The 230686-nt window shown below is 62.1% G+C and carries 198 protein-coding genes, 3 tRNA genes and 2 pseudogenes (1 of these 203 cut by a window edge); 84 read left to right on the top strand and 119 right to left on the bottom strand.

Annotation, left to right across the window (positions count from 1 at the left end; genetic code table 11):
* From tatB to secF, 9 genes are all read left to right on the top strand, one after another.
* A protein-coding gene (tatB, locus tag ACQKI2_RS07800) for a Sec-independent protein translocase protein TatB (RefSeq protein ID WP_427379126.1) crosses the window boundary here: on the top strand, window positions 1-222 show its 3' portion. The gene continues 165 nt to the left of window position 1, outside the view; only the last 222 of its 387 coding nucleotides appear in the window; its start codon lies off the left edge, out of view; its stop codon occupies window positions 220-222.
* Entirely contained in the window at window positions 219-1046 is an 828-nt protein-coding gene (tatC, locus tag ACQKI2_RS07795) for a twin-arginine translocase subunit TatC (protein ID WP_427379125.1), read from the top strand. The genes tatB and tatC overlap by 4 nt, the downstream gene beginning before the upstream one ends.
* Before the next feature lie 100 nt (window positions 1047-1146).
* Window positions 1147-2277: an NYN domain-containing protein gene (locus ACQKI2_RS07790; RefSeq protein ID WP_427379124.1), complete on the top strand. Its 1131-nt coding sequence runs from the start codon at window positions 1147-1149 to the stop codon at window positions 2275-2277.
* A 74-nt stretch (window positions 2278-2351) separates the two neighbouring features.
* Window positions 2352-3857, top strand: coding sequence for a serine--tRNA ligase (serS, locus tag ACQKI2_RS07785; protein WP_427379123.1), 1506 nt, complete (start codon window positions 2352-2354; stop codon window positions 3855-3857).
* Window positions 3858-4019: 162 nt separating this feature from the next.
* On the top strand, window positions 4020-4781 hold the full coding sequence (gene surE / locus ACQKI2_RS07780) for a 5'/3'-nucleotidase SurE (protein WP_427379122.1): 762 nt from the start codon (window positions 4020-4022) through the stop codon (window positions 4779-4781).
* On the top strand, window positions 4769-5428 hold the full coding sequence (locus ACQKI2_RS07775) for a protein-L-isoaspartate O-methyltransferase family protein (RefSeq protein ID WP_427379121.1): 660 nt from the start codon (window positions 4769-4771) through the stop codon (window positions 5426-5428). The genes surE and ACQKI2_RS07775 overlap by 13 nt, the downstream gene beginning before the upstream one ends.
* Before the next feature lie 104 nt (window positions 5429-5532).
* On the top strand, window positions 5533-5904 hold the full coding sequence (gene yajC / locus ACQKI2_RS07770) for a preprotein translocase subunit YajC (protein ID WP_427379120.1): 372 nt from the start codon (window positions 5533-5535) through the stop codon (window positions 5902-5904).
* A gap of 36 nt (window positions 5905-5940) precedes the next feature.
* Window positions 5941-7548: a protein translocase subunit SecD gene (secD, locus tag ACQKI2_RS07765; protein ID WP_427379119.1), complete on the top strand. Its 1608-nt coding sequence runs from the start codon at window positions 5941-5943 to the stop codon at window positions 7546-7548.
* 19 nt (window positions 7549-7567) lie between these two features.
* Complete coding sequence (gene secF / locus ACQKI2_RS07760; protein WP_427379118.1) at window positions 7568-8554, top strand: protein translocase subunit SecF; 987 nt, start codon at window positions 7568-7570, stop codon at window positions 8552-8554.
* Between the two features lie 79 nt (window positions 8555-8633).
* Here secF and ychF read toward each other — a convergent pair whose 3' ends face one another.
* On the bottom strand, window positions 8634-9731 hold the full coding sequence (ychF, locus tag ACQKI2_RS07755) for a redox-regulated ATPase YchF (protein ID WP_427379117.1): 1098 nt from the start codon (window positions 9729-9731) through the stop codon (window positions 8634-8636).
* Window positions 9732-9881: 150 nt separating this feature from the next.
* On the opposite strand from ychF, the gene ACQKI2_RS07750 reads away from it, so the two are divergent.
* Window positions 9882-10817: a hypothetical protein gene (locus ACQKI2_RS07750; protein ID WP_427379116.1), complete on the top strand. Its 936-nt coding sequence runs from the start codon at window positions 9882-9884 to the stop codon at window positions 10815-10817.
* Window positions 10818-10927: 110 nt separating this feature from the next.
* Here the strand turns inward: ACQKI2_RS07750 and ACQKI2_RS07745 are convergent, their stop codons facing one another.
* From ACQKI2_RS07745 to ACQKI2_RS07710, 8 genes are all read right to left on the bottom strand, one after another.
* Complete coding sequence (locus tag ACQKI2_RS07745) at window positions 10928-11500, bottom strand: F0F1 ATP synthase subunit B (RefSeq protein WP_427379115.1); 573 nt, start codon at window positions 11498-11500, stop codon at window positions 10928-10930.
* Window positions 11497-12036 carry a hypothetical protein gene (locus tag ACQKI2_RS07740; RefSeq protein ID WP_427379114.1) on the bottom strand — a complete coding sequence of 180 codons (540 nt, stop codon included), beginning with the start codon at window positions 12034-12036 and terminating at the stop codon, window positions 11497-11499. The genes ACQKI2_RS07745 and ACQKI2_RS07740 overlap by 4 nt, the downstream gene beginning before the upstream one ends.
* A 46-nt stretch (window positions 12037-12082) precedes the next feature.
* Window positions 12083-12319, bottom strand: a complete 237-nt coding sequence (locus ACQKI2_RS07735) for a F0F1 ATP synthase subunit C (RefSeq protein ID WP_011646921.1) — start codon at window positions 12317-12319, stop codon at window positions 12083-12085.
* Window positions 12320-12437: 118 nt separating this feature from the next.
* Window positions 12438-13199, bottom strand: coding sequence for a F0F1 ATP synthase subunit A (locus ACQKI2_RS07730; protein ID WP_427379145.1), 762 nt, complete (start codon window positions 13197-13199; stop codon window positions 12438-12440).
* 5 nt (window positions 13200-13204) lie between these two features.
* The gene (locus ACQKI2_RS07725; RefSeq protein ID WP_290916802.1) at window positions 13205-13567 is read right to left on the bottom strand and encodes an AtpZ/AtpI family protein; all 363 of its coding nucleotides are present in this window, start codon (window positions 13565-13567) and stop codon (window positions 13205-13207) included.
* Between the two features lie 149 nt (window positions 13568-13716).
* Window positions 13717-17178 (bottom strand): chromosome segregation protein SMC, encoded by a 3462-nt coding sequence (smc, locus tag ACQKI2_RS07720; protein ID WP_427379113.1) that lies wholly within the window; start codon window positions 17176-17178, stop codon window positions 13717-13719.
* 15 nt (window positions 17179-17193) lie between these two features.
* Complete coding sequence (locus tag ACQKI2_RS07715) at window positions 17194-17865, bottom strand: thioredoxin domain-containing protein (RefSeq protein ID WP_427379112.1); 672 nt, start codon at window positions 17863-17865, stop codon at window positions 17194-17196.
* A 71-nt stretch (window positions 17866-17936) separates the two neighbouring features.
* A complete protein-coding gene (locus ACQKI2_RS07710) occupies window positions 17937-18473 on the bottom strand; it encodes a DUF721 domain-containing protein (RefSeq protein ID WP_427379111.1) in 537 nt (178 codons plus the stop codon).
* A 45-nt stretch (window positions 18474-18518) separates the two neighbouring features.
* Between ACQKI2_RS07710 and mutY the strand changes: the two genes are divergently transcribed.
* On the top strand, window positions 18519-19562 hold the full coding sequence (mutY, locus tag ACQKI2_RS07705; protein WP_427379110.1) for an A/G-specific adenine glycosylase: 1044 nt from the start codon (window positions 18519-18521) through the stop codon (window positions 19560-19562).
* On the opposite strand, the gene ACQKI2_RS07700 is transcribed toward mutY, so the two are convergent.
* From ACQKI2_RS07700 to ACQKI2_RS07680, 5 genes are all read right to left on the bottom strand, one after another.
* Window positions 19549-20184 (bottom strand): DUF1294 domain-containing protein, encoded by a 636-nt coding sequence (locus ACQKI2_RS07700; protein WP_427379109.1) that lies wholly within the window; start codon window positions 20182-20184, stop codon window positions 19549-19551. The genes mutY and ACQKI2_RS07700 overlap by 14 nt on opposite strands.
* Window positions 20181-21288 (bottom strand): peptide chain release factor 2 gene (gene prfB / locus ACQKI2_RS07695; RefSeq protein WP_427379108.1). Its coding sequence is split into 2 segments (ribosomal slippage): window positions 20181-21218 and window positions 21220-21288, totalling 1107 coding nucleotides; the frame shifts between segments, so codons are not numbered across the junction. Before prfB ends, ACQKI2_RS07700 begins: the two co-directional genes overlap by 4 nt.
* Before the next feature lie 93 nt (window positions 21289-21381).
* Entirely contained in the window at window positions 21382-23982 is a 2601-nt protein-coding gene (locus tag ACQKI2_RS07690) for a penicillin-binding protein 1A (RefSeq protein ID WP_427379107.1), read from the bottom strand.
* Between the two features lie 118 nt (window positions 23983-24100).
* Entirely contained in the window at window positions 24101-26005 is a 1905-nt protein-coding gene (locus ACQKI2_RS07685; protein WP_427379106.1) for a tetratricopeptide repeat protein, read from the bottom strand.
* A 135-nt stretch (window positions 26006-26140) separates the two neighbouring features.
* On the bottom strand, window positions 26141-27823 hold the full coding sequence (locus tag ACQKI2_RS07680; protein ID WP_427379105.1) for an electron transfer flavoprotein-ubiquinone oxidoreductase: 1683 nt from the start codon (window positions 27821-27823) through the stop codon (window positions 26141-26143).
* A 145-nt stretch (window positions 27824-27968) separates the two neighbouring features.
* Here ACQKI2_RS07680 and ACQKI2_RS07675 point away from each other — a divergent pair, with 145 nt between their 5' ends.
* A complete protein-coding gene (locus ACQKI2_RS07675) occupies window positions 27969-28712 on the top strand; it encodes a uracil-DNA glycosylase (RefSeq protein ID WP_427379104.1) in 744 nt (247 codons plus the stop codon).
* Here the strand turns inward: ACQKI2_RS07675 and ACQKI2_RS07670 are convergent.
* Complete coding sequence (locus tag ACQKI2_RS07670; RefSeq protein WP_427379103.1) at window positions 28709-29185, bottom strand: hemerythrin domain-containing protein; 477 nt, start codon at window positions 29183-29185, stop codon at window positions 28709-28711. The genes ACQKI2_RS07675 and ACQKI2_RS07670 overlap by 4 nt on opposite strands.
* A gap of 85 nt (window positions 29186-29270) precedes the next feature.
* Here ACQKI2_RS07670 and ACQKI2_RS07665 point away from each other — a divergent pair, with 85 nt between their 5' ends.
* Both ACQKI2_RS07665 and ACQKI2_RS07660 read left to right on the top strand, forming a co-directional pair.
* Window positions 29271-29918, top strand: a complete 648-nt coding sequence (locus tag ACQKI2_RS07665; protein ID WP_427379102.1) for a glycosyltransferase — start codon at window positions 29271-29273, stop codon at window positions 29916-29918.
* On the top strand, window positions 29915-30217 hold the full coding sequence (locus tag ACQKI2_RS07660) for a hypothetical protein (RefSeq protein ID WP_427379101.1): 303 nt from the start codon (window positions 29915-29917) through the stop codon (window positions 30215-30217). The genes ACQKI2_RS07665 and ACQKI2_RS07660 overlap by 4 nt, the downstream gene beginning before the upstream one ends.
* On the opposite strand, the gene ACQKI2_RS07655 is transcribed toward ACQKI2_RS07660, so the two are convergent.
* Window positions 30214-30759, bottom strand: coding sequence for a hypothetical protein (locus ACQKI2_RS07655; protein ID WP_427379100.1), 546 nt, complete (start codon window positions 30757-30759; stop codon window positions 30214-30216). The genes ACQKI2_RS07660 and ACQKI2_RS07655 overlap by 4 nt on opposite strands.
* A gap of 156 nt (window positions 30760-30915) precedes the next feature.
* On the opposite strand from ACQKI2_RS07655, the gene ACQKI2_RS07650 reads away from it, so the two are divergent.
* Window positions 30916-32049: a PA0069 family radical SAM protein gene (locus ACQKI2_RS07650; RefSeq protein ID WP_427379099.1), complete on the top strand. Its 1134-nt coding sequence runs from the start codon at window positions 30916-30918 to the stop codon at window positions 32047-32049.
* Here ACQKI2_RS07650 and ACQKI2_RS07645 read toward each other — a convergent pair.
* Window positions 32046-33680, bottom strand: a complete 1635-nt coding sequence (locus ACQKI2_RS07645) for a Na/Pi cotransporter family protein (protein ID WP_427379098.1) — start codon at window positions 33678-33680, stop codon at window positions 32046-32048. The genes ACQKI2_RS07650 and ACQKI2_RS07645 overlap by 4 nt on opposite strands.
* A 207-nt stretch (window positions 33681-33887) precedes the next feature.
* Here ACQKI2_RS07645 and ACQKI2_RS07640 point away from each other — a divergent pair, with 207 nt between their 5' ends.
* Window positions 33888-34970, top strand: coding sequence for a site-specific DNA-methyltransferase (locus tag ACQKI2_RS07640; protein ID WP_035596042.1), 1083 nt, complete (start codon window positions 33888-33890; stop codon window positions 34968-34970).
* Window positions 34971-34980: 10 nt separating this feature from the next.
* Here the strand turns inward: ACQKI2_RS07640 and ACQKI2_RS07635 are convergent, their stop codons facing one another.
* Window positions 34981-36345, bottom strand: coding sequence for a vWA domain-containing protein (locus ACQKI2_RS07635; RefSeq protein ID WP_427379097.1), 1365 nt, complete (start codon window positions 36343-36345; stop codon window positions 34981-34983).
* 12 nt (window positions 36346-36357) lie between these two features.
* Window positions 36358-37338, bottom strand: coding sequence for an AAA family ATPase (locus ACQKI2_RS07630; RefSeq protein WP_427379096.1), 981 nt, complete (start codon window positions 37336-37338; stop codon window positions 36358-36360).
* A 172-nt stretch (window positions 37339-37510) separates the two neighbouring features.
* Between ACQKI2_RS07630 and ACQKI2_RS07625 the strand changes: the two genes are divergently transcribed.
* A complete protein-coding gene (locus ACQKI2_RS07625; protein WP_427379095.1) occupies window positions 37511-39637 on the top strand; it encodes a tetratricopeptide repeat protein in 2127 nt (708 codons plus the stop codon).
* Window positions 39638-39661: 24 nt separating this feature from the next.
* Here the strand turns inward: ACQKI2_RS07625 and ACQKI2_RS07620 are convergent, their stop codons facing one another.
* Window positions 39662-40453 (bottom strand): TSUP family transporter, encoded by a 792-nt coding sequence (locus ACQKI2_RS07620; protein ID WP_427379094.1) that lies wholly within the window; start codon window positions 40451-40453, stop codon window positions 39662-39664.
* Window positions 40454-40556: 103 nt separating this feature from the next.
* Here ACQKI2_RS07620 and ACQKI2_RS07615 point away from each other — a divergent pair, with 103 nt between their 5' ends.
* From ACQKI2_RS07615 to ACQKI2_RS07590, 6 genes are all read left to right on the top strand, one after another.
* The gene (locus ACQKI2_RS07615; RefSeq protein WP_427379093.1) at window positions 40557-42746 is read left to right on the top strand and encodes a primosomal protein N'; all 2190 of its coding nucleotides are present in this window, start codon (window positions 40557-40559) and stop codon (window positions 42744-42746) included.
* A 193-nt stretch (window positions 42747-42939) separates the two neighbouring features.
* Window positions 42940-43500: an ATP synthase F1 subunit delta gene (atpH, locus tag ACQKI2_RS07610; RefSeq protein WP_427379092.1), complete on the top strand. Its 561-nt coding sequence runs from the start codon at window positions 42940-42942 to the stop codon at window positions 43498-43500.
* 8 nt (window positions 43501-43508) lie between these two features.
* Window positions 43509-45044, top strand: coding sequence for a F0F1 ATP synthase subunit alpha (gene atpA / locus ACQKI2_RS07605; protein ID WP_427379091.1), 1536 nt, complete (start codon window positions 43509-43511; stop codon window positions 45042-45044).
* Window positions 45045-45079: 35 nt separating this feature from the next.
* Window positions 45080-45958 carry a F0F1 ATP synthase subunit gamma gene (locus tag ACQKI2_RS07600; protein WP_427379090.1) on the top strand — a complete coding sequence of 293 codons (879 nt, stop codon included), beginning with the start codon at window positions 45080-45082 and terminating at the stop codon, window positions 45956-45958.
* A 45-nt stretch (window positions 45959-46003) separates the two neighbouring features.
* Window positions 46004-47431, top strand: a complete 1428-nt coding sequence (gene atpD, locus ACQKI2_RS07595) for a F0F1 ATP synthase subunit beta (protein WP_427379089.1) — start codon at window positions 46004-46006, stop codon at window positions 47429-47431.
* Between the two features lie 11 nt (window positions 47432-47442).
* Window positions 47443-47850: a F0F1 ATP synthase subunit epsilon gene (locus ACQKI2_RS07590; protein ID WP_427379088.1), complete on the top strand. Its 408-nt coding sequence runs from the start codon at window positions 47443-47445 to the stop codon at window positions 47848-47850.
* A 68-nt stretch (window positions 47851-47918) separates the two neighbouring features.
* On the opposite strand, the gene ACQKI2_RS07585 is transcribed toward ACQKI2_RS07590, so the two are convergent.
* The 3 genes from ACQKI2_RS07585 to ACQKI2_RS07575 form a co-directional block, all read right to left on the bottom strand.
* Window positions 47919-48704, bottom strand: a complete 786-nt coding sequence (locus ACQKI2_RS07585; protein ID WP_427379087.1) for a thioesterase family protein — start codon at window positions 48702-48704, stop codon at window positions 47919-47921.
* Window positions 48705-48837: 133 nt separating this feature from the next.
* Window positions 48838-49158, bottom strand: coding sequence for a 2Fe-2S iron-sulfur cluster-binding protein (locus ACQKI2_RS07580; protein ID WP_291047576.1), 321 nt, complete (start codon window positions 49156-49158; stop codon window positions 48838-48840).
* 17 nt (window positions 49159-49175) lie between these two features.
* The gene (locus tag ACQKI2_RS07575) at window positions 49176-50420 is read right to left on the bottom strand and encodes an NAD(P)/FAD-dependent oxidoreductase (RefSeq protein ID WP_427379086.1); all 1245 of its coding nucleotides are present in this window, start codon (window positions 50418-50420) and stop codon (window positions 49176-49178) included.
* A 155-nt stretch (window positions 50421-50575) separates the two neighbouring features.
* Here ACQKI2_RS07575 and tsaE point away from each other — a divergent pair, with 155 nt between their 5' ends.
* The 6 genes from tsaE to trxA all read left to right on the top strand — a co-directional run bounded on the left by tsaE (window position 50576) and on the right by trxA (window position 59768).
* Complete coding sequence (tsaE, locus tag ACQKI2_RS07570; RefSeq protein ID WP_427379085.1) at window positions 50576-51031, top strand: tRNA (adenosine(37)-N6)-threonylcarbamoyltransferase complex ATPase subunit type 1 TsaE; 456 nt, start codon at window positions 50576-50578, stop codon at window positions 51029-51031.
* Window positions 51015-52115: an aminoglycoside phosphotransferase family protein gene (locus ACQKI2_RS07565; RefSeq protein ID WP_427379084.1), complete on the top strand. Its 1101-nt coding sequence runs from the start codon at window positions 51015-51017 to the stop codon at window positions 52113-52115. Before tsaE ends, ACQKI2_RS07565 begins: the two co-directional genes overlap by 17 nt.
* Window positions 52112-52837: a nucleotidyltransferase family protein gene (locus ACQKI2_RS07560; RefSeq protein ID WP_427379083.1), complete on the top strand. Its 726-nt coding sequence runs from the start codon at window positions 52112-52114 to the stop codon at window positions 52835-52837. Before ACQKI2_RS07565 ends, ACQKI2_RS07560 begins: the two co-directional genes overlap by 4 nt.
* Window positions 52827-55880 (top strand): double-strand break repair protein AddB, encoded by a 3054-nt coding sequence (gene addB, locus ACQKI2_RS07555; protein WP_427379082.1) that lies wholly within the window; start codon window positions 52827-52829, stop codon window positions 55878-55880. Before ACQKI2_RS07560 ends, addB begins: the two co-directional genes overlap by 11 nt.
* Window positions 55873-59382, top strand: a complete 3510-nt coding sequence (gene addA / locus ACQKI2_RS07550) for a double-strand break repair helicase AddA (protein WP_427379081.1) — start codon at window positions 55873-55875, stop codon at window positions 59380-59382. Before addB ends, addA begins: the two co-directional genes overlap by 8 nt.
* A gap of 65 nt (window positions 59383-59447) precedes the next feature.
* Window positions 59448-59768, top strand: a complete 321-nt coding sequence (trxA, locus tag ACQKI2_RS07545) for a thioredoxin (protein WP_427379080.1) — start codon at window positions 59448-59450, stop codon at window positions 59766-59768.
* A 22-nt stretch (window positions 59769-59790) separates the two neighbouring features.
* On the opposite strand, the gene ACQKI2_RS07540 is transcribed toward trxA, so the two are convergent.
* Window positions 59791-60732, bottom strand: coding sequence for an ABC transporter ATP-binding protein (locus ACQKI2_RS07540; protein ID WP_427379079.1), 942 nt, complete (start codon window positions 60730-60732; stop codon window positions 59791-59793).
* A gap of 118 nt (window positions 60733-60850) precedes the next feature.
* On the opposite strand from ACQKI2_RS07540, the gene ACQKI2_RS07535 reads away from it, so the two are divergent.
* The 4 genes from ACQKI2_RS07535 to ACQKI2_RS07520 all read left to right on the top strand — a co-directional run bounded on the left by ACQKI2_RS07535 (window position 60851) and on the right by ACQKI2_RS07520 (window position 64181).
* On the top strand, window positions 60851-61054 hold the full coding sequence (locus ACQKI2_RS07535) for a zinc-finger domain-containing protein (protein ID WP_290919093.1): 204 nt from the start codon (window positions 60851-60853) through the stop codon (window positions 61052-61054).
* Between the two features lie 33 nt (window positions 61055-61087).
* Window positions 61088-62293, top strand: a complete 1206-nt coding sequence (locus tag ACQKI2_RS07530; RefSeq protein ID WP_427379078.1) for an FAD-dependent monooxygenase — start codon at window positions 61088-61090, stop codon at window positions 62291-62293.
* 72 nt (window positions 62294-62365) lie between these two features.
* Window positions 62366-63742, top strand: a complete 1377-nt coding sequence (locus tag ACQKI2_RS07525) for an L-serine ammonia-lyase (protein ID WP_427379077.1) — start codon at window positions 62366-62368, stop codon at window positions 63740-63742.
* 88 nt (window positions 63743-63830) lie between these two features.
* On the top strand, window positions 63831-64181 hold the full coding sequence (locus ACQKI2_RS07520) for a helix-turn-helix transcriptional regulator (protein WP_162174020.1): 351 nt from the start codon (window positions 63831-63833) through the stop codon (window positions 64179-64181).
* Between the two features lie 16 nt (window positions 64182-64197).
* Here the strand turns inward: ACQKI2_RS07520 and ACQKI2_RS07515 are convergent, their stop codons facing one another.
* From ACQKI2_RS07515 to ACQKI2_RS07440, 16 genes are all read right to left on the bottom strand, one after another.
* Window positions 64198-64689 carry a hypothetical protein gene (locus ACQKI2_RS07515; RefSeq protein ID WP_427379076.1) on the bottom strand — a complete coding sequence of 164 codons (492 nt, stop codon included), beginning with the start codon at window positions 64687-64689 and terminating at the stop codon, window positions 64198-64200.
* On the bottom strand, window positions 64686-65444 hold the full coding sequence (gene gspN / locus ACQKI2_RS07510) for a type II secretion system protein N (protein WP_427379075.1): 759 nt from the start codon (window positions 65442-65444) through the stop codon (window positions 64686-64688). The genes ACQKI2_RS07515 and gspN overlap by 4 nt, the downstream gene beginning before the upstream one ends.
* On the bottom strand, window positions 65441-65929 hold the full coding sequence (gspM, locus tag ACQKI2_RS07505) for a type II secretion system protein GspM (protein ID WP_427379074.1): 489 nt from the start codon (window positions 65927-65929) through the stop codon (window positions 65441-65443). The genes gspN and gspM overlap by 4 nt, the downstream gene beginning before the upstream one ends.
* Window positions 65926-67026 carry a type II secretion system protein GspL gene (gspL, locus tag ACQKI2_RS07500; RefSeq protein WP_427379073.1) on the bottom strand — a complete coding sequence of 367 codons (1101 nt, stop codon included), beginning with the start codon at window positions 67024-67026 and terminating at the stop codon, window positions 65926-65928. Before gspL ends, gspM begins: the two co-directional genes overlap by 4 nt.
* Complete coding sequence (gspK, locus tag ACQKI2_RS07495) at window positions 67026-67997, bottom strand: type II secretion system minor pseudopilin GspK (protein WP_427379072.1); 972 nt, start codon at window positions 67995-67997, stop codon at window positions 67026-67028. Before gspK ends, gspL begins: the two co-directional genes overlap by 1 nt.
* A complete protein-coding gene (gene gspJ, locus ACQKI2_RS07490) occupies window positions 67994-68614 on the bottom strand; it encodes a type II secretion system minor pseudopilin GspJ (protein WP_427379071.1) in 621 nt (206 codons plus the stop codon). The genes gspK and gspJ overlap by 4 nt, the downstream gene beginning before the upstream one ends.
* Window positions 68611-68985: a type II secretion system minor pseudopilin GspI gene (gene gspI, locus ACQKI2_RS07485; RefSeq protein ID WP_427379070.1), complete on the bottom strand. Its 375-nt coding sequence runs from the start codon at window positions 68983-68985 to the stop codon at window positions 68611-68613. Before gspI ends, gspJ begins: the two co-directional genes overlap by 4 nt.
* Window positions 68982-69488: a GspH/FimT family pseudopilin gene (locus tag ACQKI2_RS07480; RefSeq protein WP_427379069.1), complete on the bottom strand. Its 507-nt coding sequence runs from the start codon at window positions 69486-69488 to the stop codon at window positions 68982-68984. The genes gspI and ACQKI2_RS07480 overlap by 4 nt, the downstream gene beginning before the upstream one ends.
* A gap of 10 nt (window positions 69489-69498) precedes the next feature.
* Window positions 69499-69957, bottom strand: a complete 459-nt coding sequence (gene gspG / locus ACQKI2_RS07475) for a type II secretion system major pseudopilin GspG (protein ID WP_427379068.1) — start codon at window positions 69955-69957, stop codon at window positions 69499-69501.
* A 12-nt stretch (window positions 69958-69969) separates the two neighbouring features.
* Window positions 69970-71181 (bottom strand): type II secretion system F family protein, encoded by a 1212-nt coding sequence (locus ACQKI2_RS07470; protein ID WP_427379067.1) that lies wholly within the window; start codon window positions 71179-71181, stop codon window positions 69970-69972.
* Window positions 71168-72658, bottom strand: a complete 1491-nt coding sequence (locus ACQKI2_RS07465) for a GspE/PulE family protein (RefSeq protein WP_427379066.1) — start codon at window positions 72656-72658, stop codon at window positions 71168-71170. The genes ACQKI2_RS07470 and ACQKI2_RS07465 overlap by 14 nt, the downstream gene beginning before the upstream one ends.
* Before the next feature lie 7 nt (window positions 72659-72665).
* Window positions 72666-74627 carry a type II secretion system secretin GspD gene (gene gspD / locus ACQKI2_RS07460; RefSeq protein ID WP_427379065.1) on the bottom strand — a complete coding sequence of 654 codons (1962 nt, stop codon included), beginning with the start codon at window positions 74625-74627 and terminating at the stop codon, window positions 72666-72668.
* Window positions 74624-75505 carry a type II secretion system protein N gene (locus ACQKI2_RS07455; protein ID WP_427379064.1) on the bottom strand — a complete coding sequence of 294 codons (882 nt, stop codon included), beginning with the start codon at window positions 75503-75505 and terminating at the stop codon, window positions 74624-74626. The genes gspD and ACQKI2_RS07455 overlap by 4 nt, the downstream gene beginning before the upstream one ends.
* Before the next feature lie 237 nt (window positions 75506-75742).
* Window positions 75743-78394, bottom strand: coding sequence for a TonB-dependent receptor domain-containing protein (locus ACQKI2_RS07450; protein WP_427379063.1), 2652 nt, complete (start codon window positions 78392-78394; stop codon window positions 75743-75745).
* Between the two features lie 78 nt (window positions 78395-78472).
* On the bottom strand, window positions 78473-79822 hold the full coding sequence (locus ACQKI2_RS07445) for a hypothetical protein (RefSeq protein WP_427379062.1): 1350 nt from the start codon (window positions 79820-79822) through the stop codon (window positions 78473-78475).
* Window positions 79823-80230: 408 nt separating this feature from the next.
* On the bottom strand, window positions 80231-81079 hold the full coding sequence (locus ACQKI2_RS07440; RefSeq protein WP_427379061.1) for a prolyl hydroxylase family protein: 849 nt from the start codon (window positions 81077-81079) through the stop codon (window positions 80231-80233).
* Between the two features lie 271 nt (window positions 81080-81350).
* Here ACQKI2_RS07440 and ACQKI2_RS07435 point away from each other — a divergent pair, with 271 nt between their 5' ends.
* Window positions 81351-82013 carry a CAP domain-containing protein gene (locus tag ACQKI2_RS07435; protein ID WP_427379060.1) on the top strand — a complete coding sequence of 221 codons (663 nt, stop codon included), beginning with the start codon at window positions 81351-81353 and terminating at the stop codon, window positions 82011-82013.
* A gap of 78 nt (window positions 82014-82091) precedes the next feature.
* Here the strand turns inward: ACQKI2_RS07435 and ACQKI2_RS07430 are convergent, their stop codons facing one another.
* The 3 genes from ACQKI2_RS07430 to ACQKI2_RS07420 all read right to left on the bottom strand — a co-directional run bounded on the left by ACQKI2_RS07430 (window position 82092) and on the right by ACQKI2_RS07420 (window position 88587).
* The gene (locus ACQKI2_RS07430) at window positions 82092-82475 is read right to left on the bottom strand and encodes a helix-turn-helix domain-containing protein (RefSeq protein ID WP_051612387.1); all 384 of its coding nucleotides are present in this window, start codon (window positions 82473-82475) and stop codon (window positions 82092-82094) included.
* A 179-nt stretch (window positions 82476-82654) separates the two neighbouring features.
* Complete coding sequence (locus tag ACQKI2_RS07425) at window positions 82655-86767, bottom strand: translocation/assembly module TamB domain-containing protein (protein WP_427379059.1); 4113 nt, start codon at window positions 86765-86767, stop codon at window positions 82655-82657.
* Complete coding sequence (locus tag ACQKI2_RS07420; RefSeq protein WP_427379058.1) at window positions 86767-88587, bottom strand: autotransporter assembly complex protein TamA; 1821 nt, start codon at window positions 88585-88587, stop codon at window positions 86767-86769. Before ACQKI2_RS07420 ends, ACQKI2_RS07425 begins: the two co-directional genes overlap by 1 nt.
* Before the next feature lie 173 nt (window positions 88588-88760).
* On the opposite strand from ACQKI2_RS07420, the gene ACQKI2_RS07415 reads away from it, so the two are divergent.
* Both ACQKI2_RS07415 and queF read left to right on the top strand, forming a co-directional pair.
* On the top strand, window positions 88761-89780 hold the full coding sequence (locus ACQKI2_RS07415) for a calcium/sodium antiporter (protein WP_427379057.1): 1020 nt from the start codon (window positions 88761-88763) through the stop codon (window positions 89778-89780).
* Entirely contained in the window at window positions 89773-90240 is a 468-nt protein-coding gene (gene queF / locus ACQKI2_RS07410; protein ID WP_427379056.1) for a preQ(1) synthase, read from the top strand. Before ACQKI2_RS07415 ends, queF begins: the two co-directional genes overlap by 8 nt.
* Before the next feature lie 56 nt (window positions 90241-90296).
* Here queF and ACQKI2_RS07405 read toward each other — a convergent pair whose 3' ends face one another.
* Entirely contained in the window at window positions 90297-90935 is a 639-nt protein-coding gene (locus tag ACQKI2_RS07405; RefSeq protein ID WP_427379055.1) for a nitroreductase family protein, read from the bottom strand.
* 138 nt (window positions 90936-91073) lie between these two features.
* Between ACQKI2_RS07405 and ACQKI2_RS07400 the strand changes: the two genes are divergently transcribed.
* The 5 genes from ACQKI2_RS07400 (at window position 91074) to ACQKI2_RS07380 (ending at window position 97288) form a co-directional block, all read left to right on the top strand.
* On the top strand, window positions 91074-91775 hold the full coding sequence (locus tag ACQKI2_RS07400; protein WP_427379054.1) for a TetR/AcrR family transcriptional regulator: 702 nt from the start codon (window positions 91074-91076) through the stop codon (window positions 91773-91775).
* A complete protein-coding gene (locus ACQKI2_RS07395) occupies window positions 91772-92953 on the top strand; it encodes an efflux RND transporter periplasmic adaptor subunit (protein WP_427379053.1) in 1182 nt (393 codons plus the stop codon). The genes ACQKI2_RS07400 and ACQKI2_RS07395 overlap by 4 nt, the downstream gene beginning before the upstream one ends.
* Before the next feature lie 18 nt (window positions 92954-92971).
* Window positions 92972-96100, top strand: coding sequence for an efflux RND transporter permease subunit (locus ACQKI2_RS07390; protein WP_427379052.1), 3129 nt, complete (start codon window positions 92972-92974; stop codon window positions 96098-96100).
* A gap of 72 nt (window positions 96101-96172) precedes the next feature.
* Window positions 96173-96982 (top strand): serine O-acetyltransferase, encoded by an 810-nt coding sequence (cysE, locus tag ACQKI2_RS07385; RefSeq protein ID WP_427379051.1) that lies wholly within the window; start codon window positions 96173-96175, stop codon window positions 96980-96982.
* A 93-nt stretch (window positions 96983-97075) separates the two neighbouring features.
* Window positions 97076-97288 carry a DUF3126 family protein gene (locus ACQKI2_RS07380; protein ID WP_035596157.1) on the top strand — a complete coding sequence of 71 codons (213 nt, stop codon included), beginning with the start codon at window positions 97076-97078 and terminating at the stop codon, window positions 97286-97288.
* Window positions 97289-97300: 12 nt separating this feature from the next.
* On the opposite strand, the gene ACQKI2_RS07375 is transcribed toward ACQKI2_RS07380, so the two are convergent.
* The 3 genes from ACQKI2_RS07375 to ACQKI2_RS07365 are packed head-to-tail and all read right to left on the bottom strand — an operon-like array spanning window position 97301 to window position 100232.
* Entirely contained in the window at window positions 97301-98242 is a 942-nt protein-coding gene (locus tag ACQKI2_RS07375; protein ID WP_427379050.1) for an L-threonylcarbamoyladenylate synthase, read from the bottom strand.
* Between the two features lie 49 nt (window positions 98243-98291).
* On the bottom strand, window positions 98292-99497 hold the full coding sequence (locus ACQKI2_RS07370; protein WP_427379049.1) for a cytochrome b/b6 domain-containing protein: 1206 nt from the start codon (window positions 99495-99497) through the stop codon (window positions 98292-98294).
* A 6-nt stretch (window positions 99498-99503) separates the two neighbouring features.
* Window positions 99504-100232 carry a YceI family protein gene (locus tag ACQKI2_RS07365; protein WP_427379048.1) on the bottom strand — a complete coding sequence of 243 codons (729 nt, stop codon included), beginning with the start codon at window positions 100230-100232 and terminating at the stop codon, window positions 99504-99506.
* A 121-nt stretch (window positions 100233-100353) separates the two neighbouring features.
* On the opposite strand from ACQKI2_RS07365, the gene ACQKI2_RS07360 reads away from it, so the two are divergent.
* From ACQKI2_RS07360 to ACQKI2_RS07300, 13 genes are all read left to right on the top strand, one after another.
* Window positions 100354-102123 carry an acyl-CoA dehydrogenase gene (locus ACQKI2_RS07360; protein ID WP_427379047.1) on the top strand — a complete coding sequence of 590 codons (1770 nt, stop codon included), beginning with the start codon at window positions 100354-100356 and terminating at the stop codon, window positions 102121-102123.
* Window positions 102124-102207: 84 nt separating this feature from the next.
* Window positions 102208-103428, top strand: coding sequence for a pseudouridine synthase (locus tag ACQKI2_RS07355; protein WP_427379046.1), 1221 nt, complete (start codon window positions 102208-102210; stop codon window positions 103426-103428).
* A gap of 54 nt (window positions 103429-103482) precedes the next feature.
* Entirely contained in the window at window positions 103483-104547 is a 1065-nt protein-coding gene (locus ACQKI2_RS07350) for an MBL fold metallo-hydrolase (RefSeq protein ID WP_427379045.1), read from the top strand.
* Between the two features lie 120 nt (window positions 104548-104667).
* A complete protein-coding gene (gene lepB, locus ACQKI2_RS07345) occupies window positions 104668-105519 on the top strand; it encodes a signal peptidase I (protein WP_427379044.1) in 852 nt (283 codons plus the stop codon).
* A gap of 94 nt (window positions 105520-105613) precedes the next feature.
* Entirely contained in the window at window positions 105614-106216 is a 603-nt protein-coding gene (locus ACQKI2_RS07340; RefSeq protein ID WP_427379043.1) for a histidine phosphatase family protein, read from the top strand.
* Between the two features lie 71 nt (window positions 106217-106287).
* Entirely contained in the window at window positions 106288-106533 is a 246-nt protein-coding gene (locus ACQKI2_RS07335) for an exodeoxyribonuclease VII small subunit (protein WP_035596185.1), read from the top strand.
* 31 nt (window positions 106534-106564) lie between these two features.
* The gene (locus tag ACQKI2_RS07330; protein ID WP_427379042.1) at window positions 106565-107452 is read left to right on the top strand and encodes a polyprenyl synthetase family protein; all 888 of its coding nucleotides are present in this window, start codon (window positions 106565-106567) and stop codon (window positions 107450-107452) included.
* Between the two features lie 34 nt (window positions 107453-107486).
* On the top strand, window positions 107487-109409 hold the full coding sequence (gene dxs, locus ACQKI2_RS07325) for a 1-deoxy-D-xylulose-5-phosphate synthase (protein ID WP_427379041.1): 1923 nt from the start codon (window positions 107487-107489) through the stop codon (window positions 109407-109409).
* Window positions 109410-109515: 106 nt separating this feature from the next.
* Window positions 109516-110157, top strand: coding sequence for a hypothetical protein (locus ACQKI2_RS07320; protein WP_427379040.1), 642 nt, complete (start codon window positions 109516-109518; stop codon window positions 110155-110157).
* A 34-nt stretch (window positions 110158-110191) separates the two neighbouring features.
* Window positions 110192-110674 (top strand): hypothetical protein, encoded by a 483-nt coding sequence (locus ACQKI2_RS07315; protein ID WP_427379039.1) that lies wholly within the window; start codon window positions 110192-110194, stop codon window positions 110672-110674.
* Window positions 110675-110693: 19 nt separating this feature from the next.
* Window positions 110694-112445 carry a class I adenylate-forming enzyme family protein gene (locus ACQKI2_RS07310; RefSeq protein ID WP_427379038.1) on the top strand — a complete coding sequence of 584 codons (1752 nt, stop codon included), beginning with the start codon at window positions 110694-110696 and terminating at the stop codon, window positions 112443-112445.
* A 4-nt stretch (window positions 112446-112449) separates the two neighbouring features.
* Window positions 112450-113472 carry an aldo/keto reductase gene (locus ACQKI2_RS07305; protein WP_427379037.1) on the top strand — a complete coding sequence of 341 codons (1023 nt, stop codon included), beginning with the start codon at window positions 112450-112452 and terminating at the stop codon, window positions 113470-113472.
* The gene (locus tag ACQKI2_RS07300; protein WP_427379036.1) at window positions 113462-114118 is read left to right on the top strand and encodes a DUF938 domain-containing protein; all 657 of its coding nucleotides are present in this window, start codon (window positions 113462-113464) and stop codon (window positions 114116-114118) included. The genes ACQKI2_RS07305 and ACQKI2_RS07300 overlap by 11 nt, the downstream gene beginning before the upstream one ends.
* A gap of 287 nt (window positions 114119-114405) precedes the next feature.
* Here ACQKI2_RS07300 and ACQKI2_RS07295 read toward each other — a convergent pair whose 3' ends face one another.
* The 3 genes from ACQKI2_RS07295 to ACQKI2_RS07285 all read right to left on the bottom strand — a co-directional run bounded on the left by ACQKI2_RS07295 (window position 114406) and on the right by ACQKI2_RS07285 (window position 117546).
* Window positions 114406-114588: a GFA family protein gene (locus ACQKI2_RS07295; protein ID WP_427379035.1), complete on the bottom strand. Its 183-nt coding sequence runs from the start codon at window positions 114586-114588 to the stop codon at window positions 114406-114408.
* Window positions 114589-114593: 5 nt separating this feature from the next.
* Window positions 114594-116333, bottom strand: coding sequence for a methionine--tRNA ligase (metG, locus tag ACQKI2_RS07290; protein WP_427379034.1), 1740 nt, complete (start codon window positions 116331-116333; stop codon window positions 114594-114596).
* Window positions 116334-116400: 67 nt separating this feature from the next.
* Window positions 116401-117546: a DUF418 domain-containing protein gene (locus ACQKI2_RS07285; protein WP_427379033.1), complete on the bottom strand. Its 1146-nt coding sequence runs from the start codon at window positions 117544-117546 to the stop codon at window positions 116401-116403.
* 177 nt (window positions 117547-117723) lie between these two features.
* On the opposite strand from ACQKI2_RS07285, the gene ACQKI2_RS07280 reads away from it, so the two are divergent.
* From ACQKI2_RS07280 to ACQKI2_RS07250, 7 genes are all read left to right on the top strand, one after another.
* Window positions 117724-117799: transfer RNA gene (locus tag ACQKI2_RS07280), tRNA-Thr, on the top strand.
* Window positions 117800-117853: 54 nt separating this feature from the next.
* Window positions 117854-118657, top strand: a complete 804-nt coding sequence (locus ACQKI2_RS07275; protein ID WP_427379032.1) for a universal stress protein — start codon at window positions 117854-117856, stop codon at window positions 118655-118657.
* A gap of 202 nt (window positions 118658-118859) precedes the next feature.
* A complete protein-coding gene (locus ACQKI2_RS07270) occupies window positions 118860-120356 on the top strand; it encodes a CoA-acylating methylmalonate-semialdehyde dehydrogenase (protein WP_427379031.1) in 1497 nt (498 codons plus the stop codon).
* Window positions 120357-120360: 4 nt separating this feature from the next.
* Window positions 120361-121137, top strand: a complete 777-nt coding sequence (locus tag ACQKI2_RS07265) for an enoyl-CoA hydratase-related protein (RefSeq protein WP_427379030.1) — start codon at window positions 120361-120363, stop codon at window positions 121135-121137.
* 27 nt (window positions 121138-121164) lie between these two features.
* Complete coding sequence (gene mmsB / locus ACQKI2_RS07260) at window positions 121165-122055, top strand: 3-hydroxyisobutyrate dehydrogenase (RefSeq protein WP_427379029.1); 891 nt, start codon at window positions 121165-121167, stop codon at window positions 122053-122055.
* Between the two features lie 3 nt (window positions 122056-122058).
* Window positions 122059-122859: a TIGR03084 family metal-binding protein gene (locus tag ACQKI2_RS07255; RefSeq protein WP_427379028.1), complete on the top strand. Its 801-nt coding sequence runs from the start codon at window positions 122059-122061 to the stop codon at window positions 122857-122859.
* A gap of 26 nt (window positions 122860-122885) precedes the next feature.
* Window positions 122886-123683, top strand: coding sequence for a crotonase/enoyl-CoA hydratase family protein (locus ACQKI2_RS07250; RefSeq protein WP_035602439.1), 798 nt, complete (start codon window positions 122886-122888; stop codon window positions 123681-123683).
* A gap of 57 nt (window positions 123684-123740) precedes the next feature.
* Here ACQKI2_RS07250 and ACQKI2_RS07245 read toward each other — a convergent pair whose 3' ends face one another.
* The 7 genes from ACQKI2_RS07245 to ACQKI2_RS07215 form a co-directional block, all read right to left on the bottom strand.
* Window positions 123741-124940 carry a CaiB/BaiF CoA transferase family protein gene (locus tag ACQKI2_RS07245; protein ID WP_427379027.1) on the bottom strand — a complete coding sequence of 400 codons (1200 nt, stop codon included), beginning with the start codon at window positions 124938-124940 and terminating at the stop codon, window positions 123741-123743.
* A 94-nt stretch (window positions 124941-125034) separates the two neighbouring features.
* Entirely contained in the window at window positions 125035-126783 is a 1749-nt protein-coding gene (locus ACQKI2_RS07240) for a hypothetical protein (RefSeq protein WP_427379026.1), read from the bottom strand.
* Window positions 126784-126826: 43 nt separating this feature from the next.
* Window positions 126827-127999: an OmpA family protein gene (locus ACQKI2_RS07235; RefSeq protein WP_427379025.1), complete on the bottom strand. Its 1173-nt coding sequence runs from the start codon at window positions 127997-127999 to the stop codon at window positions 126827-126829.
* Between the two features lie 726 nt (window positions 128000-128725).
* A complete protein-coding gene (locus ACQKI2_RS07230) occupies window positions 128726-134803 on the bottom strand; it encodes a beta-ketoacyl synthase N-terminal-like domain-containing protein (protein WP_427379024.1) in 6078 nt (2025 codons plus the stop codon).
* A complete protein-coding gene (locus tag ACQKI2_RS07225; RefSeq protein ID WP_427379023.1) occupies window positions 134800-136083 on the bottom strand; it encodes an SDR family NAD(P)-dependent oxidoreductase in 1284 nt (427 codons plus the stop codon). Before ACQKI2_RS07225 ends, ACQKI2_RS07230 begins: the two co-directional genes overlap by 4 nt.
* A gap of 134 nt (window positions 136084-136217) precedes the next feature.
* Window positions 136218-140165, bottom strand: coding sequence for a beta-ketoacyl synthase N-terminal-like domain-containing protein (locus ACQKI2_RS07220; protein ID WP_427379022.1), 3948 nt, complete (start codon window positions 140163-140165; stop codon window positions 136218-136220).
* Window positions 140166-140169: 4 nt separating this feature from the next.
* The gene (locus ACQKI2_RS07215; protein ID WP_427379021.1) at window positions 140170-141651 is read right to left on the bottom strand and encodes a PfaD family polyunsaturated fatty acid/polyketide biosynthesis protein; all 1482 of its coding nucleotides are present in this window, start codon (window positions 141649-141651) and stop codon (window positions 140170-140172) included.
* Between the two features lie 450 nt (window positions 141652-142101).
* On the opposite strand from ACQKI2_RS07215, the pseudogene ACQKI2_RS07210 reads away from it, so the two are divergent.
* A pseudogene (locus tag ACQKI2_RS07210) lies at window positions 142102-142581 on the top strand (integrase core domain-containing protein); the annotation flags it as partial.
* A gap of 56 nt (window positions 142582-142637) precedes the next feature.
* On the opposite strand, the gene ACQKI2_RS07205 reads toward ACQKI2_RS07210, so the two are convergent.
* A tRNA-Ser gene (locus ACQKI2_RS07205) sits at window positions 142638-142727 on the bottom strand.
* 210 nt (window positions 142728-142937) lie between these two features.
* Between ACQKI2_RS07205 and ACQKI2_RS07200 the strand changes: the two genes are divergently transcribed.
* The 6 genes from ACQKI2_RS07200 to ACQKI2_RS07175 all read left to right on the top strand — a co-directional run bounded on the left by ACQKI2_RS07200 (window position 142938) and on the right by ACQKI2_RS07175 (window position 148626).
* Window positions 142938-144182 carry a septal ring lytic transglycosylase RlpA family protein gene (locus ACQKI2_RS07200; protein ID WP_427379020.1) on the top strand — a complete coding sequence of 415 codons (1245 nt, stop codon included), beginning with the start codon at window positions 142938-142940 and terminating at the stop codon, window positions 144180-144182.
* Window positions 144183-144299: 117 nt separating this feature from the next.
* Window positions 144300-145454, top strand: a complete 1155-nt coding sequence (locus ACQKI2_RS07195) for a D-alanyl-D-alanine carboxypeptidase family protein (RefSeq protein WP_427379019.1) — start codon at window positions 144300-144302, stop codon at window positions 145452-145454.
* A complete protein-coding gene (tmk, locus tag ACQKI2_RS07190) occupies window positions 145447-146106 on the top strand; it encodes a dTMP kinase (protein ID WP_427379018.1) in 660 nt (219 codons plus the stop codon). Before ACQKI2_RS07195 ends, tmk begins: the two co-directional genes overlap by 8 nt.
* On the top strand, window positions 146103-147038 hold the full coding sequence (locus ACQKI2_RS07185; protein WP_427379017.1) for a DNA polymerase III subunit delta': 936 nt from the start codon (window positions 146103-146105) through the stop codon (window positions 147036-147038). The genes tmk and ACQKI2_RS07185 overlap by 4 nt, the downstream gene beginning before the upstream one ends.
* An 11-nt stretch (window positions 147039-147049) precedes the next feature.
* The gene (locus ACQKI2_RS07180; RefSeq protein ID WP_427379016.1) at window positions 147050-147826 is read left to right on the top strand and encodes a TatD family hydrolase; all 777 of its coding nucleotides are present in this window, start codon (window positions 147050-147052) and stop codon (window positions 147824-147826) included.
* Window positions 147823-148626 (top strand): MBL fold metallo-hydrolase, encoded by an 804-nt coding sequence (locus ACQKI2_RS07175; RefSeq protein ID WP_427379015.1) that lies wholly within the window; start codon window positions 147823-147825, stop codon window positions 148624-148626. The genes ACQKI2_RS07180 and ACQKI2_RS07175 overlap by 4 nt, the downstream gene beginning before the upstream one ends.
* 316 nt (window positions 148627-148942) lie before the next feature.
* Here the strand turns inward: ACQKI2_RS07175 and ACQKI2_RS07170 are convergent, their stop codons facing one another.
* From ACQKI2_RS07170 to ACQKI2_RS07155, 4 genes are all read right to left on the bottom strand, one after another.
* Entirely contained in the window at window positions 148943-150028 is a 1086-nt protein-coding gene (locus tag ACQKI2_RS07170; protein WP_427379014.1) for a flavin reductase family protein, read from the bottom strand.
* 186 nt (window positions 150029-150214) lie between these two features.
* Entirely contained in the window at window positions 150215-150664 is a 450-nt protein-coding gene (gene rpiB / locus ACQKI2_RS07165) for a ribose 5-phosphate isomerase B (RefSeq protein WP_427379013.1), read from the bottom strand.
* Between the two features lie 11 nt (window positions 150665-150675).
* Window positions 150676-152256: a glutamine-hydrolyzing GMP synthase gene (gene guaA / locus ACQKI2_RS07160; protein ID WP_427379012.1), complete on the bottom strand. Its 1581-nt coding sequence runs from the start codon at window positions 152254-152256 to the stop codon at window positions 150676-150678.
* A gap of 77 nt (window positions 152257-152333) precedes the next feature.
* Window positions 152334-153641, bottom strand: a complete 1308-nt coding sequence (locus ACQKI2_RS07155; RefSeq protein ID WP_427379011.1) for an RsmB/NOP family class I SAM-dependent RNA methyltransferase — start codon at window positions 153639-153641, stop codon at window positions 152334-152336.
* 74 nt (window positions 153642-153715) lie between these two features.
* Between ACQKI2_RS07155 and ACQKI2_RS07150 the strand changes: the two genes are divergently transcribed.
* Entirely contained in the window at window positions 153716-154333 is a 618-nt protein-coding gene (locus tag ACQKI2_RS07150) for a GNAT family N-acetyltransferase (RefSeq protein WP_427379010.1), read from the top strand.
* A 3-nt stretch (window positions 154334-154336) separates the two neighbouring features.
* Here ACQKI2_RS07150 and guaB read toward each other — a convergent pair whose 3' ends face one another.
* Together guaB and ACQKI2_RS07140 are read right to left on the bottom strand one after the other, a co-directional pair.
* Window positions 154337-155794 (bottom strand): IMP dehydrogenase, encoded by a 1458-nt coding sequence (gene guaB / locus ACQKI2_RS07145; protein WP_427379009.1) that lies wholly within the window; start codon window positions 155792-155794, stop codon window positions 154337-154339.
* Between the two features lie 73 nt (window positions 155795-155867).
* Entirely contained in the window at window positions 155868-156215 is a 348-nt protein-coding gene (locus ACQKI2_RS07140) for a GFA family protein (RefSeq protein ID WP_427379144.1), read from the bottom strand.
* A gap of 203 nt (window positions 156216-156418) precedes the next feature.
* Here ACQKI2_RS07140 and ACQKI2_RS07135 point away from each other — a divergent pair, with 203 nt between their 5' ends.
* Window positions 156419-157759, top strand: coding sequence for a serine hydrolase domain-containing protein (locus ACQKI2_RS07135; RefSeq protein WP_427379008.1), 1341 nt, complete (start codon window positions 156419-156421; stop codon window positions 157757-157759).
* Between the two features lie 13 nt (window positions 157760-157772).
* Here ACQKI2_RS07135 and ACQKI2_RS07130 read toward each other — a convergent pair whose 3' ends face one another.
* Window positions 157773-158477, bottom strand: a complete 705-nt coding sequence (locus ACQKI2_RS07130; RefSeq protein WP_427379007.1) for an RlmE family RNA methyltransferase — start codon at window positions 158475-158477, stop codon at window positions 157773-157775.
* Window positions 158470-159570 carry a Ppx/GppA phosphatase family protein gene (locus tag ACQKI2_RS07125; RefSeq protein WP_427379006.1) on the bottom strand — a complete coding sequence of 367 codons (1101 nt, stop codon included), beginning with the start codon at window positions 159568-159570 and terminating at the stop codon, window positions 158470-158472. The genes ACQKI2_RS07130 and ACQKI2_RS07125 overlap by 8 nt, the downstream gene beginning before the upstream one ends.
* Before the next feature lie 51 nt (window positions 159571-159621).
* On the opposite strand from ACQKI2_RS07125, the gene hspQ reads away from it, so the two are divergent.
* Window positions 159622-160074: a heat shock protein HspQ gene (hspQ, locus tag ACQKI2_RS07120; protein WP_427379005.1), complete on the top strand. Its 453-nt coding sequence runs from the start codon at window positions 159622-159624 to the stop codon at window positions 160072-160074.
* Between the two features lie 15 nt (window positions 160075-160089).
* Here the strand turns inward: hspQ and rfaE2 are convergent, their stop codons facing one another.
* Window positions 160090-161550 (bottom strand): D-glycero-beta-D-manno-heptose 1-phosphate adenylyltransferase, encoded by a 1461-nt coding sequence (gene rfaE2 / locus ACQKI2_RS07115; protein ID WP_427379004.1) that lies wholly within the window; start codon window positions 161548-161550, stop codon window positions 160090-160092.
* Between the two features lie 156 nt (window positions 161551-161706).
* On the opposite strand from rfaE2, the gene ACQKI2_RS07110 reads away from it, so the two are divergent.
* From ACQKI2_RS07110 to ACQKI2_RS07095, 4 genes are read left to right on the top strand one after another with little or no spacing between them, the layout of a single operon-like run.
* A complete protein-coding gene (locus ACQKI2_RS07110) occupies window positions 161707-163164 on the top strand; it encodes a cryptochrome/photolyase family protein (protein WP_427379003.1) in 1458 nt (485 codons plus the stop codon).
* Window positions 163161-164477 carry an NAD(P)/FAD-dependent oxidoreductase gene (locus ACQKI2_RS07105; protein ID WP_427379002.1) on the top strand — a complete coding sequence of 439 codons (1317 nt, stop codon included), beginning with the start codon at window positions 163161-163163 and terminating at the stop codon, window positions 164475-164477. The genes ACQKI2_RS07110 and ACQKI2_RS07105 overlap by 4 nt, the downstream gene beginning before the upstream one ends.
* Window positions 164474-165283: a DUF1365 domain-containing protein gene (locus ACQKI2_RS07100; RefSeq protein WP_427379001.1), complete on the top strand. Its 810-nt coding sequence runs from the start codon at window positions 164474-164476 to the stop codon at window positions 165281-165283. Before ACQKI2_RS07105 ends, ACQKI2_RS07100 begins: the two co-directional genes overlap by 4 nt.
* A complete protein-coding gene (locus ACQKI2_RS07095; RefSeq protein WP_427379000.1) occupies window positions 165280-166509 on the top strand; it encodes a class I SAM-dependent methyltransferase in 1230 nt (409 codons plus the stop codon). The genes ACQKI2_RS07100 and ACQKI2_RS07095 overlap by 4 nt, the downstream gene beginning before the upstream one ends.
* 21 nt (window positions 166510-166530) lie before the next feature.
* Here ACQKI2_RS07095 and ACQKI2_RS07090 read toward each other — a convergent pair whose 3' ends face one another.
* From ACQKI2_RS07090 to tpiA, 3 genes are all read right to left on the bottom strand, one after another.
* Complete coding sequence (locus ACQKI2_RS07090; RefSeq protein WP_427378999.1) at window positions 166531-168165, bottom strand: CTP synthase; 1635 nt, start codon at window positions 168163-168165, stop codon at window positions 166531-166533.
* A 63-nt stretch (window positions 168166-168228) separates the two neighbouring features.
* Entirely contained in the window at window positions 168229-168684 is a 456-nt protein-coding gene (secG, locus tag ACQKI2_RS07085) for a preprotein translocase subunit SecG (protein WP_427378998.1), read from the bottom strand.
* A gap of 81 nt (window positions 168685-168765) precedes the next feature.
* On the bottom strand, window positions 168766-169515 hold the full coding sequence (tpiA, locus tag ACQKI2_RS07080) for a triose-phosphate isomerase (protein WP_427378997.1): 750 nt from the start codon (window positions 169513-169515) through the stop codon (window positions 168766-168768).
* An 88-nt stretch (window positions 169516-169603) separates the two neighbouring features.
* Between tpiA and ACQKI2_RS07075 the strand changes: the two genes are divergently transcribed.
* The 6 genes from ACQKI2_RS07075 to lexA all read left to right on the top strand — a co-directional run bounded on the left by ACQKI2_RS07075 (window position 169604) and on the right by lexA (window position 176080).
* Window positions 169604-171517 (top strand): peptidyl-prolyl cis-trans isomerase, encoded by a 1914-nt coding sequence (locus ACQKI2_RS07075; RefSeq protein WP_427378996.1) that lies wholly within the window; start codon window positions 169604-169606, stop codon window positions 171515-171517.
* Window positions 171514-172938, top strand: a complete 1425-nt coding sequence (gene trpE, locus ACQKI2_RS07070) for an anthranilate synthase component I (protein ID WP_427378995.1) — start codon at window positions 171514-171516, stop codon at window positions 172936-172938. The genes ACQKI2_RS07075 and trpE overlap by 4 nt, the downstream gene beginning before the upstream one ends.
* A complete protein-coding gene (locus tag ACQKI2_RS07065) occupies window positions 172935-173507 on the top strand; it encodes an anthranilate synthase component II (protein ID WP_427378994.1) in 573 nt (190 codons plus the stop codon). Before trpE ends, ACQKI2_RS07065 begins: the two co-directional genes overlap by 4 nt.
* Complete coding sequence (trpD, locus tag ACQKI2_RS07060) at window positions 173504-174529, top strand: anthranilate phosphoribosyltransferase (protein ID WP_427378993.1); 1026 nt, start codon at window positions 173504-173506, stop codon at window positions 174527-174529. The genes ACQKI2_RS07065 and trpD overlap by 4 nt, the downstream gene beginning before the upstream one ends.
* 3 nt (window positions 174530-174532) lie before the next feature.
* Window positions 174533-175330, top strand: coding sequence for an indole-3-glycerol phosphate synthase TrpC (gene trpC, locus ACQKI2_RS07055; RefSeq protein WP_427378992.1), 798 nt, complete (start codon window positions 174533-174535; stop codon window positions 175328-175330).
* Window positions 175331-175396: 66 nt separating this feature from the next.
* Window positions 175397-176080 carry a transcriptional repressor LexA gene (gene lexA / locus ACQKI2_RS07050; RefSeq protein WP_427378991.1) on the top strand — a complete coding sequence of 228 codons (684 nt, stop codon included), beginning with the start codon at window positions 175397-175399 and terminating at the stop codon, window positions 176078-176080.
* Here lexA and ACQKI2_RS07045 read toward each other — a convergent pair.
* Window positions 176061-178181 carry a ComEC/Rec2 family competence protein gene (locus tag ACQKI2_RS07045; protein WP_427378990.1) on the bottom strand — a complete coding sequence of 707 codons (2121 nt, stop codon included), beginning with the start codon at window positions 178179-178181 and terminating at the stop codon, window positions 176061-176063. The two genes, lexA and ACQKI2_RS07045, sit on opposite strands and share 20 nt — an antisense overlap.
* Before the next feature lie 70 nt (window positions 178182-178251).
* Between ACQKI2_RS07045 and gltX the strand changes: the two genes are divergently transcribed.
* Window positions 178252-179712 (top strand): glutamate--tRNA ligase, encoded by a 1461-nt coding sequence (gene gltX, locus ACQKI2_RS07040; RefSeq protein WP_427378989.1) that lies wholly within the window; start codon window positions 178252-178254, stop codon window positions 179710-179712.
* A 48-nt stretch (window positions 179713-179760) separates the two neighbouring features.
* Window positions 179761-181065 carry a citrate synthase gene (locus ACQKI2_RS07035; protein WP_427378988.1) on the top strand — a complete coding sequence of 435 codons (1305 nt, stop codon included), beginning with the start codon at window positions 179761-179763 and terminating at the stop codon, window positions 181063-181065.
* Here the strand turns inward: ACQKI2_RS07035 and ACQKI2_RS07030 are convergent.
* The 47 genes from ACQKI2_RS07030 to ACQKI2_RS06800 all read right to left on the bottom strand — a co-directional run bounded on the left by ACQKI2_RS07030 (window position 181062) and on the right by ACQKI2_RS06800 (window position 229907).
* Window positions 181062-182222: a lipid-A-disaccharide synthase gene (locus ACQKI2_RS07030; RefSeq protein WP_427378987.1), complete on the bottom strand. Its 1161-nt coding sequence runs from the start codon at window positions 182220-182222 to the stop codon at window positions 181062-181064. The genes ACQKI2_RS07035 and ACQKI2_RS07030 overlap by 4 nt on opposite strands.
* Window positions 182219-183067, bottom strand: coding sequence for an LpxI family protein (locus ACQKI2_RS07025; RefSeq protein ID WP_427378986.1), 849 nt, complete (start codon window positions 183065-183067; stop codon window positions 182219-182221). Before ACQKI2_RS07025 ends, ACQKI2_RS07030 begins: the two co-directional genes overlap by 4 nt.
* Window positions 183068-183071: 4 nt before the next feature.
* Complete coding sequence (gene lpxA, locus ACQKI2_RS07020) at window positions 183072-183863, bottom strand: acyl-ACP--UDP-N-acetylglucosamine O-acyltransferase (protein WP_427378985.1); 792 nt, start codon at window positions 183861-183863, stop codon at window positions 183072-183074.
* 40 nt (window positions 183864-183903) lie between these two features.
* On the bottom strand, window positions 183904-184920 hold the full coding sequence (lpxD, locus tag ACQKI2_RS07015; protein ID WP_427378984.1) for a UDP-3-O-(3-hydroxymyristoyl)glucosamine N-acyltransferase: 1017 nt from the start codon (window positions 184918-184920) through the stop codon (window positions 183904-183906).
* Between the two features lie 12 nt (window positions 184921-184932).
* Window positions 184933-185529: an OmpH family outer membrane protein gene (locus ACQKI2_RS07010; RefSeq protein WP_427378983.1), complete on the bottom strand. Its 597-nt coding sequence runs from the start codon at window positions 185527-185529 to the stop codon at window positions 184933-184935.
* Window positions 185530-185561: 32 nt separating this feature from the next.
* A complete protein-coding gene (gene bamA / locus ACQKI2_RS07005) occupies window positions 185562-188126 on the bottom strand; it encodes an outer membrane protein assembly factor BamA (RefSeq protein ID WP_427378982.1) in 2565 nt (854 codons plus the stop codon).
* Window positions 188127-188161: 35 nt separating this feature from the next.
* Window positions 188162-189325 (bottom strand): M50 family metallopeptidase, encoded by a 1164-nt coding sequence (locus tag ACQKI2_RS07000; protein WP_427378981.1) that lies wholly within the window; start codon window positions 189323-189325, stop codon window positions 188162-188164.
* Window positions 189326-189329: 4 nt separating this feature from the next.
* Entirely contained in the window at window positions 189330-190631 is a 1302-nt protein-coding gene (gene dxr / locus ACQKI2_RS06995; protein WP_427378980.1) for a 1-deoxy-D-xylulose-5-phosphate reductoisomerase, read from the bottom strand.
* A complete protein-coding gene (locus ACQKI2_RS06990) occupies window positions 190528-191346 on the bottom strand; it encodes a phosphatidate cytidylyltransferase (RefSeq protein ID WP_427378979.1) in 819 nt (272 codons plus the stop codon). The genes dxr and ACQKI2_RS06990 overlap by 104 nt, the downstream gene beginning before the upstream one ends.
* Complete coding sequence (locus ACQKI2_RS06985; protein ID WP_427378978.1) at window positions 191346-192104, bottom strand: isoprenyl transferase; 759 nt, start codon at window positions 192102-192104, stop codon at window positions 191346-191348. The genes ACQKI2_RS06990 and ACQKI2_RS06985 overlap by 1 nt, the downstream gene beginning before the upstream one ends.
* A complete protein-coding gene (frr, locus tag ACQKI2_RS06980) occupies window positions 192104-192658 on the bottom strand; it encodes a ribosome recycling factor (RefSeq protein WP_427378977.1) in 555 nt (184 codons plus the stop codon). The genes ACQKI2_RS06985 and frr overlap by 1 nt, the downstream gene beginning before the upstream one ends.
* Window positions 192655-193410 (bottom strand): UMP kinase, encoded by a 756-nt coding sequence (pyrH, locus tag ACQKI2_RS06975; protein ID WP_427378976.1) that lies wholly within the window; start codon window positions 193408-193410, stop codon window positions 192655-192657. The genes frr and pyrH overlap by 4 nt, the downstream gene beginning before the upstream one ends.
* A 113-nt stretch (window positions 193411-193523) precedes the next feature.
* Window positions 193524-194429: a translation elongation factor Ts gene (tsf, locus tag ACQKI2_RS06970; protein WP_427378975.1), complete on the bottom strand. Its 906-nt coding sequence runs from the start codon at window positions 194427-194429 to the stop codon at window positions 193524-193526.
* Between the two features lie 38 nt (window positions 194430-194467).
* Complete coding sequence (gene rpsB, locus ACQKI2_RS06965; protein WP_035599986.1) at window positions 194468-195259, bottom strand: 30S ribosomal protein S2; 792 nt, start codon at window positions 195257-195259, stop codon at window positions 194468-194470.
* 138 nt (window positions 195260-195397) lie between these two features.
* Window positions 195398-198820, bottom strand: coding sequence for a DNA polymerase III subunit alpha (dnaE, locus tag ACQKI2_RS06960; protein WP_427378974.1), 3423 nt, complete (start codon window positions 198818-198820; stop codon window positions 195398-195400).
* A 79-nt stretch (window positions 198821-198899) separates the two neighbouring features.
* The gene (locus tag ACQKI2_RS06955) at window positions 198900-199586 is read right to left on the bottom strand and encodes an ABC transporter ATP-binding protein (RefSeq protein WP_427378973.1); all 687 of its coding nucleotides are present in this window, start codon (window positions 199584-199586) and stop codon (window positions 198900-198902) included.
* Entirely contained in the window at window positions 199583-200863 is a 1281-nt protein-coding gene (locus ACQKI2_RS06950) for an ABC transporter permease (protein WP_427378972.1), read from the bottom strand. Before ACQKI2_RS06950 ends, ACQKI2_RS06955 begins: the two co-directional genes overlap by 4 nt.
* Complete coding sequence (gene proS / locus ACQKI2_RS06945) at window positions 200863-202182, bottom strand: proline--tRNA ligase (protein WP_427378971.1); 1320 nt, start codon at window positions 202180-202182, stop codon at window positions 200863-200865. Before proS ends, ACQKI2_RS06950 begins: the two co-directional genes overlap by 1 nt.
* A 47-nt stretch (window positions 202183-202229) precedes the next feature.
* Window positions 202230-202469: a DUF1467 family protein gene (locus tag ACQKI2_RS06940; protein ID WP_427378970.1), complete on the bottom strand. Its 240-nt coding sequence runs from the start codon at window positions 202467-202469 to the stop codon at window positions 202230-202232.
* On the bottom strand, window positions 202469-202897 hold the full coding sequence (gene mce / locus ACQKI2_RS06935; protein WP_427378969.1) for a methylmalonyl-CoA epimerase: 429 nt from the start codon (window positions 202895-202897) through the stop codon (window positions 202469-202471). Before mce ends, ACQKI2_RS06940 begins: the two co-directional genes overlap by 1 nt.
* Before the next feature lie 6 nt (window positions 202898-202903).
* On the bottom strand, window positions 202904-204520 hold the full coding sequence (locus ACQKI2_RS06930; protein WP_427379143.1) for a ribonuclease J: 1617 nt from the start codon (window positions 204518-204520) through the stop codon (window positions 202904-202906).
* Window positions 204521-204597: 77 nt separating this feature from the next.
* Window positions 204598-205368, bottom strand: a complete 771-nt coding sequence (locus ACQKI2_RS06925; protein WP_427379142.1) for a type III pantothenate kinase — start codon at window positions 205366-205368, stop codon at window positions 204598-204600.
* Entirely contained in the window at window positions 205369-206106 is a 738-nt protein-coding gene (locus tag ACQKI2_RS06920; protein ID WP_427378968.1) for a biotin--[acetyl-CoA-carboxylase] ligase, read from the bottom strand.
* Entirely contained in the window at window positions 206103-207536 is a 1434-nt protein-coding gene (gene nuoN / locus ACQKI2_RS06915; protein WP_427378967.1) for an NADH-quinone oxidoreductase subunit NuoN, read from the bottom strand. The genes ACQKI2_RS06920 and nuoN overlap by 4 nt, the downstream gene beginning before the upstream one ends.
* Window positions 207537-207540: 4 nt before the next feature.
* The gene (locus ACQKI2_RS06910) at window positions 207541-209043 is read right to left on the bottom strand and encodes an NADH-quinone oxidoreductase subunit M (protein WP_427378966.1); all 1503 of its coding nucleotides are present in this window, start codon (window positions 209041-209043) and stop codon (window positions 207541-207543) included.
* A complete protein-coding gene (nuoL, locus tag ACQKI2_RS06905) occupies window positions 209043-211214 on the bottom strand; it encodes an NADH-quinone oxidoreductase subunit L (protein ID WP_427378965.1) in 2172 nt (723 codons plus the stop codon). Before nuoL ends, ACQKI2_RS06910 begins: the two co-directional genes overlap by 1 nt.
* 7 nt (window positions 211215-211221) lie before the next feature.
* Complete coding sequence (gene nuoK, locus ACQKI2_RS06900) at window positions 211222-211530, bottom strand: NADH-quinone oxidoreductase subunit NuoK (protein ID WP_427378964.1); 309 nt, start codon at window positions 211528-211530, stop codon at window positions 211222-211224.
* Between the two features lie 3 nt (window positions 211531-211533).
* Window positions 211534-212127, bottom strand: coding sequence for an NADH-quinone oxidoreductase subunit J (locus ACQKI2_RS06895; RefSeq protein ID WP_427378963.1), 594 nt, complete (start codon window positions 212125-212127; stop codon window positions 211534-211536).
* 70 nt (window positions 212128-212197) lie between these two features.
* Complete coding sequence (nuoI, locus tag ACQKI2_RS06890) at window positions 212198-212683, bottom strand: NADH-quinone oxidoreductase subunit NuoI (RefSeq protein WP_427378962.1); 486 nt, start codon at window positions 212681-212683, stop codon at window positions 212198-212200.
* Window positions 212680-213774, bottom strand: coding sequence for an NADH-quinone oxidoreductase subunit NuoH (gene nuoH, locus ACQKI2_RS06885; protein ID WP_427378961.1), 1095 nt, complete (start codon window positions 213772-213774; stop codon window positions 212680-212682). Before nuoH ends, nuoI begins: the two co-directional genes overlap by 4 nt.
* A gap of 9 nt (window positions 213775-213783) precedes the next feature.
* Window positions 213784-215883: an NADH-quinone oxidoreductase subunit NuoG gene (nuoG, locus tag ACQKI2_RS06880; protein ID WP_427378960.1), complete on the bottom strand. Its 2100-nt coding sequence runs from the start codon at window positions 215881-215883 to the stop codon at window positions 213784-213786.
* A gap of 6 nt (window positions 215884-215889) precedes the next feature.
* Window positions 215890-216288, bottom strand: coding sequence for a hypothetical protein (locus ACQKI2_RS06875; protein WP_427378959.1), 399 nt, complete (start codon window positions 216286-216288; stop codon window positions 215890-215892).
* Between the two features lie 2 nt (window positions 216289-216290).
* Window positions 216291-216692 carry a hypothetical protein gene (locus ACQKI2_RS06870; RefSeq protein WP_427378958.1) on the bottom strand — a complete coding sequence of 134 codons (402 nt, stop codon included), beginning with the start codon at window positions 216690-216692 and terminating at the stop codon, window positions 216291-216293.
* 5 nt (window positions 216693-216697) lie between these two features.
* Window positions 216698-218005 (bottom strand): NADH-quinone oxidoreductase subunit NuoF, encoded by a 1308-nt coding sequence (nuoF, locus tag ACQKI2_RS06865; protein WP_427378957.1) that lies wholly within the window; start codon window positions 218003-218005, stop codon window positions 216698-216700.
* Window positions 218006-218008: 3 nt separating this feature from the next.
* Window positions 218009-218827, bottom strand: coding sequence for an NADH-quinone oxidoreductase subunit NuoE (gene nuoE, locus ACQKI2_RS06860; protein ID WP_427378956.1), 819 nt, complete (start codon window positions 218825-218827; stop codon window positions 218009-218011).
* The gene (locus ACQKI2_RS06855) at window positions 218828-219280 is read right to left on the bottom strand and encodes a VOC family protein (protein WP_427378955.1); all 453 of its coding nucleotides are present in this window, start codon (window positions 219278-219280) and stop codon (window positions 218828-218830) included.
* Window positions 219280-219627, bottom strand: coding sequence for an SgcJ/EcaC family oxidoreductase (locus ACQKI2_RS06850; protein ID WP_427378954.1), 348 nt, complete (start codon window positions 219625-219627; stop codon window positions 219280-219282). Before ACQKI2_RS06850 ends, ACQKI2_RS06855 begins: the two co-directional genes overlap by 1 nt.
* Window positions 219624-220829, bottom strand: coding sequence for an NADH-quinone oxidoreductase subunit D (locus ACQKI2_RS06845; protein WP_427378953.1), 1206 nt, complete (start codon window positions 220827-220829; stop codon window positions 219624-219626). The genes ACQKI2_RS06850 and ACQKI2_RS06845 overlap by 4 nt, the downstream gene beginning before the upstream one ends.
* A 432-nt stretch (window positions 220830-221261) precedes the next feature.
* Window positions 221262-221879, bottom strand: coding sequence for an NADH-quinone oxidoreductase subunit C (locus ACQKI2_RS06840; RefSeq protein WP_427379141.1), 618 nt, complete (start codon window positions 221877-221879; stop codon window positions 221262-221264).
* A gap of 11 nt (window positions 221880-221890) precedes the next feature.
* The gene (locus ACQKI2_RS06835; protein ID WP_427378952.1) at window positions 221891-222493 is read right to left on the bottom strand and encodes a NuoB/complex I 20 kDa subunit family protein; all 603 of its coding nucleotides are present in this window, start codon (window positions 222491-222493) and stop codon (window positions 221891-221893) included.
* Window positions 222463-222837 (bottom strand): NADH-quinone oxidoreductase subunit A, encoded by a 375-nt coding sequence (locus ACQKI2_RS06830; RefSeq protein WP_114105581.1) that lies wholly within the window; start codon window positions 222835-222837, stop codon window positions 222463-222465. The genes ACQKI2_RS06835 and ACQKI2_RS06830 overlap by 31 nt, the downstream gene beginning before the upstream one ends.
* Window positions 222838-223022: 185 nt before the next feature.
* Window positions 223023-223988 (bottom strand): glucokinase, encoded by a 966-nt coding sequence (locus ACQKI2_RS06825; protein WP_427378951.1) that lies wholly within the window; start codon window positions 223986-223988, stop codon window positions 223023-223025.
* A gap of 3 nt (window positions 223989-223991) precedes the next feature.
* Window positions 223992-225824, bottom strand: a complete 1833-nt coding sequence (gene edd, locus ACQKI2_RS06820; RefSeq protein ID WP_427378950.1) for a phosphogluconate dehydratase — start codon at window positions 225822-225824, stop codon at window positions 223992-223994.
* Between the two features lie 3 nt (window positions 225825-225827).
* Window positions 225828-226538 (bottom strand): 6-phosphogluconolactonase, encoded by a 711-nt coding sequence (gene pgl, locus ACQKI2_RS06815; RefSeq protein ID WP_427378949.1) that lies wholly within the window; start codon window positions 226536-226538, stop codon window positions 225828-225830.
* 4 nt (window positions 226539-226542) lie between these two features.
* Window positions 226543-228012 (bottom strand): glucose-6-phosphate dehydrogenase, encoded by a 1470-nt coding sequence (zwf, locus tag ACQKI2_RS06810; protein WP_427378948.1) that lies wholly within the window; start codon window positions 228010-228012, stop codon window positions 226543-226545.
* A gap of 91 nt (window positions 228013-228103) precedes the next feature.
* On the bottom strand, window positions 228104-229717 hold the full coding sequence (locus tag ACQKI2_RS06805; RefSeq protein WP_427378947.1) for an alpha-glucosidase: 1614 nt from the start codon (window positions 229715-229717) through the stop codon (window positions 228104-228106).
* A 114-nt stretch (window positions 229718-229831) separates the two neighbouring features.
* Window positions 229832-229907 (bottom strand) — tRNA-Trp (locus ACQKI2_RS06800).
* A 79-nt stretch (window positions 229908-229986) separates the two neighbouring features.
* Between ACQKI2_RS06800 and ACQKI2_RS06795 the strand changes: the two genes are divergently transcribed.
* Window positions 229987-230541, top strand: coding sequence for a carboxymuconolactone decarboxylase family protein (locus ACQKI2_RS06795; RefSeq protein WP_427378946.1), 555 nt, complete (start codon window positions 229987-229989; stop codon window positions 230539-230541).
* Window positions 230542-230598: 57 nt separating this feature from the next.
* Here the strand turns inward: ACQKI2_RS06795 and ACQKI2_RS06790 are convergent.
* Window positions 230599-230686: pseudogene (locus ACQKI2_RS06790) on the bottom strand (hypothetical protein); the annotation flags it as partial.

The following is a 230686-nucleotide window of genomic DNA, read 5'->3' as shown; positions in this document are numbered from 1 at the left end:
CGTCAGAGCGAGCTGGACGAGCTGAAGAAGGAAATTCAGGAGCTGCGCAAGTCCAACACGCTGACCTCCGCGCAGGATGACCTGGCCGCGTATGAGGCGGATGTGAACTCCGCCATCATGCGCGAACACCCGGCTACGGCCCCGCCGCCGCCCGAAGAGCCGGAGAGCAAGCCGGACGAGCTGCCGGATGCGGCGCCGGCCAGCAAGGGCGGCCCCGCATGAGCCACGCCACCCCCAAGGACGAGCAACCCGAAATCCTCGACGATGAGGTGGAATCCAGCCGCGCGCCGCTGCTGGACCATCTGATCGAGCTGCGCGGGCGGCTGATCAAGATGCTGCTGGCGCTGGCCGTGGCGACGATTGCGGCCTTCTTCTTTGCCGACCAGATATACAATCTTCTGGTGGCGCCGTTTGCGTCGGTTGCCGAAGACGTGCGCGGCTCGAAGCTGGAGTTCATCTTCACCGCGCCGATGGAATTCTTCTTCGCCAAGCTGAAGCTGGCGCTGTTTGCGGGCGTGTTTATGGCTTTCCCCGTGATCGCCTGGCAGATTTATGCCTTCGTTGCGCCGGGGCTTTACAAAACCGAGCGTGGGGCGTTCTGGCCTTATCTTGTCTTCGCGCCGATCCTCTTTTCGCTGGGCGCGGCGTTTGTGTATTTCATCATGCTGCCGATGCTGGCGCGCTTCACCGTTTCGATGGAACAGGTGGACGCCGCGCAGACGACCATCAAGATGATGCCGCGCGTGGGGGATTATCTGTCTCTCGTGATGTCGCTGATGCTGGCGTTTGGGATTTCGTTCCAGTTGCCGGTGATCCTGACCCTTCTGGGAAAGATTGGCCTCGTATCTTCATCGGGGCTCGGCAAAGGGCGCAAATACGCCATCGTCGGCATCCTTGCCTTTGCCGCCGTGTTTACGCCGCCGGACGCTATTTCACAGCTTCTTCTGGCGGCGCCGGTCTACCTTCTCTACGAGATTTCCATCTTCTGCGTGCGCATGATCGAGCGGAAGGCGGAAAAAGAAGAAGCGGCGGCAGCGGCCGAATGATTTTCCCTGCAGCGGCAGCGTTGCAATTTGCCTTGAGGTGTTGAACCTAGGCGCCGGATAGAAACCCCATCGTCTCCCGAGAAACGAGGAGCCTGCCCGAGTGTCGCGCGTTAAAAGCGTCCTGCTGGTCGATTTCGACAATATCTACGGCGCGACCAGTGAAGAGGTTGTCAGCGGACTGTCCAATTGGCTGCTCTGGCTGGAGGATGGCGCCTTCTCGCCGAAGAATCGCCGCCGCCGTTTCATCGACAAGCGCGTCTACTGGAACCTGCAATTCGACAAATACCGACCGGAATTTGAACGGGCGGGTTTCTCTGCCTTCAACTGCCGGGCGCTGGCCAAGCGCAAGATCAGCGCGGGCAAGAGCTCTGCCGACATCGTGCTGACGATGGACGCGATTGAAATCGCGCTGGTGAATGAGGATGTCGAGGAGTTCGTCATCCTGACGACCGACTCAGATTTTGTGCCGGTGGTGAACCGTGTGCAGGCCGGGGAGCTGAGGGTGGTGACCTGCGGCAAGGAAACCGACCCCACCTATGAGCTGTTCAGCCAGTATGCCGATGCCGCGATCCATATCAGCGCGCTGAAGGCGGCTTTCGGGTATGAGCGCGCCAAGCGCAAATGGTATGCCCTGCGCTCGCCCCCGCCGGAGATTGCGCCGCTGACGCTGGTGAGGGAGCGCCGCTCGCCGCTGATGGGCCGGGTGCGCGCCGCGCTGGAGACGAGCGAGGCGCCCAAGGACGGGCCGGCGCCAGAACTGCTGCGCGCGGCGGCGATCATCAAGGAGCTGGGCGAGCGGATGCCGGATCAGCCGCTGTCCAAATCGCGGATCGTGCGGGCGCTGAGCCTCATTCAGGAGTTCACGCCCACCTATCAGGCGGGCCTGCGCCCCTGGTTTGGCCACAAGAACTTCGCCGCGATGATGCGCCGCCTGTCACAGATACAGCCGGCCATCGAGGTGACCACGCTGGGTAAGAACAAGGTGGAGACGGTTTGGCGCGAGCCTGCTGAGGCGCCGCCGCCGAAGCCCAAGGCGCCCCCGCCTGCGCCTGTGGATGATGAGCCCGAGGCCCGCCTGCTGCCGCGCGAGCGCACGCCTCTGGCGCTGCTGGCCGAGGCGGCGAAGGATGTGGACCTGCCCGATCCTGTAGAGGACACGGCAGAAGAGGCCCCCGAAGAGGACGCCGAGGCCGAGGACTCCGAGGCCGAGGGGATGACCAGCCGGGTGTGACCTGTGGACAGGAGGGGGCGGCGCGGATTAGAGCCTTCCCATTACCCACTGACCCCAGAGCCTGAGGCTTCCCAATGTTCGATATCCGCGCCATTCGCGAAAACCCTGACCAATTCATCCGTGCCTGGAACCGCCGGAAAGAAGGTCTGGGCTCATCGTCCGTCGCGAAGATACTGGAGCTGGACAGGGCCTGGCGCGAGGCGACCACCGCCAAGCAGGACGCCGAAAGCGCCCGCAATGCCAATTCCAAGCTGATCGGTCAGGCGAAAGCCAAGAAGGACGAGGCAGAGGCCGCGCGCCTGATGGCGCTGGTGGCCGACGCGAAGACCACCATCGAGCAGGCGAGCGAGGCGGAAGAGACCGCGCGCAAGGCGCTGGACGATCTGCTGATGGGCCTGCCGAACCTGCCGCTGGACGAAGTGCCTGAAGGCAGCGACGAGCATGGCAATGTCGAGCAGCATACATGGGGCGAGCCGAAGCTGATCAATGATCCCAAGGACCATGCGGACCTCGGCGAAGCCCTGAAAGGGCAGGGCGGGTTTCCGTTGATGGACTTTGAAGCCGCCGCCCGAATGAGCGGCGCGCGCTTCGTGGCCCTGCGCGGCAAGCTGACCCGGCTGGAACGGGCGCTGGCGAACTTCATGCTCGACCTTCAGACGACGGAGCATGGGTATGAGGAGGTTAGTCCTCCGTTCTTGGTCAAAGATCAAGCTTTGCTTGGTACAGGTCAGTTGCCAAAATTCGAAGAGGACTTGTTCCGCACCGCTGCCAAGACTCAAGAAATATTTCGACAGATGGACAGATTGTCTAACGAGTTCGAAAAAAATGAAGATTTTGTAGCGGCAATTAAACAAGTACCTACTGGTCCAAATCGTTTGTTGGATGCCATTAAAACCGCTCAGGTGGTGTTTGGCGAATACAATTCTATGCGCCTTAAATTTATGCTGGATAAAACGGTGCAGGATTGGCCATTTGTTGGCTACCTCATCCCAACCGCAGAAGTTCCCCTCACCAATCTCGTCCGTGAACAGATCCTCGAGGCTTCGCAGCTCCCCCTCCGCTTCACCGCCCACACACCCTGCTTCCGGTCCGAAGCGGGCAGCGCGGGGCGGGATACCAAGGGCATGATCCGGCAGCACCAGTTCAACAAGGTGGAGCTGGTCTCCATCGTGGCGAATGAGGAAGAGGGGCTGAAGGAGTTGGAGCGGATGACGGGGTGTGCGGAGGAAGTTCTGAAGCGCCTTGAGCTGCCCTTCCGCCGCATGCTGCTGTGCACCGGCGATATGGGCGCGGGCGCGCGCAAGACCTATGACCTCGAAGTGTGGCTGCCCTCGCAGAACACCTATCGGGAGATTTCCTCCTGCTCTTACTGCGGGGACTTCCAGGCCCGCCGCATGGACGCGCGCTACCGGCCTGAGCCGAAGGCGAAGCCTGAATATGTTCACACGCTGAACGGATCGGGCCTCGCGGTTGGCCGCACGCTGGTGGCCGTGCTGGAGAATTATCAGAATGCGGACGGCTCGATAACGGTGCCCAAAGCGCTGGTGCCTTATATGGGCGGGGTAGAGGTTATCAACTAAGCCCCTTCTCCCTTGGGGGCTTACGAGGATATGAAATCGCACTGCGATTTCCCGAGTAAGGGGTTGGGGATGAGGGGGCGAGGCAGGGAAATGCGGCTGACGCCGCAGCCCTCACCCCCAGCCCCTCTCCCGCAAGCGGGAGAGGGGAGTTAGAAGGGTGATATGAGAATTCTCCTGACCAATGATGACGGCATCAATGCCCCCGGCCTCTCCGTGCTGGAGGAGATTGCCAAGGAGCTTTCCGATGACATCTGGATTGCTGCGCCAGAGGAAGAACAATCCGGCAAGGGGCGGGCGATTTCGCTGACGCAGCCTGTGCGGGTGCGCAAGGTGGGGGCGAAGGCCTGGGCGGTTGCGGGATCGCCGTCGGACGCTGTTCTGCTGGCGCTGCGCGATCTGATGCCGGAGATGCCGGATCTTGTGCTCTCTGGCGTCAATCGCGGGCAGAACATTGCCGAGGATACGAGCTTTTCCGGCACCATTGCGGCAGCGATGTTCGGGATGCAGCTCGGCGTGCCGTCGATCGCGCTGAGCCAGGCGCAGAATTTCCGCGAGCGCGGCTCCCTCTCCTGGGAAACGGCCAAGGCCTGGGGCGCCAAGGCGATCCGCCCGCTGCTGGAGATGGGCTGGCCCAATGACGTGGTGATGAATGTGAACTTCCCGGATGTGGAGCCCGGCGATGTGCGCGGCATCCAGATCACCCGGCAGGGCTTCCGCGATGAGGCGATCATCCATACCGACCGCCGCGAAGACCTGCGCGGGAATGATTATTACTGGATCGGCTATCGCGGGAAGCTGTCCAAGCCCGATGAAGGCACCGACATCCGCGCGATCTATGACGGCTATGTCTCCATCTCTCCGCTGCATGTGGACTTGACGCACGAGCCGTTCCTGAAAACCCTGAAGGAGTCATGGCAGAGCTGATCGCCGATCCCTTCCGCGCTGCGCGGCTTCTCCTGCATCTGCGGCAGGAGGGGGTGACCGATCCTCTGGTGCTGGCGGCGATGGAGACCATCGGCCGCGCCGCCTTTGTGGACGCGCCGGGGCTGGAGGCGTTGGCGTTTGAGGATGCGATGCTGCCCATCCCGTGCGGGCAGGTGATGCTGCGCCCCTCTGCAACCGGTCATCTGCTGCAGGCGTTGGGCCTGACGCGGGAGGGGGATGCGCGCGTGCTGCTGGTGGGGTTTGGCGCTGGCTATATGGCGGCGCTGCTGGCTCAGCTCGCCGGGCATGTGTTTGCGGTGGAGCGGTTCGGGCGGCTGGCTGAGGAAGGGCGCGCGCGGATGGCGCGGCTGGGCATCGCGAATGTGTCAATCGCCCATGGCGACGGCCTCCATGGCTGGGCTGAGCAGGGGCCGTTCGATGCTATCGTGCTGGCGGGGGCGGTTGAGAGCGTGCCCGAGGGCCTGGCTGCGCAGCTGACCCGGCAGGGACGGCTTATTGTGCCGGTGGTGGCCGGGACGGCCCAGACCAGCCTGGTGCGCGTTGCCGCAACGGGCGAGGTAATCGGGCGCCAGCCCCTCTTCCAATGGATGCCCCGGCTTGTCGAAGGGCGCGCGCAAGTGCTTTGAATGCAGGGGGAATCGCCTGCAGGGGTAGTTTGCCAAGCTGGGGTTGCCCCGCTATACGCCTCAGTTCCCTTTTCCCGCCGCAGAACTATCTGGAGAATGCCGACATGTCCGCCCGCTTCCTGACGCTCGCTTTCATTTCGGCCACGCTGGCTATGCCTGCGATGGCGCAAGGCGCCCCCGCTTCTCCTGGCGGCGGCCTGATGATGCAGCTGGTGATGTTCCTGCCGCTCATCTTGATCTTCTACTTCCTGCTGATCCGCCCGCAGCAACAGCGCGCCAAGAAGCACACCGAAATGGTGAACAATATCAAGCGCGGCGATACCGTGGTCACCTCCGGCGGCCTGATCGGCAAGGTGAACAAGGTCAGCGATACCGAGATTTCCCTTGATCTGGCAGAGAATGTCCGCGTCCGCGTCATCAAGTCGATGGTGATTGAAGTGCGCAACAAGGCTGAGCCGGTTCCCGCGAACGACTGATCGCCCGGTCTCCTCTCCAAGCAATAGGATAGCGCAATGCTTCAGTTTCCGGCGTGGAAAGTTCTGGTGGTATTCGGGGTGCTGATCTGGGGCGTGATCATGGCGCTTCCGAATGCCGTGAACATGTCGAATGCGCCGGGCTTTCTGCCCAAGAAAGCGGTCAATCTTGGCCTCGATCTTCGCGGCGGTGTGTATCTCGAGATGGAGATCCCCGCGACGGAGGTGATCAGCAGCCGGCTTGAGGTGTTTGCGCGCGATGTGCGTTCGGCCTTTGCCCGTACCTCGGAGCGTGATCCGATCTTCTTCCAGCCGGAACTGCGCGGCCGGAGCATGCTGATCAAGCTCAGCCGGGCCGATGCAGACGGCAACTTCCCGGTGGAGGATGCCCTGCGGCGCCTCGACCGGATCAACAGCCCGATTGAAGGCGGCCTTGGCGGCGGCAAGACGTTCGACATCTCCCGGGCGGGGCCGGACAGCATCCTTGTGGGTGTCTCCTCGGCGTCTGAAACGGCGATGTTGCAGGACGCGCTGAACAAGACCATGACCATCGTGCGCCGCCGGGTGGACCCGGACGGCGTGGCCGAAATCTCGCTGACGCCCTCGGGCAGCAACCGCATCGTTCTGGAAGCACCGGGCGAGCCGGACCCGGAACGCCTGAAGGATCTTCTGAGCCGCGATGGCCGGATGACATTCAACCTGGTCGAATCCAGCCCGGCAGAGATTGCTTCGGCCCAGGCCGGTGTCCTCAAGCCGGGCTTCCGGCTGCTGGAAGGGCCGGAGACAGGGCCGCTGCTGGTGCGCGAGATCCCTGAAGTGGTCGGCTCAGATATTGCCACGGCCAGCCAGGGCAATGACGAGGCCAACCGCCCGCAGATCAACTTCCGCCTCAACGCCAATGGCGCGCGCAAGTTCTACGAAACGACGCGGAACAATTCGGGCAAGCTGTTCGCCATCGTGCTTGATGATGTGATCATGTCAGCCCCGCGCATCAACGAGCCGATCCCGGGCGGCAATGTGCGTATCACCGGCTCTTTCACCATCGAGCAGGCACAGGACCTTGCCGCGATCATCGCGGCGGGGGAGATGCCGGCCAAGGTGCAGTTCCTCGACCAGCGGGTCGTCTCCTCCACGCTGGGGGAAGACTCCATCGAGTCTGGCTTCCGGGCGGCGGTCGTTGGCCTCGCGCTGGTGGCTGTGTTCATGGTCCTGGCCTATGGCCTGCAGGGCATGTTTGCGGTGTTTTCGCTGATAGCGAACGTGATCCTGATCTTCGCGGCGTTGTCGCTGGTTGGCGCCACGCTGACCCTGCCGGGGATCGCCGGTATCATCCTGACCATCGGTATGGCGGTGGACGCCAACGTGCTGGTGTTCGAGCGGATACGCGAGGAACAGAATAACGGCCGGTCGATCTGGACGGCGGTGCAGGCGGGCTATGAGCGCGCGCTGGTCACCATTCTGGACGCCAACGTCACGACGCTGTTTGCGGCGGTGATCCTCTACACGCTCGGGTCTGGCCCGGTGAAAGGCTTCGCCGTGACGCTGGCCTTCGGCATCGTGACCTCTGTGTTCACTGCTTTCGTGTTCACGCGGATGCTGACGGTCTTCTGGATGAAGGCATTCAAGACCAAGAGCTTTGCGGTTTAGGCGGGTAGGAGCAGAAGAGATGCTGATCAAATACTGGCCTAAAGAGACCAACATCCCCTTCATGCGCTATCGCTATGTCGGCGTGGTGCTGTCGGTTCTGATGATGATCGCCTCGGTCTATCTGGTGATGACCAGAGGGCTCAATCTCGGCGTAGACTTTGCCGGCGGCTCGGTGATCGAGCTGCGGCAGACGGAGCAGGTGACGGTGCCCGAAGTGCGCAGCCGCATTCAGGGCAGCCTGACTGTAAACTCGGCCACCAATGCCAATGGAGAACTGGTGGTCATCCGTTTTGGTGATCTCGACCCGTCTCTGCTGGGCCCGGAGTTCCAGGCACTCTCGGACGAAGACAAGGCGGACCGGCAGTCTGCCGCGTCCAACACCTATGTCGTCAATGCGCTCAAGCAGGAGTTCAATCTCACCGACGCAGACATCCTGCGGAACGATTCGGTGGGGCCGAAGGTATCCGGTGAACTGTTCCGGGAAGGGATGATTGCGCTCGGGGTGGCGACGATCATGATGTTTCTCTACATCGCCTTCCGGTACACATGGTCCTATGCCGTGGGCGGCATTGCTGCGCTGGTGCACGACGCGGTCGGCACCATTGGCCTCTTCTCGCTGCTGCAGCTGGAATTTGACCTCACGACGATTGCGGCGCTGCTGACGATCATCGGCTATTCGGTGAACGATTCCGTGGTCGTGTTCGACCGGATCCGGGAGATCCGGCGGAAGTATAAGCAGATGCCGGCCACCGAGGTGATCGACATTGCCACCAACCAGACACTCTCCCGCACATTCCTGACGGGCGGCACGACGATCATCGCCGTTCTGGCCATCGTCATCTTCGGTGGCCCGGTGCTGCAGGGGATGAGCGTGGCGATGATCTGGGGGATCGTCATCGGCACCTATTCGTCGATCTATTTTGCTGCCGCGATCGTCCTGATGCTGGGCGTCGACATCAACCGCAAGCCGGTGGAAGACACGCCGGGCTTTGAGGCGATGCCGTAACTGGCGGGTATCCAAGACAAAGAAAAAGGCCGGACCCTTCGCAAGGTCCGGCCTTTTTCTTACTCGGCGTGATGTGGTCTCAGACGTTGAAGCGGAACAGCATCACATCGCCGTCCTGGACGATGTATTCCTTGCCTTCGGAGCGCATTTTGCCGGCCTCCTTGGCGCCGACTTCGCCGCCGCAGGCCACGTAGTCGTCAAAGGCGATGGTCTCGGCGCGGATGAAGCCCTTTTCAAAGTCACCATGGATGACGCCGGCCGCTTTCGGGGCAGTCCAGCCCTTGTGGATGGTCCAGGCGCGGGCCTCTTTCGGGCCGGCGGTGAAATAGGTCTGCAGGCCCAAAAGCTCGTAGCCCGCGCGGATGAGGCGGGTCAAGCCGGCTTCTTCCAGGCCGAGGGTTTCGAGGAATTCCTTGCTCTCGGCATCGTCCAGCATGGCGAGTTCGGATTCGATCTGGGCGGAAATGACGACCGCGATGGCGCCTTCCTGCCGGGCGCGCTCTTCAACCTGTTTGGAATAGGCGTTGCCGGTGGCCGCGCTGGCTTCATCGACATTGGCGACAAACAGGATCGGCTTGGCGGTCAGCAGCTGGAGCATGTTCCAGGCTTTTAGATCATCGGTGGGGACCTTGGCCTTGCGGGCAGGGCGGCCCTCCTTCAGCTCGTTCAGCGCCAGATCCATCAGCGCCACCTGCGCTTTGGCATCCTTGTCGCCGGAATTGGCTTTCTTGATGAGGTTTGCCTTGCGTTTTTCCAGGCTGTCGAGATCGGCCAGCATCAGCTCGGTTTCGACCACTTCGAAGTCGGCAATCGGGTCTACCTTGCCGCGGACATGCGTGATGTCGTCATTCTCGAAGCAGCGCAGCACATAGATGACGGCGTCCGTTTCGCGGATATTGGCGAGGAATTTGTTGCCGAGGCCTTCGCCCTGGCTGGCGCCTTCCACCAGGCCGGCAATGTCCACGAAGTTCATGCGGGCCGGAATGATCTCTTTCGAGCCAGCAACCTGCGCCAGTTTGGTCAGGCGCGGCTCAGGCACGGCGACTTCGCCCACATTCGGCTCGATGGTGCAGAACGGGTAATTGGCGGCCTGTGCGGCTGCCGTCTGTGTCAGAGCATTGAAAAGGGTGGACTTGCCAACATTCGGCAGGCCAACGATACCGCATTTGAAGCCCATGGGGCGAATACCTCTAAAATTCCTGAAAGGGCGCCTTAGCCCCTTTCGCTCCTGAAAAACAGGCACAAAAATCGCTAGGATGCAGCAGGACTGGCGTTCAGGCGTTCTGCAGTTATCCTTACGGTCAGGCCTTATGCGAGGTAGAGTACGATGAGTTACGACGTCTTTCTGGTGTCTGCTGTAGCAGACCGGGACATTGCCAAGCTGGTGGTGCGCCGTTTGCGGTCGCTGAAGTTCCGCGTGGCGTTCAATCAGGCCCAGGTGGACGAGACTTTTGACCCCAAGGACGCCCGGGATGCGACCAATTCGCAGTCTGTGCTGGTGCTGTGGTCTGAGAATGCCGTGAAAAGCGACTGGGTGAGGGCAGCCGCCTCGGTGGGCAATTCCCGTCCCGGCACACTTATTCAGGCAGCTATCGACAAGACGATCCCCTATGAGCCGTTCCGGCAGGAGAAGCGTTACGCCATCGAGGGCATGACCTCCCGCAAGACGCCTGAGGGGTTTTTCCAGTTAATTGAAGAACTTGGCCGCCGGAATGGACGCACCGATCTGCGCCAGTGGCTTAACTTCGGCGCCAAGGATGATGACAAGCGCGCGGACTGGATTGCGGCCCACCCGGCTGATCCGATTGCCGAAGACGCGCGCAAGAAGCGGGAGAAGGATCTGGGCATCAAGCCCGCCCCGGCGCGCGACGCCATTGGCGCCGCCGCCCTGGCGGCGGCCTCGCTGAAGACCAATGGCACCAAGGCGCCTGTCATGCCGGTTGTGACCGCGCCGGTGGCTGGCGCGCTGCCCAATCCGCTGACCGAACTGGGCGCTGGCTGGGGGGCTGTGGCGGCGGTCTCTGCAGCGATTGCGGGGATGCTGGTGATGGCCTGGGTATTCCGCTCGGAAAGCTCCCCGGAGATGGCAGCGGCCTCTCATGCGATTGCCAATTCCCGCATGGCGACGGTGACGTGCCCGGCCGGGACGGTGCCGCAGTCATTGCTCTCGGTGCTGGAAACCGGGCCGATCATTGATGACACGCAACCGCAGATCATTGACGACACAACCGTGCCAGAAGAGGGCACAGACACGCCCGAGTAAGGACGCGCCCGGACAGGGCGTGGACAAATCCGGACATTTTCGGACAATCCCGGACACAAAAAAGCCGCCCCGAGGGGCGGCTTTCTTTTGGCCTTGAGACGCAGAGCAGATCAGCTCAGAGCGCGCTCGATTTCGCGGGCGGCCGCCTCGAACTGGTCGACCGACTTTTCCTCGGCGAGGATGCGGCGGGCGGCAGCGGTGGCGGCGTCAGCGGCCGCGCGGCGAACTTCGCTGGCAGCGTCCGCTTCTGCGCGGGAGATACGCGCAGCGGCCTGAGCCTCGCGGCGGGAAATCTTCTCGGCGAGGTCACGGCGGGCCTCTTCGAGCATTTCCTTGGCGTCGCGCTTGGCCTGTTCGATGATGGCCTCGGCTTCCTTGTCTGCGTCCTGTGCGCGGCGTTCGGCCAGCGCCAAGGCTTCAGCAGCCTGCTCGCGAAGGCTGGCAGCCTGTTCGAGTTCCATGCGGATGGCGGCAGCGCGGCCATCGAGGCCGCCCAGGACGGCCTTGAACGCCCCCATGCGGGCGGCGATCAGCAGGAAGACGACCATGCAGAGGAAGGCAACGAAGGTTACCGGATCCTTTGCGGCATATGCCAGGCCGCCGACGAAACCACCTTCGGCAGCGTGCGCAAGCGGCGCAGCGGCGAGGGCAGCGATCAGGAAAGAAGCTGTCTTCTTCATCATGCCTGTTCCAGAGCCGCCGAGACGGCTTTCTTGAGGTCTGCCGGGGAAGCCTTGACGCCAAGACGTGTGATCATGGCGTCTGCAGTGTCCACGGCAATCTGCTCGACATTCGTCATGGCATCGGCGCGCAGCTTGGAGATGCGGGCGTCAGCGGCTTCGAGCTTCTTGGCGAGGTCGGCATCGACCCGTGCGGTTTCCGAAGCAAGTTCTGCCTCGGTCTTCTCACGGGCCTTTTCAGCCGTTTCGCGTGCCTTGGCGCGGGCCTGCGCCAGGCGCAGTTCCAGAGCCTTCTGGGCTTCAACGGCCTGATTGTTCAGGCGCGCTGCTTCGTCGAGATCGGAAGCGACGCGATTGGCGCGCTTCTCGATCGTGTCCGACATCTTCGGCAGGATGAACCGGGACAGGGCGAGATAAAGCGCCGTGAACAGCACCGCCAGCCAGAACAGCTGGGACGGCATGTGCCAGGTTTCGAAGGGCGGGAAGGCCGCCGCTTCGCCGCCGTGGCCGGCAGTCTCAGCAAGGAAAGCGATCATCATGGCAATATCTCCGTCGCGGTCAGAACCAGCCGAATCCGGCGGATGATTAGGCGACGAACAGGATCAGGATGGCGATCAGCACCGAGAAGATACCCAGAGCTTCTGCGAGCGCCATACCGATGAAGAGGTTACCGGTCTGTTGCGGAGCAGCCGACGGGTTGCGCATGGCGGCGTCCAGGAAACTGGCGAAGATGTTGCCCACGCCGAGTGCCGAACCGATCATGCCGAGCGTAGCAAGGCCAGCGCCGACATACTTCAGGCCGTCTGTGATGTTACCTTCCATCAGGTATCTCCTTTGAGGGAAAAGGGGTTAGGGGTATTTTGACGCCCGTGAAGCGTGTTCGCTGAGCGCCGTCAAGCAGTTTGATGCGGGGTATCGTGACGCACTCCCGCGGGGCCTCCTAGTGGGCGTCCGCGTGAAGCGCGTCATTGAGATACACGCAGGTGAGAATGGCGAAGACATAGGCCTGAAGGCCGGCGACCAGGAACTCCAGCGCGTTGAGCGCAACGCCCATCGCAAAGGCCAGAGCGGCAATCGGAACATACACCGCGCCAGCGCCGATCAGGGCCACCACGAAGCCGGCGAACAGCTTCAGCATGATGTGGCCGGCCAGCATGTTTGCGAAGAGACGCAGGCCAAGGGTCAGCGGGCGCGCCAGGAAGGAGATGATCTCGATCGGCGTCAGGATGATGTAGATGTACCAGGGGGCGCCCGAGGGGGCGAACAGTTTGAAGAAGCCGAGGCCATTCTTCATCAGGCCGACCACGATCACCATCAGGATGACCGTCAGTGCGAGGGCGCCGGTGACGATGATGTGGCTGGTGGTGGTGAACGCATACGGCACCATGCCGATCATGTTCGCAAAGAAGATGAAGAAGAACAGCGTGAAAACGAAGGGGAAGAATTTCAGGCCTTCTTCACCGGCGGCGCTGCGCACCATGTCTGCGATGAAGCCATAGCCCATCTCCGCGACCGATTGCAGGCGCGAGGGCACGAGATCACCCTTACGGGAAGCCATGCCGAAGAAGGCAATGACCAGCACGACGCCGAGGAGCATGAAGCCCGAAGCGTTCGTGAACGAGATGTCGATATTCCCCAGGCGCAGATCGAGCCATTTGGTGACTTCGAACTGGTGGATCGGGTCAAGCGCGATGGCCGGCATCAGGTTCATGCGTCTTTCGTTCCGTCGTCGGGGGCCTTGTCCGGCCCCGGTGAAATCTTTTGAGCCCGAGCATTCAGCTCATGATAGGCCCGGATGACGGCGCGGATGCCGGCTGCGAGACCAAACATGCCCATCACCAGGAGACCCCAGGGGTGGGTGCCGGCGAACTTGTCGATCCAGAAGCCCAGAAAGCCACCGACAAAGACACTCGCGACAAATTCGATCCCGAAACGCAGCGCATACGCTCCGGCCGAGACGCTCACATCATCTGATGCCTGTTTCCGCCGTTTCGCAGCAGCCTTTGCCTCACGTTCTTCCAGCGCCTTTGCGATACGCTCGCTCAGATCATCTGGTTGCTCGCTCGACATGGGCCTTAGCGCTCCGTGTACGCGAATCCGCACCGATGGGGAGCCCCCCGGATTGCGGCGCAAACTATGGGCGCCCCCTTGGCAAGTCAACGGGGAATGGCAAAAGATATTGCTTTGTTTTTATTTGAAAAAATAGAGCGCGTGGTGCGCTACTCCGCCGCAACGAGTTCTTCGGCTGCAGCAAGGTCTACAGAGACGAGCTTCGAGACGCCTTTTTCCCGCATGGTTACGCCAAAAAGCCGGTCCATCCGGCTCATGGTGACGGGGTTGTGGGTAATGACCACGAAACGGGTGTCGGTGCGCTGGCGCATTTCGTTGAGCATGTTGCAGAAACGGTCGACGTTGGCGTCGTCCAGCGGGGCATCCACCTCGTCCAGCACGCAGATCGGGGCGGGGCGGGAGAGGAACACCGCGAAGATCAGCGCCGAGGCGGTCAGGGCCTGCTCGCCGCCGGACATGAGATTGAGCGTGCCAAGCTTCTTGCCGGGCGGCTGGGCAAAGATTTCGAGGCCGGCATTCAGCGGATCATCGGCATCGATCAGGCGCAGTTCGGCCTGGCCGCCGCCGAAGAGGGCGGTAAACAGGGCCTTGAAGTGCTCGTTGACCGTCTCGAATGCCTTCACCAGACGCTCGCGGCCTTCGGCATTGAGGGCTTCGACGCCCTGGCGAAGCTTGGCGATGGCGCCGGTGAGGTCTTCCTTCTCGGCGAGTTGGACACCGAGACGTGATTCGAGTTCCTCGGCTTCTTCCTCGGCATTCATGTTGACGCCGCCGAGTTGGTCCCGCTCGCGGCGGAGGGCGTCGAGGCGTGTTTCGGCCTCACGGGGTGTGAAGGCGCCCAGCGTGTCAGCGTCAAGATTGGCCTCCGCAATCGCCAGCAGGCCTTCGGGCGTGCGCTGGAAGGTGTTGCGGGCGACTTCAACAGCCTCGGCCAGGCGGATTTCGGCGTTTTCGAGCTTTACCTTCCAGCCGGCGAGTTCTTCGCGCGCCTGGGAGGCTGCGGCGGAGGCGCGGCGGGCGGCCGTGTCCGCTTCGCGGATGGCGGCTTCCTTGACGGCTAGAGCGTCGGCAGCGGCCTTGCGCGCATTCTCGAAGGTTTCAAGTTCTCGGGAGAGGCCGGCGATCTCTTCGGTGAGGGCAGCGGGGCGTTCCCGCGCACTGAGCGCGGCGGCGGCCACATCGGCGCGGCGCTCCGTAAGCCGGGCGAGGCGTTCGTCAGCCGAGACAAGACGTGTGGTCCAGCTGTCGAGATCGCGTTGCAAGGCGGCGCGGCGGGCAGCGGCCTGTTCGCGGCCACGGGTGAGGTCGGTCAGGCGGCCGCGCGATTCGGTTTCGGCGGCGCGGGCGGCGGTCAGCTCATTGCGGGCGGCGCTGAGGGCCACTTCCAGACTGGCTTCCTCACCAGCGGCCAGCGGGGTGGCGAAAGACATCGCTTCGGCAATTGCCGCGAGTTCGCTTTCAGCGCGGGCGAGGGCATCGTTGCCGGTATCGCGGCGCAGACTGGCGCGTTCGGCGGCCTGAACTTCCTCAGCAGCGAAGGCGCGGGCATCGCTGAGGGCTTTCTGGGCGGGGCCGACCAGCTGGCGCACATGGCGAAGGGTCTCCTCGGCCTGCTGGCGCGCCTTGCGGGCGGTCTCCAGCGCTTCGGTGCAGCGGGTCAGCTCTGCCTGCTGGGGCGCGAGGTCGGCGCGCGCCGCTTCGAGGCGGGCCTGCTGCTCCAGCCGGGCAGCGGCGCTGACGGGGGCCTGGGGCGTGCGGGTGAAGCCGTCCCAACGCCAGAGATGGCCCTCGCGGGAGACAAGGCGCTGGCCCGGCTGAAGCTCTGCCATCAGGCGGGCCCCATCGGCCGCGCTGACAAGGCCGCACTGGGCGAGGCGGGCGGCAAGTTCGCCGGGCGCGTCAACATAGGCGGAAAGCGCTTCGGCGCCCGCAGGCAGGCTGAGGGCAGCCACATTGGCGCCGCCCCAGTAAAGCGCGGCGGCCTTGTCCGTCGAGGCAGAAATGTCGTCACCGAGGGCAGCGGCGACCGCCTTCTCATAGCCATCGCGGGTGCGGATGCGCTCGACCACCGGCGGGGCACTGGTGGCGGCATCGGCGCGGCGCAGAAGCTTTTCGAGGCCGGCGATTTCCGCTTCGAGGGCGCGGACATTGTGGCTGGCCTGTTCCTGTGGGGGCTGGGCAGCGGCCTCGGCGTCACGGGCGCGGAGGATCTCGGCCTCGGCGAGTTCCACGGTGCGTTCGGCATCATTCAGCGCGGCTTCGGCTTCGGCCTCGGCATTCTTGGCCTGGCGGACGCGCAGCACGTGGATCGCGGCATCCTCAAGACCGGTCATCTCGTTCTTCAGGCGCTCGACTTCGGCGGTGAGCTGAGTTTTGCGGCGGGCCTGCTGGGCGGCAGTTTCCTCGGCGGCGCGGCGGCGGGCGCGCACTTCGGAGAGTCGGGCCTGGGCTTCATCGGCAGATGATTCGGCAGCCGACAGCCGGGCGCGGGCGGCGGCGAGGGCCTGCTGGGCTTCTACTTCCAGCGCCTGATTGGCAGCGTCATCTTCCACCGGGAGGGCGGAAAGCTCGCTGCGGGCATGGGCAAGGGCGGCATCCGCCTCGGCGCGGGCGGCGGTTTCGCGCTCAAGGTCTTCCGCGAGGCGGGCAGCTTCGGCGTCGAGGCGCTGCTCGGCTTCGGCGGCGATGCGGTGTTCAGTTTCCAGTTTTGCGAGCGTGATGCGGGTCTGCGAGAGGCGCCCGGCGGCGGCCATCTCCGCTTCCCGCAGCGGGCCGACGCCTTCTCCGGCCTCTATGCGGGCGCGCTCACACAAGGCATCCTCACGGGAGAGGTCCTCGACCTGGCGCTTGCAGACTTCGAGCTGGGCCCGGCCGGTTTCGGCGGTCTGGCGTGCATCGGCCCAGCGCAGATGGGCGAGCAGCGCTTCGAGGCCGTGGATTTCTTCCGACAGGCGGCGATAGCGGCGGGCCTTGCCGGCCTGGCGCTTGAGGCTGGTAAGCTGGCGCTCCACCTCGGCGGAGACTTCGGCGAGGCGCTGGAGGTTGGCCTCCGCCGCGTCCAGCTTCAGTTCGGCTTCATGCCGGCGGGTGTTGAGACCGGCGATGCCGGCGGCTTCCTCAAGGATGCGGCGGCGGTTCTGGGGTTTCGATCCGATCAGCTCGGAGATCTGGCCCTGACGGACAAGAGCAGGAGAGTTGGCCCCGGTTGAGGCGTCCGCGAAGAGGAGCTGGATGTCCTTGCCGCGTACGGTGCGGCCATTGATGCGGTAGCTGGACCCGGCGCCGCGTTTCAGCTTGCGCTCGATCTCCAAGAGGTCTGCGCCGTTGAATTCGGGCGGTGCGGTGCGTCTGGAATTATCCAGGACAAGGATGACTTCGGCGGTCTCACGCGCCGGGCGCGTGGACGAGCCGGAGAAGATGAGATCGTCCATCTCGCCGCCGCGCATGGCCTTGGCGGAGTTGGCTCCCATGGCCCAGCGCAGCGCTTCGAGCAGGTTGGACTTGCCGCAGCCATTGGGGCCGACAATCCCTGTCAGCCCTGGCTCGATCGGGACAGTCTGCGGGTCGACGAACGACTTGAAGCCGGCGATGCGGAGTTCAGTTATCTGCATGCCAGACCCTCATGGCTATTGCGCGCCTTTAGCGGCGAGCTTTGCCTCGATCTGCTTCACGAAGCCTTCAGCCGTCGTGTATTCGCCCTGGAAATTCTGTTTCACGCCATCAATGATGAAGGTTGGCGTGCCCTCGACACCCCACTTTTCAGACGTGGCGTAGACATCTGCGAGCTGTTTGCGGATGTCGCTGTTGGAGAGGCAGGCGTCGAACGCGGCCTTGTCGGCGATGCCGTGGCGCTGGCCGATGGCGCTGAGCGTGGTTTTCACAACGCCGTTCTGGGCCGCGTAGCGCACGCCATCCTGATTTGCGAAGAGATCGTCGAGCACGTCGAAGAATTTGTCCTCACCGGCGCAGCGGGCCATGGCATAGGCGGCGACGTCGATCTCGTTCAGCGGATATTCGCGGAACACGAATTTCACCTTGCCGGTGGAGATGAACTTCTCCTCGAGCGCCGGCTTCACATTGTCATGGAAGTATTTGCAGGCCGGGCAGGTGGGTGAGGCGTATTCGATGATCGTGATCGGGGCGTCCACATTGCCCTTCACATGGCCGAGTTCGCCATCTGCATTGACGGCGCTGCCAGCGTTTTCAGCGGAGGATGTGCCCCCGCCCGCCGCGCCACAGGCAACAAGTGCCAGGGCGGAGAACGCCACTGCTGCGAAACGCCGGGTATTGGTGAGCATGATCATAAGCCTCGCGTTAAGGGATGGGGCGCGCCGGTTTCAAAAGGGTTAACCAACCGGGGCGATCCTGTTTACTCTGTGGCGGATAGCACAGCCTCGCCCAGCGCAACAATTGCCGCGCGCAGACGCGGATTGTCGATAGGGTCTGCATGGGCGGCGACTTCGGCCTTCTCGGCCGGGGTAAGCGCGCGCGAACGGCGCCGGAATTCACTTGGGCCGGTGCGGCGGACCTGGCCCTGGATAATGCGGATGGAGGTGATGTCTCCGCCTGCGGCCACGGAGACGCGCTGGCGGATGATTTCCGACTGATGCTGGATCATAGGGGCCGCCTGGGGCACCACCATCAGCGTCAGGACGCGGCCCTCCTTCGACGCAGTGATCTTCTCCGGCTGGCACCAGCGCCAGATCTGCTCACCCACGATCTGGCGCCAGTTGAGCTGGATCTGCTTCAGGGGCGGCAGTTTCGCCGTGCCCGCCTTGCGGCCCACGCGCTCTGCCATCAGCCCCAGCGGCTTCATCGGCGCACGCACGGGCCGGGCCCGCGAATAACGCAGCTTCACCTGCGCGCGCGCTTCTGCAATGGGATCAAGGCTCGTAAACTGGACCATGAGCGGCACATTGCCCGGCTTCGGGTGTGAGGGGAAGTTACACAGGTGACCCGGCGATCAGATTTCCGTGAACTGCCTGCCCGGCTGCTCGCCTGGTTTGACCGGCATGCGCGCGTGCTGCCCTGGCGGGCACCGATTGGCGTGGCGCGCGACCCCTACCGCGTGTGGCTCGCCGAGATCATGCTGCAGCAGACAACCGTGCCCCATGCCGCGCCCTATTTCGAGGCGTTCACGCAGCGCTGGCCCCAGGTGGAGGATTTGGCGGCGGCGCCCGACGAGGAGGTGATGCGGGCGTGGGCGGGGCTTGGCTATTATGCGCGGGCGCGCAACCTGCTGAAATGCGCGCGGGAAGTGGCCGCGCGGGGCGGGTTTCCGGAAACATCCGCCGGTTTGCGCGAGCTGCCGGGGATTGGCCCCTATACCGCTGGCGCCATCGCGGCGATTGCCTTTGGCGAGCGTTCTGCCGCCGTGGACGGCAATGTGGACCGGGTGTTTGCCCGGCTGATGGCGCTGAAGGGGGCGTGGGCCGAAGAGAAGAAACGCCTGGCGGCAGAAGTGGCGCGGCTGGTGCCCCAGGAGCGGCCCGGAGATTTTGCCGAGGCGATGATGGACCTTGGCGCGACGATCTGTACGCCGGCGGCGCCCAACTGCATGATCTGCCCCCTGACGGATATGTGTGCGGCACGCGCGGAAGGGGCGCCGGAGCGCTATCCCGTGAAGCCTGCCAAGGTGGCCAAGCCTGTGCGTTATGGTCATGCCTGGGTGTATCGCAGGCGCGGCAAGGTGTGGCTGGTGCGCCGCCCGCCGGAGGGCTTGCTGGGCGGGATGCTGGCTTTGCCCTCTGCGGCCTGGCAGGAGGGGCCGCCGCCTGCGGCAGAGCCGCCTTCGGATGCAGACTGGCAGGCGCTGGGCGAAGTGCGCCATGTGTTCACGCATTTTACCCTGCGTCTCAGCGTTTGGCAGGCGGAGACGGCGCGCAATCCGGCGGGCGAGGGGATGTGGGCCGATCCGGAGGCGGAAGCCGGCCTGCCGACCGTATTTGCCAAGGCGCTGGCGCTGGCAACGGGCGGAAAATCTAAGCGCCGGTAAAAGCTGCGATCTGGACGAAGCCTGCGATGTTGATTGCAACGCTCATCCAGAACAATGTGCGGAAGGACAGTTTTTTCGTCTTATGACGGAACAGTTCCTGGGCGATGATGGCGCCGGGCCACCCGCCGGCGAGCCCGAGCATCAGCAGGATCGTTTCCGAGATGCGCCACTCATTGTGTTCGGCTGCCCGTTTGTCCAGGGCATAGCCGATGAAGGTGACCACGCTGGCAATTCCGTAAACGGCAAGCCAGAGCGGGGATATCTGCGTACTGAGGGCGACAGCCGTGGCAATAAAAAGAAATGCCGGAATGACCATCAGGCGCGGGGCACGTCCAGCTATCTTTTTCCAGAGGGGAACCTTCGGCGGGGCGGGGCGCACCGGGCGAATGTCGCTGGCCCGCACGCGGCCCTTCTCGTCCGCTGTTGCAGTATAGATATAGAGGTGGCCCTCTTCGATGTGACGATCATCTTTCGCAAAAGCATGAATATGCGCGAAGGCGTCAGGGCCACCCGCTACAGGGATGAGGAATCCGAATCCGCGGTCTCCGTTCCAGCGAACAAGCCGGCCCTCCACGCGGATGGGCTGGCTGTTTCCGGAAGGAGGCTCCGCAGGCTTGGTCACGCATCCTGATCCTTGTTGACCGACGCGGCGAGCGCGGCAGACAGGAAGCGGTCAATATCCCCATCGAGAACGCCGGACGTATCGGAGGTCTCAACTTCGGTGCGCAGGTCTTTGACCATCTGGTAGGGCTGAAGCACATAGGAGCGAATCTGGTGGCCAAAGCCGATCGCGCTCTTGTCGGCATACTGAGCATCAGCCACGGCTTTGCGTTTCTGCAGTTCCAGTTCGTAGAGCTTCGAGCGCAGCATCCGCCAGGCTTCATCGCGGTTCTGGTGCTGGGAGCGGCCGCTCTGGCACTGAACCACGGTGTTGGTGGGGATGTGCGTCAGGCGGACGGCGGAGTCGGTCCGGTTGACGTGCTGGCCGCCGGCGCCAGAGGCGCGGTATGTATCTGTACGGACGTCTGACGGGTTGATCTCGACATCGATCTTGTCGTCGATAACGGGCGAAACCGCGACTGAGGAGAAGGAGGTGTGCCGGCGGGCCGAGGAATCGAAGGGCGAAATGCGCACCAGACGGTGGACGCCCTGTTCGGATTTCAGCCAGCCATAGGCATTCTCGCCCTTGATCTGGAGGGTTGCGGACTTGATGCCCGCTTCCTCGCCTTCGCGCTCGTCCAGCAGCTCCACCGAATAGCCGCGCTTCTCGGCCCAGCGGACGTACATGCGGCGCAGGATGGAGGCCCAGTCCTGGCTTTCCGTGCCCCCTTCGCCCGCATTGATCTGCAGGTAACAGTCGTTGCCGTCGGCTTCTCCCGAGAGGAGGGCGGCGAGTTCTGCTTCGGCGGCGCGCTCTGCAGAGCGGCGCAGGGTGGATTCAAGATCGGCCAGCATTCCGGCATCGCCCTCGGCGAGTTCCATCAGCTCGGGCGCGTCGGCGATGTCTTTTTCCAGCGTCTGGACCAGGGCGATGCCGTCAGCGAGCTTCTGGCGCTCGCGCATCATGGCCTGGGCTTCCTGCGGATCGTCCCAGAAGTCAGGGCGCTCGGAAAGGGCGGTCAGCTCATCAAGGCGTTTGGTGGCTGTATCCCAGTCAAAGACGCCTCCGTAGCAAGGTGGAAGACTGGCGGATCTGATCGATCAGCGAACGAATTTCTGCGGACATGATAAACCTCGTGTAACCTTTAGTAGAAAGAAGCAGGCGTCTGCAGACCCTATAACCGGGCTGCCGCATGGGGTCAAAGCTGCGATTTTTACGTCAGAAGACGTCGCCCAGATCTGCGTCGGCCGTGTCGTCCTCGAGGGGAGAGACAGGGTCTCGCGATGGGCCGCAGGAGCCGGAGATCGACAGGCAATCGTCGGCGCCGTTGAAGGCGGTCAGGCCAGGCTCGGTGCCGGGGCGGAAGGCTTCATCGATGACCACTGCCGTACCGGGCGTTGCCAGGGCGCCGGTACGCGCATCGATCTTCACGAGGCGGACGCCGGGCGGGATACGGAACGGCGTAGGCGGTTCCTTCTCCAGCGCTTTTTCCATGAACTCGGTGAAGATCGGCACGGCGACCGAGCCACCGGCTTCACCCTCACCGAGCGAGCGGTTGTCGTCGAAACCGATGCGGATACCGACAACGAGATCCGGCGAGAAGCCGACGAAGATGGCGTCCCGGTAGTCATCCGTGGTGCCCGTCTTGCCGGCGAGCGGCTTGCCAACGCGAAGGGCCCGGCGGGCGGTGCCGCGCTCAACCACGCCTTCGAGCATATGGGTGACCTGGTAGGCCACGATGGGATCGAGCACCTGCTGGCGCGTGTCGGGCAGGGCAGGCGGCTCGGCGCCATTCCAGTCGTCCACATTGCACCCTTCGCAGGCGCGTGTGTCATGCTTGTAGAGGGTGCGGCCATAGCGGTCCTGCACACGATCCAGCAGAGTTGGCGTGACGAGGCGCCCGCCATTGACGAAGGCAGCATAGCCCCGCGTCAGGTCGATCATCGTCGTATCGCCTGCGCCCAGCGACATGGCGGCATAGGGCGGCAGTTTCTGGTAGACGCCGAGGCGTTCGGAAAGGTCGGACACGGCGGGCATGCCGATATCCTGCGCAACGCGGGCGGTGACCATGTTGAGCGACTTCTCGAGCGCCACACGCATCGTCACCATGCCGGAGGACTGGCCGGCCGTGTAGTTTTTCGGGGTCCAGTATTTTTGGGTCGATACGTCGAACGAGACGAAAGGCGCGTCCAGCATACGGCTGGCGGGGGTGTAGCCTTTCTCCAGCGCAGCGGCATAGACGAAGGGCTTGAAGCTGGAGCCCGGCTGGCGCTTTGCCTGGGTGACGCGGTTGAAGCTGGATTTGAAGAAGGAATAGCCTCCCTGCATTGCCAGGATGCGGCCCGTATGCGGGTCGAGCGCGACCAGGGAGCCGTCAACTTCGGGCACCTGGCGTAGCGTGGCATTGCCGACGGGCACCATGACAGGCTGGGGCGGCGCTGCTTCTTCGGAGGCTTCGCCGCCTTCCCCTTCTGCAGCTTCTTCGGCCACAGCCGTTGCGCCGTCCTTGGACGCCTCGCGTTTGAATTCCGCGAGGATGACGTAGCCTGCCTGAAGGCCGGGTTTGCCCTCTGCCGGCTTGTAGGTGGCGGCCCATTTCACTTCTTCGGCGGGCAGCTTGATCTTGGCCCCGTCGGTCAGCAGCAGTTCGGCGCCATTGGCCGAAACAGAGGTCACCAGCGCGGCTTCCCAGGCGCCATAGCCGCCGGGCAGTTCGACTTCCTTGAGCGCCGCAGCGGCGTTTTCATCAACGGGAAGGGTGGCCAGCGGCCCGCGCCAGCCATGGCGGCGGTCATAGGCGACAAGACCGTTCTGCAGAGCCTGCTGGCCGGCGAGCTGCAGGCGGGTATCGATCGTGGAACGGATCGAGAGACCGCCTTGCTCCAGCGTGTCCTCGCCATAGGTCTTGATCAGTTCACGGCGCAGTTCCTGCACGAAATAGGTGGCGGCGGCATATTCCGGCCCGCGCAGGCGGCGCGTGGTGGTCAGCGGACGCTCGCGTGCTGCGGTGGCCTCTTCCCGTGTGATGTAGCCATCTTCGACCATGCGGCCGAGCACATAGTTGCGGCGCTCCAGCAGGCGGTCAGGGTTGGTGTAGGGGTTCACAGCCGACGGCGCCTTGGCCAGCGAGGCCAGAATCGCGGCTTCCGACAGGTCCAGCTCAGGCAGGGATTTGTTGAAATAGTTCAGTGCGGCAGAGGCGACGCCGTAGGATTGGCCGCCCAGATAGATTTCGTTGAGATAGAGTTCGAGGATCTGCGCCTTCGTGAACTCTTTCTCCATGCGCTGGGCAACGATGGCTTCCTTGGCCTTGCGCTCGATATTCTGGTCGCGCGTCAACAGCATGTTCTTGGCGACCTGCTGGGTGATGGTCGAGCCACCCTGCATCCCGCCCGAACCGCTGATCTTGTTCTTGGCTGTATTGATACCGCCCCGGGCGATGCCGGCATAATCGAGGCCATCATGGGTGAAGAAGTTCTTGTCTTCCGCGGCGACGAAAGCCTGGATCACATGCTCGGGAATCGACTCGTAGGGCACGAAGACGCGGTGCTGGCTGGCAAACTCCGCGATCAGGGCGCCATCGCCGCCATGAACACGCGAGGTGATCGGCGGCTCATACTGCTTCAGCTTGGCAATCGAGGGAACGTCCCGGCCCAGCGCGGCGAAGTAGACCCAGACCACAATGATGCCGATAACCCCCAGCACCAGGCCGAGAATGACCAGGCGGCGGAGCCATTTCCACAGGCCGGCATACTTGCCGGGTTCCCGGTAGGGATCAGGCTTCCGCGAGGGTTGGAAGGTCGGGGGGGCATCTGTCATCTGCAAACCTTGCGGCGAATCGTGGACCTGCGGCCACAGTCTACTCTACGTGCGAGCGAGGTCGCACGCATTTCCGGCTATACTAAGGCGCGCCGGTGGCGGGCAAAAGGGGCCGGTGTCAGATGTCGCGGCGGTTGATCTCGCCATCATCGATGCGGATCTCCGGCAGCGGCTTCTTCTTGGGAGCCGGTGTCGTCAGCCCATCGGCCAGCTTTTGGGCAATCGCATCCCGCTCAAGCTGCGGCGGATGATTGTCCAGCGCGGCCTGCCAGGCAGTACGGGCCTCATCCTGTTTGCCCTGATGCCAGTAGATGTCGCCCAGATGGTCTTCGATTTCCCAATGCCGGTGGGGTAGCAGGTCTTCCCGCGAGCCTTCGATCAGGCGCTGCGCCCGGTCGAGGTCGCCATACTGGTAAAGTGCCCAGCCAAACGAATCGGCGATGTAGGGATCGCTATCGGCCAGCAGCATGGCGCGGGCCAGAACCTTGTAGCCCTCATCCGTACGGTCTGTCCGTGTGACGAGGAAATAGCCGAGGGAATTCAGCGTGTAAGGATCATTCGGGCGGGCAAGCCGCTCGCTGCGCAGGATCACCAGCGCGTCATTGACGCGGCCTTCACGGCCAAGCAGGTCTGCCAGCGTCATCCGGCGCTCATGCGTATCGTCCAGCCGGCGCGCCTCTTCAGCGTGGCTGACGGCCTGCGGGATTTCCCCGAAATGATTGTAGAGCGAGCTCGCCAGCCCATTGGCCGCAGCCTGCTCGGCCGGATTGACCGCCAGCTGCATCAGCTCCGGGAGCAGCTTCATGGCTTTCTCGCGGTCGTTCAGCAGGGCGCTAAGCTGCAGCGCGCCATAGAGGGTCTGCAGCTTCTGATCGTCATTTGAAAGGCTCAGTGCCTTGGAAATCGCGGCGCGCGCTTCTGCCTCATGATCAGACATGATCAGGGCCTGGGCGGCTGAGATTTGCAGGGCAGGTGTCGTTTCAGGCGCGGCCAGCGCGACATGCGCGGCCCCGTCAAACAGGGCCTGCTCATAGAGGGCATCGACCACGCCGCTGCGGACAGCTTCATTGGAAGGGTCAATTACCAGAGTGACCAGATCAAAACCCGCCCGTTCAGTGTCCAGGCCGCCAAGGTCGCGGCCTGCCAGCGCGGCGGTGATGTAGCGCTGCTGCTGCAACGCGGTGGCAACATCCGAGAGGGACTGCGAAAAGCCGGTCGCGAAGGTAAGCGGCTGATTGTCGAGGTTCTTGCCGGTTTCCAGGCTTTCTATGGCGGCGGCATAGCTGGTGGCCTGTTCAGGCTGCGCGGCGGCAAGCTGTTCGTAGACGGCCTTGGCCTCGTCAATGCGCCCCAGCCGCTGCAATAGCAGCGCATGGCGCACGACCACCGTGCTGACATGCTGGAACACGATGCTGCGCGGATCGAATTCATGCTCGGGGGCTTCGATCCGGGACGGGGTGAGGGCCTCATAGACGGCGAGGGCTTCATCTGTGCGTCCGGCAGCTTCCAGCAGGGCGGCCAATGAAAGGTCTGCCGTAATGCCGGGCATGCTGCCGGCTACATCGCGATGGCGCTCGATGGCGGCGTCGCCATTGCCTTCCAGCGCGATCAGCCAGGCATCCAGCCAGAGATAAAAGCCCGGCAGGTCCGCCTCGGTTTCCGGATCGCCGGTGACGCCCAGATAGCTTCGGGCACCGGCAAAGTCGCCATCTGCGGCGCGGTCCAGCGCGAGATAGGCATTGGCGAAATTATCCACCTCCCGCTCGTTCTGGGGCATGGCCGCCAGCAGCGTCAGCAGGCCAGCGGTGTCGCCTGCGCCGATGGCATCTTCAGCGCTGGCATATACAGCGCCCGGGATGGCCGTTGCCTGCGCGGCAGGCGAAAGCCGGGTGGGCGCGCGTGCGTCCGCAGCGGCTTCCTCCTGCTGCGGGGCCGCCAGATGCGGAATGTTGGCGCAGGCGGCCGGGGAAAGGGCCAGCAGAACGGCAAGTATACCGGCCGGGACGCGGGAGGTTTCGAGCATGGGGATTCGCTCACTCCTGAATGGGAACGCTCAATCAAGCAGTCCCTTGGGGCAAGAGCAAGGCGGGCGCAACTCTAATGACGGTAAGGTGACTGCGCCGCCCTGAATGAGGGCGGCGCAGCGGAATTCTTCAGATCAGGTGTTGGGATAGGCGGGGCCGCCGCCACCTTCCGGAACCGTCCAGTTGATGTTCAGGTTGGGATCCTTGATGTCGCAGGTCTTGCAGTGGATGCAGTTCTGCGAGTTGATCTGGAAGCGCATCGTGCCGCCATCTTCCTTCACCCATTCATAAACCCCGGCCGGGCAGTAACGCGCCGAAGGGCCTGCATAAACGTCGTATTCGGACGATTTCTGCAGGGCGAGGTCAGCCACTTTCAGGTGAACCGGCTGATCTTCCTCGTGATAGGTGTTGGTGAAGGACACGTTGGTCAGCTTGTCGAAGCTGAGCACGCCGTCCGGACGCGGATACTCGATCGGCTTGAAGTTCTTCGCCGGTTTCAGCGAGGCCGCATCGGTCTTGCCGTGGCTGAGCGTGCCGAAGAAAGAGAAGCCGCCGAGCAGGGAGGTAACCCACATATCGAGGCCGCCGACCGGAATGCCAAGCGCAGTGCCGAGTTTCGACCAGAGCGGTTTCATGTTCCGCACGATCTTCAGTTCCTTGTAGACCGAGGAACCGGCATAGGCCTCTTCATAGTTTTCCAGGGTGTCGCCGGCGCGGCCTTCACGGATGGCTTCGAAGGCGGCTTCAGCGCCCATCATGCCGGTGAGGATGGCGTTGTGGCTGCCCTTGATGCGCGGCACGTTGACGAAGCCTGCGCCGCAACCGACCAGCGCCCCGCCCGGGAAGGCAAGTTTGGGAACCGACTGGAAACCGCCCTCGGTAATGGCGCGCGCGCCATAGGCCACGCGCTTGCCGCCCTTCAGGAAGTGGGCAACGGTTTCATGGTGCTTGAAGCGCTGGAATTCGTCATAGGGCGAAATGTAGGGGTTGGCGTAGTTCAGGTGGACCACGAAGCCGACCGTGATGAACGGCTCGCCATTGTCGCGGAAGTGGTAGAGGAAGCTGCCACCGCCGGTATTGTTGTCGAGCGGCCAGCCCATCGTGTGCTGGACATAGCCTTCCTTGAAATTCTCTTCCGGAACAGACCAGACCTCTTTGAGGCCGATGCCGTATTTCTGCGGGTCGCGGCCTTCATCCAGATTGAACTTCCGGATCAGCTGCTTGGTCAGCGAGCCGCGGGCCCCTTCGGCGAAGAGGACATATTTGCCGAGCAGTTCCATGCCGGGTTGGTAGTCGTCCTTCGGCTGGCCATCTGCGCCAATACCCATGACGCCAGCGACGATGCCTTTGACGGCGCCCTTGTCGTCAAACACGAGTTCGGAAGCGGCAAAGCCGGGGAACACTTCCACACCGAGCTTTTCGGCCTCTGCGCCGAGCCAGCGGGTGACGTTGGCCAGCGAACCGGTGAAGTTGCCGTGGTTCTTCATGAAGGGGGGCATCGGCAGCCAGGAAATGTCGGCGCTGCCGCTAGGGCCGAGGAAGATGAACTTGTCATCGGTCACTTCGGTTTTCAGCGGCCGGTCATCGCGGGTCCGCCAATCGGGAATCAGCTGGTCGAGGCCAACCGGGTCCATGACCACGCCGGACAGGATATGCGCGCCGATCTCGCCGCCTTTTTCGATGACGACCACGGAAAGGTCTTCACCGGCTTCATTTGCGAGCTGTTTGAACCGGATCGCAGCGGACAGGCCTGCCGGGCCGCCACCAACGATAACCAGGTCGAACTCCATCGACTCGCGCTCAGGGGTCTCCGCCATAAGCTGCTCCTTGTTTGCGCTTTGCGCTTTATATCTGTATCCGGGGTAGCACTTACAGCCTGTTTCCCGAAGGTCCAGCCTGTCCGCAATGTCATCCCCTGCGTCAAGAGCGCCGATTTCTGCACTCACCGAATGGTGGACTGCAATGGGCGTTACTGTTGACGAGCCTCTGGTGGAGGCTCTGCTGGCTGCGGCGCCTGCCGTTGCGGAAGCCCCTGCGGCTGCCGAGCAGGCCGAAGTGCCGGTGGTCCGCCGCCGGGGCGCCCGCAGCGTTACGGACTGGATTCGCGAGGCCGAGCGCATTGCCGGAGAGTGCGCCACCATCGATGATCTGGCCTGCGCCATCGGCGATTTTGGCGGCAGCCCGCTCAAGGCAAGCTGCGAGAATACGGTGGTTTATGATGGCATTCCGGGTGCCAGCCTTATGGTGATCGGGGAGGGCCCGGGCGCCGAAGAGGACCGCAGGGCCAAGCCTTTCGTGGGCAAGGCAGGCCAGCTGCTGGACAAGATGCTGGCTGCCATCAACCGCCACCGCACGGAAAATGCGCTGATTTCCAACGTCAATTACTGGCGCCCGCCGGGCAACCGGAACCCGGAACTGGATGAACTTGCCGTCTGCCGGCCCTTTGTGGACCGGATGATCGAGATTACCCGCCCGAAGCTGATCGTGGCCGCAGGCGGCGTTCCGGCCGTGTCGCTGCTGGGTAGCCGGGACGGCATCATGAAGCTGCGGGGCAACGAGTATACCTACCGCACGCCGGGCGGTTACACTGCGGCGCTGATCCCGATGCTGCATCCGGCCTATCTGCTACGCCGCCCGCAGGACAAGAGCCGGGCCTGGCGGGACCTGCTGCTGATCGAAAAGCGGCTGGGGGAACTGGAAGCCTAGTCCTCCAGCGACTCTTCGGCTTTCTTGTCCACCAGCTTGCGTTCCTGCTTTTTCCTGCGGACGAATTCTGCCGCGATCTCACCGCTCTTGTCGGGGCCGATCACGTCTTTTGCCACCGGGAAGATATCTTCTTCCTCTTCGTCGATATGGTGCTCGTAGCGGTCTTTCAGCGTCTTGAAGCGCGTCAGCCAGCCGGGGGAGCTCATATCCATTTCGTTGAGCTCCTGGAGGATCTCGTCCAGCTCGTGATGCTCGGCCACCGAATGGCGGCCTTCGGGCTGGCCGTCAGATTTGGCGATCAGTCCGCTGTAGAAGCTTACTTCCTCAGCCGCCGCGTGGGCGCCGACATCGTAATAGAAGGTGTGCCAGAGCGCGCGCCGCGCCTCCGAATCGCCACTGGTATCCTCCAGCTGCGCCAGCAGTTTGCGGTGTTTGTCATGATCAGACTTCAGCTCTTCATAGATCGTCGCCATCTGCGGACTCCTTGACTAAACTGCCGAATGAACGCCTCAGCTGGCCTTTGCGTTCCGCCCTTGCGAAATCTCACCGGAAACACTGATGCCTGCGCCGCTCTCCATCATCATTCCGGCACTGGACGCGGCGGCAGACCTGCCACTGTGCCTGGAAAGCCTGATGCCCGGCCTCGAAGCAGCCCTGATCCGTGAGGTGATCGTTGTGGATCAGGGCTCGACTGACGCGACGGTGAAGATCGCCGAGGCCACCGGCGCCCGCGTGGTGACCGCTGTGGGCGAGCCCGTCCCGGCAGGCGTAGCAGGGGCGCGCGGCGACTGGTTGCTGATCCTGCCAGCGACCACTGCCCTGTCGCGGGAGTGGACCGAGCGCGCCGGCGACCATATCGACACCCGCCCCGGCAAAGCGGCCTTCTTTGAACTCCGCTACAGGTCAGACGACCGCCGTGCCCGGGCCCTGGAAAAAGACGCGGCCCGCTATTCGGAAAAGCTGGGCCAGCCTCTGCCGGAGCAGGGGCTGCTGCTCTCCCGGCGTCTGTACGCGGACGTATCTGGCGCAGGCGCCCTCGACGGCCCCGGCCTTGTCCGCGCGCTGGGCAGGGGGCGGCTGATCCAGCTTAACGCGCAGGCGCGGGCTTCCGCCACAGACTTGGAAAAGTCTGGCTGGAAGCGCCCCCGGCCATCGGGCGGTGGTTATTGGCGCACCCTGTTTGCGGCGAAAGGAAAAGGCCGATGAGCGACCCGGAAAAATCCATCGAGCTGTTTCGTCAGGAGGGGGAGGAATTCCGCTCCGTTCGCGCGTCGCTCCGGAACGGCGAATTCGTCATCGATACGCAGGACATGGGCAAAAGCGTCGAGGAATGCTGGGGCGACAGCGACTATGAGTTCTGGACGATTGTGCCGAAGGAGGCCTGGGGTCAGCTTCTGATGGCGCTGTCCATCGAATTCCTTGCCAACGATCCGAAAGCCACTGATCGCCTGCGCGACATCTGCCTCACCCATGGCGTGCCCCACACATGGGATCGCTGGACCTAGCGCGCCTCTGCCCACCACGCATCGCTGGCAAAATCATCGGCGTGGCGCGTGCGCAGATATTCGGCGAAGGCATCAAGATCGGTCACGCGGCAGCCATAAGGCCCGTCCTTTTCAAGGCCATACTGGATGAGCTGGGATGAGCTGGCCTGGCTGCAATCGGGCACAGCGACTTCATATTCCCGCATGCCAAGGTCGGTATCCTTGAGTTTGCGGGCCACCACATAGCCCCATGCCTCCTGATCGCCCTCACCGGACAGATCGGCCTCGCCCAGCCAGATCGTCTCACCGCCTGCCTTCATCAGAGGGCGGAAGCGCACGGCGATCGGCTTTTCATCCTCGCCATCCTCAGGATTGGGCAGGATCAGATAAGCATCCTCCTGAAGCGTTGTCTGATGGCAGGGTTCATTCGCATCGAGGCAAAAGGTCAAAGGTCCGTCATGGATGTGGATCCCTTCTCCGATCAGCGGCTTGTCGGAAAGGAAACAGCCCGCGAGCAGCAAGGCGGCGCAGCTGGCGGCGAAGACCCTGAATATGCTGAGCATGAAAGGTGTGTCCATGTTTGCAAGCGCAGTATCAGCTTCTATTCCGGCAAAACAAAGGCTCCTCCGGGTGAGGGCCTATCTATCCGGCGGCAAATCCCACAGAAAGCGATCTAAAAGTTCTTGATTTGTTCTTTTTTCTCTGGCTTTGTGGCGGGTATGCGTACGGGACAGAAACTGAAGAAATCAGGACGGGTCACGCTTCTCGACACAACGGGCGTGGCAGAGCGTTTCGAGCATCGGGGGCGTGGCGCCATCTCGAATCAGACCGGGCGGTATGAACGGGAAACGCGCCACGCCTTTGACGATGGCTGGGACACGATAGAGGACGGGGCAGAACGGCTGGATACGCAGGTGTTCGATGAGGTTGCCCGCTCCATCATCACCTTCAACAAGTCGCCGGACATTTCGTTTGACCGGACGGTGAACCCCTATCGGGGCTGCGAGCATGGCTGCATCTATTGCTTCGCGCGGCCCACCCATGCCTGGTCGGGGCTCTCGGCCGGGCTGGACTTTGAAAGCAAGCTGTTCCGCAAGACGAATGCGGTGGACCTGCTGGTGCGGGAGCTTTCCCGCCCCGGCTATGTCGTGCGCCCGATTGCGCTGGGCATGAATACCGATGCCTACCAGCCGATCGAGCGGGAACAGCGTCTCACGCGCCAGCTTCTGGAAATCCTCTCGGCGCATAACCACCCCGTCAGCCTGCTGACGAAGTCTGCCCTGATCCAGCGCGATATCGATATTCTGGCCCCGATGGCGGAGAAGGGGCTGACACGGGTGGGGGTGTCGATCACGACGATGGACCGGAAACTCGCCCGCAAGATGGAGCCGCGCGCGGCCACGCCGGAGCGGCGCCTGGAAACGGTGAAGGCCCTCTCCGAGGCCGGTATTCCGGTGGCTGTAATGACGGCGCCGATCATTCCCGGCCTCAATGATCACGAGATCGAAACCCTGATCCAGGCCGCTGCCGATCATGGCGCGCGGGGTGTTGGGTATGTCGTGCTGAGGCTGCCTTTCGAGATCAAGGATCTCTTCCATGAATGGCTGGCCCAGCATGCGCCCGACAGGGCCGCGCGCGTTATCAACACGCTGCGCGAGATGCGCGGCGGCAAGGATTATGATGCCAATTGGTTCGAGCGCGGGGTGGGCCGTGGGCCGGTGGCGGAACTGATCCGTAACCGGTTTGTCCGCGCGGCGTCCCGGCTCGGGCTCAACCAGCCAAGGCCGCCCTTGCGAACCGATCTTTTCCGTCCGCCCGGCGCGCCTTCCAGTCAGCTCAGCCTAGATTTCTAGGTTTCCTCAGATGGCGCGGTCTCCACCCGGCCGGAGGCAACCGGTGCCCAGGGGCAGAGACGCCGCTCCGCCTTGAGCGCGGCTTCCGCCACGCGCCGCATGCGCCGCGCCCGCAGGAGCGCCGCTTCCATCGCATCGACACTGATGCGCCCGGCAGCGGCGCTGGCCAAAAGGTTTTTCTTGATGCCCTCATACGCTTCATCGACCTCATCCATTTCTGTGTCGAATTCAGTCTTGAAGGCGTCGGGGTCCCCTGCCGTTGTTTCCAGTGTGGCGAGGACGCCGGCTCTCAGCCGGTCCCAGGCTGGTCCGCTCGTGAGGGCTTCGGGCGGCTGCGCCCCTTCGGAGATGGCAGCGCCCTCGGCCACGGTTTCCTCGACATGATGGATGGAGCGGATCAGGTCCGGCAGGGCGTTGACGACATCGGAAGGCAGGGGTTGGCGGCTGAGATCGGCGATGAAATCCCGGATGGATTGGCCGAGCGCCAGAATGCCTGCATCGCCATTTCCATTAAAGGATATTTTCGTTGCCGGAGACAGGCGGGCTTGGGTACTCGCAAAGGCGAGCGTCATCATCCGCTGGATTTCCAGCACCAGGCCGCGCAGAGCGAGTGCGGGCACGGCGGCCAGCGTCGGGTCCAGATGCGCCGGGCGCCCGATGCTTTCCTCCGGGGCGACATAGCGTTGCTGCAGCCAGTCAACGAGGCGTCCTGCGAAGGGCCAGATAAGCACCACACCCAGCACGTTCAGCAGGGTGTTGAAGATCGCCAGCGTCAGCGGCTCATCCTTGCTGTCCGCCAGAAGAATATCCGCGAGCCAATGGCTGGCGGCAACCAGAGGGTAGAGGAGCAGGAAGGCCGCGATGCCGGAATAGATGTTGAACACGATATGGGAGAGGGCAACACGCTTGGCCGCCGGGGTGGCGCCTGCCGAGGCGAAGATGGCGGTGGTGGTCGTGCCGATATTGGCGCCGATGATGCCGGCGGCGGCCAGCTCCAGTGGCAACCCGCCCCCGGCTGTGGCTGTCAGGATGATGGCAATCGCCGCGCTTGAGGATTGGGCGAGCGCGGCCAGCACCATCCCGAACACAAGAAAGGCGAAAGGCGCAAAGAATCCTGCCTGCGACAGATCAAGCGTCTCGAACCAGGGGAGAAGCGTCTCGAACGCGCCCTTCAGAATGCCGATGCCCAGGAAGAACAGGCCAAACCCGGCCAGCGCCTGGCCGGTTCCGGAAATACGCGGGCGCTTTGTGCCCAGCATCTGCGCCAGAACCCCGAAACCGATGATCGGCAGGGCAAAGGCGCCGATGTCGAGTTTCAGCCCCACCAGTGCCACCAGCCAAGCGGTCATCGTGGTGCCGATATTGCCGCCGAAGATCACCCATACGGCATGGCGAAGCGTCAGAAGTCCGGCATTCACGAACCCGATGGTGGCGACGGTCACCGCGCTGGAAGACTGGACAAGGCCTGTCAGCAGCGCGCCGGAGATGAGCCCGCGGGCCGGTGTGCGCGTCCAATTCCGCAGGATGGCGCGCAGGCCGTCGCCGGCGGCCAGCTTCAGCCCTTCTGTCAGCATCGACATGCCCAGCAGGAACAGGCCAATCCCGCCCAGCAGTTCCAGCGCCAGCATCATCTCAAATCCACTCCTCACGCGCCGCCGGTGACACGCTTTTGTAACCGCTGACCCTAAGGACGAATATGGCAGCGGAGCAAGAGACCCCGCATTAACCCACAAAAGGCAGTTGGTAACTTTCCGGAAGGTTTTCGTACACGCGCTGGTAACCGACGCGATTCAGGGTCGCCTGTAACAGTCACAGTAGAGTCGCGGGGCGAACGATCCATGACCATCCAGCGTAACACGATCATCCAGGGCGATTGCATCGAGGTCCTGTCCCGTATTCCGGACAAGTCCGTCGATCTCGTCTTTGCTGATCCGCCCTATAACCTCCAGCTTGGGGGCGGGCTCACCCGTCCGGACCAGTCCGTGGTCGATGGTGTGGATGATGAATGGGACAAGTTCGCCAGCTTTGACGACTATGATCTGTTTACCCATCAATGGCTGGAAGAATGCCGCCGTGTGCTCAAAGATGATGGCGCCATCTGGGTGATCGGCTCCTACCACAATATCTTCCGTGTCGGGACGGTGCTTCAGGATCAGGGCTTCTGGATCCAGAATGACGTGATCTGGCTGAAATCCAATCCGATGCCGAACTTCAAGGGCACCCGCTTCCAGAACGCCCATGAGACATTGATCTGGGCCGGCAAGTCCAAGGACAGCCGCGTCACCTTCAATTATGATGCGCTGAAAACCTTCAATGAAGACAAGCAGATGCGGTCTGACTGGACCATTCCGCTCTGCACCGGCGGCGAGCGCCTGAAGGACGAAGCCGGCCGCAAGGCGCATCCGACGCAGAAGCCGGAATCGCTGCTCCACCGCGTGCTGCTGGCCACCTCCAATCCGGGCGATCTCATCCTCGACCCCTTCTCCGGCACGGGCACCACGGCCGCTGCCGCCAAGCGCCTTGGCCGGGATTTCATCGGTATCGAGCGGGAAGAAAGCTATGCGCGTCTCTCCCGCGCGCGGATCAAGGCGATCACGCCGCTGGAAGGGGAAGTGCTGGAAACCGAGCGCAGCAAGAAATCCCTCGCCCGCGTGCCCTTTGGCGCGCTGATCGAGACCGGTTGGCTGAAACCCGGCGACCGTCTCTTCTCGCCCCAGCGCCGCCACCAGGCGCGCATCCGTGTCGATGGCTCGTTGACGACCGGCGCTATCACCGGCTCGATCCACCGCCTCGGCGCGCAGGTGCAACAGGCGCCCGCCTGCAATGGCTGGACCTATTGGCACTATGAAACCGAGAAGCGCGACCTGGCACCGATCGACCTTCTGCGCCGGCGTTACCGGGAAGAGATGGGCCTCGCCTGAGGCCCTCCGTTCACGAATAGCTTGTCAGGATTTCGTCAATGGCGCGCTCAAGATCCTTGAGCGTCGCCACATGGCTCATCTGGTTGCAATAGGGCGCATAGCGCGGGATCACGCTGTCGCCCGTGCCCCAGAGGGCGGGGCCTTCGGGGTTCAGCCAGATGGTCTGTTTGGCACGGCCCGCAAAGCCGCTGAACAGATCCAGCCGCGGATCGCCGTAGTTTGAACGACCATCTCCCAGGACGATGATGGTCGTGCGCCGGTCAATCACGGTTTCATGGTCTGTCTTGAAGTCCGACCAGGCCTGGCCATAGCTGGTCGAGCCGAGGCCGAATTCCCGCAGGATTTTCTTCATCGCGCCGTCAAATTCATTCTCTTCCAGAATGCCGCTGACATCGCCCAGCCGGTAGGAGAACGCATAAGCGTGCAGGTCCGGGATCACTTCTTTTAGAGAGTAAAGCAGCAGCAGAAGGAAGCGCACATAGGCGGCCACTGATCCGGATACGTCGCAAACGGCAACGATCTTTGGGCGGTCTTTTTTCTTCTGCCGCCAGATCACATTGAACGGCACGCCGTCATAGCCGGCATTGGCGCGCATCGTGCGGCGCACATCCAGAATGCCGCGAGACGTTTTCTTCCGCCGCTGGGAGTGCTTCACAGCGAGGCGCCTGGCGATCTTGGCGATCAGCAGCTTCATCCGCGCCATGTCATGGGCTTCGAGCGCGGTGAGCCGCTTGGTGGCGGCCACATCGTCGCGGAATTTCTCGGTCTCGCCCGCGCCGAACACTTCAAACGCTCGCTCAGCCCGCTCCCGCGCCGCCATGGTCAGGGCCCGGCGTGCATCGATCATGCGCTGGGCGTCCGCATCGGCCTCTGCGCCAGAGCGTTGCAGCGCCTCCAGCAGCCGCGCCTGCAAGGCTTCCCCACCCATGGCCTTTACCATTTGCTGGGCGTAGTAGGCCGTCTGCGTGGAAAAGCGGATGTCGTTGAGGCCAGCGGCTTCGGCGGCGCGTTCCACGGCTGTCGCGAGCGCCTGTTCATTGCCCGGCTGGGTCAGCGCGATCATCTGCTCTGCCGCGTCAGCGGCGTCCTGCCCGCCGCTTTCGCTGTCGCCAGAGCCATCCTCGCGGTCGTCCGCCTCGCTCTGCGCGCTGCTGCGCTTGTTGCCGGCGGCGAAATAGAGGTCGAACAGCTTGTCGTGTACGTCCTTTTCCGCTTCGGACTTTGCCAGCACGCAGGCGAGCGAATCCTTCAGGAGGCCCCGGTCACCATAGCCGATCATGGCCACGGTGCGGGCCGCGTCCAGCGCTTCGCCGGTTGAGACCTTCACATCCGCAGATCTCAGGGCCCGGATGAAATTGGAGATCTGGCGCTCCATGCGCGCGCCGCCTTATCCAAGGTCCGGATAGCCGGAAGCCGTCCGCCCGCCTGAATCGGTGCCCACCGCTTCGCGCACCATTTTGGGGATTTGCGGAGAGATCGCCGCAATGTCGCTCTCATGCTTGAGCAGCACGTTCAGCGTATCGCGCACGAACTGCTCGTCCAGGCTGCTGGAATGCAGCAGAAGCAGCGTGCGCGCCCAGTCCACCGTCTCGGCAATCGAAGGCCGCTTCTTGATGTCGGCCTCGCGGACAGACTGAACGAACCGGACGAGCTGCGAGAGCAGCGCATCGGAAATGCCGTCCACCCGCGCCCGCACAATCCTCTGCTCACGGACATGATCAGGAAAGCCGATATGCAGGTGCAGGCAGCGCCGCTTCAGCGCGTCGCCCAACTCGCGCACATTGTTGGAGGTGAGGATAACGATCGGCGGAACCTTCGCCCGGATCGTGCCAATCTCGGGCACGGACACCTGATAGTCCGACAATACTTCCAAGAGGAACGCCTCGAAGGCCTCATCGGATTTGTCGATCTCGTCGATCAGCAGGATCGAGCCCTTGTCCTGCTGCATGGCGTTCAGCAGGGGGCGCGCTTCCAGGAATTGCGGGGAGAAGAACAGGTCTTCAAAGTCTGCCAGCTTGCCCAGCGATTTGGAGAGATTGTCGGCCTCGCCGATCAGCTCGTTGAGCTTCTCCTTGAGGATCTGCGTGTAGAGCAGCTGCTTGCCGTATTTCCACTCATACAGCGCCTTGCCTTCATCCAGGCCCTCATAGCACTGCAGGCGGATGATCGGCAGGTCCAGCCAGCGGCCGAGCGAGGCGGCCAGATCGGTCTTGCCAACGCCGGCCGGGCCTTCGATCAGGATGGGCTTGCGCAGGCCATGGGCCAGGAAAACAGCCGTGGAAATCTGCGCGGTGGAGATATAGCCCACTTCGCCGAGCCCTGCGGTAATCGCCTCGATCGAGGTCAGCGGCTCGTAGCCGGAAGTCATGTCTTTTGCCATGCCAAAGGGGTAGGGGGCAGGGCGAAGACTGGCAAGCGCTCACGCTAGGGTAATTGACCCGCTTTGCGGGTGAGCAGCGCCCAATCTTTGGGGCGACAGGGCTGTGGAATAATGATAGCCCTGAACGGGACGGCTTCAGACTGTTGCCCGGGGGCCTACATTGCATAAGTTCTGGCAGGAGTTGAAGCGCCGCAACGTCTTTCGTGTCGCGTCCATCTATGCGGTGGTCGGTTGGCTGCTGATGCAGCTTGGCGTGGTGCTGGAAAGCACCCTCCTGCTGCCGGGCTGGTTCGATACGATGATCACCGTGGTTGTGTTGCTGGGCTTTCCCATTGCGCTCATTCTTGCTTGGGCTTTTGAGATGACGCCCGAGGGGCTGAGGCTCACCGCCAGCGTAGAGCCGGAAGACAGCAAGACGAAATCCACCGGCAAACGGCTTGACCTAATTCTGGCAGGCGCTGCGGCGCTGCTTGTTGTCGTCATCGTGGCAGACAGGATCATCCCCGGCCAGAGCGGCTCTGGGCCGGGCGGCGCAGCCAGCGATCTCTCTCTCGCTGTTCTGCCCTTTGCGGATATGAGCCCGGACAAGGACCAGGAATATTTCGCAGACGGTATTTCGGAAGAACTGCTCAACGTGTTCGCCAAGGTGCCGGAGCTGGAAGTGGCCGGGCGCACCTCCTCCTTCGCCTTCAAGGGCCAGAACCGGGACATACGGGAGATCGGCGAAATTCTGAATGTGACGCATGTTCTGGAAGGGTCTGTGCGCAAGTCCGGCAACCGCGTGCGGATTACTGCCCAGTTGATCCAGGCGTCGAACGGCTATCACATGTGGTCGGAGACTTATGACCGTGAACTGACGGACATTTTCGCCGTGCAGGACGAGATTGCCAATGCCATCCTGACAGAGATGAAGCCCCAGATTCTGGGCAGCCTGAAAGAGAACAAAACTGCGCGGACAGACATTGAGGCCTATGAACTCTATCTGGAGGCCCAGCAACACGCTGCCCAGGGCACGATAGAGAGCTATCAGAAGGCCACCCTTGCTCTGGACAAGGCGTTGGCGATTGATCCTGACTATGTGCCGGCCCTTGCCTGGAGGGGCTATTACGAGCTGATGATGTCCGACGGCACGGGTGCCTATGGCGCCATCCCGATCGAAACTGCCCTGGCGCGTGCCGATGCCTGGATCAGCAAGGCGCACGCTGTTGATCCAGGCTCCGCAGACGTGCTGTTTGCGCGCGCTGGCTTGCTGTCCTTCTCGCCGGACGAGGGCAGGCGCAAGCAGGCGGGCAGCTTTTATCAGCGCGCATTGGAAAAGAAGCCGAACTTCGCCTTGGCGCGCAACGATTATGGCTTCTGGCTGGAAGAACAGAACAGGCGGGAAGAGGCCGTCAGGCAGTTCGAGATCGCACTGGAACATGATCCGGCGCAGACCGACGCAAACATCAATCTGATCGCCATTTACAATGGCCGTGGTGATTTTGCGAAATCCCGCGCCCTGATAGAGCGCTGGTTGACGGTGGCCCCCAATCCAGACCGGGCAACTGCCTCGTTGTCCCATGTCGCATTCGAGATGGGAAATCTCGCCGAGTCTTATGCCTTGCTCAAGGAGATTGTGGACCGCCGTCCGGATGAGGCCGTGCTCCAGCAGAATTTGAACGAGGTGCGTTACGAACTTTGGGATTTTGCTGCGCTGACGGAAAGCGCGGAAGATCCGGCGCGCCCATTTGCGCTTCTGGCAATGGGCAGGAAGGCCGAAGCGTTGATCGTGTCAGCGAGCACCCTCGCCCAGCGGCCTGACTATCGCGATGCGAGCGAGCATCACCTCACACTGCTCTATCGTGCCGGAGAGCTCGATGCGGTCGTGAAACTGTATGATGAACAGTATGGCAGCCTCCAGAGTGTCCAGAGTACCGGAGGAACTCGGGGTGTGCTTGCGATGGCCGGCGCGTTGCAGGCGGGGAACCGGCCGGAGGCCGCAGAGTTCATCCAACGCGCGGCGCAGGCGCTCGAAGCGCGCAAGGCGGCTGGCGAGACCGGCCCGCAGCTCTTGCGGCGAGAGGCCGTTCTTCTGATGTTGCAGGGGAAACAGGAAAGCGCCCTTGCCTTGCTGGAAGAACTGGCTGGGGCAGGCGGCGTCAGCATGACATTCGCGGACCCTGTCTTTGCGCCGGTCAGGAATGCGCCGCGTTTCAGGGCTTTGGTTGAAAAACAGAAGCGCTATATCAATTCCGAACGCGCCACGCTTGGCTGGGCGCCCGCCGAACCGCCGCAGATGTATCCCTGAGAATGTGTTCCGGCTCGCCGGTCTTCAGGTGAGCAGCGTTGAGGCCCACAGCCGCAGCGGGTTTTCCGGATCGGACAGCAGCCGCGCCACCATTGCCAGGCAGATGATCACCAGCAGCGGCCGGATCAGGCGCGGGCCAAACCGCATCGCGGCCTTGGAGCCAAGCCAGCCTCCCAGCACCTGGCCGGCCGCCATCGTCAGGCCGAGCGCCCAGAGCACCTGCCCGCCAAGGGCGAACACGGCGACTGAAACGACGTTGCTGGCAAGGTTTAGCGCCTTGGTGTGCGCCGTTGCCCGGATAAGGCCCATGCCCAGCAGGGTCACGAGGCTGAGCGCAAAGAATGAGCCTGTGCCGGGCCCGAAGAAGCCGTCATAGAAGCCGATCCCCGCGGCAACACTGCTATAGGCCAGCGGCGTCATCCGCGCATGGGCATCCTCATCGCTCGCTTTCGGCCCGAACAGGAAATACAGCGCAATCGCCACCAGAAGGCCGGGCAGTACCACCATCAGCCAGCTGGTGTCGGCCACCATCACGGCAGCGGTGCCCAGACCCGCGCCGGTGAACGTCGCGATCAGAGGCCACAGGATCAGTGCAAAATTGATCCGCCCGGCTTTCCAATAGCTCCAGGTGGCCATGGCCGTGCCGAAACTGCCCTGCACCTTGTTGGTGGCCAGCGCAGAAACCGGGTTGATCCCCACCGCCAGCAGCGCCGGCACCGTGATCAGCCCGCCGCCTCCGGCAATGGCATCGATGAAGCCGGCGGCAACAGCGGCCACCACGAGAAAGGCAATCAGTTCAGGGGCAAGCTCGATCATCCGCGCGCCTTAGACGGAGTGCCGGGCCTGATCCAGTCCCTGCTGTTGCTTCCCGGTGCGCAGACAGGATGACGCCCTCCGGCCAAAGCGATAAGCCGGGGGCATGGCCGTTGCCCGAATCCTCTTCACGCTGCCGCTGCCCGAACCGTTCGACTATACGGTGCCGGAAGGCATGGTGCTCGAGCCGGGCGCCTATGTCGCCGCGCCCGTCGGCCCGTATGACCGGCTGGGCATGGTGGTTGAGGTACTGGGCGATGAGGTGGGCTCTGGCCGCAAGCTGAAACCGGTCACGGCGGTCTACGAGGCGCCGCCCATGGGCACGCCGATGCGCGAGTTCCTGGCATGGGTCGCCCGCTACACCGTCACCCATCCGGGGCAGGTGTTGGCAATGGCGCTGCGGGCGCGGGACGGGCTTCTGCCGTCTCCGGTCGAGATGCGCTACCGGCTGACCGGGACTTTGCCCGAACGGATGACGCCCGCGCGCCAGAGGGTGCTGGACGTGTACCGGAATTGTCCGGAAATGTCCGGAAATGACCATCTGCTGTCCGCCGCTGACCTCGCCGCGGCGGCAAATGTCTCGTCCGGGGTCGTCAAAGGCATGGTTGAGGCCGGCGCGCTGGAGCCTGTGGAAATCGACAGCGACCCGCCCTTTGCCATCCCCGAGCCGGACCTTCCGGGCGCCAGCCTGACCGGCGAACAGGCCGCCGCAGCGGGGGAATTGCGCGCCGCTATCCAGCAGGGTGGTTTCTCCGCCTTCCTGCTCGATGGGGTGACGGGATCGGGCAAGACGGAAGTGTATTTCGAGGCGATTGCCGAAATCCTACGCTCAGACCCGGAAGCACAAATCCTTGTTTTGTTGCCGGAAATTGCGCTGACGCAGGCGATCCTCGCCCGCTTTCAGGCGCGTTTCGGCGCCGCGCCCGCGCCTTGGCATTCCGGCATGAACCCCAAGGATCGCCGCCGCACCTGGCGTGAGGCCGTCCATGGCCGCGCCCGCATTGTGATCGGTGCGCGCTCGGCCCTTTTCCTGCCCTACCGCAAGCTGCGCCTCATCATCGTCGATGAAGAGCATGATACCTCTTTCAAACAGGAGGACGGTGTTACCTATCATGCCCGCGATCTGGCAGTGATGCGGGCCAAGACGGAAGGCGGGCAGGTGATTCTCGCTTCGGCCACACCTGCCTTGGAAACTGCAGTGAATGCTGAGGCTGGCCGGTATGTGCGCCTGCGCCTGTCGGCCCGGCCCGGCGCCTCCCGCCTGCCGGATATAGAGCTGGTAGACCTGCGCAAGGCCCCGCCCGAAAAGGGCAAATGGCTGTCGCCGGTTCTGGAGCGCGCTCTGATCCAGACCCTCGCCAATGGCGAACAGTCGCTCCTGTTCCTCAACCGGCGCGGTTATGCGCCGCTGGTGATCTGCAAGGCTTGTGGCGAAAGGCTGAAAACGCCGGGGACAGAGAATTGGCTGACCGAGCATCGCTATTCCGGCCGGCTGGTTTGCCACGTTACCGGTTATTCCATCCCCAAGCCTGCCAAATGCCCCCATTGCGGCGCCGCTGATTCGCTGATGGGCGTCGGCCCCGGTGTGGAGCGGGTCGCCGAAGAGGTGCGCGTTCTGCTGCCCAATGCCCGGATCGAGATTTTCTCTTCAGATACGGCGCAGGGCGGCGATGCTGTCCGCAGCCTGGTGGAGCGGATGGAGCAGGGCGAGATCGATGTCATGATCGGCACCCAGATCGTCGCCAAGGGCCATAACTTCCCGAATCTGACGCTGGTAGGGGTGGTGGACGCCGATAGCGGCCTCAAGGGCGGCGATCTGCGCGCGGGCGAGCGCACCTATCAACTGCTCAGCCAGGTGGCCGGCCGGGCAGGGCGGGCGGAACGCCCGGGGCGGGCGCTGGTGCAGACTTATGCGCCGGATAACCCCGCTATGGAGGCGCTGGCCGCCAATGACCGGGACGGGTTCCTCCAGATCGAGCGGGATGTCCGCGCCGAACTGGTGCTGCCGCCCTTCGGGCGCCTGGCCGCGATGATCCTCTCTGCGCCCTCGGCAGAACTTGTGGATAAAACCGCCCTCGAAATTGCCGCTGCGGCCCCCAATGGCGAGGGAATCGAGGTGTTCGGGCCGGCGCCGGCGCCCATTACCGTGCTGCGGGGGCGCCACAGGCGGCGGTTCCTGATTAAAAGCCCCAGAATCGTGGATCTCTCGGCATATATGACTGCCTGGGCGGGGCGCCTGAAACTCCCGGCGCAGGTGCGGATTTCCGTCGATATAGACCCTTATTCATTCCTTTAGTGGCGCTTTCCTCAAGGGCGCTGCGGTTTGCGGCCATTTCGCCGCATCACGGGTCAGCGGCGGGGCTGTTGTCAGCGCTAATTTCTAATGATAAGCGCCGCACAACCTTGGGGGGGTGCCTGTTTCGCGAGCGCCGCCCGCCTGACTTTTATTAGGGCATTTCCGCCCCCTAACTGAGACGGATTTCAAGACCTTGCCTGCCTCGAACGTGATCCAGACAAGCGAAACGGCCCAGCGCTACGCTCGCGCGCTCTTTGACCTGGCGCAGGAGAAGGGCGAGTTGGCCTCGGTCCACAAGGATTTCCGGGCTTTTGCGGCGCTCATCAAAACGTCGGATGATCTGCGCAAGCTGCTAGATTCCCCCGCATTCGGCCGCGACGCGAAAGTGTCGGCCCTGGCAGAAATCGCCCAAAAAGCCGGCTATTCGGCCCTGTTCGGCAAGTTTCTCGGCACGATGGCCGCCAATGGCCGCGCCGGGGACATTCTCGGCGCCGAATTCGCCTTTGACCAATTCTATGCGAAACAGCGCGGCGTTCAGCGCGCTGTTGTGCGCACTGCAAAAGAAATGACCGGCGCTGAAAAGTCCCGGATCGAATCGCTGCTTGCCAAGATGGTTGGCGGTGAAGTTGAACTCACCAGCGAAGTGGATGCTTCGCTGATTGGTGGCATCCAGCTCCGCCTGGGCTCAAAGCTCGTGGACGCCAGCGTCGCCAAGAAACTTGAACGCATGAACACCGTGATGAAGGGAGCATAAGAAGCTCGATGGACATTTCACCTGCAGAAATTTCGGGCATCCTGAAGTCTCAGATCGAGAATTTCGGCGTCGAAGCTGAAGTCTCGGACGTTGGCCAGGTGCTTTCCGTCGGTGACGGTATCGCCCGTATCTACGGTCTCGACAGCGTGCAGGCCGGCGAACTCGTCGAGTTCGATGGCGGCATCAAGGGCATGGCCCTGAACCTCGAGAAAGATAACGTCGGCGTCGTGATCTTCGGCGAAGACCGCAACATCAAAGAGGGCGACACCGTCAAGCGGACGTCCGAGATCGTTGCTGCCCCTGTTGGTAAAGGCCTCCTTGGCCGCGTCGTGAACGCGCTGGGTGAGCCGATCGACGGCAAGGGCCCCCTGAAAGACGTTGCCAGCCGCGCCCGCGTGGACGTGAAGGCGCCGGGCATCATCCCGCGCAAATCGGTTCATGAGCCGATGATGACCGGTATCAAGGCGATCGACGGCATGATCCCGGTTGGCCGCGGCCAGCGCGAACTGATCATCGGTGACCGTCAGACCGGCAAGACCGCGATCTGCATCGACACCATCCTGAACCAGAAACCGACCAATGATGCGGCCAAGTCCGACAAGGACAAGCTGTTCTGCGTCTACGTCGCTATTGGTCAGAAGCGTTCGACGGTTGCTCAGGTTGTGAAAGCGCTCGAAGAGCGCGGTGCGCTCGACTACACGATCGTTGTTTCGGCAACGGCTTCGGAAGCTGCTCCGCTTCAATACCTCGCGCCGTTCACCGGCTGCGCCATGGGTGAGTGGTTCCGCGACAACGGCATGCACGCCCTGATCATCTATGATGACCTTTCCAAGCAGGCTGTTGCTTATCGTCAGATGTCCCTACTGCTGCGCCGCCCGCCGGGCCGCGAAGCCTATCCGGGCGACGTGTTCTACCTCCACTCGCGCCTGCTTGAGCGCGCTGCGAAGCTGAACGACGACAATGGCAATGGCTCGCTGACGGCGCTGCCGGTCATCGAAACCCAGGCAAACGACGTGTCGGCCTACATCCCGACCAACGTGATCTCGATCACCGATGGTCAGATCTTCCTCGAAACCGACCTCTTCAACTCGGGTATCCGCCCGGCTGTGAACGTCGGTCTGTCGGTGTCCCGCGTGGGTTCGGCTGCTCAGACGAAGGCGATGAAGAAAGTTGCCGGTTCGATGAAGGGTGAACTCGCCCAGTATCGCGAGATGGCTGCCTTCGCGAAGTTCGGCTCGGACCTTGATGCTGCGACCCAGCGCCTGCTGAACCGCGGCGCCCGCCTGACGGAACTCCTGAAGCAGCCGCAATACTCGCCGCTGCTGATGGAAGAACAGGTCATCATCATCTACGCCGGTACGCGCGGCTATCTCGACAAGGTCGATCTGAAAGACGTGACCCGCTACGAGAAAGAACTGCTCGCCCACATGCGCGGCGCGAAGAAGGACCTTCTCGCCAAGCTTCGCGAGAAGAAAGAACTCACCAGCGAGATCGAAGACGAGATCAAGAAAGCGCTGGACGATTTCACTTCGAAATTCGCCTGATCTGTTGAGTGGACCAAGGACGGTAAAGGCCTGACATGCCCAGCTTGAAGGACCTTAAGAACCGGATCGGAAGCGTGAAATCCACGCAGAAGATCACGAAGGCGATGCAGCTCGTGGCTGCCGCCAAGCTGAAGCGTGCGCAGGACGCCGCGACGGCGGCGCGGCCCTATGCTGAGCGTCTGGCTGCGGTTCTCGCAAACCTCGCCGCAACGACCGGCCAGGGTGGCCCGAAACTGCTGACCGGCAATGGAAACGACCAGACCCATCTGATCGTGGTCATGACGGCGGAACGCGGTCTTGCTGGCGGCTTCAACGCCTATGTGGCCAAGCTTGCCCGCCAGAAGATCCAGCAGCTTCAATCCGAAGGGAAGACCGTCAAGGTTCTCACCATCGGCAAGAAGGGCCGAGAAGTTCTGGCGCGTGAGTACAGCGCCCAGTTTGCCGGACACATCAGCCTCGCGGATGTGAAGAGCAACAACTTCACCGATGCAGCGCTGTCGGTCGGCCAAAGGCTCACCCAGGGCTTCGAGAATGGCGAGTTTGACGTTGCGACGTTGATCTATTCGCAGTTCAAGAACGTGCTCTCGCAGGTTCCGACGGCTCAGCAGCTGATCCCGGCCAAAGCGCCTGAGGGTGCGCCGGCGATTGATCTGGGCGGGGCGCAGTACATCTACGAGCCGTCCGAGGAAGCCATCCTCGAAACGCTTCTGCCGCGTTACATCAACACCCAGATCCTGTCCGCCATGCTGGAAAGCTCGGCGGGTGAGCAGGCGAGCCGCATGACCGCAATGGACAACGCGACCCGCAATGCCAAGGACCTGATCAAGGCGCTGAACCTGAAATACAACCGGGCACGCCAGGCACAGATTACCAAGGAGCTGATCGAGATCATCTCCGGGGCCGAAGCCCTCTAGACGCTAACCAGACCAGAATACTTCATCTCCCGAGGAGACGATCAGATGAGCACCCCCGCAAACGCCAAAGGCCGTGTATCCCAGGTCATCGGCGCCGTCGTTGACGTAGAATTTGATGGCGAACTGCCGTCGATCCTGAACGCACTCGAGACTGACAACAACGGTAACCGCCTGGTTCTGGAAGTTGCGCAGCACCTCGGCGAGAACACGGTTCGCACCATCGCCATGGACTCGACCGAAGGTCTCGTCCGCGGCCAGCCGGTATCTGACACTGGTAAGTCGATCATGGTTCCGGTTGGTCCGGCCACCCTCGGGCGCATCATGAACGTCATCGGCCAGCCGATTGACGAGCGCGGCCCGGTGACCACCGATCTGCTCCGTCCGATCCACGCCCCGGCCCCGGAATTCGTTGACCAGTCGACGGAAGCCGAAGTGCTCGTGACGGGTATCAAGGTTATCGACCTGCTCTGCCCCTACGCCAAAGGCGGCAAGATCGGCCTGTTCGGCGGTGCCGGCGTGGGCAAGACGGTTCTCATCATGGAACTCGTGAACAACATCGCCAAGCTGTTCGGCGGTTACTCGGTGTTCGCAGGCGTCGGTGAGCGCACGCGCGAAGGTAACGACCTCTATCACGAGATGATCGAGTCGAACGTTATCAACCTGGAAGGCGAAAGCCGGATGTCGCTGGTCTACGGCCAGATGAACGAGCCGCCGGGCGCCCGTGCCCGCGTCGCGCTGACCGGTCTGACGCAAGCCGAATACTTCCGCGATGTGGAAGGCAAGGACGTTCTGTTCTTCGTCGACAACATCTTCCGCTTTACGCAGGCTGGCTCGGAAGTGTCCGCTCTGCTCGGCCGTATTCCTTCGGCCGTGGGTTACCAGCCGACGCTGGCCACCGACATGGGCGCCCTTCAGGAGCGCATCACCTCGACCAACAAGGGATCGATCACCTCGGTTCAGGCCGTCTACGTTCCCGCTGACGACCTTACCGACCCGGCGCCGGCCACCTCGTTTGCTCACCTTGACGCAACGACGGTTCTCTCGCGCTCGATCGCCGAAAAAGGTATCTACCCGGCTGTGGACCCGCTTGACTCCACGTCGCGTATTCTCGATCCGATGGTTGTCGGTGAAGAGCATTACGACGTGGCCCGCGGCGTTCAGCAGATCCTGCAGAAATACAAAGAGCTTCAGGACATCATCGCCATCCTCGGCATGGACGAGCTGTCGGAAGACGACAAGATCACCGTTGCCCGCGCCCGTAAGGTCGAGCGCTTCCTGTCGCAGCCATTCGACGTTGCTCAGGTGTTCACCGGTTCGCCGGGTGTGCAGGTGAAACTCGAAGATACGATCAAGGGCTTCAAAGGCCTGATCAGCGGCGAGTTCGACCATCTGCCGGAGCCGGCCTTCTACATGGTTGGCAATATCGAGGAAGCGAAAGCCAAAGCCGCGAAGCTGATGGCGGAAGCTGCCTGAGGAATTAGTTGATGGCTGACAAGCTGCACTTCTCGCTCGTATCGCCGGCCCGGGAACTCTTCTCGGGCGACGTCGATCACGTGATCGCTCCGGGTACGGAAGGCGAGTTCGGCGTGCTGGTGAACCATGCGCCATTCATGACGACGCTCAAGAACGGTGTTGTGCGCGTTCTGGAAGGCGATGTCGTGCGATATCGCTTTTATGTGCGCGGCGGTTTTGCTGACGTGACCCCCGCCGGTCTCACGATCCTTGCCGAAGAAGCTCGCAATCTTTCCGATGCGAGCGCGCAGGAGATCGATGTCGAGATCGAAGCGGCGAAGATCAAGCTGCTTGAACTGGACGCCGGTGACAGCAAGCGCGCAGTCTACGAGCATCAGATTTCGTATCTGGAAGGCCTGCGCAGCGCGCTCGCCAACTGATAGGGATACAGATCAAATTAAAAGCCCCGGCCATCTAGCCGGGGCTTTTTTGTTTGCTGGGCTGCCGCCTATACAAAAACCGCGATGGTCTGACGGCCGATCATGATCGGTTGGCGTTGCTTGTTCCAGAGCAGCATTTCCTGGCTGGAATATCCATTGCGCGCCGTCTGGGCGACATGCCGGGCGAGGAACCAGCGATCCTGTGTCTCGATTTCCTCTGTGAGGAATTCCGCCATCCATGTCATCGAGCTGATGCGGCCCGGTTCGCGGAACATTGCCATGGCGGCCGGAGGCGGCGCATCGGCCAGGGCCAGCAGAGAGGTCGCATCCATTGGCGTGGCCGGGTCCTTGTGGCGCATCCAGATCGAAACGTCTGCTTTGTCCGAGCCAGACATCGGCGGGGTGCCTCCGGCAATCAGCATATCGAAATTCTGAGCGAAGGCAGGCCCCTGATGATTCCGGAAATAGGGGGGAACTTCTTCCGGGTCCGGCAATTCGGGGGCTGGCAGATCAACCAGATCAAGCGAGGACTGGCGGGGAGCGCCGAATGTCATGATGGCTTCGGCTAGCACGCCGTCCACGCCGCTCATCCGTACGGAAACAAAGACCGTGTTCTTGCCCTGCCGCAGCACTTCAGCCTTGCAGGTGACCTCGCCATGCACAGGGCCGACAAAAGCTATTTGAGCGGCGCGGGCGGGCAGGCCGGGCGCGAGGGATCTTGCGGCCTCCAGACAAAGTGCAGCGGTGAGCCCGCCATAGGCGGTGCGGCCCTGCATCCATGTCTCGGGAATGTTGATGTGGTGCGTGCCTTGGGCTGTCTCGGACATCGAGGACAGCAACTCAGTGTAGTTCATCGGTCAGCTCCTGGGAGGATGGACAAGAGACACGCCAGCATGGTTCCGAAAAAGAACCAACCCGTCACGTTGCGTCACATGCAAACGCCCCGGCTGGCGGGCCGGGGCGTGAAAGCAAGTCCGGGGTGCTGGCTTAGTGCTGGCTTTCCGGGGTGGAAACACGAAGGCCGTCGAGGGCGTCGGTCACCTTGATCTGGCAGGAGAGGCGCGAGTTGGGCTTCACATTCTCTGCGAAGTCCAGCATCGACTTTTCCATCTCTTCCTGAACCCCGGTTTTATCCAGGAAGGCCTCGTCGACGTAGACATGGCAGGTGGCGCAGGCGCAGGCCCCGCCGCAGTCGGCGTCAATTCCCGGGATGGAATTCTTGATCGCCGCTTCCATTACAGATTCGCCGTTCTTCGCTTCCACCGTGCGTTCGGTGCCGTCATGCGAAATATAGGTGATCTTTGCCATGTGGGTTTCCGTCTCCTTCAGGCCGCGGCAGTTGCGGCGATGTCTTTCATTGGGATGGTGGTGTCGCTGAGCATGTCGGGAGCAATCTTTGCGCCTGCCATGATGAGTTTCTTGGATGCCAGGAACTCCGGCGGGCTGTTGACCGCATCGACCGCAATGAGCGTGCCATTGCGCAGGTAGAAGGCGGCAAACTTGCGGCTCTCTGGATCGCCGCGCAGGACGATGGTGTCATAATCCGTGCTGAGGCCGGCGATCTGAAGCTTGAGGTCATACTGGTCTGACCAGAACCAGGGGCAGTCTTCGGCTGGCCGGGGAAGGCCGAGGATGGCGGCGGCCACCAGCTTGCCCTGTTCGATGGCGTTGTGGACGCTCTCAAGGCGGCCCGTGCGGCCATAGTGAACCAACGGGCGGCTGGCGCAGTCACCGGCCGCAAAGACATGCGGATCGGAGGTGCGGCCATCGCGGTCGGTCAGGATGCCGTTGGCGCAGGCAATGCCGGCGTCTTTTGCCAGTTCCTCATTCGGCAGGATGCCGATGCCCACGAGGACAATGTCTGCCGGCAGCTGCGTGCGATCGGCCAGCACGGCGGCGCTGACATGGCCATCCGTGCCCTCCAGATGGGAGAGGGCCGTATTGGTCAGGATCTTCACGCCTTTGGCGGTGTGCTCATGGGCGTAGAAGTCGCTCATCACCGGGCTGGTGACGCGGGCGAGCACCCGCGGTGCCATTTCCAGAACGGTCACATCCAGGCCCATGGTGCAGGCCACAGCGGCGGCTTCCAGGCCGATATAACCCGCGCCAATGATCACCATGCGGCGGCCGGAGACCATCTGCGGGCGGATACGCTCAACGTCAGACAGGGTGCGCAGGTCGTGCACACCCGCGAGATCGGCGCCCTGGCAGGGCAGCTTGCGCGGGCGGGAACCGGTGGCGAGGATCAGGGCGTCATAGTCCAGCACGCCGCCATGCTCGATATGGAGCTGGCGCGCGGCGCGGTCGATCCGCGTGGCGTGCGCCCCGAGGATCACGTCGATGTTGTTGTCCTGATACCAGGTGGCGGGTTTGAAATAGAGCCGCTCTTCATCCATTTCGCCCTTCATATAGGCCTTGGAGAGCGGCGGGCGCTGATAGGGCAGCGCGGTTTCTTCCCCGACAATCGTCAGCGCGCCCTTATACCCACCCTGGCGCAAAGACTGGACAGCCTGCGCAGCCGCCTGTCCGGCGCCAGCGATCACGATCTTATCTGCGCCCGAAAGGTCCACGACGCCCCCTGTTTCCTATAATGACGCTAGCGTCAACTTTTGCTCGGTTGTAAGCACTTGTAACGCAGCCTGCAAGCACTGCAAGCCGGGTCACTCCGTCACACAATCAGGTTAAACCGAGGTTGCGTAGCGGCAGGGCAAGACTAAGAGAGGGCATGGCGACAACTTTCGATCTTGCGGATGAGGCGGCGACGCTGGCGCTGGGGCGGGCGCTGGCCCAGATCCTGCGCGCAGGCGATTTCGTAGCCCTGCATGGCGACCTCGGCGCGGGCAAGACGACCCTGACGCGCGGGCTGATCCAGGCCCTGCTAGGGGAGGGGGAAGAGGTGCCGAGCCCCACTTACACACTGGTGCAGATCTATGAGGGGCCGGACTTTCCGCTCTGGCATTTCGACCTCTACCGGCTGGAGGATCCAGACGGGGTAGAGGAGCTGGGCTGGGATGATACGGCCGAGGGCGCGGCTCTGGTGGAATGGCCGGAAAGGGCCGGGCGGCACTTGCCGAAGCAGCGTCTGGACGTGTTGCTTGAAATTCACGGCGATCAGCGCCGGGTGAGGCTGGAACCGAAGGGCGAAGGCTGGCAGGAACGGCTGCATGGATTCAGCCTCTGACTCGCGCACACATGAGATTAACCGGTTCCTCGCCAGCGTGGGCGATGGATGGGACCGGGCAGATCGCAAACCCCTCGGCCAGGACGCTTCGACCCGCCGCTATATCCGCCTCCTGAGAGAAGATGGCGCCAGCACCCTGCTGATGGATGCGCCAAGGGTGGAGGATGATCCCTGCCCGCCGGAGGCTGACCGGGCGTTGCGCGAGAAGATGGGCTGGAATGCGATGACACGGCTGGCGGCGTCGCGAGTGGAGGCCTTTGCGCTGATTGCCGGGCATCTCCGCAGCCTGGGGCTGGAAGCGCCGGAGGTATATGCGTTCGATCCGGCGCAAGGCTTTGCGTTGATTGAGGATTTTGGCGAGGGGCGCGAGTTTGCCCGGATGATTGAGCGGGGCGAGGCGGACGAGCGGACGCTGTACCGCGCGGCCGCGGAGACGCTGGCGCTTCTCCATGCCGCGCCTGTGCCACAGCGCCTTGAAAAGGATGGCATTGTCTGGCCGATCCTGGACTTCGACGCGGTCGCGCTGGGGGCCAATGCTGATCTTTATGCCGACTGGTTGCCGCTGGAAGCGGGCGGAACGAAGCTGACAGGCGCGGTGCGGGCGCGCTGGGAGGCCGAGCGGGACGCGCTGATCGAAAAAGCCATGTCTTTTCCGAGGGCCTTCACGCTGCGGGACTATCATGCGGAAAATCTGTTGTGGTTGCCGGGCGGCCGGGTGGGCCTTCTGGACTTTCAGGACGCGGTGCGCGGCTGGGACGCCTGGGACATGGCAATGCTGACCCAGGACGCGCGCCGGGCGGTCTCCGAGGCGGCGGCAGAGGACACTGTCGCGACATTTCTGGACAAAACCGGACAGAACCGGACGGATTTTGAGGAGCGGCTGGCCGTTGTCGGCGCCCTCAATGCCTTGCGGATTGCGGGCGTCTTCTCCCGCCTGCAGTATCGGGACAAGAAGCCACGTTATGGCCAGTTCCAGCCCCGGCAGCTTTCCATCCTCGCCCGCAATTTGGCCCACCCTTCGCTGGCGGGTATGCGGGCGTTCGTGATGGAGCAGACCCCCTTCGTATTCGAGGCAAAGCCATGAGCGTTCCGGTTCCGCATACGGCGATGGTGCTTGCCGCCGGTCTCGGCACGCGCATGCGGCCGCTGACCAATGACTGCCCCAAGCCGCTGATCCCGGTGCGCGGGCGCAAGCTGATTGACCGGGTGATTGGGCCGCTGAAGACGGCGGGCGTGAAGCGCCTGGTGGTGAATGTGCATTACCTGCCGGAACAGATTGAGGCGTATCTGGAAACACTGACGGATTTCGAGGTGATCGTGTCCGACGAACGCGGCGAAGTGCTGGAGACTGGCGGCGGGTTGGCCAAAGCGTGGCCGCTCCTCGGCGAGGAGCCGGTATACGTGCTGAATACGGATGCCTTCTGGTTTCCCGAGGCGGCTGACCCCCTGCTGGCGCTGGCGGAGGCCTTTGACCCGGCGCAGGAAGACGAGCGGCTGCTGGTAGCTGACACCGGACGGGCGCTGGGCTTTGATGGGCCGGGCGACTTCTTCATGGATCACGAAGGGCGCCTGACCCGGCGTGGCCAGGCGGCGACGGCGCCCTGGGCCTATGCGGGCGTGCGGATCATCAAGCCGCAGGTTTATGGCGGGCAGCCGGTGGAGCGGTTTTCGGCGCTGCGCATCTGGGATGGCCTGATCCCTCAGGGGCGCTTGCGGGGCCTGGCGCTTGATTCCTTCTGGCTGCATGTGGGCGACCCGCAGGCGCTGAAAGATGCCGAGATGTGGGTGGCCTGTCATGGCGGCTGACGCGCTGTTCGGCCCGGATGCCCCGCGCATCCGGACGATTGCGCCGGGCACGGCCTTTGTGAAGGAACTTGCGCGCGCGCTGGCCGAGGAGACATCGCTCGCCACGAAGCCAGACGCGCTGGCCGATGCCATTATCTATGTGCCCAACCGCCGGTCTGCCCGCGCATTGTCGCTGGCGTTGTATGATGCGGCGGGGGAACAGACGATTCTGCCTCCGGACATCCGGGCATTGGGTGATCTGGACAGCGGGGAGCCACCGCCGATTGCCGAACAGGCCCTTTCCGGCGCCGTGCCCCCGCTTTCGGGCGCGCGGCAGTTGGGCGTTCTGGCGACGCTGGTGCGCCATTATTATCAGAGCGCCATGGGCATTGACCTGCCGCCGGCCTCCGCACTTTCTGCAGCGCGGGAGCTGGGCCGTCTGCTGGAGCAGGCCGCGATGAGTGAGGACGCGGACTGGAGCCGGCTGGAGGCGCTGAGCCTCGGCGACCTTGCCGCGCACTGGTCGCGTTCGGCAGATTTCCTCAAGATCGTCACCCAACTCTGGCCGGAATGGCTGGCTGAGAACCGGGCATCTGATCCTTATAAAGAGCGGTTACGCGCGGCGCGGGCGCTGGCTGACCATTGGCAGAAAGCGCCGCCGGCCGGGCCAGTGATCATTGCCGGGTCCACCGGCGCAACGCCGCCGGGACGCATCCTGATGCGGGCAGTTCTGGAACTGCCCATGGGCCTGATTGTGTTGCCGGGCCTCGATACGGCGCTGAACGAGCGGCAGTGGGACGCAGTGATCGGCGCGCCGGGCCACCCGCAGAACACGTTGATACGTACCCTGAAGTCGCTGGGCAGGGCGCCGGAGAGCGTGGCGCCGTGGCCGGGGATATCTGCCAATGCGCCCGCGCTCGCCCGTGTGCGCCTGATCCATGAAGCGCTGGCGCCCGCCGAAGAGACAGCGGACTGGCGCGCGACCCTGGAAGAGCTGGCCCTCGCGGGCGGGCAACCGATTGAGGAATTTGTGCGCGACGGCCTGAAGGGCCTCAGCGTGGCGGAAACACCGAACGAAGCGGCGGAGGCAGAAGCCGCCGCGCTGCTGATGCGGGAGACGCTGGAGCGGCCTGGCGAGACGGCGGCGCTGGTGACACCGGATGCAGGCCTTGCGCGGCGGGTTTCCGCGCTGCTTGGCCGGTGGGGCATACATGTTCCGCCTTCGGCGCCCGTGCCCCTCGGGCGGACGCTGGCAGGAAGCCTGATCGGGCTTTGCGCGCGCTGGGCGGCAGACCCCGGCGAACCAGCTGTCATGGCAGCTGTGCTGAAGCATCCCTTTGTTCGTGGAAAGATGGATTCAGGCAAGCTGGATCTTTATTTCCTGCGGGGGCCGCGCCGCTCGAAAAGCCTGGACGATCTGGCCCATAGCATCGACATCCGCGACAAGCTGGAGCCGCATTCGCCTTTCCAGCGGGAAGATCAGGATGAGGCTATCCTTCTTGTGCGCCGCCTTGCCGGGATCATGGAAGAGACTGCATCGGACTTTTCCAGTCTGGAGGCAGTGACGGCGGATGAGGCCGCAAGGCGCGTGGCCGATCTGGCCGGCGCGATCAGCGAAACGCCGATGCCCTGGGCGGGTGAGGACGGCGCGGGGGCATCAAACCTTCTGCAGCGGCTGGCCGAACTAGGGCCGTTCCTGGGGGAGATGAGCCCGGAAGCCTTTTCCGATCTGGTGGATGCGGAATCCTCCACGCTGCCCGTGCAGACGGGCGAGCCGGAGCATCCGCGGCTCTCTATCTGGGGCCCGCTGGAGGCGCGTCTTCAGTCTGCGGACAGGTTGATCCTTGCGGGCCTCAACGAAGATGTGTGGCCCGAGAAGCCGCCCGCCGATGCATTCTTGCCACGCCGGTTTCGTGCGCCTCTGGGGCTGAATGATCCGGAAGAGCGGATGGGCCTGTCGGCGCATGATTTTGCGCAGTTGGCAGCGGCGCCGCATGTGGTGATGCTGTATGCTGCGCGGCGGGATGACGGCCCGGCGGTGGCGTCCCGCTGGGTGTGGCGGTTGCGGACATTGGCGGAGGGCGCGTTTGGCGAGCGGACGGCGGAACTGCTCAAGGGCGAAACGCGCCATCTTCTGGACTGGGTGAGCGCCCTTCAGACACGCGGGTTAGGCAGCCTGCCGGCAGATTTCAATGCCGAGCCAAAGCCGAAGAAGCGCACGCCGGAAGACTGGCCACGGCGGCTTTCGGTAACGCGAGTCGACCGGTTGCAGCGTGACCCCTATTCGATCTGGGCGGAGTCCGTTCTAGGGCTTCGCCAAGTGGATGTGCTGGGCGCGCCGCTGGCCAGCAATCTGCGCGGAACGGCAATCCATGCGGCGCTGGATGCGTTTGAAGCAGATGGCGTGGCCAAGGATGCCGAAACGCTGCTGGGCCTTATCCGGCAGGAGCTTGCGCGGACCGGCGAGCCGGAATCCGCTTGGGCGGGGCGTCTCGCCATCTGGCAGGATGTGGCGGAGTGGTATCTGGATTGGCGCCGGGAGCGGGACGTTTCAGGCGGCATCCTGCGCGAGGTGCGCGGGGAATATCGCAGCGATATTGCCGGGCATCCTTTCGAGCTTTCGGCGACGGCAGACCGGATCGAGCGCACGGCGGCGGGCGCTCTGGTGATTGTGGACTTCAAGACAGGTCTGCCGCCTACGGACAAGGCTATCGATGCAGGCTATGACCAGCAGATGCCGTTGCAGGCGATCATTGCGGCCAGGGGCGGGTTTCAGAATGTTCGGGCTGCGCCGGTCGAAGCGCTGGAATATGTGTCGATCCGGGGGCGGCCCGAGGCGCGGCGGGTTGGCGAGAGCAAGAGCAGCCCGAAGTCTCTGGCAGAGTTGATCGCGGCGGCGGAGGACGGGTATGTGCGGCTGATTGCGGCGTATCGCGATCCGGCGGCGGTATATGCGTCTGCGCCGCGGGTGCAGTTCGTGAAGTATGACTACGGATATAATCTTCTGGCGCGGCGGGCGGAATGGAACCGGGATACACCGGGCGGGGATGGCGGCGATGAGTGAACGCGCCCGGCATCAGGAAGCATTCGAAGCGGCGGTGAAGGCGCAGGCTGATGCGGCAAAGCCCACCGTTTCGGCTTTTGCCACGGCGAATGCGGGCAGCGGCAAGACCAAGGTGCTGATCGATCGGGTGGCGCGCCTGCTGTTGCGGCGGGAAGACGGGCGGCCGGGGGCAGAGCCGGATTCGATCCTCTGTATCACCTACACGCGCGCGGCGGCGAACGAGATGCTGACGCGGCTTTTCCGTACGCTGGGCGATTGGGCCGTGAAGGAGGACGACAGCCTCCGAGAGGCCCTCGCCAAGCTGGAGGGGCGGACGGCGGAGAGCTATTCGCGGGACGATCTGCGCGATGCGCGGCGGCTGTTTGCGCGCGCGCTGGAAACGCCGGGCGGCCTGCGGATCGAAACGATCCATGCGTTCTGCGCGCGTATCCTGCGGCGTTTTCCGCTGGAGGCGGGGGTCGTGCCCGGCTTCACGGAGATGGAGGACCGGGACGCGCGGGCGCTGTGGCAGGCCGCCAAGGAGCGCGCGATCCTGGACGCAGCGCGCGCGGCGCCGGAAGACCTGGCGCTGATCACGCGGGAAGCCATGAATGAGGGGGCCTCAAGCGCGCTGGATGCGCTGAAAGGCTCAGGCGCGGCCGTGATGCGGTTTGCCGAGCGGCATGATTTCGTCATTGAGCGGATGATGGAAGCCCTGCGGGCCGATCTGGGGGCCCCGCGCGAGACGCCGGAAGAAATCCTGGCGGCAGCGATGGGCGATGTCTTGCCGAGAGGCGCGATCCGCGAAGCGGTGCGGGCGCTGCTCTCAGGCACAACGACGGATCAGAAGCGGGCCGAAGCGCTGGAGCAGACGCTGGCGGCGGAAACGCCCGCTGCGGTGTGGGCTGCGTATGCACCGTTTTTCCTGACGGAGAAGGGCGAGTTCCGGGCGCAGAACCCCTACACCAAGAAGACGGGTGAGCTTTGCCCGCTGCTTCAGGAATATTTCCAGGTCAAGGATGGCGAAGGCCGGGAGACGGCACGGATGCGGGCGCTGGTGGAGACATTGCAGCGGGCGCGGGCGTTTGCGCGGACGGCAGCATTGATCCGCATCGGCCTGCCGGCGCTGGAGGCCTACCGGGACGAGAAAGCGCGGCGTGGAGCGCTGGATTTCGATGACCTGATCGAGAAAACCCGCGAACTGCTCGAAGCCGAGGGCATGGCAAGCTGGGTGCTTTACAAGCTGGATGGCAGCATCTCTCATGTGTTGCTAGACGAGGCGCAGGATACGAGCCCCGAGCAGTGGGATCTGATCCGGGCGCTGACGAACGAATTTGGCGCCGGAGAAGGCCGGGATTATTCGCAGGACCCGCGCACGATGTTCATCGTGGGCGATGAGAAACAGTCGATCTATTCTTTCCAGGGGGCGGAACCGGAACGGCTGCTCAAGGAAACGCAGCGGCTGACCGAGCGGATGCCCGGCGCGACGGGTGTGGAAATGCTTATGTCATTCCGCTCGGCGCCCGAAGTGCTGACCTTTGTGGATACTGTGTGGAACCGGTCGCCGCCGATTGATGTGGGGATTGGCGGCGCTCCGCCGCAGACTGCCAATGATATTCAGCATACGGCGCGGCGCTGGGATCAGCATGGCGCGGTAGAAATCTGGCCGATTGAACCGAAGGTGCCTGATGATGAAACCGATGCCTGGGAGCGTCCGGTGGATGTGGTGCGGGCGACCTCGCCCAAGGCGAAGCTGGCCGCTGGCGTCGCGCGGGCCGTGCGGCAGATGATCGACCGGGGCGAAACGATCTGGGAGGGCAAGGCCGAGCGGGCGATGCGGCCGGAAGACGTGCTGATCCTCGTGAGCAAGCGGCAAGGCGGCCTGTTTGACTCGCTGATTACAGCGCTGAAGGCAGAAGGGTTACCAGTCGCAGGCGCTGACCGGCTTATCCTGACCGATTTCATCGGGGTGCAGGACTGTCTGAACCTGATGCGATTTGCGACGCTGGACCTGCGCGACCTGACGCTGGCGGAAATTCTACGGGGGCCGTTCTGCGGGCTGGTGGATGACGATCAATACCTGTTCCCGCTCGCGTCGCGCCGGGCGAAGGGAGAGACGCTCTGGTCCCGCGTGAAGGCGAGCGATGACCCGGATGTTCAGCAGGCGGCACGTTTTCTTCAGGGATTGTTCGACCGGGCGCACCTGCCGTCTTATGAGTTCCTGAGCCATGTACTCGACAGGGTTGGGGAAGGCGGGCTGACCGGCTGGGAAATGCTGAACGCCCGCCTGGGGACGCCGGCGCGCGATCCTATCGAGGCGCTTCTGTCTCGCGCTCTTAGCCATGACAGCGCGGCGCCATCTTCGCTGCAGTCTTTCGTGGCAGCGATGGAGGCCGAGGCGGTCGAGATCAAGCGAGACCTGGCAGAAGCCGGGCGCGAAGTGCGCGTGATGACGGTGCATGGCGCCAAGGGGCTTCAGGCGCCGGTGGTGATCCTGCCGGATACGACGTCCAAGCCAAAGACCAGCGCGCCTGCCGTGCTGGCGAGCGCGAATGCCGTGGTGTGGTCTCCGCGCAAGGATACGGATGCCGAAGCCTCCCGCCGCGCGCGGGCCATTGCAGAAGCCAAGGCGCGGGAGGAACACCGGCGCCTGCTATATGTGGCGCTGACACGGGCGCAGGACCGGCTGATCATAGCCGGGCACTGGCAGGGGCAGGCAGGCGAAGGGAAAACCGGATACGAAAAGGATTCCTGGTATGCGCTTTGCGACATGGCGATGGCAGCGCTTGCGCCGGAAGAATTCGAGCTGGGGCTGCGCTTCGGCAAGGTTTCTATTGCGGGCGCCGGAGGAGCGCCGGCCAACGAGACCCTTTCGGGCGGCCTGCCGGGCTGGGCGTTGACGCCGCCGCAGGCTGATCCGGTGGTGCGCAAACTGTCTGCACCGACGAGCCTCTTGGGCCCCAAGACGCGCATTGTTGCGCCGTTCGATGCGGCCCGGGAGGAGCGCCTGAAGCGCGGGCGGGCGATCCACGCCTTGCTGCAATACCTGCCGGAATTGCCCGAAGAGAAACGGGAAGCGGCGGCAGATGCCTACCTCTCCCGAGACGGGGAGCTGACAGCGGCGCAGCGGGCCGAGATGAAGGCGGCGGCTCTCGGCGTGATGCGCGATCCGGCGCTCGGTGCGATCTTCCAGCCTGGCGGGCGGGCTGAGGCGGCGATTATTGGGCGTTCACCGGAATTGCCCGCGGGCACGGTGATCAACGGCCGGGTGGACCGCCTGGTGGTGACCCCGGCGCAGGTGCTGGTGATTGACTTCAAGACCGACCAGCCCGCACCGGAGAGGGCCGAAGACGTGGCCGATACCTATGTGGCGCAGATGGCGGCCTATTGGGCGGTGCTGAAGACAGCTTTTCCGGATCGGGAAGTGGTCGCCGCGCTCTGCTGGACGGATGGGCCGCGCCTGATGCGCCTGCCAGAGGCCCAGCTTTTAGCAGTTCTCACAAGTGCGCGCGGCATGGTTTGACTTGGCCCGAGAGTCCCTATGTATCACACTCAAGAATTAGAATGCCGGCAGAAGGAGCCGCAACCATGGCAGCGATCAATGTAAATGAAGACGATTTCGACGGTGTGGTCACCGGTTCGGATACGCCTGTTGTCGTCGATTTCTGGGCCGAATGGTGCGGCCCGTGCAAACAGATGTCTCCGCACCTGGAGGCTGTCGCCGAGGAAATGAGCGGCAAGGTGAAGATCGTCAAACTGAACGTGGATGACTATCCGCTGGTTGGCGCCCGTTATGGCGTGCGTGGCTTGCCGACGCTTCTGATGTTCAAGGGCGGCAAGGTGACGGCCACCCGCAATGGCGCGATGAACCGCCAGGCCCTGACCGACTGGATCAAGCAGAGCCTTTAGGGCTCCGCCGCGCCCGGCGTTTTCAGGCGTTTTCGCTCGTCAGAGAAATGAAGACGTCTTCAAGGTCGGGCGCTTCGGTCGATAGGTCGGCAATGCCGATGCCGGCGTTGCGCACACGCTCCAGCAGACGGCCTATCCCGGTTTCACTCGTCCGGAAGGTGATGGCGACGCCGCCATCATTGCGGATTTTAACGTCCAGACCTGAGAGGTCGCCCGGAACGGCGCTCAAAGGCTCTTTCGGGTAGATCACCAGCGTCTTGTAGTCGAGGCGGGAGAGAAGCTGGGGGGTCGGCTCGCACGCGACGATTTCGCCGTGATTGACGATGGCGATGGTGTCGCAAAGCTCCTCGGCTTCTTCCAGATAGTGGGTCGTCAAGATGATGGTCGTGCCTTTGGCGTGCAATTCGCGCACATAGTCCCAGAGCAGGCGGCGCAGTTCGACGTCAACGCCGGCGGTCGGCTCGTCAAGGATGAGCACCGGCGGATTGTGGACAAGGGCTTTTGCCACCATGAGTCGGCGCTTCATACCGCCCGAGAGCTGGCGAACGTAAGCATCTTTCTTGTCGGCGAGGCCCAGTGCGGTGAGGATTTCCACCGTACGCCGTTCGGCCTTGGGCACGCCATAGAAGCCCGCCATCAGTTCCAGCATCTCGAAAGGCGTGAAGAATGGATCGGCGACCACTTCCTGATTCACAACGCCAATGGCCGCGCGGCTCTGGCGCGGATCCTGATCAATATCGAGGCCCCAGATTCGTGCGGTGCCCGATGTTTTTTTGACCAGACCAGCGAGAATGTTGATGAAGGTGGATTTGCCTGCGCCGTTTGGTCCGAGAAGGCCGAAGATCGAACCGGTGGGAATGGTGAGATTGATGCCGTTTAGCGCTTGTTTTTCCGGCATTTTTCCGGACGCAGCATAGGTTTTCCGCAGGTCGCGGACCTCAATCGCGTAGGTAGGGTCAGGCATGGTAAGTATTTTCCCGTTGGCAGGGCGCCTTGCGCGGTCCATGCCCTGTCTTTAGTTAGGATGCCGCTGGCTGCGTCGCAAGCAATCGCGTCACCGCCAATTCAGGAGAACCCAAGGCATGCCCGCCAAACGCGATGTTTTTACGCCGCCAGAAATTTCCATGGTCTCAAGCCACAAGGTTTCCTGCAATGGCGGAGGCGGCGCGCTCGGCCATCCCAAGGTCTGGTATGAGATGGGCGACGACGATTTCGTCGAGTGCAAATATTGCGACCGCCGTTTCGTGCTGATCGGTGGCAAGCAAGACCCCAACCGCGGACGCTAGGAAGGCGGCCCCTACAGGACCGGCGGGAAGCCCATGCAGATCCTGATTGCAGGTGGTGGTATCGGCGGGCTGACGGCGGCGCTGGCTTTCCTGAAAGCAGGGCATTCTGTGACGGTGCTGGAGAAGGCGCCGGAGATTGCCGAAGTGGGCGCTGGCCTGCAGGTAAGCCCGAATGGCATGAAGGTGCTTGATGCGCTGGGCGCGTCGGCGCGCGTGTCGCGGGATGCATTTCGCCCGCGTGCGCAGGAGTTGCGCCTCGGGCGAAGCGGCGCGCGGATATTCAGTGTGCCGCTTCGCGAGGCGTCGCAGGCGCGGTGGCGGGGAGAGTATCTGCATATCCACCGGGCAGATCTGGTTGAGGCGCTGAAGGCCTGTGTGACGGATCGCGCCCCGGACGCCGTGCGCCTCGGCGCGACGGTGACAGGGTATGAGAATACTTCTGGCGGCATTGTTGCGTTGCTCAGCACCGGCGAGCGTGTGGCCGGAGACCTTCTGGTGGGCGCGGACGGCATTCATTCGGCGGTGCGCGCCCAGATGCTGGGCCCGGACAAGCCGCGCTTTACCGGCAATGCCGCCTGGCGCGCTGTGGTGCCTGTGTCAAAGCTGGGGGATTATCCGCCTCCGGAGACGGCGTGTGTGTGGGCTGGAAAACGGCGCCATGCGGTAACCTATCGCCTGCGGCGGGGCAGCCTCGCGAATTTTGTCGGTGTGGTGGAGTGCGCCGAGCCGGGAGACGAGTCCTGGACTTCAGTCGGCGCGCGGGAACAGGCGCTGAAGGACTTCAAGGGCTGGAACCCGGTGATCCAGCGGATCATTGACGAGGCGCCGCTGCTTTTGCGCTGGTCGCTCTATGATCGCCCCGAGATGCCGAAATGGCAGGATGGCCGGGCCGTGCTGCTGGGGGATGCGTGCCATCCGATGTTGCCTTTCATGGCGCAGGGCGCGGTGATGGCGATTGAGGACGCCTATGTGCTGGCCCGGGAAGTCGGCCGCGCGCTGGCGAAGGGCGAAGGGGCAGACGCCGAGGCTGGGCTCAAGGCGTATGAAGCGATCCGCAAGCCACGGGCATCGCGCGTGCAGAATGTGGCGCGGGAGAACGCGGCGCTGTTCCACCGGTCCAACCCACTCTACCAGCTTGGCACCTATGGGCCCATGTGGGTGGCGGGAAAGTATCTGCCGTCCATCGTGCATGGCCGGCATGACTGGCTTTATGGGCATGATGTGACCGGGCCCGGCTGAGCCGGGGTTGCGGCCAGCGGCCAATTCGGCCACCAATCAGGAAAACTTACGCAAAGGAAACGGCCGCAGAACATGCTGTCTGTACTGGATATTTTCCGGGTCGGGATCGGCCCTTCAAGTTCGCACACCGTTGGGCCGATCCGCATCGGAAACCGGTTCATGGCGCACCTCACCCAAAGCGGGAAGCTGGCGCAGACGGCGCGGATCGAGGCGGAGCTGCAGGGGTCTCTCGCGCTGACGGGTGTGGGTCACGCAACGCCCAAGGCGGTTGTGCTCGGGCTACTCAATCTGGAGCCGGAAACGCTGGACCCGGAGGAGGCCGACCGCCTTGTGGGGCAGGCGTATGAGCAGAAGCGCCTGGTGCTGGCTGATGGGCGGACGATAGAGTTTGATCCGGAGACGGATATTCGGTTTGCTTACGACATCATGCCGGATCTTCATCCGAACGGCTTGCGCATCCGGGCATTTGACGCAGCTGGCGCCACGCTTGCCGACGAAACCTGGTATTCCACAGGCGGCGGTTTCATTGCCACGCGCAAGCAGCTGGAAAAGCCGGTGGAAGACGACATTCTGCCGGTCGGCGACCCGGTGCCCTATGAATTCACGTCTGCGGCACGCCTGCTGGAGATTTGCCGCGGAAGCGGTCTCAATATTGATGAGGTGATCCTGGCCAACGAGGATGCCAAACGTCCAAGGGCGGAGACCGAAGCCGCGCTGGACAGGATTGCAGGCGTCATGATGGCGTGTATCGACCGGGGGCTTGTCCGCCGGGGTGAATTGCCGGGCGGCTTGAAGGTGCGCCGCCGCGCGCCGGAAATCTGGCAGAAACTGCAGGAGGGGCCGCCCTCCAATGAGCGCGAGCAGCTTTTTGACTGGCTAAACGTCTATGCCATGGCGGTGAATGAAGAGAATGCGGCGGGTGGGCAGGTCGTGACGGCGCCGACGAATGGCGCGGCGGGGATCATTCCGGCGGTGATCCGGCATTATTGTGCGGAGACGGAAGACGCAGCCGTGCGCCTGCGCCGGTTCCTGCTGACGGCCGGCGGGATTGGGCTTCTCTACAAGCAGAGAGCGTCCATTTCCGGCGCAGAAATGGGCTGTCAGGGGGAGGTTGGCGTGGCCTGCTCCATGGCGGCGGGCGGCCTTGCGGCGGTTTGGGGCGGCACACCGCAGCAGGTGGCCAATGCGGCCGAGATCGGGATGGAGCATAATCTGGGCCTGACGTGCGATCCGGTGGGCGGCCTGGTGCAGATCCCCTGTATCGAGCGCAATGCGATCGGCGCGGTGAAGGCGGCAAATGCCGCGCGGCTGGCCCTGCATTCCCTTGAGCAGACGAAGGTATCTCTGGATCAGGTGATCGAAACGATGCGGCAGACGGGGCTGGATATGTCTTCCAAGTATAAGGAGACGAGCCAGGGCGGGCTCGCGGTCAATGTCATCGAATGCTAGGCAATTGACACAAAACATTATCAGAGCCGACACCGAAGTGTAGCGGAACCGCATTAGCGCTGCATCCTGTATGACAGGGGCAGCGGGCATGATGCACGATCCGAAACTCGTCTATTCACTTGAGGTTCGCGTTATGGACCTTGAGCAGAAGGTGGCTGATCTGGAGAACAGTCTCCGGGAAATCACGGCTGGCCGCGTAAAGAGCGCGGACCCGAACGTGGTGCCGCTTCCGCCCGCGCTTCTCAAACGCATCAGCGATGGAGAGCATCCGGTGCGGGTGATCCGTCAGTTCCGCCTGATGACGCAAAAGGAGCTGGGCGAACTTTGCGGCATCCGTCCGAACCACATCTCGGCCATTGAACGGGGCATGTCTTATGGTCTCAAGACGGCCAAGCGTCTCGCCGATGCCCTGGCAGTGCCGGTAGACCTGCTGACCTGACAGGCGGAGCCGGGTCTCAGCCGGAAAGGCAGGCCCGCACGCCGGTGACCGGAAGAACGGTTTCCCAGCCATCGGCACCTATGGTGACGAGGCGGCCGGAGTCAACGCGCTGCCCGCCTTCAAGCATTTCGCCGGGCTTCAGGCTGAGATTGACCGACCATGTACCATCTGCAGAAAGATACTGGGTTTCGGTGAAGAACTGACCGAAGACTTCGCCATTCGTGTCGGTAACGATCAGCTTGTGACTGGCGCCGTCATGCAGGACCAGTGCTTCGCCGGTTGTTGCTTTGGTAAAAAAGGTGAAGCGGCGCGGCGCGGCCATACCCCATAGGAACAGGCCGCATTCCCCGGCCGCCAGTTTCTGAGGCGGCAGACCTTCAACAGGCACCTCGGCTACCGGTGATCCCATGGCTGCAACCGGCGAGCCTGCCAGCTTATTGGCTTCGGGCGCGGACGCGCAGCCCGCAAGACAGCCCGCGATGAGGGAAATACTCAGGAGACGGATCATTGTAGCACCTGTGCCGGTGTTGCAGGATAACGATAAACATAAGTGCCCCCTTCGGGGGTAAAGCCGGCGAGGGGGAGGCCATACTGGAACTGCTGCGGGATCACACCGGAGACACGGGCCTCGATGCTGCCACTGCCACGGAGATGAAACCTGCCGGCCGCATCCAGTTTCGTGCCGAGCGGACTGGCCGATTGGAGGGGGATGAGCAGCATGTCGCCGTCACAGGAAAGGTTGCCGGCCAGGTCGGGCCAACCGGGCCCGAGGAGCGCTGCATTCTTTCCCAACGCATCACTCCAGGATTGGCCCGAAGCCTTGTCGCACGCGCCATTGTTAAAACGGATGATGTCTCCGGACAGACGCGCCTTGCCGCCCGACTGGCGTATCCAGGCCGCGACGCCATCTAGGGCTGCAAAGTCCAGTTCGATGTTGAAGTCGCGCAACTCGGTATTGCCGGAGGCGTAAGCGCCGGCTTTCCCTGTTCCCTTGCCGGAGGGGCCGGTCCAGTCGAAATCATACTCAACTCCAAGCGCGAGGAGAGAAGCGGGATTCAGTTTGAGGCTGGCATCGCCGAGCAAATCCTGTCCTGCCTTGAGGCCCGTGATCTTTCCGCCCGCGAGCGTGCCTTCTGCCGAGGTCCAGCTGAGGCCGCGCTCCTCGGCGCCTGCGGTCTTCAGAATGAAACCGAGCGGAGCGAAGGCAATAAGGCCAGCCAGAAAGCCGATGATCAGGACAAGGAGAAGAAGAAAGCGCATCATGGTTTTTTACCAAGGCTGAATTCCGCGCTGGCGTCCATGCTGCCATCTGCATTCTGTGTGAGCGTGGCGGCGCTGACCGTAACGCCGAGCCCTGTTTCAACCTGTTCCACCCATTGGAAGAAAGCCGGGCTGGCAACGTCCGTCAGACTGACCCGGAATGCATCTGGGCTGGCTGCAGGTGTTTGCGCCGAAAGCCCCGCCTGACGGGCCATCTGGGCCGCCTGAGCCTGCAGCGCAGTTGTATCCTGAGTTGCCGGTGACGTTATCGCGGGGTGTATGGTCTGTCCCTGCTGGATCAGGGCCTCGATCCGGTCGAGGCGCGCAAGGGTCTGCGTGCCTTGCTCATGATTGAGTTTTGCGCGGTCCAGTGTGTAGATCGCGGGCCGCAGCACGAGCTGCCAGATAAGGGCTATGGCGAGCAGCAAGCCGGCGATGCCGAGCAGGGCTTTCTCGCGGGGGCTGCGTGTGTTCCACCAGGCGCTCATGGCATTGCCTCCAGCGTAATCCGCGTTATGGCCCCGCCTGTATCTTGTTCCGCAGCATTGGACGAGACAGCGAAGCCCCGGCTCTGCAAAAATGCCACCATGGAAGCGGCAGTCTCCGGGGATGATATCTGAACGTCTGCCACAAGGCGGCTGGCGTTCCCATCAAATGTCAGCGTTGAAATGCGCGTATCCGGATTAAGCGCGATGGCTTCATAAAGCGCCGCAACGGTTGTGCGGAAGTCGATGGAATCGGGCGCGGCGGCAACGGCCAGCATATCGCGGGTCGCCCTGTCGATGTCTGCCGGAATGGCTGCGGCCGGGAAGATGGCTGCATAGCGCTCGGCTGCGCGTTCTCCGAGTTGCTCGGCAGCGTAATTATAGTTTCGGGCTTCAAGGATGAGCGTACCCGTCCAGACCGAAACGGCAGCAACGCCAATACCGGCGGCCTTGCGCCAGGCGCTGACACCCTGTTTCGTTTCCCTTGGGGGGGCAAATGCTCCGGCGCGCAGGTTCACGCCGGGATGTGCGGCGCTGCGCTCTGCCAGGCGGATGATCTGGATGCCGTCGCGCAGGCTGGGCGCGAGGCCTCCTGTCAGAGCTTCGCGGGCCTGATCGGGAAGCGAAGCGTCGATCGCGATGACGCGGTTTCCTTCCCGCTGGAGAATATGGCCGCCCATATCAACGGGTTGCGTGATATCGGTATACAGACTTTGTTCTGGCAGCAGTTTCACCGGCGATAGCCCTGCCTTTGATAGAAGCTCCAGCCAGGATTTCATCAGGGCACGATCAACGACATAGATGTCGCGCTCAACAGTCTCCTTCGTCCGCGGACCCAGGACGAGATGAACATCTTCCACGGGTTGGGCGAGTTCATCTTCAATCGCATAGAGAGCGGCGCGTACTGCTTCGGCTTCATTGCGCGCGGGAACGGGCGCGCGGAAATGGCCCACGGCCGTTGCGGGCGCGAAGGCGACGCAATTGGCTGCCCCGAAGGGGCCGCGATGATTGACAAGTTCCAGGCGGTCGCCCCGTTCCTGCGCAATCTGTATGGCGCCGTCATTCTGCGCGGGCAGCGCGATATAAAGAATGGATTTCATCATTCTTCTCCCATCCGGCGCCAGATTATTTCGGGCGCGGCGCCACTTTTGGCCGAAATGATGAAGGAGAATGGCCAGCTGCCGCCGTCAAGTGTTGTTTGCCCTTCAGCGAGATAGGTCGCGCTGAGTGTTGACAGGGCTTCGGTCTGTTTCTGGCCTTCGGGAATGGTACGAATGTCGGGCAGTGCCTCGAATTCGGCCACACTCGCCCAGCCCGCATCCGGCCGATCCAGAAGGATCCTCTCGGCTGCTGTCAGAGTGAGGGCTTCCGAATAGGTCGCGCGCAGGAGCGAGGCCTGATCCGGGCGAAGCGTGTTGATGTTGAGACGTGTCATCTGGGTCTCCGGCCGGGCACAGATCAGGGGCGCGAGCGCCTTCCGAAGGGGGCTGGTATAGCCCATCACAGAGGCCAGTTCGCTCGGGCTGTCCATGGTCTGGTTGGCTGCGCGGTAACCGGGGCTGAGCGTCAGGTAGTAGCCGTCTTCCGCGCCACCTTGCCGGGTATTACTGTCCGCGTCCAACCAGTCCGCCAGCGCGTTGGCGAGGCTGTTCGCTTCGGATGCCGGAATGTCGAGGTCACGCAAAAGGGTGGCCCATGACAGGCGGGCATAGGTGGCGGCGCCTTCATCGGGATTGGCGAGCGCGTTTATGTTAAAACAATTGGACGCATCACCGACCTGGAGGGAGACGACGCCTCCCCGGAGGGGCAGAACAACCGGCTGAGAGAGGCCTGCGGTCAGCGGTGTAAGCTGCCCACTGGTAAGCGCGGACATCTCCGCCACAGCGCTGAGAGCCAGCGCTTCTGCGGAATAGGCTGCCCAGCCAGCATCGGCGCGGCGCGCCGCAGCCTTCGCCATAGCCGTCTGCTGGGTGATGGCCATAGTCGCCATAAGCGCGGCAACCGCGAGGGCGGCCACGATGAACAGGATCGACAGCAGGGCTGCCCCGCGTTGGGGATCGGGGCGGATCATTCGCGCAGCCCCAGGCGGAATTTCGCCGTCAGCATATCGTCTTCGCCAAAGGTGAAGACCAGCTCGATCTTGTCCGGGAAAGGGGCGTCCGTTATGCCCGCAGGGACGATCCAGTCAGGCTTCCAGCTTTGCTCGCGGCCATACTGGACGGAAATGTCTTCTATCCCCGACAGGAGGGTCTGCTCCGCGATGGCTGTGCTGGGGCCAGCGTCAGGCGCGCTCCAGGATCTGCGGATCAGGGCGCCATTGTCAAAGCGGTATTCCACTCGCTGAAGATCGCTGCGGGGCAGGTCTGCCGGGTTTGACCAGCCATTGCGCACGAAGGTCACGATACGTCCGTCAAACCGGATCGGCTGGCCTTCGAAACGGGCCGGAAGATCCGAACTTGCGTCGGCGCGGCTGGGCCGGTCCACGAAGGCCGCGAAATCGTCCCGCAGCACGGCGAGGGCCGTCTGCAGTTCCCGGGCGTCATTCCCGCGAACCTCGATCAGCCGCGTCCCACGCAGAGACTGGGTCAGCATCACGCCGCCCGCCGTCGCCAGAAGGGCAACGACGAACAGCGCAATCAGCGTTTCCATCAACGAGATGCCCGATTGAGGGCTGGCGGGGGTGTTCATGTGTCCCCCTTGATGCGGTGGAGAAGGGTTACTTCGCTGAGCACTGCCTCGTCGCCAACTGCGCGCACACGGATGGTGACTTGCACAAGATCGTCGCGGGGGGCGGGGGTGATCTCCCGCTCCCAGGCAAAGCTGCGGCGGCGCTGCGCCTCTTCCCCCGCCGATCGTCCGATGATCTGCAGTTGCGGATTGGTGATCGTTTCGACCGCGACATTCTCGGCCACCTGGCGGGCCAGCGCGCGGTCGCCCATCTGGGCGCTGATACGGACGCTGCTTGTGTTGAGGGAGATGAGCCCCATCGCAGCAGTCGCGAAAACCGCGACGGCCACGAGCGCTTCCATCAGCGTGAAGCCCTGCTGGCTGCCCATCATCGCAGATCCATCTCAACATTGCCGTCCGGCAGCAGGGTGAGGCGGGTGAGGACGCCGTTGCGCGAGAGTTCTATGGCAACCGGCAGGGTGTGGCCCAGGGGATCGAAGATGACGGCCGGGGCCGGCTCTTCTCCTTTCTCAAGCACTTCTGGCGGTTTGCCGTCTATGCGGATGCTGATATCCTTCGGAAGCTGATGGCTTTCCAGCAGGCGCCAGGCGCCGTTCTGCCAGATCGCCGGGGAATAGCTGGCGTCCTCGACAATCAGGCCCACGGGTTGACCTGTGATCAATGCGCGATTGGCGGCCTGCTCAAGTGCTTCGCGAAGCTGATCGGATTCCTGCTTGAAGACATGCCGGGTGGGAATGGTGAGCAGGATCAGCGTGGTGGCGACGGCGATGATGGAGAGCGTGACCATGATTTCCACCAGCGACAGCCCCGCCTGCGGGTCGCCCGGAAGCGCCCTCAGAGGATGGGTGGCGGAAGAAGGAACATCACGCTTCACGGGCGCCGCATCAATCCCAGTTGCCGATATCGGCGTCGTTGCCTTCTCCGCCGGGTTTGCCGTCTGCGCCGAAGGAGAAGACATCAAACCGGCCACCGGAACGTACGCCGGGGAACGTGTACTGATAGGGATTGCCCCAGGGATCGTTCTGTACGCGGCGGATATAGCCGCCGGGGCGGTAGAGCGTGGTGTCGATGCCGGGCGGGGGGCTGGAGAGGGCAGCGAGGCCCTGATCGGTGGAAGGATAGGTGTAGAGGTCGAGGCTGTACTGCTCGAGCGCGTTCTCAAGATTGGAGATGTCGGCCTTGGCTTTGGTGACGCGCGAGCGATCACCTACAGGCGCGACGTTGACGATGATCAGCGTTGCCAGGAGGCCCATGATGAAAACCACGACCATCAGTTCGACCAGAGAGAAGCCGGCTTGCTGGCGGCGCTTTTCTGCTGTGTTTGCTTCAGTTTCAGGCGGCATGAGGGCGCTCCTTTATCCGAGGGCGAGAGTGTTGAGCTGCATGATGGGCAGCATGATCGACAGGACGATCGTGCCGACCACGCCGCCCAGGAAAATGATGATCAGCGGTTCGAGCAGGCCGAGGGCGACATTGGTGGCCGTTTCGAATTCGTCTTCCAGAAAATCGGCGGCGCGGTTCATCATCGCGGGGACGTTGCGGGCAGCTTCGCCGCTGGCAACCATGTGGACCATCATCTGGGGGAAGACCCCGGTGGATTTCATGGCTGAAGAGAGGGCGCCGCCACGCTGGACGGTTTCGAGGATCTGATCGGCGGCATCCCGAAACACCATATTTCCCATGGCGTTACGCGCGCCTGAGAGGCTTTCGAGGACGGTGGCGCCGGCGCCGGACATGGTGGCGTGAATGCGGGCGAAGCGGGCGGAGGCAACCTTGCGGTTCATGTCGCCGAAAAAGGGGATGCGCAGGACGAGGGCATCCCACCGGCGCTTCCAGGCCGGAATCTTCAACAAACGCAGCGCCAGGAACACGCCAAACGCGGCCAGAGCCAGAACAACCAGACCCCAATCCCGGACAAATCCGGACAAGCCAATGACAAATCTGGTCAAGGGCGGCAGTTCTGACGCGCCGAGCATGGCAAATTGCTCGACCAGCTTGGGCACAACCCAGACCATGAGGGCCGTCACCATGGCAGTGGCCATGACGCCAAGGATGATCGGATAGATGAGCGCCGAGCGAACAAGGGTGCGCAGACGATAGCTGCGCTCAAGGTGATGGGCGAGCTGATCGAGGACGAGACCGAGACGGCCCGAGCTTTCGCCGGAGGACACCACCGCGCGGAAGAGAGGCGGGAAGGCGCGCGGCGCGCCGCGCATCGCTTCGGCGAGGGTAGCGCCCTCCATGACCTGGGAGCGCACGCCGAGGAGCAAGCCGCGCTGAGGCGAGGCATCGCTATCGCCGGCCGCAGCCGTCAACGCCTGTTCGACCGTCATGCCGGACGAGACGAGTACCGCGAGCTGGCGCGTCAGGAGCGTGCGTTCCTTGTCGCTGAGGCGGCCGGCACCTGCGAAACCGGCGGCTTTCTCACCGCGCGCTTCCGTGAGCGAGACGGGGGTGAGCTGGCGGTCACGCAACTCGCGGCGGGCGGCGCGGGCGGTATCGGCTGAGATGACGCCGCTGGTGCGCCGCCCGTCAGCCGTCAGAGCCTTGTATTCAAACGCTGCCACCGAACCAGGCCTCCCGGCGGCAGACGTGGAGCAATTCCTCGGCGCTCGAGTCGCCGCTCAGCACATGCCGCAAACCGTTCTGAAACAGCATATCAGATTTCGCGAAGGCTGTGCGCTCAATCTCTTCTTCGGTGGCGCCATCATGGATCATCCGGCGGATGGGTCCGTCAATCAGCAGCAGCTCGTAAACGCCCAGCCGCCCTTCATAGCCGGTATGGCCGCAGGCGGCACACCCAGCCGGCCGGTAGAGCGTAAGATCGGTTCTGCCAGCGAGGCCAAGACGTTCCAGCAGGGCAGGCGGCGGTGAATAGGCTTCCTTGCAATGCACACAGAGCTTCCGGACGAGGCGTTGAGCCAGCACGGCGCGCAGCGTGGAGGCGAGCAGGAAGCTTTCCACGCCCATATCCCGCAGGCGGGTGATGGCGCCAGCAGAACTGTTTGTGTGGATGGTGGACAGGGCAAGGCGGCCTGTGAGCGCAAATTCGAGTGCGACCTCTGCCGTTTCCACATCCCGTATCTCGCCGACCATGACGATGTTGGGGTCGTTCCGGAGGATCGAGCGCAGGGTGGCGGCGAAGGTGAGGCCGACCTTATGGTCCATCGGCGTCTGGCTGATGCCATCGAGACCATACTCCACGGGATCTTCCAGCGTCATGATGTTGACGCGCCCGGTGTTGAGCTGGGCAAGGGCGGAATAGAGCGTTGTGGTTTTGCCTGAACCCGTCGGGCCGGTGACGAGGATCACGCCATTGGGCTCACTGAGGGCGGCGCGGAAGCGGCGTTCGGTGTCCTCGTCCATGCCGAGGGTTTCAAGGCCCATGAGGGCCTGGCGCGTATCAAGCAGCCGAAGGGCAACACGCTCGCCATAGCGCGTGGGCAGGGTGGCGACACGGACATCCAGCGCCCGCCCGCCAAGCGTCAGCGAGATGCGCCCATCTTGTGGCATCCGCTTTTCGGCAATATCCAGCCGGCTCATCACCTTGATACGCGAGACGAGCGGGGCCGAAACGCGCCGGGAGGCCGTGAACACTTCCTGCAGCTCGCCGTCGATGCGGTAGCGGACCGAGAGCTTGTCCTCGAAAGGGTCAATGTGGATGTCAGACGCCCGGCGGCGGATGGCATCCTGCAGAAGGCCGTTGATCAGGCTGATAATCGGGGCGTCGGTATCGCCCGCAAGCAGATCTTCCGTTTGCGGAAGACCGTCGAACAGGCTTTCAAGGTCGCCGCCAGTACCAGCGGCAGCCTCGGCGGCGCTGCCATCAAGGCGCGACTGGCCAAAGCTTTCCGAGAGCTGGCGCTCATACTGGGCGGCGTTCATCGCTTCCAGATGCAAAGGCAGGCCGGTAACGCGGCGGGCCTCCACCAGCGCGACAGGATCAGCGCCCTCACGAACGGCAAATGTCAGCTCCACACGGCCGGGCACGACGACAATCCCCTTGTCGCGGGCAAATGCATAAGTGACCTGGGCGCGTGTCATGAGACAATTATCGCGGCGTCTGGACCGCTTGGGAAGCGGGGCCGCCGTTTCCGAGAACTTCGCGAACGAACTGGTCGATAGAGCCGCCGGGCCTCTGATCCCGCATCAGCTCTTCGGCCTGTACATAGATATATTTCTGCTGGGTGACTGCCTGGGCATCGGCCTTGCTGCGAACGATGGTGGGGCGGATGAAGACCATCAGGTTCCGGCGTGTCGCGGCCTTGCCCTCCGAGCGGAAAAGGCGGCCCACGCCGGGAATATCTCCCAGCACAGGGACTTTCGTATCGCGCAGGGTGTCTGTCTGCTCCACGAGGCCGCCAAGGACGATGATTTCACCGTCATCTGCCAGAACGCTGGCGCGGATTTCGCGTTTGTCGAGAATGAGATCCGGCGTGACCGTGCCGACGCTGCCGAAGACGCTGGAGACTTCCTGCCGGATGTCGAGGCGGACCGTGTTATTCTCGCCGATGCGGGGCGTGACTTCGAGCTGGATACCAATGTCCTTGCGCTCAACCGTGCGGAAGGGGTTCGAATTGGCGTCTCCCAGGACCTGACCTGTGGTAACCGGGATTTCCTGGCCGACGATCAGCGCGGAGGTCGCGTTGTTCAGCGTCATGCCGAAGGGGGTCGATAGGATGCGGGACGATGTGTCGTCCTGCACGGCATTCAGAATGACACCGAAGAGGTTGTCGCCGGATGTACCGCCAAAACCCAACGTGAGGCCGGATGATCCCGTCAGTGAACTGATGGCTGCATCACGGAAAGGGTTGGTGGAGTCCGGTTCGGAAAAGGCATCAGTGACGAGCGCGCCCGTCAGGGCTAGGAGGTTGGGTGCGGCGCGCGAGAAATTTGTCGAGGCGAAAGGAACATCTCCGCCTGTGCCGGACAGCAGAAATTGCAGGCCAAGTTCACGCGCAGCATCATCCGACATTTCAACGATGATGGCCTCGACCATCACCTGCGGGCGGCGAACATCCAGCGCCGTGACCACACGCTCCATGGCGAGAATGGTCTCGGGGTTTGCGCTGATGACGATGGAGTTGGTGGGACCGTGATGGGCGATCGTCTGGGAGACGGGCGCCGTTTCCGCGGGCGACCGCTGCATGGCCATGCTGTTGGCCACACGCTCCAGGATCGGAACGACGTCAGCAGCATCGGCATAGTTCAGCGTGATGACGCGAACATGATCGCGTTGCGGATTGGTTGCGTCGAGTTCGAGCGCAACGCGCTTGGCGCGGTCGACGGAGGTAGCGTCGCCCCGCAGGATGATGGAGTTGCTGGTGAGGGAGGCAACAGCAGAGAGGCGATTGATGGTCTGGCCACCTTGGCCGCCGCCATCACCCTGAAGCCGTGTCAGGACAGTTTCCATTTCAGCGGCCGGAACGTTTGCCAGCGGAATGGTTTCGGTGACCGTCTGGTCACGGTCTACCGTTTCGATGATGCGGCGGACGCGCTCAAGATTTGACGCATAGTCTACCACGACCAGCGTGTTGGTGGCCGCGTTGGCAACAACCTGGCCCTGCGTGTCGAGCAGGGGTTTGATCATCTGCGCGGTTTCCATCGCGTTCGCGCGGTTCAGCTTGATGACTTCGGTGATGAATGCATTCGCGCCAGGGCCGGACATCGGCGCTTCGGTGGACGCGATGGCGCGGGGCACGATGCGATAGGTATCCTTGCCGGCGGGCACCGCAGCGAAGCCCTGGATACGCAGCGTTGTGAGGAAAACCTGGAAGAGTTCCTGCGTCGTCATCGGTGTCTGCGAGACGACCGATACGCGGGCCTTGCGGACGTCCGGGTGCGTGACGAAGGTGTAGCCCGTCAGCATGGAGATGTCTTCGATCAGGGTGTTCAACTCGACATCTTCAAGGTTCAGAACGTGCTTGTCCTGAGAGGGCGCAGGCGCCTGGGCGGCCGCAAACTGAGTGGCGGAGAGCGCAGCCGCAGCCGCAAGCAATATGCGTTTGGTCATTGAGAAAGGCCAGAATCGGGAGAAAGCCGTAGGCGGACGATGGCGCCGTTGCGAACAACATCCAGCGCGATCGATTGGGAACTCATCACTGCAGACTGGATCGCCTCGGGGCCCATGCCCTCTATGCTGGCCCCATTGACGCGCAGGACCAGATCGCCAGCCTCAAGACCGGCCGACTGGAAGTGTCCCTGGCCGCGCGGGGAGAGCCGGTAGCCGGCGACGGCGCCGTTGCGCAGCTCCGGCTGCATCTCCACATCGGTCAGCAGCAGGGCAGGGGTTACCGGCGCGGCGCCAGAACCAGCGGGGGGCGTTGCGGTTATTGCAGGGGCCGGTTGAGAAGGCTGGATGCTGACAGACGCGGCGCCGGACGATGAAGACGAACCGGAAAACAGAGGCTTGTTCGGGTCGTTCAGGAGGAGTTCCTGAAGCTGGCCATTGAAGCGCAGGAACACCCGGTCTGCCGCAACGGTTTCGAGAACAGCGCCCGAAACAATCTGTTCACCGATGGAAAAGCGCTTCTGGGTGTTGTCCGGCAGGATCAGGACCGCGCTGCTGGAGCCGGGGGCGCCATCTGACCAGCGCAAGCCGGCGATCTTGAGGTTGAGCGAGGTGGGGATGGCAATCTGGCTGGGCTCGGCAGCGCTCGCGCTGAAGGGGTCTGTCTGGGTCAGCAGGGCGAGGGAGGACTGGCTGCCCACTGCGCCTGAGACGGCAGGGATCTGCTGAAGGGCGCTGGCGCCGTCCCCCGGCGCGGCGATGAGCCAGGCGAAACGGGCCAGTAGCAGACCCGTCGTGAGAGCAAGCGCAGCCTCGATCGCGGTACGGCCGATCGAACCATACGCCAGCCGAGCGCCGCCTTCCGGTCCGAACAGTTTCATCAGCCTTACACTCCTGCGAGATACTGAGCTTCTTAATCACACTCTTGCGACAGTTCTGAGACGAACACTGGCCTGAGTGAACAGGTTATCAGCAGATCGAGCACAGAACTGTATCCGGTTTTCCGTAGCTCGAAAGATATCAGATTTCACTAAAAATATGAGGCGTAGCAGGTGGTTATTGCCTGCTACGCCTCGAATCTCACCTGGCTTCTCCGGTGGCGGGAAAATTAACCAGAGTTAGAATTCCGCGCTGAGGCCAACGGACAAGGTTGTGCCGACATCGTACTGGTTTACCCGCACATATCCGTCATTCCCGGTCTGATATTCTTCGAAATCCTCCTTCAGAAGGTTTTTCGCCTTGATATCGAATGTGAAAGTTTTGCCGCGAAGGTCGAAGCCCTTCTTGTAGACGAGGTCGAGGTTGATGCCCGGATCCTGGAGGAAGTCTGGCTGACCGGCAGGCGCGCGGGCGGTGACCCGCTCGCTGGCATAGTTAGCAAGCAGGGTCAGTTGCGAACGGGCCGCCTCGTCTTCCCAGCCGATTTGCAGGTTGGCAATGTGCTCGGATTGGCCTTGAAGGCGCGTTCCGTCGATGATGAAGTCTGTGGCGGGACGGGGCTGACCAGCCGCCTGCAGCGGATACACCACGTCGCCGGCACCAGCTTTCACCTCGGATGTGGTGTAGGTGTAGTTGGCTTGGACGAGGAATTCCTTCGAGCCGAAGAAGGCGCCCTTGATCGGGCTGTCGAAGACCCGTTTGAAGTCGATCTCGGCGCCGTAGAGAATGGCTTCGGGCGCGTTGAGGTAGGTCTGGAACACGGACGCGCTCTGCTGAACCACGACAGCTTCCACCGGGCGGTCGAGCTGTTTGAAGAAGACGCCAGCGGTCAGGGCCTGGCCGCGATCAAAATACATTTCGTACCGCGCGTCGAGGTTCAGGATTTCCGTATCGGTCAGATAGGGGTTGCCGATGAAGGTCCGTCCGCTTTCCGGGTCGAAATACTGTTGCGGCGCAAGTTCACGGAATTGCGGGCGGCCGATGCTCTTGGATGCGCCAAGGCGCAGCTGTTGGTCATCCGCGAAGTTCCAGGTCAGGGTGGCAGCCGGCAGCAGGTACTGATTTTCCAGTTCCGGTGGCGCTTCGGGCGCAGCTTCTGCTGCGATCAGCGAGAGCGGTGTGACCGACTGGGTTGCATCCTCGAAACGCAGACCGACAGCGGTACGCACCAGAGGAATGATTTCCGCATCGACCTTCGCATAGGCACCGAAGACCTGAAGGTCTGCGTCATAGGCAGCCGCGCCGGAAGCACCGGTGGTTTCACGAAGAACGAAGAGGTCCGGATTGATGTTGTAGTTGGCGAACAGGAAATCTGGGCGCTGTTGCGATACGAGGAAATCCAGCGGCGGATTACCGACGATGAAGCTGAAAATGCGCGACTGGGCACTCCGCTCGTTCTGATAGGCTTCGACGCCTGCAGAGTATTCAACGTCGCGGGCGGATGAGAGCGCCTGGACGTATTTCACGTCGGCGCCGCCGCTCACGACCTTGTCGTCGAGATAGGAGAACGTTGTGCTGTTCGACGAGCCCGAACCAGAGGGGTCGTAGATGTAGCTGTTGGTAATATCGCTGAATATGAAGCGGGTCGCGCGTTCATACGGGGCGTCCCGTTTTGTTTGCGAAAGCGCGCCTCTCCAGTCGAGCGACCACGGGCCACGGTAATGTTCGCCGTTGATCTGGGTGCTGTAGAGTTCGCGCGCATACCAGCCTGTGCGGTCATCGCGGACATCGCGCGACGCCAAATCATCATATCCTTCTCGGATGCTGGTCTGCTTTGTGGTGCGGCGGATATACAGATTGGTCCAATTGAACTTGTCATCACCAAAATCAAGACCAACGCCGAACAGTCCGTCCCATCCGATATTCTGCTCAGTAGTCAGATAATCATAGGTGGAAGTGGCGCTAAGAATACCGCCATTGATTTCACCGACTTCCTGGCGGCCATCCCGCGTGCGCCAGTCATTGCTGTAGCCGAGGACGCCGATGATGCCGAGTTCAGCCCCGCCGAGGTCGAATGACGTCCCGGCCGAAGCTTCATAGCTGCCGTTCATCGGGATGCTGTCGTTCGACTGGATCAGGTTGATGGGCGCGTTGGTGAACGCCTGGCCCATGGCCTGCAGTTCAGCATCGGTGAAGTTGTTGTTCTGGATGCGGAGGCCGGTTGCCATGGCCTGGCGCACCAGGCCGGGAATTTTGCGCGTACCATCATCAAAGCCGAGGACATCGCTGTCAGAGCCATAATGGGTGATGCCGTCCTTGCCGGTCGTTTCTGTATTGTAGCTCCCGGATACGCTGAGTTCCAGGAACCGTTCCTTCGGGATGTTCAGTGTGCGAAGATCGATGATGCCGCCGCCAAATTCACCCGGATACTCAACCGAGTAAGTCTTCTGAACAAGGACGTTCTCGAGAATATTGGTAGGAAAAAGGTCGAGCGGAACGACGCGCTGCAGCGGTTCCGGGCTCGGCAGGGGAGAGCCATTCAGGCGAGCCGCAGAATAGCGCTCACCCAGGCCGCGGACATACACGAAACGGCCTTCGGCAATCGTGATGCCGGTGACGCGGGCCAGAGCAGAGGCGGCGTCGGAGTCGCCCTGGCGTGCGAGATCTTCCGGCGCGAGGAAGGCAGCGACTTCAGAAGTGCTGCGCAGCACTTCCGGAATATAACGGCCAAGAACAACAACTTCCTGAAGCTGGAGATCCTGAGATTCGGGTGCTGCCGCCTCAGGGGACGTATCGGAGGTGTTTTCAGTTTGGGCCGAAGCGAAAGCGGGCGCAAGGATCGCTGTCGAAGCGATCAGCAGGGTCCGGAGGGACAGCGAGCTGAATTTCATGAGATAAGATCCTGAATGGATGCTTGAGATGAGAAGAAACGGAGGCCTCGTTGAAAGGCCTCCGTCTTGGTCATGGTGTTAGTGGCAGGTCGGCTGACCCGGCAGGCTGCAGGTCCAGCCTTCGTACCAGTTGTCGCTGGCATCGCGCACGGCGCCGATATAGTTGACCGGCGTGAGGAAGCCGGTGATGAACGTGTTGTTCGTGCCCAGACCAACCCCGGCGTTCAGAGAGGTGGGGAACGTGGACGCGGCCACCGCATTCTCATTGGCGCCGTTGATGAACCCGCCAGTGAGCGTAGAGGTGCCGCTGAGCACGTTCGTGGGGTGGGTCAGCAGAGTTTCTACAGTTGCGTCGGGGATGTCGGTTGCCGGCGTGGTGCCAGCTGCGCCGCCATCACCATTGCCGCCAGCGCAGGAGAAGAAAACCGAACGATAGAGTGGGCCGTTGCCGTCAACGCCGTTGGGGTTGTTCAGCGTTGCGTTGGTGGCAATGTTCACGCACTGATGGTTACCCGGGTGGCGGAGGACCGTGTTGTAAACGCGCGCCGTGTGGCCCGTATTGTGGACAACGGCGTCCCGCGTGCTGTTTTCACGCATGACGATGGTCCAGTTGGAGTAGGTCGGGCGGGTGAAGAAGTCAGCGGTGTTGGTGCCGCGCGAACTGGTTTCCCATGCGAAGTCCCCACCACCGGAACGCTGATACACGATGCCGAACTGAGCTGCGCCGCGCCAACCAGAGTCGGTGTCGAAGGAGTCATCATCATTGCCGGTAAGCACGATGTAGCGGATGTTCACATTACCGCCGAAGATCTCGATACCGTCATCCGAGCTGTTGTGAACCTGGACGTACTCAAACGTGGTGCCGTTGCCTACGCCGGCGAGGGTGATGCCGTTGAGTTCGTTGTTCGGCGCGATTTCAAAGCCGGAATAGGAGAGGCGCAGATAGCGGATACGGCCGCTGTTGTCGGTCGGCGTGTTGCCGCCGTAGAAGGCGTCTGCGCCTTCAACCTGAGCCTCACAGGCGATGTTCGGGGGGGTGACTGCGCCGCTACAACCATCTGTTGTCGGAGCACGGCCGAGGATCACGAGACCGCCCCACTGGCCGATCGAGTTTTCGGTGGCGGTGCCCGCGACGTTGGCCCGGCTCGTCAGGATGATCGGATCATCGGCTTCGCCTTCAGCGAAGATCTGCGAACCCCGGTTCACAAGAAGATAGTCGCCGCCGGAGTTGCCGAAAATGGTCACGCCCGGCTCGATCGTCAGGATGCCAGAGGCGCGGCCTGCAATCGGGTTGTTGGGGTCAGAGCCGAGGTCGGTGCCCACCTGGGTGCGGCCAGCGACCGAGTAGATCGTGCCGTCGCGCTTGGGAACCACCAGGTTGCCTGTGATGGTGTTGGGTAGCTGACAGATACGGTTGTCTGCGAGCACGCCGATATTCGCGAAGCCTGTCGGGCAGTCATCCGCCGGACCGCCAGTCGGCGTTGTCGGGGTGGTGGGCGTGGTCGGGGTGGTCGGTGCCGGTGCGGTAGGCGACGGAACGAAAGCGCCCACGCCAGGCGAGGCGACGCCATCGGCGCCGCTGCAAGCGCCGAGTATCGCGACTGCAGCGCAGCCGAGAAGCACCGCGCGGAAATTATTCTTGGTCAACATCAATGTCTCCGTCGTGAACCCTGAGCGGGCGCGCTGACGGTTTCCCCCGTCGCGCTCCCCAGACGTTAACTTGTCGTCTGCCCGCAGCGCGGAGCCTTAAGATTTGATTGCAACACTTACGGGAAGTTTAGATGACACTTCCGTGAACTGCATACGCGGCGCCACATGTGTGGCGCGCTGGCAACATTACATCTTCATGGAGTATTCTGCGGGGAACATCTCGCCCCAGCCACGTTCACGAAACCATTTTGTGATGACGTATTTCACGCCCGACCGAACCTTCATTCCATGATGTATCGTGTACGGATTTACGCTTCCGTCCGGATTCAGATTATTCCAGATCACGGCTTTGCCCTTTTCGGGCATGATGGTTTTCTCCAGCCTTCGGAACCGGGTGCCGCCACCTTCTTCAACATCATTGAGATAGATCATGAATGTCCAGGTGCGTTGGCCCGTGAACTGGCAGTGAACCTGATAGTCTCTGGTGCCCGGCATGAAATAATCATAGTGCGCCTTGTATTCCTGATCGACATCATAGCGCTGGGTCTGTGTGGCATCGGAATAGGACCAGTGAACGCCGAGCGCTTCGGCGATAAGTTCATCCAGTTGCATCACAAGATTATTGCCAAGGGAGCCTATGTCCGAAGAGCGCGATGTGCGCACCTTCGGGTCTGCGAAAACATCTGTTGTGGTGGAGGCGCGCAGGCGTTCATCTGTCAGAGCGACCAACTGATCACACGTTTCGGGCGTGAGAAAATTTGGCCAGACATAGAGCTGTGCCTTGGACACAGGAACGCGCCGGAGCAGGGGATGGTTCAGCGCGCGCCGGGTGAGGGGGGCGTTGGCCAGCGCGGCATGGTCTACGTCTGAAACCGGCCGGCGGCCGTCATAAGCCGCGCGCATCAGTGCGCGTATCGCCGCGTCGTCAAACCCGTTCTTGATGAGCAGGCGTTTGACCTCATGCGGCTCAACGCCCGTTCTCAGGCGAACCCATGTGTAGGTCAGCCATTCATCGCTGATAGTCGTGTTCGTCATCGCGGCACCATTCCTGTGGCGTGAATAGTGCAGGGATGTGACGATCAGATGACACTGGAAAACGACGTGGACGGATTAAAAACATGCCTACACGGAATATACTTTATTATGTATCTCATTGACGCAAATATGTAAAATATGTATTGTGACAGTTATGTTACAGTTGAAATACAGAGCTTTGTCACTCCTCGCTCTGGCGATTGCGGCGCCAGGGGTGGCCCTTTCGGAAGCCGGTTCGCTGGCGCGTTTCTCACCCGGAGAATCGAATGGCATGACTGCTGCGGCAGACCGTTCGAATGTCAGTAAAGATCTCCTCCAAGCCATTGAGGGCGTCCGGCAGGATGCTGGTCTGGCGGGCCTCGCGGAGCATCAAAAACTCACCCTTGTTGCCCAGGAACATGCAAGGGACATGGCGCGCCGGCACTACGCGGCGGATGTCTCACCTGAAGGGCGAACACTGCTTGATCATGTCCGCCAGACTGACCGGCAGACCCTGTACAGCGCGTTCGGGACGGCAATTGCCATTGTGGACGCTGGCACCAGCGCGGAAACGGTGCTTGCCGCGCTGATGTCTGATCCGTCCAACAGGGAGAACCTGCTGCGTTCGGGTTTCGATCATGTCGGGATCGGCGCGGTTGAGCAGGGCGGGCGGCTGTATGTTGTGCAGTTGCTGGCGCGTGTTGAGGGCCAGTTGCAGCGGCCCCTGCCTGTCAATTCAAGCGGCGCCGAGACCCTCCGCGTGGATCTTGCTGCGCGCGGTATGACCCCCGTGAGCTGGTCGCTCAGCGACGGCGCGGGGACGACACTGCTTCGGGGCACGGGTGAGCGTATTCGCGATCCGCGCGGCACAGGGGCCGAAGGATACCTCAATCTCGATGTATCCATGGGGCCGGACGTCTACACGCTGCGCGGACCGTATGTGCGCGTGAACTAAGCGGGTAACCGGTACAGCGGCCAAGAAAAAAGCCGGAGCAGGGACGCTCCGGCTTTTTTGCCTTCAAGGAAGCCCGAATCAATCGGCTGAGAGCGCGCGAAGAACCTTCGCCATCGTCTCGAGTTTGGCGACAGAACTCGTGCGGTCGATCAGGGCGTGACAGCGGGCGCGCGATTCGCTCACCGGGTCTCTCGATTCCTGCGATGCGGCATCGGAGGTCTGGAACAGTTCGGCAATCGGCACGCGGAGCGCGCGGGCTACGCTGGAAAGCATCCCTGCGCTGAGGCGGTTAGTGCCGGTTTCGTACTTCTGAAGTTGCTGATGGCTAATGCCCAGTTCCTGACCGAGTTCGGACAGGGTGAAGTTCTGAGCAATGCGGAGTTCCCTGATTTTTTCGCCAACCTGCTGGTCAACCTTTGTGGGAGAGCGGGAACCAGCGGCCCGAATTTCTTCTTGCATCATTTTCCACCTTTAGGTTTTAATCTGTCTCCTAAGTGACAGGCGTTCTAGCAAGTTTTCCGGTGCATAAATTTCTGAAACGCTTGCCAAATATTTGAAACGCCGGAGGGCGTGAGCTTAACGTCCATGTCGGATGTGGGAATTCATCATGCAATCCCAATTCCAGATAAACGCCTTAAATACTAGTAATCTCGCTTCCAGCGGACGGAAACCCTTGATTCACCAGTAGAACGGGCTTCGGACGTAACCGAGATCTGAGGGCGGGGTTGCCATTCAACTTCTACAGAATTCCCTGCAGCACCAGCAGTTGTCACCTCCAGATAGACATCTGGTGCCAGATACTGCCCCACCCCCAGTTCTGTGGTGCCTTCATCGCTCATGCCCAGACGCAGCCGGTCGAGCCCGAGGCCAGCCTGTATCTGGCCCAATGGGTCGAGGCCGCCGCCCTGGCCGCTGAGGCGGGCAATTGAACTGGCCAGTTCCGCTGCTTCCAGTGCGGACAGGTCCATGACCGAGCGGCCAAACAGCATTCTTGCGAGGATTTCGTCTGCAGGAAGGTCCGGAGTGCTTGTGAGTTCGATTCGCGGGCTGGTCGGAGAGCCCGTGACATCGATCTGCGCCGAGAAACCATCGACCACACGGGCCGCGCTGATCGCCACCCTGGCCGAATCAACCGGTCCGTCAAAGGTCACGGTGCCCGAATCAAAAACAAACGGGCGGCGCGCAAGCTCCAGTTCTCCGCGAACCAGGGTAGCGCGCCCATTAAGAAGCGGCGCAGCGGGCGAGCCGGTGACGTTGACATTCACACCCCATTCGGAATCGAGCCCGCGGCCATCAATGAAAATCCTGCGATCCGACTGGATGCGGAAATTGAACTTGATCGGCTTTTCAAGAACCGGATCAACCGGCTCGTCCGAAAGATCTTCCCGCCAGCGCACATCCAGGCGCCGGACGCTGGCGGTGGGCAGATTGTCGAGCGAATACCGGGCCTCGTCTACGTTGAGGCTGCCGGAAACAACGCGGTCTGTTGCCGATTCGGTGAGCGCCGCCGTCCCGGAAAGGCGCATACTGTCCGAATTGCGGTCATAGACGAGCAGCCGCTTGAGCTCGATGTCGACCTTGCCCTCGCCGGCCTCGTCGAGCCGGCCTGTGGCTTTCAGAGTGCCGCCGTCAGGTCCTTGCCCGGTGGCATCGACGGCAATCGCCCCATTCTCCAGGGCGGCATTCAGATCGAACCGGGCGATCCGGAAACCCATGGCGCCATATTCATAGATGCCATCGGAAACATCGACACGCGCATCAATCTGCGGAGTTTCGAGCGTGCCTGCCAGGCGGAGGGATGAATTGAGCTTGCCGCCGATGTCATGACCATAGGCCAGGGCGATTTGGCGGATGGCTTCAAGGTCGCCATTGAACTTTGCATTGCCCAGCAGGGGACCTTGATTGTTGAGGCGGGCCATCTGCCCTTCCTCGGCGATGACCGGGAGCGCAAAAGCGAAATCCCCGCCCAGGGTGGGGCCATACTTGGCGCTGCCGTCAATCGACAGCAGCCGCGCATCCAGCCTGCCGCTGATATCGAGGTCTATGGCGCCGTCCAACCCGGTCACCGGGCTGTTGCTGCGAATGTCAAAACTTCCGGAAGGCGACCGGCCATAAGGTCTGAACGAGCCTGCGCCATCGATCCGCGCGGAGGAAACGAGCGCGCCGAACGAAGACAGGACCGGGCTGATATCAACATTGTCGAGGGCAAATTTGAGTTCCGGCGATGCGCCAACCATACCCAGGGAAATCTGGGCGGCCCCGCCAAAAATGCCAATGTCGGCATCTACCTCGGGCGTCTCTCCCAGCCGCCAGCGGGCATCCCGCCGGGTTGAAACTGTCTGCCCAAAGATCATGCCGCCCAGCGAAAGCGTGCCTTCGGGAGCGTCTCCCGAAACAGATGCGGTCCCGGATACCCGCATGTCTGTCTGCCGGTTGCGGGCGGGATCTTCAAGTTTCGCCGAGAACTGATACCCGCGCTCGGTGGTCGTGATGTCAGCGGTGACGCGCTCGAAATGCACATCTTCGGAAACGATAGTGTTGCGCGCATCCGCGCTCATGACGATGGAGAGCGGCTCTCCGGAGGATTGACGCACCGAAGCGTCCAGTGCAATCCGCCCGAACTCGACCCCGCTGAACACGAAATCACTTCCCGAAATGCGCGCGGCTGCGTCCAGTTCGCCGGCATCAGAGAATTCGGCATGTCCGCCAACCTGCAGCTTGCCCAGGAAGCCTGCAATGTCGTCAATCCGTGTGGAGCGTTCGCGGCGCTGCAGGATTGCGGAGAGCGCAATGTTTTCAGCGCCATAGCGGCCAGCGAGCCTGACAGGACCCTCAATATTCGAGCCTAATTGTTCAAGCGATGTTGTAACCGAGAGGCGATCGATCCTTTGAGCGCCGTTCAGGGTGTAGCCATCGACGCTTTCTGCAGCGATGAGAAGGGTGTCGCCCGGCCGGGAAATCTTTCCCCCGATAGCCCCGAGATTTACTGTTGTGCCGCTGGTTGTCAGGTCGGCGGTCTGCTGCGCAGTGAAGTCGAGAGCGAGGCCGTTTGCGCCTGACAATGTGCCCGACATATCCGCGCTGAGGCCGGGAAGACGGGCACGGATCATCCGGGCCGTGACGTCTCCGCCAGCTATGCGCAGGGAGGCCGCCGCGTTACCGTTTCCGTTGACCAGCGCGCTGGCAGCCTCCGGCCCGGCAAGATTTCGGAGGGCAAGGTTTGTCGAGACATCTATGGATGAAAACGGCCCTTCAATACTGAGGATGCCATCTGCTGATCCGGTAAGGCTGGGGACGAAGGGATCAATGGCCTGATCCAGACGGCCTGCCAGAGCGAGGCGGCCTTCCTTGACGTCCACGGTGCCCGCCAGGTTGAGGGAGCCTGTCTGATGACGGACCTCGCTGTCCTGAAGGGTCAACGCCCTGGAGGAAAGATCGAAGCGTCCGTTCAGCGTGACGGAGGGCGTCGGGCCGATGGCGGCGCTGGCAAGATCGCCAATCGGGAAGGGGCCCTGCAGTTCCAGATTGCCTGTAAACGGAATGGCGCCATCGGTGAAACCTATAGTGACGCGCCCCGTGGCGGCCTCAAAAGGAAGCGCTGTATCTTCTTCCGCAACAAGGCGGAGGTCCCCCACATAGCCAGCATCACCGTCCGCATAGGTGAGTTCACCATTCAGCCAGATACCTGCGCCTCTTTCCCAGAACGGGCGCAGTGAGGCGAGATCCGCGCTGAGGTGGGCGGGGCCGATCAGTTCGCGCCTGTCGAGATCCGCGAGGCCGGCGAGGTGTACCTCGCCTTCTGCGATCAGGCCATCCAGTTCAAAGTGAGCTTCATTTCCGTCCAGGCGGGCAGAGAGGGAGGCTTCCGCCGAATTTCCCAGAAGCGAGATAATATCATCCGGTAACGGAAGAGATGTAGAGTCGATCTTGGCCGAGGCGCTGAGGCGGCCATTCTCCATTTTGCCCGAGAGGTAAGCCTTGTCTTCACGGTCGATGGAGAAGCGCGCCTCGGCGACACCATTCATCAGGTCACCCGCGCCGTTGGCCTCAAGGCGTGCCGCCGAGCCCGGCTCCAGTTCGAGCATGTGAGCAAACATGCCGTCGGCTGGCGCGTCAGCAATCACCGTAATGTCAAACCGTTTCGACGCGGTCATGACGATCAGCAGGTCTACGCGGTCGCCGCGCCCCTCCAGCGGGCGCAGGCGCAGGGCGGCATCCAATGCGCCGCTGGACTGCTGCACGAAACGCGCGCTGATCTCCGAGGCCGATTGGGGGCCGGCAACGCCGTCTGCCAGCACCAGCCTGTCAAGAACGAGCGAGTTGAGATTGACGCGCCAATTCCCGCCGCCTTCAGAAGGCGGGCGGGGTTCCCTCTCGGGCCGCGCGAATATGGAGATGTTGTCGATATCGAGTTCGGAGATATCTACTGTTCGCGAAAGCAGCGACAGGGGCGACCAGCGAAGACGCAAATTCTGAGCTTCAGCCCAGACGCCGCCCTCATTGATGATCTGTATCTTGCCGACACGAAGGTCTGACAGAGGGTCTCCCCGCAGTCCCTCGATATGCAGCCGGCCATATCCGGCCACGTCCATACCATCGATCTGCGAAACGATGAAGTTCCGCCCGCTGTCGGTCGCAACCCACACCCTCACGGCCCCGGCTACGGCAACGCTGCCTGCCGCCGCAATAATTGCGCCGGTGAGCCAGGGGTGGCGCCGCCGCCAGTCCTGGAGGGGAAGTACGGGCACCTTCATCAGAATGCTTGCCCGATAGAGACATATATCTGCAGCGGCGCGTCACCATCGCGCTTGCTCAGGGGCGCGGCGACATCAAACCGGATCGGGCCGAACCCCGGATAGTACCGGATGCCGAGACCGACGGCCGCCTTTGCGTCGCTGAAGACCGTGCCCGGATCATCGCCCGCCGCGCCGACATCCACGAAAGCCGCATAGCCGAACCGGTCAGATCGCCGCCAGCGCAGTTCCGCAGATGCCGAAAAGAGGCTGCGCCCGCCAAAATACTCGCCGAACTCGTCGGTGGGTGAGAGGGACTGGTATTCGTAGCCGCGCACCGTGCCGCCGCCCCCGGCAAAGAACAGCCTGTCGGTTGGCACGGCGTTGGAGCCTGCAAAGGCGCCATATTCGGCGCGAACGGCAGCGACGAGATCACTGGCGATCCTCCGGTAGGTTGCACCGGAAATCTGCATGCGGGTATAGCCTGGCGTGCTGTTTCCCACAGACACACCGGACTCTACAGATGCAAATCCGCGGATGCCTTCCTGCGGATCCAGTGGATCGCCAACATCCGTATACGCAGCTGTTACCGGAATGGAGAAGGTAACCTGTTCGCGTTCGCCAAGATAAATCCGCGTGCGCTGATCGGTTATGCGCGTGGCGTCAATGGCGGCGCCGATAGAGAGCGTCAGCTGGCGCGTGAAGGGCTGAGAAAGCGTTGCGGCGATCTTGGCGCCGTCCAGATCGTAAGCTTGTGTCTCTTCCTGGCGAACGCCGGTCTCTGTCGTAAGTGTGCGGCCGAAACGGCCAATGTTTGGCCGCTCATAGGCGGCGGTAAGGCTTCTGGCGAGCGTAGCGGCTTCGGCGCTTACGGTGACCTTGTCTGCGCGTCCGGTGATGTTGCGCTTTTCCCAGCGCGCGTCCGCGCCGACGCCTTCAGTCGTGGAGGCGCTGACACCGAAGCTGACAGAACGAGGTTTCGCTTCAGTCAGGGTAAGGGAGACCGTATGGTACCCCTCTGCATCCGGCTCGCTGGAAACGACAACGCCAATGCCTTCATAGAGGCCGCTGGAACGTAGGCGGCTGCGCAGCCGGTCGATCGTGCGCGGACTATAGGTTGCGCCCTCCCGCCAGGTCTTCAAAACCTGAATGGCTTTCTGGGAGCGGGGATTGGTTTCATCACTTTCCAGTTCGCCGAGGCGTACCAGCGGGCCGGGATCAACCGTATAGGTGATCTCGACATTTTCCTCCTCGCGCGAGGCGAGCGCGTCGATCCCCGGGCTTGTGGCGAAAGCGTAGCCCCCCATCTGGAGGGATGTGACGAGTTCGGCCTCAACGCGCTCCACTTCCTGAGCTCTTACGATGCTGCCGGAGGGGAGCTTGGCAAGGTGGCCGTCAATGATCCTGCGTGTGTCCCGATCGATTGCGTCAGCGCCATTCAGGCTCACAGAGAGGATGGTGAAACGAGGCCCGGGGTCAACATTGAGGGCGGCGCTTGCATCCATTGTGGTGAAGTCTTCCGGGCGTACTTCGGCCGCCAGATAGCCCTCAGACGCCAGGAGGTCTTCTATGGACCGCGCGAGGGTCTGCGCGCGGTTTCGCTTTTCCAGAACGCTACGTGGTGCGGGCTGGCCGGTATTGAGGAGGGCATTTGCGCGAGAGGCGAGCGCCGGGGGCACACCGACCAGATGGAAATGGCCCTGGGCGACCGAGCCGTTTGAGGCGCCGTTTCCGTTCTGCGTGCCGTTAAAGGAGGCACAGGCGGTAACCGCGCCCAGCAGGCAGGCGCCAGCAATCGGCCGGAGCCGACTAAATCCAGAGTTGGGAATACCGCGTACCATAGTTACCAATATTCAGCTTTCTGCCGACCTATTTCCCTGCAAGAACTGGCCCAATTATCCTGAAGGAACTGTGAAGCACGGATAACAGCCCTCCACAGGCGAGTTTTCCGTGCCCATGTAACTCTGATGCAGGGGACAGTATAAGGTCCGGATTTCAGTGGGATTAATGTTAAATGATGTATCTGATGATCGCGGCGGGGCTTGTTCTGCTGTTCGTAGGCGGGGAGGCGCTGGTGCGCGGCTCGGTCAGCGTCGCGCGCAAACTCAACATTTCTGAACTCGTTATCGGTCTGACATTGGTGGGATTCGGCACATCGGTGCCTGAGCTCGTCACCAGCCTGCAGGCTGTGGGGCAGGGGGCGGTTGGCATCTCGGTCGGCAATGTGGTCGGTTCAAACATCGCCAACGTGTTGCTGGTGCTGGCGATTGCGGTGATCCTGTCGCCCATCATCGTGCACCCCAAGGCCATCATGCGCGACGGGCTGGTGATGGTGGCGGCGACGGCGATTCTGTGTGGCCTGCTGTGGTTTGACCAGTTCAACCGGGTTTCGGGTTTCATTCTGCTGGCCATTCTCATCAGCTATCTCGTCTTTTCCCTCGTGATGGATCAGAGACGTCAGGACGAAACGGCGGTGATGCACCGGGAAGAGGGTGAGGTAGTAGATGCCCAGTACGGCCTGATGCTGGGGATCATCATTGCGGTGGCGGGCCTCATCGGCGTGGTGGCAGGTGCCAACCTGCTGGTGGAGGGCTCGGTGACCCTCGCCCGGTCGATCGGCATCAGCGAGACAGTGATCGGCCTGACCATCGTGGCGATCGGCACCAGCCTGCCGGAGCTGGCAACCTCTGTGGTGGCCGCGTTCCGGAAGAAGGCGGATGTGGCGCTGGGGAACGTAATTGGGTCCAACATATTCAATATATTGGGTATTTTGGGTGTAACAGCGTTGGTTCAACCGTTCAGTGTCCGCGGGGATACCGGGGCTGCCGCGATGGCGGGGAGGGAGCCTGTCAGTATCATGAGTTCCATCGATGTCGGCGCGCTCGTCCTGTCTGTAGCACTCCTGTTCCTGTTTGCGCTGACCGGCCGGAAGCTGGCGCGCTGGGAGGGGGCAGTGTTGCTCCTGGGGTATGTCCTCTATATGGGCCTGACCTTTGACCTTATTCCTGTACCGGCGATCCTTCCCAATGGCTGACAACCCCATCTATCAGAAACTCGGCCAACTTGGCCAACACACTGCGCAACCCCAAAGCCCTGAAGAGGCGCAGCTGGAACGGGTGGAAAACCCTCATTCTGATACACTTTACCTTACCCGGTTTGTAGCGCCGGAATTTACGTCGCTCTGTCCGGTGACCGGGCAGCCGGACTTTGCGCATCTGGTGATCGACTATGCGCCGGGGCCATGGCTGGTCGAATCCAAAAGCCTGAAACTATATCTGACGAGCTTCCGGAACCATGGGGCGTTCCATGAGGAATGCACTGTTTCCATTGGGAAAAGGATCTTCGATTTCACCGAAGCAAAGTGGCTGCGGATCTCTGGATACTGGTATCCCAGAGGCGGGATACCGATCGATGTGTTCTGGCAGTCCGGTGACGTTCCCAAAGGGCTTTATGTGCCTGAAACCGGGGTCGCGTCCTATCGAGGGCGCGGCTGAGCCGCTCAAATCGCGGACAAATCCGGACACTTCCGGACAAATCCGGACATTTTCGGTCAGCCGGCGGGCTTTGCGGGCCAGGCTGTGACCAGTCCCGGCAGGTCCGGACGGATACGTTCCTGCGGGTGAGCGGTGGCGGTGCCGATATAGATGAAACCGGCAAGGCGCTCGGTTTCCTTCAGGCCGAGAAGGGCATCGACCTCCGGGCTGAACATGATCCATTCCGACAGCCAGACGCCGCCCCAGCCGCAGGCATTGGCCGCCAGCAGCAGGTTATAGCAGAGGGCGCCTGCCGAGAGTTCCTGTTCCCAGACGGGCGTTTTGCCATCGTCAACCGGTGAGGACACGACAGCCACCACCGTGGGGGCGCGAAGAGGAAGGCCGGCAGCTTCCAGAATGTCGCGTTCTTCAACCCCGGGCTTGCGGCCGGCAATATGAGCCAGTTCCTTTCCGAACTGCGCCCGCGCTTCACCCTGGAAAGTGATGAAGCGCCAAGGGGCCATCTTGCGGTGATCGGGCACGCGCACGGCGATGGTCAGCAGTTCCTCCAACTCGCTGGCGCTGGGGCCCGGCTCGCTGAGGAAGAGCTTGTTGGCGGATTTGCGCAGGGCAAGGAAGCTGCGCACGGCGTTCGCGGGCCTTGCGGCGAGAAGCGGCACGCCTGTCGGCGGGGGGGAGGGAAAAAGCTTGGTCACGCAGATGGCCTTAGCCTTCTGCGAGGCGTTCGCAAAGACTGATTCAGGCCAATGAATTGCTTGTCATGCAATTGAAGGCGGCGTATCAAGTTAATGTGAACACTGTTCACTAAATGAACAATTATCGAGGCGACCTCTTTGGATTCCGATACCCTCCCGGAAGAAAGCCCTGCAGAGCGCCGCCGCCAGCGGGTGCGCGCAGCGATTCTGGACGCGGCCGAGCGCGTTTTCTCCAAGGAGGGGGAATCGGGTCTCTCCATCCGCAGGCTGGCCGAGGAAATCGATTACTCGCCGGCGGCGATCTACAAGTATTTCGGCTCCAAGGAAGAACTGCTCGACGAGTTGAAGGAGTCCTTCTTCGAGCGGCTGATGTCCACTGTAGACCGGGCCGCCCTCACGAGCCTGCCTTTTGAGGCCCGCGTCCGGCAATGCTTTGCCAAATATGTCGAGACCGCGATTGCACGCCCCCACCATTATGCCGCTGCCTTTGCGTCGGCCGCTGACCCTGCCGCCAGCGTGAGCGGCACGGACTGTTGGGAGGATTTCGAGAAGAGCCACAAGGGTCAGGCATTCATGATCGTTGTTGGTCTGGTGCGCGAAGGGCAGGAGATCGGCGTCTTCGATACCTCCTTTGACCCCCACATCGCGGCCAAGTCTCTCTGGGCATCCATGCATGGTGTGGCGCTGCTGCTGATCCACCTGCCAGGCTTTCCCGGCCTTCTGCCGCCGCCGGATCGCGGGATCGATACTGCCCGGTTTGTCCAGTTTCATGCCGGGCTGCTGTTCCGCAGCCTGTGTGCTTCTCCAGTATCGCCAGTTTGTTCCGGGCACGCCGAATGACCACCGAAACCCCTTACGAGATGCCTCCCAGCGGCCGCCGCCCGACGCTGCTGAAGGCCTTGATGTTCATTGTGCTGATGGCTGCGCTCACGGCAGGCCTCTTGGCGGCGGCGTCCCTGCTGCGCAGCAAGGAAGGCCCGAAGATTGCGACAGTTGAGCCTCAGCCGCTGGCCGTCAGCGTGTTGCCGGTGGAATATCTCACCGAACTGGACATTGAGGAACTGTTCACCGGCATAGCCGAGGCGCGGCGCACCAGCCGGCTGGGATTTCAGGCCGGCGGCCGTATCGAGCGCATCGACGTGCGCGTGGGCGATACGGTGAAGGCGGGGCAGACGATTGCCCGTCTCGATACGCGCGGCCTGAGCGCGCAGCTGGCTTCAGCCCGCGCGGTGGTTGAGGAAGCGCGCGCCGCCCACCAACTGGCCCTCGATACTGCCGAGCGGCAGCGCCAGTTGCAGGCGCAGGGGCATGTGTCGGCCCAGCGCGTGGAAGAGTTCGTGGCGCAGGCCACCACGGCGATGGCGCGTGTGGATGCTGCCAGGGCGCAGGCAGAGACGCTCCGTGTGCAAATAGATTTGGCAAGCATCACAGCGCCATATGACGGCATGATCGTCTCCCGCTTTGCTGACGAAGGCGCCATAGCCGGGGCAGGGCAAGCCATTCTGGAGCTTGTGGAAGCAGGCGACCTGGAGGCACGCATCGGTGTTTCAGCGCGGATCGTTCCCGAACTGGTGCCTGGCAAAACCTATGCCCTGGAAGCGGAAATCGGCCCGGTGGAAGCCCCGCTGAGAAGTGTCACGGGCGTTGTGGATGCCTCTCAGCGCACGGTTGCGGCTGTGTTTGATGTGCCCGCCAGCAGCGGAGTTCCCGCAGGATCGCTGGTGCGCCTGAAGATGCAGCGCAAGCTGGGGGAGCGGGGGTTTTGGGTGCCGCTGAAGGCGCTTTCGAGCGCCAATCGGGGCATGTGGACGGTCTATGCCGTCGTGGGGGAGGGCGACGACTGGCGCGCTCAGCCAAGGCTGGTCGAGATGGTGTATCCTGCCGGGGAGCGCGCTTTTGTGCGCGGTCCGGTGGAGGCCGGGGACCGGATAATCGTAGACGGGCTTCAGCGCGTGACGCCGGGGGCACGGGTATTGCCGCGTGAGGTGCAGCGCGCCGAAACGGCGAATGGCGGCTGACGAAGCGGAGGGGTTGGGGTGAGTACGCTTTTCTTCCGCAATACGCGGCTGACGATCCTGACCATTCTGGTCATCCTGCTGGGCGGCCTTGGCGCGCTGTTCACGCTGGCGCGGCAGGAAGATCCGACACTGGTTGAGCGCTTCGGCACGATTGTCGTGTTCCTGCCGGGCGCCGACGCAGAGCGAATGGAAGCCCTGGTGGCACAGCCGCTTGAGGCGGCGCTGATGGAGCTGCCTGAGGTCAAACAGGTGGACACCATATCCCGCAACGGGGTGGTGCAGCTTGTTCTGGATATCCAGGAAGACCTTACCGAAACAGAGGTCGACAATGCCTGGTCGCTAATCCGGCAGAAGGCCGAACAGGCGCGCAGGTCATTCCCATCCGGAGCATCCGAGCCAGAAGTGACGCGGATGTATGTTGGGGCGGCGACCATGATCGTGTCGCTGACATGGACCGGGGAGGACGAGGCGCCCTTGCCGATCATGCGGCGCCTGGCGCTGGATCTTCAGGACCGGTTCCAGAGGCTGAACGCCACCGAACTGACGCAGACCTACGGAATGCCGGTTGAGGAAGTGCGCGTTGTGATGGACGCGCAGGCGCTATCGGCCGCTGGCCTGTCTTTCAGCCAGGCGGCGGGCGCGGTGCTGGCGGCGGATTCCAAGAACCCTGCCGGGCGCCTGCGAACCGAAGGCGGCACGATTGGCGTTGAGGTGCAGGGTGAGTTCACCAACATCTCCCGGATCGGTGAGGTGCCCGTGCTGCAGCGGCAGGATGGCAGTTCCCTGCGGCTCGCCGATGTGGCGCGCATCGAGAAAGGTCTGCAACAGCCTTCCACGCGCGCGGCTTATGAAAACGGGCACCGGTCTGTTCTTGTGGCGGCGTATATTTCGCCGGAACAGCGCGTCGATATTTGGTCTGAAAGTGCGCGCAGGGTCGTGTCGGATTTTTCAGTGAACATGCCGCCGGGCCTCTCGGCGGAAATCGTGTTCGATCAGAGTGTCTATACCCATGACCGGCTGAGCGGGCTGGCACAGAACCTGCTGATGTCGGCGCTGATCGTCTTTGCCGTGCTGTTCTTCCTGATGGGATGGCGATCGGCGATTGTGGTCGGCTTTGCGATGCCGCTCACGGTTGGGCTGGTGCTGATCCTGTTCAATGTGTTCGGGCATCCTCTGCATCAGATGTGGGTCACGGGTCTGGTGATTTCGCTCGGTCTGCTGATCGATAATGCCATCGTGATGGCGGATGACATCGATCAATGGCGGGCCAAGGGGTGTAGTCGGCTTGAGGCGGTGCAGCGGAGCCTGAAACAGCTTTTTGCGCCGCTGGCGGCGTCTACGCTGACGACGGTTCTGGCCTTTGCCCCGATTGCCATGTTGCCGGGCGCAGCGGGCGAGTTCATCGGTATGGTGGGGCTGTCGGTGATCTATGCGATCACGGCGTCTTTCTTCGTGTCGGTAACGATTGTTCCCGCGATGGCGGGCTGGTTTGACAGGACGCGGGGCTGGGAGCGGGGCGAGGCCCGCCGGCCGAGACGCTGGTGGCGCGACGGGGTGAGCTTCAATTTCCTGTCCGATGGATACCGCGCCACGATTGAGGCAGCGCTGCGTGTTCCGCCATTGGGGATATTCATTGGCGTGGCGCCGGCGGTGCTGGGGCTGGTGCTGACGAGCACCCTGCCGCAACAATTCTTTCCGCCTACGGAGCGGGATCAGTTTCAAGTGGTCCTGAACCTGCCCTATGAGGCCGACATTGCCGATGCCGAAGCGATTACCCGCCGGGCGACGGAATTCATCCTGGCCCGTGAGGGCGTCAAATCGGTGACATGGGTTCTGGGGGAGCCTTCGCCGCGGGTTTACTATAACGCCATCAATAATACCCAAGGGGTGGAGGGATTTGCCTCCGGCTGGGTGCAACTCGACAGCGCCGCGCGCACGCATGAGATCATCAGTGATATCCAGCAGCAGGTGCGGCAGGAGTTCCCGTCTGCGCGCTTCCTGACGCTGCCGTTCGAGCAGGGGCCGCCGGCCGATGCACCGATTGAGCTGATCCTGCGCGGCCCGGATATCGAGACACTGAACCGGCTGGGCAACGAGCTGCGCACACTTTTGAGCGAGACGCCGGGGGTGACGTATACGGTGGGATCTCTGCAGCTTGGCGCGCCGACGTTGCGGCTGAATGCCGACGAAGCGTCCGCGGCAATGGCGGGCTCGCGCCTGGCAGATCTGGCAACCAGTCTGAATACGGAGCTTGAGGGCATCCGGGCGGGATCCATTCTCGAGGGCACCGAGGAGCTGCCTGTCCGCATCATTGGTTCGGACAGCCGGCGGCAGTCCCTGTCTGATCTTCAGTCCAAGACCATCGGCGCGATGCCGGGCATGACGGGAACGCCGATTTCTGCGCTGGGCGCGATGGAACTGACGCCGAAAACCGGCACGATTTCGCGAAGGGACGGGCTGCGGATCAACCAGGTGCTGGCCTATCTTGAGCCGTATACGCTGCCGGCGCCAACGATGGCGGTATTCCAGGAACGGCTTGAGGCGAGCGGATTTGTGCTGCCGCCGGAATATGACATGCTGATCGGGGGTGAGGCGGAGAATTCCGGCGAGGCGATAGGCAATCTGGCGAGCGTGGGTATTCCGTTGATGCTGGTGATGGCGGGGGCGATCACGCTGGTGTTCAACTCGTTCCGGATGATGCTGCTGATCGTGACGGCAGGGGTTCTCTCGGTCTTCTATGCGTTTTTCGGGGTGTGGCTGTTCAATCTGCCGTTCGGCTTCAACGCCATCGTCGGCAGCCTTGGGCTTTTCGGGATTGCGATCAACAGCTCAATCGTTGTGCTGTCACTGTTGCAGGCGAATGAGGATGCGCTGGCGGATGATGTGATTGCGCAGCGGGAAGTGGTGGTGGATGCCACGCGGCATATCATTGCCACGACGCTGACCACGATGGCGGGTTTCGTGCCCATCCTGATGACGGGCGATACCTTCTGGCTGCCGCTGGCGGCGGGAATTGCGGGCGGGGTTGGCGGATCGGCGCTGATCGGGCTCTATTTCACTCCGGCCGTATTCCGCATCATGACGATGAAGCCTGTCCGGCGGATGCTGGGCTATCGCCCGCCGCCGCGTCAGCACCCGGCCGAATAGGCAAAAGGAATTGAAACATCGCTTTTGCGATGCCATTTCAACCCCCAACACGTTCGAAGAGAGGCAGCCAGAATGGAAAATCCCGATATCGGCGCGCCGCCCCCGGCCTGGAAAAGGCTGAGATTTGAGGCCCAGGCAGCGGCGGCAGAGGAGCCGACGCTGGCGAGTTACCTCAATGCAGCCATCCTCTCGCACGACACGCTGGGACAAGCTCTTTCCTTCCATCTCGCCGAAAAGCTCTCCGGGCCCGGCATGGGGCCGCAGCAGGTCCGGCATATCCTGGCGGCGGTTTATGACAGCGCGCCGTCGCTGATCACGTATGCGGAAGCCGACATGCAGGCGGTAATCGAGCGCGACCCGGCCGCGCGGGGAATGTTGCAGCCTTTCCTGTTCTTCAAGGGTTTCCTGGCGTTGCAAACCCACCGGATCGCGCATGAACTGTGGCGGCAGGGCCGGGAAACGCTGGCGTTTCACTTCCAGAGCCGCGCATCTGAGCTGTTTGGCGTGGACATTCACCCGGCGGCCCGCATCGGACGCGCCGTAATGCTCGACCATGCATCGGGGATCACCATCGGTGAGACGGCGATTGTGGGCGAAGGTTGCTCGCTGCTGCATGGGGTGACCCTGGGCGGCACCGGCAAGGAAGTGGGCGACCGGCACCCGAAAATCGGACGCGGTGTTCTCTTGTCTGTCGGCGCCAAGATCCTGGGCAACATCACCATTGGGGACGAAGCGAAAGTCGCCGCCGGCAGTGTGGTGCTGAAGGATGTTCCGGCACGTTGCACCGTGGCGGGCGTTCCCGCAAAGGTCGTGTCCGGGCCTACTTGCTGCCAACCGGCGCAGAGCATGGATCAGGCGATTCCCGAGACCTCCGCCGATTAAGCCTCACAGGGCGTTGCAGCCCATACATTGCACTGGAAGCGAAACTGACTAGGTTGCGCGCCAGCAAGTTCAGACAAAACAAGGAGTGCCGCCATGGAGCGCGAAGAAACATTGCGTCTTGAGGCATATCTCAAGGAAAAGCTTCACCCCGGCCTGCGCCTTGTGGCGCGCGACAAGGCAGCCGATTCGATGGAAGTCTATCTCGGTGCCGAATTCATCGCGGTCGTCTACAAGGATGAAGACGAGGGTGAAACATCCTACCAGTTCATGATGACGGTCCTCAAAGAGGACATCATGGGCGGCTGAGGCCGCCTGGCATCAGCTATCCCGGTGCGCCGCGCGCGCCAGCCTGTCATTGATCGCTTCGCCGAGTCCTTCTTCCGGAATGGGCGCTACGGCGATGCGGTCAAACCTCATGTCCAGAGCCCGCAGCATGGCGAACAGCTTGGTTGCCGCTTCGGCGAGGTCTCCCTCGGGGGAAAGGTTGAGGCCCTCGCGCGCGCCCGGCCCGAAGCCCAGATAGCCTTCGCCCGGTTCCGGCGCGTCTGCGTTGAGGCGAAGGCGCGCTTTGGGTGCATAATGCGATTTCAGCATGCCGGGGGCAGATATGCCCGTCCCGCTCGCCCGGATCAGCGGCTTGCCGATAAAGGCTTCCAGCTTGTCTGCCGGAACAGCGCCGGACCGCAGCAGCGTCACGGCGTCCCCCTGTACGGCAATGATGGTCGACTCGATGCCGACATCGCAGGGACCGCCATCGAGGATGAGGTCAATACGATCAGCAAGATCAGCGGCGACATGATCGGCCCGCGTAGGACTGACATGGCCTGAGCGATTGGCGGATGGGGCGACGACGGGCCGGTCAAACTCTTTGATCAAGGCATTGGCTGCCATATGCGATGGGCAACGCAGGCCCACCGTCTGCAATCCGGAGCGCGCCAGATCGCAGACGGTTCCACCTGGAATGACAGGCAACACGAGCGTCAGCGGGCCGGGCCAGAACTCCTGGGCGAGCCTTGCCGCAAGCGGCGAGAAGGCCGCCTCGCGCATCGCCATCGGCAGCCCGGACACATGCGCAATCAACGGATTGAAGCGCGGGCGCCCCTTGGCCTCGTAAAGCCGCACGACCGCTTCCGGGTTCGAGGCATCAGCTGCAAGGCCGTAAACCGTTTCCGTCGGCATGGCGACAAGCCCGCCATCGCTGAGGATTTCCACCGCCAAAGCGAGTGTTTCAGGCAGAACGGGGACGATGGGCGCGGACATGCCGTCCCGCTTAGCACTGCAGCCGGCGGGGTCAATGAGCGGCTGGCTGTCAGTCAGTGCGGGTTGCCTGACCGCTGACCGTGACGGTGATTTCATCGGACACCCAGCTGCCGCTGGCGTCGGACACCTGGCCGAGGTCAAGCGCCTTGCGGGAGAAGACGGCCTGGCCATCCAGTGTTGCCTGGCCGCCATTGATGACCAGCTGGAAATTCAGCGGCACGCTGGTTTCCTTGCCTTTGAGCGTCATGGTGGCGGTGGCGGTATAAGTGTCTTCGCCGGTTTTCTCGAAACCAGAGAGGGCGACCACTGCCTGCGGATAGGCGCCGGTATTGAACCATTCGCCTTCGCGCAGGGTGGAATCATAGAGCTTTGTGCCCGTCGTCACGCTGCCGGTCTCGACCGCGACATTCACAGATGAAGCGGCAAGATCATCGGGATAGAAGCTGACATCTGCGGACCAGTTCTGGAATTTTCCGCCAAACGGCTTGCGATCATAGACGCCGGAGAAGCCGATTTCGGAGGCGGCATAGTCGACCGACCAGTTGCCGGCTGCTTCGATAGTGGCGCCAGTCCGGTCCGTGTGGAGGCCGGAGCCATTTGCCCCGAGGAGAGGAACAGCCGCGATCAGCGCGAAGAGGACAAGGCTGCTGCCAAAGGCGATCATGGCGCCGCGCGCTGGCGGGGAGGGCGGCGAGGTCTTGCCGAAGAGGCCGGGGATCATCCGCTTGAGGACGCCTTCTTCTCCGCCAAACTCATGTTTCACGGCGCCGGCCACATGCAGGCCCAGCAGCACGATGATGACCCAGGCGCCCTTGGAGTGAACATTCTCGACGATGCCATGCAGCAGCTCGTTGCCCTGGCGCAGGCCGGAAGTGAAGGGCAGGTGGGGCCAGTCCACCGCCCCGAAGAGAACGGTTGAAATCTGGAAGGGGGAGATGGAAACGAGCAGCCAGCCGGCGAGCGGAATGATGACCATGAGGGCATAGAACGCCACATGCACGGCGCTCGACAGCTTCTGTTCCCATGATTTCAGCGTTGCCGGCTCTGGCGGCGGCGGGTTGAGCAGCCGCCAAGCAATCCTGGCGACCGTCAGAAAAAGAAGCGTAATCCCCACCGACTTGTGCAGCTGATAGCGGACCTCGTTGTCATCCATGTTCCAGCCAAGCCAGATCATGAAGAGGATGAGGAGCGCCATGGCCCAGTGAAGGGCGATGGCAACCGACGTATAGCGCGCAGCCGGTGAGGACGATGTCATTTGGGCTTACTCTGCCGGAGCCGGTTCTGCAGGTGCAACCACTTGCTGGAACTCGGTTTCGATCAGCACTTCCACTTCATCACCGATGTTCGGCGCATAGGTGGCGTTACCGAAATCCGACCGCTTCAGAACCGCTTTGGCCGAGAAACCGATCTTGTCGGCTTCCGGTGCCCAGGGGAAGTTTGCCTTGCCGTTATAGGTCACATCGAGGGTGACCGGCTTGGTCACTCCCAGGAAGGTCAGGTCGCCGGTCACCTTGCCGGTGCTGGCCGTTTCCTGCGTGATCGACGTGCTGGTGAAGGTGATCTGCGGGAACGCATCGCCGTTCAGCCAGTTGGCATTGCGGGCAAGGTCTTCGTTCCAGCTGGCGTAAGGGCTGTCAGCGTGGCTGGCTTTATAGTCTGCCGGATAGTCCGTTTCGACCGACAGAGGGTCGATGGTGACAGTGATGCTGTTGGCAGCCGGGTCTTCCGGATTGAACTGCAGGGTGGCGTCCACCGTCTTGAAGCGGCCGGTGTATTTGGACAGGCCGAAATGGTTTACGCGCCAGGTGACGGAAGTGTGCGTCGGGTCGATGGCATAAGTGCCTGCGGCGCCGTATTCGACAGCGGCGGCGGGCGCAGCGGTCTCAGCAGCAGGGGCAGTTGCCGGTTCGGTGGCAGCCGGGGCCGTCGGGGTGGTTTCAGAACAGGCCGCCAGCATAAGCGCGCTGGCGGAGATGAGCAGAAGTCGCATGGAATCAGTCCCTCCAATTGCCGTATGGGAACACACTAACTAATGCACACATCTACAGTGTGAACCTCAACTTTAACATCCGCGCCGCATATCATTTATTCAGAAACACGAAGGGATCGACATGGCTTACGATGCTCCGGTCAGCGATATTGAGTTTGCCTTGACCGCTTTTGCGCGGATCGAGCGGCTGCAGGGCCTGCCCGGTCATGAGGCGTATGATCCCGATCTGGTGCGCCCGATCCTGGAGGAAGCGGCCAAGCTGGCGCGCGATGTGCTGGCACCGCTGAACCCGGTGGGAGACGCCCATGGCGCTGTGTTGACCGCTGACGGCGTGGTTGCGCCGCCGGGATTTGGCGACGCTTACAAGGCCTTCGTGGAAGGCGGTTGGATGGGGCTGGCGGCGCCTGAAGAGTGGGGCGGCCAGGGCTTGCCCAAGGCGCTGGCGCTCGGCGTGATGGAGATGTTCCACGGGGCAAATATGGCATTCGGCCTTTGCCCGATGCTCAGCTTCGGGGCGATTGAGGCCCTGCTGGCACATGGCACGGATGCGCAGCGCGCCGCTTATCTGCCCAAACTCGTCTCCGGCGAATGGACGGGCACGATGAACCTGACCGAGCCGCAGGCAGGCAGCGATGTCGGCGCGCTCAAAACCAAAGCCGAGCCCCTTGAAGATGGCAGCTATTCGATCACCGGCCAGAAGATCTTCATCACCTGGGGCGACCACGACATGGCTGAGAACATCATCCATCTCGTGCTGGCGCGGTTGCCCGATGCGCCCGCCGGGTCGAAGGGCATCTCGCTGTTCATCGTGCCGAAATTCATTCTCGATGCGGAGGGCAATCCCGGCGAGCGCAATGGCGCGCGCTGCATAGGCCTCGAGAAGAAGATGGGCATTCACGGCAGCCCGACCTGCGTGATGGAATATTCTGCGGCCAAAGGCTGGCTGATTGGCGAGGCCAATCGCGGGCTGGCCTGCATGTTCACGATGATGAACTCGGCGCGCCTGAACGTCGGGCTGGAAGGCGTGGCGGTGGGTGAGGCGGCCTTCCAGACGGCCTTTGCCTATGCGCAGGAACGCAAGCAGGGAGCCGCCGCTGGCGTGACCGGCGCGGCGCCGATCCTGCACCATGCCGATGTGCGCCGTACGCTGACGACAATGCGGGCGAAAGTCGCTGCGGCGCGGGCGATCTGTTACGCCTGCGGGGTCGCGGCTGATCTGGCGCATAGTTCTCCGGATGCAGATTTGCGGGCGGCGGCGAAGATGCGCGAAGACCTGCTGACCCCTATCGCCAAGGCCTGGAGCACGGATGTCGGCGTCGAGGTGGCAAGCCTCGGCGTGCAGGTGCATGGCGGCATGGGCTTCATGAACGAGACGCTGGCGGCGCAGCTGTACCGCGACGCCCGGATTGCGCCGATCTATGAGGGCACCAACGGCATTCAGGCGATCGATCTTGTCGGCCGGAAACTGTCTGGCACGAAGGGGGCATCAATGCAGGCGATGCTGGCCGAGGTCGAGGAAACCGTGCGCGAGGCGCGCGCAACGAATGATCCGCAACTTGTGCAGATTGCGGACCGGCTGAAGGCGGCGTCCGCTGCATTGTCCGAGGCGAGCGACTGGATGGTGAAGACGCTGGCGGATGAACCGGAAAAAGGCCTGGCGGGCGCAACCGAATATCTGGCGCTGGCGGGCGATGTGATCGGCGGGCATTTCCTGGCCTTGGGCGCAATTGCAGCGCGGGCCGGTCAGGACATGGATCAGCGGGCACGGCAGTTGGCGCTGGCGGGGTTCTTTGCTGAGACCGCGCTGGCCTCTGCGCCGGGGCGCGTTCCCGCGATCACAGAAGGGGGCGCGCGGTTCCTGGAAGGCAGCAAGGCGCTGTTCGGGGTCTAGGCGTGCCTGCCTGCGGGGCTGTTGTTGATGCTTCGAGCGGAGCCCCGTAAGAGGGGCGCTGACCCTTTGGGAGCAAACCGGCAGATGGCCTGGACGAAGACCTATACCGGCGAAGAGCCGGTGCGCATCAACAAATGGTTGGCGCAGGAAGGCGTGTGTTCGCGCCGGGAAGCCGATGCGCTGATCGAAAAAGGCCTTATCCAACTGGACGGTAAGCCGGTCACGGTGGCCGGTGAGCGCGTCACCAAGGGGCAGACGCTGACCTTGACGGACGCTGCCTCCCGGCGGCTGGACAATCAGCTGTCGGTGATCCTGAACAAGCCGGTGGGATATGTTTCCGGGACTCCCGAGCCGGGTGAAATTCCGGCGATCCGGCTGGTGACGGCGGAAAACCTGTCAGGCAATGCGCACGCTATCCCGCAGCGTTCGAACAAGATGGCGCCGCTCGGACGGCTCGACAAGGATTCGCACGGCCTGCTGATTCTATCGGAGGATGGCGTGCTCGCCAAGGCGATCATTGGTCCCTTGAGCGACATGGACAAGGAATACGTTGTCCGGGTGAGGGGCGATATTACCCCGGCGAAGGTGGCGCTGCTGCGGCATGGGCTCGAACTGGACGGGCGCAAGCTGCGCCCGGCGGAGGTTCAGCAGGAGCGGAACAACACGCTGCGCTTCGTCCTGAAGGAAGGGCGCAACCGCCAGATCCGCCGGATGTGCGAGCTGGTAGAGCTCAGAGTGCTGGATTTGCAGAGGATCCGGGTTGGTCCCATCCTGCTGGCCGGGCTGCCGGAGGGCAAATGGCGGCCACTGGGCGCAAAGGAGCGGGCTGCCCTGCTGGCGGCTGGCGCAGGGGAAGAGGTGCGTGCGCGCCCACCCCGCCGGGAGGATCGCCCGCGCGCCAGCGACGGCCCAGAGCGCGACAGATCCGGGCCAGGCCGGGACAGTGCGCGGACAAGTTCGGACAGAAGCGGACAATTCCGGACAAAGCCCGGACAGGGCCCGGCGGATAAGCCCCGGTCCGGACCAAGAGCTGACCGTGACGGCGCAAGACCCGAACGCAAAGGCCCGAGACCCGACCGGAATGGACCCAGACCGGAGCGCGCCGGCCCCATATCCGAGCGCGCGGGTTCGAACCCAGACCGTATGGGCGCAAAGCCGCCGCGCCCCGGTGGCAAGCCTGCCCGGCCAGGCGCCAAGCCGGCAGCGGCAGCACCCAAGGCGGACGGCAACCGGCCTTCGGCCCTCAAGGGCGACAAGTTCAAGCGGACGAAGCTGGCGCCGCGCGACCGCAAGCCGATCAAGTGATCCTTCCCCCGCGTGACGGCTCGACGGGGGAGCCGGTCGCCGTATCGTGGCTCCATGGATGGATTTCTCTCTGAACCGACCCAGTACAAGGGTCTGACTTTCCCGCTGGGGACGCGCGCGCCTGAGCCTGGTGAAGCCATTACGCTGGCGCCCGGCGTTGAGTGGACGCGGATGCCGCTGCCTTTCTCGCTGAAGTTCATCAATGTGTGGATCATTGATGATGGCGATGGTTGGACGATTGTGGATACCGGTATGCCGCTGCCCGACACCAAGGATGCCTGGCGCAAACTGCTGGGCGAGCGGGTGACGGCGGACAAACCGCTGAAACGGGTGATCATCACCCACATGCACCCAGACCATATCGGGGCGGCGGGCTGGCTCTGCTACAAATATGATGCCGAACTGTGGATCAGCCGGCTGGAATACACGACCTGCCGGATGCTGGTGGCCGATACCGGCCGCGACGCGCCGAAGGCGGGGATCGATTTCTATATCCGCGCCGGCTGGCCACAGAAGGCTATCGACAACTACGTTTCGCGCTTCGGCGGGTTCGGGCGGGGCGTCAGCCAGATGCCGGATTCGTTCCGGCGGCTTGAAGATGGCGATTCGGTTCGCATGGCCGGGCAGGACTGGCGCGTGATTACCGGCAATGGCCATTCGCCCGAGCATGTTTGCCTGTTCAGCGCAGCGCTGAACGTGGCGATTACTGGCGACCAGTTGCTGCCGCGGATTTCATCCAACGTTTCGGTTCATCCGACCGAACCGGCGGCCAATCCGCTGGATGACTGGATCAAGAGCTGTGAGAAACTGCTGCGGGAGCTGCCCGAGGATTGCTTCGTCCTGCCGGCACACAATGAGCCGTTTACAGGCGCGCATATCCGGCTGCGCAACCTGATTGCGGGGCATGACACCTCTCTGACGCGCCTGCGGCAAAAGCTGGAGAAGGGGCCTGTGAAGGTGCCGGAAACCTTCGTCACCCTGTTCGGACGGGCGATCAAAGACGATGAAATGGGCAATGCCACGGGCGAGGCGCTGGCGCACCTCAATTACCTGATGCATCGCGGAGAGGTGAAAACCCGGCCCGATACGGATGGCGCACTGCTCTACAGCCTCGCCTGAAGCGCTGTTTCGTCTCACATTGAATAGCAGTGGCGGGGGGCATTTCGCCTTCGCAAGGGGGCGGCTTATCGTTTAAGACTTCCCGGCCTGCGCGAGAGCGGTGCCTGCTATGGGGTTTGAATGACTGAGGAAAACAGCGTGGCCGCCGAGGCGCCGGCAGCAGAGACAGGCCTCTGGGCAAAGATCAAGCAGGAGTTGCGCGAATGGGGCGCAACGCTTGCCATTGTGGCGCCGGCCTTCCTGCTGTTCACCGGGCTGCTTTACGAACAGCGCGTCATCCCCTCTGAAAGCATGGTGCCGACCCTGGAAGTGGGCGACCGCGTGGCAGTGGCCAAATTCGCCTTTGGCTATGGCCGGTATTCGCTGCCCCTGAGCATCGGGCGCTATCTGCCGCTGGGCGGGGGGCGCTTTTTCCCCGGTACGCCGGAGCGCGGGGATGTGGTGGTGTTCGAGCATACCCATTCTGACCGGGTGATGATCAAGCGAGTGGTGGGCCTGCCGGGCGACACGGTTCAGATGATCAATGAAGAGCTGGTGATCAATGGCCAGCCCGTGGACGCCGAATTCGTGCGCACGGTGCGCTATATTCCCGACCGGACCGATGTGATCGACACCGCTTATGAGTGGCGCGAGACCATCGGGGATAAGACCTGGCTGACCCATCGCGGCCTGCGCGGGCATGCCGTGGATGACACGGTGCTGTTCGTGGTGCCCGAGGGCCACATGTTCCTGGTGGGAGACAACCGTAACAATTCCTATGACAGCCGCGAGCTTTCCGGCCATTGCCCGCCGGTCAATGGCGTGGTGGACCGGGCAGGTTGCCCGCTGCGCGTGCCGGCAGATGACGCCTCCATCGGCTTTGTGCCGCTGGATCATCTGATCGGACGCGCGGATACGGTGCTGATGACCTTCCACCGTTGCAAGTTGCAGGACGATGAGCCCTGCCGCAAACGTGTCTGGAAGGGGCTTTGACCCGGAAATCCGTATCTTGCCCGCTGCCGCCAACCCCGCTAGTCCGGGTTTAAACGGGGGCGCGGGGCCTCTGCGGCAATACGGATAACTGGCGATGCCCAACACGACATCGACAAAGCAACGCCGTGGGCCGATCATTATATCGCGCCATGGCCGCCCCGCGCTGGACCGCAATCTGGGACCGCGCCTGCATTGGCAGGACTATATCGACTGGTGGGCCAAGTACGAAATAGGGCCCCTGGCGGAGGGGCAGGAGGCGCCCAAGGAATTGAGGGACATGGTTGCCGATGCGGACATCGTGTTTGCATCCGCCCGCCTGCGCGCGCAGCAGACGGCCGATAGCGCCGCGCCGCACCTGACGGCGATCTATGATCCGGTGTTCAATGAAGCGCCGCTGCCGCCGCCAAAATTGCATGGCTTCCGCGCCCTGCCGAAGACCTGGAATGTGCTGGCCCGGACGGTCTGGTTAACCGGCCATTCACTGGACGGCGAATCGGTGGGTGACGCGCGCGCGCGCGCAAAGGCGGCAGCTTTGAAGCTGCATGAGGCCGCAGCCGACGCGAAGGTCTATCTCGCCGCACACGGATGGTTCAACCGGATGTTGAGACCCGAGCTGCGTCAGCTGGGCTGGGTCTGCGCGCGGGATGGCGGGGACAGCTATTGGAGCTACCGTGTCTATGAATACCGTGGACAGTGACACGATAACGGTTGTCGCGCCTGACAGCGGGCTCTAGACAGGCTGGAACATATTTTCAGGACAGGCGCGCCATGTCGGATGTCAAATCCAAACCCGTGGACAAGATGAGCTTCGAAGAAGCGTTGGCCGAGCTGGAGGGCATTGTCCGGCAGCTTGAAGCCGGGGAAGTCGAGCTGGAAAAATCGATCGCGATCTATGAGCGCGGCGCCGCCCTGAAAGCGCATTGCGAGGCGCGGCTGAAATCGGCCGAGCTGAAGGTGGAGCAGATTGTTCAGGGCGCCGGCGGTCCGACGACCGAACCGGCCGCCTTCGATTAGGTCCGCCGTCATGGGGCCGGACCGGGGCGAAGTGACAGACTTTGAACAGCGCCTGACGGAAGTTGCCGACAAGGTGACCGTGGCGCTGGATCAGCTGATCCCTCCGGCCAGCGGACCGGAAGCCAATCTGATGCGCGCCATGCGTCATGCCGCGCTGGCGAATGGCAAGCGGATGCGGCCTTTCTTCGTGCTGGAAACGGGCGCCATGTTCGGGGCCTCGGAGAAGAGTCTTCTGCGGACAGCGGCGGCGCTGGAATGCGTGCACTGCTATTCGCTGGTGCATGACGATCTGCCCTGCATGGACGATGATGACTTCCGGCGCGGGCAGCCCACCGTCCATAAGGCCTTTGACGAGGCAACTGCCGTGCTGGCGGGGGACGCGCTGCTGACGCTGGCGTTCAAGATACTGGCTTCCAGCGAGACGCATGAAGACCCGGCGGTGCGCGTGCTGCTGATCGAGCGGCTGGCGGACGCAGCCGGGGCACGCGGCATGGTGGGCGGCCAGATGATCGACATGCTGGAGGAGGCAAGCCCGCGCGATCTCAACACCATTACCCGCATGCAGCGGCTGAAGACCGGAGCGCTGATTTCCTATGCGCTGGAGGCCGGGGCGATCATTGGTCACGCCCGGGAGGCCGAACGCAATGCCCTGGCAGGCTTTGCTAATGATCTGGGGCTGGCGTATCAGATTGCCGATGACATCCTGGATGCAGAGGGGGATGAAAGCATCGTGGGCAAGGCACTTTCAAAGGACAAGGACGCCGGGAAGGCGAATTTCGTCACCCTTCTGGGGGTGGATGGCGCCCGGCAGAGGGTGCGGCTGCTCGCCGCGCAGGCGAAGGAACATTTGGCAATTTTCCGTGACAAGGCCCACATCCTGCTGCATTCCGTTGATTATGTGCTGAACAGACCCCGGTAGAACGGGCACGCGACGACAAGAAAAGCACGCAGATATGACCGAGACACGCCCGAACCGCCTTCTGGACGCCATTGATGCGCCGTCCGACCTTAAAGGCCGCAGCCGCGCCGATCTGAAACAGATCGCCGAGGAAGTGCGTCATGAGGTGATCGATGTCGTGTCGGTGACCGGGGGCCACCTCGGCTCCGGCCTCGGCGTAGTGGAGCTCACCGTTGCGATCCATGCGGTGTTCGATGCGCCGGCCGACAAGCTGATCTGGGATGTCGGCCACCAGTGCTATCCCCACAAGATCCTGACCGAGCGAAAGGACCGGATGCGGACCTTGCGCCAGGCGGGGGGGCTCTCGGGTTTCACCAAGCGCGCGGAGAGCGAATACGATCCGTTCGGCGCGGCCCATGCTTCAACCTCGATCTCGGCAGGTCTGGGCTTTGCCAAGGCGCGCGATCTGCAGGGCAAGGACAATCACGTCATCTGCGTGATCGGTGACGGCTCGATGTCGGCCGGTATGGCGTATGAAGCGATGAACAATGCCGGGGCTGACCGTTCCCGGATGATCGTTATCCTCAACGACAACGACATGTCGATTGCGCCCCCCGTAGGCGCGATGAGCCATTATTTCTCGCGGCTGGTTTCCTCACGGCCTTATCGGGGCCTGCGCCGGATTGCCAAGAAGGTGATCCAGCCGATGGGGTTGGAGTCCCCGGCGCGGCGCGCCGAAGAATATCTTCGCGGCTTCGCGATGGGCGGCACGCTCTTCGAGGAGATGGGGTTCTACTATATCGGCCCGGTGGACGGGCATGATCTCGACACGCTGCTGGACCTGCTCGAGAACATCAAGGCGATGCAGGACGGTCCGATCCTGCTGCATGTGGTGACGCAGAAGGGCAAGGGTTATGCGCCTGCCGAGAACTCTGCCGACAAGTATCACGGCGTTTCGAAATTCTCCGTGGTCACCGGCGAGCAGACCAAGGGCGCTGCCGGGCCGCCAGCCTATCAGAAGGTGTTCGGCCAGACGCTGGCGAAACTGGGCGAGACCGACGACAAGATCTGCGCCATCACTGCCGCGATGCCATCTGGTACGAGTACGGATATTTTTGAGAAGAAGTTCCCCGAGCGGCATTTCGATGTCGGTATTGCCGAGCAGCATGCCGTGACATTTGCCGCCGGGCTTGCCGCCGATGGCATGAAGCCGTTCTGCGCGATCTATTCCACCTTCCTTCAGCGCGGCTATGACCAGGTGGTGCATGATGTGGCGATCCAGCAATTGCCGGTTCGCTTTGCCATCGACCGGGCAGGGCTGGTGGGCGCTGACGGCGCAACGCATGCGGGCAGCTTCGATATCGGCTATCTCGGCGCGCTGCCGGGCATGGTTTGCATGGCGCCCTCGGATGAGGCGGAACTGGCGCGGATGGTGCTGACTTCGCTTCAGATCGATGACCGGCCCAGCGCCTTCCGCTACCCGCGGGGCGAGGGGGTTGGTGTGGCGATCCCCGACATTCTCAAACCGCTGGAAATCGGCAAGGGCAGAGTTGTGCGGGAAGGGACAGCGATTGCGATCCTTTCCTACGGCACCCGCCTGCAGGAAGCGCTGAAAGCCGCTGACATGCTGGCCGCGCAGGGCTTGAGCGCCACGGTCGCCGACGCCCGCTTTGCCAAACCGCTCGACAATGAGCTGATCGAACGCCTTGCGAAGGAGCATGAAGTGCTCATCACGCTGGAAGAAGGCGCGCGCGGAGGCTTTGGCAGTTTCGTGCTGGAGCATCTGGCCAATTGCGGGGCTTTGGATTCCGGCCTGAAGGTGCGTGTTCTGACGCTGCCTGACATCTTCCAGGATCAGGACACGCCGGCGGCGATGTACGATCAGGCCGGCCTGACGGCGCGCCATATTGCGGCGCGCGCCATCGAGGCACTTGGCCGGGGTGACCTGTCAGCAATTGAGCGGCTCGCCTCTGCCTGAGGCTTTGCCACACTAACATCACACTTCTGCCCTGTGCCGCTTCATTACGGCAGGTTATGGAGAGTGCGCGAACCTCATGATTCCGCCTGCAAGAAGGAAGTTTGATATGATCCGTCTCAGCCTTGCCGCCGCCGCTTCGGCCCTCGTTCTCGCCGCGTGCGCGACGCAGGCGCCCCCCAGCGACGGCCCTGCGCCTGCAGTGGTTGTACCCTCTCAGTATGAGCTGGGCCTGAGCACTGCGGCTGAATTGCAGACTGCCGGCAACGTGCCGGCTGCTATTCAGCGCCTGATGCAACTGGCCGGCGATCCTGATCTGACCTCTGAACAGAAAGCAGACGTTCTCTACGAACTGGGCGTGTTGAGCATGAGCCCGACCGGATATGACATGCCAGGCGCTGTCGGCTATTTCGACGAAGTGATTGCCAACCATCCGAACACGGATGCTGCCCGCCGCGCCAAGGCCAAGCTGCCGGAGGCCCGCGCGCAGATGGACGCGCTGAATGCTGTTCTGGCCTCTGCTGATGCAACCCATACGGAGCGTTTCAACGCGCTGATGAAACTGGGCCGGCACCTCGATGCCATTGATCTGATGACGCAGTATGACATCCAGCCGGACAATGAAGTGAAGCTGGCAATGTATCAGATCGGCTATTTGTGCGACGAATCTGGCCTGACCGGGCAGACCTACACGGTGGCTGACCGCGACGGCACGACCCGCAGGCTGCGCTTTTGCGACTACGGCAAGTAAGGCGTAGACTGTCTCCCGAACCGTGGGGGACAGAATGGAACACAAGGAATTCCGCCAGAGAATTTCCGCCTTCGAGAAGGGCGAGGTTCTCTGGCGTGCCTGTCCGGACCGGCTGGAAAGGCATGGCGCCGATGGCGCGCTTCAACTGACAATACCCTATAATCGTGTGCGGCGGGTTCGCATCGCCGGGGCGCCCAGCCGGGGGCAGCCAGCTCGCCTGCTGATGAAGCTGACCGGGGAGCGGTCCCGCCTCACGGTTTCCAACAAGCTTTATATCGGATTTGCAAATTTCGAGGATCGGGAGGAGGGAGTTCAACCCGGATACCGACCTCGACGAAATGGTGGCCATCGGCTGACGGGGCAGAACTCACCCGAACCTGAGGGTTCTGCGGCGGCAGAAGAAAAATCATGCCATCAAAAGCCGGATTTGGGCGGGCTATCACACAAAAATGACGCCATGTCGCATGTGAGCCTCTTCTATATCCGCCGCCCGCGTGGTTGTCTGGCGCCAGCATAGAAACAACCCGAGGAAACCCATGCCGACAGACCTTCTCCCCCCGAACTGGCCCGCAATGTCGATCGCCCAGGCCAATACCGCGCTGGCGGGGCCGGGATCGCCTCTTGAGCTTGAAGAGGCCGAAATCCGCGGTGTCCGCATGAAGGTCTACAAGAACGCGCCGCCGAACATTCCTGTGATTCTGGAGCTAGCCGCCCAGCAGTTCGCTGAGCGCACCTATCTCGTTTACCAGAATGAGCGCGTGACGTTTGGCGCCCTGAACCTCGCCGTGCGCAGGCTGGCCGCCGAGATGCGGGACAAGTACGGCGTCCAGAAAGGTGACCGGGTGGCCATCGTCATGCGGAACTATCCGCAATGGCCCTTGGGCTTTTATGCTGCGCTAAGCCTTGGGGCGATTGCCACGCCGATGAACTCCTGGTGGACGGCCGAGGAGCTCGAATACGGCCTGTCCTTTGCCGGGGTGAAGCTGGCGGTGATGGACCTGCAGATTTATGAGCGCATCCGCGATCATCTGCACAAGCTGCCTGACCTGGAGCACATTCTGATCGCCCGGGATTCAGCAGAAGAGATTGCCGACCCGCGCGTCTCTTCACTCGATGCCATCGTGGGCCATCCCAACGACTGGGGGAAGCTAGCCGATGCCGGGCCGGTGGGTGTTCAGATTGGGCCCGATGACGACGCGACGATCATGTATACGTCGGGCACCACCGGAAAGCCCAAGGGCGCGCTGGCAACACATCGCGCGGTGATCACCAACATGTTCAACTCTTCCGCCTGCCAGGCGCGTATGTTCCTGCGCAAGGGTGAACCTGTGCCGGCGCCCGACCCTGAGGCAATGCGCGCGACGCTGATCTCCATTCCGTTTTTCCATGCGACCGGATCGTTCGCGATCCTGGTCCCTTCGGCCCTGCGTGGGGACAAGGTCGTGTCGATGTATAAATGGGATGCAGGCGAGGCGCTGCCGATCATCGAGGGTGAAAAAATCACGGCGGTGGGCGGGGTTCCGGCAATTGCCTGGCAGATCTTGGAACATCCGGACAGGGACAAATATGATCTCTCGTCCATTCAGGCGATTTCCTATGGCGGCGCGCCATCTGCGCCCGAACTCGTCTCCACAATCAAGAAGCGCTTTCCGGAAGCAGCGCCCGGCAATGGCTGGGGCATGACGGAGACCTGCGCCACGGCAACGCTGAATATCGGCGAAGATTATGTGAACCGGCCGTCCAGCGCGGGCGCGCCGCCGGCAGCGGTTGAACTCAAGATCTGTGACCCCGAAGGTAATGAAATGCCAGCCGGAGAGGTAGGCGAGCTCTGGTGCAAGAGCGCGGCGAACTGCCGGCTCTACTGGAACCGTCCGGATGCGACGGCAGAGACCTTCCGCAATGGTTGGGTGGTGACCGGTGACCTCGCGCGTATCGACGAAGAGGGCTTCCTCTATCTCGTCGATCGGGCCAAGGACATGCTGATCCGGGGCGGCGAGAACGTTTACTGTATCGAGGTCGAGAGCGCGCTCTATGACCACCCCGCCGTGATGGATGCCGCAGTGGTTGGCATTGCGCACAAGGTGCTGGGCGAGGAAGTGGGCGCTGTGGTGCAGTTGAAGCCGGGCAAGACAGCGACGGAAGCGGATCTGCGCGCGCATGTGGCCGGGCAACTGGCGGCGTTCAAGGTTCCGGTGGAAATTCAGTTCCAGGACGAGCCACTGCCGCGCAATGCCAATGGCAAGATCCTGAAAGCGGACCTGCGGCTGCGTTTCAAGCCGAGGGGCTAGGCGGATGACCGTGGAGCGGAGGCGCATCGGAGACCGGCAGGTGCATCCTGTCGGCCTCGGTTGCATGAACATCATGCATTCTTATGGTCCGCCTGCGGATGAGAGTGAGGCCAAAGCCCTGATTGTGCGGGCATTGGATATCGGCTGCGATTTCCTCGATACGGCGACGATCTACGGCCTTGGCCGCAGCGAGGAGCTGATTGGTGAGGCGCTGGGCAAGCGGCGCAGCGAATACTTCCTGGCGAGCAAATGTGTGCTGGGCTTTCAGGGGAAGCAGCGCACGCTGGATGGCCGGCCGGAAGCCATCAAGGCGGCGTGCGAGGCAAGCCTGAAGCGGCTGCGCACCGATGTGATTGATCTCTACTATCTTCACCGGCCTGACCCCAAGGTGCCTGTGGAAGAGTCTGCCGGGGCGATGGCTGATCTAATCCGTGAGGGGAAAATCCGCTTTTATGGGCTCTCCGAAATGGGAGAGGACCAGCTGCGCCGGGCGCATAAGGTGCATCCGGTCGCAGCGCTGCAATCGGAGTATTCCCTATGGGTGCGCAATCCGGAGATTGCCGTGCTGCAGGCGTGCCGTGAGCTGGGTGTTGCCTTTGTGGCGTTCTCCCCGGTCGGGCGAGGCTTTCTGGCTGATCCGCCGGCGGACCCGTCAACATTCCATGACGCTGATATGCGCAAGGTATTGTTCCCGCGCTTCTCTGATCAGAACTATGCCAGAAATCTGCCATTGCTGGAAACAGCCCGCGCGGTCGCCCGTGAAGCAGGGTGCAGCGTGGCGCAGATGGCGATTGCCTGGACGATGGCCAAGGGCGATCATGTTCTGCCCATTCCCGGCACACGGAGCATTCGCCATCTGGAGGAAAACCATGACGCGGCCACAGTTCGTCTGACAGCGGAGCAGGTGGCGCGGCTGGACGCAGCCTTCGCGCCAGAACGGGCGGTTGGGCCGCGCTATTCGGCCGCCGGGCAAGCCAGCGTGACAACCGAGATGTTCGACTTCGAGAAGGCGCAGCATGGCGGATAAGCCACCGGTTGCGCTGGAAGATCGCGGTGAGGGCGGCGATGGGCGGCGCTATTCGCCCTCTACCGCGCGGAACCGGGAGCCGATATGCGATGTACTAAAGGCGCATCTGGCGCTGCCCGCGCGCGTTCTGGAGATTGCATCGGGAACCGGGGAACATGGCGCATTCCTGGTGAAAGAACTGCCGGGTCTGGACTGGACCTATTCCGACATTGACCCGCCGAGCCTTGAGAGTCAGCGGGCCTGGCGCAGCGAAGACGCGACAGGCCGGCTGCATGGGCCGTTGGAGATTGATGCGTCATCTGAGGATTGGGAAGCTGCGGAACAGCTCCAGGGATGGGACGCGATATTCAGCGCAAACATGATACATATCGCGCCGTTCGAAGCGGCCGCCGGATTGGTAGCCGGTGCAGGCAGAATGCTCAAGGGTGACGGGAAACTGCTGCTCTACGGGCCTTTTGCCCGCGATGGCGTAATTGCGCCGTCAAATGCTGCGTTTGATGCCAGTCTGAAAGCCAGGGATGCGCGCTGGGGTGTGCGCGATCTGGACCGTGATCTCGTGCCTCTGGCACAGAAGGCGGGCTTGCAATTGGACGCGGTTGTCGAGATGCCCGCGAATAACCTGATGGTTGTTTTCCGGAACCCTTAAGCCTTCGGCATCCAGCCTTCCGTATCGTGATCAGGGCTGGTTACTGCTCGCGCGGATGTAAGCGGCTTCTTTGGGCATGTCGTCTTCGGTGCTGCCGAAATCATCGAGCCCTTCAAACTGATCCATCTGGGGTAGGCGCCCCTCCATGCCCAATTGGTAATTCAGTGGAATGGAGGCGGGATTGTCGACGCGCCAATGCTCATGGAGATGTGCTGGTTGCCTTCGTGGCGATAGTAGAGAGGTGTGCCACAATCCCGGCAGAAGCCGCGGCGGGCTTTTCCGGAACTTTAAAACTCTGCCGGCGTTCCCCCCGTCCACTTAAAATCAGTATACGGGACACCCACCAGGGCAGCAAAGAAATTACCCGTCGCCTTCTGGCACATGCGGCAATGGCAGACATGGGGATTGTCGCGCAAGCTGGCTGCGCGAAACCGGATGCGTCCACATTGGCAACCTCCGATTCGCGTCATGGAACCTACTCTTTGCCGCCGCCGAAGCGCTCGGTCCATTCCGTCACCAGGGCATCCTCGATCTTCTGGAAGAGGACATCCGGCGGGGTGATGGCATGGCCACGCGGAAGGGCATCAATCAGGGCGGCAAAATCCTCTGCCGTCGAGCCGGTGGGCATCTTGCGATTTTCTTCCGGAATGCCGAGCGCATCCAGGATTTTCTTTGCCGCATCCGGAATAATCGGCTGGGCGATGATGCCGAAAAGCGCGGCCAGATTTATGCCCGCGCGCACGCCAACGGCGGCGCCGTCCACATCATTTTTATATTTCACCCAGGGTTCCGCCTTGGTGAGGTATTCGTTGCCCGCGGCCCAGATAGCGCGCGTTTCGGCGGCGGCCTTGCGGAATTCCATCGCTTCGTAGAACTCGGCAAGACGCGGCAGACGCTCTGCCAGCTCGTTTGCCATCCAGGCTTCGGCCTCACCAAGCGTGCCGGCTTCGGGCACCTTGCCATCAAATTTCGAGGCGCAGTATTTGGTGATCCGGTTGACGAAGTTGCCCAGCACGTTGGCAAGGTCAGAGTTCACGGCCGCCTGAAAGCCTTCCCATGTGAAAGCGGCGTCAGACCCTTCGGGCGCGTTGGAGATGAGATACCAGCGCCAATAGTCCGACGGCAGAAGGCTGAGCGCCTGATCCATGAACACGCCGCGCTTCTGGCTGGTGGAGAACTTCCCGCCATACCAGGTGACCCAGTTGAAGGCCTTCAGCTTGTCCACCGTTTTCCACGGCTCGCCAGAGCCGAGCAGGGTGACGGGGAAGCTGACAGTGTGGAAGGCGACGTTATCCTTGCCCATGAACTGGACGTATTCTGTCTGGTCTGCGCCTTTGTCGGTAAGCCAGAGTTTTTCCCAGTCATTGCCAGTGGCTTCGGCCCATTCCTGCGTGGCAGAGATGTAGCCGATCGGCGCATCGAACCAGACATAGAAGACCTTGTTTTCAAAGCCCGGGCGCGGATTGCCGTCAGCATCGGTCACCTTCACGCCCCAGCTGAGATCGCGCGTGATAGAGCGCGCGATCAAGCCTTCATCCAGCCATTTGTTGGCGATGGAAACCGCCAGCGAAGGCCAGTTCTTGCCCTTCTCGTTGACCCATTCGCGGATGCGGCCCTGCATGCCCGTCTGCAGCAGGTAGAGATGGTCGGTATCGCGGATCTCGATGTTCCGGCTGCCGGTGACGGCTGAATAAGGATTGATCAGGTCAACAGGGTCGAGAAGGCGGCCACAGCTGTCACACTGATCACCGCGCGCCTTTTCATAACCGCAATGGGGACAGGTGCCCTCAACGTAGCGGTCCGGCAGGAAGCGGCCGTCATCGACGGCGTAAACCTGCTTTGAAGTGCGCACTTCGATCAGGCCGTTCTTTTCCAGCTGCTGGGCAAGATGCTGGGTAATCTTGTGGTTGGCCGGGCGAGACGTGCGGCCAAACCAGTCGAAGGACAGGTTAAAGCCTTCGCCGGCCTTGCGCTGGATCTCGTATTGCTCGTCACAATAGGCCTGCACGGTCTGGCCGGCCGCCTGGGCGGCGAGTTCGGCGGGGGTGCCATGCTCATCGGTGGCGCAGATATAGGTCACATCATGGCCCATCAAGCGCATCACACGGGCATACACATCTGCCGGAAGCATCGAGCCGGCAAGGTTGCCGAGGTGCTTCACGCCGTTGATGTAGGGCAGGGCCGAGGTGATGAGGATACGCCGTTGCTGGGTCATGGGGCCTTTTCAGAGCCTTTCTGTTGAAGAACGCGCCTTTTAACGCTCCCGCTGGTAAAGGAAAGCTCTAGGCGCGCCCCCAATAGGTAACCCGCCTCAGCAGGACTTCCAAAGGCCCCCGCGCCGCGAAGCTGCGCCAGAGGCCGGTGAAGCCGAGGGAGGCCAACCCCACGCCGAGTGCCATCAGGATCGCCTCCGCCGCGCTCATGCGCCCGAATTGACCCAGCCCATAGCCCGCGAAGATGAACGACAGGACGAGGGATTGCAGCAGGTAAGCCGTCAGCGAGGCAGACCCTGCGCGCGCCAGAAAGCGGCGGATGGGGCCGGGGCTGCCCTGAGAGGCCAGCGCTATAAGGCCCGCATACCCAAAAGCAGAAAACGCCGAGAAGGCCATGAGGATCGCCCCGGCCAGCATGTATTGGCTAGAAACGATCGTTTCGGCGCGGGTCATCAGGCTGGCTGCCCAGAGGCTGCCCAGCAGGCCGATGGGCAGAAAACCCCAGCGCGAGAGCTTCCAGATACGGGCCTGCGGCTGATCAATCACGCCGGCTTTTGCGGCGGCAAGCCCGAGGCAGAAGAACCCGAAGACGGCGATCCCCTGCTGGATCAGCACGCTGGGCAGGACAAGGGGAAGCTGTGACAGGCGCCAGGCCGCCGCGTCCAGGAAGCTGCCCTCCGTAAAGGCGCCGACCTGCGCGGCATCGGCGGCAGGGTCGCGCGCCTTCGCCATTTCTTCAGGCGCAAGGGCGTCCCCCGCGCCAAGCAGCGCAGCGAAGAGGAAGAGGATCAGCGTGTTGAGCGCGATCAGGCCAAGCCCCAGCCGCACCAGAGAGCCCGCCGAGGCGCCCCGCAAGGTGAAAAGCAGACAGCCCAGCAGGCCGTAGGTTATCAGAATATCGCCATACCAGAAGAAGATGAAATGAGCCGTGCCCAGCCCGATGAGGGCGGCCATCCGGCGGAAATAGCGCGCCCCGGCATCTGCGCCTGCGCGGGCCGCTGCCTCCAGTTGCCAGGCGAGACCTGCGCCAAACATCATTGCAAACAGGGGATAGGACTTCATCAGGAACAGGCCCGACATGGCCGTATAAGCGGCGCGGTCGGCCGGGGTTTCCATGCCTGCCCTGTAAAGGCCGTCCGTAGCCGGCGTGGCAAAGCCGGACACATTCACCACGGCAATGCCAATCAGGGCAAAGGCGCGCAGCAGATCAGGCATCAGGGCGCGAGGCGGGGAGGGAGGCAATGCGGAAGGGCTTTCGAGACGTTTGCGGACAGCAAAACAGCTCCGCCGGCGCATGGCAAGCATAGCCAGAACCGCGGCGGCGCAAGGGGGACCGCAAGTCAGAATGCCCGCTTGACCCCTCCGGTGTTCCCCTGTAGCCACCGGCAAAGTGCCGGCTTAGCTCAGCTGGTAGAGCATCTGATTTGTAATCAGAGGGTCACGGGTTCGAGTCCTGTAGCCGGCACCACAGACCCGCTTCCCCAGCCGATTTACAGGGTGTGGGCGCTATTGGGGGGTGTTCTTGCGCAAGATACTGGCCGCAACCCGTTTTTCTGAAAGCTGTGCTCGCGCGCAAGCGCGCGCCACGCAGCTTGCCGAAAGGACAGAGGCTGACCTGCTGCTTGTTCATGCAGGAGACGCCGATGCTCAGGATCGGCTGGACGAGGCGGCGAAGGCGGCGGGCGCGGCGGCGCAACTCAAAGAGGGTGATCCGGCCAAGGTTATCCTGGAGACTGCCCGCGGCGAAGAGGCGGAATTGATTGTCGTTGGCGTGCCAGGGCGCCGCAACTTGCTGGAAATGCTTACCGGAACGAATGTCGAGCAGGTGATCCGGCAGAGCAGTGTGCCGGTACTTATGGCGGTGAACGCTGAGGATGGCCCGTATCGGCGTGTACTGCTGACGACGGATTTCTCCGAGACCTCCGTGCTGGCAGCCACCAGCCTTTTCCGGAGCGGAATAGCCGCCGGGGCGCAGGTGTATCTCTGCAATGTCTTCGACACTCCGGCCATTCGTCTGATGACGACGGCGGGCACCACGACAGCCGACATCAAGCATTACATTGCCGAGCAGCAGAAAGCGTCTGCAGACAATCTGAAAACCGTAGCGGAGCAGATAGGGCTTGCGCAGAGCGGTGTTCTGCCCCGTTTGCAGCGCGGAACTGCGGCGCAGACGATATGTGCCGTGGCGCAAGAGATTGGCGCAGAGCTGATTGTGGTGGGCACGCAGGGCCATGGCGGCATCCGGCGGTTCTTTCTCGGCAGCGTGGCCGAGGAGGTTCTACGCCGGTCGGCCGTTGATGTGCTGGCTGTTCCTGCGCTGGCATAGTCTGGCGGCAATTGCGCCATCCGGATATGCAACATTCTTGCCGGAAGCGGCGCAGGACGCCGCGTCAAGGGCGTCTCCACGCCCAGTTGGCTTCCTTGCAAGACACCGGAAAATGCGGCAAGCCCGCACCATCAAAAACGCCGTGACGGCGCGCAGATTGTGCTGCGGCTGCCGCATAGGCCCGATAGCAGGAGGAACGCGCGTGCGCGAAGTTCATCATTTTGTGAATGGCAAGACTGTCGCCGGAACATCCGGCCGGTTTGGGGATATTTACGACCCCAATACGGGCGCTATCCAGGCACGTGTGGCGCTGGCAACAAAGGCCGAACTGGGCGCAGCGGTGGACGCTGCGACGGCGGCCTTTCCCGCCTGGGCCAGCACCAACCCGCAGCGCCGGGCGCGCATCATGTTCGAGTTCAAGCGCCTCGTTGAAGCCAATATGGACGAGCTGGCGCATATGCTCTCGTCCGAACATGGCAAGGTGATTGCCGATTCCAAAGGCGACGTGCAGCGCGGCTTGGATGTAGTGGAATTCGCCTGCGGCATTCCCCACCTTCTGAAGGGCGAATACACCGAAGGCGCCGGCCCGGGCATTGATGTCTATTCGATGCGCCAGCCGCTGGGCGTGTGCGCCGGCATCACGCCGTTCAACTTTCCGGCCATGATCCCCTGCTGGATGGCGGCGGTGGCCATTGCCTGCGGCAACACCTTTATCCTCAAGCCTTCGGAAAAAGACCCGTCCGTGCCCATGCGCCTGGCAGAACTGATGATGGAAGCAGGCCTGCCGAAAGGCGTGCTCAACGTCATCAATGGCGACAAGGAAGCGGTGGACGCGATCCTCACCCATCCGGACATCAAGGCGGTCAGCTTTGTCGGATCGTCCGACGTCGCACACTATGTCTATTCAACCGGCACGGCGCACGGCAAGCGCGTGCAGGCGATGGGCGGGGCAAAGAACCACGGCATCATCCTGCCGGACGCAAACCTAGAGCAGGCGGTAAAGGATATTGTCGGCGCGGCTTACGGATCTGCCGGCGAGCGCTGCATGGCGCTGCCGGTGGCTGTCACGGTTGGCAAGAAGACAGGCGACGAGTTTGTCGAACGGATGCTGGAGGCGGCGCGCGGCCTGAAGGTTGGCGTATCAACCGATGCCGAGGCGCATTACGGACCGGTTGTTTCCGCGGCGCACAAGGCCAAGGTCGAAAGCTATATCCAGATGGGCGTGGATGAGGGCGCCAGCCTGCTGCTGGACGGCCGCGGGCTCAAGCTGCAGGGCAATGAGGGCGGATACTTCATCGGCCCGAACCTGTTCGACAATGTGACACCGTCGATGAAATCCTATCAGGAAGAAATCTTCGGCCCGGTGCTGCAGGTGATGCGGGTGGAAACACTGGAAGAGGCCGCCGCGTTGCCCTCAAACCATCAGTATGGGAATGGCTGCGCGATCTTCACTTCCAATGGCCGCGCCGCGCGCGAGTTTGCGGCGCAGGTGAATGTCGGCATGGTGGGCGTGAACGTGCCCATCCCGGTGCCGGTGGCGTATCACACGTTCGGCGGCTGGAAGCGCTCTGCCTTCGGAGACACCAACCAGCACGGCCCGGAAGGCGTGCGCTTCTACACCAAGATCAAGACCGTGACCCAGCGCTGGCCAGAAGGCGATATCGGCGACCAGGCGTTCGTCATTCCAACAATGGGATAATCCGATGACCGAATACAAGACAATCCAGTTCGAGCAAAAGGGCCGCGTGGCTGTCGTGACGCTCAACCGTCCCGACAGTCTCAACGCCCTCAATGCAGAGATCATGCGTGAGGTTGTTAATTGCTTCACGGCGATTGACCGCAACAGGGATATCGCCGTCAGCGTGCTGACAGGCGCAGGCCGGGCCTTTGCCGCAGGCGCCGACATCAAGGAAATGCAGCCGCAGTCTTTCTCCGACATGTATGTCGAGGATTATTTCGCCGGTTGGGACCGTTTCGCTGCCTGCCGCAAGCCGGTGATCGCGGCGGTTAACGGCTTTGCGCTCGGTGGGGGGTGCGAACTGGCGATGATGTGCGACATGATCATTGCCTCAGACAAGGCCAAGTTCGGTCAGCCCGAGATCAAGCTTGGTGTGACGCCGGGCATGGGCGGATCGATCCGTCTCACCAAGGCTGTCGGCAAGGCCAAGGCCATGGACCTGGTACTGACCGGACGCATGATTGATGGCGCAGAGGCAGACCGGATCGGGCTTGTTTCCCGCGTGGTGCCGCATGACACGCTGATGGACGTGGCGCTGGCTGCTGCCAACGAGATTGCCGGCTTCTCCATCCCGTCGATCATGGCGGCGAAGGAGATGGTGGCCCGCGCTCTGGAACTTCCGGCCACGGAAGGCGTCAAGTTCGAGCGCCGCCTGTTCCAGGGCCTGTTCGGCACCGCTGACCAGAAAGAGGGCATGGCCGCGTTCAGCGAGAAGCGCGCGGCGAAATTCGAAGACAAATAAGCAGCCGGCGCTGCAGGAGGATACATCATGGCGAAGATCGCATTCATCGGCCTTGGCAATATGGGCGCAGGCATGTGTGCCAACCTGGTCAAGGCACATCATGAGGTGGCCGCATTTGATCTGAATGCGGACGCTGTTGCAGCGGCCGCAGAGCGGGGCGCCCGCGCAGCGGTTTCGATTGCAGACGCGGTGAACGGCGTGGATGTTGTCGTCTCGATGTTGCCGGCAGGCAAGCATGTTCTGGGTGTCTATTTCGGCGCAGACGGCGTCGCTGAACATGCCCAGCAAGGTATTCTTTTTATCGACTGTTCGACCATCGCCGTCACCGATGCGCGGGAGGCCCATGAGAAGGCGGCAGACGCGGGTTTCATGATGATCGACGCGCCTGTCTCCGGCGGCACGGCGGCGGCAGAGGCGGGCACACTGACTTTCATGGCGGGCGGAACCAAGATCGCCTACGAACTGGCCGAACCGATCCTTAAGGGCATGGGCAAGAACATCTTCCATGCCGGCGCAGCAGGGAATGGCCAGGCGGCGAAGATTGCGAACAACATGCTGCTCGGTATTTCCATGATTGGCACCTGCGAGGCGTTTAACCTCGCTGAAAAATTGGGCCTTGATGCGCAGACCTTCTTCAACATCTCGTCTGTTTCCTCTGGCCAGTGCTGGTCGATGACAAGCTATTGCCCTGCGCCGGGCCCGGTGCCGACGTCACCTGCCAATCGCGATTACAAGCCCGGCTTCGCCGTCGCGATGATGCTGAAAGACCTGCATCTGGCCGCAGACGCCGCACAGGCGGCGGGCGCCGATATCCGCCTCGGAGAACTCGCCGAAAGCATCTACCAGAACCTCTCCGAGCGCGGATTTGATGGCCTCGACTTCTCAGGCGTGATGAAAGACCTCAAGGGGGATCTCTGATCCATGCAGCAGGCGGAAGATTTCCGGGCCGAAAGCCGTGCGCTGCATGCGCTGGTTTCGGCAACAGCGCCGATCCGCTATGCCGAGCCGACGCAGTTCAAGGGCTGGGGCATTCATGATGTCCTCCAGCATCTGCACTTCTGGAACTGGATGGCCTATCTTCAGCTAGCGGATGAAGCCGAACTGGTTCATCATCTGAAGGCGATGGCCAGTTCCGGAAAATCCATGCGGGCATATGAAAGCCAGGTGCTGGCCGGTCTCGATGGCTTTGCCCTGGTGGCCGAGTGGGAGAAACAGTTTGAGGAGACGGCGGACCGCTTTGCGTCGGCCGATCCCAAGGCCCGCCTGAAATGGGCTGGGCCGGATATGAGCGCACGCTCCTCGATCACGGCGCGCCTGATGGAAACATGGGCACACGGGCAGGAAATCTACGACCATCTGGGCGTCGTGCGCCAGAATGAAGACCGGATTGGCAATATCGTGACCCTTGGCGTCAATACCTTTGGGTGGACCTACGCCACGCGCCGCGAAAAGCAGCCGGGCGAGATGCCTTATCTGGTCCTTACTGCGCCCTCGGGCGCCATCTGGACGCATGGTTCACCCAGCGACGCCGAGCGGATTGAAGGCAAGGCCGAGGAATTCTGCCAGGTTGTCACCCAGACACGTAACATCGCCGACACCTCCCTGAAGGTGACGGGCCCCGTGGCGGCTGACTGGATGTCCAAGGCGCAATGCTTCGCCGGGCCGCCGGCAACGCCGCCCGCGCCAGGCAGCCGGCATACGGCCAAGTCTGAAACTCACTGAACACGCTAACGTCAAAGGAAACGCCCATGTCCATTCTGCTGTTGGAGAAACGCGGCCCCATCGCCGTGATGACGCTGAACCGTCCCGAAATGATGAACGCGCTCGGACAGGAGGGGGATGGGCCGGCAGTGGCTGCTGTCTGCGCCGAAATTGCGGCTGATCCACAGATCCGTTGCGCCGTACTGACCGGCGCTGGCCGCGCATTCTCTGCGGGCGGCGACGTGAAGGCGATGAAGGAAAAGACGGGCGCGTTTGGCGGCAGCCCGGCGGATATCCGTGAAGGCTATCGCCGCAACATCCACATGATCGTCCGCTCTCTGTATAATATGGAAACGCCGCTGATTTCCGCCATCAACGGCCCGGCGATTGGCCTTGGCTGCGACGTTGCCTGCATGGCGGATATCCGGATTGCTTCGGAAACGGCAAAACTGGGCGTGACGTTCCTGAAGCTGGGCCTCATTCCCGGGGATGGCGGCGCCTGGCTGCTGCCGCGCCTGATCGGATCTTCCCGCGCAGCAGAACTATTGTTCACGGGCGACGTCATTGACGCCAAGACGGCAGCAGAATGGGGCCTCGTCTCCCGCGTTGTGCCAGCTGACAAGCTGATGGATGAAGCGATGGCGATGGCGGAGAAAATTGCGGGTCAGCCGCCTCAGGCGCTGCGCCTTGCCAAGACGCTGATGCGCCATGGAACGAATGCCTCCTATGATACCATCATGGAGCTTTCGGCAGCCTCGCAGGCGCTGATGCATGAAACCGATGACCACATCGAAGGCGTCAATGCGATCCTTGAGAAGCGGACCCCTGTGTTCAAAGGCAAGTAAAGGCCGCCTGCAGATTAAATCAAAAGGGGCGCGAGGTTATCTCGCGCCCCTTTTTTATCAGAAGACAATGCCGGATTTGTAGAGCGTTTCTATATCGGCCTCGGTCCGGCCGAGAGAGGCCAGCACATGCCGGGTGTGTTCGCCCGGCGCAGGGGAGGGGCCTTTGGGGCCATCATCTGCGCCGGGAAAGCGCACCGGAGACGCCGGCGAAGCATAGGTCGAGCCATCCCCCTTGGAGCTCGGCGTCTGAACAATGGCGCCGGCAGCATGGGCCTGCGGATCGGCTGCAACCTCAGCCAAAGTCTGCACTGGCGCCCAGGCAATGGACTCAGCATCCAGTCGTCCAGCCAATTCCACCATTTCGTAAGCGCCGAAGCCGGCGTCGAGAATGTTCACCACCTCTGCATTATTCGCGCGCCGGCCTTTGGCATTGTTGAAGCGCGGGTCAGCGGCAAGCTCCGGCCGGTTGATAACGCGGCAGAGCGGCGCCCAATCGGTCTCACCCTGCCGGGCGACGATGCAGAACCATTTTTCATCCTTGCTCTGATAGAAGTTCGAAATGGGAACATTCTGCTCGTGCCGGCCCTTTGTGGAAGCAACGCGGCCAAAGAAGAGCTGGATCGCAAGATCGGAGCCCATCGTGTAGAGGCCGGTGCGGAAGAGGGAGGCTTCGACGAGGCGGCCGTTTCCGGTGCGCTGGGCTTCCACCAGCGCCGCGCAGATGCCGGCGGCTGCCGCGATGGACGTGGTGTGATCCCCGAAAGCGGTTCGTAGAGGGAAGGGTTCCCCGCCCTTTGGGATGGTGAGGTTGGCCACGCCGGTGCGGCTCCAGAAGCTGGCAATGTCAAAGCCCGGACGATCCGCATCCGGACCTTCAAGTCCGTAGCCGGAAAGGGAGCAGTAGACGAGTTTCGGGTTCAGTTGTTTGAGCGAGTCATAGTCCAGCCCGGAGCGGGCAAGGCCGCCGGGGCGCACATTGGTGAGGAACACATCGGCGTCTTTCACCATTTCGCGGATGAGCGCCTGGCCTTCCGGCTTGCTGGTGTCGATGACGATCGACTGTTTGCCCCGATTGTCGAAATCGAACACGGGATTATCCGGATAGTCGGTGCCGATGGTGCGGAAGAAAAGGCGGATCGGGTCGCCGCCAGGAGGCTCGATCTTGACGACATCGGCGCCCCAGTCCCGCAGGATACAGCCTGCGCCGGGCGCGGCCATGTAGGTTGCGTATTCGATGACGCGGATGCCTTCGAGCATAATGGGTCTCCCTTATGGGCAGCGATGCCGCCTTGTTCCGGCGGCAGATTAGGCGGCGAGGACTTGCCTCGCCAACCCGTTCCGCAAGGTCAGTTCAGCTGGCTTCCGGGCGGGGCGCAGAGCCGGGCATTTCGGCGAGCTCCTTTGCCTGCCCAACCCAATCGTCCCGTTCGATCCGGCCTTTGAAATGCAGCAGTTTTTCATCGACATAAGCGACGTCATCATCCGTCCACTCGGCAATCTGCCAGAAATAGAACACACCCACTTCATGCAGCAGCTCGGTGAGGATGGGGCCGACGCCGATGATCTGAGCCAAGTCATCGCCTTCGCCGAAGGCGGCGTGGGTCAGCAGGTTTGCCTGATCGTCGGGTTTGCGTGCCTTGGCGATCGCTTCGGCGCGGCGGCTGGTCAGGGCTTGCATTTCCGCAGTGGGGAGAGACCGGGTTGTGCGGGGTGTGGCGCGCGCTTCTGTCGCTGCCGTTTCCGCGCGTGGACGCGGGCTATCCGCGGCGTCCGGGCGGCCACTGTCTCCGCGGCCGCGGAGCATATGGTGCAGCGCGGTGATGCCATATTCGATCGAGGTCAGCCGGTCTTCCAGCGCCGTCAGATCCTCGCGCGAAACTTCGCCGGGCGGCGGATTGTGGACGGCTTCCTGAATGGCGAGCAGGCGGCGCTCGATCGGTTCCAGCCTGCTTTGTCCGCGCAGTTCGTTGCGGATCGTTCCAATGGAAGTGTCCAGGGAGGCAAGCCGAACAAACAGCGGCTCCAGATCGGGGCCGCGCCGGGAGGCGACGACTTCTAGGTCTGACTCTATGGCGGCGAGCGTGCCGATCAGGGCATCGTTGAGCGGCGTATTCGCGGCGATGCGTTCCTGCACCAGGGCGAAACGGTCCGAGAGAGAGGCGTCGAGCGCCGCAAGCCGGCTGTGGAGCGGATCAAGATCAGGCATTTCGGGAAGTTCGATACGGGCAATTGCCTGGCCGACAGAGCCGACTTCACCCGAGACTTTGGCGACATCGCCGGACATCCGGCTGACATCTGCGGCCACGTTCACCACTTCGCCGGAGACGGCGGAAAGTTCTGCGGCCAGAACCGCGACATCGCCGGCGAGAGCGGCGAAATTGTCTTTGGTATCAAGAGTGTCGAGAAGCTCTTCCAGCTTGGACAGGCGCGTCTCGATGGGCCGCAGATCGACTTCGGGCGGCTGAAGTTCCGACAGGCTGAGATCGAGCCGCGCGAGGCCGCTATGGACGGGGCCGAGGTCGACTTCGGGGATGCGGAAGTTGGCAATCGCGGCTTCGAGCGCGCCGAGGCGGTCCTGCAGGGGGGCAAGGTCTGGCCGGCTGCTGGCGACTGTTTCGGCAAGGGAGGCGACGCGCGCATTGACGCTGTCGACATCTGGCATCTGGATGCCATCCACACGCTGGGCGACGTCGCGGATGCCCTGGGAGATGGCATTGAGGTGAATGCTGCGCAGCGAGGCAATGGAAGCGGAGATTGTGGAGACGGCCTGTTCGATTGTGCCGATGCGGTCTTTCATCGAGCCGATAACCGGATCGGGCGCGGCAAGCTGTTGCTCCAGCAGCAGCAGGCGGCTCTGGAGGGGTTCGAAATCCGGCTGGGGCGGCTGGTAGGCGGCCAGGGCCGTTGCCAGGCTGGCGTCAATGTCTTCGCGTTTAAGGGCGCGGCCATCGGCGATGGCGGTCTCAACCTGCCGGGTGAGTTCGGCATGGGTTTCGGTCACATCGATGAAGCGCCGGCGCAGCCACCACCAGGCGAGGGCGGCCCCCAATGCTGCGGAGACGCACATGAAGAAGAAGATCTGGATAAGCAGGAACCACATGGTCACTCTCCGCCGGTGGGCGCGTTAGGGGGGATCAGCCGGCTCATTCGTCGGGCCTGACAATTCGTATTTCTATCCGGCGATTCCGGGCACGCCCTTCTTCTGTGGCGTTGTCGCCGGCGGGCTGGTTCTGGCCCAATCCGGCAGCGAGCAGCCTTTCCGGAGGCACGCCGCGGGCGATCATGGCGGCGCGGATAGCTTCGGCCCGGCGCAGGCTGAGCTGGTCATTGAAGGCGGGATTGCCGGTATTGTCCGTATGCCCCTCAACCCGGAGTGTGCCGGGACAGTCCGCAGCGGCGCGGGCGGCCAGATCGAGGACGGGACCACTGGCAACATTCAGCACTGCGCTTCCAGGGGCGAACTCGATACGGGCGGCTTCCAGAAGGTGGGAAAGCTCTTCTTCACAGCTGACAACCGCTTGAATTGGAAGGATTTCCACAGTTCCAAAGGCCCCAAGGGGGAGACCGGCATTCACCGTCTCGCGGATGCTTGCGACCTCGTTGTCATCGGCCTGGCAGCGAAAGCTGAAGGTCAGTTCCGAGAAGCTGGCGGTGCCGGTTTCACACTGGGCAAGCGTGTCGATGCCGCGCTCGGCAACCGTGTCAAAGCCAGTGGGCGAGGGGCCATTGGTGACCGTCATCCGGTTGATCACATCCTGCAGGTGACCGGGCGATTTGAGGCTTTCTGCGCGGGTTCCGAGGGCGGTTTTCAGCGCCTCGGTAGGGACACGGCCATTCAACGTGAGGGTGCCTGCGGTGAGGCGGAAGAGGAATTCAGGATCGGCCGAGGCCGGAGGAGTGGTAGTGATCGAATTGGCCTGAGCGGGGGTGCTGGCGGAGAAGTTTGCCGTAACACGGGTGACCGGGCGGGCACTGCCGAGCCAGGTTTGCGAGGTGGCATTGCGTACGGCGGCGAGGGCGCGTTGGCCCGCTTCAGCACTGGGCGGGTTGCCTTCAAGGGTGATCCATTGCCCGGAGGCGCGGACTTTGGCCCAGCCTTCGCCGGTCTCGGCCAGTGCCCGTTCGGCAGCAGCGCGGGCGGTGCCCTGAACTGCGGTGACGGCGAGCACCAACCAGCCGAACAGCAGCAGGGCGGCGAGCCCGAGGGCGGGGACAAGGCCATAGGGAAGAAACGGCAATACGGCGCCGTCAGCGCGGCGATAACGCCGTGCAGAGAGCACGCTTTTGAGACCCGACTGGCTGGAGTCGACCGACATTCTTCCGCCTCTGGTGGCCTGACCCAGGATTATGGATCACGCCTCACCGTCCCCTGACACTACAGGAAGTAAAGCCACAATACTGCATGAGCGGCAATACGAGGCATTAATATTCGGGCAACCGTCAGCGCTTGGAATGGCGGAGTTCATTGGTTTGTTTTAATTCGATTATTTATCCTTTCGCGGGAGGGGTGAGAGGCTGCCAGCGAGGTCTTTGATGATGGAAGATCAAGCAGGGGCAAGTCGAGCGTGTGATTCCTTCGCCTGTGGAGAGAATATCTGAAGGCTTATTCGTGGTCAGAGAGTATTGGCCTTGGAAATTCTTGGAGATGGGCGGAGGACGGGGATCATTTCATTCGTATGCGCGGTGATCCTTTTCTGATTTGGGCTAAAAAAGTGCCGGTGAAGGAGGATACAAGCCTAACCGGCCTGGCCACCCCGGCGGATAAGGCGCCGGCGCGATGGGGGATAAGAACTGGCGGGCAGCGCCAAGGCGCTACAGATCGGGCGGGATAAGGCCGGGGACAGGCAGCGTTGAGATATGCCGTATCCGGACGAGCTATCCTGCAGGCGGGCGTGAAAAGGGCCGGCAAAATCGCGACATTCCGGGGCCATTTCCAGACATACGCGGACACGGAGTGCACGGATCGGGACTCCTTCCGGACATTTTCGGACAAATCCGGACAGTTTCGGACAGGTTATCCACAGGCCACCGAGCCGCGCGGATCAGCCCCCGGTGGTGAAGGCAACCGAGATGGGACTTGCCTCATAGATGCGCAGACCATCGCACCAGAGAGACCCGCGGCCGGTGACGATGCGGCGCCGGGCGTCGCCAGAGACCTCAACGATCTCCATGACGGTGGTGACCTCTTTCTTCTCCGGCGTGACCTGGCCGCGATAGGACCATTTCACCGGCATGTCGGCCGCGAGGGTTTCGATATGGGTGGCGGCGCCGCTGCCGATGCCCTTGAGGAGGCTGGCGCGGATCAGGAGCTGGACGAGGGCATCAAGGCCGAGAGAGCCGGGCTGTACCGGATCGCCGAAGAAGTGGGCCTTGAAGTACCAGGCATAGGGATCAATGGCCTGCCTGGCGCGGGCGAGACCGAGGCCGGCCTTGCCGCCAGCGGGATCGAAATAGTCCACGCGGTCAAGCATGCGGAGCTGACCGGCGGCGAGGCGGGGATCGCGGGGCGAAAGATCCTGAACCTCGCCGGGAAGGACGAGCCAGGACTTGTCCACCTGGCTGGCACCGAGCCCCGCCTGGCGCACGAGGGCCTGCGCCGGGAAGAAGCCGAAGCGGGTCATCAGGTCCATCACCGGCTCGCCTGTTTTCAGGCGGGCTTTCAGATCGAAGGCCACGATCGTCATCGGGCCGACCTTGGAGAAGGAGGAGAGGGTGGTATCGACGCAGATCGTGCCATCGCGGGGGCCGAGGGTGCGGTAGACGCGGCCATCGCCTTCAAGGTTCCTGAAGCGGTCTCCGCCATCGAGCGCGAAGCCACAATGGCTGGCGAGCCAGCCGCAGGGCTGGAGCACGATTTCGGAGAGGACGGAGAAGGGCATCTCCCCGTTCTTGTTGTCTGCGAAATACCAGGCGTCGGGCGGGATGTCGTATTCCGCAGAGATGGTGGCGCCGGGGCGGCGCACGCCGGGCCGGTCCGTGGCGGCAACGACGCGCGACATCATATGATAGGGCGGCTGGGGCAGGCGGGGGACTTTGCCTTCCGTATCGAAGCGGCGGTACATTTCTCCGAAGGCGGAGGAAGGCGCGCCATTGGCGCAGTCGAGCAGGGCGGCATAGTCCCCCCGGCTTTCATTCTGTGGGCCTGTGCGGATGGGCGAAGGCGAGATGCGCGGGGCGGGCCATTGGCGGCGCAGCTGCACCCCGAAACGGGGGCAGTAAAACACCTTTTTCCCATCGCTGCGCGCCAGCAGGGCGGCAAAGACTTTGGGCGTTTCGCCCTCGATTACTTCATCAATGAAAACTTCATAGGTGATCTCGTGATCCGTATCCGGAATGACCTGCCCCCGGCAGATGAACTTTGCCGTTTCACCGGGGACAGGCTCGAAGACGTAACCATCGCGTTCCTGTGTGAGGCCGAGAGCGGCGGTGTAGAATTCCAGCGCCTGGACGGCTGCTTCAGCCATCAGCGTGCCCGGCATGCAGGGGTCGTTATGGAAATGGCCCTCATAGAACCATGCGTCTTTCGGTGTGGCGGCGCGGGCCTTCAGATAGCCGCGCTTCCAGGGGCCGCCTTCGGGATCAAATTCGGGCACATCATCAAAGAAGGAGAGATTGCCGTTCGGCAGATGCGGCGGGAAAGAATGGGCGGCGCAAAGCTCGAAGCCGGGGCCGAAACAGGCGAAGGCGTCGCCCCGGCGGAAGGCGGAAACATCATCAGCAGAGAAAGCGCGCCTGGCGCTTGCCCGGGCGGTATCTATCGGGGCGGGGCTGGCGGTGGGCGGCGGCTCGTTGGCCGCGTCCCAGACCACGCCCTTGCCGGAGGCGAGTTCGGCATCGGTGAAGAAGCCTGCCTGTCCCTGGCGGACGGAGAAGGCGCGCCGGCCGCCTGCTTCACAATCGTACTGGAAGAAGAACATCCGTACTCCGGCAAAGGTGGCGTGCTGGGTGATCTCGATCTGGAATTTCAGCGTGTCGCCCGCCTTGGGGAGACCGCCTTCATGGAAGGTGATCTCGCAGCCGAGAAGCCGGTAGACACGCTCATCCCTGTTGCGCAGGTCTGCGCCCATCCAGCCGATGAGGGTGAGGTCTGCCTGTCCGCACTCGATCAGCGGGCCGGGACGGATGCGGCCATTCTCCATCATCCAATGGTCTGCGGTGAGGTCCGTCTCGGTCCAGATGACGCCCTTGCCATCGACGAGCGGGGCCGCGTCGATGCCGGTGATCCGGTCTACCAGCAAAAGAGGAGGCGCGGGCAGGCGGACATTGCGGGCGTACTTATCCTGCGCGGCGAACGCCTCGCCGAAGAAGGCGGACATGGCGCCGCGCGAGGCCGCTTCGATGGCCGGGCGGTCCCATGCCTTGCCGCTGGGCGCGCGTTTGGCGAGAGGCTGGCGGCCGGAGACGATGCTGGTGGGCGGCGGCTGGGTGGCGGTTTTTGAAGGAGCTGGCTGGCGGGTGCCCGGCGGGGGCGGGAAGGGGATCGGGCCAGAAGAGGGGGCAGGCCGGGGGGCGAGGCGGGTGTAGACCGGCGCGGGAAGCACGGGCGCGGGCGGGATGGCGGCGCCGGTTGAGTTTGCGGGAGCAGCGGGTTTCGCGCGCGGGGGTACTTTGGGAGGCGCGTATTTCGCTGGGCGGGTGACGGTGGGTAGTTTGGGCGCGGGCCAGGGGTGGGCGCGGGCCGCGTCGAGGCGACCTGCGACCATCTCGATACGGATGGGATGGCCAGCGGCGAAGAGGGGGGCGGCGAGGCGGGCGATCTGGGCGAGATCTGCGCTCTCGATCTCGTCCGCCGCGATGGCAAGGTGGGGCTTGTCTTTCAGGGTGAGGCGGATGGACTGGGTGAGGGAGTCGCGGGGGCCGAGTTCCACGAAGGTCCGCACACCATCTTTCCAGGCCTGCCGGACGGTGGCGGGGAAATCCACCGTGGTGACGGCCTGACGTGTCAGCATGTCAGCCACCTTGGCCTTGCTGGGCGTGTAGGCGGCGTTGATGGCGTTGGCGTAGAGGCGGGGACCATTCTCGACGCGAGAGACGGGGCGGGTGTGAAGCTCGCGCCATTTCTCCGCGAAGGGGGCCATCGCGCTGGCATGGACGATGAGATGCTGGTGCATCAGCGCGCCAGCACCCTTGCCGAGGGATTCGGCGACCGCGCGGCAGGCATCCGCCGGGCCACCGATCATCGAGTCCATATCCGAATAGATGATCGTGATCTCTACATTCGGATGGGCCGCGACGGCCTTGCGCACCTGATCGATGGGGGCGCGCAGGCGCCAGTTGGTCCAGTCTGTGGGCACGTTGGGGCCCCAGGCTTCTTTCGCCGTTTCGAAGTCTCCGCCGAGATGGCGTTCGTACATGGCGGCGTTGGAGATGTCTTCCAGCAGGGCGCCCATATCCTTCCAGTAGCCGAAGGCGAAGAGGGCGTTGCTTTCGCCCAATGACAGGCCGAGGGCGGCAGTGGGCTGGAGGCCAAGCACATCGCGCAGGAGGAGGGTGTGGGCCTGTGTCAGCAGGCTGACGGCGCAGAGCTGTTCGAACTCGGTGAGGCTGGATTTGGCGAGCAGGGGCGTCATCGCCTGCGCGGCGGGGATGCTGGCGAGCTTTGCGGCGACTTCCGGGAAAGCGGCGAGGAGGCCGCGCCCCATGCGGGGGTAGGAGGCGGCGGAACCTGTGAAGGCGAAGGCAAGTTCGCCTTCGGGATCGCCTGTGCCGTAGACGATGCCGTCGCCTTCGGGGGCGATGTCTGCGGCGAGGGCGGTGGCGGCAGTATCTGACAGTTCACGGAGCTTGTCAGCATCGGCGGCAAGGAGGGCGATACGGTGTTTGCCTTTGCCGCCGGATTTGCCGGTGGCGAGCTTTTTGCCGAGGGCGGCGCGGCTGGCGGCGGCGGCCCAGAAGAGATGCGGCGTGGGGCGCAGCATGTCCGGCGAGGGACGGACGGCGGCGGGGGTGAGCGTGGCGGAGACGGCGCCGGCGCTGACGGTGAAGGGCGGGACAGGATCGGCGAGGCAGGGCGCGGCGATGGCTTCGGTGGCCGCCGGGGCCAGGCCGCGCGCAGCAAGGGCGAGGCGGGCGGCAAGGTCGAAGAGGGCGTCTGCGACCGGCGCGCTGCCATAGGCCGCTTCTGTGAGGCTGGGGGCGGCGGGGGCTTTAGCGGGGGACCAGGTGAGGGCGCTGACCGTGCCGAGGATGGGGTCGCCCGCGGCTTCAGCGTGCTTACGGCGTTTGAGGACGAGGGCGGCGGCAAGATCGGCCGGGCGCGCACTCATGTGGGAGGCGGTGACGGTTTCCGTGGCGAAGTCTGCCGCCGCAACGATGGCCAGGTCGAGCGTGCCCTGACGGAGCGCGTCACAGGCTGTATCGAGCGCGGCGAGGCCGGAAGCTTCGTCTGCGGCGATGGCGAAGCCCCGGCCCCGGAAATCTTCCGACACTGTGAGGCGGTTGGCCGTCATGTTGGCCATGGCGCCGAGGACATCGGCGGCGACGAGGGGCGGGGCAATGGCGCTGAGGGCTTCTGGTGGGACGCTGCCTTCGGAGGCGATCCGCTCGCGTAGAAGCCAGCGGGCGCTGTCATTGGCGCAGGCGACACCGGTGAAGACGCCGCAGGCTTCCGGCGCAGGGCGGGCGATGCCTTCCAGCGCCATGGTGGCGACATCGAAGATGGCAAGCTGCTGAGGCTCTGCGCGCAGGAGATCGGCGGGCGGGGTGCGCGCGCGGACGGGATCTGCGGCGACTTCGGCAGTCGCGGGGGCAGCCTGGAGCGGGGCGTTCATCAGACGGCGGAGGACGGCGCGTTCGCCGCGATCCGGTCCGGCGAGCAGGCCGATGCCGCAGATGACGATGTCGTCTGCCTCCGGGAGCGGCGGGAGGCTCGCGCCCTTGACGGCGCGGGTGCGGGGTTCGTGCTGTTCGAGGATGAGGTGGGAATTGTTGCCGCCGAAGCCGAAATTGCTGATGGCGGCGCGGCGGGGGGCGTTGGCACGGCGCCAGGGTTCGGGATCAGCAAGGGGGGTGAGGCCGTCCCCGCCGAGGGCCGGCAGGAGCTTGCCATCCAGCGGCATCGCGGGAAGCGTTTCGCGGCGCATGGCGGCGGTGAGTTTCAGGACGCTGGCGAGGCCGGCGACGGTGATCAGGTGACCGGTATTGGCCTTGAGCGAACCGGCGGGAAGGCGGCGCGGGCCGAAGATACTCGCGGAAGAGGCGACCTCCACGCCGTCACCCACGGGGGTGCCGGTGGCGTGGCATTCGAGGAACTGAACCGTATTGGGATCAATGTCACCAGCAGCATAGGCGCGGCGCATGGCCTCGGTCTGGCCGGTGGCGTCTGGCGCGAGAAGGCCCTTGCGGCGGCCATCATTGGAGAGGCCAATGCCGCGAATGACACCGTGGACCGTTTCGCCCTTCTTCACATCCGATAGCCGCTTGAGGATGACGGCGGCGGCGCCTTCAGACGGGACGAGGCCGTCTGCGCCTTCGATGAAGGGGCGTGAGCGGCCTGTGGGGCTGAGCGCTTTCAGGGCGCTGAAGCCGATGTGGAGGATGAGATTGTCGGCGGCGTTGACCCCGGCGACGGCGGCGACGTCGATCTGGTGGGCGGCGAGTTTACGGCAGGCGATTTCGAAGGCGTAGAGCGAGGAGGCGCAAGCGGCGTCGAGCGCAAGCACGGGACCGGTCGCGCCGATGGCTTCTGCGATGAGGCGGGCCGGATAGCCTGAGTTCAAAGTATCCGTGAGGGGACGATCTGTGCGGCCATCGCGCCAGATGCCGGCGGCATAATCGGCCTTGGCGCGGCTGGGGTAAAGGAGGTTTGCCAGGATGACGGCGCGGCGCGCCGGCGCGATGTGCTCTGTGGCGGCGCCGCGCCAGGCGTCGCAGACCGCCTTGAGGGGCCAGCGGCAGACAGGATCGAGTGTCTGTTCCGCTGGGCCTGGCCCTTCATCAACAAGGCCGGAAATCCAGGCGGGGTTGGCAGCGCCGCGATCTGCTAGGCCAAGGCGGGCGGGGGAGACGCGCTGGGTGACGATGCGTTTTTCCGCAACGATGTTCCAGAGCGCATCCGGAGAGGCAGCGCCCGGCAGGACGCAGCCTTCACCCACGATGGCGATGGGTTCAAACCGGCTCATGTGTCGCTCCAGACTGTGCCGACCACGAGTTCGACATCGGCGGGGTCTCCGGCGAGGAGTTCATGGGCGAAGATGCGGGCCCCTTCCGTGAGCGGAATAAGATGGACGCCCTGTTGTTTGAAGTGGCTGGCAAGGGTGGCATCCACCATCCCGCCTTCCCATGGGCCCCAGTCGAACACCTTGACCTGCGCGGCGGGCAGTTCTGCCTGCAGCGCGCGGCCGGCATTGGCGAGGATGGCATTGGCCATGGCATAGTCCGACTGGCCCCGGTTTCCGAAGAATGCCGACGCCGACGAGAAGAGGCCGACATGGCGGAGGGCGGTGCGGTCAATGCGCGCGAGGATGTGAAAGAGGCCTTCGGCCTTGGTGGCGAGGACACGGCGGAATTCGGCTTCGGTTTTTTCCTCTACGAGACGGTCTGCAATCACACCGGCGCCATGAATGAGCCCCGTGATCGCGCCGAAACGCTGGCGGATTGTGGCGAGCGCCGCCTCGACAGAGGCGGGATCTGAGGTATCCATCGGAAGGTAATGCGCCTCGGCCCCGGCAGCACGGATTTCGGCGAGCGTGGCGCGAATTTCCATGCCTGCGATGGCCGCGCGGGCGGTTTTGTCGATCGCGGCGGGAGATGGCTTTTCGCCGCGTTTGACGGCGGCTGAGGCCATCAGGCCCCGGAGGGCTTTGAGATCAGCGGTCTCCGGCACGTCTGCCGGCCATGGCGTTTCTGCGGAGCGGCCGGCGAGCAGGAAGGTGCCGCCGCTCCGGCGGGCAACTTCAATGGCGCAATTGGCGGTGACCCCGCGCGCGCCGCCGGTGACCAGCCAGAGGCCGGGAGCGGGCGGCGGGATGGGGCGCGGCGCGATGAACGGGCCGAGGGCGGCGCGGCGGGCGGTGCCGTCAGGCGAAAGCCAGAGGTCTTCAGCGCCGTGGGCAAGCCAGCCGGAGATGACATCGCCGGATATGTTTTCGATCAGTGTCCAGCAGGCGACGGCTACATCCGGCCATTCACGCCGCAAGGTGCGCGCGAGCCCTTCAAGACCGCTATCGGCGGAGAGTGTCTGAAGGAAGATAAGCTGCACGCCAGGCCTGCGGGCGGGACGCGCAGCGGCGAGGGCGGCCCAGTGGCGCGCCGTCATGGAGGTGGCGGCAAGGCCTTCCGTGAACAGAATAATGTGCGCGCCGCCGCTGGGGGCCTGAACCAGGGTGGCCGGTATACCTGCGGCGGCAAGACCGGCCAGCAGGGCGTGCGCGGCGGCGGGCTCGGCCGTTGTGACCTCCACAGACGGGGGCAGCGCCTGACGCGAAGGCGGCAGGACAGGCTCCCAATGTGCGGGTCGCACCTCGCACATATAGGCTGGCAGGACTGGTTCAGGCGGCGCGGGACGGGGGGCGGCGGGAGCCGGCCCGCCATCCCTCAGGCAAAAAAATCGGCGATCTTCCGGATGGTGCGCAGCTCGGCAATGTCTTCCGGATCGACTTCCGGCAGCGAGGGGTACCGGTCGCGCAGGGCGGAAAGGATTTCCACCTGCTTGATGGAATCGACGCCGAGTTCGCCTTCAAGATCCATGTCCTCTTCGAGCATATCATCGGGATAGCCGGTCTTTTCGGCGATCAGGGAACGGACGACGGCGACCGTGACGCCATTGTCGGCCTGGGCAGCAGGGGCTGCGGCGGGTGCCTGGGCAGCAGTCTGCGCAACAGGCGCGGTTGCCGGTGCCGGGGCGCTGCCGAGCATGGCGGCGATGGCGGCGATGGTGCGCAGTTCGACGAGTTTCTCCGGGTCGATTTCCGGCAGTTCCGGAACACGGTCGCGCAGGGTGGAGAGGATTTCGACCTGCTTGATGGAGTCGACGCCAAGTTCGCCTTCAAGGTCCATGTCGATCTCGAGCATGTCTTCGGGGTAGCCCGTCTTTTCGGAGATGATTGCGCGGACCAGGGCGATGGGGTCTGGGCCGGCGGCGGCTTTTGCGGACGCAGGGATGGCTGGCGCAGGCGCGGGTTGTGGTTTCGGGGCTGGGGCCTGCGGCGCGGCAGCCCCGTTCGTGTACGGTTTGGCAGCGGCAGGGGCGGGCGCGATGTTGATTTCAGCGGGGCGTGCCGGCGCCGGGGAAGGCGCAGCCGCAGCTTGAGGCGCTGGCGCGGCGGGTGGCGGCAGGGCGGGGGCGGGCGCCGGAACGGGGAGTGCGGCCTGCGGAATCTGGGCGCCGCCGAGCAGGGCAGCGGCTGCGTTCAGGTAGGCCGTGTGGGCAGCAGCGGTGGTCTGCAGGTAATCCTGATGGCGCTGGGATACCTCATGCCAGATGCGCTCTATGGCGCTGGCGGGCGCGGCGAAGGGGTGAGACGCGGGTGCCGGAAGCTGGGAAGGATCGGTCGGGCGGGGCAGATCGGGCATGGACGTCGAAATCCTTTCTGGAGAAGCGGCGGCAACTGGCTGGGAGGAGGTGGGGGGAGGCGGCGTATGAGGGGGTGGTGGAGCGGCGGTGGGCCGGGCGCGTGGCGGGTTGGGCGGCGCGCGTCCGGCGGCGCCGTCTTTGGGCGGATAGGGGCGGTCGTGATTGGCACCCGTGAGCATCACCGCATGGCGCGATGGCGGCGGCTTTGGAACCGGCGGCGGCGTTTCGCTGAACAGGGCGGCAAAATCGAGCGGGATGCCCGCGACGCTGAGGCTTCCGAGAGCCGACAGGAACTGGGCGACGCCGTTGACGCGCTTGTTGTCCAGCGCGACGGCGAGATGGTCTCGGATGCCGAGCGTGTCGGCAACGAGGCCGCTGACGACATTGCCGGGGCCGATCTCGACAAAGATACGGGCGCCGGCGGCATACATGGCTTCGACTTCCTCGCGGAAGCGGACTGGGGTGGCGACCTGCGAGGCGATCTCGCCAGCCATGTCCGCAGTCTTGGCTTTGTAGGGCGCTGCTGTGGCGTTGGCGTAGACCGGCAGGCGAGGCTTCTTGATCTTCTGTCCGGAGAGAACATCCCGGAACGGATCAACTGCGGCGCTGACGACGCTGGAATGGAAGGCGGTGGCAACCGGCAGGCGGCGGGCCTTGACGCCGCGTTCTGCGATCAGCGCTTCGGCCTTCTGGATGGCGGCTACGGGGCCGGAAAGGACGACCTGGCTCGGCCCATTATCGTTGGCGATGACGAGGCCGCCGCCGATCTGGCTGACCAGATCACGCACGGCGTCTGCCTCGCACTGGACGGCAAGCATGGCGCCTTCGTTTGACGCAGCCGCATCGGCCATGGCCCGGCCACGGGCGGCGGCGATGGTGAGGGCGGCGTCTGTATCGAAAGCGCCGGCATGGTGCAGGGCCATGATCTCGCCGAAGGAATGGCCACCGGTCATGTCCGCCTCGAGACCGAGGGCCTCAATGAGCGCGAGATGGGAGAGGGCGACGGCGGCGATCGCTGGCTGGGCGTGCTCCATCGCGGTGAGGCGTTTGGTCTGGTTGCCGAACTCCACCTGGTCGAAGGCCGTTGGCGGGAAAGCAAGGCGGTGGAGCTTCAGCGCACCGGTGACGGGGTGGCTGGCGGCCGTATCCCATACGGCGCGGGCGGCGGGGAAGGCCATGGCGAGGTCTGCGCCCATGCCCGTATACTGACTACCCTGGCCAGAGAAGAGGAAGGCAATCTTGCCTGGCATGGCCGGCGTGAGGGACAGGCTGCAGCCCTGCGGCAGGGGCGCGCGGCCGGCTGAACCGTCTGCGATCTGCGCGGCAAGGCGGGCGGCCTTGGCGGCGAGGTCTTCCTGGCTGGTGGCGGTGATGGCGGCGCGGACGGGCGCGCTGGCGCTGAAGCGTTTGAGGGTGGTTTCTCCAGCGCTGGCGAAGGCATCTTCGGTGAGGCCAGCCTGCGCCGCGTCTTTCAAGGCTTCGGTCAGGGCGGCGCTGTCATCGGCGCTGTAGAGGAAGAGTTCGGCGGGAAACACGCGCTCGGGTTTAGCCGCAGCCGGGCCGGTATATTCTTCCAGGGCGACATGGAAGTTGCTGCCGCCGAAACCGAAGGAGCTGACCGAGGCGCGGCGCGGGCGTGCGGGGGCGCTGATCCAGGGGCGGGCCTCGGTGTTGACGTAGAAGCAGGCGCTGTCGCGGATGACGTCGGCGGGTTCCTCGATCTTGATCGTGGGCGGAAGGACTTTCCGGTGCAGGGACTGGATGGCTTTCACCAGGCTGGCCGAACCTGCGGCGCCTTTGGCGTGGCCGATCTGGGATTTGACCGAGCCGATGGCGCACCAGGGCTCGTTGCCGGATGCGTGCTCGCCAAAGACTTGGTGCAGGCCTTCAAGCTCTGCCTTGTCGCCGGCCTTGGTGCCGGTGCCGTGCGCTTCGACGAGATCGACGGCGCCGGGGCCATAGCCTGCCTGATCATAAGCGCGGCGCAGAGCGCGGGCCTGGCCTGAGGGCAGGGGCGTGTAGATGGCGGTGCCCTTGCCATCGGAACCGCCGCCGATGCCGCGAATGAGGGCATAAATGCGGTTCCCGGCCCGCTCGGCATCCTCAAGGCGGCGCAGGGCGATCATGCCGATGCCTTCGCTGAGCATCGTGCCATCAGCAGCATTCGAGAAAGGCCGGCAATCGCCCGTGGGCGAGAGCGCTGGCGTCTTTGAAAAGCACATGAACATCAGGATGTCGTTCAGCGCGTCAACGCCGCCGGTCAGCACCATATCGGAATCGCCTGCCCGCAATTCGTGCATGGCGATCTGCAGGGCTGAGAGGCTGGAGGCGCAGGCGGCATCTGTAACATAATTGCTGCCACCGAGATCCAGACGGTTGGCGATGCGCCCGGCGACGACATTGCCCAAGAGGCCGGGGAAGGTGCTTTCCTTCCACTCCGTATAATGGCTCTCGATGCGGCGGGCGATGTCCTGCACTTCGTCTTCCGGCAGGCCGGCCTGACGCATGGCGTTGACCCAGGCGGGGCGCTGGAGACGGCCTGCCATATGGGCGGTGAGCTCGGTGGCAGACGCAACGCCGAGGATGACGCTGGTGCGTGTACGGTCGAACTTTCCGCCGCTGTCGCGCTCAGCATCGTCGAGAGTCATCCTGGCGGCGACGAGGGCCAGGAGCTGAGCGGTGTCAGTGGTCTGCAGGGCGGCGGGGGGGATGCCGAAGGCCAGCGGATCAAAGGCGACCGGCGAGAGAAAACCGCCGCGGCGGCCGTAGGTGCGGTCCGGCGTCAGCGGATTGGCGTCGTAATAGTCGTCCGCCAGCCAATGCGTGGGCGGGGTATCGGTGAGAAGGTTGCGGCCCTCGAAGATGTCGCGCCAGAAGCCCGTCGTATCGCCGCGTCCTGGAAAGATCGCGCCGATGCCGACCACTGCAATGGGCGCTGCGGGATCGTAAAGGGAAGACTTGCGTGTCATGATCTTACTCGAAGGCAACGGGCCGGAAGGAAAACAGCTCGGCAGGAACGGTGAGGCCGATGGCGCGCAGCTGGCCGGCGCGGGTGATGCGGGCGGCGCCTTCCATGAGGTTCAGCGCGATCTGGCGGACGGTGCGGGCCTCAACCGGCTCCAGGAAGCTGCCGGCGACCCATTCATTGAAGGCGCCCATCGCCGGGCCGCACCATATCTGATAGTCGGCCGTGCGGTCAGCCTGCCCTTCGCGCGCCCATTGGGCGCCCATGAACAGGTAGCGGCGGGCCACCAGGGCAAGGCGTTTGTTGCCGTCGGTATCCGCCCGGGCCGCTTCGGCCGGGTTGACCTTCTGGATATAGCCGCGCGTTGCCTGCCAGGCCGCATCGAACGGCTCGCCCAGCACATCGTCTATCCATTTGCGATCTTCGGCGGGCAGGGTCTCATAAGAAGCGCCGCTGCGATAGAAGGCGTGGAATTTCTTGCCGCGCATGGCGAACAGCGTGCCGCGCTTGAGCACCTGAACCTGCACGCCCTGTTCGAACATGTCTGCTGCGGGCGTCATCGCCACATCGGCCGGGCCTGCCTTGGCGAGCAGTTTGCGGCCGGGCAGGGCGAGGCCGGATTCCACGGCGCTCTGATTGATGGAGCCGGTGAGCACATAGGCCGCGCCCATCTGGAAGGCAGCGGCCACCGATTGCGGCGTGGCGATGCCGCCGGCAAGTCCGATGCGGATGCTGCTTTCAGGCAGGCTGAAGCGTGCCGCGATCCTGGCGCGGGCTGCGGCCAGTGAGCTGAAGAGAGGCGCGGCGGGGCGATTGTCGGTGTGTCCACCGGAATCGGCTTCGGCGGTGATATCGGCGGCGACGGGCACCTGGGCGGCAAGGTCTGCCTGCGCGGCAGTGATATCCCCTGCGGCGACAAGCTGCTGCAGTATCTTTTCAGGCGGGGGCGCCATGAAGGCTTCGGCGACTTCGGCGCGGGAGACCTTGGCGAAGACATGATTGGCGCGGCGGATGGTGCCGTCTGCAGCGCGCGAGAGACCCAGGGCCGTGTAGCGGGCGACATCGGTAGTGAGGCGCATGAAGGCGGAGGCGGATACGCGGCTGACGCCTTCGGCCAGAAAAAGGTCGATCACCGCTTTTTCCTGGCCAGGCTCCTGCGGAGAGTGAATGAGATTGGCGCCCCAGTTGCGCGTTTCGGGACCGAGGGCGGATTTGATGCCGGCAACGCCTGATTTGATTTCGGAGAGGGGGAGACCGGCGCTGCCATAGAAGCCGACGCATCCGGCGCGGGCCGCCTCGATAACCATTTTGGGCGTTGCTATTCCGCGCGCCATTTCACCGGCGACATAGTTGAAACGGGCACCGTGATCGGCCGCAAAGGCGCGGTCTCCCAACCACTCTGGATAGACGGGCGGAAGCGCTGCAGCGCTCTCATTGCCCGAGGGGCAAGCGCCTACCGAAACGAGAGTTGGGATGCCGGAATGGCTCAAGGAAACCCAAGCGCATGCGCGCGGCGCCTCCACGGCTTTCCGTATCAATTCTGTCACTATTTTCCCGCCCTTCTGGCCGAAACGCAGCAGCATGGATGCCCGCCCCGCGCATAGTCTTAGAGGGCATTCGCGGGCCGACTCAACCTCAAACTAAGGTTACCGGACGAGTTTCTTTCATCTGTGTTGTGAATTCTACCATGATGGGAATTCCGCGAGGCAACTCGCCCCGCAACTGCCCGATTTGAAGGCGCGGCCATGCTGGTCTTCTGCGTGTGCCTACACTGGCGCGATAGGTTTCCAGCCGGTGGCCGGTTTGAGGCCGGGAAAATCTGCGCGCCAGTAATTACCCTGAAAAGGCTGGTCATGTTGGCGGCTGATGGGCTGCGCTGTCAGGGCGCAGTAGAGCAGCGTGCCTAGAGAGATGATCGCGACATCCCCAGCGGGGGGATGCTGGGTATTCGCCTCGAACGTATTCGCCCAGGCTGCCCGCAGCAAAACGGCCGCCATGAACGCATGCACCTGACCTTGAAGAAGGAAACCACAAAGCCGCCTGCCTTCAATTTTCTTCAGCAACAGGAACGCTTCGACCGCTTCATCGATGTTTACAACAATGAGCGTCCCCACCAGGCGCTGGGCGGGGCCTGTCCCGGCGATCTCTATACACCTTCTGCGCGCCTCTATGTGCCGCCTGGCGATCCAGAGTATCCCTTTCATGACCGGACCGTCCGGGTCACGCGCTGCGGGCGGAACTGCATAGGAAAACGTAAGATCAATCTCAGCCAGGTCTTCGCGGGCCAGATACTGGGATTGCGCGAAGTCGAAGATCAGGTGTGGCTGGTCTCATTCCTCAACTATGATCTGGGCTTCTTCGACAGTCAGGAGGATCGCGTCGAACCCGCAGACAATCCCTTCGCACCGGCAAATGTGTAAACCATCTGACCGGTATGGAATGTAAACCATGTGTCCGGAATGGACCGATAAGCTGCTGGCGGAGGAGGAGGGATTCGAACCCCCGGAGCCCGCGAAGGCTCAACGGTTTTCAAGACCGCCGCATTAAACCACTCTGCCACTCCTCCGGGCCGGTGCTGTTTCCCCGAAGCCTGCCGGGAAGGCAAGAGGGGAAGGGCGCCAAAACTGTTACTACACGCTTAATCCGGCGTGTTGGATTACCTGTCTGCGTTGACGGGGATTCCACCAACCCATGGTAAACACCCTCCTGAAAGCGGCAGAAGCCGCCCGGACCACTGAATGTGATCCGGTACTCAGAATGAGGAGATTTGCGGCCCATGCCGTTCAAGCGTTCGACTTTTGTCAGCCGTTCCAAGGTTGCCCTTTCCGTTCTTGCTTTTGCCTGCGCTCTTGGCGCAACGGCTGAAGCGAGCCCTAAAGGCGCGCCTATCGTCTACAAGAACGAAGCGATGAATGCGCCGGTGCCCGCGACCTATCGCGTTGCCCAGACCCCTGTTGTGGCCGCGCCGCAAGCCCGGTCTGCCCCGGTGGACAAGGCGACGGCGCGCATCGAGTTCCGCTACCCGGACTCCCAGCCTGGCGCCGGTGAAGTGCGCACTGCCTCCACAACCACAGCGCCGCTGGCCCGGACGAGCCGCGAAAGCGCGCTGACCGAAGCGCCGCAGATGCTGGTGCCCGCCCGTCCCGTGGTCGAAAGCGTGTCGCTTCAGGCAATGCCTGAGCCGGCCGGGCAGGGGATGGGTTACGCCGCGCCAGCACCGGTTGTTGCGCAGCCCACTGCCCCTCCGGCGGTCAATGGCGAGTTTGTCGAAACCGGGCTTGCGATTGTGTATGGCGAAGAATTTGCCGGCCTGCCCACGGCCAATGGCGAGCTGTTCAGCCAGGCTGAAATGACCGCTGCGCACCCCAGCCTGCCGCTGCCGAGCCTCGTGCATGTGACCAATCTGGACACCGGGCGCGAAGTTGTGGTGCGCGTGAATGATCGCGGCCCGTTTGAGGACGGCGCCAACCTGCAGCTGTCGCGCAAGGCCGCCGAAGCGCTTGGCATGAACGGCGCAGGGAAGGGGAATGTACGTGTGCGCTATCTGAGCCCCGCACCTGTGCTGGCCGCCCAAGCCGTTTCGCAGACTTCGGGCGCGCCTGCTCCGGTTCTTCCTCCGGTGAAAGCCCCTGCTGCGCAACCGGTTGTGACGCAGATGGCATCCGCTGCAACTGTGGCTGCGGAGGACGAGCTTCTGGGCGGCGGGACGACTTCGGCGCAGACGCCGCGCCTGATGTCGATGACGGTTGCGCCTCAGCCGGTTGCCTACACTGCCCCTGTGGCGGCCACTGGCGGTGTCTTTGTCCAGCTCGCCTCCTTCTCCGATATCGGCAATGCTGAAGCGATGCTGCGTCAGGTCGAATCGCGCCTGCCGGTTGAGATTGTGCCCGCCCGCGTCAACGGCGCCGACTTTTTCCGCGTCCGCGTTGGCCCTTTCCAGGATCATGCCGCCGCCGAGCAGGTCCGCAATAATCTCTACGCCGAAGGCACCGCAGACGGCCGGATCGTCACCGGATACTGAGGAACCCTCAGCACCCCCATTGACGCTGACCACAAACCGGCCCTTTTTCCTGCCTATGCAGTGCAGAAGGCCGCTGAATATCCTGCGGCCGCCAGAACGGCACAGGAGAAAGACATCGTGGTTCCCTTTCGCAAGGTGTTTGCGGCCTTACTGACCCTCGGGGCGCTCAGCAGCGCCAGTGTTTCGGCTCAGATGATCGACACGCCGGCGAGCCATGCGGTGATCATGGATCACGCAACCGGCAAGATCCTCTATTCCAAGAACGGCGACGAGCCGATGACGCCCGCGTCGATGACGAAGATGATGACGGCCTATGTCGTCTTCAAACTGATCGAACGCGGCGAGCTGTCGTTGACGGACAAGTTCACAGTGAGCGAGGACGCCTGGCGCCGGGGCGGCTTCCCTTCCGGCACATCCACGATGGGCCTAGTGCCCAAGGATACCCCGACTGTCGAGGAATTGCTGCACGGCGTGATCACCATGTCCGGTAATGATGCGTGCATTGTGCTGGCCGAAGGCATTTCCGGGTCTGAGGAGGCCTTCTCCCGCCGGATGACCGAGATGGCGCACGAGCTGGGCCTTACATCGGTGAATTTCGTCAACTCCACCGGCCTTAGCGGCGAAGGCCACGTGGTCTCTGCCGAAGACCTCGCCCGGCTGGCAAAGATGACCATCGACGACTATCCGCAATATTATGAATGGTACTCGCTGCCCTCCTACACCTGGCGGCAGTATACGCAGGCAAACCGCAACCCGCTGCTTGAAGTGGCCGGCGCGGATGGCCTCAAAACCGGGCATCTGGAATCTTCCGGCTATGGCCTGACGGCTTCAGCCGTACGTGACGGCGTGCGCCGCACCATTGTTGTCAATGGTCTGCCCACGATGGCGGCGCGGGCACGCGAAAGCGAGCGCCTGATGCGGGTCGCCTTCCAGAGCTTCGAGCTGAAAACGATCGGGCCGGAAACGCTGGCGCTGCCGGATGTCGAGGTCTGGCTTGGCGAAACCCGTGCGGTGCCGGTTTCGCTGGCGGAGCCGATTGAAGTGGCTGGCCACAAGGCCGCTTTCTCCAACGCGAAAGTGGAGATCGTGCTCGCCGGCCCTGTAAAAGCGCCGGTGAAAAAAGGTGATCAGGTCGGTAAGCTCGTCATCACTATGGAGGGCTCAGAGCCCACCGAGGCCCCGATCATCGCTGAAGCGGATGTGAAGAAGCTCGGCTTTGCCGGCATGGCGCTCGAAGGCGTGCGGACGTTCATTTCCAGTGGCAATGAGTGACCGGCCGGCCGGACATTTCATCACGCTGGAAGGCGGCGAGGGCACTGGAAAGTCTACGCTGGCCAAGGCGCTTGTCCTGAAGCTGGAGGCGGCCGGTATTCATGCCGTGCTGACCAGGGAACCAGGCGGCACGCCGCTGGCCGAAGCAGCGCGCCATCTGCTGCTGCACCCGCCGGAAGGGGAGGCGTGGTCACCGCTGTCTGAGGCGCTGTTGGTCAATGCGGCGCGCCGGGACCACCTGGAAAAGCTGATCCGGCCCACGCTGGCGCGCGGAGACTGGGTGATCTGTGACCGGTTTGCCGATTCCACGCGCGTCTATCAGTCCATCGGCGGCGGCGTGGCGCAAAACACCCTGCTCTCGATTGAACGCGAAGTGCTCGGCGGTACACTGCCCTCAATGACGCTGGTTCTGGATGTCTCGCTTGAGATCGCGCGTGAGCGGCGGGCTGTGCGCGCGGGCGCGCTCGACACGTTCGAGCGCCGGCCGGATGCATTCCATGAGGCGGTTCGTGCCGCCTTCCTGGCAATAGCGCAGGCAGAGCCAGAGCGATGCCGGCTGATTGATGCCGGGCAGACACCTGAGGGCGTTCTGGCTGCGGCATGGGCTGAAATCGGTTCGCTGGTGAATAGGCCAGGCGCGGTGCCGCGATGACCGCTGCGCTTCCTCTCTTCGGACATGAAGCGGCGGAGGCGGCGTTCCTCTCTGCATACCGCAGCGGGCGGCTGCATCATGCCTGGCTGATCGAGGGGCCGTCCGGCATCGGCAAGGCGCGGCTGGCCGAGCGGATTGGCGCCTATCTGCTGGGTGCGCGGGGGCCCTCATCGGCGCCGTTTGATGCGCCTGCGGATGACAGCGTGATGCGCGCCATTCTTGCCGGCAGCCATCCGGACATGAGCGTTCAGCGGCGCGAACTCAATGACAAGGGCAAGCTGGCGCAGGACATCACGGTGGACCAGATCCGCCAGATGACGCACCATTTCGAGATGAAGCCTGCCTTGGGTGGCTGGCGGGTCGGCATCGTGGACGCGATTGACGAGGCTAACCGGAACTCAGCGAACGCGCTTCTCAAGACGCTGGAGGAGCCACCGGCGCAGAGCATCCTGCTGCTGGTCAATCACCGGTCCAAGCCAATCCTCCCGACCATCCGGTCGCGGTGCCGCATCCTGCAACTCTCCATTTTATCGGAAGAAAACTGCGCGCGCGCGCTGGAGGCGGCCGGCGCGCCGCCTGCCGCCAGCAGCCTGGCAAGGGGACGGCCAGGGCTTGGGCTGCGGCTGTCATCGACTGCGGCCATGAATGCGGCAAGCGCGGCGCGGGCATTGATCAAGGCGATGCCCAAACCGTCTGACAAGATCGTTGCCGCCGCTCTGAGCGCCGCCAGCGACGGGCCGGAGGCCGAGCTTGCGTTCCGGGATGAGGTGCTGGAATGGGTCGCCCAGCGCGCCGAGCACGAGCCGCGCGCCGCCAAAGCCTGGCTCGGCCTGGCGCGGCTTTCGGGTGACGCGGAAACCCTGAACATGGACGCAGCGCAAGTCGCCTCCAAGATCATTGCGGCGATGCATGAAGCTGCCCCAACCAAGTGAATGATGGATTGATGTTTGATACCCATGTGAACCTGCACGGCGAAGCTTTTGCCGAGGATCTTGAAGACGTTCTGGCACGCGCGCGAAGCGCTGGGGTGCAGCGTTTCCTGGCGATCTGTGACCGGTTCGACAATTTTCCGTCCGTTTACGCCATTGCCAGCGCGAACGCCGATATGTGGTGTTCGGTGGGCACGCATCCGCACCATGCGAAGGATTTCACCCATGTGACCGCGCAGATGATGATCGATGCCGCGCAGGATCCGAAGGTGGTGGCGATCGGCGAAACGGGCCTTGATTTTCACTATGGATACAGCCCGGAAAAAGAACAGGTTTCGAGCCTTCTGGAACATATCTCTGCGGCGCGCCAGACCGGGCTTCCTCTTATCCTGCATACGCGGGAGGCGGACGATCTGATGGCGGATATTCTCGAGGCGGAAATGGCCAAGGGCGCCATCCGTCCACTGCTTCATTGCTATACTGGCGGAGAGGGGCTCGCGCAGCGGGCGCTGAGGCTGGGAGCTTATTTTTCCGTCTCCGGAATACTCTCTTTCAAGAGCGCAAAGGATGTGCGCGCCGTGATGGGGGATGTGCCGATCGAGCGGATCATTCTGGAAACGGATTGTCCGTATCTGGCGCCCGTTCCGATGCGCGGGCGGCGCAATGAGCCTTCCTATCTGGTTCACGTGGCCGAAGCGCTGGCGGCGCTCAAGGGGATGCCTGTGGATGAGGTGAAGGAGATCACCGAAGCCAACGCGCTGACACTGTTTGACAAGGTGGGTGCGGCGTGAGCGGCTCACGGATCATCCTGCTCGGCACCGGATCATCCGGCGGGGTGCCCCGTGTGGGCGGTGACTGGGGTGTCTGTGATCCAGCAGAGCCCAGGAACAGACGGCGGCGCTGCGGCGCGCTGGTACAGAAAGAGAGCGCGAGCGGCGCGCTGACGAATATCCTGATCGATACGTCGCCCGACTTGCGCGAGCAGCTTCTGGACGCCGGCGTGACGCATCTGGACGGGGTTATCTACACGCACGATCACGCGGATCAGTCCCACGGCATTGATGATGTGCGCGCCCTGGCCATCCGCCAGCGCAGCGCTATCCCGGTCTATTTTGATCCGTATGCGCGCGGCAGTCTGATGACGCGGTTTGAATACTGTTTTGTTGGCGGCAAAGGTTATCCGCCGATCCTGTCTCCGCACACCACCGTGAATGACGGCCAGGTGTTTACAGTCAGCGGGGCGGGCGGGGCTGTGGAATTCCTGCCTATGGCCATGGTCCATGGCGCAATCCCGTGCATGGGTTACCGGATTGGCAATGTCGCTTATTGCAACGACGTTAACGCGCTGCCGGCCGCTACGCTGAGACGTCTTGCCGGGCTGGATGTGCTGATCATTGATGCGCTGCGATATGCGCCGCACCCGTCCCATGCGCATCTTGACCAGGCGCTCGAATGGATCGAGGCGCTGAAGCCGGCGAGGGCGGTGCTTACCAATCTGCATGTCGATATGGATTACCGGACATTGTTGGAAACACTGCCGCCGAATGTTGAGCCAGGTTTTGACGGCATGGAAATCAGGATCAGCGGCTGAGGCGGCTGATTGATGGGCGGGGCGGGATAAGCCGCTCGATCGCGTGTGCATGTCCTCAAGAATCAATTGTGAATTCAGGATCTTAGGCGCCCCGTGGCGCCAATAATAAAATTGCCCATAATATAGATTATGCGACTCATGGCATAAGGAACGCGGGCTGTCGCGCGGCTTCTGGAGCTTCAGGCTGAGGATTGGCGAGCCGTCTTGCGCGGCGGCGCCAGCGAGGCCGGGCGGCCGGAACCTACCCCCTTCCCCTCTTGCAGAGGGCAAGCATGGCGCGGCGGATCAGGATTTCGTTAAGACTTTCGGAGGCCCGTCAGGAGAAATGCAGGCGGCGGTATTTGCCGCGGAAATAGAGTAACGGGTCACGGCGCGGCTCAAACCGGGCGCGCTCGACCTGGCCGATGAGAATGATGTGATCGCCGCCTTCGTGAATATCATGACGGGCGCATTCAAATGTGGCCAGAGAGCCTGTCAGCACCGGCGTACCGTTCAGGCCCGGCTCCCAGGGGGTGGCGCCGAAACGGTCTTCATCGCGGCGCGAAAAGCGGATCGAAGCTGGCTGCTGCCCGATGTGAAGGACGTTTACCGCAAAATGCGCGGACGCCCGGAACACTTCCGAACTCGCCGAGGATCTGGCGATACAGGCCAGCAGCAGCGGCGGATCGAGCGAGACGGACGTGAAGGAATTGGCGGTGAGGCCGACGGGCTGGCCGGCGCTGTCCCGCGCTGTGAGAATGGTAACGCCGGTGGCGAAACATCCCAGGGCATCACGCAGGGTCCGCGCGTCCGAGCCGAGCCTGTATTCAGGCGTTGAGCGCGGCAGGCGGCGCTCCAGAAAATCGATCAGAACGGCGCTGAAAGCATCGAGGCATTCTGCGGCGGTCAACGGCTCGCCTGCCCCGATTTCCACAGCCTCGGCATGCGGGATGCCCATCGCAACATGTGCGATGCCATAAGGGGGTGCGCCCTGGGCGGTTGTGATGATCAGCGCCTGCAGACTTTCCAGAATGACGGCGATCTCAGTGGCCGGATGAATGTCCGGCGTAATGAGAACAAGGCCGGTTGCGAGCAATGCGCCATCCTGGCTGACGGCGCTGATGGCCGCGGCGGCATGATCGCCTGCCGCAAGCAGGACCGGCCGCATCGGGAGCTGGCTGAGAATGGCGCGCAGGGTTTCGGGTGTGTAGGTGTCTGTGTCGCGCCGCTTGAGCACGGGCGAGGTTTCCCCGTGAGCGATGCGCACAACCTGCCTGCCCGCTTTCACGAGGGCGACAGACAGATCTCTCCAGAAGTCAGAGCTCTGCTGAGGATGCTCAAGCAGGACAATTGCCGGGTCGTCCGGATGGCCCAGGAACTCGCCCTGAAGGGCCAGCCTTCCGATCCCCCTGAATTCTGTCATCCTGCTCAAATCTTACTGCCTTTGAAGCCATCCCGCAGCCCGGCGTCCCGGCCCGGTTGCGGAAGATATACAGCGGAGACCCGTTCTGGCCAGCCCGGGCGCGGAGATGGCAGCAACAGCGGCAACTGAAACAAACCTGGCCAAACGGCGCAAGTTTCGTGCCATTTGCGGGGTTTCGGCCTGCCCTCAGGCCTCCAGCGCGACAATCATATCCACGCGCGCGGCGTGACGGCCGCCCTCAAACTGCGCGGCCAGGAAGGCATCGACGATATCCAGCGCCAGGCCTTCACCGATCACCCGCACGCCGAGGGAGAGCATATTCGCATCATTGTGCTGGCGGATCATGCGGGCTGAGAACGTGTCACTGCACGCGCCGCACCGGATGCCCTTCACCTTGTTGGCAGCCATCATGATGCCCTGGCCCGTGCCGCAGAGAATGATGCCGAACCGGCAATCGCCGGAGGCCACAAGCCGGGCGGCCGCTTCGCCGTGTTTGGGATAATGCGTGCTTTCCGGCGTGACGGGACCAATATCGACTGGCTCCCAGCCCTGCGCCGCAATATGCGCCGCGATGGTCTGCCGAAGGTCGATGGCCGCGTGGTCGCTGGAGAGCACAATACGTTTGTTGTCTGACATGATCTTTGTCCCTATTCCCACTCGATTGTGCCAGGCGGTTTGGATGTTACATCGTAGACAACCCGGTTGACGCCCTTCACCTCATTGATGATCCGTGTGGCGACCTTCCCGAGGAAGGCATGCTCAAAGGGATAATAGTCCGCCGTCATACCATCAGTAGACGTTACCGCGCGCAGGGCGAGGACAGCCTCATAGGTGCGCTCGTCTCCCATGACGCCGACGGTGTTGACGGGAAGCAGCACGCTGAACGCCTGCCAGATTTCGTCATAAAGGCCCGCCTTGCGGATCTCGTCGATATAGATGGCATCTGCCTTGCGGAGGGTGTCAGCCTTCTCGCGAGTGATGGCGCCGGGAATACGGATGGCAAGGCCGGGCCCAGGGAACGGATGGCGGCCGACGAAGGCTTCGGGCAGGCCGAGTTCGCGGCCCAGGGCGCGCACTTCGTCTTTGAAGAGTTCCCGCAGCGGCTCAACCAGCTTCATCTTCATCCGTGCGGGGAGGCCACCGACATTGTGGTGGCTCTTGATGGTGACCGAGGGGCCGCCGATGGCAGAGACGCTTTCAATGACGTCCGGATACAGAGTTCCCTGAGCAAGGAAATCGGCGCCGCCGATCTTGCTGGCTTCGGCATCGAATACATCAATGAACAGGCCGCCGATGATCTTGCGCTTTTTCTCCGGGTCCGTCACGCCGTCGAGCTGGCCGAGAAAGAGTTCCGAAGCGTCCACATGCACGAGCGGAATATTGTAATGCTCGCGGAAGAGGCTGACGACCTGCTCGCTTTCGCCAGCGCGCATCAGTCCGTGATCGACATAAACGCAGGTGAGCTGATCACCAATGGCTTCGTGGATAAGAACGGCGGCTACGGAGGAATCCACGCCGCCGGAAAGACCGCAGATCACCCTGCCCTTGCCGACCTGAGCCCGGATCTTTTCGATGGCTTCGGCCCGGTAGGCTGCCATTGTCCAGTCGCCCTTGAGGCCGGCGACCCCGTGCGTGAAGTTGCGCAGGAGGCGCGCGCCATGCGTAGTGTGGACGACTTCGGGGTGGAACTGGGTGCCGTAGAATTTCCGCTCCGGATCAGCGATGACTGCATAAGGCGCGCCGGGCGACCGGGCGATGACACCGAAACCGGGCGCCATATCTGCCACATGGTCACCATGGCTCATCCAGACCTGCTCAGAATTGCCGCCCTCAAACAGCCCCTCGAGGATCGGATCGTCCTCCACCGGCTCGATAAAGGCGCGGCCAAATTCGCGGCTGGTGCCGCTTTCCACACGTCCGCCGAGTTGGTGCATCATCACCTGCTGGCCATAGCAGATGCCGAGGATGGGAAGGCCGCTGTCGAATATGGCCTGATCAGCAAGGGGCGCGTCTTGCCATGTGACGCTGGCCGGGCCGCCTGAGAGAATGATGGCCTGAGGGTGATACGCCTTCAGGAAAGCGCCATCCACCTTGTTGAAAGGATGGATCTCACAATAGACGCCGCTTTCGCGCAGGCGGCGGGCGATCAGTTGGGTCACCTGACTGCCGAAATCGACGATCAGGACGCGCTCATGGGAATTGGGGGCGGAATCGGCTTGCTGTGTCATGGCCCCTATTAGCGGGGCTTTCGCTGCTGCGAAAGGCTGTGAAACGCGCCATGGAGCAATTTGGACAGCCCTATGGATCAAGCTTCCCGGTTCAGCAGCGCGAAGAAGAAGCCATCGGTGCCCGCCCGGCGCGGCGTGAGCCGGACACTGCCGGTAGGGCTGCGGAATTTGCGGACGACGGCGGCGCCATGGCCGGTCAGAAGGCCTGAAGCAATCGCGGCTTCAGCGGCGTCTCCCTCGCGGAAGCGGGTATCGGCAGCCAGGAATTCGGCAACGCGGTCCTCGTCTTCCTCGATCAGGAAGGAGCAGGTTGCATACAAGAGGCGACCGCCGGGTTTCACATAGTTGGCCGCTTCGGCGAGGATCTGGCGCTGATCCTCCATGCGCTTGGCGAGCTGGGCGGGCTTCACGCGCCATTTGGAATCTGGCTTGCGGCGCCAGGTTCCAGTGCCGGTGCAAGGCGCATCGACAAATACGAGGTCCATCTGGCCAACCAGCGGCTCAAGGCTCGTACCTTCGCTGGGGTGGACGAGTTGAACATTGTGAGCCCCGGAGCGCTTGAGACGCGGAACGAGCGCGGAGAGGCGCTTTCCATCAATATCATAGGCATAGATCTGGCCGGTGCCGTGCATCTGCGCCGCCAGGGCGAGCGTCTTGCCCCCGCCGCCCGCGCAATAGTCCAGCACCTGCTCTCCCGGCTTGGCATTTGCGGCGGCCGCAGCGATCTGGCTGCCTGCATCCTGCACCTCCACCCAGCCTTTCGAAAAGGCCGGAATCCCCTCGATGGAGTCTTCGCGCTCCGTGGGGTCGCGGGCGGGGATGTTGTAGGCGCTGGTCAGCAGCTTTGAGGGTATCGCCCGGACGGATTTGAGCGGTAGCGCGGCTTTCTCTGCGTCTGATTTCAGCGTGTTGACGCGCAGATCCACATCCGCGCGGACGGCCATGGCCTGCGCCTCGACCACGGTATCAGGCCCGAAGACACGTTCCATATGCGGCGCCAGCCATTCGGGAAAATCGCCTTGAACATGGATCGGCGCGGTTGGATCGGGCGCCATGATGAGCGCGTCGCGCTCTGCATTCGTCAGGGGCGTGGGGCCGTGATCGTCATAGCAGGCCTGTTCGATGTCGCGGGCGGGCCAGTCCCAGGCAAAGCGCAGCGTGCCGAAAACCAGTGCGCGCGGATCGTCATGGCCCATATGATGGGCTGTCGAGTTGCGGCGCCGCAGGGCATCCAGCACGAGACCTGACACCCAGGCACGGTCCTTGGAGCCGGCATAACGGGCTCGCTTGCCCCAGTCGCGCACGGCAATTTTCACCGGTTGATGCCTCTGCAGCACGTCCGTCAGGACAGAAATTGCTGCGCTGATGCGTCCGCCATTGCGCATGTGTCGGCTCTCCGGTTGCGAAAGCGTGGGTGTTAGCGTCCTATAGGGCCGGTGAAAACAACAAAGGGCTGAACATGCTGGAGATTCGCCTGCCGGAGGATATGCGGGATGCGGGGGCGGCAGATTGGCGCCGCATGGGCGACATTACCGGAGAAGCCTTTGCCGAAGACCCGGTGAACCTCTGGATATTTGGCCGAACGGACGCGCTGACGCCGGTATTCTCGCAACTCGCGCGGCATCTCTATATCCCGAACGGGATCTGCCATCTGGCCGGAGATCGCGGCGCGACGATGTGGTGCCTGTCGGACCGGAGAAAGGAGCTTGGCGCGCTGGCGACGCTGGGCCTCGTCTGGACGCTGATGCAAAAGGGTTCAAAGGGCGCCGCCAAGCGCGCGCTGACGGCGGGCGAAACCATGGCGCGGGAGCATCCCAAGGACCGCCACCTTTACCTTTTCACCATCGGCACGCGAAAGGCGGAGCGCGGCAAGGGGCTGGGCAAGCAGCTGATCAGCCCTGCCCTCGCCGCCGCCGATAAGGCCGGGATGCCCTCTTATCTGGAGAACTCCAATCCGGCGAATACCGGCTTCTATATGAGCCATGGGTTCGAGCGGATGAAACTGTTCGAGCCTGGCCCCGGCGCCCCGCCACTGGAAGCGATGTGGCGGGAGCCGAAACCTCAAGATGCGATCTGAAGATCAGCCGCGAGACAGTGAATAGTTCGGCGCTTCGCGCGTCATCATCACATCGTGGACATGGCTTTCATTCAGGCCGGCGCCGGTGATCTGGACGAACTCAGCCTTCTGGTGAAGTTCGGCGATATCCTTGGCGCCGACATAGCCCATTGCGGCGCGCAAGCCCCCAACCATCTGATGGATGATCGCGCCGACCGGGCCCTTGAAGGGCACCTGCCCTTCGATGCCTTCCGGCACGAGTTTTTCGGCGGCGGCATCCTTCTGGAAGTAGCGGTCAGCCGAGCCGCGGGCCATGGCGCCGAGGCTGCCCATACCGCGATAGGCTTTGTAGCTGCGGCCCTGATAGAGGAAGACCTCACCGGGGGCCTCTTCGGTGCCGGCAAACATCGAACCCATCATCGCGGTGGACGCGCCAGCGGCGAGCGCCTTGGCGAAGTCGCCGGAGAACTTGATGCCGCCATCAGCGATGACCGGAATGCCGGACGCCAGCGCGGCGGTGGCGCATTGCTCGATCGCGGTGAGCTGGGGCACGCCGACACCCGCGACGATGCGCGTCGTGCAGATGGAACCAGGGCCGATCCCGACCTTTATGGCATCTGCGCCTGCATCGATCAGGGCTTTGGTCGCCTCTGCCGTCGCGACGTTGCCGGCGATAATTTGAACGGCGTTGGAAATTTTCTTGGCACGGGTGACCGCTTCGGCCACGGAAATCGAATGGCCATGGGCTGTGTCGATCACCACCGCATCAGCGCCGGCCTCGATGAGGGCCAGGGTCCGCTCGAAGCCTGCATCACCAACCGTGGAAGCGGCCGCAACGCGCAGGCGGCCTGCGCCGTCCTTGGCAGCGTTGGGGTGGACGGCGGCCTTGTCCATGTCCTTCACGGTGAGCAGGCCGAGGCAACGGCCATCATGATCGACGATCACCAGCCGCTCGATCCTGTGCTTGTGCAGCAGGCGGCGCGCGTCGCCGGGGGCCATGTCCATTTGGGCCGTGACCACTTCGCGGGTCATCAGGCTCGCGACCTTTTCGTTCGGATCGTCCGCAAAGCGGGTATCCCGGTTGGTGACGATGCCCACCACCTTGCCGTTTTTCTCCACGACCGGAATGCCGGAGAAGCCTGTGCGCTTCTTGAGTTCCTGAAGGTCTCCCAGGGTGGCGTCGGGGCTGATGGTAACAGGGTTCATCACCACCCCGCTTTCATACTTCTTCACCATCGCCACTTCGCCGGCCTGCTGCTCGATCGAGAGGTTTCGGTGGATGACGCCGATGCCGCCCGCCTGGGCCATCGCAATGGCAAGGCGCGCTTCGGTGACCGTATCCATGGCCGCCGAAAGCAGCGGGATATTGAGGGGGATGGTTTTCGTGAGCAGCGTCGAAACATCGACATCTGCCGGTAACACCTCGCTTGCGCCGGGCTGGAGAAGCACGTCGTCGAAGGTGATCGCTTGTCGGATTTTCATGTGGGGAGCTCCCTTTTTGGCCTCCTAAGGGAGTCGCGCGGCCTTGTGAAGTCCCCTCATGCTGCGTTTGCGATCACATTCCCGGAAAGCGGGGAAAAGCCCGGACACCCTCCGGGATATGGTGAAACGGTTGCGCATCGGCTGTCTGGAGGATGACCTGCGGGCCTTCGAACGCGGCCGGATCGTCGAGCGCGCCCACCTTGAGGATCAGCGCGCCGGGCAATGCCGGGGAGCGGGTGAGCAAGGGCGTTCCACAATCCGGGCAGAATTCCCGGGTGGCCGCGCCCGGAAAATCTGGCCGCGTATATCCTTTGGGCGCGCCTTTTGTGAACCGGAATCCCGTCTCGGGCATGGCGATGAAATCATTCCCCTCCCCGCCTGTGAAGTATTGGCATTCCCGGCAATGGCACCGGGCGCGCATAAGCGGTTCACCCTCCGCTTGATACCGGACATTTCCGCAATAACAGCCGCCTGACAGGTTCATTTTCTCTTCCCCTCATGTCAATTTTGAACACAGGCAGCTAAACATGAGCGGCCTCGCGAATTCAATCGGCCAACCTTGAAGCGACACTCAAATCGACCTAGGACCGCCTGCGGTACAGCACAAAGCGGGGCGAGAAAGAGATGCAGCAACGGTTGGCCCGGGCGAAATTTGCCGCCTTCAGCGTCCTGCTCCTGGCCGCCGCTTGTGGGCAATCCACCGGCAACGGGGCGGAAGCTCCAGAACTAGTGGCTGCGGAGGCCGAGGCGCCCGCGCCCGACCCCGCCAAGAGTTTCACTCCCTCCATCCTGTCGATGCTGGACGAGGAGATGGCGGCCGTTGTCCGCGATAAAAAGGTCGCCAGCGTGTCCTATGTTCTGATCAAGGATGGTCAGCGGGTCGCCAGCGGCTTTCATGGCACGCGCACACTGGACGCCGCCGAGCCGGTAGACGACCGGACGATTTACCGAATCTATTCGATGACAAAGCCCGTGACGGCCGTCGGCCTTCTGATGCTGTATGAAGAAGGCAAGTTCAGCCTCGACGACCCGATCACCAAGTTCCTGCCCGAAATGGGCAAGCTGGCAGTGTTTGACGGACTGTCTGCCGGGGGCATCCGCACACGGCCGGTAAACCATGTGCCGACCATGCGGGAGCTTCTGCTGCACACCGCCGGGTTCGGCTATGGCGATGGGCGGCAGGATTATGTCTCGCAGCAGTTTCTGGCCCGCCAGATCGATAGCGCTGCCTCCTCCGGTGAACTGGTGGAAAAGGTTGCCAGCATCCCCCTGAAATACCAACCGGGCGAAGCCTGGTCCTATTCCATCGCTTCTGATCTTCAGGGCGTAATCATTGAGCGGATTACCGGGCAGTCGCTCCAGCAATATCTGGAGGAACGGATATTCGCCCCGCTCGGCATGGCAGATACGGGGTTTACCGTTGACGAGGCCGATAGTTCGAGACTTGCCGTCCTGACGGGCTGGACACCGGAGGCGGGTATGCAGTCCCTGCCCGGCCCGGTCCAAACATTGCGGGCCGCAGAGGTTGCGCGTTATTCCGGTGGGCACGGACTTGTTTCGACTATTGCCGACTACGAACGTTTTGCCGCCATGCTTCTCAATGGCGGGTCTCTGGGTGACGTCAGGCTGCTGAAACCGGAAACGGTTTCAATGATGGTGACCAATGGTCTGGCGTTCGTGGATGCCAATACCGGGCTGCCGCTTTACCGCCCCTCCAGAGGCGTCGGTTACGGGTTTGGCGTGGGCGTTATTGATGACACCATTGCATCCGGCCTTGGAGCACCCGAAGGCAGCTTCTATTGGGATGGCGCCACCGGAACCTGGTTCTGGGTCGATCCCCGGCACGATCTGATATTCATCGGTATGCTGCAGAATATGTCCAGCTCGCCCATTCTCATGCGGCGCGCAGCAATGCAGCGCGTCTATCATGCGCTGATTACGGACTATTTCCCCACCTCGCACTGAGGTGGATCTGCCGTTATTTGCGGAAGCCCTTGGCAACCACATAGATTTCAGGACTGCCAGCGCGGCTGGCGGCCGGCTTGATATGCTTCACCGTCCGGAAATGCTGTTTCAACTGGTCAAGCACATCTTTGGTGGCGCCGCCCTGAAACACCTTGGCACAGAATGCGCCGCCTTCGGCGAGATGTTCGATGGCAAACGCCACCGCCATTTCCACAAGCGCGACGGTGCGCAGATGGTCTGTCTGTTTGTGGCCTGTCGTGTTGGCGGCCATATCGGACAATACGAGATCCGGTGGCCCTGAGAGGCCCGCGAGCATTTTCTCGACATCCTCAGGATTGTTGACGTCACCTTCGATGATCAGGGCGCCTTCAATCGGCACCAGGGGCAGAAGGTCGATCCCCACAACCTCCGCCGCGCCTTTCTGCAGCGCCACCTGTATCCAGCCGCCGGGCGCGCAGCCCAGATCGACCACACGCTGGCCCTTGCGCAGGAGCTTGGCGGCCTCATCAATTTCCAGCAGCTTGTAGGACGCGCGCGAGCGATATCCCTCGTCCTTTGCCTTGCGGACATACGGGTCCTGAAGCTGGCGTTCGATCCAGCGCTTGGAGCTTTCCGTGCGGGCGTTCCGGGCAATCACTTTGCGTTCAGTGGCCCGGCGGCCGGAATCCTGCTTCTCCGGACCTGGCCCCTTCCACCGCCGCCTGTCGTCGTCACTCATTGGGAGTCTCCTGAAGGCTGGGGCGGCGCCCCTTGCGGCGGCGGTTCCGGTTTCTGGGTTGACCATACATCATCGACAGCAAAAGTCCCTCACGCAGGCCACGGTCGGCTACGCGAAGGCGGGTGCCTTCGAACGCCTCCCATACGGCTTGCATGATCGAGCAGCCAGCCAGCATAAGCGGCGCGCGCTCTTCTCCGATGGTTGGCAGCCCGGCGCGCCCTTCGACGCCAAGCTCTCGCAGCATATCGATGGTTGCACTGCCCTCGGCCCGGCTCATCCACGCGCCGTCCACCTTGTCCCGCCGGTAGCGATCCAGTTTCAAGTGGACACCGGCAAGACAGGTCACCGTTCCTGACGTACCGATAAGGTAACCTTCGTCAGCGGCGAGGCGTTCCTGGACGGCCGCCAGCCCCGGCCAGGAGGCGACAATCTCCCGCGCGCGGGCCAGCATCAGCGGCCAGGCTTCAGCCTCTTCATGCTCACGGAAAGCGTCGCTCATGGTGACGACGCCCATCTTCAGGCTTGTCCAGTCGATGATCGGCGCGCGGTTCAGCATTCCCTTGAGGCCCTGCCCCCGCGTGGCTTCCGCATCCAGAAGCGACAGCTCGGTGGAACCTCCGCCAATATCGACCACCAGCACGGATTTGGCGGGGGCGACCAGCAGGTCATGACAACCGATCGTGGCCAGCCGGGCCTCTTCCTTGGCGCCGATTACCTTAAAGGTGAGTCCCGTTTCGGAATGCACCCTCTGGATGAATTCAGCGCCGTTCTCGGCTTTGCGGCACGCCTCGGTGGCGATGCACCGAACGCGCCCGACACCATGATGGCGCAACTTGCGCCGGATCACATGCAGCGCGTCCAGTGCGCGCTCGATGGCGGCATCGGAGAGCCGGCCGGTATCGTGGAGCCCCTCACCCAACCGAGCAATCTGGGAATGGGAGTCTACCACGCGGAAAGTCTGCCCGCGCGGCTCTGCCACCAGCAGGCGGCAATTATTGGTGCCCAAATCGACCGCTGCGTAAAGCGGGCGACTGGTGGTGGGGCGGGCCTGCGCACGTTTGGGCGGCCCTCCCCTGTCTTTTTTGTCAGCCATGGTGTGGCCCGAATGGAAAACTTGAGGCAATGTCTACCACAGGAGATGAAAATGACCAGTAGACGCGGCCGAACCGCATGGTTGAAAAATATCTTCCGTAAACGGGGGCGGCCGGCGGAGGCAGAACCGCTTTTGCTCGTTGATCCGGTCGATACCAACTATTTCTACAATGCCATTTCCCGGCATGAGGCCCGCTTCCAGATCGGCCAAGTGGTGCGCCACAAGCTGTTTCCGTTCCGGGGCGTGATTTTTGATGTCGATCCGCAGTTCGCCAATACCGACGAGTGGTATGAATCGATCCCGGAGGAAGTGCGGCCGCGCAAGGACCAGCCCTTCTACCACCTCTTCGCGGAGAACGACCGGACCCACTACATTGCCTATGTGTCCGAACAGAACCTGATACCCGACGATTCCGATGTTCCCTTGAGCCACCCTGACATTCCGGAATGGTTCACGATGACCGGAACGGGCACTTACGAGCTCAAGAAGCACGCAACCAACTAAGGGGGCCGCTGCGGGCTAGGTTCCGCTGTTGCTGCGCGCGATAGTTGCCGTTGTGGAGTGGCCCGGAACCAGGGGCACAAGGACGACTTCGCCGCCACGCGCTTCGACGATATCAGCGCCCACGATTGTTTCCTTTGTATAGTCGCCGCCCTTGACCAGCACATCCGGTTTCAGGGCCGTGATGACTTCCAGGGGGGTGTCGGTATCGAAGATGGTGACCCCATCCACAGCGCTGAGGGCGGCAAGAACGTCAGCGCGGGCCTGTTCGGTGTTGATGGGGCGCTGGGGGCCTTTAAGGCGCTTCACCGAGGCATCCGAGTTCAGTCCGATAATCAGCCGGTCGCAATGGGCCCGGGCCTGTTCAATGACGCGGATATGGCCCGGATGCAGAATATCGAAACACCCGTTGGTAAAGCCAATCCGCAGACCTGCGGCGCGCCAGCGTTCGGCCTGGCCGATCATGGCGTCGATTGGCAGCACGCCGGCGCGGCCGGCAGGGCCGAAATCCGTCAGCGCCGCTTTGACTTCTTCTGCAGTGACCGTTGCAGTTCCGGCTTTGCCGACCGCGATGCCCGAGGCGGCAATGGCCATGCTGACGGCCTCGTCCAGCGTGCCGCCGCCTGCAATGGCGGCGGCCAGCGCCGCAAGGCTGGTATCGCCGGCGCCGGAGACATCGAAGACTTCCCGTGCCCGGCCAGCTTCGTGATGAACCTTGCGATCCGGACCGATGAAGGAAATGCCTCTGGCGGCGCGGGTCACGACCAGCGCCTTTGCCGGGAGGATTTCCAGAGCGCTGCGCAGCGCCCAGCTGGCCTCTTCGTCTGTGCTGACGCTGAGACCTGTGGCAGCGGCGAGTTCGGATGCGTTGGGCTTGAGGATGTCGACAGCGCCGTAGCGGGCAAAGTCCCTGCCTTTCGGGTCTGCGATCACGGGTAGCTTGTGATCTGCTGCAATCTGCAGGATTGCCGCCAGAAGCCGGTCTGTGAGCAGGCCCTTGGCATAGTCTGAAATGAGGATAGCAGCGGCGCCTTCGGCTTCAGCCGCGACGATGCCTATCAGTTCGGTTTCGGTTGTTTCGCTGATAGGCGCGGCATTTTCCGTATCGACGCGCAAAAGCTGGTGTCCGCCGGCCACAAAGCGGCTTTTGAGAGTCGTGGGGCGGCCTTCCAGGGTCACGAGATGGACGGAAATGGACACATCCTGGACAAATCTGGACAGAAGTTCCCTGCCGGCGTCATCATCCCCCCGCGCGCCGATCAATACGGGGGCGAGGCCCAGAGACGCAAGGTTGCGGGCGACGTTTGCCGCCCCGCCGGGCATGGCAGCATCGCGGCTGTAGCGAAGCACCGGAACGGGCGCTTCAGGGGAGATGCGTTCAACGGCGCCATAGATGAACCGGTCGAGCATCACGTCGCCAATGCAGAGGACGCGCTTTCCGGCGGCCTGGTCCAGAAGCCCTGAGAGTCGGGATGACATGAAGCGCAGGCCTCCGGTGAAAACAAAATTGCCTCTGCAGCAGGCTATAACGGCGCGTCCGGGGAAGCGAAAGCGCTGGCCGTCATCTGGTGATCCAGTCTGCGATTCAAGGCGTAAGACCATCGTTACCAGATATTTGCCCAGACCGGTCAGTTCATGCCTTCTCCCGCACCCGCAATTCTATGGTTCAGGGAAGACCTGAGACTTACGGACAACCCGGCCCTGGACATGGCGGTCGCCAGCGGCAGGCCGCTGATATGCCTCTATATCCTGGAGATGGGTGACAGCGCGCCGCGCCCGCTGGGCGGCGCCAGCCGGTGGTGGCTGAACCGGAGCCTTTCCGAACTCGCTGCATCGCTGGAAGCGATTGGCGGATCGCTGATGCTGCGCAGTGGTGCCGCCGAAAGCGTGCTGGCCGCGCTGGTGCAGGAGACAGGTGCGGAGGCCGTATTCTGGAACCGCCGCTATGGTCTTCCCGAGCGGGAGACCGACGCCGCCATCAAGAAGGGGCTGAAGGAGAAGGGCATTGAGTGCCAGAGCTTCAACGGCCGTCTGCTGGTGGAGCCGTGGGAGCTGAAAACCGGCAGCGGCGGCTGGTACAAGGTATTCACGCCTTTCTGGCGCGCACTGCACGCGAGCTACAAAGCCCCTGCTCCGCTCGCAGCCCCCAAACGCATCACGGCCGCGGCGGCCGATAGCGAAGTGCTTTCCTCCTGGAAGCTGAACCCAGAAAAGCCCGACTGGTCTGGCGGGCTGGCCGACGCCTGGCAACCGGGAGAACGCGGCGCCATTGACCGCCTTGAGGCGTTTCTCGACGGGCCCGTCAGCCACTATGCCGATACCCGTAACCTGCCGGGAGAACTGGGCGGCACGTCACGGCTTTCCCCTCATTTGAGGTTTGGCGAGATTGGTCCGGCTCAGGTCTGGCGGGCGGTGCAGGCGCGCCTTGCGGCCGGAAAGGCGGAGGAAAGCTCCGCCCGCGTGTTCCTGTCCGAGATTGCCTGGCGGGAGTTTTCCTACTCCCTGCTCTACTACAATCCCAGCCTCGCCACGGACAACTACAACGTCAGTTTCAACCGGATGGTCTGGCGGAATAGCGATGCCGATTACACCGCCTGGAGCCGAGGCCAGACAGGCTATCCCATTGTGGACGCCGGGATGCGGGAACTTTGGCAGACTGGATGGATGCACAACCGTGTACGGATGATTGTGGCCTCGATGCTGACCAAACATCTGCTGCTGCCCTGGCAGAATGGCGAGGAATGGTTCTGGGATACGCTGGTGGATGCAGACCCGGCCTCCAATCCGGCGAGTTGGCAATGGACGGCGGGCAGCGGCGCAGATGCTGCCCCCTATTTCCGTGTATTCAACCCGATCAGCCAGGGGCAGAAATTTGACGGCGCCGGGGCCTATGTTCGCCGCTGGTGCCCGGAATTGGCGCGGCTGCCTGACAAATATCTGCACGCGCCCTTCGAGGCCGACGCGCAGACGCTTGCCAAAGCCGGCGTAAAGCTGGGCACGACCTATCCCAAACCCATCATCGACCATGCCATGGGCCGACAACGCGCGCTGGACGCTTACAAGGCCCTCAAAGAGGATCAAGCCGCAGAATGAAGAAGATAGCGATCATCGGGGCGGGCATCTCTGGCCTGGGGGCAGCGTGGGCGCTTAAGGATGTGGCAGACATAACCGTGTTCGAAAAGGACGCGCGCGCCGGCGGCCATGCAAGCACGCATGTGTTCGACTATGACGGTCATCAGACTGCGGTAGATCTTGGTTTCATTGTCTATAACGCGCTGAATTATCCAAACCTCATCGCTTTCTTCGATGAGTTGGGCGTGCAGACGCAGGCGTCGGACATGAGCTTTGCCGTGTCTGATCCGGTTGGCTGGGAATGGGCCTCAACCCTGCCCGGCCTGTTTGCGCAGAAGCGGAATATCCTCAATCCGGACTTTCACCGCTTCTGGCAAACCATCCTGAAATTCAACAATACCGCACGGGCCGAACTGGCCGCGGGAAATGTGCGCGAAACCACGCTGGGTGCCTGGTTGGACCGCCACAGCTATGACGAAGCGTTCCGCCGTAATTATATTCTACCCATGGGCGCGGCGATCTGGTCTACGCCGGAACGCGAGATGCTGAATTATCCCGCGCAGAGCTTTTTCCAGTTCTTCGACAATCACCGGCTGATGCACAAAGAGCGCCCGAAATGGCGCACGGTGAGCGGCGGCAGCCAGAGCTATGTGACGAAGGCCGTAGACGGATTGGGCGGGCGCGTCAGGACGGGCACGGGCGTCTCCCGCCTATATCCTGTCGGAGGCCGGACAGCAGTTGTTCTGGAAAGCGGGCATACAGAGGTTTTTGATGCGGTCATCCTGGCTGCGCATTCCGACCAATCCCTCCGGATGATCCAGGCGGATTATGAAGATCAGGCCTTCCCGCTCCGCTCCATCCGTTATCGCCCGAACAGTATCTGGCTGCACCGGGACCCTTCCCTGATGCCAAAGCGGCGCAGCGCCTGGGCGAGCTGGAACGTCCTCAAGCAGGAGAGCGAAGGTATCTGCCTGACTTACTGGATGAACCGCCTTCAGGGGCTCGGCCCATCGCGGCCATTGTTCATAACCCTGAACCCTGCCACGCCGCCAAAGGAAGAGCTGACCTTCCTTCACTACACGTTCGACCACCCACAGTTCGATGCTGCGGCAGAGGCGGCCGTGCGCAGCCTCAAGCGCATTCAGGGCAAGGACAATCTGTGGTTTGCAGGTGCCTGGATGGGGCGCGGATTTCATGAGGATGGGCTGAAATCCGGCCTTTCTGCCGCGTTGTCTCTTGGAGGACGTGTTTCCTGGCAGACGGAGGGTCTTGAGACCTGGACTCCTACCCGCAGCCTTTCTGTGATACATATGGCAGCGGAGGTATCTGCTTGACCGCGCCTGCTCTCCGGCTTTGGACCGGCAAGACGGTCCATCATCGCTACGCCCCTTTCGAGCGGCGCTTTACCTACGATATTGCTCTGATCGATCTCGACATTGACAGGCTGGCGGACGCCGGCGCGCAATCGCGCCTGTTTTCCGTGGGGCAGCCGGGGGTGTTTTCCTTCCGGCCGGAGGACCACGGAGACAAGACAAAGGGCACGTCGCTGCGCCCGTGGGCCGAAGGCATGTTCGGCAAGGCGGGTGTAGGCCTGGATGGCGGCGCGATACGGCTGGTGACGTTTCCGCGCCACCTTTTCTACAAATTTGCGCCCTTGTCGCTCTGGTACGGATACGGACCGGACGGCGCGCTGCGCGGCATTATCTATGAAGTGAACAACACGTTCGGGGAGCGCCACTGCTATGTGGCGGCAACCGGTCCTGACCGGTCAGAGCATGAGGCCGAGAAGAGGTTTCATGTATCGCCCTTCATGGACGTTTCCGGCCGGTATCGCTTCACGCTGCGCGCGCCCGACGGAAAGCTGCGCGTAACCGTGGAGAACTGGCACGAAGGCACACGTAGCCATATGGCGAATATCAACGCCCTGGAGATGCCGGCGACCACGGCAAACCTGATGCGGCTGGCCCTCGTGCAACCCTTTTCGTCCTTCGGCGTTACAGTTGGGATTCACTGGCAGGCCCTGAAGATATGGATCAAGGGGGCCGGCTACCGCAGGAAACCCGAGGCGCCCGGAAGGATGGCGACGATAGCGACGAGCGTTCCCGTTAAAGCATCCCTTCACAGCGGAGAGCCGGTATGACCCAAACCATCATCGCATCCCCCAGCACCATCCGCACGCTCAGCGGCGTACCGGCATCATTCAGGATCGGGGCGCTGCTGCTGCTCCGCACCGAGCGTGGTGAGTTGCGCTTCCTGCTTCCGGATGGCCGCACCCTGGTTTTCCAGAATGCGGAAGATGGCCCTTCGGCCGTCATCGAAGTGCATGACTACGGCTTTATCAAGCAGGCCATGGCGGGCGGCGATGTCGGTTTTGCGGATGCCTATATCGATGGGCTTTGGTCCACGCCGGATCTGACTGCGGTGTTGCGTTTTTTCTCGGCCAATTTCGAAGCGGCCGGGAAGCTGGCGCGGGGCGGATGGATCGTCCGTTCCATGAACATGATCCGGCATGCCTTCACCCGCCGCAACTCACGCGAGGGCGCGCGCAAGAACATCATAGCCCATTATGATCTGGGGAATGAGTTTTACGAGCGCTGGCTGGATCCCAGCATGACCTACTCCTCGGCCCTTTTCGAGAGCCCCAACCAGTCCCTTCAACAAGGCCAGATGAACAAGTATCGCGAGATATGCGATCGTATCCAGGCGGGCCCGTCGAGCGACATTCTCGAAATCGGGTGTGGCTGGGGCGGGTTTGCCGAATATGCCGCCAAGCAGCGCGGGGCGAAGGTGACCTGCCTGACGATCTCGCCTTCGCAGCGCGATTATGCGGCTGCACGTATGCAGCGGGAGGGGCTCAGCGACCGGGTGGACATCCGTCTTGAAGATTACCGCGATCACAAAGGGACATATGACGGCATTGCCTCGATCGAGATGTTTGAAGCCGTCGGGGAGGCCTATTGGCCAAGCTATTTTGCCCAGGTGTATTCCTGTCTGAAGTCAGGGGGACGGGCTGCGCTGCAGATCATCACCATCGATGACAAGCTGTTCGACCGGTATCGTCAGCGTGTGGACTTTATCCAGCAGCACATTTTTCCGGGCGGCATGCTGATCAGCGAGGAAGTGCTGAAGCAGCAGTTTGCCAAGGCCGGGCTGCGGCATGACGGCGTGAAATATTTCGGCCAGGACTATGCGCGGACCTGCCGGGAATGGGCGCGCGCTTTCAATGACAGCTGGGATGACATCCGTACGCTCGGCTTTGACGAGCCGTTCCGCCGCCTGTGGAACTTCTATCTCAGCTATTGCGAAGCCGGGTTCAGCGACGGCCGGATCAATGTTGGCCACTTCCAGGTGACCCGGCCAGCCTGATGCCCCCTGCCCGGCTTGTCGTCAGACGAGCCGGGATTGCTTTACGGCAGCAGCGATGAAGCTAGCAAACAGCGGATGGGGTTCGAACGGGCGCGACTTGAGTTCCGGGTGGAACTGTACACCGATGAACCAAGGATGATCCTTCAGCTCCACAATCTCCGGCAGGCGGCCATCGGGAGACATACCCGAGAAGATCATGCCGGATTTTTCCAGCGCCGGAATATAGCCGGTGTTGACCTCATACCGGTGGCGGTGGCGTTCGGAGATATCGAGCGTGCCGTAGACTTCCGCGACAAGACTGCCCTCTCTCAGGCGGGCCGGATAGGCGCCGAGGCGCATGGTGCCGCCGAGATCGGTATTGGCGTCGCGCGTGACCTTTTCGTTGCCTTTGGTCCATTCCCCCATCAGCCCCACGACGGGTTCACTGGTGGGGCCGAACTCGCTGGTGGAGGCGTCCTTGATGCCGGCAAGCGTGCGGGCCGCTTCGACGACCGAAAGCTGCATACCGTAGCAAATGCCGAAGCAAGGCAGCTTCTGTTCACGGGCATAGCGCGCAACGCGCATCTTGCCGTGCGCGCCCCGCTCCCCGAACCCGCCAGGCAGAAGGATGCCGTGAACGCCCTCCAGATCGTCAAGGGAGGCCTTGGGGTCATCGAACTTTTCAGAATCTACGAAGCGGATATCCACCTTCACCTTGTTGGCGAGGCCGCCATGACCGAGCGCCTCGGACACCGATTTGTAAGCGTCCGGCACATCGGTGTATTTGCCGACCAGGGCAATCGTCACATGGCCATCGGGATGGCGGATCGTCTGGGCGATCTTCTCCCAGGATGAAAGATCCGGCCTGGGCGCGTCGGTGATGCCGAAATGGGAAAGCACCTCAGAATCGAGGCCTTCGGCATGGTATGCCATGGGCACGTCATAGATATGGCCAACATCCCGCGCCTCGATCACGCTGGTCAGGCGGACGTTACAGAAGCTAGCGATCTTGCCCTTCTCATTGACGGGGATCGGCCGGTCGCAGCGGCACAGCAGGATCTGGGGCTGGATGCCGATCGAGCGCAGTTCCTTGACGGAGTGCTGTGTCGGCTTGGTTTTCATTTCGCCGGCGGCGGGAATGTAGGGCAGCAGCGTAAGGTGGATGAAACAGGCGCGCTGGGGGCCGAGTTCCTGGCCAAGCTGGCGGATCGCCTCGAAGAAAGGCAGGCCTTCAATATCGCCAACCGTACCGCCAATCTCGCAGAGAACGAAGTCGACGCCCTCCCCCGGATCGGACAGGACAAATTCCTTGATGTCGTTGGTAACGTGCGGAATGACCTGAATGGTTGCGCCGAGATAGTCGCCGCGGCGCTCTTTCTCGATGATGCGCTGATAGATCCGGCCCGTCGTGATGTTGTCAGACTGGCGGGCCGAAACGCCGGTGAAGCGTTCATAATGGCCGAGATCGAGATCCGTCTCGGCGCCATCATCGGTGACATAGACCTCGCCATGCTGGCGGGGACTCATCGTGCCGGGATCGACATTGAGATACGGATCAAGTTTGCGCAGGCGCACGCGGTAGCCGCGTGACTGCAACAGCGCGCCGAGGGAGGCGGAGGCAATGCCTTTTCCGAGCGAAGACACCACGCCGCCAGTGATGAAGATATAGCGGATCATGGGGTTATACTCATGAAATGATTCGCGCCTTGCGGGCGACCTCCACCAGCCGTTAGCGGAAAATTACTGGGGATTGGTGTTTTCGGGAACCGATTCCGTAGCCGGCGCGGTCTCTTCGGCGGGGGCTGCCGGGGCCGGCTGGGGCGCAGGGGCGATTCCAACGTCCGGAGAAGTCGGCGCGGTATCATTCAGCAGCGGCGCCGTCGGATCGAAGAGATCCACCGGGCCCTGCTGCGGCGCTGTCTGCGGGTTCGATTCGTCGAGAATACGCTCAATGCCTGAGCGATTGTCAGCCTGACGGTTGGCCAGGGAGGTGAGGATCAGGCTGGTCGCGAAGAAAATCGCCCCGAAGATCATGGTGGTGCGCACCAGCGCGCCCGCCGCGCCGCGGCCCGACATCAGCGCGTTTCCGGCACCGCCGCCGATCCCAAGGCCACCGCCTTCAGATTTCTGGACCAGAACCAGACCAATCATCGCCAGACAGGCGAGAATGTGGATAACAAGAATGACGTTCTGCATGGGCCCGACCAGCTTTCCTGAATTTAAGGCGCCCGCATAACCCCGATCAGGCCGTTCGCCAAGTCAGCGGTTCCACACGACTTATAGCGCCGCCTGCCGGTAGATGGCGAGGAAATCGTCCGCCTTCAAGCTTGCGCCGCCGATAAGGCCACCATTTACCTCAGCAACCCCAAGGATTTCCTCAGCATTTCCGGGGTTCATGCTTCCGCCATAAAGGATACGGGTGCCTCTGCCCGCTTCCCCGAACCGTTTTGTCAGCAGATCCCGGATGAAGCCGTGTACTTCTGCGATCTGCTCTGAATTTGCCACGCGCCCGGTTCCAATGGCCCAGACGGGCTCATACGCCACAACAATCGTGTCCGCAGCGCCGTCAGAGGGAATCGATCCGGCTATCTGTTCGGAAATAACCTTCAGGACATCTCCGGCATCTCTCTGGGCCAGAGTTTCGCCCACGCAGATTATCGGCGTGATGCCGGCGCGAAGGGCAGCAGATGCCTGAGCGGCAACGCCCGCGTCTGTCTCACCGTGGTCGGCCCGGCGTTCGGAGTGGCCCACAATGACATAGGTGGCGCCTGCATCCTTGAGCATTTCGGCGGAAATATCGCCGGTATGGGCCCCCTTTTCCTTCGGATGGCATGTTTCCCCGCCAATTTTCAGGGCGGAGCCGTCTGCTTTCGCGGCAGCGGGGTGAATCAGCGTGGCCGGCAGGCACAGCAGGATTTCAGGCCCGGCTTGGGATGGCGCGACTGCAGCAGCCACCCGTTCGATCTCGGTGAGACTCCCCACCAAACCGTTCATTTTCCAGTTTCCGGCGATCAGCGTGCGTGTCATGCGGCCTTCCCTCTCTTGCAAGTCATAAACCGGTCGCCTAGCAAGCTGTGAGCCACCCGGCAAACCCCAGAAATAAGAGAAGCGCCGTATGCTCGCACTTATGAAGAAGCTGACCCGTTCCCCGTTGGGGAAGCTGGTTCTGATGATCGTCGTTGTCGGTATGGCGCTCTGGGGCGTGGATCAGATCTTCAACCAGGTGCGCAGCGGCCTTGGCGCAAACATCGTCAGCGCCGGCACGCGGGGGCTTGATCCAGCGGACCTGGATTTCCGCGTCGAGACGGTTCTGCGGAACATCAACGCCGCAGCCGAACGTCCGATGAGCAAGTCTGAGGCCCTGGAAGAAGGCCTCATCGATCAGATCGTGGAAGTTGAGAAAGCCCGGATCACCCGCCTGGGCTATGGTGAAAGCATCGGCATCTCCCCCTCGCCCAAAGCGGTGGTGGAAGAGATGAACAGCATTCCGGCGTTCCAGAACCCGCTTACCGGCGAGCTGGACGCCGCCATCTTCCGGGATCGCATTGCCCAGCTGGGCATGACGCCGGCCCAGTTCGAGCGTCAGCTGCAGGACGATATTCTTATCCGTGCGCTCAGCCGGGCCGCTGGTTCGGCAGTCTATGCGCCCGACATCCTGTCAAACATTCAGGCCAATTACCTTGGCGAAGCGCGTGAGGTGGCCTGGTTCCTATATGATGCCTCGAACGCCCCCGCGCCCGCCGCTCCCACCGATGCCGATATCAAGGCCTATTACGACGAACACATCGAGCGCCTGAAACAGCCCGAGCGGCGCGCGCTGAACGTGCTGCGCATGTCGACCGATGATTTTACCGGCAAGGTTGAGGTGACGGATCAGGAAGTAGCCACGGTATATGAAGCGACCAAGTCAGAGCGCTTCGCGGCGCCGGACCAGCGCACCTATGCCGAGCTGATGTTCCCCAGCCGCGACGCGGCGCGCACAGCGTTCGGCCTGCTGGCCGGCGGCGCCGATCCCAACAGCGTAACCGGCGCCAATTCCATTCAGATGCGAACTGCGAGAGCAGAGGAACTCTCTGATGCCGCGCTGCGGGACGCCATGTTCGGCCCCGGAAAGCAGAGCGGCGCCATGTTCGGCCCGCGCGAAGTGAACGGCCAGTGGATGGTGACGCGGCTGATCTCTGTTCAGCCCGGCGCTGTCAAACCGCTGGAAGAGGTTGGCGAGGAAATCCGCCTCGGCCTCGCCCGCGAGCGCGCCCAACTGCTGTTCTCCGCGGCTCTGGATACGCTGGATGAAGCGCTGTCTGCCGGGCATGATCTCGATCAGATCGCCGAGGATATCGGGGTGCCGGTATTCAGCATTGCCCCGATCGACCAAAACGGCATAACAGAGGATGGCCAGCGCGTTTCGCTGCTGGCAGACGCCCCTGAAGCGCTTCCCCAGGCTTTCCGCCTGCCGGAGAATGAAATCAGCAGCCGCTTCGACGTATCCGGTTCGGTGATCCTTGTCTCTCCGCGCCGCATCGTTCCGGCCGCTACCCCGGAGCTTGAAGGGATCAAGGACCGCGTCCGCGCGATGATTGTTGCCGAACGGGCCGCCAATGCGGCGCAAGCTGCCGTCGATGCCCTCACCGACCGGATCCGCACCGGCGCGCTGACGCTGGAAGCGGCGGCGGCGCAGGCCGGAACCGAGGTTGACCGTTTGCCAGAGCCTGTGTCCCGCGCCAATGCCCAGGCCATGGGTATCCCCGGACCTCTGATGCAGGCGACTTTCAACAACCCGGCTGGCAGCGTGATCAGCCTGCCGACGGGGAGTGGCTCGATGTTTGCCATTCTCAAGGTGTTGAGCGTCACGCCCCCGAGCGCTGAGGCGCTGGCCAGCATGAGCGCAGCGTCTTCGGCAGATGTGACCAATTCTCTTGTATCCGACCTTGAAACGGCGGTGGATGACGAGATCCGCCGCGCCGTGAAGGTGCGGGAGAATGCAGCAGCGGTCGCTGCCTACAAGCGAACGATCACGGCAGCCCAATGACAGCGCGCCTGATCGTAAGGCGGCGCATCGGCGATATCGAAACGCCGGTTGGCGCCATGATGAAGCTTGGTTCGGATGATCCGGGCAGCTTTCTGTTCGAGTCTATCGCTGGCGGCGAGCGGCTTGGGCGATATTCCTTCATAGGCTTGAAGCCGGAGGTGTGGTTCCGCATCAAGAACGGCGTGGCCCAGACCAGCCGTTCTGCAGATTTTGCGGACGCGCGGACACTGACCGAAGCGCCGGTGGATGCCCTGCGGGAATTTGCGGAGGCCGCATGCGCGGAAACCTCGGAGGCCCTGCCACCCATGGCCTCGGGCGCTTTTGGATATGTTGGCTACGACATGATCCAGCATGTCGAACCTGTTTCGATCACAAAGCCCGATCAGCTGGACGTGCCCGAAGCGCTACTCGTTATTCCGCAGGTGATGGTCATCTTCGATCACATCTATCAGGAGCTACTGCTGATTGGCCGTGTTGGCGGAAGCAGTGAGGCGGACGTGAACGCCCTGCTTGACGAGGTGGAAGAGCGGCTGGAGGGCCTACCCTCCCTGCCTCCGAAGGACGGCGTTGCGCAGCAAGTGTCGCTGGTTTCCGATACGCCAAAGGACCGCTATTTCGAGATCGTCGAAACCTGCCGGGACTACATCAAGGCGGGTGATATCTTTCAGGTGGTGCCAAGCCAGCGTTTCTCGGCGCCGTTCCGGCAGAAATCCATCAGCCTCTACCGCGCCCTGCGGCGGCTGAACCCCTCTGCTTTCATGTTCCATATCAATCTGGGCGATGTCCGCCTGGTTGGGTCGAGCCCGGAAATCCTGGTTCGCCTGCGGGAAGGACGTGTCGCGATCCGCCCCATCGCCGGCACGCGCCCGCGCAGCGGTAATCCGGCGGAAGATGCGCTGCGCGCCGAAGACCTGCTGAATGACCCCAAGGAACGCGCCGAACACCTGATGCTGCTGGACCTTGGCCGGAATGATGTGGGCCGGGTGGCGGCTTATGGCTCTGTGGAAGTGACGGAGCAGTTCATCGTCGAGCGCTACAGCCATGTGATGCACATCGTCAGCCATGTGGAAGGCAATCTGCGCCCCGGCCTTGATGCCGTGGACGCCCTGTTCGCTGGCTTCCCGGCTGGCACTGTTTCGGGCGCGCCGAAGATCCGTGCCATGCAGATCATCAATGAGGTCGAAACCCACCGCCGCGGCATCTATGGCGGCGCTGTCGGCTATTTCGGCTGGAACGGGGATCTCGACACCTGCATTGCTTTGCGCACGGCCGTGCTGAAGGACGGTATGCTGCACATCCAAGCGGGAGGCGGCGTGGTGCTGGATTCCGACGCGCAATATGAGTTTGACGAGACCGTCCACAAATCCGGCGCCCTGAAGCGCGCTGCCGAACTTGCCGCAGCCTACGAGCACGACCAATGATCCTCGTCATCGACAATTATGACAGCTTCACCTGGAACCTCGTGCATTATCTCGAGGAACTTGGCGCCCATACGCATGTCGTGCGGAATGATCAGTTGACGGTCGAAGAGGCGCTTGCCCTGAAACCGGATGCGGTACTGCTTTCTCCCGGCCCCTGCACGCCGAATGAAGCGGGCATCTGCCTTGACCTGCTCAAGGCAGCTCCGGAAACGCTGCCGATCCTTGGCGTCTGCCTCGGCCACCAGGCCATTGGCCAGGCATTCGGCGGCGCGGTTATCAGCGCCCGCGAAATCCGCCATGGCAAGATTTCCGAAATCTCGACTAATCAAACGGGCCTCTTCGAGGGCCTTCCTGAGCGGTATCGGGTTGTGCGGTACCATTCCCTGGCGATCCGGACAGACGACCTTCCGCTCAATCTCATTGCCGATGCTTATACAGACGACGGAGAGATCATGGCCGTCCACCACAGGACCCGCCCGATCTACGGCGTGCAGTTCCATCCGGAGAGCATCCTGACCGAGCATGGCCATGCCCTCCTCAAGAACTTTCTCAAGCAGGTGAAACAGTGAGCGAAAGCGCTCTCAATTCGGCCATCCAGGCAATCGCGCGCGGTCTTCCCCTTGAAGAAAGCATGCTGGAAGGTGCGTTCGATGCGCTGCTTTCCGGTGAGGCGGCACCTGAAGAAGTCGGCGCGTTTCTTGCCGGTCTGACCGTACGCGGAGAGACGGCAAATGAACTCACCGCTGGCGCCCGCATCATGCGGCGCCATGCCCGCCGCGTCAGTACCGACGGTCCGCTGCTGGACACCTGCGGCACCGGCGGCCTGCCTTGGAAATCACTCAATACTTCCACCGCCAGCGCCATCGTGATCGCCGCTTCCGGAGGCCGTGTCGCCAAGCATGGCAACCGGTCTGTCCCCCCCAAAACGGGCTCGGCCGATGTGCTCGAAGCGCTTGGACTGCAACTTGAGCTAAGCGACACGGCTTTCCGGGCCTGTCTCGATCGGGCGGGCGTCGGTTTCCTTTTTGCGCGCAGCTACCATTCCGCCATGCGGCATGTGGCGCCAATCCGTCAAAAACTCGGCATCCGCACCATTTTCAACCTGCTTGGTCCGCTTTCCAATCCCGCTGGCGCCGAATATTCCGTGCTCGGCGTATACGACCGGCAGTGGGTTACGCCGATGGCCGAAGCCCTCAAGGCGTTGGGCACCCGACGCGCATGGGTTGTCCACGGCCTCGCCGGGATCGACGAAATTTCGATCTCCGGACCAACGGAGGTGTGCGAGGTAACGCCGGGTTCCATCCGCCACTTCCAGCTCACACCTTCGGACGCTGGCCTTCCGGTCCACCCGATCTCCGCGATTGAGGGCGGCGCGCCAGAAGAGAATGCGGCGGCCATTCGAGACCTGCTCGACGGACGCGAAGGCCCCTTCCGCGACATCGTTCTTTTCAACGCAGCGGCGGGTCTTCTGGTCAGCGGTCTTGTGCCCGATCTGCCTGCAGGCGTTGCGCGCGCCGCCCAAGCCATTGACAGCGGCGCGGCCCGGGAAACTCTGGACAAGCTCGTGCGCACATCCCGGGAGAGCGACTAGGCCATGAAAACGGCGCTCGACCGCATCATTGATTACAAGCACGATGAAGTGCGCGCCCTGAAGGCGGCCCGTTCGCTGGCAGATCTTGAGGCGGCGGCCAAGGCTGCGTCCCCCGTTCGCGGGTTTGCTGCGGCGCTAACGGCAGTGGCCGACGCAGGCCAGAATGCCCTGATCTGCGAGATCAAACGCAAGAGCCCTTCGGCAGGAGATATTCTGCCGGGCGCAGATCCGGCCGAAATCGCGCGGGATTATGAGCGAGGGGGCGCCGCCTGCCTTTCTGTGCTGACAGATATGCCGAGTTTTGGGGGAAGCCTCGCAGACTTTGAAGCCATTCGCTCAGCGGTCAGCATTCCGATGCTCCGCAAGGACTTCATGATAGACCCCATACAGATCATTGAAGCCCGCGCGCATGGCGCAGACTGTATCCTGATCATCATGTCGGCGGTGGATGATAACCTGGCGGCAGACCTGCACCACTGCGCGACGGGCTTGGGTATGGATGTGTTGATCGAGACGCATGATGAAGAGGAAATGGAGCGCGCTCTGCGCCTCCCCTCCCCGCTGATCGGCGTCAACAACCGTGACCTCAAGAGAATGGTCACTGATCTCTGCACTACCGAGCGACTCGCGCCGATGCTGCCGGCCGGCCGCCACCTTGTTTCCGAAAGCGGCATTGCTGATCCGGAGAGCATCATCCGCCTGCGAAAGGTCGGTTCACGGCGTTTCCTGATCGGCGAGTGGCTGATGAAACAGGGTGCGTCGCGTTCCGAGCAGGTAACGCGCCTGAAACTCGCCTGTTGAGATTGACCCGAACCGGGAACGCTTGTAGAACAAAAGCGAACAGAGATTCGCATCGGGAACCGCTCCATGCTCACAACCAAGCAGAAAGAGCTGCTGCTCTTTATCAATGATCGCATCAAGGAAACCGGGGTTTCGCCCTCCTTCGATGAAATGAAGGAAGCGCTTGATCTGGCTTCCAAGTCCGGCATCCACCGGCTGATCACGGCGCTGGAAGAGCGCGGCTTCATTCGCCGGTTGGCAAACCGGGCGCGGGCGCTTGAAGTGCTCAAGCTGCCCGATTCTGCTATTCCGCCACCGAATGCGCGCCAGCGGCGGGATTTCCGGCCGGCCCTGGTCACAAATCAGGGCGTGGAAACACCCCGGGTCGCCGGCATGATCCCGCTCGTCGGCCGCATCGCGGCAGGGTCCCCCATTTCTGCCATCCAGCAGGACAATGGCCAGGTGGCGAGCCCGGGCGGGCTTCCGGAAGGCGACGACTATTTCGCGCTTGAGGTTCAGGGCGATTCGATGATCCAGGCCGGCATCCTCAACGGGGATACCGTTATTCTGAAGCGTACCAATACCGCGCAGACAGGTGACATTGTCGTGGCGCTGATCGATGGCGAGGAAGCGACTTTGAAGCGTCTGCGCCGCAAGGGGGCGTCTGTGGCGCTTGAAGCGGCGAACCCCGCTTTTGAAACACGCATCTTCGGGCCTGACCGGGTTGAGGTGCAGGGCCGTCTCGTTGCTCTTATCCGGCGGTACGAATAAGCCTCTTGAAATAACCCCGGGCGCCGCCTGAAGGTTGCGCCGAACCGTTCTCACTGCACCGGCGCCATGGGCGTTCGGTGCAGTTTTGTAATTGGACCACGTAGAGGTCGTCGTCTCGCGCATAGACGGTAATGCCGCTCGCGTCTCTGACCTCGGCCCAGGTAAAGGTAAGGTCAGCGCTTGCCTCGCCAGCTCTTAATATCTGGATACGGAGCGTGTCGGGGGTCTGCTCCGTTTCGGCTTTCTTCTGCTCCGCAGTGCCGAAGGTAGTGATACTCAGACCTGAAAACGAGGGGTACTCACACACTTCCAAGCCACACCCTTCCCTGTCGGGAGCTTCCGAGAAACGGAGAGGCGGCAGGCCATCTCCATCAACAAATTCAAGGCGCGAGACCATGCTCTGGGTATCTGCGATAAACACATCGCCTGAGGCAGACCAGTGAAGCACAACTTTCGGCGCCGCGCTCCAGAGCCAGATGGCCGGTGCTAGCAGGACAGCCCCGCCAAGCAAACGTGCCCAGCCTGCGAAAGCCATCATGGCCCCCAGGGCCAGCGACAGAAACACCAGCGCCAGGGGCGGCATGGGAACCGGCATGCGAATGACGCCGGGCGAGAGATTGTAGAAAAAATGCGTCATGCTCAGCACCAGTTCGAGCGACTGGCCCAGCAGCCGGAGCCCAAGCTCGGCCTGCCCGAACAGCGCCAGGATGACTGTAAGCGCGGCCGCCGGCGCGGTGACGAAGGTTACCACCGGCATGATGGCAAAATTCGCAAAGAGCCCCACAGGAGAAAGCCGCTCGAAGTGAAAGAAGGAGAACGGCGCCGTCGCCGCGTCTGACACGACAGATGTCATGATGATCGACGCCCAGGCAAACCCGATCGGCCCGAGAACGCGCTCCCGGCTGGAGCGGTGATTTCGCCAGACCTCGTAAGTGGCGATGAGGCCGCCGGTGGCTGCGAAGGACATCTGAAAGCCCGGTGTCACCACGCTTTCGGGCTGGAGCAGGACGATGACGATCAACGCAATCGCAAAGGTCCGCAGGCTGATGGCGGCACGATCAAAAATCACCGCCAGAAAAACAATCGCGGCCATGATGAAGGCACGCTGGGTCGACACACTTGCCCCGGAGACTATGAGATAAGCGGCGCAGGTAGTCAGGGCGACGACCGCAGCTATTTTCTGCACGGGCACTCGCAAGGCCAGCGGTTCAATGAGAACCAGTGACCGCCGGATCAGGAAAAAGGTCAGCCCCCCGACGATAGAGAGATGGAGGCCTGAAATGGCCAGAAGATGGGCAAGGCCCGTATCCCGCAAAGCGTTCTGGTCCTCAGTACGCAGAAAGCTCCGGTCGCCGGCGATCAGCGCCGCCGCCAGCCCTCCCGCGCGTTCGCCCGCCGCTTCATTGACATAGGATGCCAGCAGCCGGCGCTGGGCAGATACCCAGAGCGCGGCCTGATCCATCACATTGTCCGGCGCCCCGAGAACCCCGCCCCGGCAGCGCCCCTGCACATATCCCACTGCGCCAAGTTTCTGGAAATAGGCTTGCCGCCGGAAGTCATAATCACCTGGCAGAGTTGGCGAAGGCGGCGGGCGGAGCACTACCCAGCATCGCACAAACCGGCCCGAGGATACTTCAAGCCGCGCGCGGTGGGTTACCCGGACGAGTTCCGGCTGCTGGTCTGCCGGAAAGCCTGCGATGGAATGGACTTTGACCTTGAGGCGCGCCCCTTTTTCGCCGGGCTCGATATTGGCGACCCACCCCTCCAGCATCACGGGGCGGGTCTCTGCAGCGATAACGGGCATTTCCACCCGCCAGGTTCGCAGAGCCGCCGCCGAAAAGCCAATGACAGCCCCAAAAACGCAAACTGCAAGCGCGTAGATCAAGTCTGACCGGTGCAGCCAGCGGACCAGCAGAAACATCGCCGCCACCGCCCCGAAAAGCACAGCCACCTCAAGGCGCGTAGGCTCAAATGGCACCGACAGGTAGGCCGCAGCACCCGCGCACATGGCGAAGGCCAGCAATAGCGGCCGGGAATCCACGCCAACAACGCTGGCCGTATCCCGCATGAGCTTCCGGAAGAAGCCGTCCCCCTCTTGCACTTCGCCCCGTCCTCGTGTTTGACCACCCCAACAGCGGCCACAGCGCCGGTCAATCGGAGCGTGCCACAGGATGTCCGTCGTTACTCGATTTGCCCCATCCCCAACGGGAATGCTGCATATTGGAGGCGCTCGGACGGCACTTTTCAACTATTTGTTTGCGCGCCGACATGGCGGGCGGTTTCTCTTGAGAATTGAGGACACGGACCGCGAGCGCTCCACCCAGGCGGCAACCGATGCCATTCTGGATGCCATGCAATGGCTGGGGCTGACGCCAGATGAGCCGCCGGTGATGCAATCGGCACAGGTGGCGCGTCACGCCGCCGTTGCGCACGAAATGATCGCCCGGGGCACCGCGTTCAAATGCTATGTGACGGCAGAGGAACTCCAGGCCCGCCGCGACATGGGCGAGGAGAAGCGCCTGGCAGCCCGCGAGGAAGGCATCAGCGACGCGGCGCGTGAAGCCCTGCTGGCCGAAGCATCGCAGCTTCTGGCGCCCTTCCGGTCGCCTTACCGGGATGGCGCACCGGCGCCCTCTCCGGGGGCGCCCTTCACCGTTCGCCTGCGCGCGCCTGAAAGCGGGCCCCGCACTGTAGAAGACGGCGTGCAGGGCAGCGTTACCATTGATGCGTCAGAGATCGATGATCTGGTCATGCTCCGCGCCGATGGCACACCGACCTATATGCTCGCTGTTGTGGTCGACGATCATGATATGGGCGTCACCCATGTCATTCGCGGTGACGACCACCTGCGCAACACCTTTCGCCAGGTGCCGATCTACGAAGCCATGGGCTGGGATGTACCCAAATTCTCCCATGTGCCGATGATCCACGGCAATGATGGCGCCAAGCTGTCCAAACGCCATGGCGCCCTTTCCACCACGGCTTATCGCGACATGGGCTACCTTCCAGAAGCTATGAAAGCCTACCTGCTCCGCTTGGGGTGGAGCCATGGCGACCAGGAGATATTCACGGACGAAGAAGCGATCACCGTGTTTGATGTTTCCGGCATCAACAAGGCCCCGGCCCGGCTGGACCTCGACAAGCTGGCCACGGTCAACGCGCACTTCATTCGCCTGGCCGAAGATGGACGCCTGTTTGACCTGATTTGTCCGTTTTTGTCCGCCAACGCTTCCCTCAGTGACAGCGAACAGGACCGGATTCGGGCGGCCCTACCGCACATGAAAGATCGGGGATCAACGCTGATCGAACTGGCCGCAGCATTTGATTTCCTTAGGGTAAAGCGCCCTCTGGAGATGAATAAAAGTGCACGTAAAGCCTTGTCTGACGAAGGGAAACTTCGTCTTAAGGGACTATATGATGAACTGCAGCGAATGTCGCAGTGGTCAGGCGCTAGCATTTCAGAAACGATAAAGTCATATTGCGCCGCAACAGGCCTATCGATGGGGCAGATAGGCCCGCCACTCAGAGCCGCACTTACCGGCGGACTTCCAGCACCGGACCTCGCGCCGGTGATGGAATGGCTCGGCCGGGAAGAGACGCTCGCACGAATTGATGACCAACTTGCCAGCTGACACGCAAGTCGATGCCGGCCAACACAAATGGAACAGGGTTAAAGGCTGATGGAAAACAAGGTTAAAGACGCTGGAACGGCCAAACTTGAAGTCGGAGGAAAGACGGTCTCCCTGCCAGTGTATTCTGGCACGCACGGCCCGAACGTAATCGACATCCGGAAGCTCTATGCTGAAGTCGATCACTTCACCCTCGACCCTGGTTTCACGTCGACTGGCAGCTGTGAAAGCCAGATCACCTTCATCGACGGCGATGAAGGCATTCTGCTCCACCGTGGCTACCCGATCGAGCAGCTGGCTGAGAAATCGAGCTATATGGAGCTCTGCTATCTCCTCCTGAACGGCGAGCTGCCGACCAAGGAAGAGTATGAAGCCTTCGGCAAGGATGTGCGCCAGCACACCCTGCTCCACACACAGCAGGACCGCTTCTTTGACGGTTTCCGCCGTGACAGCCATCCGATGGCGATGCTCACCGGCACCGTTGGCGGCATGGCAGCCTTCTATCCCGGCGCCATGGGCAACGAGGACCCTGAAGAGCGCCGGCGCGATTCCATCCGCCTGATTGCGAAGATGCCGACCATCGCAGCCCGCTGCATGAAGTACAATCTGGGCCAGAAATTCGTCGATCCGCAGAACCGTCTGTCCTACTCCGAAAACTTCCTCAACATGTGTTTCTCGGTCACCGCCGAGGACTATGAGGTGAACCCGGTGCTGGCCCGCGCTATGGACCGGTTCTTTATGCTCCACGCGGACCATGAGCAGAATGCATCGACCTCCACGGTGCGCCTTGTGGCCTCCTCCGGCGCGCACCCCTTTGCCGCAATCGCGGCCGGCGTGGCCAGCCTCTGGGGCCCCAGCCATGGCGGCGCCAATGAAGCAGCGCTGCGCCAGCTGCGCGAAATCGGTGACATCAGCAATGTTCCGGATTTTGTGAACAAGGTGAAAGACAAGTCCAGCGGCGTGCGCCTGATGGGCTTCGGTCACCGCGTTTACAAGAACTACGACCCGCGCGCGAAAGTGATGCAGAAGACGGCTCACGAAGTTCTGGACGCCCTGGACCTGCGTGACCATCCGTTGCTGAAGGTGGCAATGGAGCTCGAGCGGATCGCCCTTCAGGACGAATACTTCGTTGCGAAGAAACTCTATCCGAACGTCGATTTCTATTCGGGGATCATCCTCGAAGCGATGGGCTTCCCGACCAAAATGTTCACAGTGCTCTTCGCTGTGGCACGGACCGTTGGCTGGGTGTCTCAAATGAACGAGATGCTGGAAGACCCCACGCAGAAGATCGGCCGTCCGCGCCAGATCTACACCGGCGCCGCAATGCGGGACTACAAGCCGATGGATGGCCGCTAAGCGGCTCTGAATTCGTCCAGAATAGCCCCGGCAGCCAGAACCGCTGCCGGGGTTTCTTCTTTCAGGAGCCGCGTCAGTGCTTGCCCCTGCGCTTCGCGCTGACGCTGCAGAGCGCCAGGTTCCTTGATCCAGCTGATGGTCTGCGCGGCGATCATTTCGGGCTTTTGTTTCGTCTGCACGAACTCCGGCACCACCGCAGTATCGTCATTCAGGATGTTCAGAAGCGTGATGTGCGTTTTCTTGTAGAGAAGCCCGCGCGCCAATGCCCAGGTAACCCAACCTGTCTTGTAAGCGACGATCATCGGCGGGCCTTGCATGGCAACCTCGCTGGTCACCGTGCCAGAGCATGCCAGAACCACATCTGCCGCAGCCATCGCATCAAATCGTTGGTCACCATCGGTCAGAACGGTGAACTGTTCTGATGCCTCCGGGAACGCTTCCCGGAAGGTTTGGGCGGCCGTTTCCGCCGGCTCGACAAACAGGCGCGTGCCCGGCAATGCGCGCTTTACGAGCGCCGCAGCCTCCATGAGCGCAGGCGCGACGCGGGCAATTTCACTTGTCCGGCTGCCGGGCAGCACCAGGAGTGCGGTGTCTCCTTCAGTCAGACCATGGCGGCGTCTGAAGCCCGCGCGATCCCCCTGCCCACCCCGCGAAAGCGCGGGGTTGCCGATCACGGTCGTCTTCAATCCGAAAGGTTCGTAATAGGGCACTTCAATGTCGTGCATGCAGAGCAGATGATCGACTGTCGCCGCAAGCGTCTTTGCGCGGCCGGGCCGCGTCGCCCATACTTGCGGACCGATCAGCTTGACCAGGCGGATGTGGGGGGCTTTTGCGCGAACCCTTTGAGCCAGCCGGAGCATGAAACCCCAGGAATCCACGAGAACAACAACCTTTGGATCTGCCGCGACGATTGCCTCTGTTGCCGCGTCAGCCAGCTTGATCACATCGCCATACGCCTTGATGCCCTCAAGAAATCCGAGGACGGACAGAGGGGATATGTCGATGGGGGAGTCGATGCCAATTTCGGCGAGTTGCTCCCCGCCAATACCCTGGATCCGAAGACCTGCATCTGCGCCTTTGAGAGCCATAATGACTTCGCGTGCGAGGAGGTCGCCTGAAGCCTCGGCCGCCACAAAATAAATGTCTGCGGTGCTCACGGCACACCCGTTTCAGGCGGGAAGCCGTATATGAAGACACCCAGTTCCGCTGCACGCTGCTCCATCCGTGCACGGTTGAGCATCAGGGCGCCGCCTGCTTCTATCGCAATGCCCGCAAGCCCGGCTGCTGCAGCAAGCTCTACGGTAGATACACCCGTCGTAGGCAGATCAATCCGCCGTTCCTGGACGGGCTTTGGCCGCTTTGCGAGTACGCCGCGCCGCGCCTGCTGGGTCCCCCTGATTTCAGCCGGCAGGCCAGCGCAGCGGCGCAGCATTTCATCTGTGCCTTCCTGGGCCTCGACGGCGAGGACAAGGCCGTCGCAGACGACACAGCCCTGCCCTATATCCAGTGTGCCGGTAGCGGCCGCCACTTTTGCGGCCACCAATATATCCTGCATCATGGCTTCAGTGGGCTGGGGCCCTGCAATGAGCCCCGCGGGCGCAAGAAGGCTGGCGTGAGCGACATCACTGCCGATCACGCGGAAGCCGTTTTTTTCAAACTCCCCCACCAGCACGCGCAGCAAGGCATCATCGCCTTTGCGCGCTTCGGAAATCACCTTTGGCAGGAGCGAAAGCCCTTTGAAGTCTAGCTTCAGATTCTTGAAATCCGGCCGGCTGACATTGCCCGCGAAAACAACATCCCTGCATCCGGCAGCCTTCAGGCGGTCCATCACAGCGCCGATTTCTCCGAGACCGACAACGCTGCCTTCGAACTTCTCAAGCCGCGGCTCTTCAAACCCTTTAAGCCGCAGCACATATACGCCCTGACCTGTAGAAACAGCATTCTCCGCGATCGCGACCGGCAATTCCCCCAACCCCGCGATAAGACCCAATGGCGCCGTCATCGCATCACGCCGGTTTGCAGATGGGGCGGTCTCCACCCTGAAGTACAAAATTGATGAGTTCCATGGCCAGCGGCTTTCCAGCGAAATTCTGCGCCGCCTGGTTCAGACGATCCTTGAACAGCCCTTCTCCCTCAAACACAGCTTTGTAGGCCGCCCGGATCTGGTGAAGGTCTGCCTTGCTGAAACCCCTGCGTTTCAGGCCAACGGTGTTGAGGCCTGCCAGCTTCGCGTGATTGCCGATGACAGAGCCGAACGGGATCACATCATCCACAACAATGGCGCCGCCCCCGATGAAAGCGTTCCGCCCAATTCTGCTGAACTGGTGAACAGCCGAAAGACCGCCAAACCAGACATTGTCGCCAACCTCGATATGCCCTGCGAGCGAGACGTTGTTCGCCATCACGACATTATTCCCGATCTGGCAATCATGCGCGATGTGAGCGCCGATCATGATGTAGCAGGACGCGCCAACCTTGGTGAGGCCGCCATGCTTGGGTATGCCGGAATGCGCCGTGGCATATTCGCGGAAGACGCTTCCGGCCCCGATTTCCAAGCGCGAGTCAGAGGTTTCACGCATGCCCAGAACCTGAGGCCCGCATCCGAGGACGGCGTGCGGATAGAGCACGCAGCTCTCGCCCAGCTTTGTATTGCCGACCACCGAGGCATGGGAAAGGAGTTCTGTGCCTGCGCCCAGCTCCGCCAGGGGCCCGACATGACAGAACGGGCCTATGCGCACGCCATCATGTAGAACGGCGCCACGCTCGACCACTGATGTGGGGTGTACCTCAACGCTCATCGCGAGGACCTTCCTGACTTTGTAACGGCGACGCCGTCAATCAACCGTTTTTCTTTGGATTGGCCTGCTTTTGCAACCATGCGACTTCTCGCATCCACTGACGGATCGGTTTGGCAGGGGTGCCGCCCCAAGTCTCCCCGCTGTCCACATCCCTGAAAAGACCGGCCGACGCAGCAAGACTGACCCGCTCGCCCACCTGAACATGGTCGGCGATACCCACGCGGCCGCCAAGCATCGAGCCATCGCCCACACGTACGGATCCGGAGATGCCTCCAAAGGCAGCCACAATGACCCCGCGCCCCAGTATGACATTGTGCGCGATCTGGCAGAGATTATCGATCTTCGTCCGTTCGCCGATGATCGTGTCTTCAAACACGCCGCGATCCACACAGCTGTTCGCGCCGAGCGTCACATGATCCTGTATGATCACGCGCCCGAAGTGAGGCGCATCTTCGGCGCCACTGGGCCCGACCAATACGCCGAAGCCCGTTTCACCGACACGGGCACCCGCGAGTACGGTGACATGATCGCCAATCAGCGCGCAATGGATCGACGCATTCGCGCCGATTGTCGTGTTGCGGCCAATCTGGACGCCGGCACCAATGACCGCGGCCGGGCCGATAACCGCCCCTTCCCCCACGGCTGCGCCAGGGCCGATCACCGCGCCAGGCTGAACCACTGCATCGGGATGGATCTGCGCCAGCGAAGAGATCGGCTCTGCGCCATAACCCGTCAAATGGCGCGGACGGAAAAGCGCGCTGGCAACAACACTATGCGCATGCCGTGGAAAGGGCGTTTCCAGAACGGCCACGCCCTCCGGCACGAATGCCTTCATTGCCGCATTGGCGAACACGGCTTTGAGATGAGGGCTGAGCGTTGGCCGGGTTTTGCCGTCCCCATCCAGGAAAGCAATTTCGGCGGCCTTTGCATTGGCCGCCGAGGCTATTCCGGAAATCGCTAACCCAGCGCCCCCTGTTAGCGTTGCTGTTGTCCGGCCGGCAATCTCTTCCAGCGTCAATGCCCCCAGCGGCGCATAGAATCGAGTGTCGACCGTCACAGCAATACCTTATCAGTTGCCGCCCTGAGGCGCTGCCGGCAGTTTCTGGCGGGTGACGGCGATTGCGGTAGTCTTCGCGTCAAGCTTCTGGATCACGGCCGCCGTTGCATCGACTGCATCTGCGGAGAACACAACCTGGCTCTTCAGCAGAACAACCTGGGCATTCTTTTCACGGATGACTTCGGTAAGAACCGGATCAAGCGCATTGTTGAAATCAATGATGGCCTTCTCGGCAGTCATCGCATATTCGCGCTCGGCGATGGCGCGCTTCTGGTTCAGATCGTTGTTCTTTTTCTGGAACGCAGCAAGCTCGTTCACGAGCGCCGTATCCGCCGCGATCGCTTCCCGGGTCTTGCCTTCGAGTTTGGGCTGAAGAGCTTTAACTTCGGTCTCGAGCGATTTGCGGGTGGGCTCCAGCTCGTTGTTGATCTGCTTCTCGATGTTCTGAAGCTTCGTCTGGATGTCCTTGCCAGCTTTGCTGTCGAGGAAAATCTTGTTGTCGTCGATGACCATGACGGTCGAGGTTTGCGCGTGCGCTCCTTGAACCGCCGAGACCGAAACGACCGCCGCCAGCATCATGGCGGCTACGAGAGTCCTGATGAATGACATAGTTAGTACTTCCTACTCTGGGGCTTGCGATATCAGAATCGCGTGGAGGTAGAGAACCGGAAGGTTTCTGTCCGGTCGTATTCTTCCTTGCGGAGGATTTGTGAGAAGTCGAAGCGAATGGGGCCGAAGGGCGAGTCCCAGAAGACACTAAGACCGGCCGAGGCCCGCAGCGTCGCAGCATCCTTTGTCATCCGGATGGCAGTCAGTCCGCTATAGCCGAACGGCGCGCCATCCTCGAGAATGACTGTGGAGCCCTTATCGACATCTTCGAGCAATCCAAGAGAGCCGACATCCAGGAACAGAGCGCTCTTGATGCCATATTCTTCCGGAATGAAGTTCGGAACCGTGAGCTCAAACGTGCCCTGATAATAAGCGTTGCCGCCCATCGAGTTGAGACGCTGCGTGGAGACCACTTCACCCGTCTCCGGATCGATCAGGCGCAGAATTTCCCGAGGACCAAGGCCCGCAACATCAAAGCCACGGAAAGTGCTCCCGCCGCGGAAGAAACGGTTGTTAATCCGAACGCCCTGCTCGTCATCCAATGGGACCACTAAGCCACCGGAGAAGTTGGCGCTGGCCACGACATCGCGCCAGATGCCCCGATAGAACGAAGCGCCGGTCTCGGTACGGATGTATTTCACATCACCGCCGACGCCAGCGAGGTCCTGGCTGAAGCGGAAATTGAAGCCGCGGGTTGGCGAAATCGGATCGTTGGTCTGATCCCAGAAGAAATCATACCCTACGATGCTGGAGATATCGCTGCGCTCCGAGCGGCAAATGGTGTTGCGAAGCACATAAGCAGGGTCACAGATATCGACAACAGCCTCGCCCGGGCCAGCATCGCCCGGCTCCGGAAATCTGTAGACGTCATCGGACGTGTCGTTGGGGGTATCCTGGCCAGCGATCTGTGTAGTGCTGCGGACGAGCATACCGCTGGAATCGATAATGATGTTCTGGTTGGTAATGCTGACATCATCAGACTGCAGACGGTAACGAACGCCCATCTGCATGCGATCTGTGAGCGGGAATGCCATGCGCAAACCGCCGCCAATCGTGTCGCTGGTGAAGCCCGAATACTCCTCGAAGTCCTGACGTGTCGCGAAGAGATCGACGCCCGCCGAAAGATTGCGATCGAGGAAGCGTGGCTCCGTGAAGCGTAGATCGACAATCTGTTGCCGGCTGGAAAGCGAGGTCCTGGCGACAACCGACTGGCCGCGTCCACGCAGGTTCCGCTGAGAGGCGCTGAGATCGAAGAGGTACGCATCGACGGAAGAGAAGCCGGCGGCGAAGGACAGTTCGCCGGTCGATTGCTCGGTAACCTTGACATCGACAATCGTGCGGTCGGGTTGCTCGCTCGGCGTTTCGACGACTTCAACATCCTTGAAGAAGCCGAGTGCTCGGACACGGTTGCGCGAACGGTCCAGTAGAATCCGGTTGAACGCATCCCCTTCGGAAAGGCGAAGTTCGCGGCGAATGACGCGGTCCAGCGTCTGCGTGTTTCCGACGATGTTGATCCGGTCGATGTAGACGCGCGGGCCTTCATCGATCGCGAAAGTGATATCGATGCGTCCGGATTGTTCGTTTACGCTGATCTGTGGACGGACATCCACAAACGCATACCCGGCTACGCCCGCGGCATATGTCAGACTATCGATCGTCGCTTCGATCTGGCTACCACGGAAGAGTTCTCCCTCCTGGATCGGAACAACCGCCCGCAGGACATTCGCGTCGAGCTTCTCAAGCGCTGTTTCGACCTTGATCACGCCGAAATCATACTGGCGCCCCTCCTCCACCGTGTAGGTGATGTAGAAGTCTTTCTGATCGGGTGTCAGTTCTGCGACAGCAGAGGAAACGCGGAAGTCGTAATAACCATTATTCTGATAGAACTCGCGAAGGCGTTCGCGGTCATATTCGAGACGGTTTGAATCGTAGTTGTCGTTGGAGCTGAAGAAGCGCCAAAACCGCGACTGCTTTGTAACGATTTCGCTGCGCAGCCGGGAGTCAGAATAGGCCTGGTTGCCAATGAAGTTGATCGACCGGACACCGGTAACCGGCCCTTCGGTGACTTCGAAGATCAGATCGACACGGTTCTGTTCCAGCGGCTTGTATTGCGGCTCCACCTTGGCCGCGAAACGGCCCGAGCGCCGATAAAGTTCCATGATCCGCTGCACGTCCGACTGCACGCGAGCAGCGGTAAAAATTCCGCGCGGCGCTGCCTGGATCTCTTCGCGAAGCTTGTCGTCCTTGAGCGCGCGGTTGCCCTCGAAAATGACGCGGTTGATGATCGGGTTCTCCACGACCTGGATAACGAGATCGTTGCCCCGGCGATCAATCGAAACATCCGCAAAGAGGTTCGTTGCAAAAAGCGTTTTCAGAGACAGGTCGATCCGGTCGGGATCGAACGCATCACCTGGCTCGACAAGAAGATAGGACTGGACGGTGCGTGCCTCGATGCGCTGGTTCCCCTCAACCAAGATCGATCTGATCGTCCCGCCATAAAGAGGGTCTTCCTGCGCACTGGCAGTGGCGCCAAAGTTGCTCACGCCCAATGCCAGGGCGCTGGTCGCAAGAATAGTGGCCGCGAGAAACTTACGCATTATGGATATCACTCTCCGTATCGGCCGACATTCCGTCAGCCACCACCCCGTCCAAATACGCCCGTTTCAATCACATCTCCCCATGTGATAACCACCACCATAAGCAGCAGAAGGAACACACTCGCTCTCAAGGCGAAGGCTTCCACCTGGCTTGGGAGTTTCGCTCCCGTGATTGCTTCGTATGCATGAAACACAACACGACCGCCATCCAGCACTGGCAGTGGCAACAGGTTGAAAAACCCCACACCTACAGAAACTGCCGCACAAACACTCATAAGCATCCAGAACAATTGCTCTGTCTTCTGCCAGGACGTGAGTTGAGTCTGCTCCATCACCCGGTTGACCGCGCGACGGGAAATGTCACCCACCCCGACAGGCCCAGACATGGTGTGCACAGACATGTTGCCGGTAGCGATTCGGCTTAGCATCTTGACGGTCTGATCAATGGTCCGGCCGGTTTGAGCCGTTCCGGCGACCAGGGAGCCGATCGGGCCATATTGTACCCGCTCTATCAGCTCGGTGTGGGCCAGATTGAAGCCTGCCGTGCTCTGAGGCACGATCTGTCCAAATTCGTTAGGCCGGACAACCTCAAGCGGCGTGACAGCCAGGCTCAGCGGCTGCCCACCCCGCTCCACGACGAAGTTCATCGCCTTGTTGGGACTGACGAGCACCATTGTCGTAACGTCGGCGCCGCTGAAGATTTCCCGGCCATTGATCTGGCGGATCACATCTCCGGGCAAAAGCCCAGCCTCCTGGGCGGGCATACCCTCAGACACATGCGTTATCTGAACTTCGAATTTCGGTGTCCCGAACACACCGAGGGCCAGCGCGAAGATCAGCGTTGCCAGCACAAAGTTCGCAAATGGGCCCGCAAGACTGACCACAATCTTGGGAATGGGTTTCAGGTCGTCAAAAGACTTGCCGACAATATCGGCGTGGGGGCCATCCTCAAGGCGCGCTGCCGCTGGCAGGAAGCTGACAAACCCACCGAGGGGTATCCAGTTGATGCGCCACCGGGTTCCCCGCTTGTCGCGCCCCTCTACAAGGGGTTTGCCGAAGCCCACAGCAAAGGATTCAATGGCCACGCCATACAGGCGAGCGGCCAGATAGTGACCAAATTCATGAATGACCACCACGATGCCCATCATGAATATCAGGCAAGCAAGGAAGAGCGGCCCCTGGCTCAGAATCTGATCCACTCGATCATCCCCCTGCCCGGCTTGGGGCGTTGCTTAACCAATCGGACGCTAGGAAATGCCCGTATCGGCTTAATTCTGCTATCTCTTCAAGCGTTTCGCATTTGCTAGAGGCAAAATTACTCGATGAAAAGCGCTCGAGTGCGGCTTCCACCGCCCTTGCGATATCCAGAAACCCGCATTTTTCAGCAACAAAGGCGGAAACTGCCGCTTCATTAGCGCAATTTAATATCACCCGCGCGCCCGGGCCGGCATTCATTGCCTGCCGCGCGAGACGGATCGAGGCGAAGCGATTTTCGTCAACTTCGGTAAATTCCAGCCTCGAAATCTGCGCAAGATTGAGCCGGGTGACGCTCGTAGGTATCCGGTCCGGCCACCCCAGAGCGTAGGCTATCGGGGTTTTCATATCCGGTGTGCCCAGCTGAGCGATCACGGAGCCATCACTGAAATGCGCCATTCCGTGTATAATGGATTGCGGATGAACCAGAACATCGATCTCAGAAGCGGGCACATCGAAAAGTACTGCCGCTTCTATGAACTCCAACGCCTTGTTCATAAGCGACGCGCTGTCGATGGAGTTCTTGATACCCATTGACCAGACAGGATGGGCGGCTGCCTGTCCCGGGGTCGCCCGCTCCATTTGCTCCAGGGTCCATGTGCGAAATGGCCCGCCCGACGCTGTGATAGTCAGCCGCTCCAGCTGTTTGCCGTCACCAAGGCTCTGGAAAATCGCGCTGTGCTCAGAATCGACGGGAAGAACCCGCGCGCCCGACTTTTTCGCTTCCTGAAGCATCAGCGGGCCACCGCAGACGATGCTTTCCTTGTTGGCGATGGCGACATCATTGCCGGCGCAGATGGCCGCTAAGGTGGATTCCAGGCCCGCTGCGCCCACAATGGCCGCCAGAACCCTGTCGCACGATCTGGCGGCAGCCTCGTTAAGTGCGGCGGCGCCTGCCGCCACCTCTATTCCAGTCCCCGCCAGACGGGCCGTGAGTTCACCCAAGCGGCTTTCATCAGCGATAACCGCGATGCGAGGCCGCAAGACACGGGCCTGGTCCGCCAATTTCTCGGCATCTTGGCCGGCAGCAAGAGCCTCGACTTCAAATTCAGCAGCCCCGGTCTCCATGGCGTGGCGAATCACGTCGAACGCTGACCGGCCAATGGATCCCGTGGATCCAAAAATAGAGACCCTGCGCACCATCAGTTCACAGCCCCAAAGATGCCGCGAAACCAGGGAGGACGCAAAGCGCAAGGCTTCCGGCAACGCTGACCGCGCCGAGACCATCCACGCGATCCAGAAGGCCTCCATGGCCGGGAAGTATCTTTCCCGAATCCTTGACCTTGAAACGGCGTTTTAGTCCGCTTTCAAACAAGTCGCCCACCTGTGCCACGATCGATATTGCTATCCCTGAGATGATCCAGATGACGGGATCGACATCTTCTATCATCGCAGCGAAATAACCACAGATTGCGCACACGATGACAGCAGCAATTGCACCACTCCACGTCTTATTCGGGCTTTCACTCGGCAAAAGTTTGGGCCCGCCGATCGCCCGGCCGAAGAAGTAGGCGGCTGCGTCGGATGCCCAGACAAACGACATGAAGTAAAGCGCCGCCGAACGGCCCTCCCAGTCCCCTTCCCGAAGCAGGTAGAGGCCAGAGAGCATCCCGAAAACGTAGACAACCCCGAAACCCGCAGCAATTCGCGTGTGAACGCCAGCGCGGGCGGCCACCAAGGCCAAAGACAATCCCGCCACCGCTATCGAGAGCGTAATGGCGAGGTTATCGAGCGGGAACGAGGCCGCGAAAAGCCCGCCAAGCCCCGCGAGCAGATGGTGATGCGGCGTCGCGCTCATCGCGCACCATTCCAGCATCATGACATATCCGAACAACGCGCATGCCGCTGCTAGCCACCAGCCCCCCATCCAGACAGCGCCCAGGGCCATCGGGATCAGAATGAAAGCAGACGCCAAACGGACAGGAAGTTCGGAAAACCGCCTTTCGGCTGGCGTCCAGTCGCCCATCAACCTGCTCCCGGAGTCACCGCGCCATAACGGCGTTCCCGTTCATTGTAGCTTTTTAGGGCTTCTTCAAGATGGGATCGGCCAAAATCCGGCCAAAGAACGTCACAAAACAGCAGTTCGGCGTAGGCTGCCTGCCAAAGCAGGAAATTGCTTATCCGGAATTCTCCGCTCGTGCGGATCAGGAGGTCCGGGTCGGGGAGACCGCTTGTGTCCAGATAGGCTGCGAATTCTGATTCGGAGATGTTCTCATCGCGAATCCCCGCTTTCACGTCGCGCGCAACCGCCTGCACGGCGCGAAGTATTTCGTCCCTCGCCCCATAATTGAAAGCAATCGTTAGATTGAAGCGGGTGTTGGCGCTCGTCTCCAGCTCCGCCTTCTTGACGAGGTTGGCAATATCCGGGGGCAAACCTTCACGCTGGCCGATGATCCGTATCCGCACGCCTTCCGCCTTGAGGCGGCCGAGATCTCGCTGAACATACGCCTTCAGTAGGGCAAACAGGGTGTTCACTTCTGCTGGCGGTCTCCGCCAGTTCTCCGTGGAGAAAGAAAAGACGGTGAGATATTTGATGCCGAGTTCGCCGGCCGCATCAACTGTCCGCCGCAAGGCCTCAACGCCCCGCTCATGACCAGCCGACCGGGGTAGATGGCGCGCCGTAGCCCAGCGGCCATTTCCATCCATGATTATCGCCACATGGCGAGGGGCGGCGGGCTGTTCACCCGCCGGTACAGGGTCGAGAGGGGCAGCTGCCCGCGACATCAGACCTGCATGATCTCCGCTTCTTTGGATTTCAGCGCCTCATCCACGCGCTTTACAAACGCATCGGTGAGTTTCTGCACCTCGTCCGTCAGGGCCCTGTGACGATCCTCACTGATCTCGCCATCCTTCTCAGCCTTCTTGAGGGCATCCATACCGTCGCGGCGCACATTGCGCACCGCGACGCGGGCAGCCTCCGCATACTTGCCGGCAATCTTGGTCAGCTCTACCCGGCGTTCCTCGTTGAGGGGCGGGATCGGAATACGGAGGTTTTGCCCATCCATAACCGGGTTCAGGCCGAGGCCGGACTCGCGGATGGCCCGGTCAACGGCGCCTACCACAGCCTTGTCCCACACGTTCACCGACAGCATCCGCGTGTCAGAAACGGTCACCGAAGCGACCTGGCTCAAAGGTGACACACCACCGTAAGCCGGCACCTGGATGCTGTCCAAAAGGTTCACGGAGGCACGCCCGGTCCGCAAACCCGCGAATTCCGACGCCAGAGACGCGAGCGCGCCTTCCATCCGGCGCTCGATGTCCTGTTTGCTATAGCTCATGGCTTCTCTGCTCCCTCATTGGTAATCGTCGTGGATGTGCCCCGCCCGTAAAGGACATTCAGCAGTGAACCTTCCTCTTTGAGCGAGAAAACCACGATCGGAACATTGTTGTCTCTCATCAGGCTGACGGCGGAGGAGTCCATAACGCGAAGGTCTTTCGCCAGGAGCTCCTGATACGCTACCTGATGGTAGCGGGTAGCCGTCGCGTCCAGCTTCGGATCGGCGGTATAGACGCCATCGACCTGCGTCCCCTTCAGCAGCGCGTCGCAATTCATCTCGATCGCGCGCAGCGCAGCGCCGGTATCCGTCGTGAAGAAGGGATTGCCAATGCCGGCCGCGAAAATCACCACGCGGCCCTTCTCCATGTGCCGCTGGGCGCGCCGGCGAATATAGGGTTCGCAGATGGCATCCATGTTCAGCGCCGACTGAACGCGGGTGGGTACGCCGATATTCTCAAGCACGCTCTGCATTGCGAGCGCATTCATCACGGTCGCCAGCATTCCCATGGAGTCGGCCTGGGCGCGCTCCATACCTTTTGCAGCGCCCGCGACGCCCCGAAAGATATTGCCGCCGCCGATAACCAGGCAAATTTCCGCGCCGGCTTCCCGCGCATCGGCAATTGCCCGGGCAAACTTCTCACAGGTCGGAATATCGATCCCGAACTGCCCGCTTCCCATCAGCGCCTCGCCTGAGAGCTTCAAAAGAACGCGACGATATTTCAGTTCGCCAGTTTCAGGCTCGCCGGACGGCATAACGAAACCCCACTCTCTTTTATTATGAGCACTGGATACAATAATCCCGGCCACTCCTGAGGGGGGCAGCCGGGATTGTTCAAAGCCCCTCGCGGGCCGAAAGGCAAGCCCGATCAGGCGCCTTTTGTGAGCGCAGCAACCTCGTCAGCGAAGTTGTCCGCAGCTTTTTCCACGCCTTCACCGAGTTTGTAGTGAACAAAGCCTTTAAGGGTAGCGCCCTGCTCTTTCAGGAATTCGCCGACCGTTTTGTCAGTGTCCATGATGAAAGGCTGCTCAACCAGAACAACTTCCTTGTAGAACTTCTGCATCCGGCCAACGATCATTTTTTCGATGACGGCGTCCGGCTTGCCGCTCTCGCGGGCCTGCTCGGTCAGAACACGCTTTTCCGATTCGACAAGCGCAGGATCAAGCTCTGCCGTGGTGGCAGCGGCCGGCGACGTAGCGGCGATATGCATCGCAACCTTGCGGCCAGCGTCTTCAAGGTCGCCCGACCCATCCAGCGCCACAAGAACGCCAACCTTGCCCATGCCGGGCACCACCGCATTGTGAACGTAAGCCGAAACACGGCCGTCAGCCGAGAGCTTGGCAAAGCGGCGGAGCGTCATGTTTTCACCGATGGTGGCGATCATGCGCTTGATGAGGTCGTCAACGCTGCCTTCGCCGTCCGGCGAAGGGGCGCCAGCGAGCGTATCAACCGCGCCATCGACCTTCAGAGCGGCCTCAGCGATGCCATCGAGCGACTTCTGGAAGATTTCATTGCGCGCAACGAAGTCCGTTTCAGCATTCAGCTCGACGATTGCGCCGGACTTGCCATCTGCGGACAGCTTGACGGCAACGAGGCCCTCTGCAGCCGCGCGGTCAGATTTCTTGGCAGCCTTCGACAGCCCCTTGGCGCGAAGCCATTCGATCGCAGCGGCCTGGTCGCCATTGTTTTCGACGAGCGCCTTCTTGGCGTCCATCATACCTGCGCCGGTCTTCTCGCGCAGTTCCTTCACAAGTGCAGCAGTAATCTCAGCCATGAGATTGTTCCTTCATCTTGGGTTGGCAGGAGAAGCGATTAAGCTTCGCCTGCAGCTTCTTCGTCAGCCAGTTTGACGTCGGCATCCGCCAGAGACGCAATGTCCGCAGCCGCGCCAAGATCAACGCCGAGACCTGCTGTGGATTCAGCCAGACCGTCGAGCACGGCATCTGCAAACAGGTTGCAGTAAAGGGAGATCGCACGAGCGGCGTCGTCGTTGCCGGGGAAACCATAGTCCGCGTCGGCCGGGTTGCAGTTGGTGTCGAGGACAGCAACCACCGGAATGCCGAGCTTGCGGGCTTCCTGAACAGCGATCGCTTCCTTGTTCGTGTCGATCACGATGATGGCGGACGGCAGGCCGCCCATGTCTGCGATACCGCCGAGCGATTTCTGCAGCTTCTCGCGGCGGCGCTGCAGGTCGAGCAGCTCTTTCTTGGTCAGGCCGGCGCCGCCACCGCTCTCGAACATCGCGTTCAGTTCGCGCAGTTGCTTGATCGAGTTGGAAACGGTCGACCAGTTGGTCAGCGTGCCGCCGAGCCAGCGATGGTTCATGTAGTACTGAGCGCAGCGTTGGGCGGCTTCAGCGATGGGCTCCTGAGCCTGACGCTTGGTACCCACGAACAGGATACGGCCGCCTTTGGCGACGGTATCACGCACGAAGACCAGCGACTGATGAAGCGCCGGAACCGTGTGCGAAAGGTCCATGATGTGGATGCCGGAACGCTCGCCGTAGATATACGGCTTCATGCGGGGGTTCCAGCGGTGGGTCTGGTGACCAAAGTGAACACCAGCCTCGAGCAGCTGACGCATCGAGAAGTCAGGAAGGGCCATCGATTTTCTCCATCCGGTTGGCCGTCGCAGGGGGAACTACGGGAAATCCCGTCGCACCGGATGCACCCGCGACATGGTTTAGAATGCGCGCCGTATACTCAATTCAGGCGAAACAACAAGTCCCAAAACGCCGTGGATTCAGGCTGCCTGGCGCGGATCGACCTTCTCCACCCCCGGAACTTCCTTCAGGGCGCGCTGGGCGCGCAGCCCAATTGTGTAGGTTTGGGGCAGTCTCATCGTCACGATGCGGCCATCCTCGAGGATAAGCTCGATGAAAATGATACCCCTGTCGCCATCGGGAAGCTGCTCCAGCCGGCGCACCACCCCGGCCAGATCTGCTGGATTTGAATCAGGACCAAGACGAACGAGCAAAGAGCCTGAAGGCTTTGACAGCCTCGCGTCTTCCAGTTCGATCGCCCGGTCGAGATTGAGGCGGAGTTCCTCGCCATTGAGCTTGGCCGTCACTGTAATGGCCACGGCTTTGCCAGGCTGGAGCAGGTCTCCGTATTGCTGAAGGCCTTCATTGAAGACCATCATCTCAAGCTCGCCTGTGGGGTCCGAAATCGTCAGAAACGCGAATTTACCGCCATTCTTGCTCGGCTTGTCGTTTCTCGAACGCACGATCCCGATCATTTCCAGCGGCTTGCCGTCCGCGGCGCGCTCATGGATCTCCATGGCGAGGGTCACGCGGTCCCGGTCAATCGAGGTCAGGACATCGTCCAGCGGATGACCGGAGAAATAAAAGCCAATGGATTTGAACTCTTCGTCTAACTTCTGCTGCGCCGTCCAGGGCTTAGAGGGCGGAAAATCTGGGCGCAGCGCCGGCTCAGCCTCGCCGAACAATCCCCCCTGCCCGCCCTGGCGATCTTCGGCCTGGCTGGCACAATATTGAGCCAGCAACGGAACCGCTGCGAACACGCGCGCCCGGTTTGCTTCCAGCCCATCCAGAGCGCCAGACTTGGCCAGAGATTCCAGCGCTTTCTTGTTCACATGCCTTGGATCGACCCGCTCGGCGAAATCATAGAGATCCTTGAACTGGCCACCCTCAGTGCGGACAGCGACGACATGCTTCATCGCCTCAATGCCAACGCCCTTGATGGCGCCAAGCGCGTAGACGATCCCATCCGCATTCACGTCAAAATCCGGCTGTGACGAGTTGATCGCGGGCGCCAACACCCGGATCCGCAGACGTTTGGCTTCCTGGAAAAAAGCCGCGAGCTTATCGGTGTTCCCGATATCAAGGCTCATCGACGCGGCCAAGAACTCCTTCGGATAGTGGCATTTCAGGAAAGCCGTATGGTAGCCGATCAGCGCATAGGCGGCTGCGTGAGATTTGTTGAAGCCGTAGCCGGCGAACTTCTCCATCGTGTCGAAGATTTCGTTGGCGAGGGATTCCTTCATCCCCTTATTGGTGGCCGCGCCTTCCACGAACCGCTTGCGCTGCGCAATCATCTCTTCGAGTTTTTTCTTACCCATCGCGCGGCGGAGAAGGTCTGCCTCCCCCAGAGAATAGCCCGCAATCTCCTGCGCCATCCTCATGACCTGTTCCTGATATACAGGCACACCATAGGTCGCCTCCAGCACAGGCTTGAGATCGGGATGCTGGTAGCGCACAGAGGCGGGATCTTCCTTGCCCTGAACATAAACGGGGATGTTCTCCATCGGGCCGGGCCGGTAGAGCGAGATGATGGCGATCAGGTCTTCAATGTTGTTGGGCCGCACGCGGCGTAGCGTGTCGCGCATGCCCGCGCCTTCGAGTTGGAACACACCCAGCGTTTCGCCGCTTGCCATCAGCTCATATGTCGCCGGATCATCCATGCTCCGCCAGGCAGGCCCCACTTCACCGCCATCCCGCCGGATGAAGTTCAGCGCCCGGTCGATCACCGTGAGGGTTTTGAGTCCAAGGAAGTCGAACTTCACCAGACCCGCCATCTCGGCGTATTTCATGTTGAATTGTGTAGCCGGAAGATCAGCACGCGGATCGTTATAGAGCGGTACCAACTCAACAAGCGGGCGATCTGCAATGACGACACCGGCAGCGTGCGTACCGGCGTTGCGGTACATGCCTTCCAGCGCCCGCGCCGTATCAATCAATTCCCCGACGCGCGGGTCTGCCGCGATTTCCTCATCAAACTTCGGCTCTGCGGCAATCGCCTCATCAAGCGTCGGCGGTTTGGCGGGGTTGAAGGGGATCAACTTGGCAAGCCGGTCCACCTGCCCGTAAGGCATCTGCATCACCCGGCCCACATCGCGCACAACGGCCTTTGCCTGAAGCGTACCGAAGGTGATGATCATAGCCACGCTGTCTGCGCCGTATTTCTCGCGCACATAGCGGATCACTTCGCCGCGCCGCTCCTGGCAGAAGTCCACGTCAAAGTCGGGCATCGAAACGCGCTCAGGGTTTAGGAAGCGCTCGAACAGAAGGTCAAACCGCAGAGGATCCAGATCGGTGATCGACAACACCCAGGCAACCAGAGAGCCCGCGCCCGACCCCCGGCCGGGCCCGACCGGAATCCCATTGACTTTCGCCCACTTGATGAAGTCGGAAACGATCAGGAAGTAGCCGGGAAACCCCATGCGGGCGATGATGCCGAGTTCATAGTCCAAGCGTTCAAAGTACTTATCTCGATCCGCATAAAGACGGTCTGCTTCCGCCAGGCGCTGTTCCAGACCCTGGCGCGCCTGATAGGCAAGCTCCTCTGCTTCCGAGCGCCCTTCCTTGCTGAAGTTAGGCAGGATCGGCTTTCGGGTTTCAGCCCGTACCGAGCACCGCAGGGCGATTTCCTGGGTATTGGCGATGGCCTCAGGAAGATCATCGAACAGGGCCACCATCTCTTCGGGAGATTTCAGATACTGATCCGGCTCAACCCGTTTGCGGTCGTCCTGCCCCAGATATTGCCCATTGGCGATGCACATCATGGCATCATGAGCCGTGACGTCATCCGGCTTCATGAAGCGGGCGTCATGGGTGGCGACAATCGGCAGGCCGAGTTCGTAGGCGAGTTCCACCAGCCCCTGTTCCGTCTTGATCTCGTCCTGAGTGCCATGGCGCGTGATCTCGACATAGCAGCGCCCCGGATAGGCGGCCGCGAGCGTCGCCAGCTCTGTCCGCGCATCGGCCATGCGCCCCTTCAGAATGTGCCGCGCAATTTCGCCCTCAGAGCCGCCCGTCAGAAGGATAAGCCCTTCCGTATTCTCGAGCAGGTATTTCTTGTGAAGGCGCGGCACACCGTCCTCTGCCTCCAGATAGGCGCGCGAAGAGAGGAACATGAGGCGCTTGTAGCCCACGTCATCTTGGGCATAAGCGGTCAGCCGGAAAGGCTCAGCCTTGGGCGAGCCATCGGTAACGTCGAAGCAGCAGGCCATGATGGGCTGGACCCCATAGTCTGTCAGCTTCAGTGACAGCTCCAGCGCGCCGAAGAGACAGTTCCGGTCGGTCACCGCCATCGCGGGCATGCTGTGCTGCTTGCACCATTTTGCCAAGTCTGAAGGCGTAATCATGCTCTCCAGCAGCGAATAGCTGGAGCGGACAGCAAGATGGATAAAAACGGGTTTCGTCACGCGGCAATCCTCTTCCGCGCGGATAATCTCACCGAATCAGCAAAGCTGGAAGCATCTGCCGCCAGCAGTCCACAAAGGATCACTCTGTGTAGTCGACCAGTTTGCCATCCTGAAGGGTCAGGACGCGGTCCATATGCCGGGTCAGCGCCAGGTTATGGGTCGCGACAAGCACCCCGGCCCCCTCTTCCCGCACCATCTTGATGAGCGTTCCAAAAACTCGCTCTGTTGTCGCCGGATCCAGATTCCCTGTTGGCTCATCGGCAATCACGAGTTTCGGGTCGTTGGCAAGCGCGCGGGCAATGGCGACACGCTGCTGCTCGCCTCCTGAAAGCTGGCCGGGCTGATGGAAGGCGCGCTCTTCAAGCCCCATCTCTGCCAGCAGGCGGGACGCCTTTTCTCTGGCCTTTGATTTCTTTACCCCGGCAATCATCAGCGGCATCGCGATATTGTCGATGGCGTTGAACTCGGGCAACAGGTGATGAAACTGGTACACGAAGCCGATCTTCCGCCTGCGGATGCCGGTGCGGCCATTGTCGTTGAGCTTCAGGCAATCAATTCCATCGAGAAATATCGATCCGCCTTCTGGCCGCTCAAGTAAGCCGGCCGTGTGCAAGAGAGTGGACTTTCCGGAACCTGACGGCCCAACCAGGCCAACCAGCTCTCCCGGCGAAACGCGCAGATCTGTGCCCCGCAGCACCGGCAGCGCCCCAGCTGCCGTGCGGTAGGTGCGGTCAATCCCGATAAGTTCGAGTACAGGCTGTGTCATTCGAACCTCAGGGCTTTCACCGGATCCTGGGACGAGGCCCAGATAGACGGGATCAACGAGACAACCATCGACATGACAAGCGCATAGGCGCCTGTGCTGAACACTTCCCCCCAGTCCAGAACTGCCGGGAGATGATCGAGCCCATACTGTTCGGCCGGGAATACCTCTCCATCAATGGCCAGATTGATAAGCGCCTCGATCGGGCCAATATTCAGGATAAAGAGAACACCGACGACCATTCCCAGCAGCGCGCCGAGAGAACCAAGAACGGTCCCCACCATCAGGAAAACCCTCAGCACGCCGCCGCGGCTGAGGCCAATCGTACGAAGGATTGCGACATCCCGTGTCTTGTTCTTTACCAGCATGACCACACCGACGATGATATTCAGTGTGGCGATCATCATGATAATGGTCACCAGAAGGCGCACCATGACGCGCTCTGTCTGTAGCGCGCCAAGATAGGTGCGGTTCTTGGTTTTCCAGTCACGCAGCAGCAGGCTGTAGCCGGTTGCTTCCGCGATACGCTGCATCACGATCTCGGTTGCATCCGGATTTTTTACGCGCACATCCAGATATTGGTAGCGGCCCTTCGACTGAAACAGGATCTGGGCCTGCTCCATCGGCATGAAGACATACACATTGTCGAGCTGCGCGGAACCGGTGCGGAAGATGTCCCCTACGATGTAAGCCTTGCTGATCGGCGTCTGCCCGATCGGGCCAGACCGCATCTGAGACGTCACGACTTCAACGCTATCCCCTGGCTGAAGACCGAGATTGGCGGCGAGGTACTGGCCAATCATGATGACATTTCCGCCATTCCGGCCTTCGCCAAATCCAGCCGCCAAAGCCGCCGCGCCGCCATCCTTCAGGATCGGCATGGTTTTAAGGTCTGCTGGGGGCACTGCTCTTACAACGCCGCCGGTGCGGACGCCGTTGGCGGAGAGGAGCACAAACTGCTCAATGTAAGGCGAAACGCTGACCACGCCCGGCGTTTCGGAAATTACCTTGGCAAGCGCCTGAGCCTCATCCTGGGGGATACCATCCACAGCGGCCGAAATGTGAGGCTCTCCGCCCAGAAGCGCGTCCAGCAGGGTCGCCCTGAACCCGCTCATGATCGACATGGTAATGATCAGTGCGGCGACGGCAAAGAAAATGCCGATGAACGAGATCACCGCAATCAAGCTTGCGCCGCCATGCTCCCGGCGTGCCCGCAGGTATCGCCAGGCAAGCGTCCGCTCCAACTTGCCGAACGGAGTGGCAGAGGGCGTCGCGCTCATCAGGAGCCTTTCAGCTGGGCCAGCATGTCTTCAATTGTGACGTCGTGCTTCTCGCCGGTCTTGCGGTTTTTTACCTCAACCTTGCCTTCGGCCACGCCGCGTGGACCAACCGTCGTTTGCCAAGGCAAACCGATCAGATCCATCCGCGCAAACTTGGCCCCGGCGCGATCATCCGTATCGTCATAGAGCACTTCGCGGCCCGCTGCGGTCATGGCCGCATACAGAGTTTCGCATGCGGCATCGCATGCCTCGTCGCCCGGGCGCATGTTGATTAGGCCGACATCGAAAGGCGCAACGGCTTCGGGCCAGACGATACCGTTTTCGTCGTGACAGGCTTCAATGATGGCGCCGAGCAGGCGAGACACGCCGATGCCGTAGCTGCCCATCTGGACGGGCACCATCTGCCCATCCGGCCCCTGCACGACGGCATTCATGAGTTTGGAGTATTTAGTGCCAAAGTAGAAGATGTGGCCAACCTCGATACCGCGCGCCGACACGCGGCGATCTTCCGGCAGCGCGTTGAAGGCTGCTTCGTCGTGCATTTCCTCAGTGGCGGCGTAATATCCCGTCCGCTCTTCGACGAAAGGCGTCAGGTCCGCATCGAAATCCAGATCAAGGCCTGGCGCCGGCAGGTCCAGCAGGGCCTTGTCACAGAACACCGCGCTCTCACCTGTCTCCGCCAGGATGATGAACTCGTGGCTGAGATCCCCGCCAATCGGGCCAGTGTCGGCCCGCATCGGAATGGCTGTCAGCCCCATCCGGTCAAAGGCGTTCAGATAGGCGCAGAACATTTTGCGATAAGCCGCCCGGGCGCCCTCTTCCGTCAAATCGAAGGAGTAGGCATCCTTCATCAGGAACTCCCGGCCCCGCATGACGCCGAAGCGGGGGCGCACCTCGTCGCGGAACTTCCATTGCTGGTGATAGAGGTTCAGCGGCAGCTGCTTGTAGCTTTTCACATAGGTGCGGAAAACGTCCGTGACCAATTCCTCATTGGTCGGGCCATACAGCATATCCCGCTCATGGCGATCCTTGATGCGGAGCATTTCCTTGCCGTAATCGTCATAACGGCCTGACTCACGCCAGAGGTCTGCCTGCTGCAGCGTGGGCATCAGCATCTCGATCGCGCCGGAACGGTTCATCTCCTCCCGCACGATCTGCTCGATCCGTTTCAACACCCGGAAGCCCAATGGCAACCAGGAGTAGATCCCCGCACCATTCTGGCGGATCATACCAGTACGCAGCATCAACTGATGCGAAACGATCGCGGCATCTGCCGGAGCTTCTTTGGAAACAGGCAGGAAAAACTTCGACAGGCGCATGAATCATCCAGACTTTTACGGAATTCTTTCACGCTCACTAGCCGGAGCTAGACCGGTTCGGCAAGCAGGAGAGGAATAACCAGCGCAGCAACCGCCGTGATCACCACTGCGCCAATGGTGGCCCAAATCGCTTTTTTGACCAGCATCGGGTTCTTGGGCGCCCCCTCTTCCGTACCGGGCGTGGTGGACTCATCTTCCCATTGCCCTTTCACCCCAATTGGCAAAACGGCGAAGAAGGTGATCCACCACCCCAGAACAAAAACGATTGTGGCGCCCGCAATCCCCATCAGTGGTGACCTTTGGGCGTTTCCATCAGTTCCACCAGAACGCCGTTGGAGTTCTTCGGGTGAACGAAAATGATCATGGTGCCATGAGCGCCGATACGCGGTTTGCCCAGCACGGTGGCGCCGCGCTTTTCCATTTCGGTCATGGCCTGATTGATGTCCGCTACTTCGAAACAGACGTGATGTTGGCCGCCGGCCGGGTTCTTCTTCAGGAAATTCGCGATCGGCGAAGCGTCATTCAGCGGCTCGATCAGCTCGATCTGGCTGTTGGGGAGGTTCACGAAGCAGACTTTCACGCCCTGCTCAGGCATATCGAACGGTGTCGTAATGTCCGTTGCGCCATACAGCGTCCGGTAGGTTTCGCAGGCCTGCTCGATGTTGGGCACCGCAACGCCGACATGGTTCAGCGGCCCGATCTTGAATTCGCTCATAAAATCTCAGCTCCTCAGCACAACCACTTCAATCATCGGCTTCAGGCCGAAATTGATATCACAAGCCTTTCGCAATGCACGGCCCATAACGCGCTCGATCGCCTCATCATCGCCGCGGTCTTTCTTCGAAAGGCCGGCAAGCGCCGCCTCGGCGGCGTCATCAAGGATTTCAAGACTTTCCTCGGCCACGCGGCCATCGGTCTCGGAAAGCCCTTTCGCGACAACGACCGGTCCATCGACAATGCGCCCGGTCTGATCCAGGCTCACGGTTGCGAAGATGATACCGCTATTATTCAGGCGCTTGCGCTCGATCAGGCCCTGAGCTCCTTCCGGCACCAGACGGCTGCCATCCAGGAAAAGGCGGCCGGCGGGCACCTCATCCAGAATTTCTGCTTCGCCCGGTGCGAGGCGGATGAGGCTGCCATTCCGGGGCGCCACGGCTTCCGGCACCTGCAGCGACCGGGCGTAAGCAGCATGTTCGAGAATATGCCTGCGTTCACCATGGACCGGCACAGCGATACGCGGCCGCACCCACTGGTACATCCGGCGCAGCTCATCCCGGCAAGGATGGCCGGATACGTGGATTGTTTGCGGAACCATCCGGGGGTGAATGACCCGGATCCCCTGCTCCGCCAGAGTATTCTGAAGGCTGTAAACGCTGCTCTCATTTCCGGGGATGAGGCGCGAGGAGAAGATCACGCTATCCCCTTCGCGCAGCGCCACATGGCGGTGGTCTCCCCTCGCTATGCGGGAGAGCGCAGCATTGGCCTCGCCCTGGCTACCGGTGCAGAGATAGAGAATGTTTTCGGGAGGCAGATAACCGGCTTCCGCCTCATCCACGAAATCGAGGCGCGCAGGCAGAATGCCAACCGCCTTGGCCGCCGCCGTGACGCGGTGCATGCTTCGCCCGACAAGGCAGACGCTGCGTCCGGCCCGGTTGGCCGCATCGATGATCGACTTCACCCGCGCCACGTTGGAGGCAAAGGTGGTGACCGCGACAGCCTGTTTCTGCTCTGCAATCAACTCGATCAGACCCTGGCGTACAGTCTCTTCCGACCCCGCTTCACCATCTTCGAACACATTGGTGGAATCGCACACCATGGCGAGAACGCCTTCATCGCCCAGCGCGGTCAGCCCCTCAATGTCCGTAGTCGCACCGATTTGCGGGCTGGGGTCTATTTTCCAGTCGCCCGTATGCAGGATGACGCCGGCAGGTGTCCGGATTGCGAGTGCATTAGGCTCGGGAATGGAGTGCGTGAGCGTCACATAGGTTACTTCAAAGGGACCGGCTTTGACCGTCGCGCCCATCGAAACCGTCTTCAGCCATTTATGATCCACCCCGCGCTCATCCATCTTTGAGCGGACGAGCTCGCAGGTGAAGAGAGTCGCATAAATTGGCGCTTTGGTGCGCAGCAGAGGATAAAGCAGCCCCACAGCGCCGATATGATCCTCATGTGCGTGGGTGAGGAAGACCGCATCAATTTGCTCGCCCACGAGAAAATCGGGATCGGCGCAGATCAGATCAATGCCGGGTGTTTCCGAGTTTCCGAAGGTTACCCCCACATCCACGACAATCCACCTCCGGGCATGGGGCGGGCCATAGCCATACGCATTCAGGTTCATCCCGATCTCGCCGCATCCGCCGAGGGGAAGAAAGACAAGCTCGTCCTTGGACTGATCGAAGGAGGTATCTCTAATGGTCAACGGTTCCGCTTCCAGACTTCCAGAAGCCCCCGGATGAGGATGTCCTGGTCATAATAATCAATGGTCTCGCTGGCGCCTTCAAACAGGGAGGCGACGCCCCCTGTGGCGATCACCGTCATGGGGCGCCCCCATTCGGCCTTGATCCGGCGCACGAGACCATCAATCAACTCAATGTATCCAAGAAATACGCCGGACTGCATGGCAGAGACCGTGTCTTTGCCAATTACCTGCGCCGGTTTCTGGATGGCGATTCGGGGCAACTGGGCCGCCGCGTCGTGCAGCGCCCTCATGGATAGATAGATACCCGGCGAAATGATGCCACCTTCAAACGCACCATCGGCGGACACAATGTCGAATGTTGTGGCCGTGCCGCTGTCGATCACCACCAGATCACCCGGATAAGCGACATGCGCGCCCAGCGCGCTCACGATGCGGTCTGCGCCCACCTGTTCCGGATGCCGAACCCTGAGGTTCATGCCTGTCTTCAGGCCCGGCTCGCCTATAAACAGCGGCTCGACATTGAGGTAGCGGCGCGCAAGATTTCTGAAATTGAACTGTGCGTGCGGCACCACGGAGGAGACGACACACCCCTTTACCTCCGAGAGGTCGACCCCCTGCATGTCTGCCAGACGCCAGAGCCAGGATGCGTGATCATCGGCGGTCTTGGTTGAATCTGTTGCGCTGCGCCATTGGTTGACCCAATTCTGCCCATCATGCAGCGCAAACACGGTGTTGGTATTGCCGACGTCGATGACCAGAAGCATGATTCAAGCTTGTCCGATGAGGCTGACTTCGCCCGCTCTTATGATGCGCGCCCCCCCATCGGGCAACCGCAGACGCAGCGCGCCGTCCAGGTCGAGATCTTCAAATACACCCTGCACAAAGGCTTCGCCGACGCGAACGGAGACTTCCTGCCCCCTGCCTTCGGCATAACCGAGCCAGTCCTGACGGAGGCTTTCAAAGCCTCTGCGCGCCTGCGCGATCCGCGCCTCAAAGGCCGAGTGATAAACACCAATAACTTGATTTAGTTCAAGATTTCTACCACTCAGCACGTTGAGACTAGTCGCTGCCTGCCCCACATTGTCCGGCACGTAGGCCACATTGATGCCGGTACCCGCGGCGACCCAGAGATCTGTGCCGGTACCGCCTGTTTCAACCAGGATACCGGACACCTTCTGCTGGGCGATCCTTACATCGTTGGGCCATTTCACCTGAACTGGCGCGTCAGGCGCAAATGTCCGCACGGTATCCACCACCGCCATGGCCGCCGCAAAGGGGACCCGCAACGCGACAGGAATGCCGCCAGGTTCGGCAAAGAGCGCCGTGGTGAAGATGTTCCCGACGGGCGAAGACCAGACCCTGTCCTGGCGGCCGCGGCCTGCGGACTGGGACGCCGCCACGATCCATTGGTCGTCGAACTGCCCGGAGCCGCCGGCCCGCCGTTTTGCCTCGGTGTTGGTGCTGTCTATCTCTTCAAACCGGTAAACCGGCCAGGAAGCGCTCAAGGGGCCAGACCCGCAGCAGCATAGCTTGCCCAGCCACCTGTACCGAGTTCTCCGATGAAGATCATGAACACGACACCAGCCACCACAGCGCAAGCGATCACGGTGCCAAGCACGGACACATCCACCCGCTCGAAAGCTTCCTTCGGTTCATCGAACCACATCACTTTCAGAAGCCGCAGATAATATCCGAGCGAGACTACAGAGGCGATGACCAGCACAATGGCCAGCGGGACAAGATCGGCATCCACGCCCGCGCGCAGGACTTCGTATTTGCCGAAGAAGCCTCCAAACGGCGGCAATCCGGCGACGGAAAGAACGAGAACCGTCATCGCAATGGCAAATACCGGCTGGCGGCGCGCAAGCCCGCCAAGCTCCTGGATGCTCTCGACCATGCCGCCCCGGCGGCGCATTGCCAGAACACCGGCAAAGAGACCCAGCGAAGAGACAACGTAGATCGTGGAGAAGGTGAGCAGCGCCGCCGCGCCGAGCGCCTGCCCCGCCGCCACCGCGACCAGTGCATAGCCGACATTGGCAATCGACGAATAGGCGAGCAGACGCTTGATGTTGGTTTGCGTCAGGCCACCGAGTGACCCGACAATCATCGAGAGCCCCGCCACGATTGCCACGATGAGCTGCCACTGATGGATCACACTGCCGAACAGCGTGAACATCACATTGGCGAAGACGACCAATGATGCAAATTTCGGCGCCGACGCGAAGAACGCAACGACCGGTGTGGGCGCACCTTCATAAACGTCCGGCGTCCAGACGTGCATAGGCGAAGCAGAGATCTTGAACGCCAGGCCGACAATCATCAGCACCATGCCGAACATGGCCCCTACAGACTCCCCTGCCAGCGTCAGACCGTCAAAGGACGTCGTGCCCGTGAACCCATAAACGAGGGACGCGCCGTAGAGCAGCATGCCAGAGGCAAGCGCGCCAAGAACAAAGTATTTGAGGCCTGCCTCGGATGACCGAGCCGAGTCCCGGTGGAAAGCTGCGAGCACGTAGGATGAAAGGCTCAGCGTTTCGATACCCATATAGAGCGTCATCAGGTCGTTTGACGACAGGGTGATGCCCATACCGAGAGAACCGAGAACCATCAGCAGCGGGTATTCGTAGCGGCTGATGCCATGGCGCTTCAGAAAGCCCTCCGACACAAAGACAGCAACGCCAGCCAACGTGAAGCTGATGACCTTGGTGAAGTTGGTGAAGGTTGTCGTCTTGACGAGACCATTGAACGCCTCGCCACCCTGGAGGTGGATGGCAGACAGGGCCGCCGCCCCAAACAGAACCAGCGCGCCTACCTTGTAGGAGAGGCTGTTGAAGCGCTCCCCGACTATGGCGCCGACCAGCACCAGGATAAGGCCGGACGCAGCGAGCCAGAGTTCGGGCGCAAGCGCCTGCAGGATGGATTGAGTGTCGAGCATCGGCTTACTGGCCTCCCGCCATGAGCGCGATGATGCGCGCGGTAGCACCACTGGTGACGGCGAAAATGAGGTTCGGAGCAACACCGAACAGGATCGTCAGCGCCGCGAGCGGGGCAATACAAACCCATTCGATACGGTTCATGTCCTTGATATCCTCAAGGTGGGGATTGGTGATCTCGCCAAAGACTGTCCGGCGATACAGCGTCAGCATGTAGACGGCCGAGAAGATCACACCGAAGGCGGCGCCGAAGGCTGCCCAGGTTGCCGCCTGGAAGCCGCCGACCATGGTGAGGATTTCCCCCACAAAGCCGCTGGTGCCCGGAAGGCCCACATTGGCCATCGTGAACAGCATGAAGAAGCCAGCATAAATCGGCATGCGGCTGACCAAGCCGCCATAGGCGGCAATCTCGCGGGTGTGCATCCGGTCATAGACCACGCCGACGATAAGGAAGAGCGCGCCGGAAATGAGACCGTGGCTCAACATCTGGAAGATGGCGCCCTGAATACCCGTCTCATTGAACGCGAAGATCCCGAGCGTCACGAAGCCCATGTGCGCGACAGAGGAATAGGCAATCAGCTTCTTCATGTCCGTCTGCCGCCAGGCGACGAGCGACGTGTAGATGATCGCCACAATGGCCAGCGCAAACATCATCGGCTGGAAAAACGCACTCGCCTCCGGAAACATCGGCAGCGAGAAGCGCAGCATGCCGTAACCACCCATTTTCAGCAGAACACCGGCCAGCACCACGGAGCCCGCTGTGGGCGCCTGAACGTGGGCATCCGGGAGCCAGGTATGGACCGGCCACATCGGCAGTTTCACCGCAAAGGACGCGAGGAAGGCCAACCAGAGCCATGTCTGAACGCTGGGATCAAAGGCGTATTGCTCCAGCACTTCGAAGTCTGCCGAGCCTGCTGCCTGGATCATGTAGATCGCAGCCACGAGCAGAAGAAGCGAGCCGATCAGCGTATAGAGGAAGAATTTGAAGGACGCATAAATACGGTCCTTCCCGCCCCAGATACCGATGATCAGGAACATCGGGATCAGGCCAGCTTCGAAGAAGATATAGAACAGCACCAGATCCAGCGCCGTGAAAACGCCGATCATGAACGTCTCGAGCACGAGGAAAGCGACCACATATTCGGTCACGCGCTTGTCGATCGAATTCCAGCTTGCCAGCAGGCAGATCGGCGTAAGGAACGTCGTGAGCAGGATCAGCGAAATCGACAGGCCATCGATGCCCAGCTTGTAGCTGATCGGGCCGTACCAGGCATGCTGTTCGACCAGCTGGTAACCCGGCTGGGAGGCGTCGAACGACACAAAGGCCGCCACCGACAGCACAAATGTCGCTGCCGAGATGATCAGCGACGCCATGAGAATGGCGCGGTTCTGCCGGCCATCATCCGCGACTGCGCGGCTGCCGGCCGTTGCCGCCCGCACCAGTACGATCAGCAGCGCCCCGATCAGAGGCAGGAATGTCGTTGCAGTGAGAATGGGGAAACCGCCCATCAGTTGGCCCCTCCGGCCCGCAGCCACAGGATCGCGCCGAAGACAATGGCCGCCCCGATGATCACGAATGCATAGTGATAAAGATAACCTGTGTGGAGTTTTGCGAGTCGGCGGGCGCTGAAGCCGGCAAACCAGGCCACCCCATCCGGCCCGACGCCATCGATGATCTTCTTGTCAGCCTTCCAGAAAATGTTTCCGAGGAAGGCCGAACCGCGAACCAGCGTGGCCTGATAGATCTCGTCGAAATACCACTTGTTTGAGAACAGCGCATGAAGCGGGCCACCGCTGGCCGCAATCCGCGCGCCCACACCTCTGTTGAAGAAGTAGGTCATGCTCGCCAGCACAAAACCGGCGACGGTAACCACCAGAGGCGCCCACAGCACCCATTCGGGAACATTATGGCGATCATGGAGAACGTGGTTCTCTGCAGCGCGGTAGATCGCGCCAGCCCAGAACGCCTCGTTATTTGCCTCGACGAAAGCATCGTAGAAATAGAAGCCGGCGAAAATCGCACCCAGGCTGAGCAGGCCCAGGGGGATGAGCATCACCATCGGGCTCTCATGCGGCGTGTGCGCATGGTGATCGTCAGCAGGATGCTCCTCCCCTTTTACGTCTTCGCTCTCATGGGTGTCGTGATGCCCATGATCGTGATGCTCTCCATGCTGCGTCAGCGGGCCATGGAAGGTCATGTAGATCAGGCGCCAGGAATAGAAGCTCGTCAGGAATGCTGCCAGCAGACCGAACCAGAACGCCATCTGACCGAACATCACCTGCGCGCTGCCACCTGCAAACGTGCTCTCGAGGATCGCATCCTTGGAGAAGAAGCCAGAGAAGCCGAGTTTTGTGTGCGGGATGCCGAGGCCGATGATGGCGATCGTGCCGATCATCATGGCGGCATAGGTCAGCGGCATGAACTTCGCCAGGCCGCCCATACGGCGCATGTCCTGCTCGTGATGCATCCCGTGAATGACGGAGCCCGCACCAAGGAAGAGGAGCGCCTTGAAGAAGGCGTGCGTGAAGAGGTGGAACATCGCCGCTTCGTACGCGCCAACGCCGGCCGCGAAGAACATGTAGCCCAGCTGCGAACAGGTTGAGTAGGCGATCACGCGCTTGATGTCGTTCTGAGCCATGCCCACCGTTGCGGCGTAAAGCGCCGTGACGGCACCAACCAGCGTGATCATGCCCGCCGCATAGAACGTGTATTCATAGATCGGCGAGACGAGGCAGACGAGATAGACACCCGCCGTCACCATCGTCGCCGCGTGGATCAGCGCGGACACCGGTGTCGGGCCTTCCATGGCGTCCGGCAGCCAGACGTGCAGGAAGAACTGTGCCGACTTACCCATCGCGCCGATGAACAGAAGGATACCGATCAGTTCGAGGGCATAAACGCGCTGGCCAAGGAAGGAGATGATGACTTCGCGTGCGGGGGCGGCTTCTGCGAAGGCAGCGGGCGTGACGACCGCATTGTTCCGGATTGCATCCAGAACCGGGCCGAACTCGACGCTGCCGAACACGAAAAACACTGCCATGATGCCGAGGGCGAGACCAAAATCGCCCACGCGGTTGGTCACGAAGGCCTTGATAGAGGCATCATTCGGCGCCTTCTTCGTGTACCAGAAGCCGATGAGCAGGTAGGAGGCGAGGCCCACACCTTCCCAGCCGAAGAACAGCTGGATGAAGTTATCGGCCACCACCAGCATGAGCATCATGAAGGTGAAGAGCGAGAGATAGGCAAAGAAGCGCGCCTTGTGCGGCTCTTCGCTCATATAGCCCCAGGAATAGAGATGAACGAGGCCGGAGACGCCCGTGATTACCGCCATCATGACAATGGACAGCGCATCCACCCGGATCGCCCAATTGGCCTTGAAGTTGCCCACCTCGATCCACGGCATCAGCGTGATGATGTGCTGCTTCAGCTCCTGAGTGCCGTGCGCGGGGCCAGCGGTCAGGTAAGCGTCAAGCGCCGCGTGCGCCTCATGGCCGCCGGCATGACCAAGGCCCGCCACATAGGCAAAGAGCTGGTAGAGCGAGAGCGCACCCGCGGTCAGCACCGTACCAGTGGTGACCAGCATGACGATACGGTCACCAATGATCTTGTGAAACAGACCGAACAGCGCCGCGATACCGGGCGCCAGAACGATGAAAAGAAGAAGGCTATCAGGAAGCATACCCTTATCAGCCCTTCATGAGGTCGACATTCTCAACCGAGATGTCGCGCCGGTTACGGAAATAGACGACCAGGATCGCAAGGCCCACAGCGGCTTCAGCGGCTGCAACCGTCAACACCAGCATGGCAAAGATCTGCCCCTGGATCGTGCCGCTGAAGACCGAAAAGGCCACCAGGTTGATGTTCACGGAAAGCAGGATCAGCTCAATCGCCATCAGGATGACGATGATGTTCTTGCGGTTCACGAAGATGCCGACGACACCGATTGTGAACAGTGCCGCTGACACAAGAAGATAGTGAAATAGGCCCAGTTCCATCTGTCAGATTCCCTGCCCTGGTGTTGGGTCCTTGAGCTCAATAGCGTCCACGCGGCGGCGGCCGGTCTGCTTAGCGATATCCTGACGCTTGATGTGCGGCTTGTGGCGCAGTGTGAGAACAATCGCCCCGACCATCGCCACCAACAGCACAATGCCCGCCAGCTGGAACAGCAGAATGTAGTCGGTATACATCACATAGCCGATGGCTTCCGCGTTGGTCGGCGCATTCGGCGACGCATCCATATTGCCGGTGGGAACACTGCCGCCCGCGACAGAAACAAGCGCCAGTTCCGCCAGCAGAATGACACCCACAAGCAGCGCAAACGGCCAGTACCGGAGGGTTCCCTGCTTCATTTCGACGAAATCGACGTCCAGCATCATCACAACGAACAGGAACAACACGGCCACAGCGCCGACATACACGACCACCAGCAGCATCGCGAGGAACTCGGCGCCAATCAGGACCAGAAGCCCCGCCGCCGAGAAGAACGTCAGAATGAGCCAGAGCACGGAGTGCACGGGGTTTCGCGCTGCGATGACAAACATCGCCGCCAACACGACAACCGCCGCAATCAATGAGAAAGCGATCAACGCCACGGCTTGTTCGCCCCTTCCTGCTAAATGCCAGAACCTGACCGGCCCGGCCCTGCTTCAACCCAGCGCCGCCCTACCGGTACGGCGCATCTAATTCGAGATTCTTGGCGATCAGCCGTTCCCAGCGGTCGCCATTCGCAAGTAGCCGTTCCTTGTCGTAGAACAGCTCTTCGCGTGTTTCAGTCGCAAATTCAAAGTTCGGCCCTTCGACGATGGCGTCCACCGGGCAGGCTTCCTGACAGAAGCCGCAATAGATGCACTTCACCATGTCGATATCGTAGCGCGTCGTGCGGCGAGCGCCGTCTTCGCGGGGTTCGGCTTCGATGGTGATCGCCTGCGCCGGGCAGATTGCCTCGCAGAGTTTACATGCGATGCAGCGCTCTTCCCCGCTGGGATAGCGGCGGAGGGCATGTTCCCCGCGGAAACGAGGCGAAAGCGGGTTCTTCTCGAAGGGATAGTTCACAGTCGCCTTGCGGCGGAACATCTCCCGGACTGCGAGCCAAGATGCGCCGAGAAAATCCGTCAGCAGAGCGCCGCGAAGGGTTTGCGCAAGGGTCATGAGATACCTCCCACGAATGTCACATAGCCAGCCACGAGGATCACCGCTGCCAGCGAAGTCGGCAGGAAAATTTTCCAGCCCAGACGCATCAGCTGGTCGTAGCGGTAACGAGGCACGATGGCCTTCACCAGAGCGAACAGGAAGAAGCAGAACAGCACCTTCCCCATGAACCAGGCAAGGCCGGCGAGGCTGAGGAGAAGCGGCGGCAGGTTTGCCGTAAGCTCAGGCCCCAGGGCAATCGGGCCATGCCAGCCGCCCAGGAACAGGATCGTCATCATCGCGCACATCAGCACGATGTTGAGATATTCCCCCAGCATGAAGAGGAGGTACGGCGTCGAGCCGTATTCGACCTGATAGCCCGCAACCAGTTCAGATTCTGCTTCCGGAAGATCGAATGGCGGACGGTTGGTCTCTGCCAGCGCCGAAATGAAGAAGATCACGAACATCGGCAGCATGACGAGGATCAGCGGGAAATACTGGAAGCTGAACACATGCCAGTTCTGAATGCCGCCATCCTGATTGTTGACGATGGTGGTGAGGTTCATCGACCCGACCAGCAAGATCACGGTGACGATCACGAAACCGATGGACACCTCATAGGACACCATCTGCGCTGCCGAGCGGAGCGCGCCGAGGAACGGGTATTTGGAGTTGGATGCCCAGCCGCCCATAATGATGCCATAGACACCCAGCGACGAGATCGCGAAGAGATAGAGGATACCCACGTTCAGGTTGGCGATAACCCAGCTGGTGCCCGTTTCGGTGCCGGGCGCCACGGGAATGGCCGCCCAGGTTACGAAGGCCAGCGTACAGGTCAGGATCGGCGCCATAAGGAACACAGCCTTGTTGGCGCCTGCCGGGATCACGATTTCCTTCAGCAGGAACTTGCCGAAGTCCGCGAAGGACTGAAGCAGACCGAAGGGGCCGACCACGTTCGGGCCCTTGCGCATCATCACGCCGGCCCAGACCTTGCGGTCCAGCAGCAGAAGGAAGGCAATCGACAGAAGCAGCACCAGTGTGAACAGGCCAATCTGACCCAACACCAGCAGCGGCCCCCAGAGGCTGCCAAGAGACTCGATCGCGTTGCTCATGGCGCCGCCCTACTCTGCCGCTACCGGAGTGTCTAGGCGGCTTGCCAGCGCAGAACACTCGGCCATTGTCTTGGATGCCCGTGCAATCGGGTTGGTGAGGTAGAAATCCACAATTGCAGATTTGAAGGGGGCGCTGCTGAGGCTGCCTGAGGCGTCTGCCACCGGCCGGGAAAGCGCCTCCACGCCGCGTGCGCCGGGGGCGTAGCCGCGGCCGGAGAACACGGTGTTTTCGCCTTCCTTGCCACGCAGGAGCGCACGGAGCTGGTCTGCTGTGTCATAAGGAAGCGGCTTTCCGCAAACCGCTGAAAGGGCACGGAAAATTGCCCAGCCTTCCCGTGCCTCGCCTTTCGGCTGGACGGCGCGCGTGGTCATTTGGACCCGGCCTTCGGTGTTTACGTAAGTGGCGGTCATTTCGGTATAGGCAGCGCTGGGCAGGACGATGTCTGCCCGGCTTGCCCCCGCATCGCCATGGGAACCGACATAAATAACCTTGGAATTTCCAAGCTTTGACAGGTCCACTTCATCAGCGCCGAGGAGCACGACCGTGGAAAGGCCGCCGCCCAGGATTTCGGCGGTTGCAAGGCCGCCTTCCGCCGGCACGAAGCCAACATCCAACGCGCCAACACGGCCAGCTGCGGTATGAAGCACGCCGAAACCGGCCCATTCTTCGGACACCGCACCGACAGTCTGGGACAGTTTATGGACAATTTCGGACAGTTTGAGACCATCCTCGCGACAAAGTGCGCCCTCCCCGACCACAATCATCGGACGCTTGGCATCCTTCAGGACCTGGAAGAAATCACTTGAGGCGAGTTTGTCGAGGTCAGCTGCGCTGGTCCCGAGATGCTCATAGGGATAGGTCAGATCGACAGCCTCGCCGATGAGGCCGATCTTGAGATTGCCCCAGAGCCAGGACTTGCGGATGCGGGCGTTCCAGACGGCGGCCTCAACGCGCGGGTTGGCGCCGATCAGCAGCAGGGCGTCGGCCTCTTCGATACCCATCAGGGTGGGGTTGAAGAGGTAGTGCTCCCGGACACCTGAAGTGCCGTATTGGGCGCCTGCCGGGCGGCAGTCCGTGTTCTTCACGCCGAGGCTGCGGAAGAAGTCCAGCGCGGCCTTGGCCTGCTCGACCTCAATCAGGTCACCGGCGACCACGCCGATCTTGTCGGCACTGGCCGAGAGGGCCGCTTTCACGGCCTCGAAGGCCTCACCCCATGTGGCAGCGCGCAGCTTGCCATTCTCGCGGATGTAGGGACGATCAAGGCGCTGACGGCCGAGGCCATCCCACACGAAGCGGGACTTATCCGACAGCCACTCTTCGTTCACCTCTTCGTTGAGCTCGGGCATGATGCGCATCACGGCATCGCCCTTGGCATCAACGCGGATGGCGGCGCCCATGGCGTCCATCACATCAATAGAAGAGGTTTTGCGCAGCTCCCAGGGGCGCGCATTGAAGGCGTAAGGTTTCGACGTCAGCGCACCGACGGGGCACAGGTCGATGACGTTACCCGAGAGCTCAGACGTCAGCGATTTTTCCAGATAGGTCGTGATCTCGGCGTTTTCGCCGCGGCTGATCATGCCCATTTCTTCGACGCCGGCGACTTCGGCCACGAAGCGGACGCAGCGCGTGCACTGGATACACCGGGTCATGATCGTCTTGACCAGCGGGCCCATGTATTTGTCTTCGACAGCGCGCTTGTTTTCATCATAGCGCGAGGTTGAGCGGCCATAGGCCACCGCCTGGTCCTGAAGGTCGCACTCACCGCCCTGGTCACAGATCGGGCAATCGAGCGGGTGGTTGATGAGCAGGAACTCCATCACCCCGTTGCGCGCCTTTTCGACATAGGCACCACCCGTGCGCACGATGGGGGCAGAGCCATCCCGGTTCGGGCGCATGTCGCCGACGATCTGGGCGCAGGAGGCGATGGGCTTGGGCGCCCCTTCCCACTCGACGAGACACATGCGACAGTTGCCGGCGACCGACAGGCGCTCATGATAGCAGAAGCGCGGGATCTCGGCGCCCGCTTCCTCACACGCCTGCATCAGCGTGTAGTGCTTGGGCACTTCGATTTCCTGGCCGTCGATGTTCAGCTTGAAAGTGTCGGACATGGGACTTCAGAACTCTTCGGAAGGATTGATGCGGGGCTTGCCAGGATTGTCGATGGCGTTGAGGCCAATGGCGAAGCGGGAGAATATGAACTGGGCAACCAGAGCGCCCAGGACCAGCAGATTGAATGGCAGCGCATATTCAATCATGCCATAGAAAAACAGGCCGGCGCTGACGATGGCGAGCACCATGACGCCCCAGAGCGCCTTGACGTAGAAGATAGCCATCAGTGCAAGGATGGCAGAAAGCAGCGAAGCACCGGCGACAGCCATCACGTAAAGCCGCTGGCCTTCAACCACGCCGCCATTGCGCGGCATCACATAGCCCAGCGCAATCGCGACAACCCCGTGAAGGGTGGCCAGCGACAGGCACCAGGACACGATCAGGATGGCGCGGGTGAGGCTCATATTCAGAACTCCTCCGGCAATGCTTGTTCCTGACGATACGCGCCCATCTGTCTAGCCCAATGGATAAACATATAGCTGAGCCCCGCGACAAACGCCGTGCGGAAAAACACCTGCCAGATATTCACGCCAAGTTCTGTGGCCACTGGGAGCTGCATCAAGGCTTTGAGTACGACAGCAGCCACCACAACCCAAAGGAACTTTACTGTAAAAATTGACAGTAACGCCCCCGTAATAAGTACGCCGCTCAATCCATAAAAGATCAGGCCATACCAATCGAGATCCAAGAAACCCATCTCTTCTCGGCCCATGGCATCATAAACCCGGAGAAGGTCGAACGCGTAGCTCCCGGCAACAATCAAGCACCAAAGGATCAACGCAAGATTGGTTTTCCGGAAAGCCTCCACGACGCCTACTCCGCAGCCGTGACGACAGCGCCCTGAACCATTGCGCGGGGCAAACGATACTGGGTGATGCGGTCTTCGATTTCGTGGCGGAAGTGCCGGATCAGGCCCTGGATCGGCCAAGCGGCGGCGTCACCAAGGGCGCAGATCGTGTGGCCTTCGACCTGTTTGGTAACGTCCAGCAGCGTGTCGATCTCGTCATGCTCGGCTTCGCCGCGCACCATGCGCTCCAGCACGCGCCACATCCAGCCGGTGCCTTCACGGCACGGCGTGCACTGGCCGCAGCTTTCATGTTTGTAGAAATAAGCGAGGCGGGCGATCGCCTTGATCAGGTCCGTCTGCTTGTCCATTACGATCACAGCGGCCGTGCCGAGGCCGGATTTCAGATCACGCAGCGTGTCGAAATCCATATAGGCGTCCATGATCTGCTCTGCCGGCACCATCGGCACAGATGAGCCGCCGGGGATCACGGCCTTGAGATTATCCCAGCCACCGCGAATGCCGCCGCAATGGGTTTCGATCAGCTCACGGAAGGTGATCGACATCTCTTCTTCGACATTGCACGGCTTGTTCACATGGCCGGAAATGCAGAACAGCTTCGTGCCTGAATTGTTCGGGCGGCCAAAGCCGGCAAACCACTGCGCCCCGCGGCGCAGAATTGTGGGCGCCACAGCGATGGATTCGACGTTATTCACCGTGGTTGGGCAGCCATAGAGACCGGCATTCGCCGGGAATGGCGGCTTCAGGCGCGGTTGGCCCTTCTTGCCTTCAAGGCTTTCGAGCAGCGCGGTTTCCTCGCCGCAAATGTAAGCACCGGCGCCATGGTGTACATAGAGATCAAAATCCCAGCCGTTCACATTGTCCTTGCCGATGAGCTTGGCCTCATAGGCTTCCTTGACGGCCTTTTCGAGCGCATGACGCTCGTTGATGTATTCGCCGCGGATATAGACATAGCATTTGTGGGCGCGCATCGCGCGGCTCGCCACCATGCAGCCTTCGATCAACAGATGCGGATCGTGGCGGAGGATTTCGCGGTCTTTGCACGTCCCGGGTTCGGACTCGTCGGCGTTGACGACGAGATAGTGCGGACGGTCGCGCACTTCCTTCGGCATGAAGGTCCATTTCAGGCCGGTCGGGAAGCCGGCGCCGCCGCGGCCGCGCAGGCCCGATGCCTTGATCTGGTCGCAGATCCAGTCCGGCCCCATGGCGAGCATTTCGCGCGTCAGGTGCCAGGCCCCGCGCTGCTTGGCGGCTTCCAGGCCCGGCGAATGCAGGCCGTAGAGGTTTGTGAAGATGCGGTCCTTGTCCTGCAACATGGCCTAGTCCTTCTTGTCCTTCGGGGCGGACATGCCGTCCTTTGTTGCATCCGGCTTGCTGGTCGTGTCGATCAGCGTCGCCTTGCCTGCTGTCGGCTCTTCGCGCTTCACATTGGTCGGCGCGCCAGCATCTGGGCGGCCGGTAGCTTCGGCGGTGGCCTCCCCTGCCGGCTCCGGCAGGTTTGGCAGTGTCTTGACCGAATTGCGGCTGCCATCGAAGAGCGCTTCGTCCGTCAACGTCTTGGCACCGCCTTCTGGGGCGCTGTTGACGCGATCAATCTGCGGGCCGGGCGCAACCTCCACGCCATTCTTCAGCCGGCCGATGATCTGCGCCAGGGAGTCCGGTGTCAGGTCTTCGTAGTAATCGTCGTTGATCTGCACCATCGGCGCATTCACGCAGGCGCCGAGACATTCAACCTCTTCCCAAGAGAGGCGCTTGTCATCGGTAACGTACATCTGATTGCCGATCTCGCGCTTGCAGACCTCTTTCAGGTCATCCGCGCCGCGGAGCTGACAAGGCGTGGTGCCGCAAAGCTGGAGATGGAACTTCCCAACCGGCTGGAGACGGAACATCGTGTAGAATGTGGCGACCTCGTAGACGCGGATGTAGGGCATCTCCAGACGGTCAGCGACTTCGCGCATGGCCGGCTCGGAGAGCCAGCCATTGTTGTCCTTCTGGGCGAGCCAGAGCAGCGGGATGACCGCCGAGCGCTGCTTGTCCGCCGGATACTTGCCCCGCCAGAACGCAATCTTGTCTTCTGTCTCAGGCTTGAAGGAGAAGCTGTCGCCGCCCGCCTCAAGATCAAACCGGCGCAATGCCATCTACTGCTCCTTCGCAAGCGGAACGGCAACGCGGCCCGCTTCGTCAATTGGCCAGAATGGATTGTAGGCAACTTCCCAGGCATTCCCTTCGGGGTCTGCAAAGTAGCCGGAGTATCCACCCCAGTATGTCTTGTGCGGCGGCTTGGAAATGCGTGCGCCTGCACGCTCCAGCCGGCTGAAAATCTCGTCCACCTCTTCGGCAGAGCGTGCGTTGAACGCCAGGGCGAAGCCCTTGAAGGCGCCCTTGCGATCATCGGAAACGCCCGCGTCAGCGGCGAGCTTGGTTTCGTCCCAAAGGTCGATCACGAGGCCGCCGGCGTTGAAGAACGCCACCTCGCCTTTGACGCCGCGATCCTCAAACCCCAGAACATCCGTGTAAAAACGTATCATGCCGGCGAGGTCGCGAACCCCGACGGTGATGACCGATACACGCTGTTCCGGCAGAACGCCCATCAGACCGCCCCAGCCCTCGCAAAATCGACGCGGGCGATCTTGCCATCGCGGAGGGTATAGATGGCGGCCACCTCGAAGGTTTCACCGCCAGGCGAACGCTCCACCGCTTCGTGATCGATCACGGTCGTGCCGAGATCGATCCGGTTGACCAGTTTTGCGCGGTTCTGCGGGAACTGAGCGAAGAGGTCTTCGTGACGCTTGCGGATGGCGTCCAGACCCTTCTGGTTTACCCCGCCATTCAGCGTCGCGAGTTCGGCATCGTCTGCATAGCAGGCGAGGAAAGCGTCGATATCCTGATTATTATAGGCTTCCAGCTGCCGTTGGATGAGATCAAACGAAGCGCTCACCGGTCGATCTCCCCGAACACGATGTCGAGTGTACCGAGAACCGCGGACACGTCTGCCAGCTGGTGGCCCTTGCAGAGATGGTCCATCGCCTGGAGGTGCGGGTAGCCCGGGGCGCGGATCTTGGCGCGATAGGGGCGGTTTGTCCCGTCTGCCACGAGGTAAACACCGAACTCACCCTTGGGGGCTTCGACAGCGGCGTAGCATTCACCTTCCGGAACGTGGAAGCCTTCCGTGTACAGCTTGAAATGGTGGATCAGCGCTTCCATCGAATTCTTCATCTCGCCGCGGCGCGGCGGGGAGAGTTTCGAACCGGCCAGAAGCACCGGACCAGGACCATCCTTCGCCATCAGGTCGATGCACTGGAGAATGATCTTCACGGACTCGCGCATCTCTTCCATGCGGCAGACATAGCGGTCGTAATTGTCGCCATGGCGGCCGACAGGAACTTTGAAGTCCAGTTCGCTGTAGCATTCATAGGGCTGCGCACGTCGCAGATCCCAGGCGAGGCCAGAGCCGCGCAACATGACGCCGCTGAAGCCCCAATCGAGGATCGTGCGCTGGTCGACCACGCCGATATCGACGTTGCGCTGTTTGAAAATACGGTTTTCGGTAACGAGGCCCTCGATCTGGTCGAGCTTCTCGGGGAATTGCTCGCACCAGGCGGCGATATCGTCGATCAGGCGCTGGGGTAGATCCTGATGGACGCCGCCGGGACGGAAATAGGCCGCGTGCATACGGCTGCCCGATGCACGTTCATAAAACACGCAGAGCTTCTCGCGTTCCTCGAAGCACCAGGTGATCGGCGTCAGCGCGCCCACATCCAGCACGCCACTACCGATGTTCAAGAGGTGCGACATGATCCGGCCGATTTCCGAGTACATGACGCGGATGAGGCTGGCGCGGCGGGGTACTTCCACCCCGAGCAATTTCTCAATGGCGAGGCACCAGGCGTGTTCCTGGTTCATTGGCGAGCAGTAATCGAGCCGGTCGAAATACGGCATACCCTGAAGGTAGGTCTTGTATTCCAGCAGCTTTTCCGTGCCACGGTGGAGAAGGCCGATATGGCTGTCCACGCGGGTAACGATCTCGCCGTCAAGGTCGAGGATCATGCGCAGCACGCCGTGGGCGGCGGGGTGCTGAGGCCCGAAGTTCAGCGTGAACTTGCGGTCGTCCATGTCTGCGATATGAGCCGTATCAGCCATGTTTACCCCCAAGCGACTTTGAGACGCCTCTTGCAATTGGACATGCACCGGGTTCTGCCGCAGCCAGTGTATCAGGGAGACAACAAGCAACGGACTCCATAGATGCGGCCGCTAACGAACCCATCCCGTGCGACCTTGCTTCCATACCCGAGATAGTATCGATGAAATCCTGCTTTTCGGCCGCTACTCGTTCCGCGCTCAAATCCCAACGTTGCTCCACCAAAGCCCAATAACGGTCGGCGGCTAGCCACGCTTCGACCCGACCTTGATCAGTAGCAAATCGCACACGCTCATGCTCAGACAGAGCAAAACAAGTGCCTACCTGCAGAGAGAGTGCGCTCAAGATCTCCTCATCTTTTTCCGCATGGGCAGGAAGCCCCGATATTGTGGCCACAGACAAAAGAGATAATAGGCATAAGGAAGAAAGATGCCTCATTTGACTTCCCCGCCACCAGCTTTCTCGTCGCCGGGAATGACGCTGGTCATGCCTTCCCAGGGCGAGAGGAAATCGAAATTGCGGTATTCCTGAGCAAGCTTCACGGGCTCGTAGATCACGCGCTTCTCGAGGTCGTCATAACGAACCTCATAGTGCCCGGTCAGCGGGAAGTCCTTGCGGAGCGGCCAGCCTTCGAAACCGTAATCGGTGAGGATGCGGCGCAGATCCGGATGGTCGGCAAACTGGATGCCGTACATGTCGAACGCTTCACGCTCGAACCAGTTGGCAACCGGCCAAAGGGATACGATGCTCGGGACCGCCGTTTCCTCATCGGTGCGTATCCGCACGCGGATGCGGTGGTTCATCCGCATCGACAGGAGGTGGTAAACAACTTCGAACCGTTCCGACCGCTCGGGGTAATCCACGCCGCAGACATCAATGAAGGTTTCAAAGTTGCATTGCTGATCGTCCCGCAGGAAACGCAGCAGCGGGACGATATGGTCCCGTTCGGCCAGAAGCGTCAGTTCGCCCACGCGGATCTGCCAGCTGCGCACGGCGTCGGGCATGCGGCTTTCGATATGGGCTGCAAGTTCGGAAAGCGCCTGAGTATCCATTGTCGTCACCATCAGCGCTCAAGCGAGCCTTCGCGCCGGATCTTCTTCTGCAGCTGCAGGAAGCCGTAGACGAGAGCCTCAGCGGTGGGCGGGCAGCCCGGAATGTAGATATCCACAGGAACGATGCGGTCGCAGCCGCGAACGACGCTGTAGCTGTAATGGTAATAGCCGCCCCCATTGGCGCAGCTGCCCATCGAGATCACATAACGCGGCTCCGGCATCTGATCGTAGACCTTGCGGAGCGCGGGCGCCATCTTGTTGGTGAGCGTACCGGCGACGATCATCACGTCTGACTGGCGCGGCGACCCGCGCGGCGCCATGCCGAACCGCTCCAGATCGTAGCGCGGGTTACCGGCGTGCATCATTTCCACAGCGCAGCAGGCCAGACCGAACGTCATCCACATCAGCGAGCCGGTACGCGCCCAGCTGATCAGATCATCCGCTGCGGCCGTGAAGTAGCCCTTGTCCGCAAGCTGATCTGAAAGGCCGGAATAGAACGGGTCATCATCGCCAGGCCGGAAGCCGCCTTCGACCCCTGCCCGCGCGCCACCCAGCGCATATGGTTTGTAGGAATTGTCAGACATCATTCCCACTCCAGAGCGCCGCGGCGCCATTCATAGACAAAGCCGACCGTCAGCACGCCAAGAAACACCACCATCGACCAGAAACCGACAACACCGATCTCTCCCAGGCTGATCGCCCAAGGGAACAGGAAGGCAACCTCAAGGTCGAAGATGATGAACAGGATGGCGACGAGATAGAATCGCACATCGAACTTCATGCGGGCATCATCGAAGGCCGGGAAACCGCACTCATAGGCGGAGTTCTTTTCCGGGTCGGGCTTCGAAGGAGCCAGAAGCACGTTCCCGATCACGAAAAGACACGAAATCACCGCACCGATCACCAGAAAAATGATGACCGGGAGATAGTCGAGGGCAAGCCGTTCAACTTCCGTCATAGTGCAATTGCTCCCATTGCGTTGCCGCCCGATTAGGACGGTTTCCCGCCGGGCGCAACTGACGCGCATCTGTAATCGCAGCGCCTCGCAGTATATCCTGCGAAAACGCAATTTCACGGGTCACTTGCTGCGGCGGTCGGTCACGGAGGAAGCAGGAAAGCCCTGTATTTGCGAATAATTCTCAATCACGCGCGCTTATGCTGCTCATAATGCGCCGCCGCGCCGATCAGCGGCGCCACCGGCTCCCGCATCAGCCATACGGGACAGTTCTCGAGGTAGTGACTCATCGGTCCGCGCGTCACGAATCGCTCCCTGGCCGCAGCCGTTTTGAGGAAATCCGAGATGCGCTCACTGACGCCGCCCGCAAGCACCACACCCCCGAGCGCGCCATTGGCAAGAACAAGATCTCCTGCAGCGCCCAGTACAGCCAGCGCCCGCACTTCGATGAGCGTGCGGAAGAGTTCATCCCCCGAATCGGCGCGCTGGCGCATTTCTTCAGGCGTGAGTTCGAGCAGAGGCCGGCCGAAAATCTCGCAGAAGGCCGCGTGAACCTCATCTAGCCCGCTGCCGGAGGCAACCAGTTCGTTCGACACATATCCATGATCGCGCGTCAGCAGGCGGGCGAGCGCATGTTCCACATCGGTGCGTGGGGCATAGGCCATATGCCCCCCTTCCCCTGACACAACGCGCCAACGGCCTTCCGGCTCGGACAACAAGGTCGCCACCCCGAATCCCGTGCCCGGCCCGGTCACCAGCACCGGGGCACCCGGCTTTGGCGTACCGGGAAAAATGCAGTCGAACGAATCATACGCAAATTCGGGAACGGCGCGCGCCATCGCGTGAAAATCGTTGATCAAGCACACGTCCTGAAAGCCAAACCTTTCCTTCACGCCGCCGGCGGAAACATGCCAGCCGCGATTGGTCAGCGTGACTTCCTGATTCTCGATGGGTCCAGCGAGCGCAAAACACGCCTCCGACACCTCGGCTCCGGTCTGGTCGAGATATTGCTGCAGCGCCTCATCAAACGCGCCGAACCCGTCCCCAGCGAGCTTCTCGAAATGCTCGATGTGCAGCTTGCCATCCTGGCGTGATGCCAGGGCGAAACGGGCGTTGGTGCCCCCGATATCGCCGACAAGGATCGGTTGCTGCATCGCTCAAGCCCCTGCGCCAAGAAAACGAAACGGGCTGGCGCCACAATCGGCCGTGCTGGCGGCATGCCGGAAGAGATCAAACATTTCGCGGCCAAGGCCCGTCGCAGGCCGGTTTGGGCGGAACTCGGCGGGCGCGCGGGACGCAAACTCCGAAGGATCGACTTTCAGGTCGAGGCGCCCAGTCTCGCCATCCAGCCGGATGATGTCGCCATCCCGCACCCGCGCCAGCGGGCCACCGCGTGCCGCTTCCGGCGCGACATGGATGGCGGCGGGGATCTTGCCGCTGGCGCCGGACATGCGTCCGTCCGTCACCAGAGCCACCCTGTAACCCCGGTCCTGCAGCACGCCGAGAACGGGCGAAAGGCCGTGAAGTTCCGGCATGCCGTTGGCCGCCGGCCCCTGGAAACGCACAACCGCGACGAAATCCCGGTCGAGCTGGCGCGCCTCAAATGCCTCACGAAGCGCCTCCTGTGTATCGAAGACGAGAGCGGGCGCTTCGACGATACGGTTCTCGGGCTTGATCGCAGAGACCTTGCAGACGCCGCGCCCGAGCGGGCCATCCATAAGCCGCAAACCGCCATCAGCCGAGAAAGGCTCGCTGGCAGGCCGCAGGACATCCCTGTCGCCGCTGACATCGGGCGCAGGCCGCCAGGCAAGCGCGCCATCCTGGAGGAACGGCTCGTGACTATATTCGGCCAGCGTTCCCATCACCGCAGACGCATCCCCGTGCAACAGGCCAGCATTGATCAGCTCCCGGACAAGGAAGCCCATGCCTCCCGCCGCATGAAAATGGTTCACGTCCGCGCCGCCATTCGGATAGATCCGCGCCATCAGCGGGGTCACGCGGGAGAGGTCAGCAAAATCTTCCAGCGTCACCTCCAGCCCTGCAGCGGCCGCCATCGCCGGGATGTGAAGGGCATGATTTGTCGAGCCGCCCGTTGCCATCAGGCCGACGATCGCGTTGACCAGCGAGCGGGCGTCGACAAGTTCCCCGGCCGGCCGGTAATCGCTGCCCTGCGCGGTAATGGCGGCCGCGCGCTGAGCGGCAGCACGGGTCAGCGCAGCACGAAGCGGCGTACCCGGATTGGTGAAAGCAGCGCCGGGCAGATGAAGGCCCATGACTTCCATGATCATCTGGTTCGAGTTTGCCGTGCCGTAGAAGGTACACGTGCCCTGGGCGTGGTAGCTTTCCGCTTCTGCCTTGAGCAGAGCGTCCCGGCCGACCTTACCTTCGGCGAACAACTGCCGGATACGGACTTTCTCCGGATTGGGTAAACCGGAAGGCATTGGGCCGGCCGGAACGAAGATCGAGGGCAGCCAGCCAAAGCGCAGCGCAGCGATCACCAGCCCCGGCACGATCTTGTCACAGACGCCCAGATGCAGCGCCGCATCGAACGCATCGTGAGACAGGCCGATCGCTGATGCCATGGCAATGATGTCGCGCGAGAACAGCGAGAGTTCCATACCCTCCTGCCCCTGTGTGACGCCATCGCACATCGCCGGAACGCCGCCCGCCACCTGCGCCACAGCATTCACCTCCCGCGCAGCATCCCGGATGATCTGCGGATAGGTTTCAAACGGCGCGTGGGCAGACAGCATATCATTGTAGGACGTGATGATGCCGATGACAGGCCAGCCAGCGCCAAGGATCTGTGCTTTCTCGATCACCGCGCACCCCGCAGATGCATGGGCGATATTCCCCTCGTGGAGACGTGTACGCGCATAGGCCTTGGGGCGCCGGCTACGGATCATTTCAAGATAGGCGGCGCGGGAATCCTTTGACCGATCCTCGATGCGGCGGGTGACTTCCTCGACAGTGGGATGCAGCGGCGACATGGATCAAGGTGCCCAAATGATGGAGAGGCGGCGGCCCAGCCCCTCGATGGCCCGGCGCACCGGATATAGCTGCTCGTCGCCCTTCAGGGCGTGCTCGAGCGCCGTTCTCTTGTCTTCCCCGAATACCAGGAGAATACCCGCCTCGGCATTGCAGACAGGGTCCGCCGTCAGCGTCATGCGGTGCCGGAACTCTCCAGCGACGGGCGTGTTGCTTGCATCTATTGCAGCGATGACGGCGCCATCTTTCGGATACATCGCCTGCTCCAGCCCCATTGAGCCGGGAAACCAGCTTGCGGTGTGTCCATCCGGCCCCATTCCAAGCAGAATGCAGGAGAGTGGTGAAAGATACGGCGCATACGCGGCTGCGCGGCTGGCTACTGCGCTGGCTGGCTCTGCATCTGCCGTTTTCATCGGGACGAAATGCGCCGCAGAGGCGGGCCCTTTCAGAAGTTTTTCCCGGACGGCCTTTTCGTTCGACTCCGGATGATCAGGCGCAACCCAGCGCTCATCCACCAGCCCGACGGTGACCTTTTCCCATTCAAGATGCTCCTCGGCCAGCAGGCTGAACATCCGGCCCGGCGACGTGCCGCCAGAGACCATGAAACTGGCCTGCCCGTCCCTTGCGATGGTTCTCGACAAATGAAGCGCGGCGAGTTCAGCAGCGAGCGCTGAGGCAGCTTCCCGGTCATCCAGAACTATGAGGCGTGAATCCATCTGCTTAACTCTCCTTCCACCAGCTTCGATTATCGCGGTCCATGAGCATGGCAGAAGACATCGGCCCGTCCGTACCCGCCGGATAGGTCTCCGGTTCGTATCCGCTGGATTCCCAGGCTTCTATAAGCCCATCCACCCAGCGCCAGGCCGCCTCCACTTCATCTCGCCGCATGAACAGCGAGAGATTGCCACGCACCACATCCATCAGCAGGCGCTCATACGCATCGGGATAACGCAGCATGAAACTCTCCGCATAGGAAAGGTTCAAAGGCAGGGATTTGACCCGCAAGCCGCCCGGCCCCGGCTCCTTGATCTGCACATAGAGGCGCACGGCCTCATCCGGCTGAAGGCGGATCACCAGTTTGTTTACGTTTCCGAACTGTTCACCGAACAGATTGTGGGGCGCACGCTTGAACTGGATCACGATATCGGAATGGCGCGAAGACATACGCTTGCCAGTGCGCAGGTAGAATGGCACGCCGGTCCAGCGCCAGTTGCTTATCTCTGCCTTGATTGCAACGAAGGTTTCCGTCTTGCTGCCCTCGGGGGCGGACAGTTCCTCGACATACCCCTTCACGGGCTGCCCGGCATGAATCCCGGCGGCATATTGCCCGCGCACCGTCAACCGCCGCGCATCGGTCTCTGTTACCGGGCGAAGCGCCTTGAGCACTTTTATCTTCTCGGTACGGATGTCATCATCGTCGAGATCATTGGGCGGCTCCATCGCCGTGAGGCAAAGGAGCTGCAGCAGGTGGTTCTGCACCATGTCCCGCAGCGCGCCAGAGCGGTCGTAATAGTCCGCACGCCCCTCAAGCCCAAGATCTTCTGCCACCGTGATCTGAACGTGATCGATATAGTTCTGCGACCAGAGCGGCTCGAACAGAATGTTGGCGAAACGCAGCACCATAAGGTTCTGTACCGTTTCCTTGCCGAGATAATGGTCAATCCGGAACACCTGCCGTTCGGCGAACACTTCCGCCACACCGTCGTTGATCGCCTGCGCGGAAGCAAGGTCAGTGCCGATCGGCTTTTCAAGCACAACCCGCGAGAGACCGCCCGAAAGACCGACTGCGCCAAGCGCCCGGCAGATATCGACATAGAGGTGCGGCGACGTCGCGAGATAAAAAATCCGTGGGCGCTCTCCCTCGGACGACAGCTTGCTTTTGAGCCCCTCCCAATCGCCTTCCGGATTGGTGGCATCAATGGTGACATAGTGCAGGATCTTTTCGAACTTGTCCCAGGCGGCTGCATCCCAGGACTTCCCTGATGCCTTTTCACACGCTTCCCGGGCGACAGTCCGATAAGCCGCCGTATCCATATCCGACCGCGCCGTGCCGACGATGGTGGAGTTTTCGGGGATCTGCCCATCGACCCAGCGGTGGTAAAGCGCGGGAAGAAGTTTGCGCCGGGACAGGTCACCCGTGCCGCCAAAAATCACGATGTCGAAGGGTTCAACAGGAACAAATTTTGCCACCGGGGCGCTTCCTCTCTCAGGTCGGCTGCCACAGGGAGCCGAGACAGTTTCAGGCCTTATATGACGCTTCCAAACAAAATGACAACGTTAGTCATGGCGCCCTGTTATCCAATGCCCCAATCCATACTCCAAAAGGCGCCAAACGCTCCGGAAGACGCATCGTTCCATCCGACGCCAGGAGTGTTCGGGCCGCTGGGAGGGGTATGCCAACCTCTTGCGGCGCGTTCGCCAGGTTGAAAAGGCACAGCACGCGCTCCTCTTCAAAGCTGCGCTCGATTGCCAGCATGTCCGCAGGTGCGTCTGGAAAACTCACTTCACCGAGCCTGAATGCGGCCGAACTGTTGCGCAGCGCAATCACCTGCCGCGTGAACTCCAGCACCGAGAAGGGCTGACCATACTGCGCCGCCGCCGCTTGAAGCGCATGGCCTGCGCCGACGGGTAACCACGGCTTCACCTCAGAAAAACCGGCATAGCTGTTGTCGTTGATCCAGGGCATCGGCGTACGGGCGCCATCCCGCCCGAGCGTCAACGGCCAGTTGGCGATAGCTTCCGGGTCCTGCAAATCTTCAAAGGCGATCTCGGCTTGCGTCAGCCCCAGCTCCTCCCCCTGATAGAGGATGGGGTTGCCGCGCAGGCAGAGCAGCAACGCATTGGTCAGCTTGGCATAGGCCGCAAGATCACCGCCGGGCGGGCACCAGCGGCTGATGCAGCGGGGGGCGTCATGGTTGGAGAAGGCCCAGGCTGCCCACCCTTCACTGAACGGGCCCGCCCAGTTCATCTGGGCGGCTTTCACCCGGCGGGCCGACAGCGATTTGGCGTATAGAAAGTCAAAGCTGTAGGCCGAGCTGAGCCGGCCTTCGGCCGTAAACGCGCGCATTTCGGGTATCGGATCAGGCCCCGGAATTTCGGCAACCGTATAGATATCGCCATAGCCATCGGCGAGTTTGCGCACCCGCTCCATGAATAACGGAATATCCGGGTGCGACTGGTTGTGAATATGGTGCTGCAGGTCAAATGGCCGGGTGATCGTGCGCCCCTCGGCCGGCCAGGGTGGATTGTCCCGGAATTCGGGATCAAACATCGCAAAGTTGATCGCATCCAGCCGGAAACCATCCACGCCCCGATCCAGCCAGAATTTCGCGACGCCGAACAGCGCGTCCTGAACCTCGGGATTGTGGAGGTTCAGCTGGGGCTGGCCGGAGAGAAAGTTGTGCATGAAATACTGACCGCGGCGCGCGTCCCATGTCCAGGCCGGGCCGCCAAACACCGACTGCCAGTTGTTAGGCGGCGTGCCATCGGGCTTGGGATCGCGCCAGACGAACCAGTCTGCCTTGGGGTTTGATCGGGAAGCGCGGCTCTCCATAAACCAGGCATGCTCATCAGAGGTGTGGGCATAAACCTGATCAATGATGACTTTCAGGCCGAGAGAGTGCGCTTTTTCCAGAAGCGCATCGAAATCTGCCAGGGTTCCGAACACCGGATCGACATCGCAATAGTCCGACACATCATAGCCGAAATCCTTCATCGGCGATCGGAAGAAGGGCGAGATCCAGATGGCCGACACGCCGAGCGCCGCGATATGATCGAGGCGGCGGGTGATCCCCGGCAGGTCTCCCACGCCGTCCCCATTGGAATCCTGATAGGAGCGCGGATAGATCTGGTAGATGACCGCGCCGCGCCACCAGGGTTGCGTATCTTGGCTCATGCGGACCTCCCGAACTGCGCTCCATCAAGGTCTCGGCCGCTGCGCCGCCAATGACAAGGGGGCCGCGCCAAATGGCACAGGCGACTGCGTTCTGAATTGTCTGGAAAAGGCGCCTGGCAGGGGCAGAGGGACTCGAACCCCCGACCTGCGGTTTTGGAGACCGCCGCTCTACCAACTGAGCTATACCCCTAAGGCTGGAAGGCATTTGCCCCAACTCTGTGATTGCTGCAAGCCTGTGCCTGATAAAGTCACAAGGGAGATTTCACGCTATGCCCCGCCTGCCCTATCCGGAAGACCTCAGCATCCTCGCCCCCGGCGGCGACAAAGTGCTGGGAAACCTCGCCCCATTGAATGTTTTCAAGATGCTGGCGCATGCGCCGCATATGCTGAAACCTTTTGTTTCGATGGGCACAGCTTTCCTGATCAAGGGCAAGATGGACCCTGTTACGCGCGAATGCGTGGTCCTGCGTGTGGGGTATCTCTCCGGCGCAAGCTATGAGACGACCCAGCACGAGGCGATTGGCTTGGCTGTCGGCATGACACCCGCCCTCATTGAAGCCGTGAAGGAGGGGCCTGGCGCCTCCGGATTGACGGAAGAGCAGCAGATTGCACTCAGCTTCACCGACCACCTTGTCGCAAATCCCCGCCCTTCCGATGCCCAGGTGGAAGCCGTCAGAGCGCATTTCGGGCTCGCAGGCCTTGAGGAACTCGTCCTGCTGACCGGCTATTACATGATGGTCTGCCGCTTCCTGGAAACCTTCGGAGTCGACATCGAAGACGGCGGGCCGAAGGGCACGGCCATCATCGACCGCAAACAGCCATAAAAGAAAACGGGCGGCAGTTGCCTGCCGCCCGCTTCACTTTTCGCCGGAGCGAGAAGCTTATTTCTTGATTTCGGACACGACGCCGGCGCCGACGGTGCGGCCGCCTTCGCGGATGGCGAAGCGCAGGCCTTTGTCCATGGCGATC

The sequence above is a fragment of the Hyphomonas sp. NPDC076881 genome, assembly GCF_050269995.1.
Taxonomy (GTDB): Bacteria; Pseudomonadota; Alphaproteobacteria; order Caulobacterales; family Hyphomonadaceae; genus Hyphomonas.
The sequence above is the reverse complement of the archived record's forward strand: the minus strand, read 5'-3'. Positions and strand labels throughout refer to the sequence as shown.

Bases quoted from the DNA above. Each gene is read 5' to 3' on its own strand.
- ACQKI2_RS07665 (WP_427379102.1), top strand. From the start codon at position 29,271: ATGCCTGCGCCGCTCTCCATCATCATTCCGGCACTGGACGCGGCGGCA.
- ACQKI2_RS07130 (WP_427379007.1), bottom strand. From the start codon at position 158,477: ATGAGTGACGACGACAGGCGGCGGTGGAAGGGGCCAGGTCCGGAGAAG.
- rpiB (WP_427379013.1), bottom strand. From the start codon at position 150,664: ATGTCAGACAACAAACGTATTGTGCTCTCCAGCGACCACGCGGCCATC.
- ACQKI2_RS07690 (WP_427379107.1), bottom strand. From the start codon at position 23,982: ATGACAGATGCCCCCCCGACCTTCCAACCCTCGCGGAAGCCTGATCCC.
- ACQKI2_RS07245 (WP_427379027.1), bottom strand. From the start codon at position 124,940: ATGCTCGAAGGCATCCGCGTCATCGAATACGCAACCTACATGGCCGCG.
- ACQKI2_RS07740 (WP_427379114.1), bottom strand. From the start codon at position 12,036: ATGATGATCGCTTTCCTTGCTGAGACTGCCGGCCACGGCGGCGAAGCG.
- yajC (WP_427379120.1), top strand. From the start codon at position 5,533: ATGTCCGCCCGCTTCCTGACGCTCGCTTTCATTTCGGCCACGCTGGCT.
- ACQKI2_RS06835 (WP_427378952.1), bottom strand. From the start codon at position 222,493: ATGGCGCCGCGGCGCTCTGGAGTGGGAATGATGTCTGACAATTCCTAC.
- pgl (WP_427378949.1), bottom strand. From the start codon at position 226,538: ATGGATTCACGCCTCATAGTTCTGGATGACCGGGAAGCTGCCTCAGCG.
- ACQKI2_RS07220 (WP_427379022.1), bottom strand. From the start codon at position 140,165: ATGACACGCAAGTCTTCCCTTTACGATCCCGCAGCGCCCATTGCAGTG.
- gspL (WP_427379073.1), bottom strand. From the start codon at position 67,026: ATGAAATCCATTCTTTATATCGCGCTGCCCGCGCAGAATGACGGCGCC.
- ACQKI2_RS07355 (WP_427379046.1), top strand. From the start codon at position 102,208: ATGGCCTGGACGAAGACCTATACCGGCGAAGAGCCGGTGCGCATCAAC.
- ACQKI2_RS07350 (WP_427379045.1), top strand. From the start codon at position 103,483: ATGGATGGATTTCTCTCTGAACCGACCCAGTACAAGGGTCTGACTTTC.
- mmsB (WP_427379029.1), top strand. From the start codon at position 121,165: ATGGCGAAGATCGCATTCATCGGCCTTGGCAATATGGGCGCAGGCATG.
- ACQKI2_RS07250 (WP_035602439.1), top strand. From the start codon at position 122,886: ATGTCCATTCTGCTGTTGGAGAAACGCGGCCCCATCGCCGTGATGACG.
- bamA (WP_427378982.1), bottom strand. From the start codon at position 188,126: ATGCGTAAGTTTCTCGCGGCCACTATTCTTGCGACCAGCGCCCTGGCA.
- ACQKI2_RS07675 (WP_427379104.1), top strand. From the start codon at position 27,969: ATGGGCGTTACTGTTGACGAGCCTCTGGTGGAGGCTCTGCTGGCTGCG.
- ACQKI2_RS06845 (WP_427378953.1), bottom strand. From the start codon at position 220,829: ATGGCTGATACGGCTCATATCGCAGACATGGACGACCGCAAGTTCACG.
- ACQKI2_RS07660 (WP_427379101.1), top strand. From the start codon at position 29,915: ATGAGCGACCCGGAAAAATCCATCGAGCTGTTTCGTCAGGAGGGGGAG.
- ACQKI2_RS07140 (WP_427379144.1), bottom strand. From the start codon at position 156,215: ATGCGCGCCCGGTGCCATTGCCGGGAATGCCAATACTTCACAGGCGGG.
- ACQKI2_RS06985 (WP_427378978.1), bottom strand. From the start codon at position 192,104: ATGTCGCGGGCAGCTGCCCCTCTCGACCCTGTACCGGCGGGTGAACAG.
- ACQKI2_RS07515 (WP_427379076.1), bottom strand. From the start codon at position 64,689: ATGATCCGTCTCCTGAGTATTTCCCTCATCGCGGGCTGTCTTGCGGGC.
- ACQKI2_RS07525 (WP_427379077.1), top strand. From the start codon at position 62,366: ATGCTGTCTGTACTGGATATTTTCCGGGTCGGGATCGGCCCTTCAAGT.
- ACQKI2_RS07025 (WP_427378986.1), bottom strand. From the start codon at position 183,067: ATGACGGCGCCATTGGGTCTTATCGCGGGGTTGGGGGAATTGCCGGTC.
- ACQKI2_RS07725 (WP_290916802.1), bottom strand. From the start codon at position 13,567: ATGTCGAGCGAGCAACCAGATGATCTGAGCGAGCGTATCGCAAAGGCG.
- ACQKI2_RS07585 (WP_427379087.1), bottom strand. From the start codon at position 48,704: ATGAACTACACTGAGTTGCTGTCCTCGATGTCCGAGACAGCCCAAGGC.
- pyrH (WP_427378976.1), bottom strand. From the start codon at position 193,410: ATGCCGTCCGGCGAGCCTGAAACTGGCGAACTGAAATATCGTCGCGTT.
- ACQKI2_RS07430 (WP_051612387.1), bottom strand. From the start codon at position 82,475: ATGATGCAAGAAGAAATTCGGGCCGCTGGTTCCCGCTCTCCCACAAAG.
- ACQKI2_RS06825 (WP_427378951.1), bottom strand. From the start codon at position 223,988: ATGCAGCAACCGATCCTTGTCGGCGATATCGGGGGCACCAACGCCCGT.
- ACQKI2_RS07135 (WP_427379008.1), top strand. From the start codon at position 156,419: ATGCAGCAACGGTTGGCCCGGGCGAAATTTGCCGCCTTCAGCGTCCTG.
- queF (WP_427379056.1), top strand. From the start codon at position 89,773: ATGGCTGACAACCCCATCTATCAGAAACTCGGCCAACTTGGCCAACAC.
- ACQKI2_RS07565 (WP_427379084.1), top strand. From the start codon at position 51,015: ATGGATTCAGCCTCTGACTCGCGCACACATGAGATTAACCGGTTCCTC.
- ACQKI2_RS07235 (WP_427379025.1), bottom strand. From the start codon at position 127,999: ATGTCGGTCGACTCCAGCCAGTCGGGTCTCAAAAGCGTGCTCTCTGCA.
- secF (WP_427379118.1), top strand. From the start codon at position 7,568: ATGCTGATCAAATACTGGCCTAAAGAGACCAACATCCCCTTCATGCGC.
- ACQKI2_RS07360 (WP_427379047.1), top strand. From the start codon at position 100,354: ATGGCTTACGATGCTCCGGTCAGCGATATTGAGTTTGCCTTGACCGCT.
- ACQKI2_RS07125 (WP_427379006.1), bottom strand. From the start codon at position 159,570: ATGGCTGACAAAAAAGACAGGGGAGGGCCGCCCAAACGTGCGCAGGCC.
- ACQKI2_RS07715 (WP_427379112.1), bottom strand. From the start codon at position 17,865: ATGCTCACCAATACCCGGCGTTTCGCAGCAGTGGCGTTCTCCGCCCTG.
- tsf (WP_427378975.1), bottom strand. From the start codon at position 194,429: ATGGCTGAGATTACTGCTGCACTTGTGAAGGAACTGCGCGAGAAGACC.
- ACQKI2_RS07315 (WP_427379039.1), top strand. From the start codon at position 110,192: ATGGAACACAAGGAATTCCGCCAGAGAATTTCCGCCTTCGAGAAGGGC.
- ACQKI2_RS07265 (WP_427379030.1), top strand. From the start codon at position 120,361: ATGACCGAATACAAGACAATCCAGTTCGAGCAAAAGGGCCGCGTGGCT.
- ACQKI2_RS07540 (WP_427379079.1), bottom strand. From the start codon at position 60,732: ATGCCTGACCCTACCTACGCGATTGAGGTCCGCGACCTGCGGAAAACC.
- ACQKI2_RS06990 (WP_427378979.1), bottom strand. From the start codon at position 191,346: ATGGGCGACTGGACGCCAGCCGAAAGGCGGTTTTCCGAACTTCCTGTC.
- atpA (WP_427379091.1), top strand. From the start codon at position 43,509: ATGGACATTTCACCTGCAGAAATTTCGGGCATCCTGAAGTCTCAGATC.
- ACQKI2_RS07425 (WP_427379059.1), bottom strand. From the start codon at position 86,767: ATGAAGGTGCCCGTACTTCCCCTCCAGGACTGGCGGCGGCGCCACCCC.
- ACQKI2_RS06840 (WP_427379141.1), bottom strand. From the start codon at position 221,879: ATGGATACTCAGGCGCTTTCCGAACTTGCAGCCCATATCGAAAGCCGC.
- rfaE2 (WP_427379004.1), bottom strand. From the start codon at position 161,550: ATGTCATCCCGACTCTCAGGGCTTCTGGACCAGGCCGCCGGAAAGCGC.
- gspJ (WP_427379071.1), bottom strand. From the start codon at position 68,614: ATGAACACCCCCGCCAGCCCTCAATCGGGCATCTCGTTGATGGAAACG.
- ACQKI2_RS07680 (WP_427379105.1), bottom strand. From the start codon at position 27,823: ATGGCGGAGACCCCTGAGCGCGAGTCGATGGAGTTCGACCTGGTTATC.
- trxA (WP_427379080.1), top strand. From the start codon at position 59,448: ATGGCAGCGATCAATGTAAATGAAGACGATTTCGACGGTGTGGTCACC.
- ACQKI2_RS06795 (WP_427378946.1), top strand. From the start codon at position 229,987: ATGCCCCGCCTGCCCTATCCGGAAGACCTCAGCATCCTCGCCCCCGGC.
- tsaE (WP_427379085.1), top strand. From the start codon at position 50,576: ATGGCGACAACTTTCGATCTTGCGGATGAGGCGGCGACGCTGGCGCTG.
- ACQKI2_RS07670 (WP_427379103.1), bottom strand. From the start codon at position 29,185: ATGGCGACGATCTATGAAGAGCTGAAGTCTGATCATGACAAACACCGC.
- ACQKI2_RS07295 (WP_427379035.1), bottom strand. From the start codon at position 114,588: ATGACGCGAATCGGAGGTTGCCAATGTGGACGCATCCGGTTTCGCGCA.
- ACQKI2_RS07180 (WP_427379016.1), top strand. From the start codon at position 147,050: ATGTTTGATACCCATGTGAACCTGCACGGCGAAGCTTTTGCCGAGGAT.
- ACQKI2_RS07065 (WP_427378994.1), top strand. From the start codon at position 172,935: ATGATCCTCGTCATCGACAATTATGACAGCTTCACCTGGAACCTCGTG.
- cysE (WP_427379051.1), top strand. From the start codon at position 96,173: ATGGAAAATCCCGATATCGGCGCGCCGCCCCCGGCCTGGAAAAGGCTG.
- mce (WP_427378969.1), bottom strand. From the start codon at position 202,897: ATGAGCGAATTCAAGATCGGGCCGCTGAACCATGTCGGCGTTGCGGTG.
- gspD (WP_427379065.1), bottom strand. From the start codon at position 74,627: ATGACCAAACGCATATTGCTTGCGGCTGCGGCTGCGCTCTCCGCCACT.
- serS (WP_427379123.1), top strand. From the start codon at position 2,352: ATGTTCGATATCCGCGCCATTCGCGAAAACCCTGACCAATTCATCCGT.
- ACQKI2_RS07710 (WP_427379111.1), bottom strand. From the start codon at position 18,473: ATGGTCCAGTTTACGAGCCTTGATCCCATTGCAGAAGCGCGCGCGCAG.
- metG (WP_427379034.1), bottom strand. From the start codon at position 116,333: ATGACCCAGCAACGGCGTATCCTCATCACCTCGGCCCTGCCCTACATC.
- ACQKI2_RS07150 (WP_427379010.1), top strand. From the start codon at position 153,716: ATGCTGGAGATTCGCCTGCCGGAGGATATGCGGGATGCGGGGGCGGCA.
- frr (WP_427378977.1), bottom strand. From the start codon at position 192,658: ATGAGCTATAGCAAACAGGACATCGAGCGCCGGATGGAAGGCGCGCTC.
- edd (WP_427378950.1), bottom strand. From the start codon at position 225,824: ATGTCGCCGCTGCATCCCACTGTCGAGGAAGTCACCCGCCGCATCGAG.
- atpD (WP_427379089.1), top strand. From the start codon at position 46,004: ATGAGCACCCCCGCAAACGCCAAAGGCCGTGTATCCCAGGTCATCGGC.
- ACQKI2_RS07095 (WP_427379000.1), top strand. From the start codon at position 165,280: ATGACCCAAACCATCATCGCATCCCCCAGCACCATCCGCACGCTCAGC.
- tatC (WP_427379125.1), top strand. From the start codon at position 219: ATGAGCCACGCCACCCCCAAGGACGAGCAACCCGAAATCCTCGACGAT.
- ACQKI2_RS07395 (WP_427379053.1), top strand. From the start codon at position 91,772: ATGACCACCGAAACCCCTTACGAGATGCCTCCCAGCGGCCGCCGCCCG.
- ACQKI2_RS07730 (WP_427379145.1), bottom strand. From the start codon at position 13,199: ATGCCGGCCATCGCGCTTGACCCGATCCACCAGTTCGAAGTCACCAAA.
- ACQKI2_RS06950 (WP_427378972.1), bottom strand. From the start codon at position 200,863: ATGAGCGCGACGCCCTCTGCCACTCCGTTCGGCAAGTTGGAGCGGACG.
- nuoI (WP_427378962.1), bottom strand. From the start codon at position 212,683: ATGACCCTTGCGCAAACCCTTCGCGGCGCTCTGCTGACGGATTTTCTC.
- lpxA (WP_427378985.1), bottom strand. From the start codon at position 183,863: ATGAGCGTTGAGGTACACCCCACATCAGTGGTCGAGCGTGGCGCCGTT.
- nuoF (WP_427378957.1), bottom strand. From the start codon at position 218,005: ATGTTGCAGGACAAGGACCGCATCTTCACAAACCTCTACGGCCTGCAT.
- guaB (WP_427379009.1), bottom strand. From the start codon at position 155,794: ATGAAAATCCGACAAGCGATCACCTTCGACGACGTGCTTCTCCAGCCC.
- ACQKI2_RS07750 (WP_427379116.1), top strand. From the start codon at position 9,882: ATGAGTTACGACGTCTTTCTGGTGTCTGCTGTAGCAGACCGGGACATT.
- proS (WP_427378971.1), bottom strand. From the start codon at position 202,182: ATGCGCCTGTCGAAGTTTTTCCTGCCTGTTTCCAAAGAAGCTCCGGCA.
- ACQKI2_RS07110 (WP_427379003.1), top strand. From the start codon at position 161,707: ATGCCTTCTCCCGCACCCGCAATTCTATGGTTCAGGGAAGACCTGAGA.
- ACQKI2_RS07415 (WP_427379057.1), top strand. From the start codon at position 88,761: ATGATGTATCTGATGATCGCGGCGGGGCTTGTTCTGCTGTTCGTAGGC.
- gspG (WP_427379068.1), bottom strand. From the start codon at position 69,957: ATGCCGCCTGAAACTGAAGCAAACACAGCAGAAAAGCGCCGCCAGCAA.
- ACQKI2_RS07440 (WP_427379061.1), bottom strand. From the start codon at position 81,079: ATGACGAACACGACTATCAGCGATGAATGGCTGACCTACACATGGGTT.
- gspN (WP_427379075.1), bottom strand. From the start codon at position 65,444: ATGATGCGCTTTCTTCTTCTCCTTGTCCTGATCATCGGCTTTCTGGCT.
- tpiA (WP_427378997.1), bottom strand. From the start codon at position 169,515: ATGACACGCACGCTGATCGCCGGAAACTGGAAAATGAACGGTTTGGTG.
- ACQKI2_RS07105 (WP_427379002.1), top strand. From the start codon at position 163,161: ATGAAGAAGATAGCGATCATCGGGGCGGGCATCTCTGGCCTGGGGGCA.
- trpC (WP_427378992.1), top strand. From the start codon at position 174,533: ATGAAAACGGCGCTCGACCGCATCATTGATTACAAGCACGATGAAGTG.
- ychF (WP_427379117.1), bottom strand. From the start codon at position 9,731: ATGGGCTTCAAATGCGGTATCGTTGGCCTGCCGAATGTTGGCAAGTCC.
- ACQKI2_RS06855 (WP_427378955.1), bottom strand. From the start codon at position 219,280: ATGGGCGTTCTGCCGGAACAGCGTGTATCGGTCATCACCGTCGGGGTT.
- ACQKI2_RS07090 (WP_427378999.1), bottom strand. From the start codon at position 168,165: ATGATCCGCTATATCTTCATCACTGGCGGCGTGGTGTCTTCGCTCGGA.
- ACQKI2_RS07320 (WP_427379040.1), top strand. From the start codon at position 109,516: ATGATCCGTCTCAGCCTTGCCGCCGCCGCTTCGGCCCTCGTTCTCGCC.
- ACQKI2_RS07735 (WP_011646921.1), bottom strand. From the start codon at position 12,319: ATGGAAGGTAACATCACAGACGGCCTGAAGTATGTCGGCGCTGGCCTT.
- ACQKI2_RS07075 (WP_427378996.1), top strand. From the start codon at position 169,604: ATGCTCGCACTTATGAAGAAGCTGACCCGTTCCCCGTTGGGGAAGCTG.
- dxs (WP_427379041.1), top strand. From the start codon at position 107,487: ATGACCGAGACACGCCCGAACCGCCTTCTGGACGCCATTGATGCGCCG.
- lexA (WP_427378991.1), top strand. From the start codon at position 175,397: ATGCTCACAACCAAGCAGAAAGAGCTGCTGCTCTTTATCAATGATCGC.
- ACQKI2_RS06875 (WP_427378959.1), bottom strand. From the start codon at position 216,288: ATGAGCCTCACCCGCGCCATCCTGATCGTGTCCTGGTGCCTGTCGCTG.
- ACQKI2_RS07300 (WP_427379036.1), top strand. From the start codon at position 113,462: ATGGCGGATAAGCCACCGGTTGCGCTGGAAGATCGCGGTGAGGGCGGC.
- ACQKI2_RS07645 (WP_427379098.1), bottom strand. From the start codon at position 33,680: ATGATGCTGGCGCTGGAACTGCTGGGCGGGATTGGCCTGTTCCTGCTG.
- ACQKI2_RS07535 (WP_290919093.1), top strand. From the start codon at position 60,851: ATGCCCGCCAAACGCGATGTTTTTACGCCGCCAGAAATTTCCATGGTC.
- ACQKI2_RS07635 (WP_427379097.1), bottom strand. From the start codon at position 36,345: ATGGAGCGCCAGATCTCCAATTTCATCCGGGCCCTGAGATCTGCGGAT.
- ACQKI2_RS06930 (WP_427379143.1), bottom strand. From the start codon at position 204,520: ATGAACCTGAATGCGTATGGCTATGGCCCGCCCCATGCCCGGAGGTGG.
- ACQKI2_RS07450 (WP_427379063.1), bottom strand. From the start codon at position 78,394: ATGAAATTCAGCTCGCTGTCCCTCCGGACCCTGCTGATCGCTTCGACA.
- rpsB (WP_035599986.1), bottom strand. From the start codon at position 195,259: ATGGCCCTTCCTGACTTCTCGATGCGTCAGCTGCTCGAGGCTGGTGTT.
- ACQKI2_RS07630 (WP_427379096.1), bottom strand. From the start codon at position 37,338: ATGACTTCCGGCTACGAGCCGCTGACCTCGATCGAGGCGATTACCGCA.
- surE (WP_427379122.1), top strand. From the start codon at position 4,020: ATGAGAATTCTCCTGACCAATGATGACGGCATCAATGCCCCCGGCCTC.
- nuoK (WP_427378964.1), bottom strand. From the start codon at position 211,530: ATGGAACTGGGCCTATTTCACTATCTTCTTGTGTCAGCGGCACTGTTC.
- trpE (WP_427378995.1), top strand. From the start codon at position 171,514: ATGACAGCGCGCCTGATCGTAAGGCGGCGCATCGGCGATATCGAAACG.
- nuoL (WP_427378965.1), bottom strand. From the start codon at position 211,214: ATGCTTCCTGATAGCCTTCTTCTTTTCATCGTTCTGGCGCCCGGTATC.
- ACQKI2_RS07340 (WP_427379043.1), top strand. From the start codon at position 105,614: ATGCCCAACACGACATCGACAAAGCAACGCCGTGGGCCGATCATTATA.
- ACQKI2_RS07455 (WP_427379064.1), bottom strand. From the start codon at position 75,505: ATGAAACTGTTCGGACCGGAAGGCGGCGCTCGGCTGGCGTATGGTTCG.
- nuoH (WP_427378961.1), bottom strand. From the start codon at position 213,774: ATGAGCAACGCGATCGAGTCTCTTGGCAGCCTCTGGGGGCCGCTGCTG.
- ACQKI2_RS07435 (WP_427379060.1), top strand. From the start codon at position 81,351: ATGACTGCTGCGGCAGACCGTTCGAATGTCAGTAAAGATCTCCTCCAA.
- secG (WP_427378998.1), bottom strand. From the start codon at position 168,684: ATGCAGAACGTCATTCTTGTTATCCACATTCTCGCCTGTCTGGCGATG.
- ACQKI2_RS07035 (WP_427378988.1), top strand. From the start codon at position 179,761: ATGGAAAACAAGGTTAAAGACGCTGGAACGGCCAAACTTGAAGTCGGA.
- nuoE (WP_427378956.1), bottom strand. From the start codon at position 218,827: ATGGCATTGCGCCGGTTTGATCTTGAGGCGGGCGGCGACAGCTTCTCC.
- ACQKI2_RS07335 (WP_035596185.1), top strand. From the start codon at position 106,288: ATGTCGGATGTCAAATCCAAACCCGTGGACAAGATGAGCTTCGAAGAA.
- ACQKI2_RS07420 (WP_427379058.1), bottom strand. From the start codon at position 88,587: ATGGTACGCGGTATTCCCAACTCTGGATTTAGTCGGCTCCGGCCGATT.
- ACQKI2_RS06805 (WP_427378947.1), bottom strand. From the start codon at position 229,717: ATGAGCCAAGATACGCAACCCTGGTGGCGCGGCGCGGTCATCTACCAG.
- ACQKI2_RS06830 (WP_114105581.1), bottom strand. From the start codon at position 222,837: ATGACGGAAGTTGAACGGCTTGCCCTCGACTATCTCCCGGTCATCATT.
- ACQKI2_RS07590 (WP_427379088.1), top strand. From the start codon at position 47,443: ATGGCTGACAAGCTGCACTTCTCGCTCGTATCGCCGGCCCGGGAACTC.
- addB (WP_427379082.1), top strand. From the start codon at position 52,827: ATGGCGGCTGACGCGCTGTTCGGCCCGGATGCCCCGCGCATCCGGACG.
- ACQKI2_RS07010 (WP_427378983.1), bottom strand. From the start codon at position 185,529: ATGTCATTCATCAGGACTCTCGTAGCCGCCATGATGCTGGCGGCGGTC.
- ACQKI2_RS07310 (WP_427379038.1), top strand. From the start codon at position 110,694: ATGCCGACAGACCTTCTCCCCCCGAACTGGCCCGCAATGTCGATCGCC.
- ACQKI2_RS07745 (WP_427379115.1), bottom strand. From the start codon at position 11,500: ATGATGAAGAAGACAGCTTCTTTCCTGATCGCTGCCCTCGCCGCTGCG.
- gspI (WP_427379070.1), bottom strand. From the start codon at position 68,985: ATGATGGGCAGCCAGCAGGGCTTCACGCTGATGGAAGCGCTCGTGGCC.
- ACQKI2_RS07560 (WP_427379083.1), top strand. From the start codon at position 52,112: ATGAGCGTTCCGGTTCCGCATACGGCGATGGTGCTTGCCGCCGGTCTC.
- gspK (WP_427379072.1), bottom strand. From the start codon at position 67,997: ATGATCCGCCCCGATCCCCAACGCGGGGCAGCCCTGCTGTCGATCCTG.
- ACQKI2_RS07685 (WP_427379106.1), bottom strand. From the start codon at position 26,005: ATGCTCGAAACCTCCCGCGTCCCGGCCGGTATACTTGCCGTTCTGCTG.
- nuoN (WP_427378967.1), bottom strand. From the start codon at position 207,536: ATGCTCGACACTCAATCCATCCTGCAGGCGCTTGCGCCCGAACTCTGG.
- ACQKI2_RS06940 (WP_427378970.1), bottom strand. From the start codon at position 202,469: ATGGGGATTGCGGGCGCCACAATCGTTTTTGTTCTGGGGTGGTGGATC.
- ACQKI2_RS07285 (WP_427379033.1), bottom strand. From the start codon at position 117,546: ATGCCTGATCTGCTGCGCGCCTTTGCCCTGATTGGCATTGCCGTGGTG.
- gltX (WP_427378989.1), top strand. From the start codon at position 178,252: ATGTCCGTCGTTACTCGATTTGCCCCATCCCCAACGGGAATGCTGCAT.
- ACQKI2_RS07380 (WP_035596157.1), top strand. From the start codon at position 97,076: ATGGAGCGCGAAGAAACATTGCGTCTTGAGGCATATCTCAAGGAAAAG.
- ACQKI2_RS07375 (WP_427379050.1), bottom strand. From the start codon at position 98,242: ATGTCCGCGCCCATCGTCCCCGTTCTGCCTGAAACACTCGCTTTGGCG.
- hspQ (WP_427379005.1), top strand. From the start codon at position 159,622: ATGACCAGTAGACGCGGCCGAACCGCATGGTTGAAAAATATCTTCCGT.
- dxr (WP_427378980.1), bottom strand. From the start codon at position 190,631: ATGGAGGCCTTCTGGATCGCGTGGATGGTCTCGGCGCGGTCAGCGTTG.
- guaA (WP_427379012.1), bottom strand. From the start codon at position 152,256: ATGACACAGCAAGCCGATTCCGCCCCCAATTCCCATGAGCGCGTCCTG.
- lepB (WP_427379044.1), top strand. From the start codon at position 104,668: ATGACTGAGGAAAACAGCGTGGCCGCCGAGGCGCCGGCAGCAGAGACA.
- ACQKI2_RS07775 (WP_427379121.1), top strand. From the start codon at position 4,769: ATGGCAGAGCTGATCGCCGATCCCTTCCGCGCTGCGCGGCTTCTCCTG.
- ACQKI2_RS07465 (WP_427379066.1), bottom strand. From the start codon at position 72,658: ATGACACGCGCCCAGGTCACTTATGCATTTGCCCGCGACAAGGGGATT.
- ACQKI2_RS07305 (WP_427379037.1), top strand. From the start codon at position 112,450: ATGACCGTGGAGCGGAGGCGCATCGGAGACCGGCAGGTGCATCCTGTC.
- addA (WP_427379081.1), top strand. From the start codon at position 55,873: ATGAGTGAACGCGCCCGGCATCAGGAAGCATTCGAAGCGGCGGTGAAG.
- ACQKI2_RS07530 (WP_427379078.1), top strand. From the start codon at position 61,088: ATGCAGATCCTGATTGCAGGTGGTGGTATCGGCGGGCTGACGGCGGCG.
- nuoG (WP_427378960.1), bottom strand. From the start codon at position 215,883: ATGTCCGACACTTTCAAGCTGAACATCGACGGCCAGGAAATCGAAGTG.
- ACQKI2_RS07580 (WP_291047576.1), bottom strand. From the start codon at position 49,158: ATGGCAAAGATCACCTATATTTCGCATGACGGCACCGAACGCACGGTG.
- ACQKI2_RS07520 (WP_162174020.1), top strand. From the start codon at position 63,831: ATGATGCACGATCCGAAACTCGTCTATTCACTTGAGGTTCGCGTTATG.
- ACQKI2_RS06910 (WP_427378966.1), bottom strand. From the start codon at position 209,043: ATGGGCGGTTTCCCCATTCTCACTGCAACGACATTCCTGCCTCTGATC.
- ACQKI2_RS07200 (WP_427379020.1), top strand. From the start codon at position 142,938: ATGCCGTTCAAGCGTTCGACTTTTGTCAGCCGTTCCAAGGTTGCCCTT.
- tmk (WP_427379018.1), top strand. From the start codon at position 145,447: ATGAGTGACCGGCCGGCCGGACATTTCATCACGCTGGAAGGCGGCGAG.
- ACQKI2_RS07155 (WP_427379011.1), bottom strand. From the start codon at position 153,641: ATGCGCAATGGCGGACGCATCAGCGCAGCAATTTCTGTCCTGACGGAC.
- smc (WP_427379113.1), bottom strand. From the start codon at position 17,178: ATGCAGATAACTGAACTCCGCATCGCCGGCTTCAAGTCGTTCGTCGAC.
- gspM (WP_427379074.1), bottom strand. From the start codon at position 65,929: ATGAGCGCCTGGTGGAACACACGCAGCCCCCGCGAGAAAGCCCTGCTC.
- ACQKI2_RS06955 (WP_427378973.1), bottom strand. From the start codon at position 199,586: ATGACACAGCCTGTACTCGAACTTATCGGGATTGACCGCACCTACCGC.
- ACQKI2_RS07185 (WP_427379017.1), top strand. From the start codon at position 146,103: ATGACCGCTGCGCTTCCTCTCTTCGGACATGAAGCGGCGGAGGCGGCG.
- ACQKI2_RS07655 (WP_427379100.1), bottom strand. From the start codon at position 30,759: ATGCTCAGCATATTCAGGGTCTTCGCCGCCAGCTGCGCCGCCTTGCTG.
- ACQKI2_RS07600 (WP_427379090.1), top strand. From the start codon at position 45,080: ATGCCCAGCTTGAAGGACCTTAAGAACCGGATCGGAAGCGTGAAATCC.
- ACQKI2_RS07640 (WP_035596042.1), top strand. From the start codon at position 33,888: ATGACCATCCAGCGTAACACGATCATCCAGGGCGATTGCATCGAGGTC.
- ACQKI2_RS07650 (WP_427379099.1), top strand. From the start codon at position 30,916: ATGCGTACGGGACAGAAACTGAAGAAATCAGGACGGGTCACGCTTCTC.
- ACQKI2_RS07230 (WP_427379024.1), bottom strand. From the start codon at position 134,803: ATGAGCCGGTTTGAACCCATCGCCATCGTGGGTGAAGGCTGCGTCCTG.
- ACQKI2_RS07365 (WP_427379048.1), bottom strand. From the start codon at position 100,232: ATGCGACTTCTGCTCATCTCCGCCAGCGCGCTTATGCTGGCGGCCTGT.
- ACQKI2_RS07370 (WP_427379049.1), bottom strand. From the start codon at position 99,497: ATGACATCGTCCTCACCGGCTGCGCGCTATACGTCGGTTGCCATCGCC.
- ACQKI2_RS07620 (WP_427379094.1), bottom strand. From the start codon at position 40,453: ATGATCGAGCTTGCCCCTGAACTGATTGCCTTTCTCGTGGTGGCCGCT.
- ACQKI2_RS07240 (WP_427379026.1), bottom strand. From the start codon at position 126,783: ATGTGGTTCCTGCTTATCCAGATCTTCTTCTTCATGTGCGTCTCCGCA.
- secD (WP_427379119.1), top strand. From the start codon at position 5,941: ATGCTTCAGTTTCCGGCGTGGAAAGTTCTGGTGGTATTCGGGGTGCTG.
- ACQKI2_RS07615 (WP_427379093.1), top strand. From the start codon at position 40,557: ATGGCCGTTGCCCGAATCCTCTTCACGCTGCCGCTGCCCGAACCGTTC.
- ACQKI2_RS07255 (WP_427379028.1), top strand. From the start codon at position 122,059: ATGCAGCAGGCGGAAGATTTCCGGGCCGAAAGCCGTGCGCTGCATGCG.
- ACQKI2_RS07170 (WP_427379014.1), bottom strand. From the start codon at position 150,028: ATGACAGAATTCAGGGGGATCGGAAGGCTGGCCCTTCAGGGCGAGTTC.